Source organism: Tropicimonas isoalkanivorans, from assembly GCF_900112335.1.
Classification (GTDB): Bacteria; Pseudomonadota; Alphaproteobacteria; order Rhodobacterales; family Rhodobacteraceae; genus Tropicimonas; species Tropicimonas isoalkanivorans.
In genome coordinates, this window is sequence record NZ_FOLG01000010.1 from 1 (window position 1) to 190,168 (window position 190,168).

Sequence of the window (190,168 nt, forward strand, 5' to 3'; positions counted from 1 at the left end):
ATCGCAGCCGTCAGCGTCGTCTTGCCGTGGTCAACGTGACCGATCGTGCCAACGTTCACGTGCGGCTTGTTACGCTCAAACTTTTCCTTTGCCATTCCTTTGGCGCCTCGTCGTTAGGGGGCAACCTGCGGCCCGGTTCTCCATCGCGCGCGAAGTATTGCGTCTGGGCGGGGAAATCAAGCGCATTGCGTGGATACGTGCGGTGGAACGCCGCGGCACCCGCGCCCTTTCGCCCCGGGCTCAGGGGTTCGGCGCGAACCAGTCCTCGTTCTCGCGCATCCAGTCCTCGATCTGGCCGGCGGCGTTGGCGGCAAGGTTCGCCACCTGCTCGGTCCGGCTCTTGGTGTAGCCCGTGCCCACCACGAAGTCGGGGCTGACCGATTCCAGCACCGTGAACTGCTTCGGCTCGGCATTGATCTTGCCGCCCGCCTCGTCGTCCCAGATTGTGACGTCGATGATCATCGCGGATTTCGGCGCCAGCAGGACCGGCACACCGGGCACCGCCACGGAGTAACCGAGCACGTGCACGGCGATGTGATAGAACTGGTCGCCCGTGTGTCCGGAGAAGCGGGCGTCGATGGCGTCCCGCATCGCGGCCTCCCATTCGTCCGCGGACACGTCTCGCGACGGCGGCACCTGCTTCACGTCGTCGGCAACCACCACGATATGGCCGAGCTTGAAAGCCCCCAGCGGCTCCGGCGGCCCCTGGCGGGTCACCTCCCCCGATCCGGCGCATCCCGCAAGTGCGGCAACGGCGAGGAGGGTGAACAGGCGGCGGGTCAGTCGGGTCATGGCGGGCTCGCGGGCGATGTCAGGTCTGTCGCACCGCCATAGCCGAGGGGACCGGCGCGCGCAATTTGGCCTCCGGTCTTTCCCAGTCGGCGTGGCCCGTCTATGTCTGCTGGGCAACATGGAGGGACGGAGATGACAGACTTCGCCGGGCGCCTGCGGCTGGGCGTGAACATCGACCACGTGGCCACCCTGCGCAATGCCCGCGGCGGCGCCGTGCCCGACCCGCTGCGCGCCGCCCGCCTCGCCGAAGCCGCGGGCGCGGACGGCATCACCGCGCACCTGCGGGAGGACCGCCGCCACATTCGCGACGCCGACATCGAAGCCCTCGCGCGCGAGCTGACACTGCCGCTCAACATGGAGATGGCCGCCACGGAAGAGATGCAGGCCATCGCCCTCCGCCACCGCCCCCACGCGATCTGCGTCGTGCCGGAGCGCCGCGAGGAGCGCACAACCGAGGGCGGGCTGGAGGTGGCCGGCGACGAGGCCCGCCTCGCCCGTTTCATCGCGCCGCTGCGGGAGGCCGGCAGCCGCGTCTCGCTCTTCATCGCCGCCGATCCGGCCCAGATCGAGGCCGCCGCCCGCATCGGAGCCGCCGTGGTGGAACTGCACACCGGCGCCTATTGCGACGCCCATGCCGAGGGCCGTTTCGACGCGCGGGACGCCGAACTCGCCCGCCTCCGCGACGCCGCCGCCCTGGCCCATTCGCTGGGGCTGGAAGTCCACGCCGGCCACGGGCTGGCGTTCGATACGGTCACGCCCATCGCCGCCTTCCCCGAGGTGGTCGAGCTCAACATCGGCCACTTCCTGATCGGCGAGGCGGTTTTCGTCGGGCTGGAGGCGTCCATTCGTGAGATGCGCCGCCTGATGGATGCGGCTCGCACCGCCGAGGCCCCAGCGTGAGCACGGCGCCGGCCGATCTCACACCGGCGGAGCGGAGCACCCTTGCCGAATGCATCCGCCGGGCCCACGCGGCAAGCGATGCGCCGGGAAAGGCCGGCATTTCCGCCGCCGTGATGAAGGACGGCGCCGTTCTGGCGTGGGGCGACAACCAGGTCTTCCTCGACCACGACGTCACCCGCCACGCCGAGGTCGTCGCCATGTCCCGCGCCACCGCCGCGCTCGGCGCGCCGGACCTGTCGGGGTGCACGCTGCTCTCCTCGCTCCAGCCCTGCGAGATGTGCCTGTCGGCCATGCGGTTCGCCGGAATCGACCGGGTGATCTTCGCCGCGACGAAGGCCCGTGTCGCGGCGAAGTATTTCATGTTCCCGGCGCTGTCGATCGACCAGTTCAAGGACGCCGACAAGACCTCGTTCCATTGGATCGGCGGGGTGCTGGAGGACGAGGTTGTCGCCCTCTACGCGGACGGCGACGAATAGCGATGCGCCGGCGCCGACCTCCCTTCAGGCCGATGACGTCGCGCGGCAGGCGACCGTGAGGGCCGCGCTCGCGCTGCTCCTCGCGCCGTTCCGCCTCGTCCGCGCGGCGCTGCCGTTCGTCTGGGTGCTCCTGCTGGCCGCCTCGCTGGCGCTGAACGTCGCCGTGCTCACCGTCACCAGCGTCTACACTCTCGCCAGCAGTGCACTCTCGGCGGTGGGCATCGGCACCGTCGCCAGCCGGACCGCAGCCACGGAGGCTGCCTTGCGGGCCGAACGTGACGTGGCCCGCCGCACCGCCGCCACCGCCACCCGCCGCGCCGAACGGGACGCGGCGCGCGCCGCCCAGCGAAAGGCCACCGCCCGCATCGGCCGGGAAACCGCGCGTGGCGTCACGCGCCGCGTGCAGCGTGCCACCGCCCGCAACATCACCTCTGTGACCGGCGAGGCGATCCCCGTCCTCGGCGTTGCGATCATCGCCGGCGCGCTGGCGATGGAGGTGAACGACGCCTGCGACACCGCCCGCGACATGGCGGGGCTGGAGGCCGCGCTTGCCGCCGAGGGCGACCCCGAAGCCGCCCGCGAGAGCGCGATGGACGCCTTCGACTGCGTCGCGATGATCCGCGAAAAACTGCCCGATTACGAGGACATCCCCTCGCGGCAGGACGTCTGGGCCACGATGCGCGACGCCCCCGCCCAGGCCTGGGAGGCCGCCCGCGCCGCCGGGATCGAGGCCTCACAAGTGGACCGGTCCGCCGCGGCGGGCGGGGTCTCAGGCTATGTCTGGAGCCTGTTCGACGGCTTGGACGCCCTCCTGTCCGATGCGCCTCCCGACGCGGAATGACGGCGCGTCCGTCGCACCGGCCACAGCCAAGCCTTCCGCGACAGCCGCCATATTTTCACCAAGCCGTCTGCGTAACATCCCGGCGATAGAGACCAGACCGGAGGCAGTGATGACTGTGATGCACGTCCGTGTTTTCAGGTTCGTCCTCAATTTCATCGGCTTGACCGCCTTGGTGCTCGCGATCTCGATCGCGGCCGACGTGTTCTTCCAGGTCGAACTCGGCAACGCAGGCACATCGATCCTGCCGCTGCTTCTCGCGGCATCCCTCGAAGGGTCGCACCACATCCGCCGCTATGGCGAGGCCCCGACGAAAGGGGCGATCTGGCGGGCCGCGCTGCTCATGACGCTTCTTGCAACCGGCCTGTCGCTGATCTTCGTAGCCGTCTGGCTGTCGGTCGACACCGAAACCCTCCGCACCCTCGGTGAAGCGCCGCTGGTCGCGTGGCCAATACTCTTCGTCGTGGTGATCGCCCTCAATCTCGTTGTGAGCCGGGGCGGGATCGGTGTCGGCATCCGCTCGGGAAGACGGGCCATGGCCAAGGCCGCGCATTGAACGGCCGCGGCGCGCGGCGGCGTCACTCGACCAGTCCGCTCGCCGCCAGTTCCGCCTTGAGCCAGCGCCGAAACGCCCGCTGCGGCGCGCGGCGGAGCCCCTCCGCGCCCGAGACCAGCCAATAGGCCAGCCCGGTCGCGCGCCGCTTGCCGGGAAAGGGCTCCACCAGCGTGCCCCGCTCAAGCTGGTCATGCACCAGCGCGTCCCACGCCAGGAACACCCCTGCCCCCGTCATCGCCGCGTCCATGCAGAGCCCTGCGTCGGAAAACACCGGTCCCTCCGCCAGAATGTCCTCGCTCAGCCCCTCCGGCCCCAGCCAGACCGACCAATCCACCATCGCATGGGCGTCCCGAATGACCGGCATCCCCGCCAGATCCGCCGGCCGCTGGAGCCGCGCGGCATTCTGCACCCCGCAGACAGGAAACATGCGGTGCGCGAAGAGCCGCTCCGCCCGCACCCCAGGCCAACCGCCCCGACCCACCCGGACGCACAGGTCGATGTCGGACTGATCGGGGTTGACGAACGCCGTCTCGGCTTGCAGCCGAACTTGTATGCCCGGGTTCTCCGCGCCGAAGCGTGCCAGCCGGAACACCAGCCAGCGCGTCGCGAAGAGCGGTGGGGCGGAGATCGTCAGCCGCGCCTCCGACCGGTCGAACCCCCGCCCGACCGCCGCCGCGAGCCGCGCGAACCCCGCCGATAGGTGCCCCGCCACCTCCGCCCCGAGCGCGGTCGGCACCATCCCCGCCGGCGTCCGCTCGAACAGGGGCACGCCAAAAATCCGCTCGACCCGGCTCACTTGCTGGCTCACCGCCCCGGGCGTCACGCCAAGCTCCGCGGCCGCCGCGCCGAGCGAGCCCCGGCGCGCCACAACCTCCACCGCGCGGAGGCCGGCAAGGGGAACGCGGTTCAGATCCATCGTTTAGCTATCCTGAATACCCCATCAGCCGGATTCGATCTGTGTCCCACTTATTGTGGCATATTATCCCCGCCATGAAACAGTTCATTGCAGCCCGCCTCAAGGCCTTCGCCACCCGGCGCCCGCCTTATGCCCCGGTCCCACCCGATCCGCTGGACCACCCCGCCCTGCGCAACCTCTCCCCCCGTGCGCTGGCCGACCTGCCCATGCCGCGACCGGCTCCACGCCCCTGCCCTCGCGACGGACAGTCCGGCGCCAGTTGACCCCCGCCCCGGCTTGGCTCACCAAGACGCATGATTCTCGGCATCGGCACCGACCTCGCGAATATCGACCGTATCCAGGGCACGCTGGACAGGTTCGGCGACCGCTTCCGCAACCGCGTCTTCACCGAGACCGAGCAGCGCAAGGCGGAACGCCGCGCCGACACCGCCGGCACCTACGCCAAACGGTGGGCGGCGAAGGAGGCGTGTTCCAAGGCGCTCGGCACCGGCCTGCGCATGGGCATCGCGTGGAAGGACATGGCGGTGAGCAATCTCGCCACCGGCCAGCCCGTGATGCATGTCACCGGCTGGGCCGCCGAACGCCTCGCCGAGATGACGCCCCCCGGCCACGAAGCGATCATCCATGTCACGCTCACGGACGACCACCCCTGGGCGCAGGCCTTCGTGGTGATCGAGGCCCGCCCGCTGCCACCGCGGGGCGCTTGACACCCCGCGCCGGCCCGCTCATGAAGCGCCAAGCCCGCCGGAACGGGCGAGACAGGCTTGAGGAACGGGCATGAGCGACGCGGTCGAAGGCATCTGGGAAACCATCAAGACGATCTTCTGGGCGCTCCTGATCGCCGGCGTCTTTCGCACGCTCTTCTTTCAGCCGTTCTGGATTCCCTCCGGCTCGATGAAGGACACGCTGCTGATCGGCGATTTCCTCTTCGTCAATAAAATGGCCTACGGCTACTCCCAGTATTCCTGTCCCTTCGGCCTCTGCCCGATCGACGGGCGCCTCCTAGGCTCCGACCCCGAGCGGGGCGACGTGGTGGTCTTCCGCCACCCCGTCAATGGCACCGACTTCATCAAGCGCCTGATCGGCCTGCCCGGCGACCGCATCCAGATGAAGGACGGCGTCCTGCACATCAACGGCGAACCGGTCGAGATGGAGCCCGCCGGCGTCTTCGTGGAAGACATGGCGCCCCAGGGGCCGCAGCAGCTCATGCCGCGCTGCTCCAACGGCCCCGTCGGCCAGGGCGGGATCTGCGAGAAAGAACGCTTCATCGAGACCCTGCCCAACGGCGTCAGCCACTCGATCCTCGACATCGGCCTCGGCCCCAACGACAACACGCCGGTCTTCACCGTGCCCGAGGGCCATTACTTCTTCATGGGCGACAACCGGGACAACTCCACCGACAGCCGCGTCAACCAGATCGCGCGCGGCGTCGGCATGGTCCCGGCCGAGAACCTGATCGGCCGCGCCGACCGGATCATGTTCTCCTCCGCCGGACGTTCGCTGTTCTTCGTCTGGACCTGGCGCCCGGATCGGCTGTTCAAGAAGATCGAATGAGACTCTCGGCCGAATTGAAAGCCTTCGAGTCGCGCCTGGGCCACCGGTTCACCCGCCCGGAGGTGCTGGTGCGCGCCCTCACCCATCCCTCGCTCGCCTCCGAAACCCGCCCCTCCAACCAACGGCTGGAATTCCTCGGCGACCGGGTGCTGAACCTGGTGATTGCCGAAGCGCTCTTCCGTCATGACAGGCTGGCCGACGAAGGGCAGCTCGCCCCCCGTTACAACGCCCTCGTCCGCAAGGAGACCTGCGCCGACGTGGCCCGCCAGATCGACCTCGGCGCGGCTCTGAAGCTCGGCCGCTCCGAGATGATGTCCGGCGGCCGCCGCAAGAACGCCCTGCTCGGCGACGCGATGGAGGCCGTCATCGCCGCGATCTACCTCGACGCCGGTCTGGACACCGCGAAGTCCATCATCCTGCGCCTTTGGGGCACCCGGATCGAGGCCGCCGAAAACCACGCGCGCGACGCCAAGACGGCGCTGCAGGAGTGGGCGCAGGCGCGCGGCATGGCCCCCCCGGCCTACGTCGAAACCGCCCGCAGCGGCCCGGACCATGCACCGGCCTTCACCATCGCCGCCACGCTTGCGAACGGCGAAACCGAAACCGCCACAGCCGGATCAAAGCGCCAGGCCGAACAGGCCGCCGCCGCCGCCCTCCTCGCCCGCCTGGACGGCTGAGCGCGACCTCCCGCGCCCGCCACAGGCACCGCCCTGCGTTGTAGGCGCGCCCCAGCCCCTTCTTGTTGGCCCAAATACCCAATGGCCCACCACCGGCCACACCGACCGGCGCAGGCGGCGCGCGCCCCGGCGAATTCACGCGGCCCCGCCGGCCTGCCACTGGCGCCCCGGCGCGGGATAGCGTACATCCCCGGCCCTGAACCGGAGGTTTGACACCATGACCACACGCTGCGGATTCGTCGCGCTGATCGGAGAGCCCAACGCGGGCAAGTCCACCCTGCTGAATGCCATGGTGGGCGCCAAGGTCTCCATCGTGACCCACAAGGTGCAGACCACCCGCGCGCGCATCCGCGGCGTTGCGCTCGAAGGCGAAAGCCAGATCGTCTTTGTCGACACGCCCGGCCTTTTCCGGCCCCGCCGCCGCCTGGACCGGGCTATGGTCGCGGCTGCCTGGAGCGGTGCGGCGGATGCCGACGTCGTGGTCCTGCTGATCGAGGCCCATCGCGGGCTGACCGACGGCGTCCGGGCGATCCTCGACACCCTTCGGGAACGCGGGAGCGGTCAGACCGTGGCGCTCGCCATCAACAAGATCGACCGGGTGAAATCGGAAACCCTGCTCGCACTGACGCAGGCGATGAACGAGACCTTCCCCTTCTCCGAGACCTTCATGATCTCCGCCGACAAAGGCTACGGCGTGGACGACCTGCGCAAGTGGCTGGCCGGCGCCCTTCCCGAAGGTCCCTGGCTCTACCCGGAGGACCAGCTGTCCGACCTGCCGATGCGGATGATCGCCGCGGAGATGACCCGCGAGAAACTGACCCTCCGCCTGCACCAGGAACTGCCCTACCAGCTCACCGTCGAAACCGAGAGCTGGCAGGAACGCAAGGACGGCTCGGTCCGGGTCGACCAGATGATCTACGTCGCCCGCGACGGTCACAAGGGCATCTTGCTCGGGAAGGGCGGCGAGACGATCAAGGCCATCTCCCAGGCCGCCCGCGCCGAACTCGAAGAATTCCTCGGCCGCAAGGTCCACCTCTTCCTGCAGGTCAAGGTGCGCCCGAACTGGCTGGAAGAGGCCGAACGCTACTCCGAAATGGGTCTGGATTTCCGGGACGGCAACGGGTGAGCCGACTTGCCTCGGGCCTGTGGGTGCAGGCGTACCTGATGCGCCTGCAGATCGAGACCATCCCGGCCTACGTCCTCGCGCACGGCGACGACACCGCCGGCGCGATTCTCGTCAAGCTGAATCCCCTCGACGGCACGGCGCGCCTCTTCCAGCGCGTCATGGCGATGGACGGCTCCCGCCCGTGGGACGTTCTGGCCGACGGCCCGGAAAACGAGGTCGACGCCGCGATCGCCCGCCAGCGCAAATCCGACCCCGACCTGTGGGTGATCGAGGTCGAAAGCCGCGCGGGCCGACATATGCTGGACGAGCCGGGCCTGGACTGACCGGCCCGCGCCCCGGCACCTACCACGTTTTCCGCCTTACACCCGATATGGGAATCATCTGCGGCAGCTCGCGCCTCACGCCGCCGGCGCGGCGAAGAACCGGCTCCCCGGCGCCATCAGGCGCGTGGCTCCCAAGGACAGCGCCCGCGCGCCGCTGCCAAGCTTGAACCGCACCAGCCCCGGCGCGGCCGCCGTGTCGAGCACGTCCAGATCGAGCTGCTTCACGCCACGGTCCCGCAGCCACAGCATCGCCCGCCACAACAGCAGGTTGTGTGCCGCCGTCTCCCGCCCCGCCGGCCCCGTCCAGCCGACGTGATAGCTGGCGCCCGGACTGTGGACCAGAAACAGCATCGCGGCCGCCGGCAACCCGCCCTTCCACGCTGTGAAAAGCCGGGCCGAACCGGGTCCACCGGCGGCAACCCAGGCCCGCGTGAACTCCGGCGGGACAGAGCGGTAGCCGCGGGCGCGGGACTGGATCACTTCCTTGCGCAGCAGCCAATGGTCCTGTTTCGGCGGCATCGGCGCGTCGCGGATCTCCAACCCTTCCAGCTCCGCCTGTTCGGCACGCTTGAGGCGATTCCGCCACTTTCCGCTCATCCGCGCACGCAATTCGTCCTCCGACGCGTCGACGCGCAAGCTCGCAAGGGTACAGGGCGTCACGGCCTCCAGCCAGCCGCTCTCGGCCAGAGGATCGCCACAGGCGTCGATCTCGGGCGTCACCGCCACGGCGCGGTGCTCCTGCCGCAGCCGCTCGAGCAGCGCGTTGAGCGCCGCCCGCCGTTCCTCGAGCGGCACCTCCGCCTCCCACACCGGCCCGCGGGAAAGCAACGCGGCCTGACCCAGCAGTGGCCAGCGCCGAACCAGAACCTGTGCCGAGGCCCGCACCGGGCCGCTTGGCCCGGCGGACAGCGCAAAGCGGCGCACCCTGCACCCTGTCGCTTCGCACGCCTGTCCATAGATCTCGTGCTGTTGCATCGGCAAGGCGGAAAGCCCCTGCGGCAACCTCAGCGACTCGGTTTCGATCCAGTCGAGTTTCATGGCACCATTAACGCCGCTGAAACATAAGGCACGGTTAATGCTAGCTAGTATGACACAAAAACCGTTTCGCGTCCTTGGCGTCAGTGCCGCACCGCCCCGCCCCACGTTCCGCAGCGCGCTCTGGCTCGCCTGCGCTCTTTCCATCACCGCCCTGCCGCCCTTGGTGCTGGTCGAGGCACTGCTGCGCTGGTTCATGTGACCGATGCCCCACGGGTTCCCGGGGCGCAGGGCAGAGACACAACATTTGCCCTTTTCCTTTCCCCCATGTGGCAGTACTGCCACCATCGCCGCAGCCCACGGCCGGGCAACGTCAGCAACCGGAGAGCGCAGCCTTGGCGCATATCATCGTCGTCGGAAACGAGAAGGGCGGGTCAGGCAAGTCCACCACGTCCATGCACGTGGCCACCGCCCTCGTGCGGATGGGGCACAGCGTCGGCACCCTCGACCTTGACCTGCGCCAGCAAAGCCTTGGGCGCTACGTGGAAAACCGCCGCGCGTTCTGCGAAGCGGGCGGGCACACGCTCGCGACCCCCGAGTACATCAACCTGCCCGAAATCGTCTCCGAAGATGTGCCGCCGGGCGTCAACCTGAACGACCATCGCCTGTCGCTGGCCGTGCAGTCGCTCGAGGCGGACAACGACTTCATCCTGATCGACTGCCCCGGCTCGCACACTCGTCTCAGCCAGATGGCGCATTCGATGGCCGACACGCTGATCACGCCCCTGAACGACAGTTTCGTGGACTTCGACCTGCTCGCCCGCACCCGCCCGCAGGACGGTGCGATCCTCGGCCCCTCGGTCTATTCGGAGATGGTCTGGGCGGCGCGGCAGGCCCGGGCGCAGGCCGGCCTCAGGCCCATTGACTGGATCGTCACCCGAAACCGCCTCGGCTCCCAGCAGATGCACAACAAGCGCAAGGTCGGCGATGCGCTCAGCAAGCTTTCCCGGCGCATCGGCTTCCGCGTCGCCCCGGGCTTCTCGGAACGCGTCATCTTCCGCGAGCTGTTCCCGCGCGGCCTGACCCTGCTGGACCTGCGCGACGTCGGCGGCGACCGGCTGAACCTGTCCAACATCGCCGCCCGCCAGGAACTGCGCGACCTCATCAACACGCTCAACCTGCCCGGCGTGAAAGTGCGTTTCTGATCGGTCTCGCCGCCAGTTGCCGTAAGGTAATATTGCCGCTAATGTCTTGCCCGCGTCATCTGGCGCATGGCGGGCAAACACCTTCAAGACACGAAAAATGGTCCGAAGCGGGAATGAGACGTTGAACTTTGGCATGCCCTGGTCCGAAGGGACGCTCGATACCGAAGGCGCGATGCTGGAGGCCATCCGTCATGCCCGCCTGCCCATGTGCATCACAGACCCCCGCCAGCCGGACAATCCGATCGTCTTCGCCAACCCCGCTTTCGCGGAACTGACTGGATACGCGCCGGAGGACGTGATCGGGCGGAATTGCCGGTTTCTCCAAGGCGAGGAAACGACGCGGGAGAGCATCGACGCGATCCGCCAGATCATTCGCGAGCAGACCGTCGGGACCGTCGAGATCGTGAACTACCGCAAGGACGGAAGCAGTTTCGTCAACGCGCTGCAGCTTGGACCGATTCTGGATGCCGAGGGGGAGCTGCTCTACTATTTCGGTTCACAGCTTGACGTGTCCCTCCGGAACGACATCGAGCAGCAGGCCCGCGCCCTGGCGGACCGGGAGCTGCTCCACAGGCTCCGCAACATCGTCAACGTGATGTCGGCGATCATCCGCAAGACGGTCCAGGAAGAGCACACCTCCTCCGACCTCACCCGCATCCTGATCGGGCGGCTCGACGCGCTCGGCAAGGCGCATTTCGACACGATCGAGCGGCCGAGGCAGGACGTGTTCGGCATCGACGCGCTGGCCGGCAAGCTCATCGGCGCCTATGCCCCGCGGGGCGTCGCGCAATTCGATCTCCGGGGCGAGCGCTTCGACGTGCCCCCTGCCCTGATCGCGCCGATCACCCTTCTGCTGCACGAACTCGCCGCAAATGCCGTGAAGCACGGTGCGCTGCGCTGTCCGGACGGCAAGGTGGTCTTCACCTCGACCGTGCGGCCGAGCGAGCACGGGGACGCAATCGACCTGCATTGGCAGGAGCACGGCGGGCCGACCGTGACCGCTCCGCAGAGTCAGAGCGGGTCCGCTATCGTTCGGGATATCGTGGCCGCGTCGGGCGGGACCGTAGACTTCGATTGGAAACCGGCGGGCCTCGTCGTGACGGCATCCTTCGCCTCCTGACCCGTCCCGCCGCCCAGGACGACGCAAGGCGGCCGACCCCGCCGGGTCGACCGCTCGCATTTCAACCTCAGAGGATGCCGGGAGCGCCCCGAACGCGTCAACCGATCCGTGCCAGCCTTTGCACGAAAGGATCGGATTCGAAGCGCGCCATGGCTTTCGGCGAGAGCTTCAGCCCCTCCGCCCAGTTGCCGCCAAGTCGCATCGCCGCGAAGATCGGGGTCGAGGCGCCACGATGGTCGTCGCTGGCGGGATCGTGCTGGAACAGGGTGACGGAGGCACCGGCGCCGTTCTTCTGCCGGCGCGGTGCACGCGCGACGGCCTCCGCGCTCACCACGGTCAGGCGCACGGCCGGCTCGATGGCTTTCTCCACCGGAGCCAATGCGGCGGCGAGAGCCTTCGCGCTGCCCGATCCGTCGGTCATCTCCGGCAGGTACGGCGCGATTCTCTGGTAGCGTCGCTTCGCGGCGGCCGTCGCCCGTTTCTCGGCCAGCTGGCTCTTGAACAGGAGCAGCAGCCCGCCGAGGGCGAGCACGGAACCGGCCAGCCCGGGCAGCGTCGCGAGATCGGGCGCAGTCGATTTGACGATCTCGATCGAGGCACAGCATGCCGCACCCAGCGCGATCATCGGGATCGCGGCCATGCGCGCACGGTTCCGCGTCAGTCCGGTGTCACCGGCGGGGGCTGCAAGTTTGGGAAAACTCTTACGTTCGGTGGCCACTGCGCCTCTCCATCTTTACTCTGACCTCACCATAGAAACGGAAATGGGCCGGTTTGTGGCGCCCTTCGGGAGCTTTGTAGTCGTGGGTGGGACAAGCTGGCCGCAGGGTTAACGCCCCGCGCCGTGCGCGACCGACGCAGCAGATCGCACCGATACAGCATCACGCGCCCCGAATACGCCGCCTTGAAACCCGCCCGCCGATCGCTTAATTGAGGCATCGAGAGGTTGGCGCGGGCAGGCGCCTCGCCAACCCGGTCAGGTCCGGAAGGAAGCAGCCGTAACGAGCCCCGCTTGGGTCGTTGTCCAGCCTCTCACCCACCCCCTGAACGGAGGCATCATGACAGAGCTTGTGACGATCCTCCGGGTACGGGCGCTCTGACAGCCGCCTGATACCCGTCCGTCCGAATCGCGGCCTGCGGGCCGTGTCTCTCGACGTGTTCAGGGATCAAACCATTGACACATTTTTCTCTCGCCGACCTCGGATGGTCGGCTCACTTCGCGTCCCAAGCCAAGGGGAAACCGGGGGCGCCTGCCCGCGTCTGCGCCGTCGCGCGCGACCGGATCGAGGCGCTCACCCCAAATGGCACAGTCGCGCTCACCCTTCCCGGCAAACGCAGCACCGGCACCGTCGCCGTCGGCGACTGGGTGCTCCACGATCCGGCGACATTGCGCAGTCTGGAGGTGCTGGAGCGCAGGACCCTGCTCCAGCGCCGCGCGGCCGGCGCTCCGGCGACGCCCCAGGCCATCGCGGCCAACGTCGACACGCTGGGCATCGTCTCCGCCTGCAACCACGACTTCAACGTGGCGCGGCTGGAGCGCTACCTGGCGCTGGCCGATGCATCCGGTTGCCTTCCGCTCGTCGTCCTGACCCGCGCGGACGAGGCGGACGACGCAGCAAACTACCGCCGCCGGGCCGAAGCGATCTCTCCCCTCGTCGTCGCCCTCACGCTCGACGCGCGGGACCCGGCACAGGTCGCGCGGCTCGCCTCCCGGGCCGACCGGGGGCAAACCCTCGCGCTGGTGGGATCGTCCGGCGTGGGCAAGACCACGCTCTCCAACGCCCTGACCGGCCGCCAAGACGGCACACGCGGCATCCGGGAGGACGATTCCCGCGGCCGGCACACCACAACCGCCCGCGCCCTGCACCGGACCACCGGCGGCGGCTGGCTGGTCGACACACCCGGAATGCGGGAACTCGGGCTCACCGGCGCGGCCGACGGGATCGAGACCGTTTTCGCCGACCTGTCCGACCTCGCCGCACGGTGCCGCTTCACCGATTGTCGCCACGAGACGGAGCCCGGCTGCGCCATCCGCGCGGAGATCGCCGCCGGCCGACTGGACCCGGACAGGCTGGCCCGCTGGCGCAAGCTGCGCCGCGAAGACGCCCGAAACGCCGAAACCCTGGCCGAAGCGCACGCCCGCGACCGGAGCTTCGGGCGCTTGGTGCGGCAGGGCAAGGCCCGGGGGCGTCACAAGCGGGGCGACTGACGGCGGCGGAGGGGCGCGCCGCCGCCCCTCCGCAACCGCTCGGGCATTCCATATTTGGGCGCACGTGCTATGACGGACCATGACCGACAAGACAGAGCTTGCCGAGGAACGGACGGAGTGGGCCGAGGACCGCACCGTTCTCGCCAACGAGCGGACCTTCGCTGCCTGGTTGCATACCTCCATGGCCGCCATCGCGCTCGCCGTAGGGTTGAAGGCGGTCTTCGCACCAACCGAGCCCACGTGGATCGCCAAGAGCGTCGCGAGCGTCTTCATCGCGGTCTCGATCATCCTCAGCACGGCCGCGCTGCGACAGGCCATCCGGACGAACCGCCGCCTGCACTCTTTTGCGGCCAAGCCACAACCACTGGTCGTTTTTCGCGTCATCACGGCCGTCATGATGGCCGGCGCGCTTCTGGTCGGCTGGCTGCTCTGGGCGCTCTGAATCGGATGGACCATCCGTGAGCCAGGCTTTACCTTTGGCCGAAATCACACGCGAGGCGAGATGAGCGACACCGGCGAGAGCGGCTATCAGGTTCTGGCGCGAAAGTACCGGCCCCAGACCTTTGCCGACCTGGTGGGCCAGGCGGCCATGGTCCGCACCCTGAAGAACGCCTTCGCCGCCGACCGGATCGCGCAGGCCTTCATCATGACCGGCATCCGGGGAACCGGAAAGACCTCCACCGCGCGCATCATCGCCAAGGGGATGAACTGCATCGGCCCGGACGGCACCGGGGGGCCCACGACGGAGCCCTGCGGCGTCTGTGAGCATTGCCGCGCCATCGCCGAGGGCCGGCACGTGGACGTGCTGGAGATGGACGCGGCCTCCAACACCGGCGTGGGCGACATCCGGACCCAGGTGCTGGACTCCGTGGCCTACGCCCCCACCTCCGCCCGCTACAAGGTCTACATCATCGACGAGGTCCACATGCTCTCCACCAGCGCCTTCAATGCGCTGCTGAAGACGCTGGAGGAACCGCCCGCGCATGTGAAATTCATCTTTGCCACGACCGAGATCCGCAAAGTGCCGGTTACCGTCTTGAGCCGATGCCAGCGGTTCGACCTGCGCCGGATCGAACCGGAAGACATGGTGACGATGCTGCGGCGGATCGCGGACGCCGAGAGCGGCCAGATCACCGACGACGCCCTGGCGCTGCTGGTGCGCGCCTCCGAAGGCTCGGCACGGGACGCGACCTCCCTGCTCGATCAGGCGCTGAGCCAGGGCGAGGGCGAGACGGACGCCGAGACCGTGCGCGCGATGCTGGGCCTCGCCGACCGGGGCCGCATCCTCGATCTCTTCGACATGATCCTGAAGGGCGACGCCGCGGGCGCGCTGACCGAACTCTCCGCGCAATATGCCGACGGCGCGGACCCGGTGGCCGTGTTGCGCGACCTGGCGGAGGTCTGCCACTGGGTCTCCGTCACCAAGATCACGCCGGAGGCCGCCGACGACCCCACCGTCCCCCCCGACGAGCGGGACCGGGGCCGCGCAATGGCGGAAGCCCTGTCGATGCCGATCCTTGCGCGGATGTGGCAGATGCTCCTCAAGGCTCTGGAGGAGGTCGCCCAAGCCCCCAACGGGATGATGGCCGCTGAAATGGCGATCATCCGGCTGACCCACGTGGCCGACCTGCCCACACCCGGCGAACTGGTCCGCAAGCTGAAGGACGCGCCCCCCACCCCGCCCGATGGCTCCGGCGGAGGCGGCCGCCCGGCCCCGCCCGCTGCGCCCGGCGGATACGCGCCCCCGCCCTCGGCCCCCCGTGGCACGCCCCCCGGCGCAGGCCCCGTCGCAGCGCTGAAAGCCGCGCCGGAGGAAGCCCTCGCCCGCTTCGCCACCTTCGACCACGTGATCGAACTGATCCGCTCCAACCGCGACGTGACCCTGCTGATCGAGGTCGAAACCACGCTGAAGCTCGCGCGGTACAGCCCCGGCCGGGTCGAGTTCGAACCCACGCCGGACGCCGCCCCCGACCTCGCCCAACGGCTTGGCCAGCGCCTGCAACTCTGGACCGGCAGCCGCTGGGCCGTGAGCGTCGTGGGCTCCGGCGGCGGCCCCACCCTCGCGGAGGCACGGGACAGCGAGCGCCGCGCGCTGGAGGAAACGGCGCTGGCGCATCCCATGGTCCAGGCAGTGCTCGCCACCTTCCCGGGCGCGAAGATCACGGAGATCCGCACCCCCGACCAGATTGCCGCCGAAGCCGCAGTGGAGGCCCTGCCGGAGGTCGAGGACGAATGGGACCCGTTCGAGGATGAATAACACGGGCACACCGCCCACCGTCACGGCGCGACCCTGCCCATCGGCGCGGCAAACCGTTGCCGCCGGACGCCGCACACGCCATATGGTCCACGACGACCGCGACGGAGTGGTCACCTGAACACAGGATCGAAAGGAAGCGACATGCTGAAGGGACTCGGCGGCCTTGGCGACATGGCCAAGATGATGAAAGCCGCTCAGGAAATGCAGACGAAGATGGCCACGCTCCAGTCCGAACTGGAAAACACCGTGGTCGTCGGCGAAAGCGGCGCCGGGCTGGTCAAGGCCCGCTGCACCGCCAAGGGCGAGCTGACCGGGCTCGACATCGACCCGTCCATCTTCAACCCCGACGAAAAGGAAGTCGTCGAAGACCTCATCCTGGCCGCGATCAAGGATGCCCAGAGCAAGGCACAGGAGAAGTCCAAGCAGGAGATGGAAAAACTGACCGCCGACATGGGCCTGCCCGCGGGCATGAACATCCCCGGCCTGTAACGTGACCCAGGGCCCGCGCGACATCGAGGACCTGATCGACCTGATGGCCCGCCTGCCGGGCCTCGGCCCGCGGTCGGCACGGCGCGCGGTGCTGCAACTCATCAAGAAGCGCTCCCTGCTCCTAATCCCCCTTGCAGACGCCATGCAGACGGTGGCGGCAACCGCGCGGGAATGCGTGAATTGCGGCAACGTGGGCACCTCGGAACTCTGCGAGATCTGCGCCTCCGAAAAGCGCGCCACCGGAGAGATCTGCGTGGTCGAGGACGTCGCGGACCTCTGGGCCATGGAGCGCGCCGGCGTCTTTCGCGGCCGCTACCATGTGCTTGGCGGCACCTTGTCGGCGCTCGATGCCGTGGGCCCGGAGGAATTGCGAATTCCGCGTCTGGTGGCCCGGGTCCGCGACGAGGCAATCACCGAGGTCATCCTCGCCCTCAACGCCACCATCGACGGCCAGACGACGGCCCACTACATCGCCGAACAACTGGAGCCGCTCGGGATCGCCGTGACCTCCCTCGCCCAGGGCGTGCCGATCGGCGGCGAGCTGGACTACCTGGACGACGGCACGATCACCGCGGCGCTCCGGGCCCGCAAGGCGCTGTAGGCACGATATTTCCAACACTTCATCATCCGAAGACGCTTGCCCGCCCGCGCCCCGCGCGGTGCGTGGCGCACAATTCCGGGAGACCGCAATGACCCCCACGAAGACCCTCGCACCGCTTCTGCTTGCCGCCGCCCCCGCCCTCGCCGATGTTCCCTGCGGCGGAAGCTTCGCTGACTTCAAACAGGCGATGGCGGCGGAAGCCGTCGCGGCCGGGCATGACCCTGCGACCGTGGATAGATTTTTCGCGAGCGCCAAGCAGAGCCAAGGAGCGCTGAAGGCCGACCAGCGACAGGGAATCTTCCAGCTGCCCTTCACGGATTTCGCACGCAAGGTGATCAGCAAGAACCGGATCGAGAAGGGTCAGACGAACCTGACCCGCCACCGGGACCTATTCGACCGGGTTCAGGCAACCTACGGCATCAGCCCCGGCGTGCTTCTGGCCTTCTGGGCGCTGGAGACGGACTACGGCGCCATTCAAGGCGACTTCAACACGCTCGACGCCCTCGTGACCATGAGCCACGACTGCCGCCGCCCGGAGCTGTTCCAACCACAGGTGATGGCGGCACTGACACTCTACGAACAGGGAGACTTCGACCCCGCCACCACCACTGGCGCCTGGGCGGGAGAAATCGGCATGGTGCAGATGCTTCCCAAGGATATCCTCGAAAACGGGGTGGACGGAGACGGCGACGGCCACGTCCTGCTCAAGACGTCGGTGGCCGACGCGCTGATGTCGGGGGGAAAGATGCTTCAGGCGCTCGGTTGGCGCCCGAACGAACCGTGGCTGCAGGAGGTCGTGGTGCCAGATACCCTGGATTGGACCCAGACGGGGCTTGAGCACGAAAAGAGCATCGCAGAGTGGGACGCGCTCGGCGTGACTGCGCGCGGCGGCAGCTTCACCGCGCCGGACCTGCCCGCCGCGCTCCTCCTGCCCCAGGGCCGAAACGGCCCTGCCTTCCTCGCCTACCCGAACTTCCACGTCTATTTCGAATGGAACCAGAGCTTCGTCTACGTCCTTACCGCGGCGTACTTCGCGACGCGGCTGGAAGGCGCGCCCGTCTTCGCCCCCGGCGATCCGGCGCCGGCGCTGGACGGTCCCCAGATCGAGGCCTTGCAAACCAAGCTCAAGGCACGGGGCCACGACGTCGGCGGTGTCGACGGCATCCTCGGCGCCCGAACGCGCGCCGCGGTCCAGATCGAACAACAGCGCCTGGGCCTGCCGGCAGACGCCTGGCCAACGGCAGAGCTCTTGGCCGCCCTCTGAGCCGGAAGCGCCCGTTCCGGGCGCTGCCTTCGGCTTTGGGTATTTTTACCAACAAGAAGACCAGGGCGCGCCTCACCCTTCTTGTTGGTCCAAATACCCAGATCCCACCATCGGCAAACTCGTGCCACCGCAGGGTCAGGCGACCAGCGCTTCGGCTTTCTTGAGGTCGACAGACACGAGTTGGCTGACGCCCTGTTCCTGCATCGTCACGCCGAAAAGCCGGTCCATGCGGCTCATGGTGACGGCGTGGTGGGTGATGATCAGGAAGCGGGTGTCCGCGCGCTTTACCATCTCGTCCAGCAGGTCGCAGAAGCGGGTGACGTTCGCGTCGTCCAGCGGCGCATCGACCTCATCCAACACGCAGATCGGGGCGGGGTTGGCAAGGAAGACGGCGAAAATCAGCGCCAGAGCCGTGAGCGTCTGTTCACCGCCCGAGAGCAGGGAGAGGGTGGAGAGTTTCTTGCCCGGCGGCATGCACATGATCTCCAGCCCCGCCTCCAGCGGGTCGTCGCTCTCGACAAGTTGCAGCTTGGCCTCGCCACCGCCAAAGAGGTGGGTGAAAAGCAGGCGGAAATTGCTGTTCACATCTTCAAAGGCGGTCAGCAGGCGTTCACGGCCCTCGCGGTTGAGGCCGGCAATGCCAGTGCGCAGGGTTCGGATGGCCTCTTCGAGGTCCTGTTTCTCCTCCACCAGCGCCGAATGCTCCGCCGAAACCTCCTTCGCGTCTTCGTCGGCGCGCAGGTTGACCGCCCCCAGTGCGTCTCGGGCGCGGCGCAGGCGGGCGATGTCGGCTTCGATGGCCTCGGTGGTCGGCATCTTCTCCGGGTCGGTGTCGAGTTTTTCGAGCAGGGCCTCCGGCGTCGTCTCCAACTCCTCGCGCACCCAACTGGCCGCGACGTCCCGGGTCTCCTGCGCGGCCTCGACGCGGGCCTGGGCGGCGGCGCGGCTTTCCCGGGCGTGACTGGCGGCCTTCTCAGCTTCCCGTTCGGCCCGTTCGGCCTCCCGGAACGCGGTCTCGCCGCGCGCAAGGGCATCGGCGGCCGCCTTTCGGCGCGTCTCGGCGGCCTGCAAGCCCTCGCTGAGTTTCTCGCGGCGCGCGCCGATCTCCGCCGGCACCGCGAGGGCGGTTTCCAGGTCGGCTTCGGCGGCGGTCTTGCGCGTTTCCAGATCGCGGGTGCGGGCCTCGGCGGTGTCGAGACGCTGTTGCCAGCGGTCGATCTCGCGCCCAATCTCCTTGATCCGGCGATCCCGCGCCTCGCCCAAACGGCGCAGCTCGTCCTGGGCGGCGCGCGCGGCCATCATGTCGCGACGGGAGCCCTCCACTTCCGCCTGCGCCGCATCGATCTCCGTGCGCGCGGCATCCAGATCCGGCAGTTCCGCCCGGGCCGCACGCGCCTCCTCCACCCGGAGGCGGGCCGCTGCGGCTTCCTCCTCGTGGCGGGTGACGGCGAGGTCTGCCGCCTCCAGCCGGGTCTCGGCCATCGCGCGGTCGTTTTCGGCCCGGGACAGGGCGCGCGAGGACTCCGCGAGCGCGGTGTCCGCCTTTTTGCGCGCCTCGCGGGCGCGGCGGTCGGCCTCGGTCAGATCCTTCAGGCGCTGGTGCAGGAGGTCATGCGCCTGCCCGGCCCCCTCGGCCCGCGCCGCCACCTCCTCCAGATCGCGCTTGAGTTCCACCAGGCGGTTAAGCTGTTGCAGGCGGAGCGCGGCGGCGGAGGGTGCGTCCTCGGCGCTCACACGAAAGCCGTCCCACCGCCAGAGATCGCCCGCATGGCTCACCAGGCGCTGGCCGGGCTTCAGGGCCGCCTGAAGGCGCGGGCCGTCCGCCGGATCGACCACGCCCACCTGCGCCATCCGGCGGCCGAGCACGCCCGGCACGTCCATACGGGCGGCGAGCGGCTCCGCACCCGCAGGTAAAGGCTGCGGCGCGTCGTAAGGCGCCAGCATCGCCCAGCCGGACGCAGCCTCCTGCCCTACCTCCGGCGCCTTCAGATCGTCGGCCAACGCGGCGCCGAGCGCCTTTTCGTAGCCTGCATCCACCCGCAGGTGGTCGATCACCTGATCGCCGCCGCCAGTGTCGCGCTCCACCAGCCGGGCCAGCGCGGCGACCTCCGCACGCAGCGCCTGCGCCTCGCCCTCCGCGGCGGAGCGTTGCGCCCGCGCGTCGGCTTCCCGGCCCGCGCATTCGGCCCGGGCCGCGTCGGCGTCGGCCAAGGCCGTCTCGGCGGCCTCGGCGGCGGCAGCAGCCTTCCCCCGATCGGCCTCTGCCGTCGCCGCAGCCTCGGCGGACGTGGCCAGAACCCCGCGCGCCTGCGCCGCCGTCGCGGCGGCCTTGCGCGCTTCCTCCTCGTGGCGGACCAGTGCCTTCGCGGCGTCGCTCTCCATGCGTTCGGCGGACTGGTGCCGCGCCGACAAGCGGGCGACGTCCTCGGTGCGCTGCGCAAGCTCGGTCTCCCGGCCCTGCAGGTTGGACGCGGCGATGCGCGCGGCCTCCACCGCGGCGGCAAGCTTCTCCGTATGGCCGTCGTTGGCCGCAGCCAGCTCGGACCGTTCGCCATCCAGGCGCGCGATGGTCTCCCCGGCGTCGTGATTCAACCCCGCTTCCCGCTCCAGGTCCTTGCCCATCTGGGCGATCTGGCGCTCCAGCGTGGCGATGGCGCCCTGGGCGCGGGTTTCTTCCTCGCCGATCGCGCCCAGTTCCACCTGCAGGCGTTGCAGGACCGCGGCGGCGATCGTCTCTTCCTCCCGCAGCGGCGGCAGGGCCGCGTCAGCCGCCTCCCGCACCCGCGCCGCTTCCAGCGCCGTTCGTTCGGCCCGCGCCGCGGCGGTCGTGCGCTCCCGCAGCTCGCCCTGGGCGGCCTCCAGCGCATCCATCGCTTCCCGCCACCGGCGGTACAGCAACAGTCCCTCGGCGTGGCGCAGATCCGCCCCGATGCTGCGATACCGCGCGGCCTGTTTCGCCTGCCGCGCCAGTTGCCCCAGTTGGGTCGCGAGCTGTTCGATCACGTCGTCCACCCGCGAGAGGTTCTGCTCGGCGCCGTTCAGCTTCAGCTCCGCCTCGTGGCGGCGCTGGTAGAGGCCGGAGATCCCGGCCGCCTCCTCCAGCACGCGGCGGCGCGCCTTCGGTTTCGCGTTGATCAGCTCGCTGATCTGCCCCTGCCGCACCAGCGCCGGAGACTGGCTGCCGGTGGAAGCGTCGGCAAACAGCATCTGCACGTCCCGCGCCCGCACGTCTTTCGCATTCGCCTTGTAGGCCGAGCCCGCGTCGCGGGTGATGCGGCGCACGATCTCCAGCACGTCCTGATCGTTGAAGCCCGAGGGCGCCAGCCGCTCGCTGTTGTCGATGCTCAGGCAGACCTCGGCGAAGTTCCGCGCCGGCCGGGTGGACGCTCCGGCAAAGATCACGTCCTCCATGCCGCCGCCCCGCATCGCAGTCGGGCGGCTCTCGCCCATCACCCAGCGGAGGGCCTCCAGCAGGTTCGACTTGCCACATCCATTGGGGCCGACCACGCCCGTCAGCCCGTCCGCGATCACCAGATCGGTGGGATCGACGAAGCTCTTGAAGCCATTGAGGCGGAGGCGGGTGAAGCGCACGTGGCCTGATTCCGTTCGAGTCGCAAGGGTGCCGGAAGTCTTCCATTCTGTGACGCGAAGTCAAGGATTTCGCATCATATGGGCGCAAACGAGCGATTATCCACAATATATGGCGACCGATGGGCGTCCCCGCTCGCCATCCCTCCAAGCCAAGGCCGCACGCCTCTCAGCCACGCGCGCGCAAAACTGAACTGAACGGTTCAAATTTACTTGCATTGCCAGCGGTCCTGCGGCAAACATATTCCATAACGTGAATTTATGGAGGGCCCCATGTCCACCCCCACACGCCCCGCTGACACCTATTCGCCGGTCTATTTCCTCGCCTCGCTCGGCGCCGGCGGCATGGCGGTGTCCTTCTTCATGTACCTGTTCTTCTGGGTGCCGCATCCGGGCGTTCCGGTGCCGACGTTCGAGCACATCTGGGCCGCCTTCACCACGGGCGGCGCGGTGCAGCAGGCCGCCATCATCGTCGCCTGGCTTGGCATCGCCGTCTTCGTCGTCCTGAACCTGAAATACCTGATCTGGAACCTGCGCGCCTTTTCGAGCTTCCGACGCACCGAAGCCTTCGAGGTCCTGCGCAACTCGAACGCCGAAACCAGCATCCTCGCCATGCCGCTGGCACTGGCGATGTCGGTCAATGGCCTGTTCGTGGCCGGTCTCGCCTTCGTCCCGCAGCTCTGGAGCATCGTGGAATACCTCTTTCCGCTTGCCCTCCTCGCCTTCCTGCTGATCGGTTTGCAGGCCCTGAGCTACATCGGCGATTTCCTCGGCCGCGTGCTGGCCAAGGGCGGCGTGTTCGACGTGACGGCCAACAACTCCTTCGCGCAGCTTCTGCCAGCCTTCGCCCTCGCCATGGTCGCCGTGGGTTTCGCCGCACCGGCGGCCATGAGCCATACCGTCGTCGTCGCCGGCATCGCGCTGATCGGGTCCACCTTCTTCGGCTTCGCCGCGATCATCTATACCGTCGTCGCCGCGATCACCGCGTTCAACTCCATGCTGCACCACGGCACCGCGAAAGAATCCGGGCCGACGCTGATGATCGTCGTGCCGATCGTGACCGTGCTGGGCATCATGTTCCTGCGCCAGTTCCACGGCATGCACGTCACGTTCGAGGCCCACTCGGCGCCGGTCGAAACGCTGGTCTTCCTGACCCGGCTGCTGACCGTGCAGATCGTCTTCCTCGCCCTCGGCCTTCTGGTTCTCCGCCGTCAGGGCTACTGGAGTGATTTCGTCTTCGGTTCCGGAACGTCGCCGGGCTCCTACGCACTGGTCTGCCCCGGCGTGGCCCTGTCCGTGATGCTGCAGTTCTGGCTGAACAAGGGCTTGGTTGCCTCCGGCATCGTGGACAAGTACTCGCTGGTCTACCTCGCCATCTCGGCCATCGCCGTCGCCCTGCAACTCGCCATGATCGCGCTCATCGTCCGGCTGAACCGGCAGCACTTCGGCCGCGGCCATGGGGGCCTCGCCGTTCCCGCCGAATGACCTCCCCCCGGCACTCGGCAACGAAAGCGGGCGGCCGTCTGGCCGCCCGTTTTTTCGTGCCGTGTCCGAATTTACCGATACAGCCCAGGGTTTTCCTGGCGTTTTCGTTCCTTCTCGGCATTCAGCCTGCGCAGCGTGTGCTCGATGTTCTCCGCGGCTTCGGGCACCTTCTCGTGGTGTTCCACCACGGCTGCTTTCTTCTTTTTCGAAGCCTTCTCCGCCTTCTTGGTCTTGCTCGCCATGTGCTCCTCTCCACCAGCATGACAATGGGACTCGGGGTGTGGTGTCGCTCCCGGTAACTGATATCTGCAAGGCTGCCCCGCACCGCGGGCGAACCCAATGATATGGATCAAGGGCCGTCCCGGTCCGGCGTGCGCATCGCATCCGTGCCGGACAGTATATCAACCGGTTGGCCTGCCCGAAACAGATTCTGCCGCACCGAGGTCCGGCACCCGGCCCGGGGTCAGCCGCGCCCGCAGCAGCGCCAGCGGATGCGCCCGGAGCGTCAGCCGCATGGAGACGTAATCCTCCACCACCTGCTCGCCGAGCGTCATTTCCGGCAAGTGCGCGGCGGGCTCCACGATCCCCTCCCCCTCCAGCCCGGCGGCAAAGAGCGGCAAGGGATGCGCCCCCCGGAGCGCGCGCGCCTCCCACAGCGCCTCCCGCCGGGAAAGGCCCATGGAGGCAAAGGCGTCCGCCTCCGCCAGCACCTCCAGCAGGGTCGGCGGCGTCCCGGCGCGGCGCCAGACCTCCTCGACGGCCAGGTAGCCGTTGCCGCGCGCCCCCGCGATCCAGCCCGCCTCCTCCTGCCGCATCGCCTTGATCTGCCGGAACCCCAGCCGCAGCGCCAACCCGCCCCGCCCGTCCGGCTCCATCACATTGTCCCAGTAGGAGGAATTGATGCAGATCGGCAGAACCTTCACCCCGTGCTCCCGCGCGTCGCGGACGATCTGCGCGGGCGCGTAGAAGCCCATCGGCTGGGAGTTCAGCAGCGCACAGGCAAAGATCGCCGGGTGGTGCCGCTTGAGCCAGGCGGAGGCATAGACCAGCAGCGCGAAGCTGGCGGCATGGCTCTCGGGGAAGCCGTAGGAGCCGAAGCCCTCGATCTGGCTGAAGCAACGGGCGGAGAAGTCCTCGTCGTAGCCTCTGGCGCGCATGCCGGCCATGAAGCGGTCGTGGAACTCGCTGACGTTGCCGTGCTTCTTGAACGTCGCCAGCGCCCGGCGCAGCCGGTCCGCCTCCTCCGGTGTGAACCCCGCCCCCACGATGGCGATCTGCATCGCCTGCTCCTGGAAAAGCGGCACGCCGAGGGTCTTGGCCAGCACCGCGCCCAGCTCGTCGGAGGGAAAGCGCACCTCCTCCTCGCCATTGCGCCGCCGCAGGTACGGATGGACCATGTCGCCCTGGATCGGGCCGGGGCGGATGATCGCCACCTCGATCACCAGGTCGTAGAAACAGCGCGGCCGCATCCGGGGCAGGAAGTTCATCTGCGCCCGGCTCTCCACCTGGAAGACGCCGAGCGAGTCGGCCCGGCAGAGCATGTCGTAGACCGCCGGATCCTCCGGCGGCACCGTGGCGAGGGTGTAGTCGCTGCCCTCGTGCTGCTCGATCAGGTCGAAGGCCTTGCGGATGACCGTGAGCATACCCAGGGCGAGGATGTCGACCTTGAGAATGCCGAGCGTGTCGATGTCGTCCTTGTCCCAGGGGATGACGGTGCGCTCCTCCATCGTGGCGTTCTCCACCGGGCAAAGCTCGTCCAGCCGGCCCTCCGTCACGATGAACCCGCCGACGTGCTGCGACAGGTGCCGGGGAAACCCCTGAATCTCGGCGATGAGCTTCATCGTCTGAGCGAGCCGCCGGTCCGTGGGGTCAAGACCCAGCTCCCGCATCCGCTGATCTTCCAGCCCGCTCATGGAGCCCCAGCCCCAGATCTGGCTGGAAAGCGCCGCGACCGTATCCTGCGACAGCCCCATCGCGGTTCCCACCTCCCGCACCGCCCGCTTGCCGCGGTAGTGGATCACCGTCGCACATAGCCCCGCCCTGTGCCGGCCGTAACGGTCGTAGATGTGCTGGATCACCTCCTCGCGGCGTTCGTGCTCGAAATCCACGTCGATGTCGGGCGGCTCGTTCCGGGCCTCCGAGACGAAACGCTCGAAGACCATGGTGCCGATCTCGGGGGAAACGGACGTGACGCCAAGGCAGTAGCAGACGACCGAGTTGGCGGCCGACCCGCGCCCCTGGCAGAGGATGTTGCGGGAGCGGGCGAACTCCACAATGTCGTGGACCGTCAGGAAATAAGGAGCGTAGCCGAGCTTCCCGATCAGCCGCAACTCGTGCTCCAGCAGCGCCTTCACCTTGTCCGGCGCGCCGGAGGGATACCGCCAGCGCAACCCCTCCCGGGCCAGCCGCTCCAGCCGCCCATCGGCGGTCTCGTCCCCCGTGATCTCGGACGGGTACTCGTAGCGCAACTCGTCGAGGCTGAAGGTGCAGCGCGCGGCCACCTCTGCCGCCCGGTCCACCGCACCGGCATGGGCGCCGAAGATCTGCCGCATCTCGCCCTCCGACCGCAGCCGACATTCGCCGTTGGCAAGCGCCGCGCGGCCAAGCTGGTCCACCCGGCAACCCGTCCGGATGGCGGTGAGAACATCAGCCAACTGCCGCCGGCGGCCGTGGTGCATGCGGGGGTGCGCCGAGGCCACGGTGCCAATGCCCAGCCCCGCCGCCTGCGCGGCCAGCCGGTCGAAGCGCGCCCGATCCTGCCCGTCGTAGCGCGGCGCCATCAGCAGGTGCACGGCCTCCCCGAAGCGGCGCGTCAACCGCCGCGCCCGTGACACCCATTCGCCCGCGCCGCCCTGCACCGGTGCGACAGGTGGCGCCGTCTCGGGGTGGACAAGCAGCTCCATGCCCTCCCCCCACTCCAGCAAATCCTCCAGCCGCAGCGAACAGGCGCCCTTCGTCGCCCGGAGCCGCCCGAGCGAGATCAGCCGGCAGAGCCGCCCCCAGGCGGCGCGGTCGCGCGGCAGCACGGTCACGGTGAAACCGTCCACCAGCACCACCCTGGCGGCAGGGATCAGCCGGGGCACGTTGTATATGTCGGGCGACGGCGGCGCGGGCAGATGGGGCGGCCGTGGCGGGCCGATCAGCCCCACCTCCGCCTCCGCCGCCCGCCGCTCGGCCACCAGGCGCCCGATCTCGCGCGCCTGCGTATGCGCCCGAACGATCCCGGCCACGGAATTCTCGTCGGCCACCGCCAGCCCGGCCAATCCGGCCAGCGCAGCCCGCTCCATGTATTCTTCCGGGTGCGAGGCGCCGGTCAGAAACGTGAAATTGGAGGTCGCGGAGAGTTCGACAAAGGCCACGGCAGCCGCCTACCCGTGACCTGTGTCTTCTTGTGTCTCCAAGTATCCCCGCCGGAGGCAAAAAAACTTCCGGTGCGCCAGAGATTTAAGTGCCTCCGGCGGGGATATTTTCGGACACAAGAAAAAGGGGCGCGAGTCGCTCATGCCCCATTTTATTCTTGTTTTGTTCTCATGTGGAGTCCCCGCACACCTCTCCCCGCCAGAGGCTCAGAGATGGTCGGCAAACGCCTCCAGGACGGAGGTGTAAACCGCGCGCTTGAAGGGCACGATATTCGCAACGAGCTCGTCCGGAGGCAGCCAGCGCCAGGTCGAGAATTCCGGGTGCTCCGTGTCGATCCTCACCTGTTCGTCGGAGCCCAGGAAGCGCATCAGCATCCACTTTTGCTTCTGCCCACGGTACTTCCCCTTCCAGACCTTGCCGACGAGATCCGCGGGCAGGTCGTACCGCAGCCAGTCCTCGGTTTCGTCCACCAGCGTGACCAGATCGGCCGTCACCCCGGTTTCCTCCCACAGCTCGCGCAAGGCGGCGTCGCGCGGGGATTCGCCCGTGTCGATGCCACCCTGGGGCATCTGCCAGGCGGGCAAGTCACTGTCCTTGCGCTGGCCGACGAAGACGCACCCGTCGCCATTGACGAGCATGACGCCCACACAGGGGCGGTAGGGAAGTGTGGAGGGATCGCAGGTCATGGCGACCTTATCGGAGGCCGGACCCGCCTGTGCAAGCTCCGATCGCAGAAAGGGCGGCCGAAGCCGCCCTTGCGAAACCTGCCCTGCCCGGGAAGCCCCGGTCACTCGTCGGGGTCGAACGCCGACAGGCCCTTGAGGATGTCGATCGCGTAGGCAAGCTGGTAGTCCTCGTCGCGCAGCGCGGCGGCCTCCTCGGCCTTCTCGCGCTCCTGCTCGATCTGCCGGCGCTCGTCCTCGGTCAGGCTGTCGTTATCGAGACGGCCGCGCAGGTCGGCTTCGGAGCGGGAGAAGCGGTTCACCGGGGTGTCGTCCTCCTCCTCTTCCGCATTGGGGCGAACGGAGGGCTGCTGCACCACGATATCCGGAGAGACGCCCAGCGCTTGGATCGAGCGGCCGGAGGGCGTGTAGTAGCGCGCCGTGGTCAGCCGCATCGCGCCCTCGCCCTTCAGCGGCATGACCGTCTGCACCGATCCCTTGCCGAAGCTCTTGGTGCCGACAACGATCGCCCGGCGGTGGTCCTGCAACGCACCGGCGACGATTTCGGAGGCAGACGCGGAGCCGCCGTTGATCAGAACCACCAGCGGCTTGCCCAGCGCCAGATCGCCCTCGGTGGCGTTATAGCGGTCGCCGTCGTTGGGGTCGCGGCCCCGGGTGGAGACGATCTCGCCCTTGTCGAGGAAGGCGTCCGACACCTTGATCGCCTGCGTCAGCAGCCCGCCCGGGTTGTTGCGCAGGTCCAGCACGAAGCCGTTGACCTCGTCCATGCCGCCCATTTCCTCAACGGCTTCCTTCAGGCCGGACTCCAGGTTGGGGAAGGTCTGGTCGTTGAAGGTCGTGATCCGCAGCACCACCGAGTCCCCCTCGGTCCGGGTACGGACGGCCGTCAGCTTGATCGTGTCGCGGACGATGGTGACGTCGAACGGCTCGTCCACGCCCTCGCGCACCACGGTGATGATGATCTCGGACCCGACCGGGCCGCGCATCATGTCCACCGCCTCGTCCAGGGTCAGGCCAAGCACGCTCTCGCCGTCCACGTGGGTGATGAAGTCGCCCGCCTCGATGCCGGCCTCTGCGGCGGGGGTGTCGTCGATGGGAGAGACGACCTTCACGAAGCCCTCCTCCTGCGTCACCTCGATGCCGAGCCCGCCGAACTCGCCCCGGGTCTGCACGCGCATATCGTCCGCGTCATCCGGCGACAGGTAGCTCGAATGCGGGTCAAGCGAGGTCAGCATCCCGTTGATCGCGGACTCGATCAGCTCCCGCTCGTCGACCTCTTCGACGTACTGCGCGCGGATCCGCTCGAAGATGTCTCCGAACAGGTCGAGCTGCTCGTAGATCGAACTGTTCTTCTCGGCTTCCTGGGCAACCAGCGGGCCGGCCACCTGGGTCGTCGCCACCGTGCCTGCCACCACGCCGCCCAGTGCGGCCATCACGAACTTCTTCATGCGTTCCTCATCCGTCCTCTTTCGCGGTGAACCACTCCGCTGGATCCACCGGGGTCTCGCCCAGTCTCAGCTCCATGTAAAGCGTTTCGTCGCGGGCTGCACCACCACCATCTTGCGCGGACCCGCCGTCCGCCCCGTTTGCAGGCAGCGTGCCGCCCATCAATCCCAGTGGCAAGCCCGCGGTCACCACCTCGCCGGCCTCACCATAAACCGTTTCCATTCCGGCCAGCACCAGAAGAGTGTCGTTGGCCGGCTCAAGGATCATCACGTTTCCGTAGTCCAGCAACGGCCCGACGTAGCGGATGGTCGCCTCCGCCGGCGCGGTGACCAGCGCCCCGGGGCGCGTCGCGAGGATCACCCCCGGCCGCACGATCCCCGCCGCGTCCGGCTCGCGGTAGCCGCGCAGCCGCACACCCTGCACCGGCCAGGGCAACACCCCCCGCAACGCGGCGAAATCGGCGTTCTCCGCCGGCGACAGGGCCAGCGTCCCCAGACCCGCGGCAAAGGCATCCAGCGTCTCTGCGGTCTCCAGCAGGCGGCGCATTCGCTCGGGATCGGCCGTGAACCGCTTGGGCAAATCCGTGCGCGCGGCCATCGCCTGCGACAGCGCCGTCCGCGCCTCCTGTGCCCCCTGCAACCCCTGCCGGAGCGCCGCCCCCGCCTCCTCCTGCACGGCGGCAAGCGCGGCGATCTCGTCCAGCTCGGCGCTTAGCCGCTCGACCTCCGCCTGAACCTCGGGCGTGAGATCGCGCAGCATCATGCCCGAGCGCGCCATGCCCACGGGCCCCGACGGGTGCAGCAGCAGAAGCGGCGCCGGGGAGCGTTCGATGGAGATCAGCGCCCCCAGAAGCCGCGAGACTTCGGCGTCGCGCGCCGCAAGGCGCTCGTCCAGGATGCGCTCCTGCCGCGCCGCCAGCCGCATTCCGGCCCGCAACGCGGCCAAACCATCCTCGTAGGCCTGCACGGTGCGGGTCAGCGCCCGCACCCGGCTGCGCGCGCCCTTCGCCGCGTCGAGCGACTCGGCCGCCGCCTGCAACTGATCCGCCGCCTCCCGGGCAAGGACCGCCGGGTCGGTTGCGGCCGTGGCCGCCCCGGCGAGACAGAACAGCGATGCGGCCAGCCAACCGGCCCGGATCATTTGTCGATCAGGCTCACCCCGGTCATCTCCTCGGGTTGTTCCAGCCCCATGAGCTCGAGGATCGACGGGGCAACGTCGCAGAGCTTGCCGTCGTGCAGCGTCGCGCCTTCGGGGCCGTTGAAGAGGATGACCGGAACGAGGTTGGTGGTGTGCGCGGTGTGCGGCCCGCCGTCCTCGGCGAACATCGTCTCGCAGTTGCCGTGGTCGGCGATCACGATCATCGCGCCGCCTACCTTCTTCAGCGCGTCCACGACCTTGCCAAGACCAGTGTCCACCGCCTCGCAGGCCGCCATCGCCGCCTCCAGAATGCCGGTGTGACCGACCATGTCGGGGTTGGCGAAGTTGGTGACGATCAGGTCATAGCCCTTCTCGATCGCCTCCACGAACTTCTCCGTCACTTCCGGGGCCGACATTTCCGGCTGCAAGTCGTAGGTCGCCACCTTGGGCGACTTCGGCATGAAGCGATCCTCGCCCTCGTAGGGCGTCTCCACCCCGCCGTTGAGGAAGAAGGTGACGTGCGGGTACTTCTCCGTCTCCGCAAGCCGGAACTGCTTCAGCCCCTTCTTGGAGACCCATTCGCCCAGCGTGTTGACGATGTCCTGAGACGGGAAGATCACGTCCATGAATTCGTTATGACGGTCGGAATACTCGACCATCCCGCAGATGGACCCCCAGTTCGGACGCGCTGACGCGTCGAAGGCGCCGAACTCCGGATCGGCCAGGGCGGACAGGATCTCGCGGGCGCGGTCGGCCCGGAAGTTGCAGAACAGCAGGCCGTCGCCGTCCTTCGGCTGGACGTAGCCGGATAGCTTCGTCGCCTTGATGAACTCATCGGTCTCGCCGCGCTCGTAGGCCTTGTCACAGGCGTCGCGCCCGCTGCCGGCCTCGAATTCGGCCTTGCCGCTCACGAACAGGTCGAAGGCCTGCTGCACACGCTCCCAGCGGTTGTCGCGGTCCATCGCGAAATAGCGCCCGACGAGCGAGCCCACATGGGCCCCCACCGGCAGCGCATCCTCGAAGCTGCCCACCTGCCCCGCACCGGACTTCGGCGCAACATCGCGGCCGTCGGTGATGGCATGGATCTGCACCGGAACGCCCGCGGCGGCGATGACCCTCGCGGCTTCGAGGATGTGGTCCTGATGCGAATGGACGCCGCCGGGCGAGGTCAGCCCGGACAGGTGCGCCGTACCGCCCGTTTCCTTGAGCTTGGCGATGAACGCCTGCAGCGCGTCGCGCTTGGCAAAGCTGCCGTCCTCGATTGCCAGGTCGATCTGCCCGAGGTCCATCGCGACCACGCGGCCGGCGCCGATGTTCGTGTGCCCGACCTCCGAGTTGCCCATCTGCCCCTCGGGCAGGCCCACGGCATTGCCGAAGGTGACGAGCGTGGCGTGCGGGCAGGTTTCCATCAGGCTGTCGAAGGTGGGCGTCTTGGCCAGAACCGGCGAATTGCCTTCCTCCTTCGGGGGCTTCGTGCCGATGCCCCAGCCATCGAGAATGCAAAGAACGACAGGTTTGGGAATGCTCATGAGGAGGTCTCCTTGGTTGCCGCTTTCCTAGAACCGTTAGCGCCCGAATGGAACCTAAACAGCGCCCATGGGCCGTCAAGTCGCGCCTGCCCACGGTGCATGGCGTAGGGTGGACATGCATGGCCCCCGGTTTATCGGCCGAGTAATCGCGCCCCTGGCGTGGCTACGGCTCAGGCGTCGTCGAGGCTCGGGTGGCACCCGTGCAAACCCGCCAAGGGGCGCGCTGCAGCGGCGAAGACACTCTTGGGAAAGGGTTGACAGATGGTTAAAATGGCCCATCAACGCATTGATTTCATTGGATTGGAAACCCGTCCCACACGTGAGACGCAGCGGCGGCTCATTCCCTGTGATAGGGCGTGCCCGCCAGAATCGCCGTCGCCCGATACAGCTGCTCAGCCAGCATTACCCGGGCCAGCATGTGCGGCCAGACCATCCGTCCGAAGGAAAGCTTGAAATCCGAGTCCGCGACCAGCGCGGGGTCCAGCCCGTCGGCGCCGCCGATCATGAAGGCCAGATCCCCGGTGCCCCCGTCGCGCCACTCTCCGATCCGCGCCGCGAAGTCCGGCGACGTCATCGTCCGGCCCCGCTCATCCAGCGCCACCGTCTGCGCCCCCTTCGGAATCGCCTTGCCGATGAGCGCCGCCTCCGCGGCCTTCCCGCCGCCCTTCCGGTCGTCCACCTCGATGACGGAAACCTCCGAAATCCCCAGCGAACGGCCAGTACGTTCCGCCCGCCGGAGATAGTCCGAAATCAGCGACAGCTCGGGGCCGGGCCGCAAGCGGCCAACGGCCACGATCTGCACCCGCATCAGACTTTCGTCGTCGCCTGTCCGGATCCGCCCAGGGGCAGCCACATCTTTTCGAGCTGATAGAACTCGCGCACTTCCGGGCGGAAGACGTGGACGATCGCGTCCCCCGCGTCGATCAGCACCCAGTCGCCGGCATCCTTGCCCTCGACCTTCGAGTACACCCCCAGTTCCTCCTTGAGCCGTTCCACGAGCTTCTCGGAGATCGAAGACACCTGACGCGACGAGCGCCCCGAGCAGACGACCATATGGTCGGCCATCTCGGATTTGCCGCGCAGGTCGATCACGACCACGTTCTCGGCCTGGTCTTCTTCGAGAGAGAAAAGGATCCGTTCGAGCAGCACGTCAGACGGTGTCTTCCCGGCCTGGTCGAACTTGGTCGGCGCACTCACAGGCGCCACTCCTGCCGCCGTTTGCGTGGCGGCCTCCGCATGGTGAGACAGAACATTGCCCTCCAGATGACGCGTCGTCAGGGTCCCGACGCTGGACATGCCCCATAGATAGCATCGCTTGCCCCACCACTCAACGATGCGGGAATTTTTCCTTTGCAAAAAGGCGGGTCAGAGGCCCGCGGCCGCCCGACTGTGGCCAATACCCGCCGACGCGAGGCCGCCGTCTGACACTGTCGTCTGCGCGCCGACCACGTCGGGCGCCCGCGTGAGGGCGACGCCAACCGCCATCATCAGGAGCGTCGAAATCATCAGGAAGTGAAGGTTTCTGTAAAGCCTGCCCATCTGCGAAGGTCCGTCAAAAGCGCGATTTCCGACACACGAAGAAAGGCCGCCACAGGCCGCGATCAATGGCTGCGACCGTATGCCCGCACGCCGTTGCCCTCCTGCAACTCAATCCTTCAGGATGCGCACCTCTCGCTGCGGGAACGGGATCTGGATTCCGGCGGCCTGGAAGGCATCCCAAAGCGCCAGATAGACGTCCCCGCGCACGTTGGTCAGACCCTTCGTCGAATCGGTGATCCAAAACCGGAGGACGTAGTCGACCGAGCTGTCGCCGAAGCTGGTGATGTGGCAAACAGGCCGGCGCTGCGCGAAGACGCGGTTCACGGTCATGGCAGCCTCGATTGCGGTCTTCCGAACGAGGTGGGGGTCGCTCGAATAGGCGGCGCCGAAATGGATGTCCAGCCGGACGAGTTCGTCTGTATGCGTCCAGTTGACGACCTGGCTGGTGATCAGATCCTCGTTCGGGATCAGGTATTCGCGACCGTCCCGGGTGACGACCGAAACATATCTGGCGCCCAGCGACTGGATCCACCCGAAGGTCTCGCCCAGCGAGATCACGTCCCCAGGCTTCACCGACTTGTCCATCAGGATGATGATGCCGGAGACAATGTTGGAAACAATCTTCTGCAAGCCGAAACCGATGCCGACGCCGATGGCGCCCGACAGGACCGTGAGCCCCGTCAGGTCGAATCCCACGGCCCGCAGGCCGAGGAAAATGGCGGAAACATAGAGCACTGCCTGCAGGATCTTGGTCAGCAGCACAGCCAGGGTGGGCGAGATGTCTTCGCTGGTGCGGATTCGCTGGCTTGCCGCGTTCGACAGCACGCGCGCCAGGAAGACCATCGTTCCGGTAATGATGATCGCCTGAAGGATGTTCAGCAGCGAAAGGCGAAAGTTCTGGATCTCCACCGCCACGGAATCGAGAAGCCCCATGGTCGCGTCCAGAAGGCCGACGAAGTAGAGCGTGACATAGATCCAGGCGCTCCAGTTCACGAACCGGCGGACCAGGGGGTTGCGGATCAACTTCGTTGCGAACCCGATCACCAGCCAGGCGAGTGCGATGGTGCCGACCACCACCAGGATGTAGCTGCGCGAGGGGAACAGCCCCATGACCTGCCGCATCACGAAAATCGTCGTCCAGCACAGGAGCACGAACGTGATCAGCGCGATCCGCCGCTGCAACATCACCAGGAATCGGAGCTGCCCTTTGCTGCGGCCCTCCAGACCGCGAATCCAGTCGCGAATGCGTTCCGACCACAACCAGCGCGCCAGGAATGACAGCGCGATCATGATAGCGATGAGAATGAGCTGTATCTGCCTCGTGGGCAGAAACATAAGCCGGGCAGAGAGTTCGAGTTGGTTCACCAAGGTCTGCAGCTCGGTGAGGAAGGCCTGAATGTCCTGCTCCATGCGGCAGAATTGCCTGCAAATCACCGCGCGTGCAATGCCCAAGCCCTTGCGGCGACGGCCAAGTGATTGTACCTGACGGCACATGGCAAAGACTGTCGACATGGATGACCACGCGCGCCTGCCTTGGCGCTTTCACGGCCTTCAGTGCCGTGTCACCGCGCAGCCATGAGCGCCCGCCGCGTTATACGCGGCGCCCGAGTTCCCATGTCCACATCACTTACTCCGAACGGGAGACCTCCGAATGACCGCCGCCAAGACTCTCTATGACAAGATCTGGGACGCCCATGTCGTCCACGAGGCTGAGGACGGAACCTGCCTGCTCTACATCGACCGCCACCTCGTCCACGAAGTGACCAGCCCGCAGGCGTTCGAGGGCCTGCGCATGGCCGGCCGTCAGGTGCGCGCGCCGGAGAAGACCATCGCGGTGCCCGACCATAACGTGCCGACCACGACGGACCGCGCCAAGGGCATAGACAACGAGGAAAGCCGCATCCAGGTGGAGGCGCTGGACTCCAACGCCAAGGACTTCGGCATCAACTACTACCCGGTCAGCGACATCCGCCAGGGGATCGTGCATATCGTGGGTCCTGAACAGGGCTGGACGCTGCCGGGCATGACCGTGGTCTGTGGCGATAGCCACACCGCGACCCACGGGGCCTTCGGCGCGCTGGCGCACGGCATCGGCACCTCCGAAGTGGAGCACGTGCTGGCCACCCAGACGCTGATCCAGAAGAAATCCAAGAACATGAAGGTCGAGATCACCGGGCAACTCCGCCCCGGCGTCACCGCCAAGGACATCACGCTTGCGGTCATCGGCAAGACCGGGACCGCCGGCGGCAATGGCCACGTGATCGAGTACTGCGGGGAGGCGATCCGAGCGCTGTCCATGGAAGGCCGGATGACCGTTTGCAACATGGCGATCGAGGGCGGCGCCCGCGCGGGCCTTATCGCGCCGGACGAAACCACCTTCGAGTACGTCATGGGTCGCCCCCATGCGCCGAAGGGCGCGCAGTGGGAAGCCGCCCTGAACTGGTGGAAAACGCTGAAGACCGACGAGGGCGCTCATTTCGACAAGGTCGTCACGATCCGTGGCGAAGACATTGCCCCGGTCGTCACCTGGGGCACCTCCCCCGAAGACGTCCTGCCGATCACCGAGACCGTTCCCGCACCGGAGGACTTCAAGGGTGGCAAGGTCGACGCCGCGCGCCGGTCGCTGGAATACATGGGCCTGAAGCCGGGCACCCCGCTGTCCGAGATCCCCATCGACGCGGTCTTCATCGGCTCCTGCACCAACGGCCGGATCGAGGACCTGCGCGCCGCCGCCGCCATCCTGAAGGGCAAGCACATCGCCCCCGGCGTGCGTGGCATGGTTGTGCCGGGCTCCGGCCTTGTCCGGATGCAGGCCGAGGAAGAAGGGTTGGCCGAGATCTTTCAGGACGCCGGGTTCGAGTGGCGCATGGCGGGGTGCTCCATGTGCCTAGCGATGAACCCCGACCAGCTCGCACCGGAAGAACGCTGCGCCTCCACCTCCAACCGAAACTTCGAGGGGCGCCAGGGATTCAAGGGCCGCACGCACCTGATGAGCCCGGCAATGGCCGCGGCCGCTGCGATCACAGGAAGGCTGACAGACGTCCGCAACCTGATGTAGAGTCCAAGACATTCGGAGTCTTGACTTTCATTGGGGTATTCGGGGGGTGTCGGCATGAGCGAATGGGCCAGGTGGCTTCTCCTTGGCTGCATGTCGGCACTTTTCGGCGGGCTGGCGTTGGCCAATGCGGTGGCCGTCTCCATTGGCATCACCGTCGTGACAGGCTCGATGCTCATCATGGCCGGGATGATCCAGGTCGGTGTGGGCATCCGAGACGACGGACCCCTGAACAAGGTGATCTCCGTCCTCCTCGGTTTGCTGGTGACGGTGCTCGGCGTGTCCTTCGTCAGCAACCCGATGGACGGCATGATGTCCCTGACGGCCGTGATCACGCTGCTGATCGCCGCCGCTGGGACCCTCCGCCTGTTCTGGGCCTTCCGGATGCGCCGGACGCGGTACTACTGGATGATGCTGTTTTCGGGCGCGCTCTCGATCCTGCTGGCGGGCTACATCTTCGCCAATTTCGAGCAGGCGTCGGCCAAGCTTCTCGGCATCCTTCTGGGTATCGAACTGCTCTTCAACGGCCTCGCCCTGGCCGTACTGGCTTTCTTTTTGCGCGCCTATCACGAACGGATGTAGCCGCCGCGGCGCTTGCCCCGCCTGACCGGCTGCGTTATCTCGCCTCAACCTCTTTCAGGAGCCCGACGCCATGGACAAATTCACCACGCTGACCGGAATTGCCGCCCCGCTGCCGCTGATCAACGTCGACACCGACATGATCATTCCCAAGCAGTTCCTGAAGACGATCAAGCGGTCCGGCCTCGGTGTGAACCTGTTCGACGAGATGCGCTACGACACGGACGGGAACGAGAACCCCGACTTCGTCCTGAACAAGCCCGCCTACCGCAACGCAGAGATCCTGGTGGCCGGCGACAACTTCGGCTGCGGCTCCTCGCGCGAGCATGCGCCTTGGGCGATCAAGGACTTCGGCATCCGTTGCGTGATCGCGCCGAGCTTCGCCGACATCTTCTACAACAACTGCTTCAAGAACGGCATCCTGCCGATCGTCCTGCCGCAGGAAGACGTGGACAAGCTGATGGACGACGCGGAACGCGGGGCCAACGCCATTATCACCGTGGACCTTGAAAACCAGACGATCACCGGCCCGGATGGCGGCTCCATTTCGTTCGAAATCGACTCATTCAAGAAGCACTGCCTTCTGAACGGCCTTGATGACATCAGCTTGACGTTGGAGAAAGCTGCGGCCATCGACACCTTCGAAGATCGCGCTGCGCAGTCACGACCTTGGGTCTGACTCCGCCCCTATCACAAGATCTGGAGCCGCCCGCTAGGGCGGCTTTTTTTTGCCACACCTTTGATGCAAAGCCGCACCAGTTTCCTCGCAAATCTGCCCGATTGATTCCGTTAATCAAATCTCAACCTTGCCGGCTGTATCCGAAAAAGGCAGAAATTGACGAAACTTAGGGCGAATTCCCGTCACAACCGGCGTACTTTGGCCGGGACCAGGCAACGGCCATGCATCGCTGCCGGACGGGATGAAGGAAACGGGTAGTGCTGACGAAGTTGACAGGCGCAGCCGTGCGCGCAGTCCTCGTGGCGGTTCTGGTGGCAACGCCATCCTTGCTGCTGCCGACTGTCAGCACCGATACGTCAGAGATCGTCGTGCTTTTCGGGCTGGCCTGCGCGCTGCTGACCTTCGTCGAATATGCCTCGACCTACCCCAGTCTGATCGAATTTCGCGATGCGCCGCCCTTCAACCGCATTCGCTTCATGTCGCTGTTCCTGACGGTTTTCTTCCTGTCCGTTCTGGCGCGCGGGGCGGTGCTGCCCAACGGGCTGACCATGTTCATGCAGGCGGTGGGCGGCATCGTGGGCTATGCGCTCGACTTCCCGTACAGCCCCGTGCGCCTGGTCCTGCTGAGCTTGCCTGACACCGCAACCGCGATGGAGATGGCACAAGTCCGAACGGCGTCCGGCATGGCCTACCTCATCGGCCTGCTGGCGATCACATTCTTCTACCTGATCCTGAAGCTGAACGACTGGCCGTCCCACTCGGGGGCGTTCAACGTCTGGATCAACCTGCCGACGTTCGATCCCACGGCGGGCGGGGACGTGGTGGACCGGCTGAACCGCGACGCCCGCGTCAACCTCGCCCTCGGCTTCCTGCTGCCCTTCATGATCCCCGCTATCGGTAAGGCCGCTACGGAACTGTTCGGAAACGCCGTGGTCGAGGAACCGCAGACGATGATCTGGATGGTATCCCTATGGGCATTCCTGCCGCTGAGCCTGTTCATGCGCGGCATCGCCATGTCGCGCGTGGCCGACATGATCGTGGAAATGCGCCGCCGCACCGCCCCCACGGAGGGCAACGGCGACGAAAGCAACGGCGACCTCGTCACCCCCTGATCCTTGCCATCGCGCTGGTCCTTGCCGCCGCGGTCCTACCTGTGCAGGCGGCGCCCGTTCGAGTGGCGACCTTCTCGGCCGACCTCTCACGCCGTGGGCCGGGGCTGCTGCTGCGGGATATCCTGCGAGGTGAGAATGCGCAGGTTGATGCCGTCGTCGGCGTCATCGCGGAGGTTCATCCCGACATTCTCCTTCTGACCGATTTCGACCATGATCTTGGAAACGCCGCTCTGAGCGCCCTGGCAGAGCGGCTCGACGCGGCGGGCCTGCGCTACCCCTACCTGTTCAGCCTGCGGTCCAACGCGGGGCTGGCGTCGGGGCTCGATCTGGACGGCAATGGCCGCACCGGGGAGCCGCGGGACGCCCAGGGGTATGGCAGGTTCGCAGGCGATGGCGCCATGGCGCTCCTGAGCCGCTGGCCGATCGACGAGGAGGACGTGCAGGATTTCTCCTCTCTTCTGTGGAAGGATCTGCCCGGCGCCCGGCTCCCACGCGCCAACGGCCGGCCCTTCCCCTCGGAGCCGGCGCAGAACGTTCAGCGGCTGTCCTCCACCGGACACTGGGATGTGCCCGTCGAACTGCCGGATGGGACACGGCTTCACCTTTTGGCCTTCGCTGCCACACCGCCGGTGTTCGACGGCCCGGAGGACAGGAACGGCCTGCGCAACGCCGACGAGATCGCCCTGTGGCAGAGGTATCTCGATGGCGCGCTCGGCGTGGCGCCTCCGGCGGACTTCCTCATCCTCGGCAATGCCAACCTCGACCCGGATGACGGCGGCGGCCTGCCCGACGCGATCCGCGGATTGTTGGCGGACCCCCGTCTTCAGGATCCTCTGCCGAGAAGCAGTGGCGGGGCAGCAGCGGCCACCGTCGGCCAGACAGGCGACCCCGCGCTCGACACCGCTGACTGGCCGGAGCCGGACGACGACGGCCCCGGCAACCTGAGGGTCGACTACGTGCTGCCCGCGCGCTCGCTGATGGTGCGCGGCTCGGGCGTGCACTGGCCCGAAGGCCCTGCCGGAGCAGAGGCGGCGGCGGCGTCGCCGCACCGTCTGGTCTGGGTCGACGTGGAACCGACGCCTTAGCCCACCCCGGGCCGCAATAGAGCCCCCGGCAGGACCAGCCGCCCGGGCCGAACTCCATGCATATTCCGGCCCCCTGCCCCGGCGGGCGGGCTCCTTGACCGTTTCGCTGCACGCGAGTAGGTCGGCTGCGATACCCATCGCGAGGACCCAACACCATGAGCACCCCTTCCCTTCTGATCCTTCCGGGCGACGGCATCGGGCCCGAGGTCATGACCGAGGTTCGCAAGATCATCGACTGGTTCGGCGCCAAGCGCGATCTTGCCTTCGACGTCACCGAGGATCTGGTGGGCGGGGCGGCCTACGACGCGCACGGGGCGCCTCTCTCCGACGAAACCATGGAGAAAGCGCAGCAAGCCGATGCCGTGCTCCTCGGTGCGGTCGGCGGACCGAAGTACGACGTGCTGGACTTTAGCCTCAAGCCCGAACGGGGCCTGCTGCGCCTGCGCAAGGAGATGGACCTCTACGCCAACCTGCGCCCCGCGCAGTGCTTCGACGCGCTGGCCGATTTCTCGTCGCTCAAGCGCGACGTGGTGGCGGGGCTCGATATCATGATCGTGCGCGAACTGACCTCCGGCAGCTATTTCGGAGAACCGCGCGGGATCTTCACAGAGGGTAACGAACGCGTCGGGATCAACACGCAGCGCTACACCGAAAGCGAGATCGCCCGGGTGGCGCGTTCCGCTTTCGAACTGGCGAAGCGGCGGGGCAACAAGGTCTGCTCCATGGAAAAGGCCAACGTGATGGAATCCGGCGTCCTCTGGCGCGAGGTGGTCCAGAAGGTGCACGACGAGGAATATCCCGATGTCGAGCTCAGCCACATGTACGCCGACGCCGGTGGCATGCAGCTCTGCCGCTGGCCCAAGCAGTTCGACGTGATCGTGACGGACAACCTCTTCGGAGACCTGCTGTCTGACGTGGCCGCCATGCTGACCGGCTCGCTCGGAATGCTGCCCTCGGCCAGCCTCGGCGCACCCATGGCCAACGGCCGGCCCAAGGCGCTCTACGAACCGGTGCACGGCTCCGCGCCCGACATCGCAGGCCAGGGCAAGGCCAACCCGATCGCCTGCATCCTGAGCTTCGCCATGGCGCTGCGCTATTCCTTCGACGAAGGCGCAGAGGCCGACCGGCTGGAGAAGGCGGTCGAGTCGGTTCTCGCCGACGGCAAGCGCACCGCGGACCTCATGCAGGCCGAAGGTGGCACGCCCGTGTCCACCTCCGAGATGGGCGACGCCATCGTCGCTGCACTCGACGCCTCTCTGTGACGCAACTCCCGGCCGCCCGCCCAAATTTTGGCGGGCGACCGGCACTTCCCGCCTATAGGGGGCATTCTCGGGTTTCGGCCACGCAAGTTTAGCGCTAACCGAAGATCGTCCCCAGCGGAATCCAACCGGACATACCCACATGCAAAGCAATACAAAAGGCGCCCTTCTGGCGCTTCTCGCGTTTGGCATTTTCTCGACCCACGACGTGCTGATCAAGTTCCTGGGCGGGTCCTATTCCGCCTTTCAGATCGTCTTTTTCAGCGTGCTGTTCGGCTTTCCGATCTCCACGCTCATGCTCATGAACGACAAGACCGACGGCAACCTCAGGCCGCGGCACCCGTGGTGGACGGCCCTGCGCACCATCTCCGCCGTGATCGCCGGGGTGAGCGGCTTCTACGCCTTCTCCATGCTGCCGATGGCGCAGGTCTACGCGATCCTCTTCACCTCGCCGCTGCTCATCACCCTGCTCTCCATCCCGATCCTGGGAGAGACCGTCGGCATCAGGCGGGGGATGGCCATCATCGTGGGCCTCCTGGGCGTGCTGATCGTGCTGAGACCGGGCTCGACCGACCTGGGACTGGGCCACGCGGCCGCGCTGGTTTCGGCGGTCGGGGGCGCGCTCGCGTCGATCATCGTGCGCAAGATCGGACGGGACGAGCGCAGCGTCGTGCTCATCCTCTACCCGATGATGGCCAACGTGATCCTGATGGGGGTCATGATGGCGTTCGTCTATCGCCCCATGCCGGCCGTTCATTTCGGAGCCTCCGCGATGATCGCTGCCCTCGCCTTCATCGCCACGCTCACCATCATCGCCGCCTACCGGGCCGGCCAGGCGGTGGTCGTCGCCCCCATGCAGTATTCGCAGATCCTGTGGGCGACGGCCTATGGACTGATCTTTTTCGACGAACTGCTTGACCCGAACACCGCAATCGGGGCGAGCGTGATCATCGCCAGCGGCATCTACATCGTGCTGCGCGAGGACCGCTCCAATGCGTCGGAGAACACGCCCGTGCTGCGCACCCGCAGCCGGTTCGACGCCGGCACCTACCTGCGCGTCAGCAGCCTGCTGGGCCGCGCGAAGAACGGAGAAAAAAAGGCATGAGAATGCACGCCGTTCGCCCGCAAGCCCTTGCCATTCCGCCCGGGCTTCTGTAATCGCCTGCGTCACGGTCGGAGTGTAGCTCAGCCTGGTAGAGCACTGTCTTCGGGAGGCAGGGGTCGGAGGTTCGAATCCTCTCACTCCGACCAATGATTTCCTGCTGGAACACGGCAGATAGGTCTCCCATCTTCCTCAAACAAGTTGCATCCGGCAGGGGAATTGGCATCGCCGGGCCCGGGAAACTTCGTGCAACGTCATGGGCGGCCATGAGTCGGTGGATGGGCTGGGCAAGGGGCTCCTGCCCAGCCGGGCTTCACCCTTTCAGTCGCAAGGTCGCATTCGGGAAGGGAAACCCGAAGTCGTCCACATCGCGTCGTGACAGTTCCTCGAACCCGAGCGCCCTGTAAAAACGTACGGCCCGTTCGTTCTCCGTATAGACCTCAAGGGAGAGATCTCCCTTCCGGTCCAGAGCATGGGCGATCAGCCTGCGTCCAACGCCCCGGCCTTGCTGATCGGGTGCGATGAATATCCCGCCGATGACGCGGCCCAACAGGCTGATGAAACCGATTGGCTCTCCATCGAGGCATGCCACCCAAGCCTCCGCCTTAGGAAGATATTCTTCTGCGATCAGGCGGCGTTGTTCGACAAGCCTCGGCTCACCGATGAAAGGATGCGCTCTCAGGGATGAGTCGAACCAAATGTCCGACAGTCTTTCGAGATCCGTTGCCGCGTCGAAGGGCCGGATCACCACGTCTTTCGTCTCCATCGGAACTCCACAGAACTTATGCAATAAGGGTCGGCACATGTGCCGAGCGAAGCCGCTACACGCGGGTCAATCGAGGCCTCTGTGCATAAATCTCCTTCTGTGGTCCCTGTTGCCTAGCGCACAAGCCCCGGCCCTTCAGTGTCCGGCATTAACTCATCCGGAAGTCCGTTGCAGCTTCCCACCGGACTGCCCACTGCGGCGCGCCCAAGCCCGCCGAACCTACTTGAAGATTGCCGCATAGCGTGGCGCGAAGAACCTGGTGAATGCCTTCACCTCGGGCCGGCGATAGGCGTCCGGCGAAATCAGCATGAGGTGCTGCGCCGTCATCTCCTCAGGCGGGGCGAAGCAGCGGATCAGGCGTCCGGCAGCCTCGTGTCCCTCGGCCATCCGCAGGTTCATGATGCCCAATCCGTGCCCGGACAGGATTGCAGCTTCCAGCAATTCGATCTCGCTGAACGACGTGATGATCTGATCGGGCGAGACGTGCTTCATCAACCAGTGATGGTAGACGGCGGGTGCGTCCCGTGGCTCGTAGGTCACGAAGACATGCCCGTCGAGATGCTCCGGGGCCTTTGGCAGCCCCCTCCGATCCGCATAGCTCGGCGCTCCGAACAGGGTGAACCGGGCCGTGCTGATCCGGCGGCAGATGAGCGACAGGTCGGGGTCCTGACGCGTGATGCGCAGGGCAATGTCGGCCTCGCCCGCCACAAGGTCCAGCGGTTTGACGCCGGGCAGAAACTCGAAACGAATGTCGGGCCGCATCGCGTAGAACTCGCTGAAGACCTGGGTCACACGCGGCGAAAAATTGGACGAAAAGGCGGTGATCCGGATCGGTCGCGGGCGGGTCAGGTCGTTAGCCTTCGCGCCAAAGGCCTCCGCCGCCGCCTCAATCGCCTCGGCCAGCGGCAGCAGGGCCCGGGCGGCGTCGGTCGGGCGAAAGCCACGGTTGTCGCGCTCGAACAGAACCAGCCCGGTCTCGTGTTCCAGTGCCTCGATGCGCCGGGCGACGGTCGGCTGGGCAGTGCCGAGCTTTCGGGACGCAGCGAGTGTCGAGCCCTCCCGAACCACCGCCAGGAAAGTCCGCACGTCCGACCAGCTGCGAAACCGGCTCTTCATTTTTGTAGAACAGCACAACGCCGCGCCCGATACCAGCGGCCAGTTACGCTCGGTAGGATGAATGTCGAGCCGAGGTGCTTCCAGAGGACCCCAGAGATGACATCGCTTTCGCTATCCCCGTTCAGCCTGTTCGATCGCGTCCTGCCGTTCACGTGGTTCCGTAACCAGAGTCTCCGGCGCACCGCCACCCCTGCGCCCGACGCCGTTCGCGAGCGGCGCGATTTCACCGAGGAGATGCTCGCCAAAAATCCCGATGCGTTCACCAGCGACCTGGACCTTCAGAGCGTCGCGCTCGTCTTCCCGGAGCGGTTTTGACCCAGGGCTCACAGGCAGCGCCGTATCTGCCGGTCAGATGGTCACGCCGCCGTCGACCAGCATCGCCTGCCCGGTGACGAAGCGGCTTTCGTCCGACAGCAGGTAGACGACCATCGGCGTGATGTCCTCCACCGTCGCGAGGCGGCCCATGGGCTGCCGGGCGATGAAGTCCTTCTCCGCCTGGACCGGGTCCGAAGCGGCAGCGATCCTGCCCCGCAGGCTGGGCGTATCCACCGTTCCCGGGCAGAGCGCGTTGCACCGGAGGCCCCGGGTCACGAAATCGGCGGCGATCCCCTTGGTCAGGCCGATGACCGCGGCCTTGGTGGCGCCATAGGCGGTGCGGTTCACGAAGCCTTTCACCGAGGACGCCATGGACGCCATGTTCAGGATCGACGCGGTTCCCGTCTCCGCCGCGCGTTCCAGCATTGCCGGCAGGCACGCACGCGTCAGTCGCACCATGGACGTCACGTTCAGCGTCATGCTGCGGGCCCAGTCGTCGTCCGACAGCTCGAGGATCGTTCCGTGGTGAACCATCCCCGCGACGTTGAACAGCCCGTCCAGCGGGCCAGCCCACTCAGCCGCCTCGAGGATGGCCTGTGGGTCGGTGACATCAAGCTGAACGGTTTCGATCCCGTGCTCCGCCAGCCCTTCCAGCAGGGCGGCATCGAGATCGGTCGCGAAGACCCGTGCGCCCTCCGCCGTGCACGCCAGCGCGCTTGCCCGCCCCATCCCCTGCCCGGCAGCAGTGATCATGATACGCTTGCCTTCCAGCCGCATCCGGTCCTCCCTCTGGGTGCGCGGAGGTCTTCCATGCAGACATACAAGACGCTCCCGCGCAAGGCCCTATCCCGCGCGGCGGCGTCCGTTCCGGCGCACTCCCGGTGTTCCACAGCCTCAGAAAATGACGTTCGGCAGCCAGGTGGCGAGCGTCGGAAGGTTCCAGACGAGAAGCACGCCGACGATCTGGATGACGATGAACGGCACCACACCAGCGTAGATCTGGCCGGTGGTCACGGTGTCCGGCGCGGCCCCACGCAGGTAGAACAGCGAGAAGCCGAAGGGCGGTGTCAGGAAGCTTGTCTGCAGGTTGATGGCGATCAGAACCCCCAGCCAGATCGGGTCGTGGCCCATAAGGATCAGCGCGGGCGTCACCAATGGCAGGACGATCACCGAAATCTCGACGAAGTCGAGAAAGAAGCCGAGCCCGAAGATAAAGAGCATGCTGAAGAGCAGCGCGCCTGTCGCCCCGCCCGGCATCGCGGCGAGAATCTCGGCCACCCGCTCCTCCCCCCCGAGGCCGATGAAGACGAGGGAGAAGATGCTCGCGGCCAGGATGGTGGCAAAGATCATCGCCGTCATGGTCAGCGTGGAGGTCAGCGCATCGTGGAGCACCCGCCGCCGAATGGTGGAGCGCAGGGCGACGATGATCGCGACGGCACCGAGAACCGACAGCACGACGTAGGCGCCGCCGGTCAACAGGTCACCCATCGTGAGGTCGCTGCGTTGCAGGCGGACCGGGTGCAGCCCGGCCGCAATGGCGAGAACGCCGAAGGCGACCGCCCCTGTCAGGATGACCCGCCGATAGACGCCGAGGCGCAACGCCGCCATCAGCAAGGCCCCGACCGCTCCCACTGAAGCCGCCTCCGTCGGGGTGGCAATCCCGCCGAGAATGGCGCCCAGCACCGCGAAGATCAGGATGACCGGCGGCACGATAGCCGACAGGACCTCGGAGCCGGAAACTGCCGCGAGTTCCCCGGAGGCTGGCGGCATGTCCCCCGGCCGGATCAGCCCGCGCAGGAGGATGTAGAGGATATAAAGGACGACGAGCACCAGCCCCGGCACGATGGCCGCGGCGAAGACCTGGCCGACCGAGATCGTCTCCACCGAGAACTTGCCCTGCTCATACTGCGCTTGCTGGTAGGCGTTGGACATCACGTCGGAGAGGATGATCAGCAGCGTCGACGGCGGAATGATCTGCCCCAGGGTGCCCGCGGTGCAGACGATGCCGCAGGACACGCGCGGATCGTAGCCGCTCCGCAGCATCGTCGGCAGGGCGATCATCCCCATGGCAACGACCGTTGCGCCGACGATCCCGGTCGAAGCGGCCAGAAGCGCGCCCACCAGAACGACGGATATTCCCAGGCCGCCGCGCAGCTGCCCGAAGAGCCGGCCCATGGTGTCCAACAAATCTTCCGCGATGCGACTTTTCTCCAGCACGGCGCCCATCGCAACGAACAAGGGGATGGCGATCAGGACCTCGTTGCTGAGCAGGCCGAAGGCGCGCTGGCCGAGCGCGCCGAGCAGCGAGATATCCATCACGCCAAGCGCCAAGCCGAGATAGGCGAAGATGATCCCAACCCCGGCGATGGTGAAGGCCACAGGGAAGCCGAGCAGGATTCCCGCCATCAGCGCGGCGAACATGGCGACGTCGAGGTATTGGGTCATGCGGTCGGCCGTCGGCTGAACAGGCGGATGAGAATGGCGAGAGATTGCAGCATCACGAGGATGCAGAAGGCCGGGATCAGCGACTTCAGCAGAAAGACCGCCTCGATCCCACCGACCGAAATCGGACCTTCAAGGATTTTCCAGGAGTTTCGAACCGACGGCCAGGACCAGTAGAGCAGTGCCGTCATCGAGGGCAGCAGGAAAAACAGGTGCCCGAAGATGTCGATCCGGCGCCGGCCCGCGTCCGACAGCTTCGCATAGAAGATGTCGACCCGCACGTGCTTGTCCACCAGCAGCGTATAACCCGCGCCGAGCATGAAGAACGCCCCGTGCAGGTAGAGGACACTTTCCTGCGCCGCGATCGAATTGACGCCGAAGACGTAGCGCCCGATGACGATGGCGAACTGAATGACGATCATCGCCAGAACAAGCCAGCGGACCACCATGGCGATGGCGCGGTTCGTCCCGTCGAGAATGTCGGCTAGCCAATTCATGGGCCGCTCCGTGTCTGTGGGCCGGCGCGGCTGCCCGCGCCGGCCCGGGGGTCAGTAGCCCAGCACCTCGGCGCGGGCGTTCATCTGGCCGTTGTCCGCATAGGTCATGTAGCGGCCGACGGAGTCCCGATACGCCAGGTAGCTTTCGGTGATCCGCTTGACCAACTCATCCTCGTCCTGCCGCAGTTCGTCGATGACCTCGGCCGCGGCCGCGCCCATGGCGGCGATCACGTCTTCGGGCAGTTTGCGCAGTTGCACGTCGTGCTCGTCGATCATCATTTGCAGGGATTGGGCGTGCTTGGTCGTGTACTCGGTCCAGACCGGGTTGTAGAGGCTCTCGCATGCCATCGCGACCGCCTTCTGCAGATCCTCCGGCAGGCCGTTGTAAACGTCCGCATTGACGGCGCATTCCTCGGCAGAGGACGGCTCGCCCACGCCGGGCCAGTAGTAGTATTTCGCCACCTGGTAGAAGCCGAGCGCGGAATCCGTCCACGGGCCGATGAACTCGCCCGCATCCAGAGCGCCCGTTTGCAGCGCCTGGAACATGTCGCCGCCGCCCATCGCCTGCGCCGCCATGCCGAGCTTGGAGGCCATTTCCGAGGCGAGCCCCGTGGTGCGGAACTTCATGCCCTTGAGATCTTCGGCGGAGGTGATCTCTTCGCGGAACCAGCCGGCCATCTGCGGCCCGGAGTTGCCGCACAGGAACGGTTTCAGGCCGAAGCGAGCGTACATCTCGTCATAAAGCTCCTGGCCGCCGCCGTGATAAAGCCAGCCGAATTGTTCGTCCGCCCGCAGGCCGAAGGGCTGCGAACCGAACAGCAGAATGCCCTTCGACTTGGACCCCCAGTAGGCCGGAACCGCGTGATAGAGCTCCGCCGTGCCCTCGGAGACCGCGTCAAAGACGCCACGGCCGGGCACAAGTTCACCGGCAGCGAAAAGTTGCACCTCGATCCGGCCGCCGGAAAGCGTGGTGATCCGGTCGGCGAGCATCTGTGCGGCCACGCCCGGTCCCGGTAGGTTCTTCGGCCAGGCGGTGACCATCTTCCACTTGATCACGTCCTGCGCAATCGCCGGGGCGGCGAGCGCCGTTGCCGCCGCGCCCACGGCGCCGGTGGCGAGAAAGTCGCGTCTTTTCATGAGAGTTCTCCCTGCTGGCTGAGTTATTTTAGTATTCCGGGAAGTGTCAGGCCATGCTGCCGGGCACAGTCAAGTGCTATCTCGTACCCCGCATCCGCGTGCCGCATAACCCCGGTCGCCGGATCGTTCCACAGAACGCGTTCGAGACGCTTGTCGGCCTCGGGGCTCCCGTCGCAGCATATCACCATGCCGGAGTGCTGGCTGAAGCCCATGCCAACGCCCCCGCCGTGGTGCAGGCTGACCCATGTTGCGCCGCTGGCGGTATTGAGCAGCGCATTCAGCAGCGGCCAGTCGGATACGGCGTCCGAGCCGTCGCGCATGGCTTCGGTCTCGCGGTTGGGGCTGGCGACGGAGCCGGAGTCCAGGTGGTCGCGCCCGATGACGATTGGGGCCGAAAGCTCACCGCTCCGCACCATTTCGTTGAAGGCCAGGCCGAGCTTGTGCCGCAGCCCGAGCCCCACCCAGCAGATCCGCGCCGGAAGCCCCTGGAACGCGATCCGCTCCCGCGCCATGTCGAGCCAATTGTGCAAGTGCGGGTCGTCGACCAGCTCCTTCACCTTCTGGTCGGTCTTGTAGATATCCTCCGGATCGCCCGACAGCGCGGCCCAGCGGAACGGTCCGACGCCACGGCAGAAGAGCGGGCGGATGTATGCCGGCACGAAGCCGGGGAAGGCGAAGGCATCCTCCAGCCCCTCCTCCAGCGCGACCTGCCGGATGTTGTTGCCGTAGTCGACGGTGGGAATTCCGGCCTTCGCAAAGGCGACCATGGCCTCCACGTGCACCTTGATCGAGGCCCGCGCAGCGGCTTCGACCGCGGCTGGGTCGCTCTCCTGCCGAGCGCGCCAGTCGCCGACGGACCACCCCTGCGGCAGGTAGCCGTGGATCGGATCGTGGGCGGACGTCTGGTCCGTCACGATGTCGGGGCGCACGCCGCGCTTCACCAGCTCCGGATAGACATCGGCCGCATTGGCGATCAGCGCCACCGATTTCGCCTCCCCGGCGGCGGTCCAGCGCGCGATCATCTCCAGCGCCTCGTCGATCGAATGGGTCTTCTCGTCCACATAGCGCGTCCGCAGCCGGAAATCGGCGCGGGTCTCGTCGCATTCGACCGCGAGGCAACAGGCGCCCGCCATCACGGCCGCCAGCGGCTGCGCGCCGCCCATGCCGCCCAGCCCGGCGGTAAGGATCCATTTGCCGCCGAGGTCGCCGTCGTAGTGCTGGCGCCCGGCCTCCATGAAGGTCTCGTAGGTGCCCTGCACGATCCCCTGGCTGCCGATGTAAATCCAGGACCCGGCGGTCATCTGGCCGTACATCATCAGGCCCTTGCGATCGAGCTCGTTGAAATGCTCCCAGGTCGCCCAGTGCGGCACGAGGTTGGAGTTGGCGATCAGCACGCGCGGTGCATCCGCATGGGTGCGGAACACGCCGACCGGCTTGCCCGACTGCACCAGCAGCGTCTGGTCCGCCTCCAGCCCCTTCAGGGTCTCGACGATCAGGTCGAAATCCTCCCAACTGCGCGCGGCGCGCCCGATCCCGCCATAGACCACCAGCTCATGCGGGTTCTCGGCCACGTCGGGGTGCAGGTTGTTCATCAGCATCCGCATCGGCGCTTCGGTCAGCCAGCTCTTGGCGGTGATCTCGGTGCCGGTCGGTGGGTAGACGTCGCGGAGGTTGTGACGCGTGTTCATTGCGTGCCTCTCAGGGTCGGGGCCAGATCGGCCAGGTTTCTGAGGATCGCCGCCAGATGCACCCGCAGGCGCTCGGCAGCTTCGGTGTCGTAGGTCCAGGGCGCGGCCTCTTCAGTGAGATACGTGGACTGCGCGAGCTCCATCTGGATCACGTGCACGCCCTCCTCCGGCCGGCCGTAGTGGCGCGTGGTCCAGCCACCGCGGAAACGGCCGTTCTGGACCATGCTGTAGCCCTCCGCGCCCGCGCAGACGGCGGCAACGGCGGCTTCCACCTCAGCGGCGCAGGTGGCGCCATTATCGGTGCCGATGTTGAAGTCCGGCAATTTCCCCTCGAACAGGAACGGGATGTGCGACCGGATCGAGTGGCAATCGTACAGGATCGCCACCCCGTGCGCCGCGCGGACGCGCTCGATCTCGGCCGCCAGCGCCGCGTGATAGGGCGCATGCCAGTCCCGGGTGCGGGCGGCGACCTCCTCGGCGTCGGGCGGCGTCACCCAGATGTCCGCGCCATCGAAGTCGATCAGCGGCACCAGCCCGGTGGTGTTCTGACCGGGATAAAGGCTCTCGCCCTCCGGGTTCCGGTTGGCGTCGATCACGTAGCGGTGGAACATCGCCCGCACCGTCGTGACGCCGTCGAGCAAACCGTCGTAGAGCCGTTCGATGTGCCAGTCCGTGTCCGCCAGGTCGAGGCCGCGCGCGTTGAGCCGCGCCCGGATGTCGTCGGGCAGGAAGGTGCCGGTATGGGGAAGGCCGAGGATGACGGGGCTGTCGCCCCGGGTGACGGTGACGGGGGTCATTGAGCAAGGTCCTTCAATTCAGCCGCCAGGGCCAGCGAGCCGGTCCGGACGAGGCCCGCGGCCGATTCGATGTCGCCGGCCATGTACCGGTCCGTCTGAAGCTGCGGAACGGTGCCACGAAGATGCGCGACCGCGGCTTGCAGCTTGGCGGAGGTGATCAACGGCGCGCGGAACTCGATGCCCTGCGCCGCGCAAAGCAGTTCGACGCCCAGGATGACGTTCAGGTTGCGGTTCATCCGTTCCAGCCGCCGCGCGCCATGGGCCGCCATGCTGACGTGGTCTTCCTGGTTGGCGGAGGTCGGCGTGCTGTCCGTCGAACAAGGGTTGGCGAGGTGCTTGTTTTCGCTCATCAGCGCGGCGGTCGTCACCTCAGCGATCATCAGGCCGGAGTTCAGCCCGGGCTCGGGTGTCAGGAACGGCGGCAGGTCGAACGACAGCGCCGGGTCCACCATCAGCGCGACGCGGCGCTGTGCGATGGCGCCGATTTCCGACAGGGCCAGCGCGATCTGGTCGGCGGCGAATGCCACCGGCTCCGCGTGGAAATTGCCCCCCGACAGGATGACCTCGTCCTCGGCGATCACCAGCGGGTTGTCCGTCACCGCGTTCGCCTCGATTTCGAGCGTCTGCCCAACGAAGCGCAGCAGGTCGAGCGCGGCGCCCGTCACCTGAGGCTGGCACCGGATGCAGTACGGGTCCTGCACCCGACTGTCGCCCTCCCGGTGGCTTTCGCGGATCTCGCTGCCGGCCATAAGGTCGCGCATCGCCGAGGCAATCGCGATCTGGCCTCGATGCCCGCGCAGGTCGTGGATCGCCGGGTGCAGCGGCGCGGTCGACCCCATGATCGCGTCCGTCGAGAGCGCGGAAGTCACGACGGCGGCCTCGACGTTGCGCCAGGCACCAAAAAGACCGGCCAGCGCGCACGCCGTCGAAAACTGCGTCCCGTTGATGAGCGCCAGACCCTCCTTGGGGCCGAGGACGACCGGGCTCAGCCCCGCCCGCTCCAGCGCAAGATCGCCGGCGAGACGGTCGCCCTGATACGTCGCCTCGCCCGCGCCGATCATGACGGCGGCAAGGTGCGCCAGCGGCGCGAGGTCGCCCGACGCGCCAACCGATCCCTGGTCTGGAATGACCGGGATCACGTCCGCCGCGAGCATTCCCTCGATCAGCGCACAGATCTCCCATCGCACGCCCGACGCCCCGCGCCCGAGCGAGAGCAGCTTCAGCGCCATCATCAGGCGGGTGGTCGCCGCGTCGAGCGGTGCACCGACGCCGCAGCAATGCGACAGGATCAGGTTGCGCTGGAGCGTCTCGGTCTGCTCCGGCGGGATCTTGACCGAGGCGAGTTTTCCGAACCCCGTGTTGACGCCATAGACCGCCGCCTCCCCCTTGGTCGCGTCCCGCACCAGCGCAGCCGCCCGCTCGACGGCCTCGCGCGCGGCGGGTTCCAGCGCGACGGGAGCGTCCCGACGCCAGATGCTTTCCAGTTGGGCAAGGCTCGCGCCGCCCGGCGTCAGGTGGACCGTCATGCGGCGCCTCCGAAAATGCGTTGGTAGAGGGGGTTGAAGCCGATCCGGTAGGACAATTCCGCAGGGTGCGCGACGTCCCAGACCGCCAGATCGGCCCGCGCGCCTGCGGTAACAGTGCCGCAGTCGGTCAGCCCCAGGGCCCGCGCGGCGTGGCGCGTCACCCCCGCCAGCGCCTCCTCCGGCGTCAGGCCGAACAGCGTGCACCCCATGTTCATCGTGAGCAGCAGCGAGGTCAGCGGCGAGGTGCCCGGGTTGCAGTCCGTCGCCAGCGCCATGGGCACGGAATGGCGGCGGAAGGCGTCGATGGGCGGCGCCTGCGTCTCGTGCAACGTGTAGAAGGCACCGGGCAGAAGAACGGCCACACTGCCGGCGGCCGCCAACGCGCGGGCATCGTCCTCGTCGGCATACTCGAGGTGATCCGCCGACAGCGCCCCGAACCGCGCCGCCACCTGCGTGCCGCCGAGGTGGGAGAGCTGTTCGGCGTGGAGTTTCACCGGCAGCCCCAGCTCGCGGGCCACCTCGAACACGCGGGCGATCTGCTCCGGAGTGAAGGCGATCCCCTCGCAAAACCCATCGACCGCATCGACCAGCCCTTCGGCATGGGCGGCGCGCAGAGTCGGGATACAGATCTCGTCGAGATACGCATCTGCGCCACCGTCGAATTCCTTCGGCACCGCGTGGGCCCCGAGGAAGGTCGTGCTGACGCGGATGGGACGCTGGTTCGCGATATCCCGCGCCGCGCGAAGCATCATGAGTTCCGTATCGCAGTCCAGTCCGTAGCCGGACTTGATCTCAACATGTGTCACGCCCTCGGCAATCAGCGCGTCGACCCGCGGCAGCGCACTCGCGACCAGCTCGTCCGCCGAGGCCGCGCGCGTCGCCGATACGGTGGACACGATCCCGCCGCCGGCCCGCGCGATCTCTTCGTAGCTCGCGCCCTGCAGGCGCATCTCGAACTCGCGGGCTCGGTTGCCGCCATGGACGACGTGGGTGTGGCAGTCGATCAGTCCCGGTGTCGTCAGCCGCCCGCCAAGGTCCGTCCGTGGCGCATCCGCCATCTCTGCGGGAATTTCGTCCCCCGCCCCGACCCACGCGATCCGGTCGCCGGAGAGGACGACCGCCCCATTTGCGATCAGCCCGTAGGTGCCGTCGGGAGCCACCGTTGCAATGGTCGTGTTGGTGAGAATCATCGAAACACCCCTTGCCTTCGCCTCATCATCGAATAATATGTACATACATATTAAGTCAAGGTGCGGATATGCAGAAAATCTGGGCGAGGACCGCGCTCACGGCGGAGGGATGGCAGAACGACGTGGTGGTGGAGGTCTCCGCCGACGGGCGGATCCATTCCGTCACGCAGGGTCAACCGGCGGAGGGATACCGGGTCGACTGCCTGCTTCCGGCCCCGGTCAACTGCCACAGCCACGCGTTCCAACGGGCCATGGCCGGACTCACGGAACGGCGCGGCCCGGACCCGCGGGACTCCTTCTGGACGTGGCGGCGGCTGATGTACCGCTTCCTCGACAAGCTTGACCCCGATCAGGTCGAGGCGATTGCAGCCTTCGTGCAGTTGGAGATGCTGGAAGCCGGCTACGCGACGAACGTGGAATTCCACTACCTGCATCACCGGCCGGACGGTACGCCCTATGACAGCCTCGCGGAGATGGCGGAGCGCATTGTGGCCGCCGCCGGTACGACCGGCATCGGCCTGACCCTGCTGCCTGTGCACTATGAGTTCGGCGGCTGCGATCGGCGCCAGCTCGCCCCGGGGCAGGTGCGCTTCGGCAATTCCGCCGACCGCTTCGCCAGACTGGTGGACGAAAGCGGCCGGGCCCTGTCCCACCTGCCGCCCGACAGCCGCCTGGGCGTCGCTCCCCACAGCCTGCGCGCGGTAGCTCCGGAGGCTCTGGGAGAGGCTGCCGCGATGGTGCCCGACGGGCCGATCCACATGCACCTCGCCGAGCAGCCCGGGGAGGTGGAGGAGATCGTTGCGGCCTACGGCAAACGCCCGGTCGAGTATGTGCTCGACAGCGGCTTGCCCGATGCGCGCTGGTGCATGATCCATTCGACTCAGATGACGCCGGAGGAGACCGAGGGGCTCGCCGCCTCCGGTGCCACGGTCGGCCTGTGCCCCATCACCGAATCCTCGCTCGGTGACGGCATCTTCGATGGCGTCCGCTACCTGCAGAACGGCGGCAAGATCGCCGTCGGGTCGGACAGCAACATCCGCATCTCGCTGGTCGAGGAACTGCGCACGCTCGAATACTCCCAACGCCTAAGGGACGGCTCGCGCGCCGCGCTGGCCACGCCGGACCGGTCCACGGGCCGCACCCTGTTCGACGCCGTCTGTGCCGGGGGCGCGGCCTCCGCCGGTCGGGCGACCGGGCAAATCGCCAGTGGCACCTGGGCCGACCTTCTGGCGCTGGACCTCGCCGCCCCGGACCTCGAAGGCCTGTCCGGCGATACCCTGCTCGACAGCTTCATTTTTGCGGGCGGGCAGGATGCCGTGGCCGATGTCTGGGCCGCGGGGCGCCACGTGGTCCGAGGCGGCCGCCACATCGACCGCGACGCCATCGTCGCGCGCTATCGGACGGCGGTGCGGGGCCTGAGGCAGGACCTGTGACGGACGCGCCCGCCTCCCACTCCTGGCGGTCGGTGCGGGAGGAAGTGCTGCGGCGCATCGCCCACGAGGACTGGCGCCCCGGAGACGCGATCCCGAACGAGGCAGACCTGGCGGCGGAGCTCGGCTGTGCGCGCGCCACCGTCAACCGCGCCCTCCGGTCGCTGTCCGACGACGGGCTGCTGGAGCGGCGGCGCAAGGGCGGCACGCGCATCGCGCGGCACCCGGTCGGAAAGGCGACGGTACGGATTCCGATCATCCGGATGGAGATCGAGGAGCGCGGCGCGCTCTACGGTTATCGCCTGCTGGACCGGCGCATGGAGCGCGCGCCGGACGCGCTCAGGCCGCGGTTCGGGCCGCCCGGCGAGGGCGATCTGCTTCATGTGATCGCGGTCCACCTCGCCGACGGACGGCCCTATGCGCTGGAGAACCGCTGGATCGTTCCCGAAACGGTTCCCGACGCCTTGGACCAATCCTTCGAGGACCTCGCCGCAAACGAATGGCTCGTCCGGCACCTGCCGCTCACCCGGGCGCAGTCCGAATTCTTCGCCATCAACGCAACTGACCGCGAGACTGCCGCCCTCGGCGCAGCCGCCGGGGAGGCGCTGATCGTCCACCGGCGCATGACATGGCTGGCCGAGCGGCCGATCACCCTTGTCGAAATGACCTTCGCCAAGGGGCACACCCTCCGCACGTAGGGTCCGGTGCACCCGATCGGCGGTTTCGCCTACGCCTCGCAGTCGGACGTGCTATGGTCTGAGTCCGAGATTGCGGAGTAACGAGACGATGTCTGTGGGAAATTCGGGCGCCAGCCATTTTGAGCCCCGGTCGGTAGAGATCGACACAAAGCGCATCCAGGCGCACACGCCCGAGCATTACGGCGTGATCGACGTCGGCTCCAACTCGATCCGCCTCGTGGTCTACGACGACCTCGCCCGCGCCCCCTTTCCGCGCTTCAACGAGAAATCCATGGTCGCGCTCGGCAACGGGCTCGACGACGAAGGCGCCTTCACCGAGGAGATCATGGAGCACGCCCTCGCCGCCCTCGCTCGCTTCAAGGCCATTTCCGAGGCGATGGGCGTCTCCCGCATCGACGTGCTGGCGACCGAGGCCATGCGCCGCGCCAAGAACGGCCCGGACCTGATCGCCAGGATCAAGGAGCGGACCGGCTTCACGCCCCGCCTGATCTCCGGGGAGGAAGAAGCGACCTTCGCAGCGCTCGGCGTCATCTCCGGCTTCTTCCAGCCGCGTGGCCTGGTGGGCGACATCGGCGGCGGCAGTCTGGAGATCGCGGAAGTCCTTGGCGACCGCGTGGGCGACCGCAAGGTCAGCATGCCGCTGGGCGCTCTGCCCGTCCGGGCGATGATGGAGAAGGACCCGGAAGAGGCGAAGAAGTCCGTCGACGCCATTCTCGACGCCAACCTGCCGCCGATGCTGACCCAGCCCGTCTTCCACGCCGTCGGCGGGGGCTGGCGGGCACTGGCGCGTATCCACATGGCGATGAACGACTGGCCGATCTCCGTGGTGCACGGCTACGACCTGCCCGCCCGCGACATGTCCAAGTTCGCGAAATCCGTCTCCCGCATGACCCCGGAAGAAATCGCCGAACTGCCCGATGTACCCAGCCGGCGGGTCGAGACCCTCGCGGCCTCGGCGCTCGTCCTGTGGCGGGTGTTCCGGAAGCTGAAGCCCGAACGCATCGTCTTCTCCGCCCTCGGATTGCGCGAAGGCTGGCTCTATGCCCAGTTGAGCGAGGAGGAGCAATATCGCGATCCGCTCGTCGAGGGCGCTCTCGCGGCGGGCCTTCCGGATGCGCGGGTGCCCGAATTCCCCGAGGCGCTGGCGAAATGGACGGATGACCTCTTCCCCGGCGAGGTGCTCCCGGAGCGCCGCGTCCGCATGGCGGTCTGCGCGCTCACCGACATCGCCTGGCGGGACCACCAGAAGGTCCGCGCCGCCGACAGCTTCCTTCGCATCCTGCAATTCCCCTTCATCGGAATCTCGCATCCCGAGCGCGCTTTCCTTGCGACCGCGATCATGGCGCGCTACGGCGGCAAGCCTGCCAAGCTGGACACCTCGGCGACGGACATCCTGTCCCCCAACGACCGCAAGCGTGCCGAGGTACTGGGGCGTGCCCTGCTGCTTGGCCACCGGTTCTCGGCCAGCGTTCCCGAGATCCTCGAACACGCCCGCCTTGTGATCGACACAGACGCCGTTCGGCTGGAGATTCTGGAAACCTCCGACGTGCCGGACAGCGATGCCGTCAAGACCCGGCTGTCGCAACTCGCCAAGGTGCTGGACATGGACGCCACCGTCGAAACGGCGCGTTCATGGGATGAGGATACGGACTGACTCCGCTCACGCCCCACCCCGGCCCGCCGCGGCGACATTCCCGGTTCCGCGGACTCGACTTTCTCGGCTACGATTCCTTGCATGGGACGAAGCCTTTCTTCCGGTGATGCCATGGCCAAGACACAGACCAACCCCGCTGACACCGATCTCCATCGCACCCTGTTCGACCTGCGCTACGACCGGAGCCGCGCCGACCTCTGGACGATGCTCGACCGGCTCTATGGCCTCCACCCGGACTACCCCGCCTTTCAAAAGGCCCTCGACACGGCACTGACCCGCGCCTGGCAACAGCGCCCCGCCGACCTCCGCCTGCTGGATCTGAAGCGCGACCTCGAACCGGATTGGTTCCAGCGGCCGGACATGGCCGGCTACGTTTTCTACATCGACCGCTTCTGCGACACCCTGCGCGGCGTGCCCGACCGGCTCGACTACCTCAAGACGCTCGGTATCAGCTACGTCCACTTCATGCCCTGCCTGAAGCCCCGCCGAGGTGACAACGACGGCGGCTACTCCGTGATGGACTACGGCGCGATCAACCCGATCTATGGCACGATGGACGATTTCGAGGCCGCCACCCGCGCCTGCCGTGCGCAGGGCATCAGCGTCTGCGTCGACCTCGTTCTGAACCACACCGCCAAGGAGCACGCCTGGGCGAAGAAGGCCCGCAAGGGCGATCCGAAGTACCGCGACTACTACCTGATGTTCGAGGACGACAGGCAGCCCAAGGAATACGAAAAGACCCTGGTGGAGATCTTTCCCGACAACGCCCCGGGCAGCTTCACCTGGTACGAGGACTGTCAGCGGTGGGTCTGGACCACCTTCAACGAGCACCAGTGGGACCTGAACTGGGCCAACCCGCAGGTATTCCTGGAAATGACGAAGGTCATGCTCGCGCTGGCCAACCGGGGTGTGGACATCCTGCGCTTCGACGCCGTGGCCTTCATGTGGAAACGCATGGGCACGCGCTGCCAGTCGGAGCCGGAATGCCACATGCTCCTGCAAGCTCTGCGGGCGGCCTGCCGCATCGTTGCCCCGGCCGTGATCCACCTGGAGGAGGCCATCGTCGGCCCGGCGGAGATGCTGCCCTACCTCGGTCGCGGCGAGCATGACGGCAAGGAGGGCAACCTCGCCTACCACAACTCCCTGATGGTGCAATTCTGGTCGTCGCTGGCCGCGCGGGACACACAGCTCATGTCCTACGTGCTTGGCACCCACTTCCCGCCGCAGCTGACCAATGCGACCTACGCTACTTACCTGCGCTGCCACGACGACATCGGCTGGGCGGTCACGGACGAGGACGCGGCCGCGGTCGGCCTGAACGGGGCGCTCCACCGCGGGTTCCTGTCGGACTTCTACGAGGGTGTCTTCCCCGGCTCCTTCGCCAAGGGCGCGCTGTTCCAGTACAACCCGGACACCGGCGACAAGCGGATCAGCGGAACCTGCGCCTCCCTGGCCGGGCTGGAGCTGGCGGTCGAGGCGGAGGACGCGCGGGCCGTGGACCGGGCGATCGACCGCATCCTGATGGGCCATGCGCTGATTGCCAGCTTCGGGGGCATCCCGCTCCTTTACATGGGCGACGAGATCGCGCTGCTGAACGACTGGGGCTACACGGACTACCCGCCCCATGCGCACGACAGCCGATGGCTGCACCGCCCTCTCATGGACTGGGACCGCGCCGCGCTGGCACAGGCCGATGCGGAGAGCATTCCCGGCCGCGTGTTCCGGGGCGTGCGGGAGATCCTCGCCCGCCGCGCCGAGGTTCCGGAGTTCCACGCCAACAACGCAACTGAAGTACTGCAGACCGGCAATTCGGCGCTCTTCGCCTTCGCCCGGCGGTCCCCGGCGCGCAGCGTCGTCTGCATCTACAACTTCACCGAAACCTGGACGGCGATCCCCGCAAGCTGGGCGGTGCAGAACGGCGCGACGGAGATGCACGAACTGCTCTCCGACGCCACCGTGATCGCCAGCGGCGGGGCCATCCCCCTGCCCCCCTATGCCCGGGTCTGGCTCCGGTGACGTTGCATTCGCCCGGCAAGCTTTTTCAGCGCGGGGCCCGTGTGACCGCTTCCCGGAAGGACTTAGTGCGCGACCGGCTGTCATCTCTGCGTCGGGGACGCGATGATTAGGTTTTTGCTCTGGTCGCTCGCCGGCGTGGCGGTCATCGTTGCCGGGTTCGCGATCAACACCGGACGGCAGGCCGCGCGCTACGCGATGGTCGAAGACACGCCCGAAGAACGGGTGAGCCGGCTGGCCGAGCACTGGCGGCTGCGCACACCGGAGGGTCCCGGCCCCTTCCCCGCCGCCATCCTCCTCTCCGGCTGCGACGGCGTGCGGGACAATATGGAGTACTGGGCGGGGGTCTTCGTTGAGCGGGGTCGTGCGGCGCTGATCCTGGACAGCCACACGCCGCGCAACCTCCAACGCCTCGAAGCCTGGCGGCTGGTCTGCGCCGGGCAGGCGATGACGGGTGCGGAGCGCGCGGGCGACATCGCGGTCGCCATCGACGCCCTGGGGGGCATGGCGGACATCTCCGGCGACGTGGTGATCCTGGGCGCCTCTCATGGCGGCTGGAGCACGATGGAATTCGCCGCCGACGCGGCTTCCGGCAGGCTGCCCCCGGGCCTCACCGCCTGGCCTGCCCCCGGGCCGGACCTCCTCGCCCGGGTGTCGGCGTTGGTCCTTCTCTACCCCTATTGCGGCCTGCTGAATGGCGCGGACGAAGAGCGTTGGCCCCCCGCGCCGCCCAGCCTGATGGTGCTGGCGGAAAACGACTCCATCATCGACACGCCCGATTGTCTCGAACGGGCCGACGCCCTGCGCGCCGCCGGGGGGGAGGTTAAAACGCTGGTCCTGCCCGGCGCGGACCACGGCTTCGACCAGCGTCAGAAGTCCGCGTTCTCCTCACTCGAGTTCGTTCCGGAGCAGCGGGATGCCGCGCGGACGGCCATCGAGCAGTTTCTGAACGCGCGCGGCCTCTGAACCGAGGGCGCTCCCGCCTTTCCCTCATCGTACGGAAAAGGCGCCGCCAGTCACCCGGCGACGCCCCTTTGGTATCTCGGCGCCTATCGAGGGGCTGGCCCTCAGTTCCGCCCGTGCCTGATCACTTGTTGATCAACTCCGGAAGGATCAGCGACACCTGCGGCACGTAGGTCACCAGCAGCAGGATGAAGGCCAGCACGCCGATGAACGGCAGGTTGGTGCGCGAGGTTTCCCAGATGCCGGACTTGGCGATCGAACAGGAGGTGATGAGCACCGAGGCAACCGGCGGCGTCTGCTGCCCGATGGCGAGGTTCAACGTCATCATGATCCCGAAGTGCACCGGGTCGATCCCCACCGCGTGAACCAGTGGCATCACCACAGGAACGACCAGAATGATCGCCGCCGCGCCGTGCAGGAACATGCCGAGCACGAGCAAAAGCAAGTTCAGCAGGGCGAGCACCACGTAGGGGTTGGTGGTGTAGTTCGTGATCTGCGCCGCGAGTTGCTGCGGCACCTGCGCCTGCGTCAGGAACAGCCCGAGCGCCGCGGAGGTCGCGACCAGCAGCATGACCACGCCGGTCTGGCTGATCCCCTCCAGCATGGACCGCCGCAGGTGCTTCAGGTCGAGATTGCCATAGATGAACACCCCGATGAAGAACGACGCGAAGACGGCCAGCCCGGCGGCCTCCGTGGCCGTCACGATGCCCGTGAGGATCCCGCCCAGGATGATGACCGGCAAGGTCAGCGCCCAGAAGGCCTCCCGGAACGTCTTGGCGATGAGCCGGAGGTCGAACCCTTCGGCCCGCGGCAGGTCGTAGCGCACGGCGAGGATGTAGGTCATCACCATCAGCAGCCCGCCGCCCAGGAACCCCGGAATGATGCCGGCGATGAAGAGCGTCAGCACCGAGGTCTCGGAAATCGCGCCGTAAAGGATCATCGCGATGGAGGGCGGAATGATGATCGCGAGGGACGCCGAGGAGGAGGTGATGGCCGCCGCCAGCGTACGCGAATAGCCGCGCCGCTTCATCTCCGGGATCAGCACGGTCCCGGTCGCCGCCACGTCCGCCACGGCCGAGCCGGAGATTTCGGCGAAGACCATGGAAACACCGATGTTCACCATGCCAAGGCCGCCCCGCACGAAGCCGATGATGGCGGTGATGAAGTTGATCAGCTTCACCGAGATGCCCGACGTGTTCATCAGGTTGCCGGCCAGAATGAAGAGCGGGATGGCGATCAGTGGGAACGACGTCGCTCCGGTATAAAGCGCGATGGCCATGTCGTAGAGTTGCGAAAAGCCCGTGGTCAACGCAAAGCCGCCAATAGCGACCATCCCGATGGCCACGGCGATCGGCACGTTGATCATGATCAGGCTGATGAGCACGACGGTTGTGAGCAGCAGGATCATGCCCGGTGTTCCTTCGTGGTGTAGGATTGCGCTCCGGCCTCGGCGTCGGCGATGGCCTGGTCGATTTCGTCGTGCTCCCGGTCGCGGCCCTCGGCGGCGTCGCGAATGGCGCGCGGCATCGTCAGCAGGGTGCCGATGATCATCAGGACCGACGTGATCGGAATGACGGACTGTACGATGTCGAGAGACAGCCACGGCAGGCTGAGCAGAGCGTCGTAGGCCGCCACCGCCAGCACCTTGTAACCGAACCAGCCAGTGATGGCGAAATAGGCCAAAACGAGCAGTTCGCCAAACAGCGCCACGGCGATCGACAGGGTGCGCGGCAGGGCCGTGACCAGGCCGGCGAACGACATGTGCTGCCGCAGGAGCACCGCGTAGGTCGCGCCGAAGTAGGTGAGCCACGCGAGCAGGACGCTGGCGATCTCGTCGTACCAGGACGGCGACGCGCCCAGGTAGCGCATGGTCGTGGAGTAGAGGACAGAGAGGGCCAGGATCACAAGCAACGCGAGACTGACCGTCTCGACGAAGCGCAGGAGGGCCCTTTCGACGAATTTTAGCATTGTTCTCGTCCGGAAAACTGCCGGCCGGAGGGCGCCCGGCCGGCAAAGGGGTCTAAGTTTACTTGGCCAGGTCTTGCGCTTGCTTCACCAGGTCGGCACCGCCCGGCACCTGCTCGGCAAAGGCGCTGTAGACCGGCGCGGACGCTTCGATGAAGGCAGCCTTGTCGGCCTCATTCACCTCCACACCGGCGTCGCGCACCTTGTCCACCAGGGCCTTGTCGGCCGCCTCGCCTTCGCTCAGGGCCCAGTCCTGCACCTCGGCGGCGATCTCGTCGACGGCCGATTTCACGTCGTCGGGGAGCTTGTCCCAGGTATTCGCACCGGTGGTCAGGTAGGTCGGGGAATAGACGTGGCCGGTGAGGCTAAGGTACTTCTGAACCTCCTGGAAGTTCGCGCCGACGATGTTGGTCAGCGGGTTTTCCTGCCCGTCCATTGTGCCCGTCTGCAGCGCGACGAAGACCTCCGAGAACGACATCGGCGTCGGGTTCGCCCCCCACTCCTTGAACATCGACACCCGCCATTCCGAGGACGGCGTCCGGATTTTCAGGCCGTCGAGATCTGCAGGCGTGTTGATCGGGCGCACGCTGTTGGTGATCTGGCGGAAGCCGTTTTCCCAGGTCGAGATCACGTGCAGCCCCTGTTCCGTCGCCTTGGGGGCGAGCACGGGCTGGATGATCTCCTTGTCGATGGCCTTCAGGTGATCGCGGTCCTGCACCAGGAACGGCATCTCGAAGATCGCGAATTCGGGCGCGACGTTGGTCATGATCGACGAGATCAGCGTGAACTGCACGGTGCCCAGCCGCAGCTTCTGCATCAGCTCCTTTTCATCGCCCAGCTGTCCGTCGGCATAGAACTCGATGGTATGCGCATCGCCAAGTTTCGCTTGCAGGTCCTCCGCAAACTTGGCCCCGCTGCGCCCTTGCAGGCTGTTCGACGCGGCCCCGACCGCAACGATATACGTGTCCGCAAACGACGGCAGCGCGCAGACAGAGACGGCGGCGACCAGTGCGCTCGTCGAAAGCCCCTTGATGACATGTTTCATTTCGTTTCCTCCTCTTTAAAGGTTTTCCCAGGCGGTCCCGCCGCCGTGGGGTCTCGGATTGATACGGCGCGCGCCTCCGTCTCCCGCCGGACGACGGAAAGCCCTGACCGATCGGTCATGCCGGTGATTGATGCAGCCCCTCGGCCCCGGTCATTGCGCCCGTCCGAAAGGGGAGCGCGTGCGGATCGGGTGATCGGGCATCCGCCCGGGCCGGGACGCCTCCCCTACGTTTCCAGCGAGTCCTTCACCCGCTCCCAGGCCTTTGTCAGGTGCCGATGGACAACATCGACGAGCCGGTCGGCGTCACGCGCCTCCAGCGCCTCGATCATCTCGACATGTTCCCCAACTGCCTTCGCCCACTTTTCCTCTCCCTCATGGCCGACGTACCGAATGCGTTTCAGGCGGGTCTGCAACATCGCGTGCACGTCCGACAGCGCCGCGTTGTCGGCCAGTTCGACCAACCGTGTGTGGATTTCCTGATTCAGCTTGTAGTACGTACGCCGCTCGCCGTGCTCGTAGGCCGCGACCATCTCGTCGTGAAGCGCGCGAATGCCGGCAACCGCCTCGTCCGTCGCAACCGCACAGGCGCTGACGGCGGCGTGCTCCTCCAGCGTGCGGACCACGTCCAGCATGTCGCGTACTTCTTTCGCGGTGAACTTCTTCACCACCGCGCCCCGGCTGGGGACAAGCTCCACCAGCCCTTCGCTCGCGAGGTACTTGATCGCTTCACGCAAGGGGGTTCGCGATACGCCGAACTGCGCGCCGATCGCGCCTTCGTTGATCCGCGTTCCGGGCGTCAGATCGCCCTCGATGATCATGTCGCGCAAACGCGTCAGGATCGCCTCGTGCAGCGATTGCCGCTCGATCCTGTGCGGTGTGCCCGACGGTAAATCCGCTGCGGACGCCAACTCGCGTACTCCTCCCTACTCCTGAGGCCATACTTATCGGTGGCCCCGATCCCTGTCAATACTGTGCTCTGAATTCTGTATGCAATTTGGTTTTCGATGGTGTTATACGATCTTCGGACCTGCCTGCAGCGCGCGATTCGGGAGGAGTGAGCGTGATGGTTGCAACCGATGGACCGGCCGGCGCCCAACCGCGCCGAGCCCTGACCGCAGAGGGGCGCTCCCCCTGCCCGGCCGCGGTTGGCCGGCAGGAATGGCGCAGCTGCGGCACCCGGAGCGGTCGCACACAGCGGGCATTGATCGTACACCATACCCCGGCCGCCCGGACGGCGACGGGCTTCAACAGATACGGAACACCATCATGAACAGCATCAGAGTGGCCATGGCGATCGGAGACGCAGGCGGGATCAGCCCGGAGCTTGCGGCCAAGGTGATTGCCGACCCGGAGGCCAACACGGGCGACCTGATGGTGCTGGGCGACCGTCGCGTGCTGGAGCGCGGCGCTGAGGCGGCCGGCGTGACGCTGGACCTGCCCGTAGTGACGCGCGACGCGCTGGACACGGACCTGCCGGAAGGCAGTTTCCTGGTGGACCTCGGCAACTGCGACCCGTCCGCCGTGCCCGTGGGTGAGGCCAGCCCGGCGGCGGGCCTAGCTTCCGTGCAGAACTTCCGCGCCGCGCTGCTGGCAGCGAATGCGGGCCATGCGGGCGTCGTCTTCTTCACGCCCTTCAACAAGCACGGCATGCGGCTGGCCCAGCCCGACTACGTGGACGAGATCGGTTTCGTCGACGCCACCATCCACCCCGCGGAAAGCGGGCGGGAGTTCAACGTGCTGGACGAGGTCTGGAACGCCCGCGTGACCTCCCACATTCCGCTCTCCGAGGTTGCGTTCCGCATCACGGAAGACCGCGTCTACGAGAGCCTGCTGCTGACCGACAAGGTCATGCGCGGCGCCGGCTTCGAACGGCCGCGGATCGGCGTGGCGGCGCTCAACCCCCATGCCGGGGACGGGCGCAACTTCGGCACCGAGGACGAAGACATTATTCAGCCCGCCATCGACCGGGCGCGGGCCAAGCAGCTTGCAGTGACCGGGCCGGTACCGTCGGACACGGTCTTCGTGCGCGCCACCCGGGGCGAGTTCGACGCGGTCATGACGATGTATCACGACCAGGGCCAGATCGCGATGAAGCTGATCGGCTTCGACCGGGGGGTAACCCTGATCGCCAACTATCCCTTCCCCATCGTCACCCCGGCGCATGGCACCGCCTACGACATCGCGGGCAAGGGCATCGCCGACACCGGCGCGACCCGCAACGCGGTCAACCTCGGCCGCAAACTCGCGCGGATGGACGCCCCCGACCATCGCCCGGAGCCCACGGCCTCCCTCTCCAGCCTTATCGCCCGCGCCCTCGACCCGGACGCCGTCTGGGAAAAACAGCCGGCCTAGGCCGCAAGGCCCCACGCCGGGCGCGAGGGAGCGCCCTCTTCCAGCACACTCCCTACCCCCGCCGCACATAAACGGCGGGGGCCACCTCCCCCCATGACCGTCGCTCGCTGCGGCCGCGATCTGTGCGGTCGCGCCAATCCGACCCCATCGCCGTCCCACACATTTCGTTCGTCACCTTGCTCGAGTCGCTGTCAGATCGCGACCCGGCACATCAGGAATGACGCTGGCAAAAATACTTATGTCATTGTTTTAAAATATATTCTTGTTATACCGTACAAAATTAAAGGTCGCATTGACAAAAGTCAGAAAAGCCGCGATGACTGCGCTCAGGGAGACGCGGAGCCAGCGCTGCGGGACGTCTGGGAGGATCAGACCCCCGAACCGCTGCAGGACGCGCGGCCTCCACAAGCACTCCGGCGATGGGGCTGCAGCGGCAGCTTTCAGCGCCCTCACCGCGGCCGGCGTGCCAAGGGCGCCGACCGCCTCATGAATGGCGGCGACAGGACCAGGTAAGGACATGACTATGCAGCGTTTTTTGAACGACCCCGACGACATCGTCGATGAAACGGTTGCGGGCTTCGTGCGCGCGCACTCGGACCTGGTCCGCCTCGACCCCGAGAATGCCCGCGTCGTCGTCTCGCAGTTCGCGCCCAAAGAGGGCCGCGTGGGCATCGTGACCGGCGGCGGCTCGGGCCACGAACCTGCCTTCATCGGCTACACCGGCAAGAACATGGTCGATGCCGTGGCGGTGGGCGAACTCTTCTCCTCGCCAACGGCCAAGAGCTTCCAGGACGCGATCAAGGCCGCTGACGGCGGCGCCGGCGTGGCCGTGCTCTACGGCAACTACGCGGGCGACAACATGAACGTGAAGATGGCCGCCAAGAAGGCCAAGAAGGACGGGATCGAAGTCGCCACCGTCGTCGCGAACGATGACGTCTGCTCCGCACCCGCCGATGAGCGCGAAAAGCGGCGCGGCGTCGCCGGCGAAATCCTGATGTGGAAGATCGGCGGCGCCAAGGCCGCGACCGGCGCCTCTCTGGAGGAGGTGATTGCCGCCGCCCAGAAGGCGATCGACAATTGCCGGTCGGTGGGCGTGGGCCTCGGCCCCTGCACGTTGCCCGCGGTGGGCCACCCGAACTTCCAGATCGAGCCTGGCAAGATGGAGGTCGGCATCGGCCACCACGGCGAGCCCGGAACGCGGGTCGAGGATCTCAAGACGGCCAACGAGGTCGCCGACGACATGACGGAGATCGTGCTGGACGACCACAACCTGCCCGAGGGCACCGAGGTGGCCGTGCTGATCTCCGGGCTCGGCGCCACGCCGATTAACGAGCTCTACGTGCTCTACGACCGCGTGGCCGCCCAGATCGAGGCGCGCGGGCTGAAGGTCTACAAAGCGCTGGTCGGCAACTATTTCACCTCGCTGGAGATGGTCGGCGCTAGCCTGACGATCATGGCGCTCGACGATGAGCTCAAGCCGCTTCTCGATGCGGAAACGGCCTGTCCCGGCTTCTGAACAGGAGAAAAGACAATGCAGGCAATCGACAATAAGGGCGCGGGCGCGATCGTCTCCGAGATCGCCACCGCCATCGTCGACAACAAGGCCTATCTGTCCGAGATCGACGGCAAGATCGGCGACGGCGACCACGGCGTCAACATGGCCAAAGGCTTCGGGCGTGCAGCGGACCGGCTGGACCCGGCTGGCACGCTGGACGAGGCCATGCAGGTCCTCTCCGATGTGCTGATGTCGGAGATCGGCGGCTCCATGGGTCCGCTTTACGGCATGATGTTCTCGGATATGGCCGACAGCATTGAAGGCGCCGAGCAGATCGACGCGGAGGCTTTCGGCAAGATGATCCGCGCCGGGCTGGAAGGCGTGCAGGACATCGGCTCCGCCAAGGTGGGCGACAAGACCCTGCTGGACGCGTTCTCCCCGGCTGTGGAGACGTTCGACGCCGCGACGGCGGAGGGCAAGAGCTTCGCCGAGGCGCTCCAGGCGATGAAGGCCGCCGCCGCCGAAGGGCGGGACAGCACCATCGACATGGTGGCCAAGGTCGGCCGCTCCTCCCGCCTGGGCGAACGCTCGCGCGGTGTGCTGGACGCCGGCGCGACATCCTGCGCCATGATCCTCGGCTGCTTTGCCGACAGTATCGGCAACCGGCTCGCCTGAGCGCTTGCGAACGGCGGAACCCTTCGTGCATCAAGGAGCATGTCCAAGATCGATAACGCCTATCTCCTCTCCTTCTTCAAGCTCGCTGCCGACCGCCTCGAAGCGCGCCGGCAGGAGCTGTGCTCGCTCGACGGGGAGATAGGCGACGGGGATCACGGAACCTCCATGGCCAACGGCTTCGCCGCCATCGACGCGCGCCTGCGCGAGGTTCCCGCCGACACGGCGACGCCGGCTCTCCTGTTGAGGGAGGCGGCGTCGGCCTTCATCGGAGAGGTCGGCGCCACCGTCGGCCCACTCTACGCCACCGCGCTGCTCCAGGGCGCTGCGCTGCTGGAAGATGGCCCCCTGGAGCGCGACCGCCTGGGAGACCTCCTGGCGCAATTCGCGGCCGGGATCGGGATGCGCGGGCAGGCCCAGCCAGGGGACAAGACGATGCTGGATGCGTGGGTTCCCGCAACCCAGGCCGCCCGAAACGCCGCCGCCGGGGGCGCAAGTGCCCGCGAGGTCGCCGAGGCGGCGGCCGCCGCCGCCCGCAAGGGCGCCGACACCACCGCCAGCATGGTCGCCTCCCGAGGCCGCGCCGCCCGCCTGAAGGAACGCAGCCTCGGCCACCCCGATCCGGGGGCGGTGTCCGCCGCTCTCATCATCGGCGCCTTCGCGGAGATCGAAGAGGACCCGGCCTGATGGCTCCGCCCCGCAAGCGGGACGTTCGCGCGTCGCGCCCGCCGCTCCGCTTCGGAGACGACCCGCTCCTCTGGGCAAGCTGGCTTTATTACGAAGAAGGGCTGACCCAAAGCGAGATCGCCGACCAGATGGGCGCCTCCCGGCCCACGGTGAACGCCTATCTCGCGGACGCCCGGGCGCGCGGCATCGTCAACATCTCGATTTCCGGCGACAAGCTCCGCTCCGTCACCATCGCGCGCGCGATCGAGGCCCATTTCGGCATCGGCGACTGCCTGATCGTCCCGGCCGAAGGTGGCCAGCGGTCGCTGATCGACCGGCTCGGCGCTGCCGCCGCGCAGTCCCTGCCCGACCTGCTCCACTCCGGCGACACGGTGGCGATCACCTGGGGGCGCACCATGCTGGCCCTCGCCAACGCGGTCCGGGATTGCCACCTGTCGGACGTGATCGTCGTGCAGGCGACCGGCGGCACGACCGCCGCGATCACCTACACCCCGGAAGCCTGCGCGACACGGCTCGCTGAGAGCCTCGGCGCCCGCTTCGTGCCGATCTCCGCCCCCGCCATCGTCTCCTCCCCCGAGGCCCGCAAGATCCTCCTGCGGGAGCCCGTCATCGCCGAGCAAATGCAGAACCTCGAACGGGTCACCTGCATCCTCTTCGGCATCTCCTCCCTGCGGCCCAATTCCACCGTTCACTCCAGCGGCTTCTTCGACAGCTCCCTGCAACGGCACGGCGCCTACGGCACCGCTGTCGGCTCGCTGGCCGGGCGGTTTATCGACGACCAGGGCGCCGGCCTCTCCGGCCCCCTGGCGGACCGAACCATGGGCATCGACCTCGACCAGTTGCGCAGCGTTCCCACCCGCGTCCTCGTGGCCGGCGGCTTCGACAAGGTGCCGCCGATCCTCGCCGCGCTGCGGGGCGGCTATGTGACCACGCTTATCACCGATTCCGCCACCGGCGAAGGCATCCTGCGGGCCGAAGGGGTGGAACTCGACACCCTTGCCCCGCGCCGGCGCGCGGCCGAGCCCCCCCAGCAGGCCCTCGCCCGCACCCGCATCAAGAAGTTCATCAACCAGCCCAAGGATGCCGTGACGGAGGCACTCGAGGGCGCCCTCGCCGCCTTCCCCGACCACATCGAGCCCATTGGCGGCAGCCTGCGGGCGCTCCGCTCGCGCGCGGCAAAGCCGGAGGGAAAGGTCGGCGTTGTGATCGGCGGCGGCGCGGGCCACGAGCCCGGCTTCGCGGGCTTCGTCGGGCCGGGTCTGGCCGACGCCGTCGCCCTCGGCAACGTGTTCGCCTCCCCACCGCCGGACCGGATCCTGAGCTGCACCCGCGATGCGCACCGCGGCGCGGGCGTGCTCTACATCTACGGCAATTACACCGGCGACGTGATGAACTTCGACATGGCCGCCGACCTCGCAGCCGCCGAGGGCATCCAGACGCGCACCGTGCTGACCACGGACGACATCGCCTCCTCCGGGGCGGAGGATCGCGCCGCGCGGCGGGGCACCGCGGGTAACGTTTTCGTCTTCAAGGTCGCCGGCGCCGCCAGCGCCCGGATGCTGCCGCTGGAGGACTGCGAACGCCTCGCCCGCAAGGCCAACGCCGCCTGCCACACCATCGGCGTCGCGCTGGAGCCCTGTTCCACGCCCGACACCCAGCGGCCCAGCTTCAGCATCGGCCAGACCGACATGGAATTCGGCGTCGGCATCCACGGCGAACCCGGCGTCACCCGCGTGCGGCTTCAGACCGCGGACCGCGTGGTGGACCAGATCTGCGACCGCATCTTCGAGGAAATGCGCCTCGCCCCCGGCGCACGCGTGGCGGTGCTGGTCAATTCGCTGGGCGCGACGCCGATGCTGGAACTGATGATCCTGAACCGGCGCCTCACGCACCGCCTGTCCGCCAGATCGGTGGACGTCCATACCACGCTGCTCGGCCACTACTTCACCGCGCTCGACATGGCAGGCGCATCGATCACCCTCATGGCGCTGGACGAGGAACTCACTGGCCTGCTGGACGCACCTTGCGACGGCTTCGCCTGGCGCAAATAGGGCTGACGCCGGGGCCGTACCCCTGCGCCCTCAGCCGCCCTCCCCCGCGTCATCCGGCCTGGGCCGCGTGCCTCCGAATATCGCGAATCCCTGGCTCAGGCCCCGCCGCGCACGCGACGCCTCCTTGCGGACCCCGCCCGTGCGGGTCTCAACCCGCAGGCGGTTCCGCTGCGCCATCAGCGCCTCGCTCACCTGCCCGTCGATGCGGTCACGCAGCCGGTCGACGTTCCAGTCGGGCTCCGTGAGCACCACCGGCACCGGATGGGCCGACGCGCCCCCGATGTCCGCCGAGACTGCCGCCACGATGTCGGTCACCACCGCCATGGCCTCGTCGGTCAGCAGGTTCTCCGGGTACGGCCACCCTGCCAGGATTTCGTCGATGCAGGTGATAACCACGATCAGCGGCGGCATCCGCCGCTCCGGCTTCTGCTCGAAATAGGCGCGGAACCCTTCGATGGCGGCGCGGTCGATCTCCCGCGCGGGGCGGTTGGCGCGGACCGTCCAGAGCACCATGTCCGCGCTCCGCAAGTCGGCATGCACCGCCTCCGCCACCCGCTTCGAGCCGTCGAGCCCCGGCATGTCCAGCAGCATCGTCGCGATGCCGTCGAACTCCGTCGTGTAGGTCTGCGGCCGATCCGTGGTCGGAATCACATCCGTTTCTGCCAGGTCAGCCCCAAGCAGCGCGTTGATCAGGCTCGACTTTCCGGCACTGACCTGCCCCGATACGGCGATGCGAAGCGGCCGGTCCGGTGCGGCGAGGCGGGCACGGTCCTCCTCCCCCGCCGCAAGTCGCAACTCGAGCAGTTCGGCATCCGAAAACCGCAGCCGCCCGGAATAGAGCTCCACCGCAGCTGCCGCCACCTCCTCCAGCAGGAGGCCCTGCACGATGGCCGTGCCCTCGTTGCTGATGAAGGACGCATGCCCCTCCGCGATCGCCCCCTCGATCTCGCGCAGGATGGCGACCGGCAGGGACTTGAAGGCGCGGAACACCCGCCAGGCGGTGTGCCCATGCGTCTTGAGCCGCCGGGCGGCTTCGCGGTGTTCCCACAGCCAGAATAGCGTGCCGACGGAGATGCTGTCGGCAAAGGGAACGTGATCCCGGATGTCGGCCCGCAGCCGAACGGAGACCCGGTCGATCAGCAGCAGCGCCTCCGGGACCGTGAAATTCAAAAGGCCCTTGCCGTGCTTGCCCGATGCCTGCGCGACCCGCCGAACCACCTCCTCCGCCGCCGGCCGAAGGTCCTCCCACGGCAGCGGCGTGGCGGTCTTCTCGTCGATGAACCCGCGCGCGGCGTCGAACGCTTTCCGCTCGTCGGCCGACCAGTCCGGGTTGATCCGCGCGTGAAGGGCGGTCGGCGGGCGGGCGGCATCGTCGCTCTGCCGACGGCGCCACCACGCGATGGCCATCCGGATCAGGCTCACCACCCCGCCAAGGCCGATCGACGCCACGATGAAGGCGATGAGCCATCCGCGCTCCACCATCCAGGCGAACCCCGCCACCATCGTCACCAGCAACGGCAGCGCCAGCGCGGTGACGGCGAGCAAACGATCCCACCGCAGCAACGCGGGACGGAGGCGTTCAGTCAGTTTCATCGGGGGACGATCTGTCGAACGCGCGGGTGTAGATCTTGCGCAGGTCGGCCTCGCTCGGCGCATTGCCGGAGGCGTAGGTATAAAGGAAATACGCCGCCGCCCGCCCCAACGCATAGGTCGTCGCGAAGCTGACGGAGCCCGCGGCGGCCGCGCCGATGGTCTGGCCGTAAACCGGGATCAGCTTGGCAAGCTGGCGCAACCCGTAGCTCGCCGTGAACCGCGCCCCCATCCCGATCCCGAAGGCCCCCAGGAAGGCGGCGGAGGTCTTGCGGTTCCAGGGCATGTCATAGCGCTGCCCCAACTCCCGCAGCATCGCAATCTGCGTGGCCGGCACCGATACCGCCCCGAACACAGGCGCCACGTCTGTCGATCCCGCGAGCCCTGCATAGAACAGCACGCGCCGGCGAACGGCTTGGAACGCCGCCTCCTCCGCCGTCGCCGCGTGATCCGCGGCCAGCAGAAGCCCCGCCGCCGGCAGCGCGTCCAGCAGCAGGCGGCGCAGATCCTCAAGCCCCTCCGGCTGCGGTCCCCCGCCGGGCACGAAGGTGACCGTCGCGACGGGAAGGTCCCGCCCCGCCGCCCGGTTCATCCGCGCGGTGATCGTGCGCCGGGCCCGGTCCCGCGCGCTTTCGTCGGGGAGCAAATCCTCCCCCGTCAGAACGAGGATCGCCCGCATCCGCTTGTCCTGCCGCGCGACGTCGGCCAGCGCATCCGCCACATCGCCCTGCACCGGATCGTCGAGCCGGCACACCACCAGCACCACGTGGCTGCGGTCGAGGCACTCCGCCAGATCATCGGCGGGGTCGTAACCGGCCTCGCCCAGTCCGCGCGTGTCGAGGAACCGGACGAGTGGCCCATCGGGGGGAAAGTCGTAGCTCTTGGCCGAGCGGGTGCAGGGCTGGAACCCGTTGCCGATCTCGGCGTCGGTCTGCTCGGTCAGGGCGCGCACCAGCGAGGTCTTCCCCGCGCCGGTCTTTCCCAACAGCCACACCACCGGCAGGAGGGACTCGGGCATTCCCTCGGCGGCAGCGGCATCCCGGCTGCGGAGTCTGAATCGTTTCGGCATGTGTCTTCCGATCTGCCGGCTGTGTCTCCGGTGTCGATAGCCACTCTCCGTCAGGAGGCCTGCCGATTCAATACGTCATGGGCGGTTCCGGCAACGTCCCGCACCGCGCCGCCCGGAAGCGGGCGCGGTCCGCCAACCTCACGGGTTGCCCGCGAGCGCCCGGTCGGCCGGCGTCGGCGACGCCACCGGCGCCAGCGCCTCGTCCCCGACGGTCTGCCCCAGCGGCACGCCCGTCGCGGCGCGTGCGGAGACGCGCTTGGGTTGCGCCCGGCAGGGAATGGCCGTCTCGACCAGGTCTCCGCCCTTGCGGGTCCGCACGACGCAGGCCCGGCTCTTCTCCACCGTCAGCATGTTGGAAATCGTCGCGCCGTCGCAGACGATCCGCGCCACCTGCAGCGCCTGCTGCAGGCTGTCCTGCGAGCTGACCTCGCCCGACAGCACGACTGACCCGCCGATCAGATGCACGTCGATGGCCTCCTCCGGCAGGATCTCTGTCAGCTTGGCCTGCAGCAACCCGGCGTCCGGCACGGGCCTGGGCGCCTCCGTCACGGTCAGGAACGACGTGACCTGCCCGGGCGCGTAGCTTTCAGCCAGCTTGACGGCATTCTGCACCACCGTGGCGGACTCGACCGCGCCGGAAAGGATGATACCGCCATTCACCGTCTCCACAGCGATCTCCTGCCCGGGGAGCAGGCTGCGCAGTTGTCCCCGGAACCCGTCGAAATCCGCGGCGGGCGCCTCGACCTGCTTCACCGTCAACAGGTTGGAGATCTGCCCCGGCGCATAATGCCCGGCCAGTTCCACCGCGCGGCGCATGTTGGCGTCGCTGCCGACGGACCCCAGAAGGATGATCCCGTCATTGGCGGTGAAGGCGTCGATCTCCTCCCCCGGCAGCAGCTCGGCAAGCCGCGCCTTCAGCTCGGTGATGTCGGGCGAAACGCGAACGTGGACGATACGCATCAGCTCGCCCCCCTCGCCCAGCATCATCATGGTCGTGCTTCCCGGCCGCTTGCCCAGCACATAGACCAGCGTCTCCGAGATGGTGGAGATGTCGGCGACCTCCGGGTTGGCGATCGACAGTTCCACGAACGGGCGGTCGCTCTGCAGCGCCATTGCACCGTCTGTGGTGATTTCGATCTGCTCAGGCTCGACGACGGGGCGCTTCGCGGGCGTCGCGGCCACCTTCAGCGGCCGCACAGGCCCGGGATCGAGTGCGGAGAAACTGACGTTGGGCTTCGCCCAGCCTGGCCCCGCAATGGCGACCGCGAGAAAGACGGAAGCCGCACCATATTTGAAAATCGTTTTCTTGAACATGTCACCAAACCACTCACCAATGCCGCCCAGCGGCCGTAATACGCATTAATAGTTCGTGTGACTCTCCGATAAGTCAAATCTGAAAGAGTAATTTCCACTCCCCGTGAACAAAGCCCCGATTCCGGCGGGATCTGTGACGATGGACGCTCCCTCCACCCGCCACAAACCCATGTTAGGCGGGTCATCATTGCCCGGCACAGCCACGAATCTGCGCCGTCCGGGGCGGTACGTTCCGCCCCGGACGGCGCGCACACCGCTCAGGGCACGATGTTCTGGTTCAGGTGGAAGACGTTGTCCGGGTCGTACTTCCGCTTGATCTGTACCAGACGGTCATGGTTGGCACCGAAGTTGGCCGTGGTCCGCCCGCTGTCATCGGCATCCATGAAGTTGATGTACCCGCCGGCCTCCGAATAGGGCGCAATCGCATCGGCATAGTCGCGGACCCACGCCTTGTTGGGCGCATCGTCGGCTGGATTGTCCGAGCCCGAAATGATGACCATGGAGTACTTGGCGTCCCGGTGCCCGTAGGCGGTCGCGTCCGGCGCCACGTCGTGACAGGCGCCGTTCACCGGATACAGGTGCATCGTGGAACTCACCGTCGGCGCCTTCGCCCCGTGCGCGGCGTGCACGGCAATCGCCTCGTCGTTCAGATCCTGGACGAAGTTCCCCTTCCAATACTGTCGCGTGCCCGTCGGGAACAGCCCGTCGAAGGCCATGTTGATCGCCGGATAGGGCACCGGGCCGACGTGCTCGGCCTTCACCTCCGCGACGTCGTGGAACGCCTTGAACTGCCGCTCGCCCTCCTCCGGGTCGCCGGACCAGCAGGCAACGATGGCAGCGAACATGTCGCCGTGCCGGTCCTCCGGAATGAACGGCAGCGGCGGCGCGATCTGGAACGCCGGAAAGGCGCCCATGTCCCGCGGGGCGTCGGTGATGTAGTCGTCGAAGAACTTCAGGATATTTTCGGCCTCCTCGATCTCGTAGAACATCGGCCCCCAATAGACCGTACCGATCGGCTGGAGCCGGTATTTCAGCGACGTGCAAACGCCGAAGTTGCCCCCGCCGCCCCGGATCGCCCAGAAGAGGTCGGCGTTCTCCGTTTCGCTGGCGATGAGCATCTCGCCGTCGGCGGTCACCACGTCCGCCGAGATCAGGTTGTCCAGCGACAGCCCGCACCCGCGTGTCAGGTATCCCACGCCGCCGCCGAGTGTCAGGCCGGCAATCCCCGTGGTGGAGATCAGTCCCCCGGTCGTCGCCAGCCCGAAGGCATGGGTGGCGGCGTTGAAGTCGCCCCAGGTGGTCCCGCCCCCGGCTCGCGCCGTCTTCGCGCCCGGATCGACGCGCACACCGCGCATCATCGACAGGTCGCAGACCACGCCGCCGTCGCAGGTGCCGAACCCCGGCCCGCTGTGGCCGCCGCCGCGTACGGCAAGGTCGAGGCCCGTTTCGCGGGCATAGCGCACCGTGGTTATCACATCGCCCGTGTTCGCCGCCCGGACGATCACGGCCGGGCGCTTGTCGATCATGCCGTTGTGCACCTTCCTGGCACCCTCGTATTCGGCATCCTCCGGCGTAATCACTTGCCCCCGGACCAGGTCACGCAGTTCGCTGGGTGATTGTGCAGTCATTTGTCCCTCCGTGTGATACATGCCGCCCGACATGACGGCGGCATAGCCGACACCACCCGTCGGTTGCTGATCGCACTGGAAGAGCCTGCCCCTGGTCTGCTGGAATGGGAGATGAGAACACGTTCCCGACGGGCCGCCCCCCTTGGGGCTCAGCCGGCACTCAAGCACATGGATGTTTTTTGGTCGCGCCCCAACAGCATACACGAAATTGGGGCCCGAAACCAGTTGCCCGGATTCAGGGCTTGGCCCCGCGCAACGGAGCGGGGCCGTCCGACGTCTACGGACGTCGGGGTGCTCCGCTAGAACAGGAAGTCCGCGTGATCGATGTGGCCCGGTCTGATATCTTCCAGCGTTATCGACACGTCCGAAAATTCGACGACGGTGTCCGACCCGGACCTGCTGATGTCCAGTTGACCGAACCGACTGGCACCGCGGCCGATGTCGATCACATCAACCCCGTCTTGGAAATCCTTGATGACGTCATGCCCGTCGCCCTGCCTGAAGGCGAACCGATCAGCCCCGGCGCCGCCCCTGAGAACATCGTTGCCGCCGTTGCCAAACAGCGTGTCGGCCCCGCCATTGCCGACCAACGTGTCGTATCCGCCGTGGCCGACCAACCTGTCCCGGCCTGCGCCGCCCTTCAATACGTCTGCGCCGGCGTAACCGAAAAGCCGATCGTTGCCACCTCGCCCTAACAGGAAATCCCCACCGCCGTTTCCATAGATAGTGTTGGCGCCATTATTCCCGGCGAGAACGTCCCCATAGTTGGACCCGCCGAGGCTCTCGATCGAGACGTATTTGTCTCCACGCGCGTCACCGGTATTGGCCCACGGGTTTTTGAGGTCCGCCCTGACTCCGCTGGTGGCGAAGTAATAGCCTGCGAGGTCGTCGCCGGCGCCCCCGTGAAGGTAGTCGGCGCCCGAGCCTCCAATCAGGAAATCCCACCCGGCCCCGCCAAACAGCTGATCGTTGCCGGCGCCACCATTGAGTTCGTCGTTTCCGCCATCACCGAAGATGACGTCATTGCCGCGGTATCCGAAAATTTGGTCTCTGCCGGAGAATCCGGCAAGGTCGTCAGCATAATCCGAGCCATAGACTTTGTCGTTCCCGGATCCGATTGCGGCGAACAGAATGTCGATATTCCCGGTCTCAACAGCGCTTTGGGCCCAAGAGGCATTCACACGGAACCCGGACACCTCCACGACCAAAGAATTACCGAAGTACTCTTGGTACCCTGTCATCGTCCCATAAACATTTCCATAAACGTCATAGGAGAACGACCCGTAGTAGATGAAGCTGTGGCTGCTGTTTTCGACGATGATCCCATCGTTTTCAGCATAGGTGACAATACCCTTGGCCGTCGGGATGTCCCACATCCTGTAGCCGAGATACCCGTCGAATATGGCCATGGTCCGATCTCCCAATTCGTTCCCGGCAACAGGGATACGCCCGCTCAAAACCATGGGGAACTTCGCTCAAGGTCGCACCGGAAGACGTTACTTAAATATGCTGCAAAATTACCATGAGATTTTAGGTTTTCCTACAGTACGCCAGGGATCTGGTGCGGTTCTTTCGCGCTCCCAATTGCACTGCCATTCTCGACCCTTTTCAAAAAGACCCCGCTGAAAGCGGTCGTCCTTTCCTATCCATGGAAAGGCGGGAAATGTCAGGTCGCGGGGCGAGCACCTTTGCTGCTCAAAGCGGGGAAGATCGCCGTCTCTGAACCTCCGCCATGGAGGCAGGCGTGTTCTCAAATGCGGCGGAAATCCGAAGCGCGCTTTGTGGCGGTCGAGAGACCGGGGCGGCGCCAGCCCACGGGGCGCTTACTCTCAGAACAGGCGCATTCGGTTTGTAAGCCGCCTCCAGTCCCGCATCCGCTGGTTGACGTCGTGCTTGGTTCCAACGGTTGCGGAATGGACGAGCAGGCTCGTGGCAGCATTGAGACCAAGGATGGACTCCAGAAATAGCCCGGTCTTCGACGGGGTATTGATGACAGCGTCCGTCACGTCATGGGCCCAGTGGCAATATTCATCCGTCACGACGATGACGGACCGGCCCTGCTCCCGCGCCAGTCGCGCCAATGCTTCGGATTCTGCGGCGTACGGGATTATGTCGATGATGAGCACGCAGCTATCGCCCTCGGTATGCGGGTCGAGCCATTCCGAGAGCATGCTGTCGTGGCCTGACAGGAACCTCACGCGCGGCCTGGCAAGCGCGAGCCTGCGGGTTGTGTCTTCTGCAAGCCCGCGGACGGTCTGGAAGCCCGTGACGTAGATCTCGCTGGCCTCGCGCAGGTACCGCTCCGCCGCCTGAAAGGCGGGCGTGTTCATCTTGCCATAGACCGTCCGGACAGCACGCAGTTCGGCATTCATCTGCTCTTGCCAGTCCGCGGGGAGTTCCGCCTCCGCGTCGGCGAAGGCTTGCCCGACAACCGAATAGCGATGGCGCAGCATCGCCTTGAACTCCTTCATCCCGGCGCACCCGAACCGACGCAGCATCCGCCCGACCGTGATCTCCGCGACTCCCGCCTTCTGCGCGATGGATTTGCCCGTCTCGAAGGAGATCGCGTCCAGATTCAGTAAAAAGTACTGTGCAACTTTCGCCTCCTGTTTGGGCAAACCCGGCAGCCCTTTTTTCATTTTGCCCACGAACTCATCGAGCGGAGCCTTGGCATAGGAGGCAAAACCCTGAGACATGCGGGATTCCTACATGACAGAAAAATAACATTTGACCGAAATGACAGTATCAGAACATCAATTCGACTCAAGGAAAAACCACTCGACAAGCTGACCGGGAGATCACCATCCAATGAATCCGAACCGTCTTTCCTTGGCCACGGCCCTCGTTCTGACCACCTCTCTTGCCCCGCTGGCAGGAGCGGCACAGGAGCAACTTTCGCTCTACAATTGGGGGGATTACATCAATCCGGCGGTGTTGGAGAAATTCACCGAGGAGACCGGTATCGAGGTTACTCTCGACAGCTACGGCTCCAACGAGGAGATGCTGGCGAAGATTCAGGCCGGCGCCACCGGCTACGACATCGTCTTCCCATCCGTGCACATGCACGACATCATGTTTCAACTCGGCCTCTTGGCGAAGACAGACATCGGCAGCGCTCCGGGCTTCGAGAACATCGATCCGCAGTTCGTCCGCGCCGCGACCGACCCGAATGCCGAATACTGCCTGCCCTACGCCTGGGGCAATGTGGGCATCGTCTACAACAAGGACCTGGCCGGCGACATAAAGGGCTGGGAAGACTTCTTTGCCCTTGGAAAGGAGGGCAAGAAAATCACCCTCCTCGACGATCTGCGCGAGACGATCGGGATTGGCCTGATCATGACCGGGAAGTCCGTCAATTCGACCGATCCGGCGGAGGTCGAGGCCGCAGCGGACTACGTCATCTCCCACCTCGATGGCGTCACAGCGTTCACCTACGACTCCGTGCCGCAAGTGATCTCGGGCGACGTGGCCGCCGCCCATTGGTACGTGGGAGCAAACCTCAACGTGTCCGAAAACCCTGACACGATCGGCTACATCATCCCCGAAGAAGGCGCGACAATGTACCAGGAGGACATCTGCGTCCTTGCCTCCGCGCCCCACAAGGAAAACGCCGTGAAGTTCATGGAGTTCTACCTGCGGCCCGAGATCGCGGCGCTCAACGTGGAGCAGCAGATGAACGGGACGCCCAATGTGGCGGCGCAGGAAATGATCCCCGACGAGATCGCCTCCAACGAAACCATCTACCCGGCCCAGGACGTCATGGACAAATTGCAGATCTTCGAGGATCTGGGCCGCGACCTGCAGCTCTACAATTCCGAATGGACGCGGATCAAAACCGCGCAGTGATCGATCTGGCGGGACCGCGGTCCCGCCCAGGTCCGGGCGGTCCGCCGCCCGGTTCCAGGACCGGATGCCATGCCCTCACACCTTGAAATCATCAACGCCCGCAAGGCCTTTCGCACGCCCGAAGGCGGTCGCCTGATTGCGCTCGACGGCATTTCGCTGAGGCTCGCAACGGCGGAATTTGTCACGCTTCTGGGCCCGTCCGGCTGCGGGAAAACAACCCTGCTGCGCACCATCAGCGGCTTCGAGACGCTTGATGACGGGGATGTCGTGATCGACGGCATTGCCATGACCCAGACGCCCGCGCATCGCCGGCCCGTGAACACGGTGTTCCAGCGCTATGCGCTATTCGACCATATGAATGTGGCGCGGAATGTTGGCTACGCGCTTGAGATTGCCGGCCGGGACAAACGCGAAATTCGCACCCGTGTCGGCGAGATGCTGGAACTCGTCGGTTTGACTGGGATGGAAAAACGGTCGATCTCGCAACTTTCCGGCGGCCAGCAACAACGCGTGGCGCTTGCGCGGGCGCTGGCGGGCAAGCCAAAGTTACTGCTCCTGGACGAACCCCTGTCAGCGCTCGACAAGAACCTGCGGCAGAAGATGCAGCATGAACTGAAGACGATTCAGCGCGAGTTGGGTATCGGCTTCGTCTTCGTCACACACGATCAGGAGGAGGCGTTGACGATGTCCGACCGCATCGCCGTCCTCGCACATGGGCAGATTCAGCAGGTCGAACCGCCCTCTGTGCTGTACCAGCGGCCTGCAAACCTCTTCACTGCGGATTTCCTCGGGGAGAGCAACCTTCTGCGGGCGACCCTTGACGGATCACAGGCGCGGCTCTCCGACGGCCAGACCTTCGACGCACCGCGTGCCGCCGGGGAGGCGACGTTGCTGTTGCGTCCAGAGTCGCTTGGTTTCGCCGTGCCGGAGGGACCGAAACTCTCCTTCACCGGCCGGATCCGCGAGACCTATTACTCGGGCAAAGACCACCAGATCGAGCTGGAGACCCTGGCCTTCGGCACCATCCGGGCCGTGATCCGCGCGAACGGCACTGTGCCCGAGATCGGGCGCGAGGTTACGTTGCACGCGTCAGCGACCGGCCTGCATCTGATCGACGAGGTCGCGCCATGAGCCTCACCAGGCGAAAGCTTCTGCATCTTCTCGGGCTGCTCGGCGCACCGACGGTGTTTCTGCTGATCTTCTTCTTTGGCCCACTGGTCATAATGCTGGTCTACAGCTTCCTGACCCCCGGCATCTATGGCGGCGTTGACTGGATCTTCTCACACCTCAACTACGGCCGCATCCTGGGCTGGGCCGATACACGGTACGAGAAGTTCGATCCGGTCTACCTGGCGATTTTCCTTCGCTCGCTCCGCCTGGCAACGCTGACTGTCGCAACGAGCCTGATCGTCAGCTACCCCGCTGCTTTCTGGATCAGCCGGATGCGCCCGGGACGACGCGATTTCGCTATTTTTCTCGTGACACTTCCGTTCTTCGTCAGCTTGATCGTGCGCCTGTTCGCCTGGGTGCTGATCCTGCGGCCCACTGGCTTCCTGAACCAGGGCCTGATGGGCATCGGCCTGACCTCCGAACCAATCGAGTTTCTCTACACCGATTTCGCCGTGGTTCTCGGGATGACCTACGTCTTCATCCCCTTCATGTTCCTGCCGCTCTACAGTTCGATCGAGAAACTGGACATGGCACAGCTTGAAGCTTCGTCCGATCTCGGTGCGACGCGGCTCCAGACCTTCCGAAAAGTGGTGCTGCCCGCGACCATGCCAGGCATCATTGGTGGCTCGATCATCACCTTCATCCCGGCGCTCGGGAACTTCATCGTCCCTTCCGTTCTCGGGGGCGCAAAGGTTCTGATGATCGGCAACCTGATCGAGCAGCAATTCCTTTCCGCCCGCAACTGGCCCTTCGGCTCAGCGCTGGCGATGATGGTCATGACTGCCGTGCTGGTGCTTCTGATCGTACAACTCCGCCTCACCCGCAGAGGGGAGCACGCCTGATGCTGCGCCGCCTTCTCACCGTCTACGGCCTGATGTTCTTTGTGTTCGTCTACGCGCCGATCTTCCTGATGGTGGTCTACTCGTTCAACGCAAATACCCTGAACATGATGATCTGGAGCGGGTTCACCCTCGATTGGTACCGACAGATCTTCGGCTTCGAGACTTCGATCACCGACAGCACGACCTACGTCGACAGTTCGGCCCAGCTCTATGCCGCGATCCGCACCAGCCTGACGGTTGCGTTCTCGACGTCGATCCTGTCGACCGTCTTCGGGACCGCGCTGGCGCTGGCCGTCGCGCGATACAGGTTCCGGCTCGCCGGAATCTACCGGACATTGCTGATGGTGCCGATGATCATGCCGGACATCGTTCTGGGCATCGCTCTGCTTATCTTCTTCATTTCCATCGGCATGAATCTGTCGATCATGACGATCATCATCGGTCAGTCGACCTTCCTGATTTCCTACGTGTTCGTCACCGTCTCCGCGCGGCTTGCGGAATTCGACACCAGCGTCGAGGAAGCCTCGGCAGACCTTGGCGCCACGCCGGCGCAGACGTTCAGGAAGGTAACGCTCCCGGGCATCGCGCCGGGGATCCTGGGCGGGTGGCTGCTGGCTTTCATCATCTCGATGGACGACCTGGTCATCACCTACTTCATTGCCGGAACTGGGAACACGACGTTGCCCATCCACATCTGGGGCATGCTCCGCCGCGGCATCAAACCCGAGATCAACGCCATTGCCACGCTCATGCTGCTCTTCACCTTGGTGATCGCGGGTGTGGGCCTCTACCTCAGATCCAGACGACAGAAATAATACAATGACCCAACAGACGAAACCGCGCGCCAGGGACCTCGGCGTGCCACTGCCCGGCACGCCCGGCACGCTGAATGCCATTACCGACGTTCCCGGAGTCGAGGTCGGAGCAATGGAGCTTCTGTCGTCGCGCGAGCCGAAGCTTGCGACACGCGGCATTCAGGTGCAGACCGGCGTGACAGCGATCCTGCCGCGCGGGCACGATCCGGAGCCGAAACCCGTCTGGGCCGGCCAATTCAGCCTGAACGGCAATGGCGAAATGACCGGGGCGCATTGGGTCCGGGACGGCGGCTGGTTGATTGGGCCAATCCTGATCTCGAACTCCCACGCAATCGGCCCCTGTCACACGGCTGCCGTGCGTTGGATGATCGAGACGTATGGCACGACCTGGGAGCGGAACCACCTATGGGCCATGCCGGTGGTGGCCGAAACCTATGACGGGGTACTGAACGATATCAACGGGCTGCACGTGACCGAAGCCCATGCGCGCACCGCGATCGATGTCGCCCGTTCCGGGCCGGTGCGCGAGGGCAATTCCGGCGGTGGAGCCGGCATGATCTGCTACGAGTTCAAGGGCGGGACCGGCACCGCGTCCCGCCAGGTGGACGTGGAGGGGAAAGCGTTCACGCTCGGTGCGCTGGTTCAGGCGAACCACGGGCTGCGGCCCTGGTTGACGGTGGCGGGGCGGCGGGTCGGCGAGGTGATGACGGAACACCGCATCGCCGACATGGTGACGGAACGCGGCTCGATCATCGTGATCCTCGCCACGGACCTTCCGCTCATTCCTGGCCAGTTGGAGCGCCTGGCGCGCCGCGCTGCCATCGGGATCGGCCGGGCGGGAACGCCGGGCGGCAACAATTCCGGCGACATCTTCCTCGCCTTTTCCACCGCGAACGAGATGCCTCTGCCGCAGCTCTCCGGTCCCTGGCGGCAGATGACCTGCCTCAACGACGAACACCTGGACTCATTCTACCTGGCTGCGGTCGAAGCGGTGGACGAGGCCGTGCTGAACGCGCTGTGCGCAGCAGAAGACGTGCCGCTTGCCCGGCCCGCCAACGGCATCTGCCAAGCGATGGACACGGATCGCCTGATGTCGCTCCTGCCGGGGTGAGCGCGTCAGGCGCACACGACCGGCCGCCCCGCCGTAAGTTCGTTTACCGACTGGACCAACGCCGCACGGTCGATCCTGAAATGCCGGTAGAGGTCACCAATGGTGCCGGTCTGGCCGAAATGCTCGACCCCGTGTGAGATCGTGCGGTGTCCCGCAACCGCCCCCAGCCACGCTAACGTCGCCGGGTGTCCGTCAAGGACCGTCACCAAACTACAGGTGCGCGGCAGCCCTCCCAGGAGACGCTCGACATGGCTCTTCGCCTCGGCGTTGCCCCGCGCCCGCTCCCGCTGGGCGGCGGTCCAGCCTGCATTGAGGCGGTCGGCCGAGGTCACGGCGAGAACACCGATGTCGCGCCGCCGTTCGGCAATCCGTCCGGCCGCGGCAATGGCCTCGTCAGCGACGGCGCCTTGATACGCGATCACCACGTCGCAGTTCGGGCCCGGCGGGCGCAACCAGTAGCCTCCGTCAATGGCCCCCTGCCGGAATGCATCGTCGGCCCGTTTGCCCGGCTGCTCCAGCGGCTTCGTCGTGAGCCGCAGGTACACGGCCCCGCCCGTCTCGTCGCGAAGCCAGGTGCGTTCGTCCGGGTCGCCACCGCCGTCGCGCTGCATATAATCGAACGCCCATTCCATGATGACGGCGAGTTCATCGCCAAAGGCGGGTTCGAAGCTTGCAAGCCCATCCTGGGCCAAGCCGGTCAGCGGCGTCCCGATGGACTGATGCGCGCCGCCCTCGGGCGCCAGGGTCACGCCGGAGGGCGTGCCGACAATCATGAACCGCGCCCCCTGGTAGCACGCATAATTGAGTGCATCGAGACCGCGATGAACGAACGGATCGTAGACCGTGCCAATCGGGATTAACCGCTTTCCAAAGAGGCTGCGCGAGAGCCCTGCCGCGCCGAGCGTCAGGAAAAGGTTCATCTCGGCGATTCCCAACTCGATATGCTGTCCCTCCGGCGAAAACTCCCACTTGGCGGTCGACGGGATGCGGTGCTCGATGAAGCCGTCGGCCATGCTCTTGCGCGCGAAGAGCTTGCGCCGGTTGACCCACGGCCCGAGGGAGGTGGTTCCCGTGACGTCCGGCGAGGTCGTCACGATCCGGTCAGCCAAGTCCGAGTCGCCTTTGGCCAGGGCGTCCAGAATGCGGCCGAAGGCAGTCTGGGTCGACACGTCCCGATCCGGTGCAATCGAAATGCCGGGGGATGGTAGCTTTCGGTCCGAGAGGCGCCGTCGCCGATCGGCAAAGAATGGCACGTCCGCAAGAAATTCACGCAGCGCGGCCGGGTCCTCGACGGTCGCAAACGGCTCCCATTCCTCCCCTTCCGGCACGCCCATATGGCGCTGCCATTCTGCCATCTGGGTCTTGTTCATCAAGCCGCCGTGGTTGTCCTTGTGACCCGCGATCGGCGTGCCCCACCCCTTAATCGTGTAGGCAAGAAAACAGGTGGGCCTGTCGTGGTCGACGGCGGCAAAAGCGTTCGCCATCGTTTCCACGCAGTTGCCGCCGAGGTTTTCCATCAACGCGGAAAGATCCGCATCCGAGCGGCGGGAGATCAGGTCGGCGACCGCACCCTGATCTCCAAGGTCGTCCATCAGCCGTTTGCGCCAGACTGCGCCGCCCATGAACGTAAGCGCCGCGTAATCCTGGTTGGAACAGCTATCGATCCATGCCCGCAGCTTGTCGCCACCCGGTTCGGCAAAGGCCGCTCGCTGCAGCGCGCCGTACTTGACGCGCACGATCTCCCACCCAAAAGCCCCGAAGATCTTCTCGATACGGTCGAAAAGCCCCTCGCGCACGATCCCGTCGAGCGACTGGCGATTGTAATCGATAATCCACCAGCAGTTTCGCAGGTCGTTTTTCCAGCCTTCCTGAAGCGCCTCGTAGACATTGCCCTCGTCAAGCTCCGCATCCCCGACCAGCGCCACCATCCGCCCCAGCGGCACATCCCGCCCCCAGGGTTTTGCAGTGACATAGTCTTGGACAATCGACGCAAAACTCGTCATCGCGACGCCGAGACCAACCGAACCCGTCGAAAAATCGACATCTTCTGTATCCTTGGTCCGTGACGGATAACTTTGAACGCCGCCGAACCCCCGGAAGGCCTCCATCCGCTCCCGCGTCTGGCGCCCCATGAGGTATTGGATCGCATGGAACACCGGCGATGCATGGGGTTTGACCGCGACACGGTCTTCCGGCCGCAGCGCCGAGAAATAAAGCGCTGTCATGATGGAAACCATCGACGCCGACGACGCCTGATGGCCCCCGACCTTGATTCCGTCGACCTTCGGACGCAGATGGTTCGCGGTGTGGATCATCCAGTGCGACAACCAGAGCAGGCGTTGTTCGATGGTCTTGAGATGTGCGCGTTCGTCAGCCATTGGAACCTCCCGTTGACGCAAGGATACGTCAGGGATCCAGGCCTGAGGCACCAAATGTCTCGCCAATTCCAACATATCTTGCACAAATCCTTCACGATCCGTCATGATGACGCCTGATTTAAGCGCGATTGGATCGGAACAATGGACGACATCGACACGAAGATTCTCCGACACCTTCAGGACGATGCGCGGCAGTCGCATCACGATCTCGGCGAACGCGTGGGGCTCTCCCCATCGCCCTGCGCGCGCCGCATCCGAAAACTTGAGGAAGCCGGTTACATCCTCGGCTACAGCGCCCGGATCGACGAGGCGAAGATGGGATTCGGCTTCAGCGTCTTTGTCTCTGTCCGCCTCGACAAGCAGATCGACAGCCACCTCGAAGAGTTCGAGCGGAACGTTCGGAATTGCTCCGAGATCGTCGATTGCTGGCTGATGACCGGCAGCTTCGATTACATGCTGCGTGTCGCAGTCGCGGACCTGACCGAATTCGAGACATTCCTGACCGGCACCCTGACCAAAGTCCCCGGCGTAGCCTCGATCGAATCCTCGATCCCGATCCGGCGCGTGAAGAACCAGTTCAGTCGGTTGCGGTGACGGCCTCGCGACAGCGCCGCATCAAACGCCCGCAGTTCTGCCGGGGCGGAACGGACCGATACGGGAGGACTGAGCAACCGCAACAGAGCCCAGCATTCCCCCAACGCAAACGCCCCTCCCCCTGCCCGCTGAACGCGTGGCGCTTCCATACCCAGGCCAGCGCCCAGCGTGAGCCGCATGGAGCCCACACGCAACCCACGGCGTCCTCCGCAGATGTGCCGCCGTGAGTTCCCCATTGAATACGCGATTTCCATACCCGCTTAGTGTCTCAACGTGGCATCGCCTTGGAGAGTGTCCTCCCATGAACCTCGATCAGATCTTCGTCCTCGTGCTGTTGGGCGTCGTCTTCCTAAGCTTTATCAAGGAGTTTTATCCGCCCGAGGTCACGGCGCTCGCGGCCTCCGCGGCGCTCCTCGCGACGGGAATCATTGAGACGCAGGACTTCCTGACCGTCTTCGGTTCCTCTGCCCCGATCACCATCGCAATGATGTTCATCATCTCGGCCGCGCTGGAGCGGACCGGGGTACTCACCACCATCGGCGATATGCTGAAGCGCCAGGCACGCGGCTCCTTCCTGCGCGCCATGCTGCTGATGACCGCCGGCACCATTGCCGCCTCTGCCTTCATGAACAACACGCCTGTGGTGATCCTGCTGACGCCGATCATGATCTCGGTGGCCGCCTCGGTGGGCGTCGCACCCTCGCGGATGCTGATCCCGTTGTCCTTCTCGGCGATCTTCGGCGGCACGCTGACGTTGGTCGGCACCTCGACCAACATCCTCATGAGCGGCGTGGCACAAAAGGCCGGGCAACCGCCGATCACCATGTTCGAGATGACTCTGCCCGGGCTGATTTTCGCCGTTGTGGGCACGGCCTACATGGTCTTCGCCGGTCGGTTCCTCCTGCCCGACCGCGCCTCTCTGTCGAGCCTGCTCGGCCGGGAGAGCAACCGCAGGTTCTTTGCACGATTGCTGATACCGAACGGATCGAAATACGTCGGCAAAAGGCTCAAGGAGTTGCCATTCAACACGGCCGAGACGCGGATTCTCGATGTGTTGAGGGGAGATGTCTCCATGCGCCACTCGATGAACGAGCTCGTCATCAAGGTCGGCGACCGCCTCGTGTTGAAGACCGGAACCGGAGAGCTCCTCGGGTTGAAGGAAAACGGCCAGGTCTCCTTTCGCGAGTGGGAGGGCCACGATGTCGAGCCGGTGACCGTGGACCGGACCGTCACGATGGAGGCAAGCGTCGGTCCGAACTCCCATCTGCGCGGCCGGTCGATCCGGCGGCTGAAACTGCGCCGGAAATACGGTGTCTACCTCATGGCCGTGCATAGGCAGGAACAGAACTTCAGAGAGGATCTGCAGGACCTGCGCCTGCAGTTCGCCGACACACTGCTCCTCGAAGGGCCGCCGGAGGCGCTCCAACGGCTGCTCGAGGACGGCGGCATCGTCAACCTGTCGCTGCCCACCGAACGCCCGCAACGCCGCTCCAAGGCGCCCATCGCGATTGCGACGATCCTCGGCGTGATGGCGCTCGCGGCCTTCGACGTCATGCCCATCGCAGGCCTCGCAGTGATCGGTGCCGTCGTGGTGATGATGACCCGCTGCGTCGACCCGGAGGAGGCCTTCGAGGCCATCGACTGGCGCATAATCTTCCTGATCTTCGGCATGCTCGGCCTGTCCATGGGGCTGGAGGAAACCGGCACCGCGCGCGTAATCGTCGAGGCCGTGGTCGGCGCCGTGGGCGACATCGGTCCGCTTGCGATACTGGCGACGGTCTACGTCCTGACCAGCGCGCTGACGGAGATGATTTCGAACAACGCAGTCGCCGTCCTCATCGGGCCGATCGCCATCGCACTGGCCATCAAACTCGGCTTCGACCCGCGCCCCTTCATCATGGCGGTGATGTTCGCCGCCTCGGCCAGTTTCGCGACGCCGATCGGGTATCAGACGAACACGTTTGTCTACGGCGCGGGGGGCTACAAGTTCGCCGACTTCATCAAGGTGGGTCTTCCGCTGAACGTGATCTTCGCCGTGGTCGCGGTACTGACCATCCCGCTTTTCTTCCCCTTCTGAGACCGCGCCGGGTCAGACGAAACGGACAGGGCCGGGTCGACGGGGACGCCGTTCAAACGCACACCGCACTGGCTGATCGCTGCGAGGAAAGAGGCCGACGGTCTTACGCTGGCGCGCGAGGTGGAACGCTGAAGGCTCCATCGGAACCGCGCATATGAAACCGGATTCTTTCACCGGTCTCGCGTTCACAGCAGGCGCGGATTGATTACGTTGGAGCCAGATGGGTCATCGCTAGGAACCCGAGGGAAGCGGCACAAGATTGCACGTATCACGCCTGCTCGGGGCACCCCGCCCTAGCGTGAAGCGCCTTCATGAGATCCGTTTCGTCGAGCGTGCGGTGCAGACGGATCAAGAGGGCCTTCTGACCTCATCGTCGAGCCCGTCGACAGACAACAGGATCTCTCGGATTGCGCCGATGCGTGGGTGAGCCATCCTTGGGCTCGGCCGGCGCAAGGCCGCTGGCTGCATGGTCCGGACGGTCCGTCGCGACGTCATACGCGTCCGATCCCGCTACATCCTGATTATGGCCGCACCCAACCTCGCGCTGCACCCCGGATTGCTGGCGTCAAAAGTCCGAAAACCGACATCGCCCGCCGTTGACGATGACAGGACCAATTTGCCAGCCGGCCCACCCCGCCAGCTGAAAACCGTTCCGCCGCGCGACTATTTTTTTGCCCCCTGCGATCTGCGCCGCCGGCTGCGAGCTCCCGCAAAACAATCGCCTGCTGAACTACTCACACCGGCGCTCCGAAGGTGCGGTCAGAGGTGGTTAAAAGCCAAGCCGCCTCAGCGGAGCCTTTGTTCTATCGCAAACAATGAGGAGAGCGTGGTGCCGCAGGGGAGGATTGAACTCCCGACCTCACCCTTACCAAGGGTGCGCTCTACCACTGAGCTACTGCGGCGTCCGAATGTGGAGGCGGGATATACGGCACCGGACGCCGAGTGCAAGCAGATTTTCGCAACGGTTGCGCAATTCGGCATGCCTGCGGCGCATGGAGACTGGACCTGACGCCTGCCCTCGCGTAAGTGCGCTGCATGGGCAGAGACGCGAGCAAGAACGGGCCCGGCGGAGACCGGGAGCAGCGTTTGAAACAGGCATTGAAGGCCAATTTGCAACGCCGCAAGGCGCAGGCGCGGGTGCGCTCGTCAGAGGCGGCCGGCGATGCGGCGGCGGCAGAGGCGCAGGGCCGGCCGGAACACGAGCAGGAGTCAGGCAGGGATGGATAAGATCCTCGTGCGGGGCAACGGCCCTCTGAGCGGAAAGATCGTCATTTCCGGGGCGAAGAACGCGTGTCTGACGCTGATGCCCGCGACGCTGCTGAGCGAGGAGCCGCTGACGCTCACCAATGCGCCGCGCCTCTCGGACATCCGCACCATGTCCCTGCTGCTGCAATCCCTCGGCGCCGAGGTGCAGACCATGCAGGATGGCAAGGTGATCGCCATGTCGAGCCACGCCGCCGACAACCCGGTGGCCGACTACGAGATCGTGCGCAAGATGCGCGCTTCCAACCTCGTCCTCGGCCCGCTGCTGGCGCGGCACGGCCACGCCACCGTCTCGTTGCCCGGCGGCTGTGCCATCGGCGCCCGCCCGATGGACATCCACATCTCCGCGCTGGAGGCCATGGGGGCCGAGATCGAGCTGAAGGAGGGCTACCTGCACGCCAAGGCTCCTGGCGGGCTCAAGGGCGCGGATATCCCCCTCCGCTTCGCCTCCGTCGGCGCGACCGAGAACGTCGTGATGGCGGCGACGCTCGCCAAGGGCACGACCGTGCTGCGCAACGCGGCGCGGGAGCCGGAGATCGTCGACCTCGTGGACTGCCTGCGCAAGATGGGCGCGCAGATCGACGGCGAGGGAACGGACACCATCACCATCGACGGCGTTGACCGCCTGCACGGCGCGACCCATCCCGTCGTGGCCGACCGGATCGAGACCGGCACCTACATGCTCGCCCCGGCCATCGCGGGCGGCGAGGTGGAACTGGTGGGCGGCCGCATCGACCTGCTCGGCGCCTTCTGCGAGAAGCTCGACGCCTGCGGCATCGACGTCCGCCAGACCAACACAGGCATCAACGTCCGCCGCCGCAACGGCCGGGTGGACGCGGTCAACGTGGTGACGGAGGTCTTCCCCGGCTTCCCCACGGACCTGCAGGCGCAGATGATGGCCGTCATGTGCACCGCCGACGGGGTCAGCGAACTGGAGGAGCGGATCTTCGAGAACCGCTTCATGCACGCCCCCGAACTGGTCCGCATGGGCGCCCAGATCGAGGTCCACGGCGGCACTGCCACGGTCACGGGCGTGGACAAGCTCAAGGGCGCCCCCGTCATGGCGACCGACCTGCGCGCCAGCGTCTCCCTGATCCTCGCCGCCCTCGGCGCGGAGGGCGAGACGGTCGTGAACCGCGTTTACCACCTTGACCGCGGCTACGAGCGGGTGGAGGAGAAGCTGAACGCGGTGGGTGCCAATATCGAACGGGTGAGCGAAGATGTCTGACGCGACTTTCGAGGAAGGGGCCGAACGGCCGGTCTTCGTGGCCGCGACGGACGCCGATGACCTCCACGTGATCTCGGCTATGGTCCAAGACGCCGTCCTGCCCATCACCGAAATGACGTGGGACAGGCCCCGCCGCCGCTTCGCTCTCCTGCTCAACCGGTTCCGTTGGGAGGACCGCGCCGCCGCGGAGCAACGCGGCCGCCCCTACGAGCGGGTCCAAAGCCTTCTGCTGATCGACGATGTGACCAAGGTTGCGAGCCAAGGCATCGACCGCTCCGACAAGGACACAATCCTGTCGATTCTCACCATCTCCTTCGCACCGGGCGAAGACGGCACCGGCCGCGTGGAACTCGTGCTCGCCGGCGACGGCGCCATCGCGCTGGACGTCGAATGCCTCAACGTGACCCTCCGCGACGTCACGCGCCCCTACCTCGCCCCCTCCGGACACGTGCCGAAGCACGGGTTGTGAGCCCACCCGCCCACAGGCCTGACACCAGTGGGCAGACGGCTCACGCGAAGTCGTAGAGGAAGACGTCCACCGCCTCACCATTCACGTCGATCGGCCCTTCCTCCAGGTTCACGATGTTGCTTTCAAAGGCCAACCGCGATCCGTCGGCCGACATAGCCGGATCGGCACGAACCGCGCCGACGCACCAGTCGTAGTCCCCCGGAACCACGGCTCCCTCGAACACCACTTCCTCGGTTTCCCCACTTGCGACGTCATAGACGAAGAGCTGGGCAAAATCGCACCGGCCGCCGCGGTTGTTGTAAACGACCGTGGACCCGTCGTCGGAGATATCGGGGTTCTCGTTCATGCGTTCGCGTTCGTTGAACGGCGAGATCCGTTCGCTTTCCCCCGTCGCCACATCGTAAAGGTAGATCGCTTCGTAGGTGCTGTAGACAACACGGCTTCCATCGCCGGAGATCACGGGATCGAAACCGCCTCCGCCACTGGTGATGTTGACGAAGTCTCCCGAGGCGACATCGTAAAGGAAGACGTCCCCATACGTCTCGGTTGGGCCATCCGCGAGGTTCGTCGCCCGGCTCTCGAAGGCGAGTGTCGAGCCATCTGCCGATATCGATGCCGCGTAGCTTTCGCCATCCGCGCCATGGGTCACGTTCAGGGTCTCTCCCGTGCTCAGGTTACGCAGGAAAATATCCCCGTACCCATTTGCATCCGTCTCACCGGCAACAAGATCGGTCGCCGAACTGGCAAAGGCCACAAGCCCGCCGTCGCCGGAAATGGACGCACCGCCGGAGTCGCCGTTGGCCCCGAAGGTCAGGTTGATCGTCGTTCCGGACGCCGCATCGTAAAGGAAGACATCCTGCGCCGCGTTCAGGTCCGATTCACCAGAAACGAGATTGGTGGCCTCGCTCTCGAACACCACCTTCATGCCGTCGGTGGACAGCGAGAAAGCCCGGCTTGTGCCATTCGCACCGCTCGTGATGTGCGTGGTCGTTTCCGTCGCATTATCATACCGGTACCCGTCACCGTAGACGACGATGTTTCCATCCCCGGAGATTTCGGGCGCGCTGCCGCCGGTCGGATCGGACAGGTTCTTGATCTGCGCGGCATTCGTGACCGGATCGAAGAAATGCGTGCCTTGCAGGCTTTCCGACAGCTCATAGAGCGTGACGTCATACCCCAGCGAAACCCCGCCGCCGGTCGCCGTCTTCAGCGACAGGCCCGCGGGCGTATACCAGACGTCCACGATATCATTTTGCTTGAATCGCAGCACGTCGATGAACGGTTCAAAGTCGAGGATGTGGTCGCTTCCGTCCCCGGCATAAGCGTTGACGACGAACACGTCCCGCTCACCGTCGCCGACCCCGACGCCAAGCTCGTAGAGGGTCCAGTAGTCGTACCTCCATGCATCGAGGTCCGCGTATCCGCCGACCAGGATGTCGTCATCCGCATCGCCAATCAGCGTGTCCCGTCCGGCGCCACCGATCAGCACATCCGGCCCGGTGCCGCCCCTGATCGAATCCTGCCCGCGCTGGCCCTTCAGCACATCGCTGCCGGCACCGCCGAACAGCCGGTCGTCGCCGTCGCCGCCAAGGAGCACATCGTCGCCCTCGCCGCCTCTGACATAGTCATTGCCACCGCCGGCGTCGACGAAGTCGTCTCCCAAACTGGCAATGATCTCTTCCGCAATGCCGGTCCCGATGATGGTATCGTCGCGGCCCGAGCCTATGATCTTGATGAGTGCCATGACTCCCCCTCCCCCAAATTCGGAGCAGTCGATAGCGCGTTTCCCATGGTGTTAGCGTATACCAGACTCCGGCCAACCTCTCCATGACGCAGGTCACGCAAGGGGCGCCAAAGAGCTGGACATTTGCCCAGACCTCGGGGGCAAATCCTTGACGGATCGTTAATGTGCCCCCGCAACACGTTGATATCGCTTGCCACACCCCCGTCCCACCCGTGGGACGTCGCCTGCCCCCCGGGGTCGCGCGTCCCAACCGCACGCCTCCCACGCCGGCCCCCGCCGGCCGCCCCGCGCAAGCCTCGCTTGAGGCCGGGCCGCGCGGGCGGTATCACGGCGCGGACAAGGAGTGCCCATGCCCCAGTTCCTGAACACCGCCGACGCCGATTTCGAAGCCCGCTTCGCCGCCTTCCTGACCACCAAGCGCGAGGACGCGCCGGACGTGGACGCCGCGGTGGCCGCCATCATCGACGACGTGCGCGCGCGCGGGGACGCGGCCGTGATCGAGCTGACCGAGCGGTTCGACCGGCTGGCGCTGACCCCGGACCGGCTGGCATTCTCCGACGACGAGATCGCCGCCGAATGCGCCCGCGTGCCCGACGCCGAGAAGGCCGCACTGGAGCACGCCGCACGCCGCATCCGCGCCTACCACGCCCGCCAGATGCCCGACGATGCGAAGTGGACGGACCCGGACGGCGCAACCCTTGGCTGGCGCTGGACCCCGGTGGAGGCGGCCGGCCTCTACGTGCCGGGCGGGCTGGCCTCGTACCCGTCCTCCGTCCTCATGAACGCCATCCCCGCCCGCGTCGCCGGGGTGGAGCGGCTGGTCGTGACCGTCCCCACCCCCGACGGCACGGTGAACCCGCTCGTCCTGCTTGCCGCCAAGGTTGCCGGTGTGGACACCGTCTTCCGCGTGGGCGGCGCCCAGGCGATCGCAGCGCTGGCCTACGGCACCGAAACCGTCTCCCCCGTGGACAAGATCGTCGGACCCGGCAACGCCTACGTCGCCGCGGCCAAGCGGCGGGTTTTCGGGAAAGTGGGGATCGATATGATCGCCGGACCGTCGGAGATCCTCGTCATTGCCGACGCCGACAACGACCCGGACTGGATCGCGGTGGACCTCCTGAGCCAGGCCGAACACGACGAGAGCGCGCAGGCCATCCTTATCACGCCGGATGCCGATTTCGGGCGGGCGGTGGTTGCGGCGGTCGAGAAACGGCTGGAAACTCTGGAGCGGCACGCCATCGCGGGTCCGAGCTGGCGGGACTACGGTGCAGTCATCACCGTGCGGGATCTCGACGAGGCGGCGGAGCTGTCCAACCGGGTGGCGCCGGAACATCTGGAACTCTGCGTGGCCGAACCTGAAGCCCTCGCCGAAAAGATCCGCCACGCCGGCGCGATTTTCCTTGGAAGCTGGACGCCGGAAGCCATCGGCGACTACGTCGGCGGCCCGAACCACGTCCTGCCCACGGCGCGCTCCGCCCGGTTCTCCAGCGGCCTTTCCGTGCTCGACTTCATGAAGCGCACCACGCTCGCCCGTATGAGCCCGGCCGCGCTGAACACCATCGGACCCGCCGCCGAGATCCTGGCCAGATCCGAGAGCCTTGAGGCCCACGGGCTGTCCGTCCGCGCACGGCTCGACAGGCTGAACGAGGAGGACGCATGACCACCTCCCGCATCTGCCACATCGAAATCGAGGACAACCACCACGTCCGCCCCACGCCCGAGATCGAGCAGGAGCGGCAGGTGGCGATCTTCGACCTTCTGGAGGACAACAGCTTCGCGCTGCCCGCCCACGAGGGCGCGAAGGCTCCCGAGGGCCCCTTCCGGCTGGCGTTGGCCATCCGGGACAGACGGCTCGTGTTCGCCGTCTCGACCGAGGAAAAGCAGACGATCACGGAGTTCCACCTTTCCCTCGGCCCCTTCCGGCAAGTGGTGAAGGACTACTTCCAGATTTGCGAAAGCTACTTCTCCGCCGTGAAAACGATGCCGCCCTCGCAGATCGAGGCGATCGACATGGCCCGCCGAGGGATCCACAACGAAGGAGCGCGCGTGCTTCAGGAGCGACTGGAAGGCAAAGCGGAGATTGACGCCCACACCGCCCGGCGGCTCTTTACCTTGATCTGCGTGTTGCACTTCGGAGGCTGACGGATGGGGGATGCGCCGGCCTCGGTCCTCTTCACCTGCGACCACAACGCGGTGCGCTCCCCGATGGCCGAGGGAATCGCCAAGCGGTTCTACGGCCACGATTTTTACATCCAGTCGGCCGGTGTGAAGAACGATCTGGAGATCGATGGATTTTGCATCGCCGTCTGCCAGGAGTTGGACGTGGAACTCGCTCGCCATCGCGCGCGCAGCTTCGACGAGATGCAGGACTGGGGCGACGACCTCGGCGGGTTCGACCTGATCGTGGCGCTGTCGCCGGCCAGTCAGCGAAAGGCGCTAGAGTTGACGCGGTTCTACCATCTGGACGTCGAATACTGGCCGATCATGGACCCGACGGGCCTCGGCGAAACCCGCGACGCAAAGCTCGCACGGTACCGCCAGTCCCGGGATCAGATCATTGAACGGATGGTGCAGCGGTTCGGCCCGCCGACGGTCAAGAACACCGGATGAGCATCGCGCTTCGCACCCTTACAGGCGCTTCCCTTCTGGCGGCACTCGATGATCTCGCCGCGCTCCGGATCGAGGTCTTTCGCGCCTTTCCGTATCTTTACGACGGCAACTTGACCTACGAGCGGAGCTATCTGGCCTCCTACGCGGAGAGTGCCGGCGCCCTGCTGGTGGGAGCATTTGACGGCGGGCGTTTGGTGGGGGCCGCGACCGGTACGCCGATGGAGGATCATGCCGACGATTTTGCCGCGCCGTTGACCGACGCCGAGTTGGCGGCGGACGCGGTCTACTATTGCGCCGAGAGCGTGCTCCTGCCGGATTATCGAGGGCAAGGTATCGGCCACCGCTTCTTCGACCTGCGCGAGGCCCACGCCCGTGATCTGGGGCGGCGCGTCTCGGCCTTCTGTGCGGTGATCCGGCCGGAGACACATCCCCTCAGGCCGACGGGTTACCGCCCCCTGGACGGCTTCTGGCGCGCACGCGGCTACGCCCCGGTCCCCGGCGCGGTCGCCCGGTTCCGCTGGAAGGATGTCGACGCCACAACCGAAACTGAGAAACACCTGCAATTCTGGATGCGCGACTTATGAGTTCCCCCCGCCCCTTCCGCGTCGCAGCGGCCGCCTACCCCATGGACCGCCTGCCGGATTTCGCCGCCCTCGCCGAGAAGCTCGACCGCTGGGTGGCGGAGGCTGCAACGGCGGGTGCGGATCTACTCGTCTTCCCCGAATATGCCGGTATGGAGGCGGCCCTCGTTGGAACGCGCGGCCCCGTATCGACGCTGGCCATATGCGAGCGCTCGGCCGATGCGGCGGCGGACTTTGCCAAGCTTTGCGCGGAATTGGCGAGGACCCACGGCGTGCACCTGCTGGCCGGCTCCCTACCGACGCGGGACGCGGGAAGGCTCGTAAACCGTGCCACGTTCCACGCCCCGGACGGCGGACTGGGCTGGCAAGACAAGCAGATCATGACCCCGTGGGAACGCCAAAACACGCCGCTCGAACCGGGCGATCCGCTCGTTGCCTTCGACACACCGTTCGGGCGGATTGGCGTGGTGATCTGCTACGACAGCGAGTTCCCGGAGCTTGGCGCCTCGCTCGCGGCCGATGTCCTGCTTGTCCCGTCCTGCACCGAAGCCCTTCCCGGGCACAGTCGGGTGCGTATCGCGGCGCGGGCGCGCGCCCTGGAAAACCAGTGCATCAGTGTTCTGGCGCAAACAGTCGGGCCGGTTCCGGATGTCGACATGATCGACGAGAACGTCGGGTCCGCCGGCGTCTTTGCACCGCCGGACCAGCCCTTCCCCGATGCCGGGATTCTCGCGGCCAGCCCGCTCAATCGCCCCGGCTGGCTCTTCGCGGACGTCGACCCCGCCACCATCGCCGAAACCCGGTCGGACGGGCACGTTTCTCTGCTCGCGGACCGGCCTGACGCCGCGAAACGGTCGGGAATCGCTCCGTTGCGGCGACTCGCCGTGCCGAATCGGCCTTGATTTACGGACTGGGGAGGCGCATTTAACCGGCACCCTCCGAAAGGGGGCAGAAACCAACTATGGAGTGACCATGGCCAAGGAAGAAATGCTCGAATTTCCTGGTGTCGTGAAGGAACTCCTGCCGAACGCGACATTCCGGGTCGAGCTGGAGAACGGCCATGAGATCATCGCGCACACGGCAGGGAAGATGCGGAAGAACCGCATCCGTGTTCTGGCCGGCGACCGGGTACAGGTCGAAATGACCCCCTACGATCTGACCAAGGGTCGGATCAACTACCGCTTCAAGTAAGGCGCGTCATGCGCCTTATTCTCGGCTCGGGCAGCCCGCGCCGTAGCGAGTTGCTTGCGCAAATCGGCGTGGTCGCGGACTTGATCCGCCCTCCGGACATCGACGAGGCGCCGCTGAAGGGCGAATTGCCCCGTCCCTATTGCAGCCGGATCGCGCGGGAAAAGGCGCTGGCCGTCGAAAGTGCGCCGGAAGACCTCGTGCTTGCCGCCGACACCACCGTCGCCCTCGGCAGACGCATCTTCGGAAAGCCGGAAGACGCCGGAGAGGCTGCGGCTTTCCTCCACGCGCTTTCCGGGCGGCGCCACCGCGTCGTGACAGCCGTTGTGGTGCGTAAGGGCGCGAGGGTGTGGGAACGCGATGTCATGAGCGTTGTGCGGATGAAGCATCTCAGCAATCTCGAAGTGAACGCCTATCTCGACTCCGGCGACTGGCACGGCAAGGCGGGCGGATACTCGATCCAGGGTCCCGCGGGCGCCTTCATCCCGTGGATCAGCGGTTCCTACACCGGCATTGTCGGCCTGCCGATCGCAGAAACCGCAGGACTGTTGCAGGCCGCCGGCTATCCTGTTTTCAGGCGCGCCGCATGAAAGGCACGAGCGTTTTCCTCGATCACATCGCCGGCCGTCGCGCCGCCGCCTATCGTCGCGACGGTATCCTGGAGGATTTCCTGATCGACCCCGCAGGGGATGGCCCGCTGCGCCCCGGATCCATATGCCGCGCGATCGTGGAACGCCCAATGAAGGGCCAGGGCGGCGTCTTCGTCCGCCTGCACGATGGGAAGGGCTACCTGCGGGCTCCGAAGGGCCTGCGCGAGGGTCAGGCGGTGCTGGTGCAGGTGTCAGCCTATGCAGAGCCAGGCAAGGCGGTTCCTGTGACGTCGAAGCTGCTCTTCAAGTCCAAATACGCCATCGTTACGCCCGATGCCCCCGGCCTGAACATCTCTCGCCAGATCCGCGATGAGGAGGTTCGCGTACGCCTGCGGTCCATCGCCGTGGACGTGATGGACGCGAGCCCGTTCGGGCTCATCCTGCGTTCCCAGGCGGCCACCGCACCGGAGGACGAGATTGCAGAAGACATAGCCGAAATGCGCTCCCTGGCCGAAGCGGTGACCGCCCCTGCGGACGGCCCCGCCGAGCTTCTGCTGGAGGGCCCAGATGCCCATGCGCTCGCCTGGCGGGAATGGGGCGACCCGGACGAGGTCGTCACGGAGGCGGGCTGTTTCGAAACACGCGGCGTGCTGGACGACCTCTCGGCGGCTTTGAGCTTTGCGGTTGCCCTGCCCGGCGGCGGCTCGGTGACGGTGGAACCGACGCGGGCGCTCGTGGCGGTGGATGTGAACACCGGCGCGGACAGTTCCTTTGCGGCTGGCCTCAAGGCCAATGTCGAAACCGCGCGCGCCCTGCCCCGCCTGCTCCGCCTGCGCGGGCTCGGCGGCCAGATCGCCATCGACTTCGCCCCCATGACAAAGAAGGACCGCCTGCAGGTCGAACAGGCCCTGCGCGCAGGCTTTCGCAGCGATCCGGTCGAGACGACCTTGGCCGGCTGGACGCCCCTCGGCCATTTCGAGGCGCACCGCAAACGCGAGCGCCTGCCCCTTGACCGCACTGTCTCGGAGTCCCTGCAATGACCTGCCCCATCTGCGGAAAACCCGGCGCGGAACGCTACCGCCCCTTCTGCTCCCGACGCTGCGCCGATATCGACCTGGCCCGGTGGCTGAACGGCAGCTACACCATTCCGACCGAAGAGGAAGCCGACGAAATCGAGCGTCCCGACGCCATTTTGCCCACCCGGTATGACGCCTGATTTTTTTTCGAACTGCCCTCTGGACTATACCCGGCGGCACGTCTAGAAGGCCCAAGCCCCGTGCGAGAAGCACACCCATGCCCGGGTAGCTCAGGGGTAGAGCAGTGGATTGAAAATCCTCGTGTCGGTGGTTCGATTCCGCCCCCGGGCACCACTTTCAAGAACGCAGTTCGTTGGGTTTCGAATGCTGGGCCGGCGCTTCCCTATTGGCGGCGGCGGGCATGTCCTGTGCCTCGCGATACCTCATGTTGCTCCATGGCGCAGGACCGCACGGGCAGATATCTGCAGATGGAGACCCATCCGTGAAACAGGCTCTTGCCGACGCGCTCGAGGAGCGCGGATATACCAGGCTCACCCCCGTGCAGGAGGCCGTGACCAGTTCTGATCTCGACGGCGCTGACCTTCTTGTTTCGGCCCAGACAGGCTCCGGAAAGACGCTCGGCTTCGGTCTTGCGATCGCGTCAAATCTGCTGCGGGCAGACGAGACATTCGCCGTGGCCGGCAAGCCGCTGGCACTGATCATCGCGCCAACCCGGGAGCTTGCCCTTCAAGTCAAGCGCGAGTTGACATGGCTCTATGCGAAGGCGGGGGCGACGGTGGCCTCCTGTGTCGGCGGCATGGACATGCGGGACGAGCGCCGGGCGCTTGACCGCGGCGCACATATCGTCGTCGCCACGCCGGGTCGCCTGCGCGATCACATCACGCGCGGCACCATCGACCTTGGCGAGATACGCGCGGTGGTGCTGGACGAAGCGGACGAGATGCTCGATCTCGGGTTCCGCGAGGATCTGGAGTTCATTCTTGGCGAGGCGCCGGAACACCGGCAGACCCTGCTGTTTTCGGCAACCGTACCGGCCTCGATCGAACAGCTTGCCAGACGCTACCAAAAGGACGCGGTTCGCGTCGTTACCCGGTCGGAAGCGGCCCAGCACGCGGACATCGAGTATCGCGCGATGCTGGTGGCGGAGCGCGATGCCGAGAACGCCGTTATCAATACTTTGCGGTTCCACGAGGCTCCCAACGCCATCGTGTTCTGCAACACGCGTGACATGGTCAATCGCCTGACCACGCGCCTCTCCAATCGAGGTTTTCAGGTCGTCGCGCTGTCCGGCGAGCTGTCGCAGACCGAGCGCTCCCATGCGCTGCAGGCGATGCGGGACGGGCGCGCACGGGTCTGCGTGGCGACCGATGTCGCCGCCCGCGGCATCGACCTTCCGAACCTGGACCTCGTGGTTCATGCCCAGCTACCGTCGAACCATGAGACCCTGTTGCACCGGTCGGGACGCACTGGTCGAGCCGGCCGCAAGGGCGTAAGCGCGCTGGTCGTGCAGCCGAAGTTCCGCAAGAAGGCCGAGCGCCTACTCGGCGCAGCAAAGATCAAGGCAGACTGGGGTGCCGCCCCCTCGGCCGAAGCTGTCATGGCGCGCGACGAGACACGCATGTTGGAGGATCCGATCTGGAAGATCGGCACCGGAGAGTCCGAGCCTGAGGTGATCGGCAAGCTGGTCGAGCAATTCTCGGTCGAACAGATCGCCTGTGCCTTCCTGAGCCTCTATCGGGCCCAGCATTCAGCGCCCGAGGAGCTGACGAGCATCGACGCGGTGCAAAGGCCGCGCCGGGAGTTCGGCCCCAGCGTCTGGTTCACGCTGTCCTGCGGGCGCAACCAGAATGCCGACCCGCGTCGTTTGCTGCCGATGCTGTGCAAAGCCGGAGGTATCACCAGAGACGACATCGGGGCGATCCGGATTCAGCCTGAAGAGACGTTCGTGGAAATCCGTGAGGAAAGCGCTGCCGCCTTTTTGGATCGCGTCGGCGCGGACATGATGGTGGAAGATGGGATCAAGCTGGACCGGCTCGACGAACCGCCGAACCTCACGAAGGACAGCCGTGGTCCGAACCCACGTCCGGCCAGGGGCGAACGTCCTCGGTCTGGACCGGGCCACCATCGGAGAGGCGCGCTGGAACCGAAGGTGGACGCACCTGAGCCGTCTGAAGCGCGGAAGCCACGCCACAAATCCGGCAAGCGGACCGCTGCAGACCCTGCCGCGCTTCGCTCGAAAAGCACGGAAAGCAGCAGCGATGCTTCCGCCGAGCCCCGAAGAAAGCCCAAGGGGCCACCACCACCCGTTGGAAAGCCCTCGAGCAAGAAGAACAAGGCCCGGGCAAAAGCCAGCGTCGGGAAGGCGGGCAAGGCGCGGCATGGAGGCGATGCACGTCCTCCGAGGCGGAAAAAATAGACCCGTCGTTGCTCTATGTGTCTGTGGTTCGGTTCTGGCCCCGGGCACCAAAAGATTCAACGAGGTAACCGTTCGTCCGGGCCGGCATCCTTGCACTCAGTTGGTGGTCTGGGTTGCGCATCACCCAAACTTCGGATCTGTTGAATTCGAGGAACTCCACGTTCCTCGCCAGTGTGAGCGGGAATAGGCGCTTGCTGTTCCTTGCGGCCCAAACCACAGCAAGCCTTCAGGTCCCAAGGACAGTGACCGGGATCAATTCGGAGTCTTTCGGCCAGGAGATGCGTGACTCTCGGCAACCCGCGCCTTCAACAGTCGGAACGATATTGAAGTTTCTTATCGCGTCACGCGTCGCGAGCGGTTGTCCGGTACTGCCGCGGCGATAGCCCGGTCCAGGTCTTGAAGGCACGGCGAAAGCTTCGTGGCTCCGTGTAGCCGAGGCGTTTCCCGATATCATCGATCCGCATATCACCCTCGGCCAGCAACCTGCACGCCTCGTCCCGGATGAAGCGGGCGCGCAGTTCGCGAAAAGACGTCCCCTCCTTCTCAAGTGCGCGCTGTAGGGTTCGCGGTCCGAGCGCGAGTTGGCGCGCCACGACCGCTTCCGAAGCGATTCCCGTCACAAGATTGATACGCAGCGAGTGAAGGACGGCGTCCGGCATGGACTGGCTGGGGGCAACGCCCATCAGCTTGGCCAAGGCATCGAGCGACAAGGTTCTGTCGGGGGCAGGCGGGCGGGGATTGAATGTGCCGAGTTCTGACAGCCGGATCGCGACCCCCGGCATCGCCGAGCCCATCCGGACAGGGGCCCTCATCATCCGGCCAAGTTCCGCGTTGGGTTCCTTCACCGTTCCCGGAAGTTCGACCCAATCTGGCCGCCAGTCCGCCCCGAGGAAATGCCGGGCGACATTGGCGATGACGAATATGGCACCTTCGTCGAGATGCCGGTGTCCGATGGCCGAGAGCCCGGACGAGTTCCGTCCCACGACAATGTGCCGGCCGGTCTGCCGCAGGCCGATATCCGATCCCGGATGGGTACACATCAGCGCGCGCCGCCCCCGGTCGAGCGCGGTCGCGAGATCCGGCGCGCCCAGAACGAAATCCGCATAGGAGCCGTAAGCCAAGTAGTCGAAGTCCCGTCCGAGCCGTGCTCCCAGATGCCTGTCGCCGATCGCGCGGGCCACGGTTTCCACAACCATCGCCTCAGCGGAATAGGGCACGAAGCACTGCGCCTGCCCCAGCATGGCGCGGTCAATCTCGGCGGCGTTCAACGCCCTGTCGACCACGCCCCGAGAGGCGTAGCGGTCGAGAAGATCCACCACATGCGCAAGCTCGATAAGGTTGACCATATAGCGCGGCATTCCCAAGAATTGTCGCAAAATGACCGGTTCGTCCATGGTAATCTTCACCCGGCAAATCTCGGAAGGTTATCGATATGAAATTGGCTTGGAATCCATTGGCAATTGCCGTCTCAGCGACGCTGCTTACCAGCATTTCCGCGCAGGCCGAAATCGCGGGCGATCATCTCGACGCCCTGCTCGAAGCGCAAGAAATCCCAGTCACTGTAGACAGCTTCATCCGGGCGGCGACCGATATCGAGTTCGACAAATATGTTGCACTCGCCGGCGGGGTGAACAGGTTCTACCATTTCCGCGATATGATGCCCGTCGATGCTCAAACGACCATCAGCGCGAACCGGGACACGCTCTATAGCGCCGCGATCGTCAATATCAGCGAGAGCGCCACCTTGACTCTCCCCGATGTCGGCGACCGCTACATGTCGGCGATGGTCATCAACCAGGATCACTACCTCAACGAGGTCTTCCACGGCGGCGGCACCTATGCGCTCAACATGGACACGTTCCACACGCCCTTTGTCGCCGTCTATCTGCGCGTGCTGCTGGATGCGACTGACCCCGAGGATCTGGCCGCAGTGCACGCGATCCAGGACCAGATGTCGATCGAGGCCGCCTCGTCCGAACCCTTCGTCGTTCCGCCCTATGACGAGGAGAGCTACAAGGGGCTCGTGAAGGCCGCCGTCGGTGTCGGCGCTTACCTCCCGGACAGTTTCCGCATGTTCGGCAAGAAGGAGGATGTCGATCCGGTGCGGCATTTCATCGGCACTGCCGGCGGCTGGGGTGGCTTGCCCGAGGAAGAGGCGCTCTATCTCGGGATCGCGCCGAACCTGCCCGTGGGTGAATACAAGATCGAGGTGCCGGGCGACGTGCCGGTCAAGGATTTCTGGTCGGTGAGCGTCTACGATGCGGATCGCTATTTCGCGCCGAATGCGATGGGCGCCTACGTTGTCAATTCGGTCATGGGTGAGCGTAATGCGGACGGCTCCATGACCGTGCACATGGGCGGTTGCGAGGACGGGCGCGTGAATTGCCTGCCTCTCGTCGAGGGGTGGCAATACACCGTGCGGCTCTATCGGGCGGCGCCGGAGGTGCTGGACGGAAGCTGGACCTTCCCCGGCGTCGAGCCGGTGAACTGACGGAAAGGACAGAGAACATGCGATATCTTCTTCTTGCCATTGCGCTCTCCGCACCCGCGCCAATCCTCGCCGAGGACATCACGATCCAGAACCTCATGCGCGCCGAGAGCGATACGATGTTCCGGCTCACCATGCAGACCAACGGGACCAACGTCGGCGAGATCGCCCATGAGCGTCAGGTCGTCTCCGCCGACGGGCCGCAGCCGATCATTCGGCCCAACCAGGACACCTTGTATTCGTCCGCCATCATCGACCTGTCCGAGCCGGTGACGGTGACGCTGCCCGAGGGCGACGGGCGGTTCCAGTCCGTGCTGGTGATCAGCCAGGACCACTACAATTTCGCCTATGCCGAACCAGGTGCCTATGAGCTGACAGAGGACGAGGTCGGGACCCGCTTCGCGATGCTCCTGTTCCGCACCTTCATCGACGCGGGCGATCCCGACGACGCCGCCCGCGCCCATGCCATGCAGGACGGAATACGCCTCGCAGGCGGCGGAAGCGGACCCTTCGAGGCGCCGGAGTGGGACCTTGAAAACCTTGAGGCAGCGCGGAAAGCGGTCAGCGACCTCGCCGCTGCCGTCGGCCTCGATGCCAGCACCGCCTTTGGCCGTCGCGACGAGGTGGACCCGCTTGGCCATCTGATCGGGATGGCGGGCTGGGCGGGGCAGCCGGCCACCACGGCCAGTGCATTTGTCGACGCCGTCGATATGAATGACGGCGAGACCCCGCATGCAGTGACGCTGCACGACGTGCCGGTGGACGCCTTCTGGTCGATCACCGTCTACGACGCCGACGGATTCCTCGCGCCCAACGATCTGGGGCGGAACAGCTACAACAACACCTCGGCCACCCCGAATGAGGACGGCTCCTACACCATCCATTTCGGCGACTGCGAGGACGGGCGGATAAACTGCATCCCCATCACGCCGGGCTGGAACTATACCGTACGGCTCTATGGGCCGCGCGCCGAAATCCTCGACGGCAGCTGGACGTTCCCGGATGTCGTGCCGGAAAGCTGACGGCCCCCCACGGCCCGCGCACCGCGCGGGCCGACCGACGATTGGAAGAAGCCTTCGATGTTGATAAAGCCAATTGTCCATAGAGCCAGTTGCGCCCTCTTTCTGGCGTGTCTTTGGCGAACGGTGCAATAGCCGAGGACAAGCCACGCCTCATCTTCCAGATCACTGTGTATCAGCTGCGCGGCGACCTGCTGCAGCGTTACTTCGGTCAATTCGGCCCGGACGGGGTCCGCCACCTGATGGAAGACGGGGTCTACTACGACAACGCCCACCACGCCCACGCCCATACGGAGGCAGTCATCGGCCACACCACTCTCGCGACCGGAGCGCAACCGGCCGCGCAGGGGATCGTGGGCAACCTTTGGTACGACAGGAAAGCGGGCCGTACTTTCTACAACATCGACAATGAGATAGACAGGTGGTCGCGGACCGACGAAGCGCCAAACCAAATAATCCACTCTTGGCTTGACGCGCAGGCGCAGCCCGCCGATGCTCGGCCAGTGTGCGCCTATCCAAGTGTCGCGCAATATGACGGGAGTGGTGATCCAAGAGACGCATCTAGTTTTTCGTGTGCATTGAAAGACTGACATCATCCAAGAAAACCTAACGGTAGAGAAGGTTTCGACGAGCGAAGCTTGGCGCTACCACGCGTGAATGTCCGGTTCTCGCCGCCTTGCCGGAAGCAGGGTCAGTACGGCAGGGACCACTGCGCTTACGGCGAAAGACCGCAAGGTTGGCGTAACCGACACGAAGGCGATGCTAGACTGGGTTCGGCTAGGAATATCTGCAAGGTGGAGTGTCGCTCATTCCGGTCAACAGCAGTATGGACTCTTTATGTTTTATAAACATAAAGAGCATTTGGATATCGATCTGCCACATCGATGTTCATGATGCACATCCCACCCGGTGCACGCGCACGCGCTTACAGACCTCGCCCTCAGGGCCCCCAAAAAATCGCCATTTTCCATAGGGCCTGCATATGCAGTTCTTATGCAATTCCACCGCAAGCATGCTCCACTCGCGAAGTTCCGATGGATTGAAAACCCTTGTGTCGGTGGTTCGATTCCGCCCCCGGGCACCATTTCCGCCTAATCAAACCCGATACCTGGACCGTTTGAAACGGGTTGTCTGCGTCTGACCTTTGGACCATGTGAGGGATCTTGGCGGGCCTGGCTTGGGCTTGCGCGCGTCGTGGTATTTCTTTGCCGCTGAAGTCGCTCTCGGCAGATTTGGTGAATAACCCAACCTATAGATCCACAAATTTACTCTCGATTGCGTCCACATGCGGCTTGCCGACAAGGCGCTGGCGTTCCTCGAATGGGACGACGAGTCCTGAGTCTTCCGTCAATTTCCCGGATGACATCAACGCGGAGAGTGCGGTTTTCATTCCCAGCATGGCCCCCTGCAACGCCGCGTTGGCGTAAAGCGCGATGCCGACGCCTGCACGTGCCAGTTCGGCTTGCTCCATCGGGGGCGTCTTGCCGCCAATAACGATATTGACCACTTGGGGGACCTCGAGTTCAGTTGCGATACGCGAGATGTCCTCGATCCGGCGTGGGGCTTCGACAAAGGTCATGTCGGCTCCTGCGGAAATGTAGCGGCGCGCCCGGTCGAGTGCGGCGTCGAGCCCTTCAGTGGCGTATGCATCCGTTCGGCCGATGATCAGGAAGTCGGGATCGTGCCGCGCGTCGGCGGCGGCGGCAATCTTGCGCGCCATCTCGTCAACCCCGACCACCGATTTCCCGTCGAAATGGCCGCAACGCTTCGGGAACACCTGATCCTCCAGCTGTACGGCGTTGGCGCCAGCACGTTCCAATGTACGGATCGTATGCCATGTGTTGACTTCGTTGCCGAAGCCGGTGTCGCCGTCAACGATCAGGGGCAACTTGGTCACGTTGCGGATGGCAGCGACGTGGTCGGCAAGTTGGGTCAGGCTGAGAAAGGCGACATCGGGCAGGCCCAGATAGGCGTTAGAAACGCCGGCGCCGGTGACGTAGAGCGCCTCGAAGCCCGCGTCCTCGGCAATTCGCGCGGCCAGCGCATTCATCACGCCCGGCACCAGAACGGCCCGGCGGTCGTTGATGATGCGGCGCAAGATGGGTCCCGCGGTGGTCATGTGTTCGGTCCTTCCCGTCAGGCAGGTGCCAGCGCGGCCCCGCGATATCGAAATCCGTTCCGAGTAGTACCGAAAGACCGGGCCGCGATCCAATGGGACGATGGCATATTGATTCAGCGCGACGCGTCGTCTGGAGGTCGCGACACGATTCCCATGCGGGAAAAGTGTGCTAGTCCTTAAGTACCGGGTTGGAACCGGACGGAAAAGAAACGCAATATCCTAGGGAGGAACATCCATTGCTATTGACTCGTCTTAGCGCCGCGGCCGTCGTCGCGGCCGGCCTCGCGCTCCCCGCCTTTGCCCAGAGCATGATCGACAAGCCCGAATGCATCGCGCCGGCCAACCCCGGCGGCGGCTTCGACCTTACCTGCCGGATCGCCCAGACCGGCCTTCAACCCCATATGTCCGAGCCGGTGCAGGTGACTTTCATGCCCGGCGGAATCGGCGCGGTGGCCTTCAATCTTTTCAATACCACCCGCACCGATGACGGCTCAGCCATCGTCGCCTTCTCGACGGGGTCCCTCTTGAATATCGTCACTGGCAAGTACGGCGAATTCACCGAGAAGGACGTACGCTGGCTTGCCACCGCAGGGGCCGACTTCGGCGCCGTCGTGGTGCGGGCCGACAGCAAGTACGAGAGCCTCTCACAGCTGATGGACGACTTCGCGGCCGATCCCGGAAGTGTCGTCCTGGGGGCTGGCGGCTCGGTTGGTTCGCAGGACTGGATGAAGGGCGCTCTGTTGTTGAAGGCGGCCGGCGCGTCGCCGATGGACATGCGCTACGTTGCCTTCGACGGCGGCGGCGATGCCATCGCAGCACTGCTCGGCGGATCGATCGAGATCTACACCGGCGACGTCGGCGAGATGGTTCCGCATCTCGAATCCGGCCAGATGCGAATCCTGGCTGTGCTGTCACCGGAGCGACTCGACGAACCTTTCGCCGAATTCCCGACCGCCAAGGAGGCGGGCTACGACGTCGAGTGGACCATTCTGCGCGGCTTCTACATGGGCGGCGACGTCTCTGATGAGGACTACCAGAATTGGGTGGACGCCTTCCAGGCGGCCTATGCGACCGAGGAGTTTGCCGCCGTTCAGAAAGAGAAAGGACTGCTGCCGCTCAATATGGCCGGCGAGGAGTTGCAGGCCTCTATCGAACAGCGGGTCCAGAACCTGCGCGACATCGCGAAGGAAGCTGGCCTGATCCAGTGACCTGATGCCTTTGGGGCCCGGCCTGCGCCGCTCGCGCGGGCCGGTTACCCACTTTGGGAATTCTGATGTCTAGGGGGAGCTAACATGGCAGACCGCATCTTTGCCGGGGCGATGCTGATCGTGACGCTGGCCTATTCGGTCATCGCCTTCACCGCGATCAGCGCGCCATTCCAATACGATCCGCTCGGCCCCGAGAGTTGGCCGCGCATTCTCTCCATCGTGGCGATCATCTGCTTGCTGATCATCCTGTGGAAACCGGACACCGATGAGATCGGCGTCGCCGGGCAGACCTGGTTTCGGCTGGCCGCCACGGTTGTCCTGCTCCTGGCCTATGGGCAGCTCTACGAGCCCCTCGGTTTCATCCTCTCGACCATCCTCTTCGGTACGATCCTGTCTGCGATGCTGGGCGCTGGCATTCTGCGTGCGGTGATCTTCGGGATCGCGGCGGGCATTGGGGGATACCTGCTCTGCGCGGTGCTACTCGACCTGAACCTGCCACAGGGCGATATCATCGAGGCCCTGTTCGAAAATGCACCTGCCGAGCAGCCTGCCAATGCGGAAGGAGCCTCCTGATGGAAACCGTTCTAAGCGGCCTCGCGACTGGCTTTGGCGTCGCGCTCGACCCGTTCAATCTTTTTCTGGTGCTGGTCGGTTGCGTCGCCGGTACGCTGATCGGCGCGCTGCCGGGGCTCGGGCCGATCAACGGCGTCGCGATCCTGTTGCCGATCGCCTACAGCCTTGGCTTCAGTCCGGAATCGGCGCTGATCCTGCTCGCGGGCATATACTACGGCGCCGAGTACGGCGGGCGGATCTCCTCGATCCTGCTTAACGTTCCGGGTGACGCCGGCGCAGTGATGACCACGCTCGACGGCAACCCGATGGCGCGGGCGGGAAATGCCGGAAAGGCGCTCTCGCTCTCGGCAATTGCCTCCTTTGTCGGCGGCACATTCGCGGTGATCCTGCTGTCGCTCTTCGCGCCGGTCCTCTCGGCCTTCGCGGTCACCTTCTCGCCGGCCGATTATGTGGCACTGATGGTCTTCGCCTTTGCCTCGCTGGCCTCGCTGGTGGGCAAGAGTACGGTCAAGACTCTGCTCGGCGCCCTGATCGGACTGATGCTTGCGACCATCGGCATCGACGCCAACACGGGCATCCCGCGCTACACGTTTGGCATTCCCGACATCCTGGCCGGCATCGACTTCCTGATCGTCGTGGTCGGCCTCTTCGGCATGGCTGAGCTGTTGACGTTGGTCGAGCAGCAGGTCTCCGGCAGGCTGAAATCGTTACCGGTGGACAAGAGCTTCGTGAACTGGGCCGATCTTGCCAAGACCAAGTGGACCATCGTTCGCTGCTCGGTCATCGGCTTCTTCATCGGCATCCTGCCGGGCACCGGCGCCTCCGTTGCCTCGGCGGTTGCCTACGGCACCGAGAAAAGGATCTCAGACAACGACGGCACTTTCGGCACAGGCGACGTTCGCGGCCTCGCTGCGCCGGAAGCGGCCAACAACGCCGCCGCCGGCGGTGCAATGGTGCCAATGCTGACGCTCGGCATCCCCGGTTCGGGCACCACGGCGATCCTGCTCGGTGCACTGCTGATGTTCAATATCCAGCCGGGTCCGATGATGTTCAGCCAGCGGCCGGAAGTCGCTTGGGGCCTCATCGCCTCGATGTACATCGGCAACGTGGCGCTTCTGGTTATCAACCTGCCGCTGGTTGGGATCTTCGCACGGATGCTGACCATCCCGCAGCAATACCTGACGCCGATGATCGCGATCCTGGCCTTCATCGGGATCTACACCATTGTCGGCAACCCGTTCGACCTCATGATGATCACCGGTCTCGGCGTCTTCGGCTGGTTCCTGCGCAAGCTCGACTTCTCGCTGGCGCCGGTGATCCTTGGCTTCGTGCTGGGGGCGCTCTTCGAGAACAACCTGCGCCGGGCGCTGTCGATCTCCGGTGGAGACTGGTGGATCCTGGTCGGCAACTACAAGAGCGTCCTCCTCTATGTCCTGGCGATCCTCGTGGTGGCCCTGCCGATCTATCTCGGCCGTCGCGCCCGGCGGATGGAAGGCGACGCGGTCTAGGCCGAGGACGCCGGCCGTCCGTGACGAATTGGTGGGGCGCGACTGCGATCAGGTCGCGCCCTCCAGAAAAGCAGCCGGAACAAGAACGGCACCTTCCATCAGCCTGCGCTGCGTCCGGTAGGTGGTGGCCCAAACGGCCTCCCAGCCGTCGCGATGCCGGCGTATCTCGGCCTCGGCTGGCACCAGGCCCGACGGGGTGCCGACCAGCGTTGTCTCCGCGGACATGGCCAGCTCGCTCACAATGGTCCCTGGTATGTTGGCGGCCACGGCGACGCACATCGCCCCCGACAGCATGATCGCGCGGTGAATGTTGCCCATAGATACGGAACGGGTGGCGACATGGTAGTCGGCCGCGCCGTACCGCCGTCCGTCAAGCGCGGCGAAATCGGCCGGTGGGGCGACCATCACAAGCCTCGGAACGGAGAGCATCGCTTCGCCCGGCGTCCCTGACAGGCCCATTGCCACCGAAGCCGCGCGCCGGACCCGGTCTAACCGGTCCATCAGGTCGGTGTCCCTTTCGAGTTCCTCAGGGCCCTCGGTCGCGGATCTGGCGAAATCGGCAGCGCGGACGAAGACGACCGGGTTGGAAACGTCCACCATCGACACCTCGAACCGGCCCGTATCCGCAACTTCGAGCATGTCGCGTGGCTGGCCCGTCGGCAATAGCGCACCAGAGGCGCCACCGCCCGGATCAGCATAGTCCAGCCTGATCCGGGCGCCGGTTCCCGCGACGCCCGGGATCTCGAAGTCCCCCGCCTCAACGGCGCGCCCATGCTTTACCGGGAAACGCGCGGTGAAGTGCTTTCCGGTGTTGGTGTTGAAGACCCGAACCGTGGCGATCCCGTCGCTGACCTGCACCATGCCCTCATCGACGGCGAAGGGCCCGACCGCGGACGACATGTTCCCGCACATGGTCCCGTAGTCGACGATGGGCTCCTTCACAGCCACCTGGACGAAGGTGTAGTCCACATCTGCATCGTCGCGCGCCGAGGGCTCCACGATGACCGCTTTCGACAGCGACGAGATGCCAGCCCCCATGCCATCCAGTTGCCGCCCGTAAGGGTCCGGCGAACCGAGGACGTGGAGGAAGATGCGGTCCCGCGCCGAGCGGTCCATCGGCAGGTCACTGCCACGAAACATGACCGCTCTCGAGGTACCACCCCGACAAAAGACGGCATGTATGCGTCCTTGCCCCCCAATAACTCGCACGGCTTGCCTCCCGTCCTACGACAATCGCGGCTAACGTGGCCTCGGCCCCGCAATACCGCAAGGCCTCGTAACGAAAACGCCAAAGATCCTGCTGGCCTAACGGTGCCACATTCAGACACCGCCGCATGTTTCCTTGGATTCATGTCTCGTCGACGTCGGCATTCCTTATTGAATAGATGACTGTTGGGTGCGAAGGGCCGACCGTGGCGGCCGGTCAGAGGTCTTGCCGCGCAATCCGCACATTGCAGTGGCAACTGTCCCTCCCCTCCCGGGCATCTGGATAAAGGAGGCCAAGCCAGTCATCTCGACGTCACCGTCGACCCGCGGACAATCAGACTGCCCTTCAACTTGACGTCTTGCGCTTCTATCGACACATCCATGATCGGGGCAATGACCGCCTTGGCGAGCGCGTTGACCGGCTGCCGGATCGTGGTCAACCGCGGAAAGGCAAGCGCCGACACATCGATGTCGTCGAAGCCGGCCACGGCGAGGTCCATCGGCACGCTTAATCCACGGTCCCGGGCTGCCCGCATGACACCGATTGCGATCTGATCGCTTGCCGCTGCCACGGCTGTAGGCCTTGTCTCTGACGGTCTCGACAGAATGTCGTGCCCGATCTTTTCACCGGATTCAAAGTTGAAACGGCTATCATGTACCTCCAACTCGACGGGATCGTTCCTCGTTGTCAGGTCTCTGATCCGGTGAACGAAACCATCTCGACGCACTCTGCCCACCTCCGTGTTGGGGGGGCCTGAGATATAGCAAATTCGCCGATGACCGAGAGAGTGGAGATGCTCTGCGATCTGGACCGATCCCTCCCAATTGTCGACGCAAACCAACGGTCGGTCCTGGAAGCGGCGGTCGATCGACAGAATGGGCACCTCGCTGCCGATTGTGGCATCCGTAGAGTCCGATGATGCCACAACGATCAGCCCCCTTGGCGTGCGATCCAGCAGTGCCGTTATCTGCCGGGTTTCGGTCTCCGGGTCGTCGTGTGTGTTTGCCAGCATGACGAACTGGCCATGCGATGCCGCTTCGGTTTCGATGGCTTTTGCAAGTTGCGCGAAGAAGGGGTTGGTAATGTCGGGAATGACGAGGCCAATGACGTCCACGCGATTTGTTCGCAGGGCACGGGCGGATTGGTTCGGCTTATAGTCGAGTTCCTCGATGGCAGCCTGGACACGCTCTCTCAGGTGAGTTTTGACGGCCTTTGTTCCGGCCAGCACGCGCGACACTGTTCCGACCGATACTTCGGCACGCTTCGCCACATCGCGTATGGTCGCCATTCCGAGAACCTCGTATTTGCAGCGGTCAACAGGGCCATACAGGGAATGGGCCCCGCTGGGTATCGCGCTTCATCGTGGTACGCACACACGAACCTCTTCAAAGGTCAAAAATGCGGCCGGGTCGCCGGTTCGGGGCGTGGAACGCGCGGCGTCTTTCATTGCGAACGCAAGTGAGACCGTCGACCGAGAGATGTTCGACGTCTCGGCGGCAATCGCGCCATAGAAGAAATCCTTAGCCGCAACGGTTTCGACGGACCTGACCGCTATTGCCGGCAGGTACACGCTGGTCACGTCACTTGCGCATGGCATACCGGTTGACCCAAGTGTCACGCTATCAGCACCACCATATCGCTCCTCAACGTCCGGCGCAGCATTTTCGCGGTCGTTGGCTGGCTCGTCCTCTGGTAGCACCTCCGCTTTTGCAGCATTCGGCTTGAGAAAATCAGCAGCCGTAAAACGGTTTTCCGACGAGGGATCGGATGGCGCCGGTGCCGGATCCATGACGCGGGGCCGGCGATCCAAGGGTACTGACAGTTCCCCTTGGCCGCCGCCGACCACGGCGACTTCGCTCAAAACGCCACTCCGCTGATCAGGATGACGTTGGCATAGGGTGTCACCTCGCCCGTGCGGATGATAGCCCGAGCCTTGGCGGTACGGGCCTTGAAAGCTTCGTGGCACAGCATTTGAGTGGCAATCGGCTTGCCAGTCATTTCCGTCCATGCGTCCATTTCAGACGCAAGGCTCGCGGCCAGGTCCGGACTTGCCTCTTCGGCCCAGACTGCGCCCTCCACGACAAGCTCAAGGCGCAGCGCGGCCAGCACATCCATAAACCGCGGCAGTCCGGGGACGATGGCAAGATCGATCACTGGAACGCCGTCAGGCATCGGTAGCCCGGCATCCGCAAGGACGATTTCATCCATATGCCCCAGGCTTGAGGTCAGGGCGCTGAGATGGCGGTTGAGAAGACCTATGCGTTTCATTTCGAGGCGTACTTTGCGCGATAATAGTCGAGAATGACGGCGATGATGATGACGACGCCGGTGATCATCTGCCGCATGAAGTCGTTCAGCCCAATCAGGATCAGCCCGTTGGCAAGCACCCCGATGATGAAGGCGCCAAGCAGCGTTCCGATGACCGATCCGCGCCCGCCGCTGAGGCTCGTGCCGCCGATGATGACTGCGGCGATGGCGTTGAGTTCAAAGGCGATACCCGCGATCGGGCTGGCGATGTTGAGACGGGCCATGTAGATGATCGCGGCGATCCCGGCGCAGAGGCCGCAAATCGTGAAGGCTCCGACCTTGTACCAGAATACAGGGTGGCCGGCGAGGCGCACCGCCTCTTCGTTGTTGCCGATTCCATAGATCAGCCGACCGAACACGGTGAAGTTCAGAATGAACCAAGCAACCACCACCATTGCGAGGGCTACGAGGAACACGATCGGAATGCCGTAGATCATCGCCGAGCCGAACTCTTCGAAAGCGAATGGGAAGGAGTAAATCGTCTGGGCATCGGAGATGTGCAGCGCCGCGCCACGTGCAATGTTGAGCATCCCAAGCGTGATAATGAAGGACGGCAGGGCCCAGAAGGCGCTGACCACGCCGTTGAAGATGCCGCAGACGACGCCTGCAAGCATCCCCGCCAGAATGGCCAGGATGATGGCTTCGCCATCCCCGAGACCCGGCATGGTTATGGCTTTGCCCGCCACGACCGCAGCCAAGGCCATGACTGAGCCGACCGACAGGTCGATCCCGCCAATCAGGATCACGAAGGTCATCCCGACGGCAAGGATCAGGTTGATCGTAATCTGCGTCAGGATGTTCGTGATGTTGTTGGAGGTGAGGAAATGCTCGGTAAAGACCGAGAAGAACAGGATGATCGCCAGCAGGGCGAGGCCGATCCCGGCGTTGTTCAAGATCGACCGAAGTGAGAATCTGTGCGCGCGCGCCGCGTGCGTCGGGTTCGTGGTGTCGGTCATTGCTCTGCCCCTTGTACGCGCGCTTCCTGGCCGTAAGCCATGCGCAGGATTACTTCTTCCGAGAAGTCATCTCTCGCGAGAGTTCCCTGAACTTCGTTTTTCGACAGCACCATGATCCGGTCCGAGAGGGTCATGAGCTCCGGCATCTCCGATGAGACGACCAGCATCGCGACACCCTCTGCAACGAGGCGCTTGAGAATTGCGTAGATCTCGAACTTGGCGCCCACATCGACGCCGCGGGTCGGCTCATCGAGCATCAGAACCCGTGGGTTCCGGGCCAGCCACTTGGCGAGCACGACTTTCTGCTGGTTGCCGCCGGACAGGCTCGCCGCCGGGTCCGACGTTGTTCCGTATTTCAGGGCCAATCGTTTGCCGCCGTCGCGCGCCTGCTGCCGCTCCTGGCGAAAATTGATCAAGCCGTGTCGTGCGACGTCGCGCAGATTTACAAGGCTGATATTGGCGGCAATCGGCATTTCGAGGATCAGGCCCTCGTCCTTGCGATCTTCGGTAACAAAGCCGATGCCGCTGGCGATGGCATCCTTGGGTCCCTTGAAGCGGACCTCGCGCCCGTCGCACTCGATCCGCCCCTCCACCACTGGATCGACGCCGAACAGGCTGCGCAGGATCTCTGTGCGGCCGGAACCGACCAGCCCAGCAATGCCCAGGATCTCGCCATATCGCAGGTCGAAGGAAATCGGGGCGGTGTCGGGGCTGGCCTGCACCTTGAGCCCCTCCACGCGGAGCGCCACCTCGCCAACTTGGCTTTTCGACTGGGACGCAGGTCCGCCGGTCTCGACCGCCCGGCCAACCATGTGGCGGACAACACCCTCTGGCGTGGTGTCGGAGATGTCCTCGGTGGTGATCGTGACGCCGTTGCGGAAGACCGTGACACGGTCCGAAATCTCGAACACTTCTTCGAGGTGGTGAGACACGAATACCACGGTCACACCATTCGCCTTGATCTTGTGAACGATATCGAACAGCCGCCGGGTTTCGCGTTCCGTGAGCGTTGCGGTCGGCTCGTCGAGGATCAGCAGCCGGCTGTTTGACTGCAAAGCGCGTGCAATCTCGATCAACTGCCGGTGGGCGATGCCAAGCCTCGAAACCGGCAGGCGCACGTCCAGATCCGTCAGCCCGATTGCGGCCACCGCTTCCGTGGCCCGCCTGTTCATCTCGGCCCGGTCCAGCAGACCGAGACGGTTGCGTGGCATGGCTTCGATGGAAATGTTCTCGGCCACGCTGAGGTGGTCGAGCAGGTTGAATTCCTGATGGACGACCTGCACACCGGCCCGTTTGGCGTCGTTCGGAGTGGCTGGCGAGAATGGAACGCCATCGAATTCGATTGTTCCTGAATCGTAGCCGTAGACACCCGTCAGGACCTTGATCAGCGTCGATTTTCCGGCACCGTTCTCGCCGACGAGCGCATGCACTTCACCCTCGGCAAGGGTAAAGTCCAGGCCATCCAGCGCCTTCACGCCGCCAAAGTGCTTCTTGAGCGCACGTACACTGAGAAACGGCCGCTCGGGATTGGACGAAGGGATCGGGACCGCTCGTGTCATTTGGTTCGAACCTGTGGGGAGGGGATCTGCGTTGCATCTCTGCCCACCCAAAGGGCGGGCAGAGTTTGGGAAACAGTCCTATTCGGCCGTCACCAATTCGATCGGGGTCTTCACCCAGCCTTCCAGGGCGGGACCGCCGGCGACGACTTCCAGAGCCAGGTCAATGGCGTTCGCGGCCATGTCTGTGCCAAACTGGTCGACGGTTGCAAGCATCCGGCCATCTTCGATCATCGGGCCGACGGCCGGGATGTTGTCGAAGCCGACGACGAGGATGTCGTCACGACCCGCCGATTCCAGCGCCTTCACGACGCCAATTGCCATGGAGTCATTGGCGGCCATTACGCCCTGCACGTCGGGGTTCGCAGTGAGCATGTTGGAGAAGACCGTGTTGGCTTCTTCCGTTTCCCAGTGTGCGGTACGGCTGTCGAGCAGGTCGAGCTTGTACTCGGCCACGGAGTCCTCGAAGCCAAGACGCCGCTGTGTCGCGTTATCAGCCCCCGGGTTTCCCTCGATGATAACGACCTTGCCGCCTTCACCCAGTTTGCTCCCAAGCGCGTCTCCAGCCATTTCGGCGCCACCCCGGTTGTCCGGTCCGACAAAGGCCAGTTCCACGCCCTGTTCCTTCTTGGCCTCTTCGTCCAGCGCCACATCGAAGTTCACCACGACGATGCCGGCTTCAATTGCCTTTTTCAGCGGGCGCACCATGGCGCGGGAGTCGGCCGGAGCGATCACGATGGCATCTACGCCCTGCGTGATGAACGTGTCGACAGCGTTGATCTGAGACTCGAAATCGGTCTCGTTCTGCATACCGACGGCCTTGAGCTCATAGTCGCCGCGCGCCTTTTCGTGTTCCTTCGCGCCTTCCAGCATGTTCTGGAAGAACTCGTTGGCGAGCGACTTCATCACCAACCCGACGACCGGCTTGTCGTCCTGAGCGAATGCGGTGCCCGAAAGCAAAGCAATACCTGTCGCTGCCGCGGCAGCGAGTTTGAACAATTTCATGTAGTCCTCCCAGTTGCAACAACACCAGATCGACGCGCTCTGCCCCGCCGGTGTTCATGCGAGACGAACACGCCTTCTCGATTCGGTCAATATGAAACGTTTCATTTTTCGGGTCCCGATTGCTCGGGTGCCGAGCGTCGGCCTCGAACTGAGACCCTTAAGGGCTTCCCGGGGCTCACCATCCGGGTCACGGGAACCGCGGCAACGACCACGTGCATAGCACATCCGCTGCCGATCCGGTGATGATAGTCATTTGGCCTTCCAATGCCGCCTAGAGACTTCCTTCTCACGTCAATTAGCAGGTTCTTCTGCCATTACGGCGCCCCACCGCTTTTCCAGCGGATCGCTCCTTGCCGGATTTGCAAATGGCCGAATCCTGCAAGTTTTGACGTCTAGGCCAGACCTCTGCTGGCTTCGTCGAATGCGCTGGTGGTGCCCAATACGTTCGCGAGGAGCATTGCACCTTCGAGGGTAGCGATGACGTGCATCGCTTCTGCCCGTGACACTCCGCCGTCGATCAGGGTCTGCACCCCGTTTTCGAAGAAGCGGCGCGCCTCGGCGAGGACTTCAGGCGGCAAACTTGCCGAAGTGGCGCCCAACGCACCGCACAGGCACATGCGGCTATCGCTATGCATCGCCTTTCGGAAGGTCGCGACCCACGCGGCCGTTATATCGCTGCCACCGGCAACTTCCTTTTCGATCTCGGCCAGAAAGCGCTCGCCGTAGCGGCGGGCGACGGCTGCCGCCAGATTCTCTTTTGTCGGGAAGTGATAATGCACACTCGCGCTCTTCACGCCGACATCGGCGGCGATCTCCCGGAAACTGAAGCCGTCATAGCCCGCATTTTTGATGCGGCTCTCGGCTGCGTCGATAATCGCTAGCGCGGTTGGGTTCACTGCTCAGCCTTTCATCTACCATCCGATAGATAGACCTTGTCGAACGCGAATTCAACTGCTACATGCTGTCTATCTATCAGTAGATATGGACAACGATATGCGTTTTGAAGGAAAGACCATCGCGATCACCGGGGGCAGCTCGGGGATCGGCAAGGAAACAGCGGCACGTTTCATCGCCGAGGGCGCGAATGTTGTGATCAACGGTCGCGACAAGGAGAAGCTCGAAGCCGCCGCGCGTGACATTGATTCCACTGGAGAGAAGACAGCAATATTCGCAGGCAATATTGCCGATCCGGCCACGGGCACGGGGCTGGTCGAGACTGCCGTGTCAAACTTCGGAGCGCTCGACGTGCTGGTCAACAACGCGGGCGTCTTTAATCCCAAGCCCTTCCTCGAGCTCACCGAGGAGGATTATGACTGGTATCTGGACACAATCTTGAAGGGCAAGTTCTTCACCGCGCAAGCTGCCGCGAAGGCCATGAAAGACAACGGCGGCGTAATCGTGCAGACCGGCTCCATGTGGGCCATCCAGGCAATCGGCGCGACCCCATCGGCCGCTTATTCCGCCGCAAATGCGGGCGTCCACGCGATGGTGCGCAATCTCGCGATCGAGCTTGCCCCTCACAAGATCCGCATCAACGCAGTCGCGCCCGCGGTTGTGGAAACACCGATCTACTCCACCTTCATCCCGAAGGATGAAGTTCAGGAAGCGTTGTCCGGCTTCGATGCCTTTCATCCGCTGGGCCGCAATGGTCAGCCGCGCGATGTGGCAGAGGCGATCCTGTTCCTCGCCTCCGAACAAGCTTCGTGGATCACAGGCGCAATCCTGTCGGTGGACGGTGGCGTGACCGCTGGCCGTCAGTAGGCGCGAAGAGGGGCGGCGTTCGCGCCGCCTCTCGACCAAGGGGCTGCCGAGAACCCTATATGTTCGGCGAGGCGCAGCTCGCAAGTTGGAAGCGCGTGGTGGATGCGGTCCATGCAGAGGGTGGCCTGATCTTTCCGCAGCTTTGGCATACGGGCATTTCCCGCAAACGCGATAAGGTTCACAATTCCGAGGTGCCCTCGATCGGTCTGTCGCCGTCTCGAGCGCGCGCCTCGTCGTGGACAAGGGGACGCCGTCCAGGCCGACAGACGTGCCCCACAAAGCGACGGAAAAAGCTCTCGCAGACATCATCCACGCCTTCGGTGAGGCGGCATACCAAGCCAAACAGACCGGCTTCGACGGAGTTGCTGTCCATGGGGGGCATGGCAATCTCATTCGCAGCAATCAACGGTCTGACCGCTGGGGCGGATCCCTGACCGACCGCGCCCGCCTGGGTCTCGAGGTCGTTCGCGAGATCCGACGGCGCGTCGGTCCGGTTTTCCCGATCATGTTCCGCTTCTCGCAATGGGGCTGGGACTATGAGGCAAAGATTGCTGCCAATCCGGCCGAACTCGAAACGTGGCTCGTGCCGTTGGCCGATGCCGGGGTGGATTTCTTCGACGCTCCGACAAGGCGCTTCTGGCTGCCGGAATTCGAGGGCAGCGACATGAACCTTGCCGGATGGGCCAAGAAGATCACCGGGAAGCTTGCCATGACGGTGGGTTCCGTCGGGCTGGAGGATCCGCTTGCCGATCCCTTCGCAAAGATCGGTGCAACGACCAATAATCTGGCGGAGCTGATCCGCATGCTTGAACGCGGCGATTTCGTTCTGGTCGCCGTTGGCCGGGCTTTGCTCGCCAATCCGGATTGGGCAAATATCGTGCGCGACAAACGGTGGGACGCAATCAAGCCGTACGACAGCGGCCGCCTGTACGAGACGCTTGGTCAAGCACGGCGGCGAAGGGGCGCGCGCGCAATAGGCCCCCCTTCCCTGCCGGATCGGTTCCCGAACCATGCGGCAAAGCCGTCATATGACAAATAGACCGTTACGAGAGTCCGTCCGCCCAAAGAGCGCGGCGGTCGTTCCATCGCCCCGTCACCATTGAAACAGCCTGTCTTCTGAATATGAATGGTCCGCAAGCGGTCCCGCCGTTGTTCGAGAGACGTGAGACGACTGGGAGAGATCGCCCCGGATCAGGAGGAAACCCATGCGTATTCTGTTCACAGGCGGGTCGGGCAAGGCTGGCCGCCATGTCTGCCGGTATCTCAGGGACCAGGGGCACCGCGTAGTAAACGTCGACCTGAAACCGCTCGAAGAGCCGGGCATCGATAACCTGATCGCCGACATTACCGACAGCGGTGCGATGTTCAACGTCATGACGAGCTATGCCGATTTCGACGAACTGGAGAGCGGCACAGGGGTGCCAGCCTTCGACGCTGTAGTCCATTTTGCCGCCGTCCCGCGGATATTGATCAACCCCGACCACGAGACGTTCCGCGTTAACACCATCGGCACGTACAACGTGATCGAGGCTGCGGTGAAGCTCGGCATCCGCAAGGTCGTATTCGCCTCATCGGAGACGACCTATGGCGTTTGCTTCGCCGACGGTGTGGCAGATCCGGACTACCTGCCCGTGGACGAGGAGCACGACACCAACCCGATGGACAGTTACGGGCTTTCCAAGGTGGTCAACGAGAAGACCGGTCGGGCCTTCCAGAGGCGCTCCGGCTTCGACATCTACGGGCTTCGGATTGGCAACGTCATGGAGCCCCACGAATACGCGCGTTTTCCCGGCTTCTTTGCCGATCCGGGCTGTCGCCGGCGCAACCTCTTCTCATACATCGACGCCCGCGATCTCGGGCAGATCGTGCATCTCTGCCTGAAGGCGGACGGGCTCGGGTTCCAGATCTTCAATGCCGGCAACGATACCAACTCGGTGAACCTGCCCGCACGCGAGATTGCCGAGCGCTTCTTCCCCGGGGTGCCGGTGAACGCGGACCTGGGCGAGAACGAGGCGCTCTATTCCAATCGGAAGATCAAAGACGTTCTGGGATTTGAAGAGGAACACAATTGGCGCAAATACGTCACCGATGAGGGCGTGTGACACACACGCCGATCGGCTTTGTCCAGAACGGGCCAGCGGCCGCTGTGCGCATGGCTTCCTGCATGTCTTGGTCCCGTCGGCCACACTCTGCGTCTCCGTCTGGTCGACTTGAGCAAAGGGCAACTTGCAGGGCGTGAGAGCGACGCGCTCAACACGTAGTTCAGCCGCCAAGCCACATACTCCGCAACCTGCGCATGTCCCAAATGGGACATGCCACCGGGATCAAAGTCACCTAATTAATGTCCCATTGTTAGAGGCTTAGTGCGAACGCAAAGGCACCGATGCAGGAATTCGTTGATATGTTTTCGGTGTGGGAGTGGAGCGGACTGGCTGGCGCCATCATCTACGCGGCGTCCTACATCCTGACCTCTCTGGACCGGCTGCCGAGCCAGTCACCGCATTTCTACGTCGTCAAACTGGTGGCTGCGATCTTGGTGATGATCAGCCTAGTGGAGCAGTACAACCTCGCCACGGTCCTCATTCAGACTTTCTTTATCGTGATCTCGGTCTTCGGGATCGCGAGGCACCTTGGGGCCCGGCAGCGTCGCATTGCCTATGAGCGATCCCTTCACGGCTTCGGCTCGCAAATCTCATCGGACGGGCTTCAAGATGAGCGATTGATCTGCCTGCCGGGCGATCTGGCCCACCAATCGGACGCTCCGGCGGGCGTACCCCTGTTCAGCAGAATTCGGCCACACGATCCAAGAGAAGGCCAGGGGTGTCGAAGACAAGAAGCTGACCGCCGCCATCGACTTCCTCGAGGGTGATACCCGGAAATCTGTCGACGAACCGCCGGACGTCCGAGATTCGTGTAGCAAGATCCGCTGTGCCGTGAATGTGCAGTGACGGGACACCCGCCGCGGCGACCTTCTCCACGTATTGCGACCAATCGGTGACGATCTGGACCGAATCCGTGAAGACACCAAAGTAGCTCTGCCGTGTTCCGAAGTGGATACTGCGGCGGAGGAAATCGGCCAGGTCAGGCCGATCCACAACAGCGCGATCGCGGGCACCATCCTTGAAAAGAGTCCTGAGGAACTCGGTCTCGCCCTGTGCCTCGATCTGCTGGAGCCCCGCACGAAAAAGCGGTGGCGCCATCTCCGGCGCGAACCGCATCAGAAAACAGATGGTTCGTTGCGTGGGTGGCATCTTGGCAAACTGCCCGACGGTGAGGGCGGGCAGAATTGCGCCCGCGTGGACGAGCCCGGTGAAGCGGTCCGGCATCGCTGCAGCGAGGGAGTAACCGTAGACAGTACCCGCCGCGAAAGAGAGCAAGGGGAGTTTCCCGATTCCGTAGTGGTCAAGAAGAAAGGCGATATCCTGCACGAGGCGATCGGGCTCTTGTGCGGCATTGGTCGGGGGCACCGGATCGGACAATCCAAAATTTGGTCGTGACGGCGCGATCAACCTCAAGCCATTCCTGTTTAGGGCGAGCTGACCCTCGGGTGGGAGCTCTGTCCCGAACAGTTGGCCGTGAATGTACAGGACAGGGCGCCCATGCTTGGGCCCCTGGAGGCGCACCTCGAGCGCCCGTCCATCCGGGAGGGTCAGCATATCGACCTCTTGCTCCGGCCGTGCGTCTTCCGTGGCGTGCGTTGCAACGTTCCCGGCGATCAGCGCAACGAGCCTGTTAAGATTGGCAAGCGTCCCGGCATTGGTCTTCGAGAGGACCGACTTCGCCTGATTGCGGACCGTGCCGACAGATCGTCCTGAGGCTTCCGCGATCTCTGACACGTTCCGACCGAGCGCCAAGGCGCGAAGCACACGGAGTTCTGCCGGGGTCAGTGCGAAGGAGGCGTGCAAGGAAGCTTCGAGCGTTTTGCTCCATTCGACCTGCAGCGTGTCGACGATCAGATAAAGCTGCTGTTCCACCGCGCTGTGGACCGTCCGAGCCGCAAGGTGGAAGTTGTCCCCGCGAAAGATACGCAAGGCCACATCGCTGCCGTCCTTCTCATAGCTCGCGACACAGGAGCGGAATGCACGCTCGTCATCCGCGTAAAGCTGCCGCGCCAAAGCGTCGATTGAGGGTCGCGCAGTGCCCAGCAGTTGCGACGCGGCAGCACTGCGCGCAACGATGGCGCCGCTCCGATCTATCAGCACAGCCACGCCGCGCCGCTCCGCAACACGGGCATGAAGCCCACCGGCCAAGTGATGCCCGGCCTTCTGCAGCAGAATGCGATTCATCCGGTCGAAATGGCGTGCGAGCCCTTGGTCGGAGAGAAACGCACCGATCTCCAAGGTTTCGAAGTGCTCTATGTTCCAGGAATTCAGGACCGTGGCTTCGAGGTAGCGACGCAAAACATCGATGAACTCCACATACGCGCCGGCGTCCGCCGCGGCTTCGTACATGGCGGAAACGAGGCGGTCGCGGTCGAATTCGGACTCGAAGAACTCAGGGGTGCTACCGGAACTTGCAAAGGTCAATGGTCGGCTGCCTCATCGAAATTCTTCCCAGTATGGACGGAACCGTCAGGAAAACCACGAAATATTGGGCTGCCGACGGATCAAATCGACTCCGGAATAGTCCTGACAGACCCCTGATGATTGTGGAAGCCTGCCTCTCAGCGACTTGGTATGCGGCCCATCAACTTTCTTCTGCTGGACGTACACGCCATACATCCAAGCAGCCTTCCTGGAGAATCGAAGCCACGGGCACGAAACCGGCGCGATCTTACGAGGTTCCTGAACCATCATTCCGGCTTCCATGCGTCCGAGAGCCCGCCCAGGGACGTGCAGACCTCGACGCGATGCTACATTGAAGCCTGTCATAGTCGACCTTCCAACAGGCTCCCAAAGTAGTCCACGTCTTCCTAACGCTGGCTGCTCACCAGTCTGGCCTCAAGGGTCATTGACCTTCCACCTGCTGTAAGTCCCAGACTGAACAACTAGCGATCGTTTCACGTACAGTCGGAAGAGCGCTTCGAAGAATATTGGCGGCACTCCATACAGGACCATCGCACTCCCGATCTGTCGAAACGTGCCGCCCTACGCGCGCCCCCGCCGTCGGGCGCCAACACACGAGAAAGCGGAATGATAGCGCGGAAGAAACAGGAGAATGCGGCGGCGGAATATGTCTGCCCGATGCACCCCGACGTCCGGCAGGACACTCCCGGCGATTGCCCGAAATGCGGAATGACATTGGTGCTCCACAGGTCCGACATCGGGCACGAGGGTCACCCGGGCGATGCCTCCGAAGCTCCCAAGAGCAACTACGACACCGTACCAAGTGACCATGACGGCCCGGTGTACACCTGCCCGATGCACCCGCAGGTGCGGCAGGTCGAGCCGGGATCCTGCCCGATTTGCGGTATGGGGCTGGAATTGGAGGCCGCCACAGTCGAGGACACCGGGCCGAACCCGGAGTTGGTGGACTTTACCCGGCGTTTCTGGGTTGGCGCCGCTCTGACCGTGCCCCTGCTGGTGCTGGCCATGGGACCGATGGTTGGGTTGGGCGGCATTCGCGAGGCGCTTGGCGCGCGCGCCGCGCTGTGGGCTGAGTTCGCACTGGGTACGCCTGTGGTGTTCTGGAGCGGCTGGCCGTTCCTAATACGCGGCTGGAATTCCTTCCGTTCGATGAATCTGAACATGTTTTCTTTGATCGCCATGGGTGTATCGGCGGCCTGGATCTTCAGCACGGTGGCCGTGCTTGCTCCAGGCGTCTTTCCTCAAGGGTTCCGCGATGCAGAGGGACATGTCGCCGTCTATTTCGAGGCCGCGGCGGTGATCGTCGTTCTTGTCCTGCTGGGTCAGCTTATGGAGTTGCGCGCCCGGGAAGGCACGGGCAAGGCGATCCGGGCGCTGCTCGACATGGCCGCCAAGACCGCACTCGTTATCCGGAACGACGGCAGCGAGGAGGAGATTCCGCTGGAAGAGGTACATGTCGGAGATCGCATCCGCGTCCGGCCCGGCGACAAGGTGCCGGTGGACGGAACGGTTGTCGCCGGTCGCTCCTCGGTCGACGAGAGCATGATCAGCGGCGAACCTGTCCCATTGGAAAAGGTCGTGGGAGACCCGGTGACCGGAGCTACGATCAACGGAACCGGCAGCATGGTGATCGAGGCAGAACGCGTCGGCGCCGATACCGTGCTGAGCCAGATCGTCCAAATGGTGGCACAGGCCCAACGCAGCCGTGCCCCGATCCAGAAGTACGCCGACAAGGTGGCGGGATGGTTTGTCCCCGCCGTGATCGGAGTGGCCATTCTCGCCTTTATCGGCTGGGCCGTGTGGGGCCCTGCTCCGGCGCTCTCCTACGCGCTGATCGCCGCCGTTTCCGTGTTGATCATTGCATGCCCTTGCGCGCTTGGCCTTGCCACGCCCATGTCGATCATGACTGCAACGGGACGCGGAGCGCAGGCGGGAGTGCTGATCAAGAATGCCGAGGCGCTTGAGCGCTTCGAAATGGTCGACACGCTGATCGTGGACAAGACCGGGACGCTAACCGAGGGCAAGCCACGGCTCGTTGGACTTTATCCTGAAGACGGGCACGGCGAGGCAGACCTCCTGCGCCTCGCGGCGTCTCTCGAACGCGGCTCGGAGCATCCGCTGGCCGAGGCGATCGTGGGGGGTGCCATTGATCGAGGCGTGGATCTGGCCGATGCCAGTGACTTCGAGGCGGTCACTGGCATGGGCGTCAAGGGCACTGTCGACGGGCGGGCTGTCGCGCTCGGAAACGCCCGGATGATCGAGGAACTCGGGCTGGACGCCGGAAGAGCCTCGGAGAAGGCCAACGCCCGACGTGATGAGGGTGAGACGGTGATGTACGTGGTGGTCGACGGCACGGTCGCGGGGCTTGTCAGCGTCGCCGATCCTGTGAAGGAAACGACGCCCGATGCGCTGCGGAAGCTCCACGATCTGGGCTTCCGTATCATCATGGCCACCGGCGACAACGAGCGCACGGCCAGAGCGGTTGCGGGCCGGCTTGGGATCGATGAAATCCGCGCCGAGGTTCTGCCGAAAGACAAGGCGACGCTCATCCACGAATTGCAGCAAGCCGGACGCAAGGTGGCGATGGCCGGTGACGGGGTGAACGATGCCCCCGCGCTGGCACAGGCCGATGTCGGCATCGCGATGGGAACCGGCGCCGACGTGGCGATCGAGAGCGCGGGGGTCACCTTGGTGCAAGGCAATCTCGACGGCATCGTGCGGGCGCGCCGCCTCGCCCAGGCTACGATGCGCAACATCCGCCAGAACTTGTTCTTCGCTCTCATCTACAACGCCCTGGGGGTGCCGATCGCGGCGGGCGTGCTTTTTCCGTTCCTCGGTATTCTGATCAGCCCGATGTTCGCCGCCTTCGCGATGAGCGCCTCTTCGATCTCGGTCGTTCTGAATTCTCTTCGGCTCAGGCGAACTGAGATATGAAGGCGGCCGGCCGCTCGGGTTTACCCAGGCGGCCGGTCATTGTTTAGCTGAAATCTACCCGTGCGTCCCTTCGCAGCCAGGCAAGGATCGCGCCGAGAAGGACCCAGCCGGCAAGCCCCGCGCCGAGCGCGCGACTGGCGAAGAGGGCGGCGATCTCCTGCGGCACCGGCCCTTCAAAATGCTCGGGCTGCGGTGCGCCGATCACGTGGGGCGCCAGAAGCAGAACGGCGGCGACCGGGATGCTCCATACCCCACGGCCGAACGCGAGGAGCCAAAGTGCGACCGCGGTGACGACAACGGTCGCATGCCACCAGATCTGCCGCTGCGAAAGATCCACGTGCGCGGAGCCCGGGACCTCCGGCGGGAGGGAGAACGCCGGAGCCAGATGCGCTGCCACGAAGCCGCACACTCCCCAGATGGCCCCGGCCCGGGGTGAGATCGACCCACCCTCATCAGGGGCCAGCGCCATGGCGGCCGTCAGCAGCAGCCCGTACCCGACATAGACCAGCATGGAGAAGAGCAGGCTGAGCCCGTCGCGCGCGGGGTCGATCCCGCTCCACTCCCGGTGCGCCGAAATGGCTTCCGCCCCGCGATGCACCAGCACGCCGGCCTCGTAGAGTTCGGCATGGAGCAGCACCGGCTGCACGAACGCAAGTTGCAGCAGGCCCGTAAGCAGGCCCGCTGCAGCCCCGGCGACGATGCCGCCGGTCACATTTTTCAGGATCATGGACTAGTGGCAGACGAAACCATTGGCGTGCCGCACGTCGTGGGCGGCGGCATGCAGGGCCGAGGCCTGAACGTTGCCGGCGACGGTGATGAGTGCCAGGCCCAGAATACCGCAGACGAATACGGTCATGCGGCGGCTGGAAATGTCCGGGAGGGCCTTCTGGCGAAGTGCAGTGATCATGGTCTTGCTCCTGTGGCTGTCACACCCGACAGCATCGAGTTTCAATGATCCGGCAGGTCTCCTGGCTCGCGGGTCACCATGGGGGCCTGCCTTCCCTGCACGCGGCAAGTGGCATGTTAGGCCCGCACTCGCCGCTGACAGTCGCGGGGGCGGCTTCGGCCGGGACGGCCCGACATGGGTACCTTCCCTCCGAATTCCCTCTTCGTCTCCCGGCACTTTGTGCCTGTCGGGAGAACCGGATCGCTCGAGGTTACCTTCGGCGCAGGTTCCCTCGCAAGCCATTTATGGCGTGGATCAGCGGCAATGGTATTCCGGCCCCGGCACCCCGGGGGCGCTCCCGCGGCCATTGAGGCGTCAGCGCGTCAGGTATTTGAAGAGCGCGAGGATTGCCAGAAGCAGCAGGATCACGATCAGGATTGTCCAGAAGCCGCCGAGGCCCATACCCCATCCGTGTTGGTAGCCGTTCATCATCAGGATGTCCTTTCCTGTCCTCCCGGCGCCACGTGGCGGTGCAGTGCATTTCCGCTCAGTTGCGCCAGTTCATCCCGGGGCCATGTCCGAAGCGATACCCCCAGCCTGTGCCGGGACGCGAAGGAACGCCGTTGCCCAGCATCATCTGCGGCCCGTGGCCAGCAGCCGGTCCAGGCATTCCGTTGCCGTAGGAACCGTAGGTACCCGGCGCCGTACCGCAGGGCGGCACTGTGGCGCCGGCTGTCGCGCAGGGTGGCGTCTGTTGGCCGGTCCATCCGGGGGCATTCGCGGTTCCGGTTCCGAGTCCGGGGCCGTGCGCTATAGCCAGCGAAGGAACTGTCAAAGCTACAAACGTCAGCAGTGTCCGAGTCAGATGGTAAGTCATCCTCCGTCTCCTTTCATACATCGGCGGGCGGCCGGCCCAGGCGAGGGCCGGCTGCCAGGTCGATCAGTTTTGCTCCTCTGGTTCGGCCGCATCGCTGTCGTCTTGCAGCCCTGGGCAATCCTGCCACAGCGTCGCGCGGTGGGCCTGAATCCGGGCTATCCAGTCGGCCGGCGCCGTGATCTCCGCCTGTGTCACCTGACCGTCTCCGTCGGCGTCGAGGGCCTGGAAGCGGTCCACCATCATCGGGCGTATCGTGTTGTTGTGAAGCGCCTCGAATTCGCCCAGCGACAGGGTGCCACTGCCATCGCTGTCATTGTCCGCCAGCGCAGCCTGCAGCCCATCTCGAGCCTCGTCGGATGTCACGGAGCCGTCCCGGTCGGCATCGAGATCGCCGAGGAAAGCCCCCATCATACCGACGCCACCGGGACCACCCACGATGCCGGGGCCAAAGGACCCGCCCATCATGCCCATGCCCGGCGCTCCGCCCATCATGACGGGGCCACCGAAGCCGCCCATCTGGCTGTGCATCTCCATCATGTGCTCCATGACCTCCGGATCGCCCATCATGGCCGGGCCCATGGCGCCGGGACCCATGCCGGCACGGCCGCCGGGGCCATGCATCGTGCCGGGGCCGCCTTGCCAACCGTCCATCATTTCGCCCGCACCGCTGCCCATCATCGCACCGGGGCCACCGTACTGACCCTGCATCCAGCCACCACCCTGCGGCCCGTGCGCCAGCGCCGGGATGGTGATGGCGGCGCCTATCGCGGCGATGGCTGCCAATGCGACCGCGCGTTTGCCTGAGCGTTTCATGATCACGTCTCCTGTGTGTCGTCGTTTGGATGAGTTCAATCTGGGGGACGCGTGTCGCAGCAGGATGCCAAACCGGGGGAGAATTGTATCGGTTGGTCGCACCGCCCGGACCCTGATACATCTTGCGACCAATTTTGGGCTCCGCGCGCGCCAGCATACGATATGGGAGAGGCATGACAGACGCGCCGCACATCCTGGTCGTTGATGACCATCGCGAGATCCGCGATGCCGTGAGCCGGTATCTTGAGCGCAACGGGATGCGCGCGAGCACGGCGCGGGACGCTGTGGAGATGGATGCCAAGCTGAAAGCCGGCCGCTTCGACCTGATCGTGCTCGACGTCATGATGCCGGGTGAGGACGGGATCTCCGTCTGCCGCCGACTGAGCGCGGACGGCACCGTGCCGATCCTCATGCTGACCGCCCTCGGGGAAGAAACCGACAGGATCATCGGGCTGGAGATTGGGGCGGACGACTATCTGCCCAAACCCTTCAATCCGCGCGAGTTACTGGCACGGATCAAGGCGATCCTGCGGCGTAGCGGCCGGGCGGAACCCCACGCCGGCAGCCTGTCGAGCCACCGGGTGCAGTTCGCCGGTTGGACGCTCGATACCGACCGGCAGGAGTTGCGCCATACCGATGGGCGTGAGGTCCGCCTGACCACGGCAGAATTCCGGCTGCTGACCGTCTTTCTCGAACGCCCGCGCTTCGTGCTGAGCCGCGACCAACTGCTCGACCTGACCTCCGGCCGAACCGCTCATGTCTTCGACCGTACCATCGACAACCAGGTGAGCCGCCTGCGCAAAAAGATCGAGGAAGACCCGACCCGACCGCACCTGATCACCACCGTACGTGGCGGCGGATACAGTCTCGCCACCGACGTGAAGGTGGAGCCATGAGGCGGTTTCTTCCCGGATCCCTGCGCGGGCAGTTGCTCCTGCTGATCCTGCTGACGCTCGCGCTGGCACAAGCCCTCGTCGTCTGGCTGTTTGCCGACGAACGGGAAATGGCGCTGCGAACCGCCCTCGGACAGGAGGCCGCCAGCCGGGCGGCGAACGTGGCGCGGCTGATTACGGAGGCGCCCGAGAACCTCCATGGCTCCATCCTGCGGGCGGCAGACTCGCCGCTGGTGCGGTTCTCCTTGGACGCGTCCCCCACCGTGGATCACCCGAACCACGGCGCCGATCTACTCGCCGAACAGATCGCGGCACAAATCAGAATGGACCCGGTGCCGGACGTCCGCCTGGAACTGCATCAGGCCGATACCGCCCCGCCACCGATGCGGGGCATGACGGGCCAGATGGCCCAGATGCACCGGTCCATGCAGCCGGTGCCTATCTCGTCCGTGGAAATGAAGATCTCCATCGCAATGGCGACTGGCGACTGGCTGAACGTCGTGACCCGCTTCCATCGCCCACCGTATCAACTTGCCTGGACGGCGATCGCGACTTTCGCCATTTCAGCAGTCCTGATTGGGGCCACGGTCTGGATCGCCCTGGGGCGACTGACCGGCCCGTTGCGCGATCTTGCCCGGGCGGCGGAGGAGTTCGGCCGAGGTGCAGATGCGCAGGCGGTCGCGCCGTCGGGGCCGAACGAGCTACGCAGCCTGACAAGCGCCTTCAACCAGATGCAGGAACGTATCCGTCGCTTCGTCGACGACCGGACGCGGCTCCTCGCGGCTCTGAGCCATGACTTGCGGTCGCCGCTCACGGCGCTTCGCGTCCGGGCTGAGATGGTCGACGAAGACGAAACCCGCGAGCGGATGATTGCGACCACCCAAGAGATGCAGGAAATGGTCGAAAGCACACTCGCGTTCGCCCGCGGCGTCTCGAATACCGAGCCCGTCGAGACGGTGGAGCTATCGGAAGTCGTCGCTGATTTGATCGCCGACATAAACGCGCCCGCGGGAACGGTCACCTTTCAACCCTCCGCGGCAATTGCCAGGGTACGGCTTCGTCCGACCTCCATGAGGCGCGCGCTGCGGAACCTGATCGAGAATGCCGTCCGCTACGGCGGAGATGCCGGCATTCGCATCTGGCGGGAAGAGGATTTGGTGCGTGTCGTCATCGATGACCGTGGGCCGGGCATCCCCGAGGAAGAGCTCGAGCATGTCTTCGACCCGTTCGTACGGCTGGAAAGGTCTCGGTCGCGCGAGACGGGTGGGACGGGCTTGGGCCTCTCGATCGCCCGGACCATAGTGCAATCCCATGGCGGCGACATCTCGCTCGAGAACCGGGAGGGCGGCGGCCTTAGGGCCACTGTAACCTTGCCAATTGCTTGACCGGTCCTCTTCCCGGCGAATTGCCTCCATGACGCATCGACATTTCCGCCGCCCAAGGGGAAACTCTCGGCCATGACGCGCCTTTTCAACCTGCTCTGCATTGGTGTGCTTGCCGCTTTCCTGCTGGGATCGGTGTCGCAGGCCGCGTCCTTCGGCGAGATGACCCTGGAAATGGGCGCCGTGCATGACGGGGCCATGAACGACTGCGACGCCTGCGATAGCGCGGATGACGGTGCCGGCTGCGCCGGCGACTGCGTGTCGTTGACGGTTGCGATCCTGCCAGCCGAGGACGCTGAGCGCGGCGCCCAGAATGTGTGCGAACGAGCAGGCCACGTTGCCGTCAGGCCGGGTCGGTCAGACCCGCCCGCGACGTCGCCACCGCGATTCCATCTTCCGATCTGACTCTCCGCGCCGGTCTCCGGCGTAGCGTACAGGTAAGATACCGCGGGCTTTCCGGCCTCTGCGGGACCAATCGGAACAGGGAACATGACCATACCCAAAACAGACGGGCTCCATCGACGTGCCTTCCTTGGCGCGACCGCGGCAGCCTGCATTGTCGGAACAGCACCTCCGCTCATCGCGGCGCCGTCACCTCAAGTCCGCGCCCTCGTTTTTGCTGGCAGCACCGTGCTGGCCGCGGGCAACGGCCTGATGCGGAGCCAGAACGGCGGCGCGACCTGGCGCGCTGCAGCCGGCCCGGACCAGGAGCTGAGAGCGCTGACTACCCATCCGCAGCGTCCCGACCGCGTGGTTGCCGCGCTTGATGCGCACGGACTGGCCGTCTCCGACGATGCCGGCGCAAGCTGGCGGAAAGCGGGCGCCGGGCTACCCGCGGTGGCCATCGACGCGCTCGCCACGGCTGCAACCACCCCCGACACACTTTATGCCGCCATCGCAGGCGACGGGCTTTGGCGCAGCGAAGATGCCGGCGAGACTTGGGCGTTCGTGATGGACCGACCGTTCCTCGCCGAGGCCGAGCGAGACGTGACCGCGCTCGCTTCGGTCGATCTCGCGAGCGGCATGGGGGGTATCTGGCTCTATGCCGGAACCACGTTCGGCATGCAGCGTGTGCCGGATTGCTTCTGCCGCTGGCAGGACGTTCAGCCGGGGAATGCGCTGGACGCGCTTGTCCCGGGCGGAGACGCCCCCGAAACCCAGCCGCTACCGGAGGGACAGCCAGTGCGCGCGCTGGTGTCTCCGGCGGCGGCGCCCGCCAGGCTCTATGCGGCGCTTCCCTCCGGCATCTGGTCAACGGACGATGCCGGCATGGTCTGGCGCAAGACCAGCGATGTCGAGGTTCTCGCGATCGCGGTAGATCCAGCCACCCCCCTCTCGCTCGTCGCCGCCACGCAAGGCGCTCTCACCTACAGCCGCGACGGCGGCGAAACCTGGACCGCCGGCGCGGTCATCTGAAGGAGATCCCCATGAAAACGCTCGCACTCTCGCTCGCCCTCCTCACCGCCGCCCCGGCCTTCGCCGGTGAGGCGATCACCGTCTATCGCGACCCCAGCTGTGGCTGCTGCTCCGCCTGGGCGACGTACATGGAAAAGAAGGGGTTCGACGTGACCATCGTTAACGACACCAATGTCGCCGCACGGGCCATGGCCGCCGGCGTTCCCGAACCGGGCCTGTCCTGCCACCATGCGGAGGTCGGCGGCTACGGCGTACACGGGCACATCCCAGCCGAAATCGTCGACCGCTTGCTCGCAGAACGGCCGGCCATTTCTGGGCTCGTCCTGCCTGGGATGCCGCAGAATTCCCCGGGCATGTCACCCGACAAGGTCGGCACGCTGAAGGTGTATTCCTATGCGCCGGAGGGCGTGGCGGTCTACTCGAATGAGTAGACTTTGCGGAAAGAGAGGTGTGGTTCCGTACCTCCGGCGACCAGGTAGAACCTTGGCGGCCCACCTTTGCATCGCGGCGGCGCTTTCGAGCGCCGCCATCGCGGAGCCGTCCAACGTGAGTTTTCTCGGCTCTACCATGACCCCGGCACAGATCCAGACCGGGGAGGCACTCTACGCTGAGACCTGCGCGAGTTGCCACGGTGAGAACCGCGAAGGCCAACCGGACTGGCGGCGCAGGCTCGAGACCGGCCGGATGCCGGCCCCGCCACAGGATGGAACGGGGCACACCTTCACGCATTCGGACGCCGACCTTTTTGCAATGACGAAGTTCGGAATCGAAGCCGTGGTACCCGGCTACGAGAGCGACATGCCGCCGTTCGAGGGCGTTCTGTCAGACCCGGAGATTGTCGCGATTCTCGCATTCCTGAAGGCACGCTGGCCCGAGGAGAAACTGCGGTTTCAGGCGGCCCTGCCGTCCATGAGGTCGTCGCCAGACGGTTGAATTGAGCCTCGGAAACAGCTTCGTCTCACTTCATATGCCAAAGTCCGCGAATGCTGTCTTACCCCCCACCAGCGAGCGGCATCGACGGGCCAGTCTGTGCATTGACCCATCTTGGGCCTGCCAAGTCGACGGCTAGTGCATGAGAGGCCCGATTTGACTGGCGAAACTCCGCATCAGCGGCACTGCAGTTTCGACGAATCCGATCTGTAGCGCCTTGGTGTAGGTGCAGTTCGTGTTCAGGGCTGCCCGCACTCGACCATCTGGTCCGTGGATCGGAACGGAGACGCTGAGAAGGCCCTCTTCCAGTTCCTGTTCATTGACGCAGTAGCCGTTCATCCGGGCCCGTGAAATTTCGTCTCGAACAGCGGACTTGTCTGTCTTCGTAAACGGCGTCAGGGCAACCATCTCAGTGTCAGCCAAGCGGCGGTCGAGTTCGTCTTGGGGCAGATCGGCCAGCAGGACACGGCCAGACGCGGAAGAGAAGGCCGAGAGCCGCAGGCCCGTCCGGACAACATAGGCCATGATTTGCCCGACCCGCTCAGAACGGGCAATAAATATGGTCTCGCTCCCATCAAGGACCGACACTGAGACCGCCTGTTCCAGTTGCGCCGACAACTCGTCGAGGTAGGGTTGGAGTCGTTGATCCAGTCCCATGGCGGACAAGTAACTGTAACCGAGCGTCAGAATCTTGGCGGTCAGCTCGAAGGTCTTGCCTTCCTGCTTGGCAAAGCCCTCTTCCACCAGCGTCAGCAGCAGACGTCGTGCGACTGCGCGATCAAGTTTGGTCCGTTCGGCCACACCCGCCACCGACAGGCGTGGATGCATCGCATCGAAGGCACGAATAACCTTCAGCCCCCGCGCAAACGACGTGTTGAAGTTCTGGGCATCCTTTATCTGCGCAATGTCGTCTTCAGTCATGCTCTGTCCGCTCCCCAAGGAGGTGTACCGCGCGCGGCCCAGGTTGACAGCCCACATATCTAAGATATTATCGCACCAATGAGCGGTATGCGCACAACATTACCGCTCCAGTGTGGAGGAGGCAATACCGTGAAGACGCAGACCTACCGAATTCTCGTTGCAACAGCAGGACTTGCGGCGTTCGCTGGCGCCTCGGGGGCGCTCGCAGACGACTACCCAAGCCGTCCCGTTTCCCTGATCGTCGGATTTGCCCCGGGCGGCCCGGCAGACACATTGGCCCGCATTGTCGCCAAGGAAATGAACGCGGATCTCGGCCAGCCCGTCGTGGTCGAGAACAAACCGGGCGCCGGCAGTACGATTGCCGCACGCGAAGTCGCAAAGGCCGATCCGGACGGCTACACGATCCTGTTCGTGACCAGTGGACACGCCGGCAACTTCTCCTACTACCCCAACCTCGACTTCGAGGCTTCGGACCTGACCGGCGTCGCGGGCATCGCAAGCACGCCGATTGTTATTACGACCGGCCCCGACTCACCCTTTACCTCGCTCGGCGACCTAATCGAGGCCGCCAAGGCCGACCCCGAAACGCTGACCTACGCGGCTGGTGGCGGCGGTGCGACGCTGACGGCGCTGTCTGCCGCAACCTTCCTCGACAAGGCCGATATCTCGGCGATCCCGGTCAGCTATGGCGGCTCGGGGCCCCAGAACGTCGACCTGATGGGCGGCGTGCTCGACTTCGCCTTCGACACCGTATCGGGATCGGCCGCGCTCATACAAAACGACCAGATCAAGGCTCTCGCGGTGACCTCGGATAAGCGTAGCGACGTGCTGCCCGACGTGCCGACCGTCACCGAGAGCGGCCTTGACAATTTCGACCAGATCCTCGGATGGTTCGGCATGCTGGCCCCCGCCGGCACCGACCCCGAGATCATCGCCACCCTCAATGGCGCCGTGGTGTCTGCCTTGGAGTCCGAAGCCGTCCTGACTCAGCTGTCCAGCCAAGGCCTGGAGCCGATGAAAATGGATCCGGAGGAATTCGACGCCTGGTTGGTCAGCGAGACCGACCGTTGGGGCGGGCTGATCAAGTCGCTGGGACTGTCCGCGGAATAGGCTACTCTGACGGCGCCGGGTAAACCGGCGCCATCCCGGATTCGGGGGCTCCTCTTGCAGAAACCGAGCTTGCAAAACCTGCTTCTTGCAGGGCTTTCCGCCAGCATCGCGCTGATCGGACTTTACGGCGCCTGGGGGATGGATCTCGGTTCACTGCGCAGAATCGGCCAGGGCGCCTTTCCAGTGGCGATGTCGGTCTTGTTGTTGATCCTCGCCGCCGCGGTGGTGTTCTCTCGGTCAGACAGGCCGGTACACGCACCACCGAAACGCACACTTCTCCTGGTCAGCGGCAGCATGATTGCCTTCGCGCTGCTGCTTCCAATCGCCGGGCTCATCGGGGCGGTGATCGCCGCGACGGTGATCTGCGCTGCAGCTTCTTCCGAAAGCCGCGTGATCGAAACCATTGCACTGAGCGTCTTTCTGGCCGCCAGTTTCGCGGCCCTCTTCGTTTATGGCCTCGGACTGACCATTCCGCTCGGGCCGGAGTGAAAAATGGACCTGTTTTCCAATCTCGCCCTGGGTTTCTCCGTCGCGATCTCCCCCATGGCCCTTCTGATCTGTCTGCTTGGGGTCTCTCTGGGCATGGTGGTTGGCGTCCTACCGGGCCTCGGCGCGATCACGGCGATCGCGATGCTGCTACCAGTCACCTACTATCTCGAGCCTACCCATGCGTTGATCATGCTGGCAGGCATCTACTACGGCGCCGCATTCGGTGGCTCAACCGCCTCCATCCTGTTGAACCTGCCGGGCACACCTTCCTCGGCAATCACCGCGCTCGACGGCTATCCGTTAGGGCAGAAGGGAAAGGCCGGTGTGGCCCTTCTGGTCGCCGCGATGTCCTCGTTTTTTGGCGGAACGGTCGGCGTCTTGCTCCTGGCGACGGTGGCTCCGGCGCTGGTCAAGGTCGCGCTGAGTTTTTCCTCGGCTGAGTATTTTAGCGTCATGCTGCTCGGTCTCATCGCGGCAGTCACGCTGGCAGAAGGGTCCCCGATCAAGGGGCTTATCGCGGTCGCCATCGGCTTGCTGTTTGGATTGGTCGGCGCCGATCCTCAGACGGGCTCGGTGCGCTATGGGTTCGGTATCCCACAAATGTTCGATGGATTCAGCCTCGTCGCGGTGGTCATGGGACTGTTCGGCGTGGCCGAGGTCATGGCAAACGTCGGCAATGACAGCGGGCACCGCGCGACGCACCGTATCTCCTTTCGCGAGATGTTGCCCAGTCGGGCCGAGCTCAGGCAGACAATCAAGCCGATCCTGCGCGGCAGTGCCGTTGGCTCTGCAGTCGGCATCCTTCCCGGCACCGGCGTGGTTGTGGCCAGTTTCATGGCCTATGCGCTGGAGAAGAAGATCTCGAAGACTCCGGAGCGTTTCGGGCAAGGCGCCATCGAAGGAATCTCGGCGCCGGAAGCCGCCAACAACGCCTGCACACAGACCACGTTCATCCCCACGCTTGCCATCGGCATTCCTGGGGATGCGGTCACCGCAATCATGCTGAGTGCGCTGATTCTCCATGGCATCACGCCTGGCCCCACGGTGATAGCGTCACAGCCAGACATGTTCTGGGGGCTCGTCGTCAGCTTCTGGATCGGTAACCTGATCCTCGTGATCATGAACATTCCCCTCGTCGGGATTTGGGTGAAGTTGCTGTCGATCCCCTATCGGCTGATGTACCCCAGCATCATCCTGTTCATCTGCATCGGGGTCTACTCGGTGAACAACAGCGTCTTCGACATTTTCGTGGCACTGGGGTTCGGCCTGCTGGGCCTGTTCATGCGCATGATTGGCCTGTCCACGGCCCCGCTCCTGCTCGGGTTCGTTCTTGGTCCGATGATGGAAAGCCACTTCCGCCGGGCCCTGACACTCGCGCGCGGTGACCTCGGCGTCTTTTTCGACCGCCCCGTCAGCGCAGTCTTCCTTCTGCTCTGCGCTTTGTTCGTGGTCAGCTGGATCATTTCGGCACGCCGGACAAAACGCAAAAAAGCAAACGCGGGCTGATCGTCCTCGCGACAAACGAGCGTAGATCGCCTGGGTCGGATTTCGGGTGTTGAAGGTCCGCGAAAGTCGACGGCGGTCAGGCTGGCGGCCGGTACCCGGTTCGCGTCCGTGGCGTCAGCGCGCCGAAGCGGGGCCACTCGAGCATCACGCCTGAAGCCTTCAGAACCGCTTGCAGGTTGGCCAACTTTTCACCGTGACGGAAGGCGCGCGGCGGCATGCCCTCACGGAGCGACAAGGCGGCCAACGTGCCACTCGCTTCGCCAATGCTCCATTCCACCGGATGCACCCGGTAGGCACCGTTGGTAATGCGTGTCGTTCCGATGTTCTTGCACGCCGGCAGCAGGTTCTGGACCCTCACGGGCAGCAGCGCCCCCAACGGGATTTGGAACGGGAAGCAGTCGATGTCGACGGTATTGCGGTTTCCAAGGGAATTCGGGTGCAGATCGATCCTGTAGGCACCTATGCCTACAGAATCCGCGAAGTCTTCGGCGGCCTCTACCCCTGGTCGCGCAGCGCATCCGATATGCTGCTCCAGCACCGTGAACTCGGCCTGGATCCGGTAGCCCTCGCGCCAGTAAGGCTGCATCGCCGTCCCGTCCGCCGTTCCGAGCACATCGCCGCGCGGGATCAGTCCATGGTACCCATAGCCCCCGTCATGTCGCGGCGCCTCCGTCTGCATCCAGTAGAGGAACGAGAGGCTGAGCTGGCGCGCCTCTTCTACAGTCGCGGCATCCTGGCTGGCATCGCCTGTTATCGCGGGGTTGAACCAGTAATCCATCTGCGGCCAGTTCGCGATGGTGATATCGCTGGGATAGCTGCCGTCTCTGAAGTTCCGACGGTACGCAATCCGGCGCGCGTGCCACAGGTCGAAGAGGTACGGCGTGTCGGTATCACCGGCAAAAAGCGGTCGTTCCAGCGGCTCGTGCGTGACATGGTTGCTTACCGTCCAGTCGAACTGCGGCCCGGGCCAGAATGGCAGCCTCATGTCGCGGAAGGTTTCGTACCTGGAAGGCTTTTCGATCACATGGTGGCCGTCTGGATCGTAGGATAGGGCCATTCCCCAGGTGATTGCCTGTTGATCCGTCGGGTCGGCGGGCCCCTCGATCGCGTGAAGCTCGCCCGTCGTCTCGCGACTTTCGGCCCCCAGAACATGCTCCACGTGTGCAAGCGGGAGCAGAACGCCGGTCTCCGTTGCATCGATCACCACACGGGCCTCGACAGTAACAGTCTCGCCCTCGGGCGCTTCGTAAATCACTGCACGGCAGCGGTCGCCATCCATGTTGACCGAAGCGGGCGCGAGCCCGTGCAGCACCTTGAGGCGGCCGGCCGAGACATGCGGCGCCAGCATGTCGTTGATCACCGCCAAGGCGACACGTGGCTCGTGGCAAAGACTGCCGATGTTGCCCTGCCCGGGGTTCAGATAGACCTCTGCCCGGGCCATTTCGGTCAACGGCATGTTCCGCCGGTAGTAGCTCCGAATTGCACGTCGGAATGTGTGATAACTCGCCGAGTGTATAAGCTGTTCGGCCCATGGCCCCTCGTCCAACGGAACGCCTTGAGCTGTAAGCTGCCCCCCGAGCCAAGGCAGGGTCTCTGTCACGATCACATCGGCACCGAGCCTCAGCGCCGCGAGGGTTGCGCTGACCCCTCCCAGGCCGCCTCCGACCACAAGAACATCCGTCTTGTGCATCGCTTCGGAAAGGCGTGACACGTCGGAGTGGGCCATAACGGGCACCCTTCCCTACACAGTTGTGCGTATATCGCTCATTTGTGCGTTTTAAAGGACGCGTCGCGCTGCGTCAATTTAGTTTGCGGGCCGTTGGCGCGACTTATGGCGAGCCTCCACGAAGACACGACCAAAAGGCTCAAGCGCTTGCCGGTGTCAAACATCGGCCCGCGGGCTTCCAAACTTCAGCCTTGATTGACGCCCATTCCTGTCCGAGGCACGGAATGGAGCGGTTGTATGGGCATTGATTATGAGGGTACGTCGTACGACGATTTTTATGGCATCATCCCCAGTGCAAATATCAATCGCCCTCCAGCAGCCACCGGCAAGGCGCGGCGCAGGGGTTTGGATGCCCTACCTTTCCGCAGGTCCCCGGGCCAGGGAAAGCTCGCGACTGGATCGCTCGAACAGTGCCTCGACATCGTCATGCGTGAGAGTGGGCAAATTCCGTTCACAAATGGCTTTGACAGCCCCAGCGGGTGAGGAACCCGCGCCCCGACGCGCCGGTACCGGGGTATCCGCATACGAGTATTGAACTGCGGCACTCATTGGCATCAATCAGCCCCCTGCGTCTTCGTACAAGATCTGTCCACGCCACCCTCCGTGGGGCGGGAATCTCGTCGCAAGGGAGAGCCCCCTTCAACCAACGCCATCCATCGATGCTGTTTCAAGCCATCACGAGGCGGCGCGGAGCCCTCCCGAATTTGCCCGCTTGGCGGCATCCGATACCAATGCCGGCATGCTCAGCAGGCAATAGTTCCGCCCGTCGCTTTCGCACCGGTAGGTCCGACCGATCTGCGAAACATCATGCCCCAAACCGCGCAGCGCCCGTTGCAGGGGCGGCGGAGACAAAGAAACCAGAACCTTCGCGCCCTGGTCGCTGGCCATCTGGGCCAGCCCGTCGACAATCAGGTTCAAGCAGGTTTTCCGCGCATCGGCCCCGGTGACGGAGTCGTCGATGATAAGCCGCGTACACTCCCAACTGATCTCCGGATCAAACGAGCCGGTCACGAGGTCAGACGGGATACCCTCTATCTTGCCCAGCATCGCATCCTGGAACATGCTGGTCTTCGTTCCCCAGACTGCGTTTACCGGCATTGTGCGAGCACCGCCGACAAGCCTCTCGCCATCCAGGACGAGCGAATAGAAGGCCGCCGGGTTATCGTACTCATCCATTTCGACGATATCGTTGTGCGGGATGTCCCAATTCAGCGTGTCCACGAACAGGCGCTTGCGCAGCCGCAAGAATTCGTAGAACGCATTTCCGTGCTCATGCATGGTCGCCATGCTGAAGCATATGTTTCGCATACGTCGGTCCCCACCGTCTTTGGCTCGATACTGACGGTGCGGGCTGGAGTTGGAACTGTAATCTCGGAGCCGACTCGGTAATGTTGCCTAGCGTGGCAATTATGTCATTCGGAACAAGCCTCTACGTTCCGCCAGAGCGACCGCGTGGGTCGTCGTTCTTGCCTGCAGTTTGGTCTTTGCATTCCGGAGACGCTGCTTGACAGCATTCTCGCTGATGGAAAGTTCATAGGCGATTTCCTTGGTCAGCAAACCGTCCCGTATCATCACAAGGGTCTCAAGCTCCGCGCTCGTGAGCGCAATGTCGATCGACTCGGTCTGATGAAGGTCCCGAAGGCAGTCGTAAAGAGCTTTCATCTCGTCGGCGGTGAAGTCCCGGTCGTCCCTTGCGAACGTTCCATAGGTCCGGATACCGGGCTCGTCCTCGTTCATGACACAAACCGCGGCCCCGAAACGGAGATCGTAGGTAGACGCCAGCGCCAGCACGCCCTTCGGGTCGTCGGCAACCAGCTCGGACCACTTCACCTGCCCCACGTTTTCATAGACCCACCGTGTGACGGGATCATGCAACATAAGGGCATCGCGGGTATAGAGATGCACCCAGGCCAGTGGAAGCGTGTTCCACTCATATTCAGGAAAGGCGAAACCGACCCGAACCGCAACATGGAACCCAGCGGGCGCCAACAGTTCGAGCATTGCCTTGTCTGATTGAGTTACGCCATTCTGGCTCATGACCTGTCCGATATCTCCGGGTGTCCAGCCACTCACACTTCTGCTACGATTTCCTCGAGTTACCCCGTGGTCATGTCTGAACACCCAACATCTATCCGGGAAGATAGGCAAAAAAATGAACCATACCCGCGAAGTTCATGACATTCTGGCGGAGATGCAGGGACTGTGTACTGCAGGTTTCGCCGTCGCACTTCACGTGATCTTTACCACGCCCCGCTTCCTCTTCCAGACCTATGATCCGGTCTGGGCGAAGGTCTACTCGGAAAAGGGACTCGTGATGCGGGACCCCACCGTAAAGTGGGCGCTGCAAAATGACGGAATGATCGACTGGCAAGATCTGGAGGACGACGATCCGGCCGAAGTGATCCGCCAAGCCCGCGAACATGGCATCGAGTACGGGTTTGCCGCGTCCGTGTGCCAGAACGACTCCCGCAGCATCGGCAGTTTCACGAGCAAAGATGGCGCCTTCTCCGAAGAAGTTAAACAATCGCTCATGACCTTGTTCAGGCGATTGCATGAAATCACGAATGTCGATGAGGACACGGAGGATACGCTGTCGGATCTCCTGAAGCGGCTCTCCGTGGAGCTGACGCACGCCTGGCAGAAATAGGGCCGCCGCAGCCACCCTCAGTTTTGGGCGTGGGAGCGGTGATGCCCGACAAATGGTCCCTCACCTGCTTGGACAGGTCCCGGCATCTCGGTCGGTGGAAGAGCCGGACCACCGACCGGGGGCGGCGCAACGCCGTTTACCAAGTTTGCGGATCAAATACCTCGCCTTGCCGATCCGGCCAGGCAGTTTGCGGATGATGAAAGACTAACCGCGCAGACGCCCGGAAATCCACCAAGAACCGGAAAACGCGAAAGCCGCCATCGCGACTTCTTCGCGATGGCGGCTCGCACAAAACACCACCACTTGCCACGACAAGCGAACGTCCAACGCAGCGAGGATCTTGCAAACGGCGGTCATGATGACCACCAGCAGATACTCATTAACAGTGACACACGTCCTCGCTGGCCGACACTGACTATCGCTTGCATGATGACTATCCCGCAAAGGGCCGTCCGTTGCATCATGGTCAAAGGTTTGGATCTGCCCCCGTCTCGCGACACGATTGCAGGGCATTCGGTGCCATTGTTCGCGAACGGGAAGATTGGCCGAGAATTCTTCCAATCCGTGCCTCAGAATCGCCCCCCAACTCCCGGATAGGTAGTTTTACCGACACCACCACCACGGTTGACCGACCCAAGGGGGCCAGCTCGCACGACGCTGGCCCCCGAGGTTTTTCGAATCGGACCATCTCGGCTGATTTTCCACCAGATGCGGTCACACGTCATGCGTGCGTCTGTGACGCCCCGGTGACCAGTTTCCCCCCTGCGCGCATGGAGCGTCATGCAGCGGGTGTTTTTTCATTTGAGAAAGATCAGCGTCTCGAGCGTCGATCCGTTGGGCGTTAAATAGGCATTGGCGACGCGCTTGGTCGACCGTTTCAGGAATGCCTTCACAACGTTACAGATCGCGTCATGTCGCGCCACGGTCTCCGCGTGGTCAGACGCCGTTCCGCCCACGGGGCCGACATTCGAAAACCGAAGCACACGAAAGCCGGGTCCGAAGATACCAGCCTCCCGGAGCGCTTCCAGGGCAAGAATGGCCGCCTGCCTGTCTCCCAGATCGATTTCCGCGACGGTGAACGTGACAAGTCTGGATGCCGCAAGGTCGACGCGCACCACCTTGTGGCCGTCAATCGTGTCGATCACGTCGACATAGGTCGCCGAAGGCCGCACCTCGAGGGAGAGACCCGCGGTCACGGCACCGTTGCCTTTGGCGAGGCGCGGCAGGTTGAGGTCCCTCCGGCAGCTTTGCAGGCCCGCGCCTGCCGGATCGCGTCCTCGAGCGATGGAACGGCGTCGTAGTCACCTTCCTCGTTCGCCCAACCGAATCCGAAAGGGCCTCGGAGTTGGCCATTTCGGAGACGGGTCAGGACACCGCTCAGCCGGAGCTGAACAGCTCGGACATCGAAGTCGAATACAAAAAGATACGCAAAAAACACCAGACAGCCGACAAGCGGCGAAAACTCGTACATTACCAGACTCACAAAACAACGCGATCACACAACACTACCCGAAGGCAGGATCACTCTACCGCAGATCCCGCACGCGCTCACCATGTCCGAAGGTTTTACGCAGGCGGGTTTGATCGAGACAATCCAGGTAAAGGCGCGGTATTGAACGGCGTCCGGAGTTCAATGGACTGGGATTTAACGATCAGCAGTCCAAGGATGGGACGGAACATGGTTGAGGCAAACGCCCATGTCTCTCGTCGTTTTGAGACCTTTGTTCGACAGCCAGAGAGAGATCATTAGGCCCACAAAAGAAAACCGGCACCGCGCATTGAGCGCGATGCCGGGACACGTCATTGAACTATTTGTCTGCCAAACACACCACACACCACCGGCAGAAAGATACCAAAACCAAGACGGGCTAGAACTCGTTAACCGTTTCGACCTCCGGAGGGTCACCTTTACACACTGGCCGTCTCTACATCCTCAATATCGCGCCAAAACCGGAAGCATGCACCATGTGCAAAGGTGTGGCCCTGCCTCCGGCTTACGACACGAAGGCGGTCCGGAGACGCCACTGTTTCCACGATCCCGCTGTGGGCTGATTTTGGACGAAATGGCGCCGCCGGGTCGACCCGAAATGGGCTCCGGTCCCGGTATTGAGCCCAGGGCGGGCGGGGCGTTATCCAGCGCACACGAATCGCGTCGCGGGCTCCGCGAAGAGCCGCGCCAGGGCGCCAAATTTCTGCGGATGGAGCGGAAACTGAAGCTGGTGCGCCAATGTCGCTGGAAGCTAGGTTCCCGGGCGTTCAGCGAATGTCGAGATTGTCCTCGATCAGGATCTCGATGCGGATTTGTTCCTGCGAGACCAGGGGCGGTCTTTGGTCCGAACGCGCCTTGAGCAACCTTATCGCGCTTCTCACCAGGTGACCGGGGTTCTGGGCGATGACTGCATCCAGCACCCGTTCGCGCAGCATTTTTTCTGTGTATCGAGTGCGTTCGTGGGCGACGATGACCTGCCCCGCGGGATCGGTCGTGCCCCGGATGGCTTCGATCGCTAGTCGGGCTTCCGATCCCAGAACATAGGCGCCGACGATGTCCGCTTGGTTTTCATAGGAGTTCCGAACCACGCGCTCTGTTCGCGCCAGATCACCAAAGGTCTCGAGGGACGGCAGCGGGGTCAGCCTCGGGAAATCCGCGCTCAAAACCCTGTCGAAGCCGAGGCGCCGCTCAACACTATCGAGCGCATTCATGGTTTCCGAGATGACGAGGATCTTGCCCTGCGTCGGCGCGAGAAACCGGCCGAGAAGGCGACCGGCGGTGGCGCCGGCGGCGTAGTTGTCGACCCCGACGAAGTCCACGGGTCTCAGGTCCGGCTGTCCGGAAATGAACAGGACTACCTGCACCCCGCGTTCCACCAAACGTGTCGTCGCGTCCCTCAACTGAGGGCTCTCCGGGGCCATGATCGCCACGCCATCGGTTTCGTCAGCCGCTACTCCAGCAAGTATCTCCGCTGCCTTGTGGGGATCGTTCGGCAAGGCACAGCGATAAGAGATGTCGATCGCGTCGAGCCGCATGGCAGCGCGCGCTTCCTGGATTCGATCAATAACCGTTGCCAGAAAATCGTCCCCAGTCTCGGGCAGAAGGAACTCGAACCGATAGTTTCGCCCCCTCGCGAGGTTCGCGGCGTACTGGTTGCGCACAAAGCCAATCTTTTCAATGGCGTCGTTCACGGCCTCCACCGTTTCCTTCCGCACACCGGCTCGCTTGTTCAACACGCGATCGACGGTCGCCAGGCTCACTCCGGCCGCCTTCGCGAGGTCTTTCGTCGTTGGGCGCATGCGCGCGATCTCCCGGATATTACGGTAGGGCGTTGTCGCCCAATCCGCGGGCAAGTTCAACGCACGTGAGGTACGTACATCACATTTTACTTGCTATGACGTACGTACCTCAAGTAACAATTGAATAGGTTTATGGGGCGAGGAGGTCCCAGGGCCATTCCAGGGAGGACACCAATGCAATTCAAACGGACGATGTTCGTCGCGACCGCCGCTCTCGCGGCCGGAAGCGCCGCCGCAACGGCTGACGACCTTACTCTCTGCTGGGCGGCATGGGACCCGGCCAACGCGCTCGTAGAGCTTTCAAAGGACTTCGAAGCCCAGTCCGGGCATACGATGTCCTTCGAGTTTGTCCCCTGGCCGAATTTCGCGGACCGGATGCTGAACGAGTTGAACTCCGGCGGGGAGCTTTGCGACCTGATGATCGGAGACAGCCAGTGGATCGGGCTCGGCGCCGAGGCCGGCCACTACATCCAACTGAACGACTTTTTCGATGCCGAAGGGATCTCCATGGAGGATTTCCTTCCCGCCACGGTCACGGGCTACGCCGAATGGCCCAAGGGGACGCCGAACTACTGGGCGCTGCCGGCCTATGCAGATGTGGTGGGGTGGACGTACCGGAAGGACTGGTTCGAGAAGCCGGAACTTCAGGCCGAATTTGAGGAGACCTACGGACGCAAACTCGAAGCGCCGAAAACGCTGGACGAGTTGAAGGACATCGCGACCTTCTTTCAGGAGAGGACAATTGACGGCAAGACCGTCTATGGCGCGGCGATCTACACCGAGCGCGGCTCCGAAGGGATCACGATGGGCGTGACCAACGTGCTGTATAACTACGGCTTCGACTACGGCACGCCGGAAGATCCCTACAAGCTCGAAGGCGTCGTCAACTCGCCCGAGGCCGCTGAAGGTCTGGAGTTCTACAAGGAACTCTACGACTGCTGCACGCCGCCGGGCTCGTCGGATTGGTACATGTCCGAAGACATCGATGCGTACAAGTCCGGGCAGGTCGCGCTCCAGATGAATTTCGCCTTCATCTGGCCCGGCGTGGAGGCCGACCCGAACGTGGGCGGCGGCAAGTCCGGATATTTTGCCAACCCCGAGGGTCCGAACGGGCATTTTGCTCAGCTTGGCGGTCAGGGGATCTCGGTGGTGTCCTACTCGGACAGCCAGGACGCCGCACTTGAGTACATCAAGTGGTTCGCGCAGCCGGAAATCCAGCAGCGGTGGTGGGACATGGGCGGCGCATCGGCGATGCGCGCGGTGGTCGAAGCTCCCGACTTCGCCACCAGCCAGCCCTTCGCGCAAACCTTCCTCGATTCCATGGCAATTGTGAAGGATTTCTGGGCCGAACCTGCCTACGCCTCGCTCCTTCTGGCGATGCAGGACCATGTGCACAGCTACGTCGTTGCCGGTGAGGGGACCGCCCAGGAAGCGCTGGACAATCTGGTGAGCGACTGGACCGAAATCTTCGAGGACGAAGGCAAGATGTGACGCCGTCGACAGGCCGCCCGGCCCCTCCCCGCCTGCCGGCCTGACAATGCCTGGAGCGGACTGCTCCGCTCCAGGCATTCTCTCTCACTCTCCCAAAGGACGACGGATGGCTGACTCCATGATCGAGCGTGCGGCAATGAGCACGCCGCCAGGTACAGCGCGGCGCATTCGGGGGCTTTCAGACCGGACGATTGCCTGGATCTTCGTCTCCCCGACCATCTTTCTTCTGCTGGCCGTCAACATATTTCCGCTGATCTGGACGATCCGCCTGAGCTTCACGAACTTCCGGGCAAATCGCCCGAATGCCGAAGTCGCCTGGGTCGGCCTGCGTAACTACGAACGCATCCTGACCGACAGCGACATCTGGCAGACGATGCAGGCGACGGCACATTTCCTGTTTTGGACGCTGTTCTTCCAGGTGCTGATCGGCTTCACGCTGGCCTGGCTCATCAATCGGAAGTTCAAGGGCAACGATCTCTGGACCACGATCATCGTGCTGCCGATGATGCTGTCACCCGCGGTCGTGGGCAATTTCTGGACCTTTCTCTATCAACCGCAGATCGGGCTCTTCAACTACGGAATCGCTTTCCTCACCGGCGCCGATCCGACCAGCTTCAGCATGATCGGGGATGTGGCTCTGGCACCATGGGCCATCATCATCGTCGACACGTGGATGTGGACGCCGTTTGTGACGTTGATCTGCCTGGCCGGGCTGCGTTCCATTCCGGACTCGATTTACGAGGCCGCCGAATGCGACAGGGCGTCGAACTGGCGGCAGTTCTGGACAATCACCATCCCGATGACCCTGCCCTTCCTGATGCTCGCCGTGCTGTTCCGCGGCATCGAGAACTTCAAGATGTTCGACCTCGTTGTGCAATTGACCGGCGGCGGGCCGGGGAACACCACCACACTCACCTCGATCGACCTCAAGCGCGAAGCATTCGAGAAATGGCGGACCGGCTATTCCTCGGCCTACGCCATCATCCTCTTCGTAACGGTCTTCGGGCTGGCCTCGATCTACGTGAAGGCACTGAACAAGGTGAAAGAGAGATGAGCGGCTATTCCGTCACCGAACCGTCGCGCGGACAGAAGTGGATCGCCGGTATTCTCGTCGCCGGATACGCGCTGATTACCATCCTTCCGCTGGTCTGGATCATTGCCACCGGCTTCAAATCGTCTGCCGATTCAATCGCCTACCCGCCAAAGCTTCTCTTCCAGCCGACCCTCGAAGGCTACGTGAACCTCTTCACAACGCAGACCCGGCAGACCACCGAGTACCTCAACGCCAACCCGCCTCAGACCTGGTACGAGCGGATCGTGCACGACCGCGGGCTGGTGATTGCCGGTCCGTCCCGCTTCGGCGAGCGGTTCATGAACTCTGTCATCATCGGCTTCGGCTCGACCTTCCTGTCGGTCTTTCTCGGCACGCTCGCGGCCTATGCCTTCTCGCGGTTCAAGGTGCCGCTGAAGGACGACCTTCTGTTCTTCGTGCTGTCCACGCGGATGATGCCGCCCATTGCCGTGGCCATCCCGATCTTCCTGATGTTCCGCTCGCTGGGGCTGAGCGACACGCACGCGGGGATGATCCTGCTCTACACGGCCGTGAACCTTTCCCTAGCGGTCTGGCTGCTGAAAGGCTTTATCGACGAAATCCCCGTGGAATACGAGGAAGCGGCGCTGATTGACGGCTACACGCGGTTCCAGGCGTTCTACAAGGTGGTCCTGCCGCAGGCAGCGACGGGCATCGCCTCGACCGCGATCTTCTGCCTGATCTTCGCCTGGAACGAATACGCCTTCGCGGTGCTGCTCACGTCCGGCACGGCGCAGACGGCCCCCCCCTTCATCCCGACCATCATCGGCGTCGGCGGGCAGGACTGGCCCGCAGTTGCCGCCGGCGCGACGATCTTCCTGCTGCCGGTGATGGTCTTCACCATCCTTCTGCGCAAGCACCTGCTGCGCGGCATCACTTTCGGAGCGGTGCGCAAATGAAACCGATCCATTCACCGTTCGACCCCGACCGCAACCTGACCGATGACGAACTTGCCGTCGAGCCGACGCTGCGGCGGACGAAGCCGGACAGCCACGACGACACGCCGCACCCGGACTACCGCATTCACCCGGCCGACCGGCTGCTGGTGCGTGGACCATGGGAGATGGCAGCCTCGATCCTGATCGCCCTAGGGGTCGTCATGATGATGCAACCCTTCTTTCTCTGGGCGTTCACGTGGTCCTTCCTCGTTACGCTGACCGGCACGGTGATGTTCATCATCGTCAGCCATTTCCCGGAGTAGGACATGGCGCAGATACGCATAGAGAACCTGCGAAAGGACTTCGGCAGCTTCACGGCGGTTCAGTCGTCGAGCTTCACCATTGAGGATGGCGAGTTCTTCATGCTGCTCGGCCCCTCCGGCTGCGGCAAGACGACGACGCTTCGAATGATGGCCGGGCTGGAACTGCCGACCGCCGGTGAGATCTACATCGACGGCGAGGAGGTGAGCCAGAAACGCGCCCGCGAACGCGACATCGCTTTCGTTTTCCAGATGTTCGCGCTCTACCCGCACATGACCGTCGGCAAGAACATCAGCTACCCGCTCCGCAGCCAGGGCATGCCGAAAGCTGAGGTCAAGCGCAAGGTGAGCGAGGTGGCGCGCATCTTGGGGATCGAGGGCATCCTCAACAGCCCGGTCGGCGGGCTGTCGGGCGGCGACCGGCAGCGCGTTGCGCTCGGCCGGGCCATCGTCCGGGAGCCGAAGGCGTTCTTCATGGATGAACCGCTTGGTGCGCTTGATGCGGAATTCCGCGAGCACATGGCCGAGGAGCTGCGTGCTTTGCACGATCGGATGGGCGCGACCACCGTCTACGTGACCCACGACCAGCTTGAGGCGATGCAGATGGGCGACAAGATCGTGGTGATGAACCACGGCGTCGTGGAGCAGTTCGGCAAGCCGCAGGACATCTACGACTGGCCAGCCACCACGTTCGCCGCCGGTTTCATCGGATCGCCGCCCATGAACCTCCTGCCCTTCGACGGGTCGGTTGCCCCTGGCGCAACGGACGTCGCCTTCGGCACGAGCCGCCTTGCCGTACCGGAATCGCGCGAGCCGGGGAAAGGGGCGTTGGTCCTGGGCGTTCGCCCGGAACACGTCCGGTTGGACGATACCTCCGACTATCGGGCGCGCGTGACGGCGGTCGAATACCTCGGAACCACGCAGATCGTGACCCTTCGGGTCGACCATGGGGAGATAAAGGCGCGCATTCCGAGCACGACGCGCGTGCAGGAGGGGGAAAGCACCGGCATCGCGCTCGACGCCCGCAAACTCACCCTGTTCGACGCTGAAAGCGGCCGAGCCCTGCGCTCCGCCGCGAACGAGAAGGTGCTTTTCCATGGCTGAGGTAGAGCTTTCCGACGTCACACGGACCTTCGGTCGGACTTCGGCCCTTTCGAACGTCTCCATGACGGTGCCGGATGGCGCCTTCTTCGTGCTGCTCGGGCCCACGGGTGCCGGCAAGACGACGACGTTGCGCCTTGTCGCCGGGCTCGACCGGCCCGACAGCGGGGCGTTGCGCATCGGTGGCACGGCGGTGACGAACCTTACCCCCGCGCAGCGGAACGTGGCGATGGTGTTCCAGCAGTACTCGCTCTATCCGCACATGACGGTGCGGGAGAACCTGGCCTTTCCCCTGAAGTCGCCCTTGCTCCGGACACCGCAGGACCAGATCGACCGAAAAGTGCAGGAAGTGGCCGAGACGTTGCAGATCTCGCACAAGCTCGACAATCGAGCGACCGCGCTTTCGGGTGGCGAGATGCAGCGGGTCTCCATCGGGCGGGCGCTGGTCCGCAACCCGGCGGTCTACCTGATGGACGAACCTCTCAGTTCGCTCGACGCGAAGCTCCGTGCCGACCTTCGGGTGGAACTCAAGAACATTCAGGCCCGGACCGGCGCGACATTCCTCTACGTGACCCACGACCAGATCGAAGCCATGACCATGGCCACGCATGTCGGGGTGCTCGACCACGGCCGCCTCGTGCAGACGGGGCCGCCGCGGGAGATCTACGAGGACCCGGTCAGCATCTACGCCGCCAGCCGGCTTGGTCAGCCGCGGATCAACATCCTCCCGGCCGATCTCTTCGCCGGCGCGCCGTCCGGTGCAAAGTCCATCGGCCTGCGACCGGAACAGATCCACCAGGGCGAAGGCGAGGAGAGTTCGGTCGTTCGGGTTGAGCATCTGGGAGATCAGACGCGGCTGTATCTGTCGCTCCGCAATCACGATCTGGTCACCGTGACCGACGCTCACACACCTTTGCAGTCGGGCGACATCGTGAAGATCCGGCCCGAGCGTCCGTTCTATTTCGACGCCTCCGGCGCGCGCATACATTGAGGGAGATCCCAGTGACACAGTTCATCAACAAGAAAGAGGACATCGTGGCCGAGGCCGTCGACGGCCTGATCCGCGCGTCCGGTGGGAAACTCTCCCGTCTCGACGGGTATCCTCATATCCGGGTGGTCCTGCGCAGCGATTGGGACAAGTCCGGAGTCGCGCTGGTGTCGGGCGGCGGGTCGGGCCACGAACCGGCGCATGCGGGTTTCGTCGGGGAGGGCATGCTGACAGCCGCCGTCTGCGGCGATGTCTTCGCATCGCCTTCGGTGGACGCCGTGCTTGCCGGCATCCTCGCGGTGACGGGCCCCGCCGGGTGCTTGCTGATCGTCAAGAACTACACCGGAGATCGGCTCAATTTCGGTCTGGCCGCCGAACGTGCCCGCGCCTTCGGCCTGAAGGTCAGCATGGTCGTGGTGGACGACGACATCGCGTTGCCCGACCTGCCCCAGGCGCGCGGCGTTGCTGGCACGTTGTTTGTCCACAAGATCGCGGGAGCGCTCGCGCAGGGCGGCGCGGATCTGGAGACGGTGACGGCGGCCGCGGAGCGCGTGATAGCAGGGACCAAGTCGATCGGCATGTCGCTCGACACCTGCACCGTTCCCGGAACGCCCAAGGAACAGCGTATCAAGTTCGGCAAGGCCGAGCTCGGCCTGGGCATTCACGGCGAGGCAGGGGTCGAGCAGGTCGACTATACCGATGCGCAAACGGCCATGCATATGGTTGCGGAGCGGCTTTCGGAGCAGATGACGCCGGACACAGACTACGTGGCGATGCTCAACAATCTCGGCGGGACCTCTGTGCTGGAGATGCAGATCCTTGCCTACGAACTTGCGAATTCGCCGATTGGAGACCGCCTGACGCATCTGATCGGCCCCGCGTCGCTGATGACCTCGCTGGAGATGCGCGGTTTCTCGGTGTCCGTCTACCCGGCAAACCCCGAGCATCTCGAAGCGCTTTCGACGGCGACGCCACTTTCGGCCTGGCCCGGGCTCTCGCTGCTCGGCGATGCCCGTGTTGTTGACCTCCCGGACGGTCTGCGCCCGATCCGCCCAATGCCGTCCGATCATTCACCGACACGGGCGTTCCTGACCCGGTGCTGCGAGGTCTTCATCGACGCCGAAGCGGATCTGAACGCACTCGATGCGCGGACGGGCGATGGCGACACAGGCTCGACCCTCGCCGGTGCTTCTCGCGCGCTTCTCGGTGCCATGGACCGCCTTCCCCTTGCCGATCATACCCAACTCTATCGCGCAATTGGCCTCGAATTGAGCCAGACCATGGGAGGCTCTTCCGGCGTGCTGCTGGCGATCTTCTTCGCAGCCACGGGCGATGCGGCGTCGAGCGGGCATTCGCAACACGAAGCACTCAAGGCCGGTCTCGCCCGCATGCAGGAAATCGGCGGCGCGCAGGAGGGCGACCGGACGATGATTGACGCCCTGCGGCCGGCCCTCGACAGCCTGCCGGACGGGCTCGCCGCAGCGGCCAGAGCGGCACGGGATGGCGCGAACCGAACGGCCGAGATGGCCTCCGCCAACGCAGGGCGGTCGTCTTACCTGAATGCGGAACAATTGAAGGGACAAATCGATCCGGGCGCAGAGGCGGTCGCGCGTTTGTTCGAGAAACTCGCGGAATGACGTAGGAACGCGTGATCCGCGCCCGCCGCATGGGCACAGGATCGACCTGTCACCTCTGAAGCTGGGTGGTCGCCCCTGCGTGGCGGCGCGATAGCCTGCGATGACGCCATGGCACTTGCGTGACGGGCAAGGAATCTGCTGCGATGGCGGCGGATACCACGCCCGCCACAGGAGGATGGCCCATGCTCTGGATCGCGCTGCATTACGTGGTGGTGCTGGCTTGCGGAATGCGTGTCCTTCTCCGACCAAACCGGGACCCGACGTCCCGTGTGGCCTGGCTGGCTGTTCTCTTTGCAGTGCCGGTTTTCGGAATTCTGGCGTACCTTTTGCTGGGGGAAACGAGCATCGGTCGCGGTCGTATCGCCCGCATGAACCAGGTCATCGCGGAGTTGCCCCGCCCCGATAACACCCCAGGTACAGCCGACCCTACGGACGAAGGTCAAAACGAAACCTACGGGCATCTTTTCAAGGTGGGCCAGTCCATCAGCGGGTACCCTCCGGTTGGCCACAATCGCGCCAGCTTGATGGAGGATTCCGACAAGGCGATCGATCGAATGATGAAGGACGTCGATGCGGCCACCCGCCATGTCCACCTGATGTTCTACATCTGGCTGCCGGATACGAACGGCAAGAAAATGGCCCAGGCACTGATACGCGCCGCATCGCGCGGTGTGACCTGCCGGGCAATGGTGGACGATCTCGGCTCGCGCGACCTTATCAAGAGCTCACTTTGGGCGGAGATGGAACGGGCCGGCGTCAAGTTGGCCCGCGCCCTGCAGATCGGCAATCCGATCCTGCGGACGTTCAACGGTCGGGTCGACCTGCGCAACCACCGCAAAATCCTGGTGGTGGACAACCGGGTGACCTATTGCGGCAGCCAAAACTGCGCCGACCCGGCGTTTCTGCCAAAGGCGAAATATGCTCCCTGGGTCGACGCCGTCATGCGGTTCGAGGGGCCTGTTGTGCGACAGAACCAGCACCTTTTCGCCAGCGACTGGATGGCCAACTGCGACGAGGACATCTCCGATGTCTTGCGCGAGCCAACTGAACCACACCCTTCCGGCTTCACGGCGCAGGTCGTGGCAAGCGGACCGACGGTCCGGAATTCCGCCATGCCGGAGATGTTCGTCGGCATCATGTATGCGGCGCGCAGGGAAATGGTGATCACTACCCCGTATTACGTGCCGAACCCGTCAATTCAGGCCGCCCTGTGCGCTGCGGGCCATCGCGGCGTCGACGTGACGATTATCCTGCCGGCGCGCAACGATGATTTCGCAGTCGGGGCAACGAGCCGATCCTTCTACGCGGATCTTCTGTCAGCGGGCGTGAAGATTTATGAATACCTGCCGGGGCTGTTGCACACGAAATCCGTGACGGTGGACGGCGACCTCACGCTGATCGGGTCGGCGAACATGGATCGGCGCAGTTTTGATCTGAACTACGAAAACAACATCCTTTTCCACGACTCTGCCCTCACCCACGAGATGCGCCAGCGGCAGGAGGCATACATTGCCGACAGCAGGCCCGTTACGCTGGCGGAGGTGCAAGCCTGGCCGCCGCGGGCAAGACTCTGGAACAACGCGCTTGCGACGCTCGGCCCTGTCCTTTGACCTAACCAAAGACCGCCCGCCGGTACTGTATTTCGATCCCGACCGGGTTCGAGATCTCGCACAGGGTCAACCCTGAAATCTCCGTAGAGGCGGATCGAGGCATCGCATCCAGAATGGAACCGCGTCATGAACTGTCCATTGAGACTAAGACATACTTAAAGAGCGATTCTCCCAACCGCCCCGATCCGTGCCCCTCCTGCACCCCAATAGGTGGCGCACCGCAGAGGCGCGGTTTCCGTCTCCAATTGTCGACAACATCATGAAAGCGCCGCCAAACCCTCGCCATTGTTCATCAATTTCTGACTCATTTGCCCAGAAAATGCCGTCTTTGTGAACAACCCTAAGGAGAATACGGCGCGACGCCATTTCTCAGATTTTAACGGTTATTTTTTAAGGAGGGAACTATGCCGAAGCCTAGCGGTGGAAATGGAAGCGGTGGCGGTAAAAATGGCGGCTCCAGCCCGGTATTCGAAGTTCTCGGACTGACGGCAACCGAAGATGGACTCTACGGAACCGGTCAGAACGGCGCTCTCGTAACCGTCACGGTGACCGACCCGGCGACCGGGCAGACGTGGACCGGGCAGACATCGACCTGGTACGAAGAAAACGGCGTCTGGTATTGGGTCATCGACAGCAATTCCCTTACAAATCCCGACGACTCTTCGGATTTCTTCTCGGACGAAGCCGGGGATTTCACGGTCGTTGCCTCCTATGAGGAAATCAATCAGAGGAACGGCCGGACGAAAACGATCTCGACCGAGATCTACGACCTGAGCATTGCAGGAGAGGACACAACGGCTCCGACGGCGTCGGCACCCGTCCTTCTGGCATCCACGGACTCGGGCGTTGAGGGCGATGGCGTTACGAATGTCGATCTCGCCAGCTTCCGGATCGACCTGGATCCCACCGTGGAGGTCGGGGACCAGATCGACCTTCTGATCAACGGCACGGCTAATGTGTCCAGCACGATTACCCAGGACGACATCGACCAGGGCTTCATCATCCTCACGTCGACGAATTCCGGCCTCGACGAAGGGACCAACGACGTCCAGGCGCGCCTTTCCGATGCGGCAGGAAATTCCAGTGTCACGGCATCGATCAACCTGACACTCGACACGACTCCACCGGACGCGGTCATCGAGGCCGTTTTGACCGATGACGTTTTGCCGGATGCCGACGGTCTGGTTGCAGACGCGACGCCGACCCTGACCGGATCCGCCGAGGCGGGCGCGACAGTAGAACTATACGATGCGTCCGGCAGTCTGCTCGGGCAGACCGTCGCTTCGGACGGAACCTGGTCCATCGAAACGCCCCTGCTCGCGGACGGCACGCACGACCTGCACGTTGTGGTGACGGATGTCGCCGGCAATTCGACGACGTCTTCCGATTTCACTGTCACCATCGACAGCTCGGTCGCGGTTGCCACGCTGGACGGCATCTCCGATGACACGGGGACGTCCGGAGACAATATCACCTCCGACAGCAGCCCGTCCCTCTACGGCACGGCGGAGGTCGGGGCGACCGTCGTGGTCTACCCCGTCGTCGGTGGCGCCCCTGACCTGGCAGCCGGTGTCACGGCGAGCGTGGCAGCAGACGGCTCCTGGACCTTCGCTCCCGGTACCTTGACCGATGGCACGTATACCTATCGGGCCAAGGTTACCGACGCGGCGGGCAATACCGCCTGGACGACAGATCTGACCCTGGTTGTCGATACGACCGTGCAAGCGGCGGTTCTGACCGAAGTGCGCGTGGATGATGGCGGATCGCCCGACTCCCTGGCGATCTCCAGCGGTTCGACGACGACGGACACGAGCCCGCTTTTGATAGGGAGCGCCGAGCGCAATGCCCGCGTGGACATCTACGTCGACGGCGTGCTCGCCGCACAGACATTCGCGGACGACGGCGGACTCTGGTCTGCAAACCTCTCCGGGCTGTCCGCCGCTTCGCACGACATCACGCTGCAAACCGTCGATGTGGCGGGCAACGTGGCCGGGGATCCCGCCGGGCCAACCGAGTTTACGCTGCTCGTCGAAGCGCCGCCCCAGCCGGAATTCGATCCGCTCTACGGGGAGCAGTGGAATCTTACCATGCTGGGCGGGCTGGAAGACGTCTGGCAGGATTACACCGGCTTTGGTGTAACCGTCGCCATCTACGACGACGGCATCGCCTATGACCATGTCGATTTGGACGACAACTACGATGCGTCGCTGCACCTGACCTGGTCGGGCTCCGAACTGGACCCTCTTCCGTCAAATGCGGACGAAGGGGTTCACGGCACGGCTGTTGCCGGCGTCATTGCAGGAGAGCGGAACGGCCAAGGCACCATCGGGATCGCCTATGACGCAACCATCGTCGGCGTGAACATCTTTTCCGGACCTGCCAACATCAACGATGCAGACACGTCCGGCTTCGAATATGCCATTGCTCAGATGGGCAACTTCGATGTCGTGAACCACAGCTGGGGCGGCGCGCCGGTCTATCTCAACGACACCTCTCCCGCCATTCTGACCTTTGTGCAGGCGGCGGAAGACGCGACCACGTTCGGCCGCGAGGGCTTGGGGACGATCATCCTCAAGGCCGCCGGAAACTGGGCCGACAGCTCGCAAGGGGACTTTGCTGACACCACCCGATATACGATCACCGTCGGCGCGTACGACTCTGACGGCGACGTCTCATGGTACTCCAGCCGTGGCGCGAACATCCTCGTCTCGGCGCCGTCGAGCGGCAATACCATCGTCGATGCCGACGGAAACCTGACCGCGGACAGCAACCTACGGATCCCGACGACGGATCGCGACGGCGATTTCGGCTACGGCCCCGACAGCTGGAGCAGTGCCTTCGACACCAGCGGCTTCGGCGGCACCTCGGCGGCCACGCCCACCGTATCCGGAGTTGTCGCTCTGATGCTGGAGGCCAACCCCGACCTGGGTTGGCGCGACGTTCAGAACATCCTCGCGCAATCGGCCATCTGGACGGGCAGTGAAGTCGGCGTGCAAAACCACGACGCCGAACTCGTTCCGGTCGATCTCGACACCGACGGAGTCCGGGAGACGACCGGCTTCGACCAGATCGAGTACTTCGCCGGTGTCTGGAACGGAGCGGACACCTGGAACGGCGGCGGGATGCACTTTTCGGAGGACTACGGCTACGGCGCGGTCAGCGCGCTGGCGGCTGTGCGCATGTCCGAGGTGTGGAGCATGTTCGGAGATGCCCAGACCTCAGCGAACGAAGCCAGCTACGGAACAGGCGTCATGGCGCCTGACCTGTCGGTCTCGGGCGATGGCGACATTGCGAGCTGGAGCTTCGATTATTCTGGCCCGGCGATGGATCTGGAATACGTGGACATCTACGTCAACCTGTCCACCGCGTTGATGCAAGAGGTGATGCTTCAGATCACCTCGCCCGACGGCACGACCACCACGCTTCTGGACTTGCCGATCAACGACTATACGCCCGCCTACGACTTCCTCGGCCTGACCCTTCTCACCGTCAACGTTACCTGGACGTTCGGGGCGAACGCCTTCCGGGGCGAGGATCCGAACGGAACCTGGACCGTGACACTTCAGGAAAAGGACGCCACTTTCGACGTGGACAATTACGGCACCGAATTTGACGGGAATTCCATCGTGGAACTGGGGATGGACTTCCACGGCTTGGCAACCGGGCTCGAGAACGATGTCTACACCTACACTGACGAGATGCTGTCGATGGGCCTGAACACCGATCCCAGTCGCGTCAGCCTGACGGATACAGGAGGTGTCGACTGGTTGAACCTTGCCGCGATGACCGTGGACGCCTCAGTCGATCTGACCAGCGGAGTTACCGCCGACACTGGAAACGGGTTCGTACAGATCGCATCGTTCGAAGCCGGGACCGTGATCGAGAATGCGGTCACCGGAGACGGCAACGACGTGCTGGTCGGAAATGGCGCCGACAACCGTTTGGCCGGCATGCGTGGCGACGACGAGATCAGCGGCGGAAACGGATCGGACGAACTCTACGGCCACTTCGGGAACGATATCGTGTCGGGCGGGTCCGGCGCGGACATGTTCTATTTCGAGGCCGGCCATGGCGACGATGTCATTCTCGACTTCGACCAGTCCGAGTTCGACGTCGTTTCGCTGAGCGGTTTCTCGGAAACGTCGTTCGCGGACCTGTCCTTCAGCCTGTCGGGGTCGGATCAGGTCCTCAGCTTCTCCACCGGAGACAGTCTGACCTTCTCGAACGGCAGCGAACTGTTGTTGACAGCGAGCGACTTCCTGTTCGAAAGCCAGTTCGTCGCCTAAGCGTCAGACCACGCGTCCCTCTCGCTGGATTTCGGCTGGGTTCGGTGCAGTAACGACCCAGAGGTAAAGGGCGGTCCGTAGAGGCCGCCCTGATGCAGTGAAGCAAACCGGATACCGAGGGATCGCTCTAAAGGCTGCCCGGCCTCCGTTCCCGAAAGATCGTGAACACGCCGCTCCCGATGATGATGGCCGCGCCCATCACCGTCATCGAGTCCGGACTCTCTCGCCAGATCAGCCAGCCAAAGAGCGTGGCCCAGAGGAGGCCAGTGTAATCCAGTGGGGCCACGACAACGGCCGGGGCGACGCGGAAAGCTTGTGTCATCAGCGTCATGCCCACGGTGCCACACATGGCAATCCCCGCAAACAACCAGAGGTCCTCGGATCGGACCGGAACCCAGACGAAGGGAACGACCAACGCACTCAGCAGCGCCCCTGCTCCGGTCAGATAGACGAGCAACGTCCAGACGCTTTCGCGCCGGTCGACCCACCGGGCACTGAGCATCAGCATTGCGTACACAAGCGCCGTCGCGACCGGCAGCAGCGAGATCAGTTGAAAGGTCGCCCCGCCTGGACGGATGATCACGAGGACCCCGAGAAAGCCCGTCAGCACGGCCAGCCACCGACGCCAGCCAACGTGCTCCCCCAAAAAAAGCGCCGAGATCAGGGTCATGAAAAACGGCGCCACGAAGATCAATGCCGTTGCCTCCGCCAGACCAAGATAAATGAAGCTCGTAAAGAACATCATCGCGGCGCCAACCCAGAGCGCGCCGCGTAGCAGATGCGCCAGAGGTCTGTGCGATCGCAGAGCAGACGGCCCGCCCATAATCAGCGCAATGACCATCGTGAATGGCAGGGCGATAAGATTGCGCATGAACAGGATTTGCAGAGGGGAATAGCCGGACGTCAGGGACTTCGCGATCGCGTCATTGGCGCTCAGAAACGCCACCCCCACGCACATCAGTACGATGCCCTGAGCATAGGTTGCCGGCGCACTGCGAGCCGCTGTGTTCATTGTAACCCTCTTGCGCGGCGCGCCTCCGTGCCGTCGTACGTGGTTGAAATCGGCAAATGGCGCTGCCGACTTGCGTTGGCATGGTATGCACGGTCGCCTGAATTCTTGTTGTTATTTACACGCTCTTTCGGCCGAAATCGGCAAGACGCAGTCGCCATAGCTCCAAATTTGATACACTTCATGCATGGGATCGATGATGGTGATCGCCGCATCCTGCGCACCGTGCAGTCCGACGTGGCACATTCCACTGCTAAGATTTTCGAATGGTTCGACCTGTCCCAGACGCCTGGTTCGCGGCACGTCTCGACTATGTGAGGCAATGCAATTGCAGGCCGGATATGGCCTTCAGGAGATGAGGCTGGTCTCGGCGCCGTGGATCACGAGTTTCATCGCGGCTTCGGCGCGATCCGGATCGCGATCGGCGATGGCTTGAACGATGGCGCGGTGTTTGGCAGCGCTATGCGCAAGCTCCTCAGGGCTGCGGAAGGTCGTCTGCGCATCGACCTCCCGCTCGAGCAAGGTGATCAGGGTGGTCTGGACCAGATCGCCCAGCGAATGCATGAACCTGTTGCGGGTCATGCCGAGTATGGCCGTATGAAACTCGAGATCCGCGGCAATGAACTCCCGGCGCGTGGTGGCCTGCGACAGGGCGCGAACGAGTTCCTCGAGACTGCGGCACTCCTCGGGCCCGGCGCGCCGTGCGGCCATTGCCGCAGCCGCCGGTTCGAACACGAGGCGAATTTCGAACAACTCCTTCAGGAAGCCCCGCTGCTGTCGCAGGGACGCGTGCCAGCGCAGGACGTCGATATCGAACATGCTCCATTCCGTCGCCGGCCTGACGCGTGTTCCGACCTTGGCCTTGGATTCCAGTAAGCCCTTGGCGACCAGGATCTTCTTTGCCTCGCGCACCACGGTGCGCGACACGCCGAACATCTCCTCAAGGTCGGGATCGAACGGGATCAACGTGCCCTGAGGATACTCCCCGGCGACGATACCGAGACCCAGTTGCTCGACGACGTGCATCGTACTGTTCAGCGCCCGTTCGGCAAAGCCGCCGGGCGACGTGAAGTTCATGATTGCGTCGCGGATTCGCTCGCCGGTCTTCTTCCCTTCGTCGTCGCCCATCCCAATGCCTTTTGCAGCATGATGAACGCGAAGAGCAGGCCACCGATCACGATCTTGGTCCACCAGCTCGACAACGTGCCATCAAACACGATGTACGTCTGTATCAGACCCATGATGAGGATGCCAAAGAAAGTCCCTGCAACGTAGCCGGAGCCACCGGAAAGAAGCGTGCCGCCGATGACGACGGCGGCAATGGCGTCGAGCTCGACGCCGACGGTGGCGAGCGAATAGCCGGCGGAGGTGTAGATCGAATAGACGATCCCCGCGAGCCCGGCGAGCCCGCCCCCGATGGCGTAAATCGTGATCGTGGTGCGTGCGATCGGCACGCCCATCAGCCGGGCCGTCCCGGCACTGCCGCCGAGGGCATAGACGTTCCGGCCGAAGCGCGTCTTGTGCAGGACGATCATCGCGACGATGTAGGCGAGGATCATGATGCCCCCGATGAGGCGGAACCGCCCACCGCCCGGCGCCTTCCACACGACATCCTGGATCGTGTCGTAGAACGGATGGGTGATCGGCACGGAATCGGTCGACAGCACATAGGCCAGACCGCGCATCAGGAACATGCCGGCAAGGGTGACGATAAAGGGCGGCATCTCGAGATAGTGGATAATGCTGCCCATCGCGGCGCCGAAGGCGGTGGTCACCATCAGCAGGAGGACGAAGGCCACCAGCGGGTGCATCGAGGTATCGCGCAAGATCACCGCGAGAAAAACGCCGGAAAACGCAATGACCGAGCCCACGGAAAGGTCGATCCCGCCCGACAAAATCACGAAGGTCATACCGACCGCAGTAAGGCCGAGAAACGCGTTATCGGTCAGCAGGTTGGCCACCACCCGTGTCGAAAGCATCGAGGGGTATTGGGAGGCCGAGATCAGAAAGGCCAGCACGAAGGTGGTCATGGTGATGTAGAGCGCGAGGCGGGGCGAACGCATCATGACCGGGTCTCCTTCGCGGGTTGGGGCCTGGACGCCGGACCTGGCATGTCGGACACCGTCGAACTGGCCTTGGCCCGGAGCAAATAGATGGATTGCTTCACTATGGGCGACTGGATCACCAGGATCACGATGATGATGAGAGCCTTGATGACCAGATTGAACTCCGGCGGCATTCCCGAGAGCAAGATGACAGAGTTCACCGATTGGATGATGAGCGCGCCGAGCAGCGAAGCGACGATGGAAAAGCGCCCGCCCAGCAGTGAGTTACCGCCGATCACCACCGCAAGGATCGCATCGAGCTCCATCCACAGCCCGGCGTTGTTGGCATCTGCGCCTTTGATGTCGGCCGCGACGATCACCCCTGCGAGGGCCGCGACGAAACCGGAGGTGAGGTAGACGGTCACCAGGAGCACGCGGGAATTGATGCCGGCCAGCCGTGAGGCCGTTTCATTGATGCCGATGGCTTCGATCAGCATGCCGAGGGCGGTGCGCCGAACGACGAGGGTGACGAGCGCGCCCATGGCAAGCCAGATCACAATGGGCGTGGGAATGCCGAACACCGTGCCCGCGCCCAGATGGATCAGCCCCTCGTTCAGGAAGGTCATGATCTTGCCTTCCGTGATGAGCTGGGCCACCCCGCGGCCCGCCACCATCAGCACCAGTGTGGCAACGATAGGCTGAACGCGAAAGAAAGCGACCAACATACCGTTCCAAAGCCCGCAGGCGAGTCCGGCGGCGAGAGCGGCGAGCAGCGCCGTGAACCAACCCGCGCCACCTGTCACGACACTGGCGGCAACCGCGCCGGCAATGGCCATCACCGCACCGACGGAAAGGTCGATGCCCTTGGTGGCGATTACCAGAGTCATGCCGATTGACAGAAGTGCGACGGGCGCGCCGCGGTTCAACACATCGATCAGGTTGCCGAAGAGCCGGCCGTTCTGAACCTCGATGTGGAAGAAACCGGGAAAGACCGCGAAGTTCAGCAGCAAGACGACGCCGAGAATTAGCAGCTGCGGCAGAACACGTCGGAAAGTCGCGGCGATCATGCAGCCGTCTCCCCCTGGCTGATGGATTTAACAATCCGATCGGTGGTGATTTCTTCGCCGCGCAATTCTCGTACCTGGCGGCGGTCCCTCAGCACCACCACGCGGGTCGAATAGGCGACCAGTTCCTCCATCTCGGAAGACGCGACGATCAAGGCCATGCCCTGCTCCCGCAGCCGCTCGATCAGGTCGATGATTTCAGCGTGGGCGCCTACATCAATGCCGCGGGTGGGCTCATCCAGGATCAGGATGTCCGGCTCCGTCGCCAGCCAGCGCGCGAGCAGCGCCTTCTGCTGGTTCCCGCCCGAGAGCAGCCGGATTGGCATGTTCGGGCTTGCCAGACGGATGTCGAGCGCCTTGACGTATTCATCCACGATCTGGTTGATCCGCGACCGTTTCAGGGGCCGCGTCCAGCCCTGGCGGGCCTGTAACGACAGGATGATGTTCTCGCGCACGGACAGATCGCCCACGATGCCATCGGTCTTGCGGTCTTCCGGGCAGAGGCCGAGGCTATGTTCAAGGGCGGTGCGCGGGCTGCTGAGACGGATGGACTTGCCGCTCAGTTCGGCGCTGCCCTGGTCAGCGGACACGACGCCAAAAATCACCTTGCAGGTCTCGGTACGACCCGAACCGAGAAGGCCCGCGAGACCAACGACTTCACCCTCGCGCAAGTCAAGGTCGAAGGGTTCGATCATACCACGCTTGCCGAAGCCTTTCATGCTCAGGATGGTCTCCCCCGGGCTGGACTGCTTGGCTCTGCGCTTGGTGGCCTCCAGATGGTGGCCGAGCATGAGTTCGACGATGTCGCCCTGGGATACATCCGCCAGCTTGCGCTCTCCGACCACGCAGCCGTTTCGCAACACCGTGGCGCGATCGCAAAGCTCGAAAACCTGGTCGAGGAAGTGGGTGATGAAGACCACCGCCATCCCGCGTGACGTCAGGTTGCGCACGACCGAGAACACCAATTCGATCTCTTCACGGTCCAGGCTCGCGGTCGGCTCGTCGAGGATCAGCACCTTGCCGGAAAGCTCGACGGCCCGGGCGATGGCGACCACCTGTTGGATCGCTATGGAATAGGATGAGAGGAGCTGCGTCGGGTCGATGTCGAGGCCGTAGCCCTTCAGGATTTCGCGGGCGCGCCGGTGCATCTCGCGATGGTCCAGCAGCCGGCGCTTCATGGGCTGCCAACCGAGGAAAAGGTTGTCGGACACCGACATGTTTTCCAGAAGGTTGACCTCCTGGTAGACGGTACCAATACCGAGCGCCTGACTCTCGACCGGGCTGCGCGGGTCGATCTGGGCGCCGTCGAGTTCAATCGTGCCGCCGTCGCGATGGTAGGCGCCGGTAAGGCTCTTGATCAGGGTGGACTTGCCAGCGCCGTTTTCGCCAAGCAGGGCGTGGACTTCGCCCGGGTAGAGCGTGAGATCGACCTTGTCGAGCGCGATGGCTCCGGCAAAGAACTTGTCGATCCCCTTCGCGCGCAGGATCGGTTTCATTTGCGTCTCCATGGCTTGCTCCCTCCTCCCGCGAGTAAGCCGCCGGCCACTTGGCCGATGCCGTAGCGAGAAGGCCCCCTGTTGGAGGCCTCCCCGCATTCTTCGGGCTATATCAGTAACCGAGGCCTTTTTTCATCTCGTAAACGGCCTGGTTGTCGTCGTCGGCCGTGAAGCGCTTGGATTCAGTCTGAACCCATTTCTCCGGCTCGGTGCCGTCAGCCCAGTAGGCTTCAAGGATGTCGAAGGCCGGACCTGCCATGTTCGGCGTGAGTTCGACGGTCGCGTTGGCTTCGCCGTTGGCAATAGCCAGGTGCATGTCCGGAACGGCGTCGATGGCGACGACGAGGATGTCGCTGCCGGGGGCCGCGCCGGCTTCCTTGATGGCCTGAATCGCACCCACGGCCATGTCGTCGTTATGCGCATAGAGCGCGCAGATGTTCTCGGCGCCTTCGGCCTTGAGGAAGCTCTCCATCACCACTTTGCCCTGGGCGCGGGTGAAATCGCCGGTCTGGCTGCGAACGATTTCGATGTTCGGATGATCCGAAATAGCCTTCTCGAAGCCGGCCTTGCGGTCGATCGCGGGCGAGGACCCGGTCGTTCCCTGGAGTTCGACCACGCGGCAGGGCTCTTCACCGACGGTGTCGACGAGCCACTGGCCAGCCACTTCACCTTCGTAGACGGTATCAGAGGTGACGGCGGTCATGTAGAGATCGTCCGGCGCGTCGACCTTGCGGTCCAGCAGGATAACCGGAATTTCGGCGTCCTTGGCTTCTTCGAGGACCGAGTCCCAGCCAGTGGCGACGACGGGCGCGAGAAGGATGGCGTCAACGCCCTGAGCGATGAATCCACGCAGCGCCTTGATCTGGTTTTCCTGTTTTTGCTGGGCGTCAGCGAATTTCAGGTCTATGCCCCGCTCGGCAGCTTGTTCCTTGGTAACGGTGGTTTCCGCGGCCCGCCATCCGGACTCGGAACCGATCTGCGAGAAGCCGACCGTCTTGTCGGCAGCCCATGCGCCGACCGGCACAAGCGCCATGGCCGACACGAGAAGTGCTGTTTTGATCTTCATGGTATCCTCCCGTAATCACGTTGATCACATGGCTAATAAGTATGATTTATTGGGCTTGGTAAATGGACGATCCTGCTGCTAACATGTGCGATTCAACATCGTCGAGCAGTTTTCACGCCTGAGCAGGCGGGCCAGATGGCAACAGGCTCAGGACGGGCCGGCCCCCACACGCCGGATCAACGGCGAGCCGACGCAGCTCCGCTCATGGACAATCGCCCAACCGAGAAATCAAGGAGCTATTGGGTATCCGGTCGGCCTTCCGCAGGCATCATCATCGCGCCCGGCGCAAACAATTTTATTGCCTGGACCATGTCGTTCAAAGGCTGACCCGGCGAGTGAACACTCGCCGGGTCAGCCACTTTTCAGTTCAAAACAGGCTTCGTTCGTGCATCCTCGCAAGGCTCCCCAAGGGACCCCATCGGACTGCCTCGAACTTGCAGGCATCTGAATTGCCTGCGTCAAGCTCGTCAGACTGTCATTTTCATTCCGCCATCGACAAAGTACGTGGACCCAATCGAGTAGCTTGCCCGATCCGAGCAGAGGAAGACGAAGAAGTCGGCGAGCTCCGCGGGCGTACAGAAGCGCTTGATCGGCGCGTGCTCGTCCGCCACCTCCTGCAGATAGCCCTGCCAGTCACCGCCCTTGTCAGCTGTAAGTTCGCGAGCCGTCTTTTCCCAGTCGGGCGTCTGGACCAGCCCGGGATTCACGCAGTTCACCCGGATGTTGCGCCCCACGAGTTCGGTTGCGAGGGTGCGCGAGAACATCATCAGGGCAGACTTTGTGACATTGTAGATCGGCTCGTACCACAGAGGCTGCACCGCACAGATCGAAGCGTTGTGAAGGATCACACCGCCGCCCTTGGCCTCCATCTGCGGCACCAGACCGCGCGCCAGCCTCACCGCCGCGAGCACATGCAGATCCCAGTAAGCCTGCCACTTTTCATCCGGCGCCTCCATGATGGTCTCATTGGAGCCGGTGCCGGCGTTGTTGATGAGGATGTCTGCGCCGCCAGCGTCCTCCGCCGCCGCGACCACCGCTGCGACGCCCTCGGGCGTGCTGACATCGCCAACAGCCGGACGTGCAAGTTCGCCAATCCGATCGCAAGCATCTTTCACCTGAGTTTCGCGCCGCCCGTTGATGAGCACCGTCACGCCTTCGGCCGCGAGGCCTTCCGCGACAGCGAGCCCAATACCGGCCGAGGCGCCCGTAATGACCGCAGTTTTGCCCTTGAGATTAAGTTCCATAGTCCGATCCCATTTCCACTATTTCACGATTTGCAAGAGATCCCGATCGAGCGTGAGCGCGATGGCGCAGATTAAGACGCTGCCGAAAAGGATCTGCTGGGCGAAGACGTCTACGCCCATGAACGTCATGCCGATGCGCATGACGATAACGATGAGCGTGCCAACCACGGTGCGCCCTACCCCGCCAGTGCCGCCAGTGATGGCGGTTCCCCCAACCAGCACGGCAGCAATTGCGGGGAGCAGAAGCTGCTCCGCCCCGGCAGGATTGCCGCTGGTCATCCGCGCGGCCAGAAGCGCGCCGCCGCAGGCCGCAAAGGCACCGGCGATTGTGAACGCGATCAATTTCTGGCGCCCGACGTGGATCCCTGAGGCCCGAACGGCGCTTTCGCCCGCTCCAATGGCCCGGATGGCACGACCGAATTTGGTGTAGCGCTGGATGTAGACGCCGATCAGGCAGACGACCGCACCGATCAGGATGATGCGCGGAATACCGAAACTGTCGCCGATGACCGGGTCGAGAACGTGGCGGTACTCGCCCGCGATGGTCACGGTGCGCGACGAAGACAGCCAAAGCGCCATCCCGGAGACGATCCCCCCCGTCGCCAGGGTTGCGATGAAGGAAGGCACACGCAGAAGGACGTGAACAAGCCCAGAGAAGAGCCCCGCGCCTGCGCCAGCCAGGATTGCCGCTGGATAGGCCGCCAGTCCGATCGAAGGGATCAACATTGCCACGATCACCCCGCCGAGCGACGCGACGGCAGGCACGGAAAGGTCGATGGAACCCAGCAGGATCACGAAGGACAGGCCCGCCGCCAGTGTGAACAGAACAACGGAATCCGCCAGGATCACGAGTATGGTGCTGCCGCTGAAGAAGCCCGGAGAGGCGAGGACGATGATCGCGGTCAGCAGGATGAGAAAGACCGTCGGCGCGGCCGAAAGAACCTGCCCGCGAGAGGGGAACGTTGCAGTCATACCATATGCTCCACGATGCGTGTCTGGGACGGCTTGTCCCCGGCAGGGGCGGGAATATCGGCTGTGATCTCACCGTCTCGCATCACCAGAACACGGTGGGAGAGGCCGATGGTCTCGGCCAGCGTGTCGGCGAGCAACAGTATGGCATAACCCTCGCGACAAAGCTCCCGGATCAGCGAGAAGACCTCATGCTTGGCGCCCACGTCCACGCCGCGGGTCGGGTGGTCGAGCACCAGGATTCGGGAGTCCGCATTGAGCCACTTGGCAATGACGGCCTTTTGCTGGTTTCCCCCCGACAGCGAGCGGATCGGCGCCGCTGGTCCCGGTGTCTTGATCCGCAACCGCTCGATCCACTCCCGCGCCAGTGCCGTTTCGCGCCGTCGGTCCAGCCCGAACGGTCCGGTGATGCTGTCCAGATTTGCCAGCGAAATGTTCTCGGAGACCGGCAACATCGGCACCATGCCCTCGATCCCACGTTCGGAGGGGACGAAGCCGAGCCCTTTTCGCACCGCGACGGAAGGGTCGGGAATGCCCTCGACCTTGCCGTGGATAACGATCTCTCCGCTCTCCGGGCGCTCCATGCCGAAGACCGCACGGGCCAGCGCCTCGCGTCCGGACCCGATCACGCCGGCAATACCCAGCACCTCGCCCGCGTGCAAAGTCAGGTTGATGTTGCGGTAAGCCCGCCCACTACCGAGGCCGCGCAACTCCAACGCAACGCTGTCCTGGGGAGGCTCCTGCTCGTCTTCGAGGTAGAAATTGTGCTCCAGCACCCGGCCGACCATAACCTCGTGCAGATCGGACTCGCGCGCACCAGCTGCTGGCCGCTCGTCCACCACCTCGCCATCCTTCATCGTGTAGATGCGGTCCGAGATCTCCAGAACCTCGTCCAGCCGGTGCGAAACGAAAATAAAGCTTGCCCGGTCCTTGAGTGCCCGGATGCGGGCGAAGAGCACATCGATCTCCGCCTGCTCCAGAACAGATGTCGGTTCGTCCAGCAGGATCACCAGCCTTTCCACGTCGCGCTCCTCAAGAGTGAGCGCCTTGGCCAGCTCGACCATCTGGCGCTCCGCGAACGTGAGCTCGCTCGCCGGCCGCACCGGGTCGATATCCAGTTGAACCTTTTCGAGATTGCGCCGGGCTGCTTCCCGCATGGCGGCATGGTCGATCAGCCCATACTTCGTGAATCGACGTTCCTGACCGAGATACATGTTCTCCGCGATAGAAAGCGGCAGGATCAGCGATTGCTCCTGATAGACCATTCCGATGCCCGCGGCATTGGCGTCGAGCGTACCGGAGAAGCGAACCGGCTCGCCATCGATAGTGAATGCGCCAGAACTCGGCTGGACGACGCCCGCAAGAATGCGCATCAACGTCGATTTTCCGGCGCCGTTCTCCCCCACCAGGCCAACGACTTCGCCCGGGTGGACCTCGATGGTCGCATTGGCAAGCGCCGTGACCGGGCCGTAGGTCTTGGTAACGTTCTCGAGCTTGAGGCTCATTTGTAGACGCCCTCCCGGATGCGCGCAGTAGAAGAGGCCACAGCCAGGATGATGAGCACGCCGAGCACGGCTTGCTGCAGGTAGGGCGGAACGCCCATCAGGATCATTCCGTTGCCGAGCACCGTTACCAGCAGAACACCGAGCACGGAGTTGAGGACCCCGCCGCGGCCACCGGTCAGCGACGTGCCGCCGAGCACGACTGCGGTGATGGTTGTGAACAGGCGTCCATCGCCGATATCGACGTTGCCTTGCCCGAGCTGCGCCACCGACAGTGCCGCGGCCAGCCCATAGAAGCCGCCGGCGATGGCGAACACGGCGGCGCGTGTGCGCCGGATCGGCAGACCGGAGAGCTTAGCAATCTCCTCGTTCCCGCCGATGGCAACCACGTAGCGCCCGAAGCGTGACCGGGCCTGCATCAGCGCAGCAAATGCGACGATCGCCAGCACCAGCCAAACCGACAACGGGAGGCCAAAAACCCGCTGGAGGATCAGCACACGCAAGTCAGCCGAGCGCACCGCAATTGTTCCGCCCCCCAGAAGAAGCGTCGCTAGTCCGGCCGAAACGAACCACATTCCGAGCGTCACCATGAAGGACGGGATCCGCAACAACGTATGCAGAAGTCCCGACACCGCCCCTGTGGCAATGCCTGTCACCACTGCGGCGCCGAGGGCCAGCACGCTGCCGAGCGCTCCGTCGTCGACCCGCAGCACCATTGCCGTGATGGCGGCGGAGAGTGCGATCACCCCCTGCACCGACAGGTCGATGCTGCCCATGATGATCACGAAGGTCGCGCCGACGGCCAGAAGCACCGGGATTGCCGAGATCGAAGCCACCCGGCCGAGGTTGGCGGCGCTCAGGAAGGACGGATTGTACAGCGAGATCGCGATCGTCGCGACGATCAGCGCAATCAGCGGCGGCGCCATTTGAGCAAACGCGGATCCCGGGCGAAGCCAGGACGGCCGCCTCGGGGTCAAGGCAACGGTTTTTGAAACCATTGGGAAGCAGTCTCCCTGAAGGTAAATACGGCCCGGCACTCCGCCGTCGGCGTTCATCCGGGGACGGGGTGCCGGCCAGATCAGGATTACTCGATCGGGCCGGCGTAGCGTGCCCAAATGTCGTCTACATCCAATTCGGGAGCCGTCACGAAATTTGCCTCGTAGAACGCCTGCGCGTTCTCCGCGGTCACGACCACCCCCTTGGCGTAGAATTCCCGTTTGTCCTTGCCGAGCGACTCGGGGTCGATCTCGCCAAGGCGAGCCCTGAGCGGAATGGCCAGCCCAATGCTCCCCTGCCAGAACGGATCCCACGAAACCGTGGCGACCATCTCGCCGTCAATGACCGCCTGCACTGCGGTCTCGATCCCGTCGATGCCGGTGATGGCAACCTGCCCGGACATGCCGTTCACCCGAAGCGCCTCCAGCGCGCCGATCGCCATGTCATCGTTGGCGCACCAGATGCCGCCGAACTGACCTGAGAAGCGGGTGAGCCACGTGTTGACGATGTCATAGGCCTTTGACGATTGCCAATCGCCGACCTGGTAGTCGAGAAGCTCGACACCCGACGCATCCGCCAAGGCAGCCTCCAGCCCGGCACGGCGCTGGATCGCGACGGTGTTCGACAGTGTGCCGCCAAGCGCGAGAATGCCCCCCTGCCCGCCCATCGCTTCAAAGAGAACCTCGGCCGTGGTGCGGCCGTATTGCTCCCCGTTGAAGCTCATGTGCGCCACGTAATTGGGCCCCATGTCCCACGGATGCAGGTCGTCGGGCTTGTTCCACTGAGTCATAACATGCGCGCCGGCCTCCACGCATGCCTCCACGATGGGGCGCGCATCGGCGGCGTCATTGGGGTCCACATTGACCACCGCATTCCCACCGGTACGGGCGAGGATGCCGCGGATATCCGCCACACCTTTCTCGCTGTCGCCCTCCGTGACCAACGTCACGTAATCCAGCCCGACCCGACTGGCGAAAGCCTCACCGCCGGCGTTCCAAGCAGCGTGATACGGGTTCGAAAGTGAACGGATCGAGTTGACGAGCAATGGTGCGTCACCCTGCGCGAAGACCCGCCCAACAAGTGGCATTGTCGCAAGTACGCTTGCCGATGCCGCGGACCCGAGAAAGGCGCGCCGACTCAGCGCAGCCTGATAGAACTTTTTCATTTCTTCCTCCCTTGGATGGACTTGACTTGCTATTCACGTCCTGTGACTAACTATGCACAGCCCTTTATAGGGCGTCAACGGGCATTTTGGGTGCATCCACATCCCGGCACCCATGGAGGATGAAATGAAGTCACTCGTACTTGAATCCCAACGAGATCTGAGCTTGCGCGACATCGATCCGGGGGAGGCGTTGGGGCCGGGCGATCTTCGAATTGCCATCCGTTCCGTCGGTATCTGTGGCAGCGACGTGCACTATTACACGCACGGGAGAATCGGGCCGTTCGTGGTGAACGAGCCGATGATTCTGGGTCACGAAGCCTCGGGCGTGGTGACCGAGGTCGGACCGGATGTGCAGGGCTTCGCCGTGGGGGACCGGGTCTGCATGGAGCCCGGCGTCCCCGACCTTTCATCGAGAGCCACCTTGCTGGGCCTTTACAACGTCGACCCGTCCGTAACGTTCTTGGCGACACCTCCGATACACGGCTGCTTGCGCCCGGAAGTGATCCACCCTGCCGCCTTCACCTTCGCCCTGCCCGACACGGTTTCCTTCGACCAGGGCGCGCTGGTGGAACCGCTGGCGGTTGGATTGCAGGCTTGCGTGAAAGCCCGCATCACGCCCGGTGACGTGGCAGTGGTACTTGGCGCGGGTCCGATCGGTATCATGACCGCGCTTTCTGCACTGGCCTCGGGATGCGGGCGGGTTTTCATTACAGACCTGACGGCAGAGAAGCTCGACGTCGCCACCGGCTATCCCGGGATCACCGCCATCGATATCTCGCGCGAGGATCCAGCAGTCGTTTTGGCAGAGGCGACCGGAGGCTGGGGTGCGGACGTCGTTTTCGAAGCCTCCGGCAGTTCAAAGGCCTATGACGGCATCGCAGGCCTTGCGCGCCCCGGCGGATGTGTCGTGCTCGTGGGCATGCCGGTTGACCCGGTCCCATTCGACGTCGTTTCCGCGGCGGCGAAAGAGTTGCGTATTGAGACCGTGTTCCGCTATGCAAACGTGTTCGATCGCGCAATCGAATTGCTGGCCTCGGGAAAAATCGATCTCGATCCCCTCATTTCCGAGCGTTTTGACTTCGATCGTTCGGTAGAGGCCTTCGAGCGGGCAGCAGAAGGGCGCGCCTCGGATGTAAAACTAATGATCCGCGTGTCAGAGTAAAATCTGGCGCGGGCGAGCCAAGGGAGCTTGTCCATGCGAAAACGCTATGCGTCCTCCACGGATGTCGCTCGGCTCGCGGGAGTCTCGCAATCCACCGTTTCACGCACGTTCCGGGGAGATTCACGTGTCTCCCCGGAGGCGCGGAACAAGGTGATGGAAGCGGCACAGAAACTCGAGTACCGGCCCAATCTTTTGCCCCGCATCATGCTGACCCAGCAGTCGCGACTGGTAGCATTGGTTGTCGGTAAAATGCACAACCCATTCTATGCCCGCGTGCTGGAACGCTTCACAAAACGTCTCCAGGAGATGAAATGCCAGGTCATGCTGGCACATGTGGACAGCGACGACGCGCTCGACGCGGTGGTTCCGCGGCTTTCGGGGTATCGGGTCGATGCGGTGGTTTCGGCGCTGTCCGTGCTGACCGAAGCCGCCGCCGACCAGCTGATCGAGCTTGGCGTGCCCGTGATCTCCTTCAACACCCACATGCGAAAGAAGGGCCTTTACACCATCAGCAGCGACAATGCGCCCGCCGGGCGCGAGGTTGCACGCCATCTGATCGCGCAGGGGGCACAACGGTTGGCCTATCTCGGAGGGCCTGAATTTAACCCCGCGAACGTCGACCGGCGCACTGGTTTCGTGGAGGAAGCCCGCGCGCATGGGTTCGAGCCGGTGCTTTCCAACGACGAATTCAGTTTTGAAGGAGGAGCGCGACAGGCTGTGCGGGTATTTGCAGGCCCCAATCCGCCAGATGCTGCGTTCTGCGGCGACGATCTCATTGCAATCGGAGCGTTGGATGCCCTTTGGCACAGCGGGAGGCCCCTTGCCGACCCATTACGCATTGTAGGATTTGATGATATCCCGCAGGCCGCCTGGGCCCCTTACCAGCTGAGTTCCATTCAACAGGATGAGGAGGTCATGATCGACCACGCCTTGCGCATCCTCGACGATTGGTATGCGGAAGCGGAAATGCCCGAGTATCTAAATCTGTTGGTGCCCGGGAAAATGGTAATCCGGCGCTCCTCCGTGAGCGGCATTCAGTTTCCGGGAAGTCATTGCTGACGGGGCAGTCCAAAGTCGACCGCCGATACCCAGCCGCCTTGGAAGAACGCATCGGTTTTTCGGCTTCACGGCACGGGAACAAAAGGCTCCTATTGCAGTGGGACGAGGGTCTGACCCAACGCTCCGTTGCGATCAGGCTGCGACGATAGCAGAACGACGCGTCTGACCGGAGCAACTGGATCTTGTCCTGAGAAATTCAGGCAAACGACAATGCCGTTGTGGCCGGCCATTCTCTCGAGCGGGGCCGGGTTATTCCTCCTTTCCCAAGCGCATGGCGAAGGACTCGAAGGGTTCCAGACTGACCACAGCGGCGAGAGTTTCGCGTTTTGCATGGCTGGAGATTAGGCATTGCCCGCGGCCACGCATGTCGGCCGGCACCTCGAAACTGGTCCGGTCCGCGGTAAAATTGCCGATCACGGCGAGTCGGGTGCCGTCCAACTCGCGGAGATAGGCGACGATCCCAGGGTGGTCCTCGGCCAGCGGCCGGAAATGTCCCGAGACGACCACTGGTATCTCCCGGCGCATCTCGGCCAGCCGACGGTAATGGGCGAAAATCCCGTCAGGGTCCGCGCGGTCGGCCTCCACGTTGATCGTGGCATGGTTCGGGTTGACCTCGATCCAGGGCGTGCCCGTGGTGAAGCCCGCCTGCTCACCCGCGCTCCATTGCATCGGCGTGCGGGCATTGTCGCGGCCGTTTGCGTTCGCGCCCGAGATGAACTCCTCCGGGCTGACGCCCCGCGCGATCTGCTCGGCATAGTGGCCCAGAGTCTCGACATCGCGAAACTGCTCGATCCGGGTGAAGGCGGCATTGGTCATACCGATCTCCTCGCCCTGATAGATGAACGGAGTGCCCTTCATGAGGTGGATAACCGTAGCGAGCATCTTGGCGGACTCGACCCGGTATCTACCGTCGTCGCCGTATTTCGACACCTGCCGCGGCAAATCGTGGTTCGACAGGAAGAGCGAGTTCTAGCCATCTTCCGCGAGCGTCTCCTGCCAGTCGAACAGAACTTTCTTGAATCGCACCAGATCGAAGGGCTTGGGACGGAATTTTCCGAATGTCTCGTCGTCGAAGGCGGTGACGTGGTTGAACTGGAATACCATGTCAAGCTCATGGCGATCCCGCCCGCAGTAAAGCAGCGCCGTCTCCCGGCTGACCGACCAGCTTTCGCCGATGGTGACGATGTCGCGGCCCGCCAACGTCTTTCGGTTCATCTCCTGCAGAAAGCCGTGCAGATATGGCCCCTCCTCGTAGATCCCGGCATCGACGTCCTTGCCGATAAGGCTAATTACGTCCATGCGGAAACCGGCGATGCCCCGGTCGAGCCACCAGTTCATCATGTCGTATATCTCGGCCCTGAGCTTCGGGTTCTGCCAATTGAGATCGGGCTGCTCCGGGCTGAAGTACCCGAGATAGTATTTGCCGACCTCCGGCACGTAGGTCCACGCCGAGCCGCCGAAGGAGGCTTGATGGTCGCTGGGCGGCCCGCCATCGGCGGCCGCGTCGCGCCAGATATAGAAATCATGCTCGGGAGCCGTGCGCGAAGTCCGAGCGGCCTGAAACCAGGCGTGCGACGAGGAGGAGTGGTTGACCACCAGGTCCATCACGATCCCGATGCCGCGCGCCTTTGCCTCCGCGATCAACCGATCCATGTCCTCCATCGTGCCGAATTCCCCGGCAATGTCGCGGTAATCCGAGATGTCATAACCATTGTCGGCCATGGGCGAAGCGTAGACCGGAGAAAGCCAGATGAAACCGATGCCCAAGTCGGCCAGATGGTCGAGCCTTGAGATGATGCCCGGAATGTCGCCGATCCCGTCGCCGTTGCTGTCGCAGAAGCTGCGCGGGTAGATCTGGTAGCCGGTGGAGTCTTTCCACCACGAGACGTTCTGATTGGTCATAAGAACCACTCCGCAGCGAGAGATGGAGTAAATGTGGGGCGCGGCGCGCTCACAGGTAGAGATGGATTGCCAGTCGTTCATGAAGGTCTCGTGGGTCGGCCGTCAACTCCAGCGGTGTGCCGGCGACCTCGGTGGAGACCGGTCAGCTTTGCTCAGCCCGTCGTCGCCATCGCAGGCCCGCGAAGGGTTCATCTAGACGACGGACACGTCACCCGCTTTTTCGGTGATCTGAGCATTGCCCGGAGCACCACGGCCTCGCCCTCGGCAGCGCCACGCAGTTGTTCCGGACGCACCCCACTTCGGCGCCCCAAGGCTGGCGGGTGAGACCCCAATCAACCCTGGCCGATCGGACTCCCAGAGCGTTCGCCAAAACCTATCCATCGCAACCGACGGCCGCGCTGCGTCGCCTGAACACGTCGCGCTCCTGTCTTTTGCTCAAATCGCTCAAAAAACGTGTCACACCGAAGGGCTGCGGTTCCTGCTAAATGAAAGTTTGGTGGCAGGTCATGACGTCTCGGCGGAGAATAACGGGCAGCTAAACTGCCCTTTCACAGGCAAGTCCGAATTGGGCCTATAGTGTCACCTACAACTACAGAGGGTCGATATCGAAGGGCTGAAGGTGTCCCCCATGGATTTCGAGCACTTGGTCTTCGAATTGGAACATTTCGACGTTCACGATACGATCCACCCTATCCTCGCGGCCGCCGCCAACATGCGAAATCGTAAACACTTGTTGGTCAATCGAGATCTTGTATTCGTCCCAATCGCCGGAAAAAATCACGGTGTCGGCTCCCGCTCCGCCGTCTATAATGTCGTCCCCGCATCCGCCGATAATGGTGTCGTTACCATAACCACCGTAAATTTCGTCAGCGCCGCGTTGGCCAAATAAGATGTCATCGCCTTGATTTCCGTAGGCCTCGTCGCTCCCAGTGCCACCAAAAATTCGATTGTCCCCGGAGTTGCCGCTGAGGTGGTCGTCGCCGCCATACCCGAACAGGCGGTCCTCGCCAGTTCCCTCGGTGCGAATTTCGTCATCTTGGCTCGATCCTTTTAGATGTTTGGCCCCACGGTTTGATGGTGCGATCCATTCGCGGGCATGGAAGGAAGCACTATGGGACAGGTTCGTCACGGCTGCGCCACGACCACGCACGGCGTCAGAGCGGCAATACAGCGATCGCAAGCCTCGACCGCGGCGCTAGGCCGGGAACTCGGGATCAACCCGAAGACTGTCGCGAAATGGCGAAAGCGCGAGACGGTGAAAGACCGCAAAACGGGGCCAAGGGTTCCGCGTTACACTTTCTGAGCGAAGACGAAGAGGCTATGGCGGTCGCTTTCCGGCGGCACACGCTGGATGACTATGTCTATGCCCTTAAGCCTTCGATCCCGCACCCGACCAGATCAGCATTTCACCGCTGTCTTCAACGCCATAGCATCTCGCGGCTACCGGATGCCGACGGGGACAAACCCAAGCGTCAGCGCTTCAAGCGCTACCCCATCGGCTTCCTTCACATGGACATTGCAGAACTGCAGACCGCTGAAGGCAAGTTATATCCCTTCGTTTCCATCGACCGGACCAGCAAGTTCGCGGTCACCCAACTCGTCAACAAGGCCGACAGACGGACGGCGTGGGAGTTCCTGGAGCATCTGCAGGAGGTGCTTCCCTACCGCATCCACGCGATTTGGGGAGATATACCTGTGGCTGCCTATCTCGCGGGCCTCTTTCCACGACTCCCCCTCGCATCACACTCTGAACGAGGCTCGAGCGATATCACGCGCTACTCCTCCGAGGCCTTGCCATTCAATCGCAGGGGGATGGTGAAGGTGGCGCGACTATCTGGATGATCGGACCAGCAGTGTACCACCCAAAGCCGGCCGTGTTGGCGAACCTTCAGTCGGCAGCTCGCGGACGCCGCGGTGCGCGGAAGCTATGGATTGGATCTCTGCAACAGGCGCGACGGGTCTGACACGAAACCGCCGGCGGTCGTGAGACGGCCGGCGGTCAATTGCTTCGGGCGCCTATCACTCGGCGGGAACGGCCTCCGCTTCCGCCGGCGCGAGAGGCTTCTTGAGCGCGATCAGCAGGCCCGTGGTAATCAGCGTGCCGACGAGAATGGCGACGGCATAGGCACCGAGGTTCGTGACTGCGTTGGGGATCGCCAGGACGAAGATCCCGCCATGCGGAGCGACGAGTTGGCAGCCGAGGATCATCGAAAGGGCGCCGGTGATCGCGGAACCGACGATGATCGCGGGAATGACCCGGGCGGGGTCCTTGGCGGCGAAGGGGATCGCGCCTTCGGTAATGAAGGCCAGGCCCAGGACCGCGGCGGCGGGGCCGGCTTCACGTTCTTCTTCCGTGAAGCGGTTTCGGGCGACGAAAGTTGCCAGCGCCAGTCCCAGCGGCGGGGTCATGCCGGCGGCCATGACGGCAGCCATCGGGGCATAGGTGTCACTGGTCAGCAATCCCACGGAGAAGGTGTAGGCCGCCTTGTTGATCGGACCGCCCATGTCGACGGCCATCATGCCACCGAGCAGCAGGCCGAGCAGCACGGCGTTTGTCGTCCCGAGCCCCTGCAGGAAGCTTGTCATGCCGGCCAGGATCGCCGCCACCGGTGCGCCGACGACGTAGACCATGACGAGCCCGGTCACGAGGGTCGAGAGCAGCGGCAGGATCAGGACCGGCTTCAGCCCCTCGAGGGTCGGTGGCAACTTGATCGCATCGCGCAGCCATCTGGCAACGTAGCCGGCAAGGAAGCCCGCGACGATCCCGCCGAGGAAGCCCGCATTGAGGTTGACCGCCAGCATGCCACCGATCAGACCGGGGGTCAGCCCGGGGCGGTCTGCGATGGAATAGGCGATGAAGCCTGCGAGCACCGGCACCATGAGTTGGAACGCGGCGCCGCCACCGATGGCCATCAGCGCGGCGGGCAAGGTGCCTTCCACTTCGAACGCCTTGATGCCGAAGACGAAGGACAGAGCGATGAGCAGGCCGCCGGCGACGACGATCGGCAGCATGTAGGACACGCCGGTCAGCAGGTGCATGTAGGGGCCGGAGCGCTGCGACGCCCGCTTGGCCTTGGTCGCCTTGACCTCGTCGGCGAGACTCTTGCGCTCAGACCCGCCGCCGCCGAGGATCTCGCCCTCTGCGATGGCCGCGTCGAGGACATCCTTGGCGCCCTTCACCGCGGCGCCGACACTGGTCTTGTAGACCTTCTTGCCCACGAACCGGCTGTCGTCGACATGGGTGTCGGCGGCAATGACGACCATGTCGGCACTGGCGATTTGCGTGTCGGTCAGTGCGTTCTGAGATCCGACGGACCCCTGGGTCTCGACCGCGATCTCATACCCGCGAGCCTTGCCGGCCTTTTTCAGCGCGTCGGCCGCCATGAAGGTATGGGCAATCCCGGTCGGACAGGAGGTGATCGCGACCACTTTCAACGCATCGGCGGGTGCCTGCGCATCGTCGGGCGCAGCAGCACCGGTCGGTTTCGGCGCGGACGGCGTCGCGATCGAGGCGAGCGCCGCGTCGAGCACGGCGTCGGTGTTCCGCAGAGCCTGGCTGGTGCTCGCCTCATACACCGGCTTGCCGGCAAAACGGCTCCGGTCGATCTGGATATCGGTAGCGAGCAGAACGAGATCCGCCGCGGAGATTTCCTCCGGCGTCAGCGCGTGTTCCACACCCTGCGCACTCTGCCGTTCGATACGGATGCTGTGCCCCTTCAGCGCCGCGGTCTCTTTCAGAGCCTCGGCGGCCATGTGCGTATGCGCGATACCGGTTGGGCAAGCGGTAACGGCGACGATCTTCGACATCTGGGTCCCCCCGTAATTCATGCGTCGTTCAGGTCGAGCGCGGTCACCTCGACCGCGCGGGCAAAGTCTTCGATGTGGGCGATGGCAGGCAGGCGCGGGCCGATCTCGCCAAGCGCGCCGAGCGAGAAGGCGGTGGCGAGGCGGGCCGTCTCGGCCAGAGACAGGCCGCGCGTGGCCGCGTGGATCAGCCCCGCGACCATGGCGTCTCCGGCACCGACGGTGCTGGCGATCCGGGCCTTGGGCGGAACGGCGAGAACCGCGTCATCCGCGCTCACCATCACGGCCCCCTCCCCGCCCATGGACACCACGACGAGGCCGATCCCGCCGGCGACGATTTCGCGCGCCGCCGCAGCCGCATCGACGGGGCCTGAGAGCCCCCGGCCCAGCAGGTCGCCGAGTTCGGCGATGTTGGGCTTGATGATGTCCGGGCAGGCGGGGAGCGCCGCGGCAAGCGGGGCACCGCTGGTGTCGAGCGCCACCTTCGCGCCCTTGGAGCGCGCGCGCGCCGTCAGCCGAGCATAGGCGTCTGGCGCCAGTCCGGCCGGCAAGCTGCCGCAGAGCCCGACCCACTCAAGTTTGCGGTCCAGGGCCTCGTCGAGCGACGAAGCGACGGCGTCCAGCTCTCTTTGGCCAGCTTCGATGCCGGGGTAGTTCAGGTCAGTTACAGTGTCCCGCTCGGGGTCGACGATCTTGACATTGGTGCGGGTGGCGCCATCGACGCGTAGGCAGCAATCCTGCAGGCCCGACGCCGCGAAATGGCGATCGAACAGCGCCGCGTTATCACGCCCGAGCAGGCCGGTGACGGTGACCGCGTGGCCGAAATGGGCGAGGAAGGAGGCAACATTCACCCCCTTTCCGCCAGCATCGACGCGCACCGCCTCAACCCGGTTCACCGCGTCGACGGCGAAGTGCGGAACGGTGACAGTCTGGTCCACCGCCGAGTTGAGCGACACGGTCGCAATGCGGGAAGGCGTTGTCATTGGCACCTCCCGTCAGCGCAGCGCGCGGACGGCCGCCGCGTCGGCCGCGGCCAGTGCGCGCTCCGCCAGCGCCCGGTTGTCCGCCATCGACTGCCGGCGCAGCTGCGCCTTGACCGCGGCGATGGACGGTATGGAGACGCTCAATTCCTTCAGCCCAAGTCCGCTCAGGATGCTGACGCCCAACGGATCGGCCGCGATCCCGCCACAGGCGCCGACCCAGATCCCGGCCGCATCGGCCGCCTTCACCGTCTGGTCGATCAACCGGAGCACGGCGGGATGAAGCCCGTCGGCCTGCCGGGCCAATGTGGGGTGCATCCGGTCCATCGCCAGCGCGTATTGTGTGAGGTCGTTGGTGCCGATGGAGAAGAAATCGACCTTCCGGGCGAGTTCCGGCGCCATCACCACCGCCGAGGGGATCTCGATCATGATGCCCATCTCGACCGGCGCTGCGCCGACCTCGACGCGCACTTCCTCTGCGATCCGCAAGGCGGCGTCGAGCTCGTGGGTCATTGCGATCATCGGGAACATGATCCGCAACGGGCCCTGCGCCGAAGCGCGGTAGATCGCACGGAGCTGACTGCGGAAAAGGTCCTCGTGGGCCAGGCAGAAACGGATGCCCCGCTCGCCGAGAAACGGATTCTGCTCAACCGGCATGCGCAGGTAAGGGATTTCCTTGTCGCCGCCGACGTCAAGCGTTCGGATGATGATCGGCAGTCCGTTCATCGCCGCCAGCATCGCCGTGTAGATCTCGACCTGTTCGTCCTCCGAGGGCGGTCGGTCACGGTTGACGAACAGGAATTCGGTTCTGAGCAGCCCGACCCCCTCGCCGCCGGCCTCCACCGCGGCAACCGCCTCCGGCACGTCGCTGATGTTGGCGACCACCTCGATGCGTTTCCCGTCGGCTGTCAGCGCGGGCTTGTAGCAATCGCGCTTCTCCGCCTCGCGCTGCGCCTTGAGGTCGGTGAGCGCGGCGCGGGCATGCGAGGTGTCGGCCTCGCTGGGGTCCGTCACGAGGAGCCCCTGTTCACCGTCAAGCAACGCCGGCGCGCCCGCAGGGATGTCGAGCACCGTCATACCGGCGCCGACCACCGCGGGGATGTCAAGCGAGCGAGCGATAATGGATGTATGCGAGGTCGGCCCGCCGCTCGCCGTGCACAGCCCCTGCACCAGCGCAGGATCGAGTTGCGCAGTGTCCGACGGGGTCAGATCGTCCGCGATCAGAATGCAGGGCTCAGTCGGCAGACGGTTTCCGTCCTTCGCTACCTCGCCGAGCAGCCGCAGCACGCGCAGGCCGGCGTCGCGCAAATCGACGGCGCGTCCCGCCAGTACCGGGTCCTTCATCGCAGCGAGGATGTCGGCGCGCTCGTTGAAAACCTGGTTCCAAGCGAAGGCTGCGGTCCGGTGCCCGCGGATAAGCATTTGCGCCGCCTCGACCATCTCGGGGTCTTCGAGAAATTCCTGATGGGCGCGAAAGATTCCGGCTTTGGCCGGCCCGGACTTCTTCCAGACTTCCTCGTAGAGATCCTCAAGCTGACGCCAAGCGGTATGCAGGGCCTGTTCGAGCCGGCGGAGTTCGGCGTCGCTATCGGCGGCGTTGTACTCGAACACGATCTTTTCCCGCGCGAACTGGAAAATCGGCGCGATCGCGAAACCGGGGGAGGACGGGATACCGGCGACGGTGTTTCCATCATAGCTGACGGCGTCGGCGGCTGGCGCGATCCGGTTCGATGCGACTGCTGCTTCCTCCGCCTCGTCCTCGTCTTCCAGACCGGCCTCGAAGGCTGCCCGAAGCGCGGCCAGCGCCGTCTCGGCGTCGTGGCCGTCGGCGCTGACACGCAGCTCTGCCCCTTGCTCCGCGCCGAGCCGCAGCAGTGAAATCAGGCTCTTGCCGTTGCCGACCTTGTCGCCGCAGCGGATCCGGATCTCGGCGTCGAAAGTCTTGGCTAGTTCGACCAGCGCGGTCGCGGGGCGGGCATGCAGCCCGTGGGCCCCGGTGATCGTCGCGGTAAAGCCACCGGCGAAATCGTCAAGGCCCTCAGCGGCCGCAGAGGGAGCAGGTGCAGCACCGGTGAGGCGCGCGACGATGTCGGCAGGGTCTGTGGTGGTGGCGAGACGGTCAGCCTCGGCTGCGTCGCTCAGAACGTCGGTAAGGTTGGTCAGCACCTCCAGATGCTCGTCCGACTTCGCCGCGATGGCGACGATCAGGCGCGCGGTGTCGCCCGGTCCCCATTCCACGCCCGACGGAAGCTGCACGACGGCGATGGCCGTGTCGTGGATCAGGTCGCGGTCCTTCGGGAGGCCATGCGGGATGGCGATGCCGTTACCGAGGAAGGTGTTGGCGACCTTCTCGCGGCCCATCATGGAGGCGCCATAGCGCGGGTCGATCTTTCCGGCGGCGGTCAGCAGGTCGACCGCCTGGGCGATGGCATCGGCCTTGTCGGCCGCCGTCTTGCCGATCGCCACGAGCTCGTTGGTGAGGGTGAGCACGTTTCTTCCTCCGCGTCGTTTGTGTCATGTCGTCGGGAGGGTTAAGAACGCGGCCAGATGAACGGAGTATTTCTCGGATCGTGGTCAGGATCGTAACAATTGTAATTTTGCTGGCCGCCATCGCCCGGGCCGAGGCCGCACCCCTTGAAGTTTTGACGCGCGACGGCACGCCCATCGCCGGACCGGCGATCTGGCACGCCGAAAGCTTCGCGGCCGAAACCGGGATCAAGGTCGAGGTCACGCAACGCCCGTTCCATAGTCTCTATGGCGAGATCATGATCGGCTTCGTCACCGGCCGGACGACGGCCGACGTGCTCATCATCCCGTCCGCCTGGCTGCCGGATTTTGCGCCCTATCTGTTGCCGGTGCCGCCAGCGCTCGTCGATAGCCCGTTGGTGCAGGGCGTTCACCCGGCCTATCGCGACGCGCTGATGCGCTGGAAGGGGCGGTGGATGGCGATGACGCTCGACGGCGACCTGCACATGGGGGCCTACCGGAAAGATCTGTTCGAGGACCCGCAGACCCGGGCAGCCTTCGCGCGGATCTTCGGCAAGCCGCTTGCCCCCCCGCAGAGCTGGGCCGAATACAGCGAGATCGCCACGTTCTTCCATGACCGCCCCGGCCCGGATGGGCGCCCGCTGGCCGGCACCCTGGAGGCCTCCGCGGAGGGTGGGCAGCGACTTTGGTATCTCTTCAGCCACGCGGCGGCCTACACCGCTCATCCCGACCATCCGGGGCACGTCTTCTTCGACCCGCAGACGATGTCGCCGGAGATCGACAATCCGGCCTGGCGCCGGGCGCTCGATGACTACCTCGCTGCTTTGGAGGCTGGTTTGCCAAGCGACGGGGTCCCGCTTGCCAGCCATGAAGTGAGGGCGCGGTTCGCCGCCGGGGACGCCGCGATGGCAATTGACTGGTCGGACATCGGCGTGGTCGCCTCCGATCCAGAGGGGTCCGAGATCGCCGGAAAGGTCGGGTTCTTCGTCCTGCCAGGAAGCCGCGATGTCTGGAACCCAGAGGCCAAAGCATGGGAGGCTTTGCCCGACGTCCGAACGGTGCCCTTCCTTGCCTTCGGCGGCTGGATCGCCGTCGTTCCCCGCTCAGCGGACGATCCGCGGGCGGCGTGGGACTATATCGCCTGGATGGCCGACCCGGCCCGCACCGACCGTGACGTCACCGACGGCACCTCCGGCTTCAACCCCTACCGCCGCTCGCAACTCGAGGCATCCGACCGCTGGGCCAGCGTCATGGGGCCGGAGGCAGCCAGCGCCTACCTGTCGGTGCTGCGCGAGAGCCTGTCGCTGCCGCAGACCGCGCCAGATCTGCGCCTTCCAGGATACCCTGCCTACATGGCCGCGCTTGATGCCCAGCTCGGCAGGGTCCTCGCCGGGGAGGCGCCTCCCGACGAAGCGCTATCCGCAGCCGCGGTGGCCTGGGACCAGATCACCGACCGCCTCGGACGCGCCAGCCAGCTCCGCAACTATCGCGAGGCCATGGGCCTGGAAAGCGACCCGCGATGAAGCTCGGGGGGATCGAGCGACGGCTCTTGCTGGTCATCATGGTCTCCACGCTGGCGATGGCGGTGGCGAGCGTCGCCGCGCTCAGGGCGCTGGACCGGATCGGCGCGGCGACCGAGGCCGTGACCGGGCAGGACGTGCCCGCGGTGACGGCTGCGCTGCGTCTGGCCGGGATCGGCGAGCGGCTGCAACAACGTGGCGCCAGCCTGATGGCAGCGGGCACACCTGAGGCTTTGGCCGCCGCGCAACTGGCAATCGAAGCAGACCTGGCGGCCTTCGCCGATCAGGCGGAGGCGCTGGAATCGGCCCGCAGCGATCCGCAGTGGAACACCCGCCAGATCTCCAACCTCACCGACGAGCTTGCCACACGGCTTGCCGACCTTCGCGTCAGCCTCGACACCCGCAGCCGCCTTGCCGAGGCGTTGGAGGCCGAGCGTGCCCGGATGTTGAACGCGGAGGAGCGGATACGCCAGTTGATCGGCCCCTCGATCCTCGCGGTCGAGGCGATCACCGGCGGCGGGGCGATGGCCGACCTCGACGTCTACCGCACCGCCGTCCGCAGCCAGGCGCCGCTCTTGGCGGCCGAACGCCTGACGGACCAAGCCATGGCGGAACTTCTGTTGGCGACGACAGCCGAAACGCCCGAGGCGCTGGAGGAGATCGGGTCCGGTCATGCCCGCACACTCGCGCAGCTGGGCGTACTCGTGCCTTCGCTTCCGAAAGGGCTGCGCGTTGGCTTCCAGCGTGACCTGGCGGCCCTCTCCGGGCAAGCCGGCGAGGCAGGCATCCTCGCGCTGCGGCGTCAGGAACTCGACGCGCTGGCGGCTGCCGAGGCTGCGCTGGCGGACGCCGGCCGGCAGGCGGCCGCACTCAAGAAAGCCGTAGACAGTCGCGTCATCGCGGCCAGCCGGAGCATGGCGGAGGTCACCGAAGCGCTGCGCCAGACGATCCTATCCCGGACGTCGCAGTTCACGACGATCGGCCTGGCGGTGATCCTCATGGCAGGCGCCGTTTCCTACGCTTTCGTCATTCGCCCCCTCGCCCGCAACCTTGCCGGCGTCACCGATGCGATGACGCGGCTGGCGGCTGGCGAGCACGACGCGCAGGTGCCCGGCGCCGAGCGGCACGACGAGATCGGCGACCTTGCGCGCGCCTTCACGGTGTTCAAGGACAACTCGGTCCATATGGAGCAGCTCGACAGGGAGCTCACCGAACGCTCGAACCTTTTGCTGGCCACGTTCGAGACCATGAAGGACGGGTTCTCGGTATTCGATCGCGAGTTGCGACTGGTGGGGTGGAACCCGCAGTACCTGTTGCACTATGAGTTCGCGGAGGCGGACATTCGCGACGCTCCTACGTTCGGCGAGATCCAGCGCCATCTGGAATCGCGCGGGGTGAAAGCGTTTCTGCCCGACGGCCAGCAGATCGACCTTGATGCGCTGTCGCACCGCCGGCTGATCCAGCCGCAGCGCCACGAGTTACGGTTTCCCGACGGGCGGGTGCTGGAGCTGCGCTCCAACCCGATCCCGCAGGGCGGCTTCGCCACGCTCCATATGGATGTGACCGAGCAACGTGCCACTGAAAGCCAGTTGCTCCAATCTCAGAAGATGGAAAGCGTAGGCCAGCTTACCGGCGGCATCGCGCATGATTTTAACAATATCCTCGCCGTGATCATCGGGAACCTGAACATCCTTGCGCGCGAGACCGCCGACACTCCCGCCCTGCGCGCCCGAGCCGACCGCGCGCTCGGTGCGGCCGACCGGGCCGCCGGGCTCGTCAACCGGCTGCTCGCCTTTTCCCGACGCCAGCGCCTGGCGCCCGAGAATGTGGACCTTGATGCGCTGGTCACCGGCATGGTCGACCTGCTGGAAGCGAGCCTTGGTTCCGGGGTGACGCTACGTACCGATCTTGGCGGTCATCTTCCAGGCGTACGGGTGGATCCCGGCGCACTGGAGAACGCGCTGATGAACCTCGCCGTCAATGCGCGGGACGCGATGGAGGGAAAGGGAGAGATTTCCGTGGCCACCCGGGCAGCCGGCGACGACTATGTCGAGCTTTCCGTTCGCGACACCGGCGAGGGCATTCCGCCGGATTTGCTCGATCAGGTGTTCGAGCCCTTCTTCACCACCAAACCCGCCGGCAAGGGCAGCGGTCTGGGGCTCAGCATGGTCTACGGCTTCGTGCGGCAATCGGGCGGGACAGTGAGCATCGACAGCCGGCCCAAGGACGGCACCTGCGTGACCCTGCGCTTGCCTGTGAACGACGCCGCTTCAGAGCCCCAAAGACAGGCGGCGGGGGGCAGCCCGGACGCGGCCGCAGACGCCTGCATCCTCGCCGTCGACGACGACGCCGAGCTGCTGGAAATCACCGCCGATCGTCTGCGCCAGCGTGGCTATGCGGTGGTGACCGCAGGCGACGGCCGGACGGCGCTCGAGTTGCTGGAGGAGATCCCGGAAATCGACCTGCTCTACACCGATCTGGCGATGCCCGGCGGACTCGACGGGATCGCGCTTGCCAGGCGGGCGCGCGAGATGCGCCCAGGGCTCCCGGTCCTCTATACCTCGGGCGCTCCCGGCGAGGCGGGCGCCCATCTGCCTAACCTGCTGCGCAAACCGGTCGCCGAAGAAGTGCTGGCGACCGCAGTCCGGGTCGAGCTCGAGGCTCAAAGCCGCCCGACGTCGGCGTCGAGCACGTAGCCCGCCCCACGCTCGGTGCGGATCAACGTCGGCGCCTTCGGGTTGGGCTCGATCTTGCGCCTGAGGCGGAGGATCAGCACGTCAATGGTCCGGTCGAACACCTCGCCGCCGTCCGACCGGGTCCGCTCCAGCAACTGGTCGCGGGTGAGCACTCGATGGGGCGCATTGACGAAGGCTTCGAGCAGCAGGAACTCGGCATTGGTCAGAGACACCTGCACGCCGGCCGGATCTTTCAGCACCCGCGCCGAGAGGTCGATCATCCACCCCGCGAAGCTGCGACGGTCATGGTCCAGCGCGTGAGACTCGGCCGCCACCGGCGCACTGGTGCGTCTCAGCACAGCCTTGATGCGGGCCACGAGTTCGCGCGGATTGAAGGGCTTGACGACATAATCGTCGGCGCCCACCTCCAGTCCGACGATGCGATCCACGTCACTCCCCAGTCCGGTCAACATGATGATCGGCACCGAGGACGTCGCCCTGAGACGCGCGGCAACGGTCAGCCCGTCCTGGTCCGGCAGGCGCAGGTCGAGGAGGATCAGGTCGGGCGGAAGCCGCTTCAGCGCCTCCCCGATCCCCGCCGCACTGCCCGCCTCGGCCACGTCCCAGCCCTGCGCTTCGAGCTCGTAGCGCAAGATGTCGCGCACATCGGGATCGTCGTCGACGATAAGAACCTTGACCATATCTTCTCACTGGAGATGCCCGAATGCGGCGCTCCAGCCTGCTCCAAAGGATACCGTTGCTTTCCGTTGTGTAACCTGTGCGACGAACGCTTTGCCATGCGACGATGTCGGTCGGTCAATAGAGGCGGCCAGGGCAATCGGCGGGGACATAATCTTGGAGACCGATCGGACCCGGGACGAGGACGTAAGTAACCAACGTCGATCCCGGCCAGCAAGGGAATTGCGTGTCGGATTTGTCGCCCAGACAGTCAGAACGCGGCACGCTCTCGATCAAATGTCATGCGCAGATCCGCTTGCTCTGATTGGCGCCGATGTCCGCAAATCGGATGCCGCAAGGTAGCGCTCCGACCATTGTACAAAGTCGGGCATAGGATTTTCCGCACAAGAAGCCGCGATGATGTTCGCGATCAGGGGTTCGCCTGGGCGCTGGTGCGATCGGTCGACGACGTGCTGGGCGCGGTGACTGAGCACGGATTCACGGCGCGCGTGAAGACGCCGCCAACGCAGTCTCGGTCCCGGAGGATCGTACGATGAGCCACCATGCGACCAACTGGGCGATCCTTCAGCGCGCCCTCAAGCCGACGACCAAGATCGTCCTCTGGCATCTTTGCGACCGGTACAACCCGGACGTCGGCTGTTTCTCCTCTCAGAAGTCCATGTCCGGGAACAACTCGACGCCCTCGCCGAGCTCCGGGTCTCGCTCGGGTGATCCCGATGACCTGACCGGGATCGACCAGAGTTTCGACGGCGCCGACGACATCCTGCGGTCCTGGCGTCGGGGCATGCGGCCAGATCCGGATCTCACGGTCTCCGAATGGGCCGACCGGCACCGCTGGCTCTCGTCGCGCGCCAGCGCCGAGCCCGGGCGTTACCGGACCGACCGCACACCCTATCTGCGGGAGATCATGGATGCGCTCTCGCCGAAACACCCGGCGCAACGGATCAGTTTCATGAAGGCCGCCCAGGTCGGTGCCACGGAAGCCGGCAACAACTGGGCCGGCTTCGTGATCCACCACGCGCCGGGACCGATGCTGGCGGTGCTGCCGACGGTCGAGATGGCCAAGCGTGCTTCGCGCGGGAGGCTGGATCCGCTCATCGCCGAAAGCCCGGTGCTGCGGGAACGGGTGACGCCGGCGCGTTCGCGCGAGGCCGGCAACTCGATGCTGTCGAAGGAATTCCCGGGCGGCATCCTGGTGCTCACGGGGGCGAACTCGTCCACCGGCCTGCGCTCGATGCCGGCGCGCTATATTTTCCTCGACGAGGTCGACACCTATCCGGCCTCGGCCGACGAGGAAGGCGATCCGATCACTCTGACCGAAGCCCGGACCACGACCTTCGCGCATCGCCGCAAGGTGTTCAAGGTCTCGACACCGACGATCCGTGGGCTCTCCCGGATCGAGCGGGAATACGAGGCGAGCGACCAGCGGCGCTTCTTCGTGCCCTGTCCGCATTGCGGCCACATGCAATGGCTGCAGTTCGAACGCCTGCGCTGGGAGAAAGGCCGGCCGGAAACCGGGGCCTATCACTGAGAGGGTTGCGAGGCGTTGTTGTAGAAAGGCGGCCCGAGGCGTGAGTGCCCCTTTCCCGTTCAGGCTCAGGCCACGCGGACGACCTCGGCAGTGCCGATCGCGTTGAAGCGATTGATAAGGGCGACCCGGATGTGAATTTCGGCGGTTTGGCGATCGGGATCCCGCGCGGCGATGCGCTCACCGAAGGCCTTCAGGCATCGCATCTTGGCCTCCACGCGGCTGCGGGCGTGGTATCCGGTCCATCGCTTCCAGAATGCCCGACCGTAGTGACGCGTGGCGCGCAGGGTTTCGTTGCGCGCCTTGGCAGCCGGGCAGTCCTCTTTCCAAGCCCGACCGTTCCTTCGGATCGGTATGATTGCCGTGCCGCCG

167 protein-coding genes, 3 tRNA genes, 1 other RNA gene, 4 pseudogenes and 1 riboswitch are annotated in these 190,168 nt (G+C 64.7%); of the genes and pseudogenes, 98 read left to right on the top strand and 77 right to left on the bottom strand.

The window, feature by feature from the left end:
* Together BM075_RS15355 and BM075_RS15360 are read right to left on the bottom strand one after the other, a co-directional pair.
* Nucleotides 1-95 (bottom strand): GTP-binding protein (locus tag BM075_RS15355; RefSeq protein ID WP_031629039.1); only part of this gene is annotated, 95 nt, incomplete at its 3' end.
* 145 nt (nucleotides 96-240) lie between these two features.
* On the bottom strand, nucleotides 241-792 hold the full coding sequence (locus BM075_RS15360; RefSeq protein WP_093361589.1) for a hypothetical protein: 552 nt from the start codon (nucleotides 790-792) through the stop codon (nucleotides 241-243).
* Between the two features lie 132 nt (nucleotides 793-924).
* Between BM075_RS15360 and BM075_RS15365 the strand changes: the two genes are divergently transcribed.
* From BM075_RS15365 to BM075_RS15380, 4 genes are all read left to right on the top strand, one after another.
* Nucleotides 925-1,692, top strand: coding sequence for a pyridoxine 5'-phosphate synthase (locus BM075_RS15365; RefSeq protein ID WP_093361590.1), 768 nt, complete (start codon nucleotides 925-927; stop codon nucleotides 1,690-1,692).
* Nucleotides 1,689-2,168, top strand: coding sequence for a nucleoside deaminase (locus tag BM075_RS15370; protein ID WP_093361591.1), 480 nt, complete (start codon nucleotides 1,689-1,691; stop codon nucleotides 2,166-2,168). The genes BM075_RS15365 and BM075_RS15370 overlap by 4 nt, the downstream gene beginning before the upstream one ends.
* A complete protein-coding gene (locus BM075_RS15375) occupies nucleotides 2,137-3,009 on the top strand; it encodes a hypothetical protein (RefSeq protein WP_093361592.1) in 873 nt (290 codons plus the stop codon). The genes BM075_RS15370 and BM075_RS15375 overlap by 32 nt, the downstream gene beginning before the upstream one ends.
* Nucleotides 3,010-3,118: 109 nt before the next feature.
* The gene (locus tag BM075_RS15380; protein WP_093361593.1) at nucleotides 3,119-3,562 is read left to right on the top strand and encodes an ABZJ_00895 family protein; all 444 of its coding nucleotides are present in this window, start codon (nucleotides 3,119-3,121) and stop codon (nucleotides 3,560-3,562) included.
* Between the two features lie 22 nt (nucleotides 3,563-3,584).
* Here the strand turns inward: BM075_RS15380 and BM075_RS15385 are convergent, their stop codons facing one another.
* On the bottom strand, nucleotides 3,585-4,478 hold the full coding sequence (locus BM075_RS15385; RefSeq protein ID WP_093361594.1) for a LysR substrate-binding domain-containing protein: 894 nt from the start codon (nucleotides 4,476-4,478) through the stop codon (nucleotides 3,585-3,587).
* A 74-nt stretch (nucleotides 4,479-4,552) separates the two neighbouring features.
* Here BM075_RS15385 and BM075_RS24195 point away from each other — a divergent pair, with 74 nt between their 5' ends.
* From BM075_RS24195 to BM075_RS15410, 6 genes are all read left to right on the top strand, one after another.
* Nucleotides 4,553-4,741, top strand: a complete 189-nt coding sequence (locus BM075_RS24195) for a hypothetical protein (protein ID WP_143089885.1) — start codon at nucleotides 4,553-4,555, stop codon at nucleotides 4,739-4,741.
* A gap of 30 nt (nucleotides 4,742-4,771) precedes the next feature.
* Entirely contained in the window at nucleotides 4,772-5,185 is a 414-nt protein-coding gene (gene acpS, locus BM075_RS15390) for a holo-ACP synthase (protein ID WP_093361595.1), read from the top strand.
* A 70-nt stretch (nucleotides 5,186-5,255) separates the two neighbouring features.
* A complete protein-coding gene (lepB, locus tag BM075_RS15395; RefSeq protein WP_093361596.1) occupies nucleotides 5,256-6,032 on the top strand; it encodes a signal peptidase I in 777 nt (258 codons plus the stop codon).
* Nucleotides 6,029-6,709, top strand: coding sequence for a ribonuclease III (rnc, locus tag BM075_RS15400; RefSeq protein ID WP_093361597.1), 681 nt, complete (start codon nucleotides 6,029-6,031; stop codon nucleotides 6,707-6,709). Before lepB ends, rnc begins: the two co-directional genes overlap by 4 nt.
* Before the next feature lie 217 nt (nucleotides 6,710-6,926).
* Nucleotides 6,927-7,835 carry a GTPase Era gene (era, locus tag BM075_RS15405; protein WP_093361598.1) on the top strand — a complete coding sequence of 303 codons (909 nt, stop codon included), beginning with the start codon at nucleotides 6,927-6,929 and terminating at the stop codon, nucleotides 7,833-7,835.
* Complete coding sequence (locus BM075_RS15410; RefSeq protein ID WP_093361599.1) at nucleotides 7,832-8,158, top strand: DUF1491 family protein; 327 nt, start codon at nucleotides 7,832-7,834, stop codon at nucleotides 8,156-8,158. The genes era and BM075_RS15410 overlap by 4 nt, the downstream gene beginning before the upstream one ends.
* A gap of 75 nt (nucleotides 8,159-8,233) precedes the next feature.
* Here BM075_RS15410 and BM075_RS15415 read toward each other — a convergent pair whose 3' ends face one another.
* Nucleotides 8,234-9,196, bottom strand: a complete 963-nt coding sequence (locus tag BM075_RS15415) for a GNAT family N-acetyltransferase (RefSeq protein ID WP_093361600.1) — start codon at nucleotides 9,194-9,196, stop codon at nucleotides 8,234-8,236.
* A 49-nt stretch (nucleotides 9,197-9,245) separates the two neighbouring features.
* Here BM075_RS15415 and BM075_RS24465 point away from each other — a divergent pair, with 49 nt between their 5' ends.
* The 3 genes from BM075_RS24465 to BM075_RS15425 all read left to right on the top strand — a co-directional run bounded on the left by BM075_RS24465 (nucleotide 9,246) and on the right by BM075_RS15425 (nucleotide 11,458).
* A complete protein-coding gene (locus BM075_RS24465; RefSeq protein WP_177208372.1) occupies nucleotides 9,246-9,395 on the top strand; it encodes a hypothetical protein in 150 nt (49 codons plus the stop codon).
* 133 nt (nucleotides 9,396-9,528) lie between these two features.
* Nucleotides 9,529-10,338, top strand: coding sequence for a division plane positioning ATPase MipZ (locus tag BM075_RS15420; RefSeq protein ID WP_093361601.1), 810 nt, complete (start codon nucleotides 9,529-9,531; stop codon nucleotides 10,336-10,338).
* Between the two features lie 121 nt (nucleotides 10,339-10,459).
* Entirely contained in the window at nucleotides 10,460-11,458 is a 999-nt protein-coding gene (locus BM075_RS15425) for a PAS domain-containing protein (protein ID WP_245758865.1), read from the top strand.
* A gap of 97 nt (nucleotides 11,459-11,555) precedes the next feature.
* Here the strand turns inward: BM075_RS15425 and BM075_RS15430 are convergent, their stop codons facing one another.
* A complete protein-coding gene (locus tag BM075_RS15430) occupies nucleotides 11,556-12,176 on the bottom strand; it encodes a hypothetical protein (RefSeq protein ID WP_093361603.1) in 621 nt (206 codons plus the stop codon).
* Between the two features lie 219 nt (nucleotides 12,177-12,395).
* Between BM075_RS15430 and ffs the strand changes: the two genes are divergently transcribed.
* The 7 genes from ffs to BM075_RS15465 all read left to right on the top strand — a co-directional run bounded on the left by ffs (nucleotide 12,396) and on the right by BM075_RS15465 (nucleotide 18,275).
* Nucleotides 12,396-12,492, top strand: an RNA gene (gene ffs / locus BM075_RS15435) — signal recognition particle sRNA small type.
* Between the two features lie 137 nt (nucleotides 12,493-12,629).
* A complete protein-coding gene (gene rsgA / locus BM075_RS15440; RefSeq protein ID WP_093361604.1) occupies nucleotides 12,630-13,664 on the top strand; it encodes a ribosome small subunit-dependent GTPase A in 1,035 nt (344 codons plus the stop codon).
* A 79-nt stretch (nucleotides 13,665-13,743) separates the two neighbouring features.
* Nucleotides 13,744-14,106: a YidH family protein gene (locus BM075_RS15445; protein WP_093361605.1), complete on the top strand. Its 363-nt coding sequence runs from the start codon at nucleotides 13,744-13,746 to the stop codon at nucleotides 14,104-14,106.
* A 60-nt stretch (nucleotides 14,107-14,166) separates the two neighbouring features.
* On the top strand, nucleotides 14,167-15,921 hold the full coding sequence (locus BM075_RS15450; protein ID WP_093361606.1) for a DNA polymerase III subunit gamma/tau: 1,755 nt from the start codon (nucleotides 14,167-14,169) through the stop codon (nucleotides 15,919-15,921).
* A gap of 141 nt (nucleotides 15,922-16,062) precedes the next feature.
* Nucleotides 16,063-16,410, top strand: a complete 348-nt coding sequence (locus BM075_RS15455) for a YbaB/EbfC family nucleoid-associated protein (protein ID WP_093361607.1) — start codon at nucleotides 16,063-16,065, stop codon at nucleotides 16,408-16,410.
* Nucleotide 16,411: 1 nt separating this feature from the next.
* The gene (recR, locus tag BM075_RS15460; RefSeq protein WP_093361608.1) at nucleotides 16,412-17,011 is read left to right on the top strand and encodes a recombination mediator RecR; all 600 of its coding nucleotides are present in this window, start codon (nucleotides 16,412-16,414) and stop codon (nucleotides 17,009-17,011) included.
* 88 nt (nucleotides 17,012-17,099) lie between these two features.
* Nucleotides 17,100-18,275 carry a lytic murein transglycosylase gene (locus BM075_RS15465; protein WP_093361609.1) on the top strand — a complete coding sequence of 392 codons (1,176 nt, stop codon included), beginning with the start codon at nucleotides 17,100-17,102 and terminating at the stop codon, nucleotides 18,273-18,275.
* 135 nt (nucleotides 18,276-18,410) lie between these two features.
* Here BM075_RS15465 and smc read toward each other — a convergent pair whose 3' ends face one another.
* A complete protein-coding gene (gene smc, locus BM075_RS15470; protein WP_093361610.1) occupies nucleotides 18,411-21,866 on the bottom strand; it encodes a chromosome segregation protein SMC in 3,456 nt (1,151 codons plus the stop codon).
* 270 nt (nucleotides 21,867-22,136) lie between these two features.
* On the opposite strand from smc, the gene BM075_RS15475 reads away from it, so the two are divergent.
* Nucleotides 22,137-23,348, top strand: coding sequence for a TsoY family (seleno)protein (locus BM075_RS15475; RefSeq protein WP_093361611.1), 1,212 nt, complete (start codon nucleotides 22,137-22,139; stop codon nucleotides 23,346-23,348).
* A 71-nt stretch (nucleotides 23,349-23,419) separates the two neighbouring features.
* Here BM075_RS15475 and BM075_RS24470 read toward each other — a convergent pair whose 3' ends face one another.
* The 10 genes from BM075_RS24470 to BM075_RS15515 all read right to left on the bottom strand — a co-directional run bounded on the left by BM075_RS24470 (nucleotide 23,420) and on the right by BM075_RS15515 (nucleotide 34,452).
* A complete protein-coding gene (locus tag BM075_RS24470) occupies nucleotides 23,420-23,590 on the bottom strand; it encodes a hypothetical protein (protein WP_177208373.1) in 171 nt (56 codons plus the stop codon).
* A 159-nt stretch (nucleotides 23,591-23,749) separates the two neighbouring features.
* Nucleotides 23,750-26,707 carry an error-prone DNA polymerase gene (locus BM075_RS15480; RefSeq protein WP_093361612.1) on the bottom strand — a complete coding sequence of 986 codons (2,958 nt, stop codon included), beginning with the start codon at nucleotides 26,705-26,707 and terminating at the stop codon, nucleotides 23,750-23,752.
* A gap of 207 nt (nucleotides 26,708-26,914) precedes the next feature.
* On the bottom strand, nucleotides 26,915-27,394 hold the full coding sequence (locus BM075_RS15485; protein ID WP_093361613.1) for an RNA pyrophosphohydrolase: 480 nt from the start codon (nucleotides 27,392-27,394) through the stop codon (nucleotides 26,915-26,917).
* Nucleotides 27,395-27,495: 101 nt separating this feature from the next.
* Nucleotides 27,496-28,839, bottom strand: coding sequence for a S41 family peptidase (locus BM075_RS15490; RefSeq protein WP_093361614.1), 1,344 nt, complete (start codon nucleotides 28,837-28,839; stop codon nucleotides 27,496-27,498).
* A 7-nt stretch (nucleotides 28,840-28,846) separates the two neighbouring features.
* Complete coding sequence (locus tag BM075_RS15495) at nucleotides 28,847-29,977, bottom strand: murein hydrolase activator EnvC family protein (protein ID WP_093361615.1); 1,131 nt, start codon at nucleotides 29,975-29,977, stop codon at nucleotides 28,847-28,849.
* Nucleotides 29,974-31,503 (bottom strand): 2,3-bisphosphoglycerate-independent phosphoglycerate mutase, encoded by a 1,530-nt coding sequence (gene gpmI, locus BM075_RS15500; RefSeq protein WP_093361616.1) that lies wholly within the window; start codon nucleotides 31,501-31,503, stop codon nucleotides 29,974-29,976. The genes BM075_RS15495 and gpmI overlap by 4 nt, the downstream gene beginning before the upstream one ends.
* A 337-nt stretch (nucleotides 31,504-31,840) precedes the next feature.
* Nucleotides 31,841-32,311, bottom strand: coding sequence for a 23S rRNA (pseudouridine(1915)-N(3))-methyltransferase RlmH (gene rlmH, locus BM075_RS15505; RefSeq protein WP_093361617.1), 471 nt, complete (start codon nucleotides 32,309-32,311; stop codon nucleotides 31,841-31,843).
* Entirely contained in the window at nucleotides 32,311-32,700 is a 390-nt protein-coding gene (gene rsfS / locus BM075_RS15510; RefSeq protein ID WP_342741254.1) for a ribosome silencing factor, read from the bottom strand. Before rsfS ends, rlmH begins: the two co-directional genes overlap by 1 nt.
* 168 nt (nucleotides 32,701-32,868) lie before the next feature.
* Entirely contained in the window at nucleotides 32,869-33,042 is a 174-nt protein-coding gene (locus tag BM075_RS24475; protein ID WP_177208374.1) for a hypothetical protein, read from the bottom strand.
* A gap of 108 nt (nucleotides 33,043-33,150) precedes the next feature.
* Nucleotides 33,151-34,452 carry a mechanosensitive ion channel family protein gene (locus tag BM075_RS15515; RefSeq protein ID WP_093361619.1) on the bottom strand — a complete coding sequence of 434 codons (1,302 nt, stop codon included), beginning with the start codon at nucleotides 34,450-34,452 and terminating at the stop codon, nucleotides 33,151-33,153.
* Between the two features lie 241 nt (nucleotides 34,453-34,693).
* On the opposite strand from BM075_RS15515, the gene leuC reads away from it, so the two are divergent.
* From leuC to BM075_RS15555, 8 genes are all read left to right on the top strand, one after another.
* Nucleotides 34,694-36,100, top strand: coding sequence for a 3-isopropylmalate dehydratase large subunit (gene leuC / locus BM075_RS15520; RefSeq protein WP_093361620.1), 1,407 nt, complete (start codon nucleotides 34,694-34,696; stop codon nucleotides 36,098-36,100).
* Nucleotides 36,101-36,154: 54 nt separating this feature from the next.
* The gene (locus BM075_RS15525) at nucleotides 36,155-36,679 is read left to right on the top strand and encodes an HdeD family acid-resistance protein (RefSeq protein WP_093361621.1); all 525 of its coding nucleotides are present in this window, start codon (nucleotides 36,155-36,157) and stop codon (nucleotides 36,677-36,679) included.
* Nucleotides 36,680-36,749: 70 nt separating this feature from the next.
* The gene (gene leuD / locus BM075_RS15530; RefSeq protein ID WP_093361622.1) at nucleotides 36,750-37,355 is read left to right on the top strand and encodes a 3-isopropylmalate dehydratase small subunit; all 606 of its coding nucleotides are present in this window, start codon (nucleotides 36,750-36,752) and stop codon (nucleotides 37,353-37,355) included.
* 257 nt (nucleotides 37,356-37,612) lie between these two features.
* Nucleotides 37,613-38,467 (top strand): hypothetical protein, encoded by an 855-nt coding sequence (locus BM075_RS15535; protein ID WP_093361623.1) that lies wholly within the window; start codon nucleotides 37,613-37,615, stop codon nucleotides 38,465-38,467.
* Nucleotides 38,468-38,529: 62 nt separating this feature from the next.
* Nucleotides 38,530-39,552 (top strand): endonuclease/exonuclease/phosphatase family protein, encoded by a 1,023-nt coding sequence (locus BM075_RS15540; RefSeq protein ID WP_245758866.1) that lies wholly within the window; start codon nucleotides 38,530-38,532, stop codon nucleotides 39,550-39,552.
* A gap of 155 nt (nucleotides 39,553-39,707) precedes the next feature.
* On the top strand, nucleotides 39,708-40,814 hold the full coding sequence (gene leuB, locus BM075_RS15545; protein WP_093361624.1) for a 3-isopropylmalate dehydrogenase: 1,107 nt from the start codon (nucleotides 39,708-39,710) through the stop codon (nucleotides 40,812-40,814).
* 139 nt (nucleotides 40,815-40,953) lie between these two features.
* Entirely contained in the window at nucleotides 40,954-41,916 is a 963-nt protein-coding gene (locus BM075_RS15550) for a DMT family transporter (RefSeq protein WP_093361625.1), read from the top strand.
* Between the two features lie 69 nt (nucleotides 41,917-41,985).
* Nucleotides 41,986-42,062, top strand: a tRNA-Pro gene (locus tag BM075_RS15555).
* A gap of 164 nt (nucleotides 42,063-42,226) precedes the next feature.
* On the opposite strand, the gene BM075_RS15560 is transcribed toward BM075_RS15555, so the two are convergent.
* Entirely contained in the window at nucleotides 42,227-42,679 is a 453-nt protein-coding gene (locus BM075_RS15560; RefSeq protein WP_093361626.1) for a GNAT family N-acetyltransferase, read from the bottom strand.
* Nucleotides 42,680-42,898: 219 nt separating this feature from the next.
* Nucleotides 42,899-43,795 (bottom strand): LysR family transcriptional regulator, encoded by an 897-nt coding sequence (locus BM075_RS15565; RefSeq protein ID WP_093361627.1) that lies wholly within the window; start codon nucleotides 43,793-43,795, stop codon nucleotides 42,899-42,901.
* A 96-nt stretch (nucleotides 43,796-43,891) separates the two neighbouring features.
* On the opposite strand from BM075_RS15565, the gene BM075_RS15570 reads away from it, so the two are divergent.
* Entirely contained in the window at nucleotides 43,892-44,110 is a 219-nt protein-coding gene (locus BM075_RS15570) for a hypothetical protein (protein WP_093361628.1), read from the top strand.
* A gap of 33 nt (nucleotides 44,111-44,143) precedes the next feature.
* Here the strand turns inward: BM075_RS15570 and BM075_RS15575 are convergent, their stop codons facing one another.
* From BM075_RS15575 to hutI, 8 genes are all read right to left on the bottom strand, one after another.
* The gene (locus BM075_RS15575; RefSeq protein ID WP_093361629.1) at nucleotides 44,144-44,887 is read right to left on the bottom strand and encodes an SDR family oxidoreductase; all 744 of its coding nucleotides are present in this window, start codon (nucleotides 44,885-44,887) and stop codon (nucleotides 44,144-44,146) included.
* A 117-nt stretch (nucleotides 44,888-45,004) separates the two neighbouring features.
* On the bottom strand, nucleotides 45,005-46,555 hold the full coding sequence (locus BM075_RS15580; protein WP_093361630.1) for a TRAP transporter large permease: 1,551 nt from the start codon (nucleotides 46,553-46,555) through the stop codon (nucleotides 45,005-45,007).
* The gene (locus BM075_RS15585; RefSeq protein ID WP_093361631.1) at nucleotides 46,552-47,049 is read right to left on the bottom strand and encodes a TRAP transporter small permease subunit; all 498 of its coding nucleotides are present in this window, start codon (nucleotides 47,047-47,049) and stop codon (nucleotides 46,552-46,554) included. Before BM075_RS15585 ends, BM075_RS15580 begins: the two co-directional genes overlap by 4 nt.
* 51 nt (nucleotides 47,050-47,100) lie before the next feature.
* A complete protein-coding gene (locus BM075_RS15590; protein WP_093361632.1) occupies nucleotides 47,101-48,186 on the bottom strand; it encodes a TRAP transporter substrate-binding protein in 1,086 nt (361 codons plus the stop codon).
* Nucleotides 48,187-48,209: 23 nt separating this feature from the next.
* A complete protein-coding gene (hutU, locus tag BM075_RS15595; RefSeq protein ID WP_093361633.1) occupies nucleotides 48,210-49,874 on the bottom strand; it encodes a urocanate hydratase in 1,665 nt (554 codons plus the stop codon).
* On the bottom strand, nucleotides 49,871-50,671 hold the full coding sequence (gene hutG / locus BM075_RS15600) for an N-formylglutamate deformylase (RefSeq protein ID WP_093361634.1): 801 nt from the start codon (nucleotides 50,669-50,671) through the stop codon (nucleotides 49,871-49,873). Before hutG ends, hutU begins: the two co-directional genes overlap by 4 nt.
* A complete protein-coding gene (gene hutH / locus BM075_RS15605; RefSeq protein ID WP_093361635.1) occupies nucleotides 50,668-52,197 on the bottom strand; it encodes a histidine ammonia-lyase in 1,530 nt (509 codons plus the stop codon). Before hutH ends, hutG begins: the two co-directional genes overlap by 4 nt.
* On the bottom strand, nucleotides 52,194-53,387 hold the full coding sequence (gene hutI / locus BM075_RS15610) for an imidazolonepropionase (protein ID WP_093361636.1): 1,194 nt from the start codon (nucleotides 53,385-53,387) through the stop codon (nucleotides 52,194-52,196). Before hutI ends, hutH begins: the two co-directional genes overlap by 4 nt.
* Nucleotides 53,388-53,455: 68 nt before the next feature.
* Between hutI and BM075_RS15615 the strand changes: the two genes are divergently transcribed.
* The 5 genes from BM075_RS15615 to BM075_RS15635 all read left to right on the top strand — a co-directional run bounded on the left by BM075_RS15615 (nucleotide 53,456) and on the right by BM075_RS15635 (nucleotide 60,148).
* A complete protein-coding gene (locus tag BM075_RS15615; RefSeq protein ID WP_093361637.1) occupies nucleotides 53,456-54,820 on the top strand; it encodes a formimidoylglutamate deiminase in 1,365 nt (454 codons plus the stop codon).
* Nucleotides 54,817-55,515 (top strand): histidine utilization transcriptional repressor HutC, encoded by a 699-nt coding sequence (locus tag BM075_RS15620; RefSeq protein WP_093361638.1) that lies wholly within the window; start codon nucleotides 54,817-54,819, stop codon nucleotides 55,513-55,515. The genes BM075_RS15615 and BM075_RS15620 overlap by 4 nt, the downstream gene beginning before the upstream one ends.
* An 88-nt stretch (nucleotides 55,516-55,603) precedes the next feature.
* A complete protein-coding gene (locus BM075_RS15625) occupies nucleotides 55,604-57,169 on the top strand; it encodes a Ppx/GppA phosphatase family protein (protein WP_093361639.1) in 1,566 nt (521 codons plus the stop codon).
* Nucleotides 57,170-57,280: 111 nt separating this feature from the next.
* The gene (locus tag BM075_RS15630) at nucleotides 57,281-59,185 is read left to right on the top strand and encodes an amylosucrase (protein ID WP_093361640.1); all 1,905 of its coding nucleotides are present in this window, start codon (nucleotides 57,281-57,283) and stop codon (nucleotides 59,183-59,185) included.
* A 102-nt stretch (nucleotides 59,186-59,287) separates the two neighbouring features.
* Nucleotides 59,288-60,148, top strand: coding sequence for a dienelactone hydrolase family protein (locus tag BM075_RS15635; RefSeq protein ID WP_093361641.1), 861 nt, complete (start codon nucleotides 59,288-59,290; stop codon nucleotides 60,146-60,148).
* 121 nt (nucleotides 60,149-60,269) lie between these two features.
* Here BM075_RS15635 and BM075_RS15640 read toward each other — a convergent pair whose 3' ends face one another.
* The 4 genes from BM075_RS15640 to BM075_RS15655 all read right to left on the bottom strand — a co-directional run bounded on the left by BM075_RS15640 (nucleotide 60,270) and on the right by BM075_RS15655 (nucleotide 64,063).
* Nucleotides 60,270-61,553: a TRAP transporter large permease gene (locus BM075_RS15640; RefSeq protein ID WP_093361642.1), complete on the bottom strand. Its 1,284-nt coding sequence runs from the start codon at nucleotides 61,551-61,553 to the stop codon at nucleotides 60,270-60,272.
* Complete coding sequence (locus BM075_RS15645) at nucleotides 61,550-62,113, bottom strand: TRAP transporter small permease (protein WP_093361643.1); 564 nt, start codon at nucleotides 62,111-62,113, stop codon at nucleotides 61,550-61,552. Before BM075_RS15645 ends, BM075_RS15640 begins: the two co-directional genes overlap by 4 nt.
* Before the next feature lie 58 nt (nucleotides 62,114-62,171).
* Nucleotides 62,172-63,155 carry a TRAP transporter substrate-binding protein gene (locus tag BM075_RS15650; protein WP_093361644.1) on the bottom strand — a complete coding sequence of 328 codons (984 nt, stop codon included), beginning with the start codon at nucleotides 63,153-63,155 and terminating at the stop codon, nucleotides 62,172-62,174.
* Nucleotides 63,156-63,379: 224 nt separating this feature from the next.
* Nucleotides 63,380-64,063, bottom strand: a complete 684-nt coding sequence (locus BM075_RS15655) for a GntR family transcriptional regulator (protein WP_245758867.1) — start codon at nucleotides 64,061-64,063, stop codon at nucleotides 63,380-63,382.
* A gap of 358 nt (nucleotides 64,064-64,421) precedes the next feature.
* Between BM075_RS15655 and BM075_RS15660 the strand changes: the two genes are divergently transcribed.
* The 5 genes from BM075_RS15660 to BM075_RS15685 all read left to right on the top strand — a co-directional run bounded on the left by BM075_RS15660 (nucleotide 64,422) and on the right by BM075_RS15685 (nucleotide 70,412).
* A complete protein-coding gene (locus tag BM075_RS15660; RefSeq protein WP_093361645.1) occupies nucleotides 64,422-65,507 on the top strand; it encodes a 4-hydroxythreonine-4-phosphate dehydrogenase PdxA in 1,086 nt (361 codons plus the stop codon).
* Nucleotides 65,508-66,030: 523 nt separating this feature from the next.
* Nucleotides 66,031-67,023, top strand: coding sequence for a dihydroxyacetone kinase subunit DhaK (locus BM075_RS15670; protein ID WP_093361647.1), 993 nt, complete (start codon nucleotides 66,031-66,033; stop codon nucleotides 67,021-67,023).
* A 15-nt stretch (nucleotides 67,024-67,038) separates the two neighbouring features.
* Nucleotides 67,039-67,677: a dihydroxyacetone kinase subunit DhaL gene (gene dhaL / locus BM075_RS15675; RefSeq protein ID WP_093361648.1), complete on the top strand. Its 639-nt coding sequence runs from the start codon at nucleotides 67,039-67,041 to the stop codon at nucleotides 67,675-67,677.
* Nucleotides 67,678-67,716: 39 nt separating this feature from the next.
* Nucleotides 67,717-68,361 carry a dihydroxyacetone kinase subunit DhaL gene (dhaL, locus tag BM075_RS15680; protein WP_093361649.1) on the top strand — a complete coding sequence of 215 codons (645 nt, stop codon included), beginning with the start codon at nucleotides 67,717-67,719 and terminating at the stop codon, nucleotides 68,359-68,361.
* Nucleotides 68,361-70,412 (top strand): bifunctional sugar-binding transcriptional regulator/dihydroxyacetone kinase subunit DhaK, encoded by a 2,052-nt coding sequence (locus tag BM075_RS15685; RefSeq protein WP_093361650.1) that lies wholly within the window; start codon nucleotides 68,361-68,363, stop codon nucleotides 70,410-70,412. The genes dhaL (BM075_RS15680) and BM075_RS15685 overlap by 1 nt, the downstream gene beginning before the upstream one ends.
* A gap of 30 nt (nucleotides 70,413-70,442) precedes the next feature.
* Here the strand turns inward: BM075_RS15685 and BM075_RS25035 are convergent, their stop codons facing one another.
* The 6 genes from BM075_RS25035 to BM075_RS15715 all read right to left on the bottom strand — a co-directional run bounded on the left by BM075_RS25035 (nucleotide 70,443) and on the right by BM075_RS15715 (nucleotide 78,709).
* Nucleotides 70,443-72,005, bottom strand: coding sequence for a GTPase family protein (locus tag BM075_RS25035; RefSeq protein ID WP_281244956.1), 1,563 nt, complete (start codon nucleotides 72,003-72,005; stop codon nucleotides 70,443-70,445).
* Nucleotides 71,992-73,071 (bottom strand): YcjF family protein, encoded by a 1,080-nt coding sequence (locus BM075_RS15695; protein ID WP_093361652.1) that lies wholly within the window; start codon nucleotides 73,069-73,071, stop codon nucleotides 71,992-71,994. Before BM075_RS15695 ends, BM075_RS25035 begins: the two co-directional genes overlap by 14 nt.
* Nucleotides 73,072-73,209: 138 nt before the next feature.
* On the bottom strand, nucleotides 73,210-74,385 hold the full coding sequence (locus tag BM075_RS15700; RefSeq protein ID WP_093361653.1) for a BON domain-containing protein: 1,176 nt from the start codon (nucleotides 74,383-74,385) through the stop codon (nucleotides 73,210-73,212).
* A 257-nt stretch (nucleotides 74,386-74,642) separates the two neighbouring features.
* The gene (locus BM075_RS15705; RefSeq protein ID WP_093361654.1) at nucleotides 74,643-76,013 is read right to left on the bottom strand and encodes an FAD-binding oxidoreductase; all 1,371 of its coding nucleotides are present in this window, start codon (nucleotides 76,011-76,013) and stop codon (nucleotides 74,643-74,645) included.
* Nucleotides 76,014-76,312: 299 nt separating this feature from the next.
* On the bottom strand, nucleotides 76,313-77,422 hold the full coding sequence (locus BM075_RS15710) for a calcium-binding protein (RefSeq protein WP_177208375.1): 1,110 nt from the start codon (nucleotides 77,420-77,422) through the stop codon (nucleotides 76,313-76,315).
* Nucleotides 77,423-77,842: 420 nt separating this feature from the next.
* The gene (locus tag BM075_RS15715) at nucleotides 77,843-78,709 is read right to left on the bottom strand and encodes a MurR/RpiR family transcriptional regulator (protein WP_093361656.1); all 867 of its coding nucleotides are present in this window, start codon (nucleotides 78,707-78,709) and stop codon (nucleotides 77,843-77,845) included.
* A gap of 112 nt (nucleotides 78,710-78,821) precedes the next feature.
* On the opposite strand from BM075_RS15715, the gene BM075_RS15720 reads away from it, so the two are divergent.
* The 5 genes from BM075_RS15720 (at nucleotide 78,822) to BM075_RS15740 (ending at nucleotide 83,797) form a co-directional block, all read left to right on the top strand.
* Nucleotides 78,822-79,859: an ABC transporter substrate-binding protein gene (locus BM075_RS15720; RefSeq protein WP_093361657.1), complete on the top strand. Its 1,038-nt coding sequence runs from the start codon at nucleotides 78,822-78,824 to the stop codon at nucleotides 79,857-79,859.
* 69 nt (nucleotides 79,860-79,928) lie between these two features.
* Entirely contained in the window at nucleotides 79,929-80,990 is a 1,062-nt protein-coding gene (locus BM075_RS15725; protein ID WP_093361658.1) for an ABC transporter ATP-binding protein, read from the top strand.
* Nucleotides 80,987-81,871 (top strand): ABC transporter permease, encoded by an 885-nt coding sequence (locus BM075_RS15730; protein WP_093361659.1) that lies wholly within the window; start codon nucleotides 80,987-80,989, stop codon nucleotides 81,869-81,871. Before BM075_RS15725 ends, BM075_RS15730 begins: the two co-directional genes overlap by 4 nt.
* Entirely contained in the window at nucleotides 81,871-82,686 is an 816-nt protein-coding gene (locus BM075_RS15735; RefSeq protein ID WP_093361660.1) for an ABC transporter permease, read from the top strand. The genes BM075_RS15730 and BM075_RS15735 overlap by 1 nt, the downstream gene beginning before the upstream one ends.
* A 4-nt stretch (nucleotides 82,687-82,690) precedes the next feature.
* A complete protein-coding gene (locus BM075_RS15740; protein ID WP_093361661.1) occupies nucleotides 82,691-83,797 on the top strand; it encodes a DmpA family aminopeptidase in 1,107 nt (368 codons plus the stop codon).
* A gap of 5 nt (nucleotides 83,798-83,802) precedes the next feature.
* On the opposite strand, the gene BM075_RS15745 is transcribed toward BM075_RS15740, so the two are convergent.
* Nucleotides 83,803-86,175: a 1-deoxy-D-xylulose-5-phosphate synthase N-terminal domain-containing protein gene (locus BM075_RS15745; RefSeq protein WP_093361662.1), complete on the bottom strand. Its 2,373-nt coding sequence runs from the start codon at nucleotides 86,173-86,175 to the stop codon at nucleotides 83,803-83,805.
* 141 nt (nucleotides 86,176-86,316) lie between these two features.
* Between BM075_RS15745 and BM075_RS15750 the strand changes: the two genes are divergently transcribed.
* Together BM075_RS15750 and BM075_RS15755 are read left to right on the top strand one after the other, a co-directional pair.
* The gene (locus tag BM075_RS15750) at nucleotides 86,317-86,769 is read left to right on the top strand and encodes an Lrp/AsnC family transcriptional regulator (protein WP_093361663.1); all 453 of its coding nucleotides are present in this window, start codon (nucleotides 86,317-86,319) and stop codon (nucleotides 86,767-86,769) included.
* 301 nt (nucleotides 86,770-87,070) lie between these two features.
* Nucleotides 87,071-88,846 (top strand): SLC13 family permease, encoded by a 1,776-nt coding sequence (locus tag BM075_RS15755; protein WP_093361664.1) that lies wholly within the window; start codon nucleotides 87,071-87,073, stop codon nucleotides 88,844-88,846.
* Nucleotides 88,847-89,673: 827 nt separating this feature from the next.
* On the opposite strand, the gene BM075_RS15760 is transcribed toward BM075_RS15755, so the two are convergent.
* A tRNA-Thr gene (locus tag BM075_RS15760) sits at nucleotides 89,674-89,748 on the bottom strand.
* Between the two features lie 317 nt (nucleotides 89,749-90,065).
* Between BM075_RS15760 and murA the strand changes: the two genes are divergently transcribed.
* Together murA and BM075_RS15770 are read left to right on the top strand one after the other, a co-directional pair.
* On the top strand, nucleotides 90,066-91,337 hold the full coding sequence (gene murA / locus BM075_RS15765) for a UDP-N-acetylglucosamine 1-carboxyvinyltransferase (protein ID WP_093361665.1): 1,272 nt from the start codon (nucleotides 90,066-90,068) through the stop codon (nucleotides 91,335-91,337).
* Nucleotides 91,330-91,806 (top strand): DUF2948 family protein, encoded by a 477-nt coding sequence (locus BM075_RS15770; protein ID WP_093361666.1) that lies wholly within the window; start codon nucleotides 91,330-91,332, stop codon nucleotides 91,804-91,806. Before murA ends, BM075_RS15770 begins: the two co-directional genes overlap by 8 nt.
* A 40-nt stretch (nucleotides 91,807-91,846) precedes the next feature.
* On the opposite strand, the gene BM075_RS15775 is transcribed toward BM075_RS15770, so the two are convergent.
* Nucleotides 91,847-93,550 carry a PD40 domain-containing protein gene (locus BM075_RS15775; protein WP_093361667.1) on the bottom strand — a complete coding sequence of 568 codons (1,704 nt, stop codon included), beginning with the start codon at nucleotides 93,548-93,550 and terminating at the stop codon, nucleotides 91,847-91,849.
* A gap of 349 nt (nucleotides 93,551-93,899) precedes the next feature.
* Between BM075_RS15775 and hisD the strand changes: the two genes are divergently transcribed.
* From hisD to BM075_RS15830, 11 genes are all read left to right on the top strand, one after another.
* Nucleotides 93,900-95,210, top strand: coding sequence for a histidinol dehydrogenase (gene hisD / locus BM075_RS15780; protein WP_093361668.1), 1,311 nt, complete (start codon nucleotides 93,900-93,902; stop codon nucleotides 95,208-95,210).
* A complete protein-coding gene (locus BM075_RS15785; protein ID WP_093361669.1) occupies nucleotides 95,207-95,692 on the top strand; it encodes a UPF0262 family protein in 486 nt (161 codons plus the stop codon). The genes hisD and BM075_RS15785 overlap by 4 nt, the downstream gene beginning before the upstream one ends.
* A 3-nt stretch (nucleotides 95,693-95,695) precedes the next feature.
* The gene (locus tag BM075_RS15790; RefSeq protein ID WP_093361670.1) at nucleotides 95,696-96,160 is read left to right on the top strand and encodes an arsenate-mycothiol transferase ArsC; all 465 of its coding nucleotides are present in this window, start codon (nucleotides 95,696-95,698) and stop codon (nucleotides 96,158-96,160) included.
* Nucleotides 96,157-96,744 carry a GNAT family N-acetyltransferase gene (locus tag BM075_RS15795; RefSeq protein ID WP_093361671.1) on the top strand — a complete coding sequence of 196 codons (588 nt, stop codon included), beginning with the start codon at nucleotides 96,157-96,159 and terminating at the stop codon, nucleotides 96,742-96,744. Before BM075_RS15790 ends, BM075_RS15795 begins: the two co-directional genes overlap by 4 nt.
* Entirely contained in the window at nucleotides 96,741-97,643 is a 903-nt protein-coding gene (locus BM075_RS15800; protein ID WP_093361672.1) for a carbon-nitrogen hydrolase family protein, read from the top strand. The genes BM075_RS15795 and BM075_RS15800 overlap by 4 nt, the downstream gene beginning before the upstream one ends.
* Nucleotides 97,644-97,713: 70 nt before the next feature.
* Nucleotides 97,714-97,932 (top strand): translation initiation factor IF-1, encoded by a 219-nt coding sequence (gene infA / locus BM075_RS15805; protein ID WP_037209844.1) that lies wholly within the window; start codon nucleotides 97,714-97,716, stop codon nucleotides 97,930-97,932.
* 8 nt (nucleotides 97,933-97,940) lie between these two features.
* Nucleotides 97,941-98,519 (top strand): Maf family protein, encoded by a 579-nt coding sequence (locus BM075_RS15810; protein ID WP_093361673.1) that lies wholly within the window; start codon nucleotides 97,941-97,943, stop codon nucleotides 98,517-98,519.
* Nucleotides 98,516-99,559 carry a ribonuclease E/G gene (locus BM075_RS15815; protein WP_093361674.1) on the top strand — a complete coding sequence of 348 codons (1,044 nt, stop codon included), beginning with the start codon at nucleotides 98,516-98,518 and terminating at the stop codon, nucleotides 99,557-99,559. Before BM075_RS15810 ends, BM075_RS15815 begins: the two co-directional genes overlap by 4 nt.
* Nucleotides 99,556-99,735, top strand: coding sequence for a DNA gyrase inhibitor YacG (locus BM075_RS15820; RefSeq protein ID WP_093361675.1), 180 nt, complete (start codon nucleotides 99,556-99,558; stop codon nucleotides 99,733-99,735). Before BM075_RS15815 ends, BM075_RS15820 begins: the two co-directional genes overlap by 4 nt.
* 79 nt (nucleotides 99,736-99,814) lie before the next feature.
* A tRNA-Phe gene (locus BM075_RS15825) sits at nucleotides 99,815-99,889 on the top strand.
* Between the two features lie 148 nt (nucleotides 99,890-100,037).
* Entirely contained in the window at nucleotides 100,038-101,972 is a 1,935-nt protein-coding gene (locus BM075_RS15830) for a DEAD/DEAH box helicase (protein ID WP_093361676.1), read from the top strand.
* 341 nt (nucleotides 101,973-102,313) lie between these two features.
* Here BM075_RS15830 and BM075_RS15835 read toward each other — a convergent pair whose 3' ends face one another.
* The gene (locus tag BM075_RS15835) at nucleotides 102,314-103,366 is read right to left on the bottom strand and encodes an AraC family transcriptional regulator (RefSeq protein ID WP_093361677.1); all 1,053 of its coding nucleotides are present in this window, start codon (nucleotides 103,364-103,366) and stop codon (nucleotides 102,314-102,316) included.
* A gap of 38 nt (nucleotides 103,367-103,404) precedes the next feature.
* Here BM075_RS15835 and BM075_RS15840 point away from each other — a divergent pair, with 38 nt between their 5' ends.
* The 3 genes from BM075_RS15840 to BM075_RS15850 all read left to right on the top strand — a co-directional run bounded on the left by BM075_RS15840 (nucleotide 103,405) and on the right by BM075_RS15850 (nucleotide 106,069).
* Complete coding sequence (locus BM075_RS15840; protein WP_093361678.1) at nucleotides 103,405-104,463, top strand: DUF1214 domain-containing protein; 1,059 nt, start codon at nucleotides 103,405-103,407, stop codon at nucleotides 104,461-104,463.
* A 17-nt stretch (nucleotides 104,464-104,480) separates the two neighbouring features.
* A complete protein-coding gene (locus BM075_RS15845) occupies nucleotides 104,481-105,482 on the top strand; it encodes a DUF1214 domain-containing protein (RefSeq protein WP_093361679.1) in 1,002 nt (333 codons plus the stop codon).
* Between the two features lie 113 nt (nucleotides 105,483-105,595).
* A complete protein-coding gene (locus BM075_RS15850) occupies nucleotides 105,596-106,069 on the top strand; it encodes an alkaline phosphatase family protein (protein WP_177208376.1) in 474 nt (157 codons plus the stop codon).
* 659 nt (nucleotides 106,070-106,728) lie between these two features.
* Here the strand turns inward: BM075_RS15850 and BM075_RS15855 are convergent.
* The gene (locus BM075_RS15855; RefSeq protein WP_093361681.1) at nucleotides 106,729-107,598 is read right to left on the bottom strand and encodes an isocitrate lyase/PEP mutase family protein; all 870 of its coding nucleotides are present in this window, start codon (nucleotides 107,596-107,598) and stop codon (nucleotides 106,729-106,731) included.
* Between the two features lie 188 nt (nucleotides 107,599-107,786).
* Here BM075_RS15855 and BM075_RS15860 point away from each other — a divergent pair, with 188 nt between their 5' ends.
* The 3 genes from BM075_RS15860 to BM075_RS15870 all read left to right on the top strand — a co-directional run bounded on the left by BM075_RS15860 (nucleotide 107,787) and on the right by BM075_RS15870 (nucleotide 110,887).
* Nucleotides 107,787-108,806 carry a Bug family tripartite tricarboxylate transporter substrate binding protein gene (locus BM075_RS15860; protein WP_245758868.1) on the top strand — a complete coding sequence of 340 codons (1,020 nt, stop codon included), beginning with the start codon at nucleotides 107,787-107,789 and terminating at the stop codon, nucleotides 108,804-108,806.
* An 84-nt stretch (nucleotides 108,807-108,890) separates the two neighbouring features.
* Nucleotides 108,891-109,379, top strand: a complete 489-nt coding sequence (locus tag BM075_RS15865) for a tripartite tricarboxylate transporter TctB family protein (protein WP_093361682.1) — start codon at nucleotides 108,891-108,893, stop codon at nucleotides 109,377-109,379.
* Nucleotides 109,379-110,887: a tripartite tricarboxylate transporter permease gene (locus tag BM075_RS15870; protein WP_093361683.1), complete on the top strand. Its 1,509-nt coding sequence runs from the start codon at nucleotides 109,379-109,381 to the stop codon at nucleotides 110,885-110,887. The genes BM075_RS15865 and BM075_RS15870 overlap by 1 nt, the downstream gene beginning before the upstream one ends.
* A gap of 48 nt (nucleotides 110,888-110,935) precedes the next feature.
* Here BM075_RS15870 and BM075_RS15875 read toward each other — a convergent pair whose 3' ends face one another.
* From BM075_RS15875 to BM075_RS15910, 8 genes are all read right to left on the bottom strand, one after another.
* Nucleotides 110,936-112,096 carry a 2-methylaconitate cis-trans isomerase PrpF family protein gene (locus BM075_RS15875; protein ID WP_218152862.1) on the bottom strand — a complete coding sequence of 387 codons (1,161 nt, stop codon included), beginning with the start codon at nucleotides 112,094-112,096 and terminating at the stop codon, nucleotides 110,936-110,938.
* A gap of 299 nt (nucleotides 112,097-112,395) precedes the next feature.
* On the bottom strand, nucleotides 112,396-113,382 hold the full coding sequence (locus BM075_RS15880) for a LacI family DNA-binding transcriptional regulator (protein ID WP_093361685.1): 987 nt from the start codon (nucleotides 113,380-113,382) through the stop codon (nucleotides 112,396-112,398).
* Nucleotides 113,383-113,451: 69 nt separating this feature from the next.
* Nucleotides 113,452-113,955, bottom strand: coding sequence for a PfkB family carbohydrate kinase (locus BM075_RS15885; RefSeq protein WP_143089888.1), 504 nt, complete (start codon nucleotides 113,953-113,955; stop codon nucleotides 113,452-113,454).
* Nucleotides 113,952-114,362, bottom strand: a complete 411-nt coding sequence (gene rbsD, locus BM075_RS15890; protein ID WP_093361687.1) for a D-ribose pyranase — start codon at nucleotides 114,360-114,362, stop codon at nucleotides 113,952-113,954. Before rbsD ends, BM075_RS15885 begins: the two co-directional genes overlap by 4 nt.
* Nucleotides 114,359-115,357 carry an ABC transporter permease gene (locus BM075_RS15895; protein ID WP_093361688.1) on the bottom strand — a complete coding sequence of 333 codons (999 nt, stop codon included), beginning with the start codon at nucleotides 115,355-115,357 and terminating at the stop codon, nucleotides 114,359-114,361. Before BM075_RS15895 ends, rbsD begins: the two co-directional genes overlap by 4 nt.
* A complete protein-coding gene (locus BM075_RS15900) occupies nucleotides 115,354-116,916 on the bottom strand; it encodes a sugar ABC transporter ATP-binding protein (protein WP_093361689.1) in 1,563 nt (520 codons plus the stop codon). Before BM075_RS15900 ends, BM075_RS15895 begins: the two co-directional genes overlap by 4 nt.
* 78 nt (nucleotides 116,917-116,994) lie before the next feature.
* Nucleotides 116,995-117,918 (bottom strand): sugar ABC transporter substrate-binding protein, encoded by a 924-nt coding sequence (locus BM075_RS15905; protein ID WP_093361690.1) that lies wholly within the window; start codon nucleotides 117,916-117,918, stop codon nucleotides 116,995-116,997.
* 392 nt (nucleotides 117,919-118,310) lie between these two features.
* Nucleotides 118,311-118,814, bottom strand: coding sequence for a TetR/AcrR family transcriptional regulator (locus BM075_RS15910; protein WP_093361691.1), 504 nt, complete (start codon nucleotides 118,812-118,814; stop codon nucleotides 118,311-118,313).
* A gap of 97 nt (nucleotides 118,815-118,911) precedes the next feature.
* Between BM075_RS15910 and BM075_RS15915 the strand changes: the two genes are divergently transcribed.
* The 5 genes and pseudogenes from BM075_RS15915 (at nucleotide 118,912) to BM075_RS15930 (ending at nucleotide 122,548) form a co-directional block, all read left to right on the top strand.
* The gene (locus tag BM075_RS15915; protein ID WP_093361692.1) at nucleotides 118,912-119,679 is read left to right on the top strand and encodes an SDR family NAD(P)-dependent oxidoreductase; all 768 of its coding nucleotides are present in this window, start codon (nucleotides 118,912-118,914) and stop codon (nucleotides 119,677-119,679) included.
* 59 nt (nucleotides 119,680-119,738) lie between these two features.
* Nucleotides 119,739-119,861, top strand: a pseudogene (locus tag BM075_RS25195) (oxidoreductase); the annotation flags it as partial.
* 86 nt (nucleotides 119,862-119,947) lie between these two features.
* Nucleotides 119,948-120,718, top strand: a complete 771-nt coding sequence (locus tag BM075_RS15920) for an oxidoreductase (protein ID WP_177208377.1) — start codon at nucleotides 119,948-119,950, stop codon at nucleotides 120,716-120,718.
* A gap of 166 nt (nucleotides 120,719-120,884) precedes the next feature.
* The gene (locus BM075_RS15925; RefSeq protein ID WP_093361694.1) at nucleotides 120,885-121,781 is read left to right on the top strand and encodes an NAD-dependent epimerase/dehydratase family protein; all 897 of its coding nucleotides are present in this window, start codon (nucleotides 120,885-120,887) and stop codon (nucleotides 121,779-121,781) included.
* A 281-nt stretch (nucleotides 121,782-122,062) separates the two neighbouring features.
* Nucleotides 122,063-122,548: a CBU_0592 family membrane protein gene (locus tag BM075_RS15930; RefSeq protein WP_093361695.1), complete on the top strand. Its 486-nt coding sequence runs from the start codon at nucleotides 122,063-122,065 to the stop codon at nucleotides 122,546-122,548.
* Here BM075_RS15930 and BM075_RS15935 read toward each other — a convergent pair.
* On the bottom strand, nucleotides 122,460-124,205 hold the full coding sequence (locus BM075_RS15935; RefSeq protein ID WP_093361696.1) for a bifunctional helix-turn-helix transcriptional regulator/alpha/beta hydrolase: 1,746 nt from the start codon (nucleotides 124,203-124,205) through the stop codon (nucleotides 122,460-122,462). The genes BM075_RS15930 and BM075_RS15935 overlap by 89 nt on opposite strands.
* Before the next feature lie 606 nt (nucleotides 124,206-124,811).
* On the opposite strand from BM075_RS15935, the gene BM075_RS15940 reads away from it, so the two are divergent.
* On the top strand, nucleotides 124,812-127,139 hold the full coding sequence (locus BM075_RS15940) for a copper-transporting P-type ATPase (protein WP_177208378.1): 2,328 nt from the start codon (nucleotides 124,812-124,814) through the stop codon (nucleotides 127,137-127,139).
* Nucleotides 127,140-127,182: 43 nt separating this feature from the next.
* Here the strand turns inward: BM075_RS15940 and BM075_RS15945 are convergent, their stop codons facing one another.
* The 3 genes from BM075_RS15945 to BM075_RS15955 form a co-directional block, all read right to left on the bottom strand.
* Entirely contained in the window at nucleotides 127,183-127,866 is a 684-nt protein-coding gene (locus tag BM075_RS15945; protein WP_093361697.1) for a CbtA family protein, read from the bottom strand.
* 3 nt (nucleotides 127,867-127,869) lie between these two features.
* On the bottom strand, nucleotides 127,870-128,046 hold the full coding sequence (locus BM075_RS15950; protein ID WP_281244957.1) for a CbtB domain-containing protein: 177 nt from the start codon (nucleotides 128,044-128,046) through the stop codon (nucleotides 127,870-127,872).
* A 34-nt stretch (nucleotides 128,047-128,080) separates the two neighbouring features.
* Nucleotides 128,081-128,301, bottom strand: a riboswitch (cobalamin riboswitch).
* A 664-nt stretch (nucleotides 128,302-128,965) separates the two neighbouring features.
* A complete protein-coding gene (locus tag BM075_RS15955; protein ID WP_245758869.1) occupies nucleotides 128,966-129,715 on the bottom strand; it encodes a penta-EF hand family protein in 750 nt (249 codons plus the stop codon).
* 173 nt (nucleotides 129,716-129,888) lie between these two features.
* Between BM075_RS15955 and BM075_RS15960 the strand changes: the two genes are divergently transcribed.
* The 6 genes from BM075_RS15960 to BM075_RS15985 all read left to right on the top strand — a co-directional run bounded on the left by BM075_RS15960 (nucleotide 129,889) and on the right by BM075_RS15985 (nucleotide 134,339).
* A complete protein-coding gene (locus tag BM075_RS15960) occupies nucleotides 129,889-130,611 on the top strand; it encodes a response regulator (RefSeq protein ID WP_093361698.1) in 723 nt (240 codons plus the stop codon).
* A complete protein-coding gene (locus BM075_RS15965) occupies nucleotides 130,608-131,993 on the top strand; it encodes an ATP-binding protein (RefSeq protein WP_093361699.1) in 1,386 nt (461 codons plus the stop codon). The genes BM075_RS15960 and BM075_RS15965 overlap by 4 nt, the downstream gene beginning before the upstream one ends.
* 72 nt (nucleotides 131,994-132,065) lie before the next feature.
* Nucleotides 132,066-132,395, top strand: coding sequence for a hypothetical protein (locus tag BM075_RS15970; RefSeq protein ID WP_093361700.1), 330 nt, complete (start codon nucleotides 132,066-132,068; stop codon nucleotides 132,393-132,395).
* 84 nt (nucleotides 132,396-132,479) lie between these two features.
* A complete protein-coding gene (locus tag BM075_RS15975) occupies nucleotides 132,480-133,406 on the top strand; it encodes a WD40/YVTN/BNR-like repeat-containing protein (protein WP_093361701.1) in 927 nt (308 codons plus the stop codon).
* Between the two features lie 11 nt (nucleotides 133,407-133,417).
* Nucleotides 133,418-133,837: a DUF411 domain-containing protein gene (locus BM075_RS15980; protein WP_093361702.1), complete on the top strand. Its 420-nt coding sequence runs from the start codon at nucleotides 133,418-133,420 to the stop codon at nucleotides 133,835-133,837.
* Between the two features lie 52 nt (nucleotides 133,838-133,889).
* Entirely contained in the window at nucleotides 133,890-134,339 is a 450-nt protein-coding gene (locus BM075_RS15985) for a c-type cytochrome (RefSeq protein ID WP_245758870.1), read from the top strand.
* 132 nt (nucleotides 134,340-134,471) lie between these two features.
* Here BM075_RS15985 and BM075_RS15990 read toward each other — a convergent pair whose 3' ends face one another.
* On the bottom strand, nucleotides 134,472-135,257 hold the full coding sequence (locus BM075_RS15990; RefSeq protein ID WP_177208379.1) for an IclR family transcriptional regulator domain-containing protein: 786 nt from the start codon (nucleotides 135,255-135,257) through the stop codon (nucleotides 134,472-134,474).
* A gap of 129 nt (nucleotides 135,258-135,386) precedes the next feature.
* On the opposite strand from BM075_RS15990, the gene BM075_RS15995 reads away from it, so the two are divergent.
* The 3 genes from BM075_RS15995 (at nucleotide 135,387) to BM075_RS16005 (ending at nucleotide 138,362) form a co-directional block, all read left to right on the top strand.
* A complete protein-coding gene (locus tag BM075_RS15995) occupies nucleotides 135,387-136,367 on the top strand; it encodes a Bug family tripartite tricarboxylate transporter substrate binding protein (RefSeq protein ID WP_177208380.1) in 981 nt (326 codons plus the stop codon).
* A gap of 69 nt (nucleotides 136,368-136,436) precedes the next feature.
* The gene (locus tag BM075_RS16000) at nucleotides 136,437-136,856 is read left to right on the top strand and encodes a tripartite tricarboxylate transporter TctB family protein (protein WP_177208381.1); all 420 of its coding nucleotides are present in this window, start codon (nucleotides 136,437-136,439) and stop codon (nucleotides 136,854-136,856) included.
* Between the two features lie 3 nt (nucleotides 136,857-136,859).
* On the top strand, nucleotides 136,860-138,362 hold the full coding sequence (locus BM075_RS16005) for a tripartite tricarboxylate transporter permease (protein ID WP_093361707.1): 1,503 nt from the start codon (nucleotides 136,860-136,862) through the stop codon (nucleotides 138,360-138,362).
* Between the two features lie 76 nt (nucleotides 138,363-138,438).
* Here the strand turns inward: BM075_RS16005 and BM075_RS16010 are convergent, their stop codons facing one another.
* A complete protein-coding gene (locus BM075_RS16010) occupies nucleotides 138,439-140,088 on the bottom strand; it encodes an FAD-dependent oxidoreductase (RefSeq protein ID WP_218152863.1) in 1,650 nt (549 codons plus the stop codon).
* A 237-nt stretch (nucleotides 140,089-140,325) separates the two neighbouring features.
* Between BM075_RS16010 and BM075_RS24210 the strand changes: the two genes are divergently transcribed.
* The gene (locus BM075_RS24210; RefSeq protein ID WP_143089890.1) at nucleotides 140,326-140,571 is read left to right on the top strand and encodes a hypothetical protein; all 246 of its coding nucleotides are present in this window, start codon (nucleotides 140,326-140,328) and stop codon (nucleotides 140,569-140,571) included.
* Nucleotides 140,572-140,763: 192 nt separating this feature from the next.
* Here BM075_RS24210 and BM075_RS16015 read toward each other — a convergent pair whose 3' ends face one another.
* Both BM075_RS16015 and BM075_RS16020 read right to left on the bottom strand, forming a co-directional pair.
* Nucleotides 140,764-141,366 carry an acyl-homoserine-lactone synthase gene (locus BM075_RS16015; RefSeq protein WP_177208382.1) on the bottom strand — a complete coding sequence of 201 codons (603 nt, stop codon included), beginning with the start codon at nucleotides 141,364-141,366 and terminating at the stop codon, nucleotides 140,764-140,766.
* Nucleotides 141,367-141,495: 129 nt separating this feature from the next.
* On the bottom strand, nucleotides 141,496-142,089 hold the full coding sequence (locus BM075_RS16020; protein ID WP_093361745.1) for a helix-turn-helix transcriptional regulator: 594 nt from the start codon (nucleotides 142,087-142,089) through the stop codon (nucleotides 141,496-141,498).
* Between the two features lie 151 nt (nucleotides 142,090-142,240).
* Here BM075_RS16020 and BM075_RS16025 point away from each other — a divergent pair, with 151 nt between their 5' ends.
* A complete protein-coding gene (locus BM075_RS16025) occupies nucleotides 142,241-142,735 on the top strand; it encodes an autoinducer binding domain-containing protein (protein ID WP_177208383.1) in 495 nt (164 codons plus the stop codon).
* A gap of 797 nt (nucleotides 142,736-143,532) precedes the next feature.
* On the opposite strand, the gene BM075_RS16030 is transcribed toward BM075_RS16025, so the two are convergent.
* Together BM075_RS16030 and BM075_RS16040 are read right to left on the bottom strand one after the other, a co-directional pair.
* Nucleotides 143,533-143,931, bottom strand: a complete 399-nt coding sequence (locus BM075_RS16030) for a hypothetical protein (protein WP_093361710.1) — start codon at nucleotides 143,929-143,931, stop codon at nucleotides 143,533-143,535.
* 1,060 nt (nucleotides 143,932-144,991) lie between these two features.
* Complete coding sequence (locus BM075_RS16040; protein ID WP_093361712.1) at nucleotides 144,992-146,023, bottom strand: LacI family DNA-binding transcriptional regulator; 1,032 nt, start codon at nucleotides 146,021-146,023, stop codon at nucleotides 144,992-144,994.
* 174 nt (nucleotides 146,024-146,197) lie between these two features.
* Here BM075_RS16040 and BM075_RS16045 point away from each other — a divergent pair, with 174 nt between their 5' ends.
* The 9 genes from BM075_RS16045 (at nucleotide 146,198) to BM075_RS16085 (ending at nucleotide 159,424) form a co-directional block, all read left to right on the top strand.
* Nucleotides 146,198-147,514, top strand: coding sequence for an ABC transporter substrate-binding protein (locus tag BM075_RS16045; RefSeq protein WP_093361713.1), 1,317 nt, complete (start codon nucleotides 146,198-146,200; stop codon nucleotides 147,512-147,514).
* Nucleotides 147,515-147,620: 106 nt separating this feature from the next.
* A complete protein-coding gene (locus tag BM075_RS16050) occupies nucleotides 147,621-148,568 on the top strand; it encodes a carbohydrate ABC transporter permease (protein WP_093361714.1) in 948 nt (315 codons plus the stop codon).
* On the top strand, nucleotides 148,565-149,503 hold the full coding sequence (locus BM075_RS16055) for a carbohydrate ABC transporter permease (protein WP_093361715.1): 939 nt from the start codon (nucleotides 148,565-148,567) through the stop codon (nucleotides 149,501-149,503). Before BM075_RS16050 ends, BM075_RS16055 begins: the two co-directional genes overlap by 4 nt.
* Nucleotides 149,500-149,805 carry a hypothetical protein gene (locus BM075_RS16060; RefSeq protein ID WP_093361716.1) on the top strand — a complete coding sequence of 102 codons (306 nt, stop codon included), beginning with the start codon at nucleotides 149,500-149,502 and terminating at the stop codon, nucleotides 149,803-149,805. Before BM075_RS16055 ends, BM075_RS16060 begins: the two co-directional genes overlap by 4 nt.
* 3 nt (nucleotides 149,806-149,808) lie before the next feature.
* Nucleotides 149,809-150,906, top strand: a complete 1,098-nt coding sequence (locus tag BM075_RS16065; RefSeq protein ID WP_093361717.1) for an ABC transporter ATP-binding protein — start codon at nucleotides 149,809-149,811, stop codon at nucleotides 150,904-150,906.
* On the top strand, nucleotides 150,899-151,894 hold the full coding sequence (locus tag BM075_RS16070; RefSeq protein ID WP_093361718.1) for an ABC transporter ATP-binding protein: 996 nt from the start codon (nucleotides 150,899-150,901) through the stop codon (nucleotides 151,892-151,894). Before BM075_RS16065 ends, BM075_RS16070 begins: the two co-directional genes overlap by 8 nt.
* Nucleotides 151,895-151,905: 11 nt before the next feature.
* Nucleotides 151,906-153,528, top strand: a complete 1,623-nt coding sequence (locus BM075_RS16075; RefSeq protein WP_093361719.1) for a dihydroxyacetone kinase subunit DhaK — start codon at nucleotides 151,906-151,908, stop codon at nucleotides 153,526-153,528.
* A gap of 182 nt (nucleotides 153,529-153,710) precedes the next feature.
* Nucleotides 153,711-155,138, top strand: a complete 1,428-nt coding sequence (cls, locus tag BM075_RS16080) for a cardiolipin synthase (RefSeq protein ID WP_093361720.1) — start codon at nucleotides 153,711-153,713, stop codon at nucleotides 155,136-155,138.
* Nucleotides 155,139-155,542: 404 nt separating this feature from the next.
* Nucleotides 155,543-159,424, top strand: a complete 3,882-nt coding sequence (locus BM075_RS16085) for an Ig-like domain-containing protein (protein WP_093361721.1) — start codon at nucleotides 155,543-155,545, stop codon at nucleotides 159,422-159,424.
* A 127-nt stretch (nucleotides 159,425-159,551) separates the two neighbouring features.
* On the opposite strand, the gene BM075_RS16090 is transcribed toward BM075_RS16085, so the two are convergent.
* From BM075_RS16090 to BM075_RS16140, 11 genes are all read right to left on the bottom strand, one after another.
* Nucleotides 159,552-160,436 (bottom strand): DMT family transporter, encoded by an 885-nt coding sequence (locus BM075_RS16090; RefSeq protein ID WP_093361722.1) that lies wholly within the window; start codon nucleotides 160,434-160,436, stop codon nucleotides 159,552-159,554.
* A 345-nt stretch (nucleotides 160,437-160,781) separates the two neighbouring features.
* Nucleotides 160,782-161,561, bottom strand: a complete 780-nt coding sequence (locus tag BM075_RS16095; RefSeq protein ID WP_245758871.1) for a FadR/GntR family transcriptional regulator — start codon at nucleotides 161,559-161,561, stop codon at nucleotides 160,782-160,784.
* The gene (yjfF, locus tag BM075_RS16100) at nucleotides 161,507-162,499 is read right to left on the bottom strand and encodes a galactofuranose ABC transporter, permease protein YjfF (RefSeq protein WP_093361723.1); all 993 of its coding nucleotides are present in this window, start codon (nucleotides 162,497-162,499) and stop codon (nucleotides 161,507-161,509) included. The genes BM075_RS16095 and yjfF overlap by 55 nt, the downstream gene beginning before the upstream one ends.
* The gene (locus BM075_RS16105) at nucleotides 162,496-163,545 is read right to left on the bottom strand and encodes an ABC transporter permease (RefSeq protein ID WP_093361724.1); all 1,050 of its coding nucleotides are present in this window, start codon (nucleotides 163,543-163,545) and stop codon (nucleotides 162,496-162,498) included. The genes yjfF and BM075_RS16105 overlap by 4 nt, the downstream gene beginning before the upstream one ends.
* Nucleotides 163,542-165,038 (bottom strand): sugar ABC transporter ATP-binding protein, encoded by a 1,497-nt coding sequence (locus BM075_RS16110; RefSeq protein WP_245758872.1) that lies wholly within the window; start codon nucleotides 165,036-165,038, stop codon nucleotides 163,542-163,544. The genes BM075_RS16105 and BM075_RS16110 overlap by 4 nt, the downstream gene beginning before the upstream one ends.
* Nucleotides 165,039-165,150: 112 nt before the next feature.
* Nucleotides 165,151-166,104, bottom strand: a complete 954-nt coding sequence (ytfQ, locus tag BM075_RS16115; RefSeq protein WP_093361726.1) for a galactofuranose ABC transporter, galactofuranose-binding protein YtfQ — start codon at nucleotides 166,102-166,104, stop codon at nucleotides 165,151-165,153.
* A gap of 467 nt (nucleotides 166,105-166,571) precedes the next feature.
* A complete protein-coding gene (locus BM075_RS16120; RefSeq protein ID WP_093361727.1) occupies nucleotides 166,572-167,348 on the bottom strand; it encodes an SDR family NAD(P)-dependent oxidoreductase in 777 nt (258 codons plus the stop codon).
* 18 nt (nucleotides 167,349-167,366) lie between these two features.
* Complete coding sequence (locus BM075_RS16125) at nucleotides 167,367-168,320, bottom strand: ABC transporter permease (RefSeq protein WP_093361728.1); 954 nt, start codon at nucleotides 168,318-168,320, stop codon at nucleotides 167,367-167,369.
* Complete coding sequence (locus BM075_RS16130; RefSeq protein ID WP_093361729.1) at nucleotides 168,317-169,822, bottom strand: sugar ABC transporter ATP-binding protein; 1,506 nt, start codon at nucleotides 169,820-169,822, stop codon at nucleotides 168,317-168,319. Before BM075_RS16130 ends, BM075_RS16125 begins: the two co-directional genes overlap by 4 nt.
* Nucleotides 169,819-170,745, bottom strand: coding sequence for an ABC transporter permease (locus BM075_RS16135; RefSeq protein ID WP_093361747.1), 927 nt, complete (start codon nucleotides 170,743-170,745; stop codon nucleotides 169,819-169,821). Before BM075_RS16135 ends, BM075_RS16130 begins: the two co-directional genes overlap by 4 nt.
* Nucleotides 170,746-170,903: 158 nt before the next feature.
* The gene (locus tag BM075_RS16140; RefSeq protein ID WP_093361730.1) at nucleotides 170,904-171,980 is read right to left on the bottom strand and encodes a sugar ABC transporter substrate-binding protein; all 1,077 of its coding nucleotides are present in this window, start codon (nucleotides 171,978-171,980) and stop codon (nucleotides 170,904-170,906) included.
* A gap of 124 nt (nucleotides 171,981-172,104) precedes the next feature.
* Between BM075_RS16140 and BM075_RS16145 the strand changes: the two genes are divergently transcribed.
* Entirely contained in the window at nucleotides 172,105-173,142 is a 1,038-nt protein-coding gene (locus BM075_RS16145) for an NAD(P)-dependent alcohol dehydrogenase (protein ID WP_093361731.1), read from the top strand.
* A 33-nt stretch (nucleotides 173,143-173,175) separates the two neighbouring features.
* Nucleotides 173,176-174,201, top strand: a complete 1,026-nt coding sequence (locus BM075_RS16150) for a LacI family DNA-binding transcriptional regulator (protein WP_093361732.1) — start codon at nucleotides 173,176-173,178, stop codon at nucleotides 174,199-174,201.
* Nucleotides 174,202-174,450: 249 nt separating this feature from the next.
* On the opposite strand, the pseudogene BM075_RS24860 reads toward BM075_RS16150, so the two are convergent.
* Together BM075_RS24860 and BM075_RS16160 are read right to left on the bottom strand one after the other, a co-directional pair.
* A pseudogene (locus BM075_RS24860) lies at nucleotides 174,451-176,184 on the bottom strand (glycoside hydrolase family 13 protein).
* 508 nt (nucleotides 176,185-176,692) lie between these two features.
* On the bottom strand, nucleotides 176,693-177,232 hold the full coding sequence (locus tag BM075_RS16160) for a calcium-binding protein (protein ID WP_177208384.1): 540 nt from the start codon (nucleotides 177,230-177,232) through the stop codon (nucleotides 176,693-176,695).
* On the opposite strand from BM075_RS16160, the pseudogene BM075_RS16165 reads away from it, so the two are divergent.
* Nucleotides 177,215-177,792 (top strand): annotated as a pseudogene (locus BM075_RS16165) (transposase family protein); the annotation flags it as partial. The gene BM075_RS16160 and the pseudogene BM075_RS16165 sit on opposite strands and share 18 nt — an antisense overlap.
* Before the next feature lie 330 nt (nucleotides 177,793-178,122).
* Here BM075_RS16165 and BM075_RS16170 read toward each other — a convergent pair.
* From BM075_RS16170 to ptsP, 3 genes are read right to left on the bottom strand one after another with little or no spacing between them, the layout of a single operon-like run.
* Nucleotides 178,123-179,910, bottom strand: coding sequence for a PTS fructose-like transporter subunit IIB (locus BM075_RS16170; RefSeq protein WP_093361748.1), 1,788 nt, complete (start codon nucleotides 179,908-179,910; stop codon nucleotides 178,123-178,125).
* A 17-nt stretch (nucleotides 179,911-179,927) separates the two neighbouring features.
* On the bottom strand, nucleotides 179,928-180,890 hold the full coding sequence (gene pfkB, locus BM075_RS16175; RefSeq protein ID WP_093361734.1) for a 1-phosphofructokinase: 963 nt from the start codon (nucleotides 180,888-180,890) through the stop codon (nucleotides 179,928-179,930).
* A gap of 12 nt (nucleotides 180,891-180,902) precedes the next feature.
* Entirely contained in the window at nucleotides 180,903-183,377 is a 2,475-nt protein-coding gene (gene ptsP, locus BM075_RS16180; RefSeq protein ID WP_093361735.1) for a phosphoenolpyruvate--protein phosphotransferase, read from the bottom strand.
* An 80-nt stretch (nucleotides 183,378-183,457) separates the two neighbouring features.
* Here ptsP and BM075_RS16185 point away from each other — a divergent pair, with 80 nt between their 5' ends.
* Nucleotides 183,458-184,897, top strand: a complete 1,440-nt coding sequence (locus BM075_RS16185; protein WP_245758873.1) for an extracellular solute-binding protein — start codon at nucleotides 183,458-183,460, stop codon at nucleotides 184,895-184,897.
* Complete coding sequence (locus BM075_RS16190) at nucleotides 184,894-187,590, top strand: ATP-binding protein (protein WP_093361736.1); 2,697 nt, start codon at nucleotides 184,894-184,896, stop codon at nucleotides 187,588-187,590. Before BM075_RS16185 ends, BM075_RS16190 begins: the two co-directional genes overlap by 4 nt.
* On the opposite strand, the gene BM075_RS16195 is transcribed toward BM075_RS16190, so the two are convergent.
* Nucleotides 187,557-188,270 carry a response regulator gene (locus BM075_RS16195; protein ID WP_093361737.1) on the bottom strand — a complete coding sequence of 238 codons (714 nt, stop codon included), beginning with the start codon at nucleotides 188,268-188,270 and terminating at the stop codon, nucleotides 187,557-187,559. The genes BM075_RS16190 and BM075_RS16195 overlap by 34 nt on opposite strands.
* Before the next feature lie 656 nt (nucleotides 188,271-188,926).
* Here BM075_RS16195 and BM075_RS16200 point away from each other — a divergent pair.
* A pseudogene (locus tag BM075_RS16200) lies at nucleotides 188,927-189,796 on the top strand (phage terminase large subunit family protein); the annotation flags it as partial.
* 68 nt (nucleotides 189,797-189,864) lie between these two features.
* Here BM075_RS16200 and BM075_RS16205 read toward each other — a convergent pair.
* On the bottom strand, nucleotides 189,865-190,168 hold a 304-nt coding region (locus tag BM075_RS16205; RefSeq protein ID WP_342741256.1), incomplete at its 5' end, for a transposase.

Coding starts and splice junctions, on each gene's coding strand:
- BM075_RS15740 (WP_093361661.1), top strand. CDS start 82,691: ATGACCCAACAGACGAAACCGCGCGCCAGGGACCTCGGCGTGCCACTG.
- pfkB (WP_093361734.1), bottom strand. CDS start 180,890: ATGACAACGCCTTCCCGCATTGCGACCGTGTCGCTCAACTCGGCGGTG.
- BM075_RS15380 (WP_093361593.1), top strand. CDS start 3,119: ATGACTGTGATGCACGTCCGTGTTTTCAGGTTCGTCCTCAATTTCATC.
- BM075_RS16055 (WP_093361715.1), top strand. CDS start 148,565: ATGAGCGGCTATTCCGTCACCGAACCGTCGCGCGGACAGAAGTGGATC.
- BM075_RS15980 (WP_093361702.1), top strand. CDS start 133,418: ATGAAAACGCTCGCACTCTCGCTCGCCCTCCTCACCGCCGCCCCGGCC.
- BM075_RS15840 (WP_093361678.1), top strand. CDS start 103,405: ATGAAATTGGCTTGGAATCCATTGGCAATTGCCGTCTCAGCGACGCTG.
- BM075_RS15800 (WP_093361672.1), top strand. CDS start 96,741: ATGAGTTCCCCCCGCCCCTTCCGCGTCGCAGCGGCCGCCTACCCCATG.
- BM075_RS16040 (WP_093361712.1), bottom strand. CDS start 146,023: ATGCGCCCAACGACGAAAGACCTCGCGAAGGCGGCCGGAGTGAGCCTG.
- BM075_RS15445 (WP_093361605.1), top strand. CDS start 13,744: ATGACCGACAAGACAGAGCTTGCCGAGGAACGGACGGAGTGGGCCGAG.
- BM075_RS15365 (WP_093361590.1), top strand. CDS start 925: ATGACAGACTTCGCCGGGCGCCTGCGGCTGGGCGTGAACATCGACCAC.
- BM075_RS16190 (WP_093361736.1), top strand. CDS start 184,894: ATGAAGCTCGGGGGGATCGAGCGACGGCTCTTGCTGGTCATCATGGTC.
- leuC (WP_093361620.1), top strand. CDS start 34,694: ATGACCGCCGCCAAGACTCTCTATGACAAGATCTGGGACGCCCATGTC.
- BM075_RS16085 (WP_093361721.1), top strand. CDS start 155,543: ATGCCGAAGCCTAGCGGTGGAAATGGAAGCGGTGGCGGTAAAAATGGC.
- BM075_RS16110 (WP_245758872.1), bottom strand. CDS start 165,038: ATGAAACCGATCCTGCGCGCGAAGGGGATCGACAAGTTCTTTGCCGGA.
- BM075_RS15835 (WP_093361677.1), bottom strand. CDS start 103,366: ATGGACGAACCGGTCATTTTGCGACAATTCTTGGGAATGCCGCGCTAT.
- BM075_RS15960 (WP_093361698.1), top strand. CDS start 129,889: ATGACAGACGCGCCGCACATCCTGGTCGTTGATGACCATCGCGAGATC.
- BM075_RS15695 (WP_093361652.1), bottom strand. CDS start 73,071: ATGCCGAAACGATTCAGACTCCGCAGCCGGGATGCCGCTGCCGCCGAG.
- BM075_RS15450 (WP_093361606.1), top strand. CDS start 14,167: ATGAGCGACACCGGCGAGAGCGGCTATCAGGTTCTGGCGCGAAAGTAC.
- BM075_RS15415 (WP_093361600.1), bottom strand. CDS start 9,196: ATGAAACTCGACTGGATCGAAACCGAGTCGCTGAGGTTGCCGCAGGGG.
- BM075_RS15810 (WP_093361673.1), top strand. CDS start 97,941: ATGCGCCTTATTCTCGGCTCGGGCAGCCCGCGCCGTAGCGAGTTGCTT.
- infA (WP_037209844.1), top strand. CDS start 97,714: ATGGCCAAGGAAGAAATGCTCGAATTTCCTGGTGTCGTGAAGGAACTC.
- BM075_RS16140 (WP_093361730.1), bottom strand. CDS start 171,980: ATGAAAAAGTTCTATCAGGCTGCGCTGAGTCGGCGCGCCTTTCTCGGG.
- BM075_RS24195 (WP_143089885.1), top strand. CDS start 4,553: ATGAAACAGTTCATTGCAGCCCGCCTCAAGGCCTTCGCCACCCGGCGC.
- BM075_RS15590 (WP_093361632.1), bottom strand. CDS start 48,186: ATGAAAAGACGCGACTTTCTCGCCACCGGCGCCGTGGGCGCGGCGGCA.
- BM075_RS15720 (WP_093361657.1), top strand. CDS start 78,822: ATGAATCCGAACCGTCTTTCCTTGGCCACGGCCCTCGTTCTGACCACC.
- BM075_RS15970 (WP_093361700.1), top strand. CDS start 132,066: ATGACGCGCCTTTTCAACCTGCTCTGCATTGGTGTGCTTGCCGCTTTC.
- BM075_RS16025 (WP_177208383.1), top strand. CDS start 142,241: ATGAACCATACCCGCGAAGTTCATGACATTCTGGCGGAGATGCAGGGA.
- BM075_RS15615 (WP_093361637.1), top strand. CDS start 53,456: ATGCAGAAAATCTGGGCGAGGACCGCGCTCACGGCGGAGGGATGGCAG.
- BM075_RS16145 (WP_093361731.1), top strand. CDS start 172,105: ATGAAGTCACTCGTACTTGAATCCCAACGAGATCTGAGCTTGCGCGAC.
- BM075_RS15550 (WP_093361625.1), top strand. CDS start 40,954: ATGCAAAGCAATACAAAAGGCGCCCTTCTGGCGCTTCTCGCGTTTGGC.
- BM075_RS15585 (WP_093361631.1), bottom strand. CDS start 47,049: ATGAATTGGCTAGCCGACATTCTCGACGGGACGAACCGCGCCATCGCC.
- BM075_RS15855 (WP_093361681.1), bottom strand. CDS start 107,598: ATGACCACCGCGGGACCCATCTTGCGCCGCATCATCAACGACCGCCGG.
- BM075_RS15490 (WP_093361614.1), bottom strand. CDS start 28,839: ATGAAGAAGTTCGTGATGGCCGCACTGGGCGGCGTGGTGGCAGGCACG.
- BM075_RS15495 (WP_093361615.1), bottom strand. CDS start 29,977: ATGATCCGGGCCGGTTGGCTGGCCGCATCGCTGTTCTGTCTCGCCGGG.
- leuB (WP_093361624.1), top strand. CDS start 39,708: ATGAGCACCCCTTCCCTTCTGATCCTTCCGGGCGACGGCATCGGGCCC.
- BM075_RS15950 (WP_281244957.1), bottom strand. CDS start 128,046: ATGATCACTGCACTTCGCCAGAAGGCCCTCCCGGACATTTCCAGCCGC.
- BM075_RS15750 (WP_093361663.1), top strand. CDS start 86,317: ATGGACGACATCGACACGAAGATTCTCCGACACCTTCAGGACGATGCG.
- BM075_RS15640 (WP_093361642.1), bottom strand. CDS start 61,553: ATGATCCTGCTGCTCACAACCGTCGTGCTCATCAGCCTGATCATGATC.
- BM075_RS16125 (WP_093361728.1), bottom strand. CDS start 168,320: ATGACTGCAACGTTCCCCTCTCGCGGGCAGGTTCTTTCGGCCGCGCCG.
- BM075_RS15880 (WP_093361685.1), bottom strand. CDS start 113,382: ATGGCGACCATACGCGATGTGGCGAAGCGTGCCGAAGTATCGGTCGGA.
- BM075_RS15945 (WP_093361697.1), bottom strand. CDS start 127,866: ATGATCCTGAAAAATGTGACCGGCGGCATCGTCGCCGGGGCTGCAGCG.
- BM075_RS15755 (WP_093361664.1), top strand. CDS start 87,071: ATGAACCTCGATCAGATCTTCGTCCTCGTGCTGTTGGGCGTCGTCTTC.
- BM075_RS15870 (WP_093361683.1), top strand. CDS start 109,379: ATGGAAACCGTTCTAAGCGGCCTCGCGACTGGCTTTGGCGTCGCGCTC.
- BM075_RS16130 (WP_093361729.1), bottom strand. CDS start 169,822: ATGAGCCTCAAGCTCGAGAACGTTACCAAGACCTACGGCCCGGTCACG.
- BM075_RS15785 (WP_093361669.1), top strand. CDS start 95,207: ATGACCACCTCCCGCATCTGCCACATCGAAATCGAGGACAACCACCAC.
- BM075_RS15575 (WP_093361629.1), bottom strand. CDS start 44,887: ATGCGGCTGGAAGGCAAGCGTATCATGATCACTGCTGCCGGGCAGGGG.
- BM075_RS15815 (WP_093361674.1), top strand. CDS start 98,516: ATGAAAGGCACGAGCGTTTTCCTCGATCACATCGCCGGCCGTCGCGCC.
- dhaL (WP_093361649.1), top strand. CDS start 67,717: ATGTCCAAGATCGATAACGCCTATCTCCTCTCCTTCTTCAAGCTCGCT.
- BM075_RS16070 (WP_093361718.1), top strand. CDS start 150,899: ATGGCTGAGGTAGAGCTTTCCGACGTCACACGGACCTTCGGTCGGACT.
- cls (WP_093361720.1), top strand. CDS start 153,711: ATGCTCTGGATCGCGCTGCATTACGTGGTGGTGCTGGCTTGCGGAATG.
- BM075_RS15925 (WP_093361694.1), top strand. CDS start 120,885: ATGCGTATTCTGTTCACAGGCGGGTCGGGCAAGGCTGGCCGCCATGTC.
- BM075_RS15915 (WP_093361692.1), top strand. CDS start 118,912: ATGCGTTTTGAAGGAAAGACCATCGCGATCACCGGGGGCAGCTCGGGG.
- BM075_RS24465 (WP_177208372.1), top strand. CDS start 9,246: ATGACACAAAAACCGTTTCGCGTCCTTGGCGTCAGTGCCGCACCGCCC.
- BM075_RS15715 (WP_093361656.1), bottom strand. CDS start 78,709: ATGTCTCAGGGTTTTGCCTCCTATGCCAAGGCTCCGCTCGATGAGTTC.
- BM075_RS15990 (WP_177208379.1), bottom strand. CDS start 135,257: ATGACTGAAGACGACATTGCGCAGATAAAGGATGCCCAGAACTTCAAC.
- BM075_RS16095 (WP_245758871.1), bottom strand. CDS start 161,561: ATGGGCGACGACGAAGGGAAGAAGACCGGCGAGCGAATCCGCGACGCA.
- BM075_RS15730 (WP_093361659.1), top strand. CDS start 80,987: ATGAGCCTCACCAGGCGAAAGCTTCTGCATCTTCTCGGGCTGCTCGGC.
- BM075_RS15735 (WP_093361660.1), top strand. CDS start 81,871: ATGCTGCGCCGCCTTCTCACCGTCTACGGCCTGATGTTCTTTGTGTTC.
- BM075_RS15895 (WP_093361688.1), bottom strand. CDS start 115,357: ATGACCGACACCACGAACCCGACGCACGCGGCGCGCGCGCACAGATTC.
- BM075_RS16170 (WP_093361748.1), bottom strand. CDS start 179,910: ATGTCGAAGATCGTCGCCGTTACCGCTTGCCCAACCGGTATCGCGCAT.
- BM075_RS16060 (WP_093361716.1), top strand. CDS start 149,500: ATGAAACCGATCCATTCACCGTTCGACCCCGACCGCAACCTGACCGAT.
- acpS (WP_093361595.1), top strand. CDS start 4,772: ATGATTCTCGGCATCGGCACCGACCTCGCGAATATCGACCGTATCCAG.
- hutG (WP_093361634.1), bottom strand. CDS start 50,671: ATGACCCCCGTCACCGTCACCCGGGGCGACAGCCCCGTCATCCTCGGC.
- rnc (WP_093361597.1), top strand. CDS start 6,029: ATGAGACTCTCGGCCGAATTGAAAGCCTTCGAGTCGCGCCTGGGCCAC.
- BM075_RS16065 (WP_093361717.1), top strand. CDS start 149,809: ATGGCGCAGATACGCATAGAGAACCTGCGAAAGGACTTCGGCAGCTTC.
- dhaL (WP_093361648.1), top strand. CDS start 67,039: ATGCAGGCAATCGACAATAAGGGCGCGGGCGCGATCGTCTCCGAGATC.
- BM075_RS15560 (WP_093361626.1), bottom strand. CDS start 42,679: ATGGAGACGAAAGACGTGGTGATCCGGCCCTTCGACGCGGCAACGGAT.
- BM075_RS15940 (WP_177208378.1), top strand. CDS start 124,812: ATGATAGCGCGGAAGAAACAGGAGAATGCGGCGGCGGAATATGTCTGC.
- hutU (WP_093361633.1), bottom strand. CDS start 49,874: ATGAACACGCGTCACAACCTCCGCGACGTCTACCCACCGACCGGCACC.
- ytfQ (WP_093361726.1), bottom strand. CDS start 166,104: ATGAAGATCAAAACAGCACTTCTCGTGTCGGCCATGGCGCTTGTGCCG.
- BM075_RS15975 (WP_093361701.1), top strand. CDS start 132,480: ATGACCATACCCAAAACAGACGGGCTCCATCGACGTGCCTTCCTTGGC.
- BM075_RS16150 (WP_093361732.1), top strand. CDS start 173,176: ATGCGAAAACGCTATGCGTCCTCCACGGATGTCGCTCGGCTCGCGGGA.
- BM075_RS24475 (WP_177208374.1), bottom strand. CDS start 33,042: ATGGGCAGGCTTTACAGAAACCTTCACTTCCTGATGATTTCGACGCTC.
- BM075_RS15725 (WP_093361658.1), top strand. CDS start 79,929: ATGCCCTCACACCTTGAAATCATCAACGCCCGCAAGGCCTTTCGCACG.
- BM075_RS15645 (WP_093361643.1), bottom strand. CDS start 62,113: ATGCTAAAATTCGTCGAAAGGGCCCTCCTGCGCTTCGTCGAGACGGTC.
- hutH (WP_093361635.1), bottom strand. CDS start 52,197: ATGACGGTCCACCTGACGCCGGGCGGCGCGAGCCTTGCCCAACTGGAA.
- BM075_RS16015 (WP_177208382.1), bottom strand. CDS start 141,366: ATGCATGAGCACGGAAATGCGTTCTACGAATTCTTGCGGCTGCGCAAG.
- leuD (WP_093361622.1), top strand. CDS start 36,750: ATGGACAAATTCACCACGCTGACCGGAATTGCCGCCCCGCTGCCGCTG.
- BM075_RS15580 (WP_093361630.1), bottom strand. CDS start 46,555: ATGACCCAATACCTCGACGTCGCCATGTTCGCCGCGCTGATGGCGGGA.
- BM075_RS15745 (WP_093361662.1), bottom strand. CDS start 86,175: ATGGCTGACGAACGCGCACATCTCAAGACCATCGAACAACGCCTGCTC.
- BM075_RS15905 (WP_093361690.1), bottom strand. CDS start 117,918: ATGAAATTGTTCAAACTCGCTGCCGCGGCAGCGACAGGTATTGCTTTG.
- gpmI (WP_093361616.1), bottom strand. CDS start 31,503: ATGAGCATTCCCAAACCTGTCGTTCTTTGCATTCTCGATGGCTGGGGC.
- BM075_RS15625 (WP_093361639.1), top strand. CDS start 55,604: ATGTCTGTGGGAAATTCGGGCGCCAGCCATTTTGAGCCCCGGTCGGTA.
- BM075_RS15485 (WP_093361613.1), bottom strand. CDS start 27,394: ATGACCTGCGATCCCTCCACACTTCCCTACCGCCCCTGTGTGGGCGTC.
- BM075_RS15515 (WP_093361619.1), bottom strand. CDS start 34,452: ATGGAGCAGGACATTCAGGCCTTCCTCACCGAGCTGCAGACCTTGGTG.
- BM075_RS16020 (WP_093361745.1), bottom strand. CDS start 142,089: ATGCTCGAACTGTTGGCGCCCGCTGGGTTCCATGTTGCGGTTCGGGTC.
- BM075_RS15630 (WP_093361640.1), top strand. CDS start 57,281: ATGGCCAAGACACAGACCAACCCCGCTGACACCGATCTCCATCGCACC.
- BM075_RS15820 (WP_093361675.1), top strand. CDS start 99,556: ATGACCTGCCCCATCTGCGGAAAACCCGGCGCGGAACGCTACCGCCCC.
- BM075_RS15570 (WP_093361628.1), top strand. CDS start 43,892: ATGACATCGCTTTCGCTATCCCCGTTCAGCCTGTTCGATCGCGTCCTG.
- BM075_RS15965 (WP_093361699.1), top strand. CDS start 130,608: ATGAGGCGGTTTCTTCCCGGATCCCTGCGCGGGCAGTTGCTCCTGCTG.
- BM075_RS16105 (WP_093361724.1), bottom strand. CDS start 163,545: ATGATCGCCGCGACTTTCCGACGTGTTCTGCCGCAGCTGCTAATTCTC.
- BM075_RS24470 (WP_177208373.1), bottom strand. CDS start 23,590: ATGGCGAGCAAGACCAAGAAGGCGGAGAAGGCTTCGAAAAAGAAGAAA.
- BM075_RS15700 (WP_093361653.1), bottom strand. CDS start 74,385: ATGTTCAAGAAAACGATTTTCAAATATGGTGCGGCTTCCGTCTTTCTC.
- BM075_RS15650 (WP_093361644.1), bottom strand. CDS start 63,155: ATGAAACATGTCATCAAGGGGCTTTCGACGAGCGCACTGGTCGCCGCC.
- BM075_RS15955 (WP_245758869.1), bottom strand. CDS start 129,715: ATGAAACGCTCAGGCAAACGCGCGGTCGCATTGGCAGCCATCGCCGCG.
- rbsD (WP_093361687.1), bottom strand. CDS start 114,362: ATGAAACGCATAGGTCTTCTCAACCGCCATCTCAGCGCCCTGACCTCA.
- BM075_RS15930 (WP_093361695.1), top strand. CDS start 122,063: ATGCAGGAATTCGTTGATATGTTTTCGGTGTGGGAGTGGAGCGGACTG.
- rlmH (WP_093361617.1), bottom strand. CDS start 32,311: ATGCGGGTGCAGATCGTGGCCGTTGGCCGCTTGCGGCCCGGCCCCGAG.
- BM075_RS16135 (WP_093361747.1), bottom strand. CDS start 170,745: ATGGCGCCGCCGCTGATTGCGCTGATCGTCGCGACGATCGCGATCTCG.
- BM075_RS15385 (WP_093361594.1), bottom strand. CDS start 4,478: ATGGATCTGAACCGCGTTCCCCTTGCCGGCCTCCGCGCGGTGGAGGTT.
- BM075_RS15795 (WP_093361671.1), top strand. CDS start 96,157: ATGAGCATCGCGCTTCGCACCCTTACAGGCGCTTCCCTTCTGGCGGCA.
- BM075_RS15865 (WP_093361682.1), top strand. CDS start 108,891: ATGGCAGACCGCATCTTTGCCGGGGCGATGCTGATCGTGACGCTGGCC.
- BM075_RS15685 (WP_093361650.1), top strand. CDS start 68,361: ATGGCTCCGCCCCGCAAGCGGGACGTTCGCGCGTCGCGCCCGCCGCTC.
- BM075_RS15775 (WP_093361667.1), bottom strand. CDS start 93,550: ATGGCACTCATCAAGATCATAGGCTCGGGCCGCGACGATACCATCATC.
- BM075_RS15705 (WP_093361654.1), bottom strand. CDS start 76,013: ATGACTGCACAATCACCCAGCGAACTGCGTGACCTGGTCCGGGGGCAA.
- BM075_RS15900 (WP_093361689.1), bottom strand. CDS start 116,916: ATGACACGAGCGGTCCCGATCCCTTCGTCCAATCCCGAGCGGCCGTTT.
- era (WP_093361598.1), top strand. CDS start 6,927: ATGACCACACGCTGCGGATTCGTCGCGCTGATCGGAGAGCCCAACGCG.
- BM075_RS15465 (WP_093361609.1), top strand. CDS start 17,100: ATGACCCCCACGAAGACCCTCGCACCGCTTCTGCTTGCCGCCGCCCCC.
- lepB (WP_093361596.1), top strand. CDS start 5,256: ATGAGCGACGCGGTCGAAGGCATCTGGGAAACCATCAAGACGATCTTC.
- BM075_RS15845 (WP_093361679.1), top strand. CDS start 104,481: ATGCGATATCTTCTTCTTGCCATTGCGCTCTCCGCACCCGCGCCAATC.
- BM075_RS15455 (WP_093361607.1), top strand. CDS start 16,063: ATGCTGAAGGGACTCGGCGGCCTTGGCGACATGGCCAAGATGATGAAA.
- BM075_RS15790 (WP_093361670.1), top strand. CDS start 95,696: ATGGGGGATGCGCCGGCCTCGGTCCTCTTCACCTGCGACCACAACGCG.
- BM075_RS16195 (WP_093361737.1), bottom strand. CDS start 188,270: ATGGTCAAGGTTCTTATCGTCGACGACGATCCCGATGTGCGCGACATC.
- BM075_RS15360 (WP_093361589.1), bottom strand. CDS start 792: ATGACCCGACTGACCCGCCGCCTGTTCACCCTCCTCGCCGTTGCCGCA.
- BM075_RS16010 (WP_218152863.1), bottom strand. CDS start 140,088: ATGGCCCACTCCGACGTGTCACGCCTTTCCGAAGCGATGCACAAGACG.
- BM075_RS15525 (WP_093361621.1), top strand. CDS start 36,155: ATGAGCGAATGGGCCAGGTGGCTTCTCCTTGGCTGCATGTCGGCACTT.
- BM075_RS16050 (WP_093361714.1), top strand. CDS start 147,621: ATGGCTGACTCCATGATCGAGCGTGCGGCAATGAGCACGCCGCCAGGT.
- BM075_RS15670 (WP_093361647.1), top strand. CDS start 66,031: ATGCAGCGTTTTTTGAACGACCCCGACGACATCGTCGATGAAACGGTT.
- BM075_RS16005 (WP_093361707.1), top strand. CDS start 136,860: ATGGACCTGTTTTCCAATCTCGCCCTGGGTTTCTCCGTCGCGATCTCC.
- BM075_RS15770 (WP_093361666.1), top strand. CDS start 91,330: ATGTCTGACGCGACTTTCGAGGAAGGGGCCGAACGGCCGGTCTTCGTG.
- BM075_RS16045 (WP_093361713.1), top strand. CDS start 146,198: ATGCAATTCAAACGGACGATGTTCGTCGCGACCGCCGCTCTCGCGGCC.
- BM075_RS15660 (WP_093361645.1), top strand. CDS start 64,422: ATGAACAGCATCAGAGTGGCCATGGCGATCGGAGACGCAGGCGGGATC.
- murA (WP_093361665.1), top strand. CDS start 90,066: ATGGATAAGATCCTCGTGCGGGGCAACGGCCCTCTGAGCGGAAAGATC.
- BM075_RS25035 (WP_281244956.1), bottom strand. CDS start 72,005: ATGAAACTGACTGAACGCCTCCGTCCCGCGTTGCTGCGGTGGGATCGT.
- BM075_RS15635 (WP_093361641.1), top strand. CDS start 59,288: ATGATTAGGTTTTTGCTCTGGTCGCTCGCCGGCGTGGCGGTCATCGTT.
- hisD (WP_093361668.1), top strand. CDS start 93,900: ATGCCCCAGTTCCTGAACACCGCCGACGCCGATTTCGAAGCCCGCTTC.
- BM075_RS15565 (WP_093361627.1), bottom strand. CDS start 43,795: ATGAAGAGCCGGTTTCGCAGCTGGTCGGACGTGCGGACTTTCCTGGCG.
- BM075_RS16120 (WP_093361727.1), bottom strand. CDS start 167,348: ATGGAACTTAATCTCAAGGGCAAAACTGCGGTCATTACGGGCGCCTCG.
- BM075_RS15710 (WP_177208375.1), bottom strand. CDS start 77,422: ATGGCCATATTCGACGGGTATCTCGGCTACAGGATGTGGGACATCCCG.
- BM075_RS15475 (WP_093361611.1), top strand. CDS start 22,137: ATGTCCACCCCCACACGCCCCGCTGACACCTATTCGCCGGTCTATTTC.
- BM075_RS16090 (WP_093361722.1), bottom strand. CDS start 160,436: ATGAACACAGCGGCTCGCAGTGCGCCGGCAACCTATGCTCAGGGCATC.
- hutI (WP_093361636.1), bottom strand. CDS start 53,387: ATGATTCTCACCAACACGACCATTGCAACGGTGGCTCCCGACGGCACC.
- BM075_RS24210 (WP_143089890.1), top strand. CDS start 140,326: ATGGGCATTGATTATGAGGGTACGTCGTACGACGATTTTTATGGCATC.
- yjfF (WP_093361723.1), bottom strand. CDS start 162,499: ATGATGCGTTCGCCCCGCCTCGCGCTCTACATCACCATGACCACCTTC.